This is a genomic window from Nesterenkonia lacusekhoensis, from assembly GCF_017876395.1.
GTDB classification, from domain to species: Bacteria; Actinomycetota; Actinomycetes; order Actinomycetales; family Micrococcaceae; genus Nesterenkonia; species Nesterenkonia lacusekhoensis.
Genome location: NZ_JAGINX010000001.1, coordinates 1552048 through 1781147, shown reverse-complemented (window position 1 = coordinate 1781147; position 229100 = coordinate 1552048). Strand labels below are relative to the sequence as shown.

The following is a 229100-nucleotide window of genomic DNA, read 5'->3' as shown; positions in this document are numbered from 1 at the left end:
CCACCACGGGCCCCATTCCCGCGGTGCGGGCGCCGCTGCTGGGCACTGAGGAGTCCGGCGGCGAGGTGGGCCGTGAGCCCGAAACCGGCGAGGAGGCCGGCCCCGGGCCGGGGCCTGTCGTCCGGACGGCTCGGTGGCTGCGCCGGATTCCTCGGGTCTGGTCCCGCTCCCTGCTCTTCCGTGCGGTCGCCTTCACCGGTGTGCTCACCACGGTGGGGACCTTGCTGGTGGCCGCCTTCCTGACTCAGCAGATCACCACCGGCCTCTTCCAGGAGCGGTTCGATCAGGTCGAGATCGAGGCCACCCAGGACCTCGACTACATCCGCAACGCCTTCGCCGGAGCCTCCACCACTGACCGAACGAGCACCGAGACGCTGGTTCGGGACACGATGGAGGGGATGGAAGGCTCGGTCGCCCAGGTCCAGCGCGACTTCGTGTTCACTCCGCTGACCGAGGAGGAGAACCTCTACGCCAATCCGCGTACTTCGCTGGACAATCCGGATGAGGTGATCTCCCAGGAGCTGGTGGACACGGTGGCCGAGGGTTCTGGGCAGTATTGGCAGTCGGTGGGCATCGAACGTGAGGGCGGCCATGTCGTCCCCGGCGTGGCCTTCGGCACCCAGGTCCAGCTGCCTCCGGGCCATGCCTACGCGGTCTATTTCGTCTACGACTTCTCCCCGGTGCAGGAGACGCTGAACTTCGTCCTGCGGATCCTGTTCCTCGCCGCTGTGGCCGTGCTGCTGATGAACATGGCCATCGCCGCCTGGGTGACGCGTTCGGTGGTCGCACCGATTTCCCAGGCCGCCGAAGTCTCCGAACGGATCGCCTCCGGTCAGCTGGACCAGCGCCTGGTGGTCCGCGGTGAGGACGAGATCGCCCGCCTGGGCATCTCGTTCAACCGCATGGCCTCCAACCTGCAGGATCAGATCACCCAGCTGGCCAACCTGTCGAAGATGCAGCAGCGGTTCGTCTCCGACGTCTCCCATGAGCTGCGCACTCCGCTGACCACAGTGCGCATGGCGTCGACGATGCTGCACGAGGCCCGCGACGACTTCGACCCGGTCAATCAGCGCACCGCCGAGCTGCTGCACCACCAGGTGGAGCGCTTCGAGGCTCTGCTGGCCGACCTGCTGGAGATGTCGCGCTTCGACGCCGGCGCCGCCGAACTGTCCCTGGCTCAGGTGGATGTGCGCGGACTGGCCGAAGAGGTGCTGCGCACCGCCCAGCCGCTGGCCGAATCCAACGATGTGACCCTCTCCCTGGTGGTCCAGGGGGACGGGTTCGTCGCCGAGATCGACCCGCGCCGCATCGATCGGATTCTGCGGAACCTGGTCAACAACGCCATCGAACACGCCGAGGGCCGCCCGGTGGACCTGGTCATCGCCTCCAGCCCCACCGCTGTCGGGGTGGGGGTGCGCGACCACGGCATCGGGATGTCTCCCCATGAGGTGGCCCATGTCTTCGACCGCTTCTGGCGAGCGGACCCAGCACGAGCCCGCACCACCGGCGGATCCGGGCTCGGCCTGGCCATCGCCACCGAGGACACGCGGCTGCACCAGGGTTCCCTGGACGCTTGGGGACAGAAGGGCCAGGGCGCCTGCTTTCGGTTGGTGCTGCCTCGCCGGCAGGACGCGCCCTATCGGGCTGCGCCGCTGGCGCTGCCGCCCACCTACAGCGCTGAGGACCGCATGGTGATCTCCTCCCCGCTGCCTCCGCAGAAGTCCGTGGAGCGGGATGACAGCCATGACAGGATCAGCGAGCAGTCGCTCTATCAGCCGAAGGAGGGAGAGGAATGAGCCGCAGCACCCCTGAGGCGCGCAGCTGGCCCGCCCGCCGCGTCCTGCTGGGCGTGGGCACCGCTGCTGCCCTGATGATCAGCGGCTGCGCCCCGATGATCCCCACCGACGGCCCGGTGGGCACCTCGGACCCTGACACCGGCGACGGCAGCTCCTACCTGTTGGAGGCCCAGGGGCCGGTCCCGGGCAGCGACCCGGGCCAGCTCATCGATGACTTCCTCCAGGCCGGCGTCGGACCTCAGGACGACTATGCCGTGGCCCGCGAGTACCTGACTCCGGCTGCCGCCCGGGAATGGTCGCCGGGGGAGCGGACGGTGGTCTACTCCTCCACTCCCGAGATCCTGCCCGAGGGGGAGGACTCCTATTCGGTGCAGTTCCCGGTGGAGTCGGTGATCGACGCCGACGGCATCCGCACCATGGTTCCGCCGAACACCTCCGAGGCCGTGGACTTCACCGTGGAGCAGTATGAGGGGGAGTGGCGGATCTCGGACGCGCCGGAGGGCAAGTTCCTGGCAGTCCCGGAGTTCCAGCAGGTCTACCAGCCCCATACGCTCTACTTCTACAACTCCGCTCAGACCTACGCGGTTCCGGATGAGCGGTGGTTCGTCAACATGCCCGGGCGCATTCCCGCCACGATCGTCGAAGCTCTGCTCGACGGGCCGGCGCCCTACCTGGAGCCCGCAGTCACCTCTGCCTTCCCGGAGGGGACGGAGCTGCAGCTCTCTTCGGTCCCGGTGGAGGGCCGGACCGCCGTCGTGGACTTCACCTCCGGTCCCATCAGCAGCGCCTCCGCGGAGGAGCAGCAGCTCATGGACCATCAGCTCTCGCTGGCCCTGGGCGGGCTCAACAGCGTCAACGACGTTCAGATCACCGTGGACCACCGGGAGCTGGAGGAACCGGAGGAGGAGCTCGAGGAGCTCGAGATCATGGCCGGTGATGACGTCGAGGTGCGGGACACGCCGATCGGTCTGCGCGGTGATGAGCTGGTCCGCGCCCAAGGCACCAGCGATATGACCGTCCCCGACCTGCCGGACCTCTCGGAGATCGAGCCGCGCGAGCCGGCAGTGGCCAACACGGATCCGGACTCCATGGCGGTGCTCGACGGCGACGCTGAGCAGCTGTACCACATCAGGCCCGGCCGCGAGCCGGACCAGGTGCTCTCCGGAGAGGAGCTCACACGGCCCTCGATGGACAACTACGGTTGGACCTGGGTCGCGGACAACACCGACGACGGCGCCACCATCCATGCTGAGGCCTATGACGAGTCGCTGGATCCGCTCAGCGCGGAGATCAGCGCCGACTGGCTGGAGGGTCGCTCCATCACCTCGCTGCGGATCGCTCAGGACGGGGCGCGGGCGGCCATGGTGGTTCAGGACGGCGGAGAGAGCACCCTCTACGTGGCTGGTGTCATCCGCGACTCGGCGGGCACTCCGCAGGGGCTGGGTCAGCCGATGCGGATGGAGACCCTCGACGAGATCGATGAGGTCCGTTGGGGCGATGATGCGCTGGTGGTCTGGGGCGCCTATGACGAGGATGCTGAGGAGCCTGCGGCCATGCAGATCGAGCTGGTGCGCTTCTCCGGCACGCGCGAGGAGCTCCACGGGCCCATCCTCGGGCTGGAGAATGTGGCCGCGGGCGAGGGCCAGAGCCAGGTCTGGGCTGAGGCCCAGGGCGCTCAGCAGCTGCCCATCGGCGAGCAGTGGCAGATCCAGGAGCTGGAAGCTACCGACCTGGCCTATCCGGGCTGATCCGTCCGGAAGGAGTCGGTTCCGATGGTGCGTGGTTCGTCGTGGCGCGACCATCTGGACCGTGCCTGGTTCTCTCGGCCCGGTGTGCGGACCCGTGAGGCAGTCGCTGCGGCCGCGGGGCTGCTCACCCCATCGTGGTGTGTGGGCTGCGGAGCCGAGGAGACGGATCTCTGCGAGGAATGTGCCTATGACGTCCGGCTGCTGACCCGCGACCCCTACCGGGCCGAGGCTGCGGCCCCGGCCCTGCCCGTGGTGGGGCAGACGGAGGATCAGCTGCGGGTCCTGCCGGTCATCGCCGCCGGGACCTACGGAACGCTGCTCTCCCGTGTGATGCTCGGGTTCAAAGACCACGAGCGGATTCCTCTGGACCGCGTGCTGGCGCCTGCCCTGGGCCGGGCCGTGGAGGCGGCGCTGAGCCAGCTGTGCACAGAGGCGCCGCTGATCCTGGTCCCGGCCACTTCGCTGAAGGCTCGTATGCGCCGCAGCCATGACCCGGTGCCTCACCTGGTGCGCCGGATGGAGGGACGATCTGCGCTGCGGGGAGCGCAGCTGGCCGAAGGGATGCTGGCGCAGCCTCCGCGTGCGGCCGCCGTCGGGATGCTGCCCGGAGGAGGTCGGCAGAAGGGCCAGAAGGGGCGCAGTCTGGCGGATCGGCGTCGGCGGCTCACCGGGGCCTTCCGCGTGACCGACCGGGGGCGGGAGGAGCTGCCTGGACGAGAGGTCCTGCTGGTCGATGACGTCCTGACCACCGGGGCGACGATCCATGCCCTCTACGAGCTGCTCACCGAGGCCGGAGCCGAGGTGCGCGGGGCTGCGGTGATGGCGGCGGCAGAAGTTCCTCGAGGTGGTGACGCTTCGCAAGGTTCTGGCTTAGAGTGAGGTATGGGTCTTCAACTGGAGGTCCCATGGTTGCCAACACGGTTGATAGTGACCGATACGAGGAGGAACCATGTCAATGCAGGTCAGCTACACCGGCCGGAACGTCACGATCCCTGCGGCTTTCAAAGAGCACGTCGAGGACAAGGTCGACAAGATCGATCAGCTCGCCGACAAGGGGCACCGGCTCGAGGTGAAGGTCACCGGAGAGAACTCCCACCGCCGCGCAGACACAGCGCTCACTGTTGAGCTCACTGTGATCGGGCGGGGCAAGGTCATCCGCTCCGAGGCACAGGCGGAGGAGAAGTTCGCCGCCTTCGAGGCGGCGATGAACAAGCTGACCGAACGGTTGCGCCGAGCGCGTGACAAGAAGAAGTCGCAGGCACATTCCTCGCGGAACGGAACCTCGGACGTCGCCCACGCCATGGCCGGGCTGGAACCGGTGGCCACGGATCGTCCTCTCTATGAGCAGGTGCTCGACGCCGCCCAAGCCCATGACGAGCCGCCGGCCGGATGGGAGGGCGAGGACGAGGACGTCGTCCCGATCCGTATCCGCCGGAAGGTCTTCCCCGCCGAACCGATGAGCGTCGACGCCGCCGTGGACGCCATGGAGCTGGTCGGTCACGACTTCTATCTCTATCTCGACTCGGAGACCGGGCTGCCCTCCGCGGTGTACCGCCGTCGCGGCTGGACCTACGGCGTCATCTCTCTGGACGGGGAGAAGGAGGCCTCCGCCCCGGTGACCGAGGAACGTGACTACCGCTCGGAGAACGGAGTCTCGGCGGGCTCGCTGCACGCCGCCTGATCCGTATTCCCCGGCACTGACCGCATCGGGCTGGGAAGGGGTGTTTAGCTCCTTCCCAGCCCGAAGCGTAGACTGACGAGGACGTACTGATGAACCTCTGATGGAGAACAGGCTGTGCCCACTCTGCTCGAACGGATCCTCAAGACTGGGGATAAGAAGATCCTCAAGACGCTGCGCGGCTACGCCGATGCGGTCAACCTGCTCGAGGATGAGTTCAAGGAGCTCAGCGACGACGAGCTCCGCGCCGAGACCGACCGCTATAAGGAACGGCTCGAGGACGGCGAGTCGCTGAACTCGCTGCTGCCCGAGGCCTTCGCCGCTGTGCGGGAGGCGGCCGGCCGCACGCTGGGTATGCGCCACTTCGACGTCCAGCTCATGGGCGGTGCGGCTCTGCACCTGGGCAAGATCGCTGAGATGGGCACCGGTGAGGGCAAGACCCTGGTGGCCACGGCCCCGGCCTACCTCAACGCGCTCTCCGGCAAGGGTGTGCACATCGTGACCGTCAATGACTATCTGGCCAAGTATCAGGCCGAGCTGATGGGCCGCGTCTTCCGCTTCCTGGGCATGGAGACCGGAGTCATCACCAACGGGATGAAGCCTTCTGAGCGCAAGAAGGCCTACGACGCGGACATCACCTACGGCACGAACAACGAGTTCGGCTTCGACTTCCTCCGCGACAACATGGCCCAGTCCCTGGACGACCTGGTCCAGCGTGAGCACCACTACGCGATCATCGATGAGATCGACTCCATCCTCATCGATGAGGCGCGGACCCCGCTGATCATCTCCGGGCAGGCCACCGGCGACATCTCCCGGTGGTACAACGACTTCGCCACTCTGGTGACCCGTCTGACCCTGGACGAGGACTACGAGGTGGACGAGAAGAAGCGCACGGTGGGCGTCACCGAGTCCGGCATCGACAAGGTCGAGGACTACCTGGGCATCGAGAATCTCTACGAGACCCAGAACACCACGCTGATCCAGTACCTGAACAACGCCATCCGGGCCAAGGAGCTCTACGTCCGGGACAAGGACTACGTGGTCGTCAAGGGTGAAGTGCACATCGTCGATGAGCACACCGGTCGTATCCTGAAGGGCCGCCGCTACAATGAGGGGCTCCACCAGGCCATCGAGGCCAAGGAGAACGTCCGCATCAAGGCGGAGAACCAGACGCGCGCCACGGTGACGCTGCAGAACTACTTCCGCGGCTACGAGAAGATCTCCGGCATGACCGGCACCGCCGAGACCGAGGCCGCCGAGTTCATGTCCACCTATAAGCTCCAGGTGGTCCCGATCCCGCCGAACCGCCCGCGCCAGCGGGAGGATCTCAACGACCTGGTCTATAAGAACGAGGTCGTGAAGTTCGACGCCGTCCTGAAGGACATCGTCAAGCGGCATAAGAAGGGTCAGCCCGTGCTGGTCGGCACCGAGTCGGTGGAGAAGTCTGAGTACCTCTCCAAGCTGCTGGCCAAGGCCGGGGTGAAGCACGAGGTGCTCAACGCGAAGAACCACGAGCGTGAGGCGGCCATCGTCGCTCAGGCCGGACGCAAGGGTGCGGTCACTGTGGCCACCAATATGGCCGGCCGCGGCACTGACATCATGCTCGGCGGCAACGCTGAGTTCAACGCCGTGCGTCAGATGGAGAAGCTTGGGCTGGACCCTGAGCGCGACGCCGAGGAGTACGAGGAGAAGTGGGACGAGGTCTTTGCTCAGGCCAAAGAGGAGGCCAAGGAGGAAGGCGATGAGGTCCGCGAGCTCGGCGGCCTCTATGTGCTCGGCACTGAGCGCCACCAGTCCCGCCGGATCGACAACCAGCTGCGCGGCCGCTCCGGTCGTCAGGGCGATCCCGGCGAATCCCGGTTCTACATCTCGCTGACCGATGACCTGATGCGTCTGTTCAATCAGGCCGCTGCGGCTCGGATCATGAACTCCAAGGCCATGGACGATGAGATTCCGGTGGAGCACAAGTTCGTCTCCGGTGCGATCGCCAATGCCCAGCAGCAGCGCGAGGGGCAGAACACCGAGATCCGCAAGAACGTCCTGAAGTATGACGACGTCATGAACCGTCAGCGTGAGGCGATCTACTCGGACCGCCGCCGCATCCTTGAGGGCAGCGACGTCCATGAGAAGGTTCAGCACTTCATCGAGGATGCTGTGAGCCTGATGATCAGTGAGAAGACCAACGCCCCCTCCCCGGAGGACTGGGACCTCGAGGGGCTCTGGGAGGAGCTGGAGTCGCTCTACCCGATCTCCCTGAGCATCGAGGACCTGGTCGAAGAGGCCGGCGGCGTGGACAAACTGACCGCCAAGCTGCTCAAACGAGAGATCATCTCCGACGCCAAGATCGCTTACGAGAAGAAGGAGGCAGAGATCGGTTCGGAGAACCTCCGTCAGCTCGAGCGCCGCGTCCTCCTCTCGGTGATCGATGAGAAGTGGCAGGAGCACCTCTACGAGATGGACTACCTGAAGTCCGGCATCGGGCTTCGTTCCATGGCTCAGCGTGACCCGCTGGTGGAGTACCAGCGCGAGGGCTACGAGCTGTTCCAGACGATGGCCGACACCATCCGCGAGGACTCCGTGCGCTACCTGTTCAATGCCGAGGTCCAGGCGGTGCCTGAAGGTGGCGACGCGCCCTCCCTCCCTGGTGTGAAGGATGGGCGTCTGGCGGTCTCCTCCAACGGTGCCAAGCAGGAGACCAGCAGCACCTCAGCCTAGTTCGAGGGCGACCACGCGCCACCGACGCCGGTGAGCCTCCATGCGCAGGGCGCAGGCTCGGACACGGTGTTCGTCCCCGAAGATCACGGCGCATTCCCACACCCCTGGGGCGACCTTCTCGGTGCGCACCTGGTGGAAGGCCAGAGGACGGGGAGCCTTGGGGGCCAGCTCCTGGGCCTCATGGGTGAGCTCCACCCGCTCTCTGACCTTGCTGTAGACCTGCGCCTCCAGCCAGCGCTGCAGCTGGACCACCGGGCGAAGCCCGGCCAGAGCTTCCATCGTGGCCTGGCAGACGATCCGTGCGATGGCGTTGATCTGGCGCTCCTCCTCAGCTGAGGTGGCCAGAGCAGAGGGCCGCCGGCCGCCCCCTTGAGCGCTGCTGGCGGCGGCCACCTCTGTGGGGGTGCTGCTGCGCAGATCGCTGGCCAGTTCGTCCTCACGCTGCAGGCGGAAGGTGCCTCTGGAGCGGACCAGCGGTGCTGGAGTGGTGACTGTCATGTGTCTCTCCTCATCAGATGGGGCAGGCCGAGCCGCTGCGGCTCAGCGCGCTGCCGGTGGTTTGTCCAGAACGGTGCCCGGAGCGAGAGCTCCGGGGTCCCCGCCGATCGCTGCGGCATTGTGGTCGTACCAGCGAGGCCAATCACGGGCGATCTCCCAGTCGGTGGCACCGGGCCCCAGGTCGGCGGCGACCAGCTCCCAGAGCGTGTCCCCAGGACGCACGGTGATGCGGTCCTCCTCACCAGGGTCCGTGCGCTGCTGCGCGCCCTGGTGGCGCTCCGCCGGGGCGGCTGGTGCGGTCGGAGTGAACAGCGGCGTCATCGAGGCCTCCGTCTCGGCAGTTCCGGCGGTGATGAACGTGGGAGCAGGCGGAGCATCCGCTGCGATGCTCTGCTCCGCCGGAAGGTCCGCGTGAGCGGTGGCCGCAGCGGAAGCGAGTCCGCCCACGGCCAGGTGTGCGCTCAGGGTGACGACGAGAGTCCGTCGCATGAAGCCGGGGGAGAGCCTGCTGAGCAGATGCTCCACCCGTAGGGCTCCCGCGCGGTGGGCGATCACCGCAGCGGCAGCGGCCAGGACGGAGGCCAGGGTCAGCAGGGTGAGCAGGATGCCACCAGCCACAGCGGCCAGCCCCATCACTTCATCCACTGTCTGCAGGGTGCCCCGACGCAGGTCGGCGACGCTCTGCGAGACTGCTGCGCCGACGGCTCCAGGGCCAGGCCGCGGCTCGGCGACCTCCGGCGCCAGGGCGCCGCCGCACAGAACCAGCAGCGGTCCCGCGCTCAGTGTGAGCACGGAGAGTGCGAGGTCCTGTTGTCGCGTCGTCGATTCCCGAAGCATGCATTTGATGCTATTTGATGTCTTATGGTGCCGCAAGAGATTTTTTCGTCTCATCGCGCGGCGATGCGTCGGCCTAGGATGGGTGCATGCGGTGGGAATCACTCTTCGATGACATGGAGACCTCGTTCGCGGCGGCGTCGGAGGCGGAGCTGGAGTCTGAGATTGCGGAGGCGGTGCGCTTGGAGCGCTCAGCTCTGCGCTTCACAGACCGCCTGCGAGCCAGCCGCGGGTCCGAGGTCCACCTGGTCGTGGCCGGCGGTCGGCGGGTCAGTCTGACGGTGGGTGCGGTCGGGGAGGACTGGCTCTCGGGGGCAGAAGGGCCGCGTGAGGTCCTGATCCCTGCGGGGGCCGTGCGATCAGCAGTCGGGCTCGCTCGGCGAGCGGAGACTGAGCGCAGTCATGCGCGACGACGTCTGGGCATCACGGCGCCGCTGCGCCAGTTGCTCAGGGACAGGGCGCAGGTGGTGGTGTTCGGGGCGGAAGGGATCTTGGCGGAAGGCCTTCTGTTGGAGGTCGGCCGGGATGTCATGGAGGTGCTTCCGGCGCCTCCGGGGGAGATCCCGCGCAGGCGCGCGGCGCAGGGGGCGGTGGCGGTACCGCTGGCAGCAGTGGTGATGGTCAGCGGGGCCTGAGGATCAGCTGCTGGACGACGTCTGCTCGGTGGAGGCGTTCTGCGTCCGTGCTTCTCGCTGGATGGCGTACTGGCGTTCGATGAACTCGTCCAGCTTGGCCTCTTCCACGCGCCACTGGCCGCGCCCGCCGATCTGGATCCCCTCCAGCTCTCCGCTCTTGATGAGCGCGCGCGTCTGAGACATGGTGATGTTCAGGGCTTCGCAGACATCAGGCAGGGTGAGGAAGCGTCGCACGGGGACCTCCGAAGGCGCGTCGCGGGTGTGATCAGCTATGACCTCCTCATTTTAGTGTCATTTGTTTTCATTTGCACTTCCTGGATACTCTGACCTCAGACTCAGGGGCACTGAGCTTCTCGCCGCTGACGCTGGAAGAGGACTGTGCCTGATGAGGGGCATGGGGAATGGAGTCCACGGATGAGCATGCCCACCGACGAGAGCCCGGAAGCCGCGGAGCGTCTGCGCAGACCAGGGTGGAAGGATCCTCGGCTGTTGGTAGGCGTGCTGATCGTGCTGCTCTCCGTGGCCGGTGTGACCGCTCTGGTCTCCTCTCAGGACCGCACCGTTCCCGTCTATGCCGCGGACCGAGCCTTCGCAGTGGGGGAGCAGGTGCAGGAGGATGATCTGCGGGTCGTCGACGTCCGCATCGACGAGGTCTCAGATCGATATCTCAGCGCTGAGCAGACGCCGGAGGCGGGCCTGCAGTTCGTCGCCGTCGTCGACGAAGGCGAGCTCATCCCGCAGCGTGCCGTGGGTGCCGCAGATCCGCTGGGCCGCCAGGCAGTGACCCTGGAGGTGGAGCACACTCTGGCCCAAGCCGTGGAGCCGGGCCGGGCAGTGGACCTCTGGGCGGTGCGGCAGGGGACTGTGGCCGAACAGGAGGAGGCCTCCCGAGCAGAGCAGCTCGTGCTCGCCGCCGAGGTCTCGGCAGTCAGCGAATCCTCCTCCACCTTCGGCTCAGCGACGGTCATGACTGTCGAGCTCCTGATCGATCCGGAGGATATGCCCGCCGTCCTGGAGGCACGCAGCTCGGCCGGATCGCTCTCGATCATCCCCACCGGCGCAGACCCCGACGGCGCTGCCGCCTCCGACGACGGCGCAGAGGCCGAGGAGACGGCATGAGGCGCTGTTCGGTCATCACCACCGGAACGATAGAGACCGACCACATCGCCGCACTCGAAGGGCTGCAGGGCACGGTCACCGTGGACCGGCGCTGCGCCGATCTCGCTGAGCTGACAGCTGCTGCTGAGAGTATGCGAGCCGATGCCGCACTGATCATCGGCAGCACCACGGCACTGACCGCCTCGCTGATCGAACGCCTGCAGGCCGCGGAGCTGCGCGTCGTGGTGGTCTCAGACGTCAAGGAGGAGCGGCGCCGCCTGGCGTCCCTGGGCGTGGCGGCCCATCCTGATGACGTCGAGGTCACCCGCTTGGCTGAGGCGCTGATGGGCTCACCCGCTCTGCCCGTGCCTCCGGACTCTCCCTCGGAGGAGGTTCCGCCTGAGACCGGTTCGCGCAGCTTCTCCGAAGGTCTGGACGCCTCCGGCGGGTCAGACGAGCTCTCGCCGTGGAGCACCGACACGCAGGTCCCGGCCTTCGAGTCGGAAGAGATCTCTGCGGCGGGGATCTCAGCTGCGGATATCGCTGAGGAGGCGGAACACGAGGAGCTCTCCTCCGGGGACGGCGACGAAGCCTCCGCAGAGGCCGAGGAGGGGCCGAGTCCGCAGAAAGGCGTCACCGTAGTCTGGGGCGCTCACGGCAGTCCCGGGCGCACGACGGTGGCGGTCAATATGGCCGCCGAGCTCGCCGGGGCCGGCTACCGGGTGCTTCTCATCGACGCCGACACCACAGCCTCCGGGGTGGTCACCCACCTGGGGCTGCTCGAGGAGTCGGCGGGACTGGCCCAGGCCTGCCGTCAGGCTGATCTCGGGCGTCTCGACGCGGCCCGACTGAGGCGGGCCAGCACTGTCGCCGAGGTCCGAGGAAGCCGCATGCACCTGCTCACCGGTCTGCCTCGAGCCAGCCGGTGGCCGGAGCTGCGCAGCCGCGCGCTGCGCGAAGTGCTGCAGCTGGCGAGGAACGAATACCCCTATGTCATCGTGGATGTCTCCGCCTCCGTCGAGCAGGACGAGGAACTGACCTATGACACCGCGGCTCCGCAGCGCCATGCCGCGACGGTCTGTGCCCTGCAGGAGGCCGATCGTCTCCTGGCGCTGGGCACCTGTGACCCGGTCGGTTTCCCGCGGTTGGTCAAAGCGCTGGAAGACATCCGTCATGAGGTTCCGGAGGCCCCCGCGGCTGCAGCCCTGATCACCAAAGTCCGCCGCGGCGTCGTCGGGCGCTCGCCCCAGGAGCAGCTGCGCAGCACCTGGCGGCGCTTCGGCCCCGAGGGCGGGGACCCGGCCTTCCTCCCGTGGGATGTGGAGTCCTGCGATGCCGCTCTGCTGAAGGGTCAGACGCTGGCTGAGGCGGCGCCGGATTCCGAGCTGCGGCGCGGCATCGCCGCACTGGCCGGAGTGGACGTGCGGACCAGAAGACGGCGGCGTCTGAGCCTGCGGAAGCGCGAATCCGCGTTAGGCTGAGAGAGCAGAAGCAGCAGCAGGTTTCGATGCGGAAAGAGCAGGCGCACATGCCCGGTGAAAAGACTCTATGGACTGCCGATGATGACAGCCTGGATGATCTGACAGAGGCGTACTACGCGCATATCGCCCGGGAGGACCTCTGGTCCGTCAGCGGCCAGGAGCAGGTCGAACGAGTCCGTGCACACGTGGAGCTGGCGGCCTCCCGCACCTCCTCGGAGCCGCGAGCCGCCGTGGTCACCGTCGGTCGGCGCAGCATCGTGCTCGTGGTCACCGACGACATGCCCTACCTGGTGGACTCGGTCACTGCAGAGGTCACCCGCAACGGTTATGCGATGTCCCTGGTGGTCCACCCGGTGCTGCTGACCAGCCGCAGCCGGGACACCCGTTCGCTGCTGGCCGTGAAATCCGTCCCCGCTCCGGAGCGAGGCCTCTCCTCAGGCGATACTCAGACCCTCCCCGACATCTCAGCACTGCTCGCCGATGAGAACCGCACGGCTCTGGAATCTTGGATCGCCGTCGAGCTGGACCAGGAGCTGGACGAACAGGCCTCCGCCCAGGTGGTGGAGGGGCTCTACCGGGTGCTCGAAGACGTCAAGAGCAGCCACCGGGACCAAGAGCGCATGGCCGCCCGGTCCCGCGGGGCCGCCGGCCTGCTCCGTGAGGCTGAAGACCTGGTCGACTCCGACGAAGCCGCCGACCTGCTGGACTGGATGGCCGACGGGAACTTCCTCTTCCTGGGCTACAGGGAATATGAGTTCTCCACCGCCGAGGATCCCTCCGGCAGCTGGGAACCGGTCGCCGGAACGGGACTCGGCGTGCTGGCCGAACGCAGTGGCCAGGGCGCGCTGGAGCGTGCCGCCGAGAGTGTCGCAGCGGCCCCGGGGCGCCGCCCAGAGGAGCGCAACGGTCTGGTGATCACCAAGGCCAACGCCCGCTCCACCGTCCGGCGTCGCACCTATATGGACTATGTCGCGGTGAAGACCTACGGGCCGGACGGCTCTGTGCGGGGCGAGCGGCGGTTCGTCGGACTCTTCAGCCAGAGCGCCTACACCCAGTCCATCATCAACATTCCCCTGCTGCGCCACCGTGCCAGGCAGCTGCTGGAGCGCTCCGGCTTCTCCGCAGACTCCCACTCCGGCTCCGATCTGCTGCAGATCCTGGAGACCTATCCGCGCAATGAGCTGCTGCAGATGTCTATCGAGGAGATCGAAGAGATCGCCTGGCAGATCCTTCAGCTGCAGGAGCGCCGGCGGATCAAGCTCTTCCTGCGCAAGGACCTCTACGGCCGGTTCATGACCGCACTGGTCTACCTGCCCAGGGACCGCTACAACACTGCGGTCCGGCGCCGCGTCGAGCAGGAGCTGATGCGTTTCATCGACGCCGACTCCATCGACTTCAATGTTCGGCTGACCGAGTCGGTCCTGGCTCGTGTCTTCTTCCGCATCCGCCTGCGCCAGGACGAGCACAGCGGGGCCATGGAGATCTCCGAGGATGAACTGCAGCGCCGGCTGGAGCGGACCATCCGATCATGGTCCGAGGGCATTGCGCAGGAGGCCCAGGATCGTTACTCGGCCGATGCCGCCCAACGTATCGCCGCACGGTGGGGAGAGGCCTTTCCGGACGACTACCGCGTCCTCTATGAGATCCCGGATGCCCTCGGAGACATCGCCCAGTTCGAGATGTTGGAAGGCCAGGGCGCTCAGCAGCGTACGCCCAACGGCTCCCCGGTGCCGCGGATGCAGTTCTACCCGCCTCAGCAGCCAGGCGACGTCGCCCACATGCGGGTCAAGCTGTACCTGACCGAGCCCAAGACGCTCAGTGAGACTCTGCCGGTGCTCGATGACTTCGGGCTCTCCATCCTGGACGAGCGCTCCTATGTGCTCAGCTGCGCGGACGGCACAACCTTCCACCTCTATGACTTGGGCCTGTGCTATTCGGAAGGCGTGGATCCGCACACCACCATCGATCTCTTCCGTGAGGCCTACACCGCTGTGCTGGCCGGAACCGCAGAGTCGGACATCTTCTCCCGGCTGGTCCTGCGCCTGGGCCTGGGCATCCATGACGTCATCGTGCTGCGTGCCTATGCCCACTACATGCGCCAGCTGGGCATCTCGCATTCCTACGACTTCCTGGCCGAGGCACTTCTGCAGAACCCCGAGGTCACCCGCGCGCTGATCTCCTGCTTCCGGGTGCGTTTCGATCCCAGCCCAGAGCTGGAGGAGGGGCAGGACCGCGCCGCCGCCATGGAACAGGCCCGCACTGCGGTGAAGGACGCGCTGGAAGCTGTGCCCACCCTGGACGCCGACCGGGTGCTCTCCACGTTCCTGAACCTCATCGAATCCACTCAGCGCACCAATGCCTATCAGGGCCACGGATGGCTCTCTCTGAAGCTGACCCCCGCCACCATCGACGCCGCGCCCCAGCCGCGTCCCGCTCATGAGGTGTGGGTCTACTCGCCGCAGGTCGAGGGGGTTCATCTGCGCTTCGACAAGGTCGCCCGCGGCGGTCTGCGCTGGTCGGACCGGCAGGAGGATTTCCGCACAGAGGTCCTCGGGCTGGTTAAGGCTCAGATGGTCAAGAACTCTGTGATCGTCCCCTCCGGCGCCAAGGGAGGGTTCTACGCCAAACAGCTGCCGGACCCCGCCCAGGACAGAGGAGCCTGGTTCGAGGCCGGCCGGGCGGCGTACCAGATCTTCATCCGTGGCCTGCTGGACATCACCGACCAACAGGTGACCCGGGATCCGCAGAACCCGGAGGGCGCGTCGGGCGACGAAGGAGCACAGCAGGACGGCGCGATCCAGATCGTCCCTCCCCGGGATGTGGTCCGGCACGACGGCGACGATGCCTACCTGGTGGTCGCCGCGGACAAAGGGACCGCCACCTTCTCCGACACGGCCAACGCCATCAGCTTGGAGTACGGCCACTGGCTGGGTGACGCCTTCGCCTCCGGCGGTTCGGTGGGCTATGACCACAAGGCCATGGGCATCACTGCTCGGGGCGCCTGGGAGTCGGTGAAGTCTCACTTCGCCGAGCTGGGCATCGACACCCAGAACGAAGAGTTCACCGTGGTGGCCGTGGGAGACATGGGCGGCGATGTCTTCGGCAACGGCATGCTGCTCTCCGAGCACATCCGTCTGGTCGCAGCGTTCAACCACCTGCACATCTTCATCGATCCGGATCCCGACGCCGCTGCCTCCTACGCCGAGCGCCAGCGGCTCTTCACCGCATCCCGCTCCGGCTGGGACGCCTATGACACCAGCCTCATCTCCGAAGGCGGCGGGGTCTTCTCACGGACAGCCAAGAGCATCGAGATCACTCCACAGATGCGTCGGCGCTTCGACCTGCCCGAGGGTACCGAGGCGATGTCACCGCCGGAGCTGCTCAACGCCGTGCTGCGCTCGCCGGTGGATCTGTTCTACAACGGCGGCATCGGAACGTATGTGAAATCCTCCGAGGAGTCCCATGAGGAGGTCGGAGACCGGGCCAACAACGCCATCCGTGTCGACGGTCGCCAGCTGCGGGCCAAGGTCGTCGGAGAGGGAGGCAACCTGGGTCTCACCCAGGCCGGTCGCATCGAGGCCGCCCAGCATGGCGTGCTGCTCAACACCGATGCGATCGACAACTCCGCCGGCGTCGACTCCTCGGACCACGAGGTCAACATCAAGATCATGCTGGATCAGCTGATCACTTCCGGTCACCTGCCGGAGGAGGAGCGCACAGAGCTGCTGAAGTCGATGACTGAGGACGTCGCCCAGCATGTCCTGCAGACCAACAAGGATCAGAACGTGCTGCTGCTGACGGAGCGCCAGCGGCTGGGCGAATGGTCGCCGAGCTTCAAGCGTCTGATGCGGTGGCTGGAGGAGAGCGCAGGGCTGGACCGCGAGCTGGAGGTGCTGCCCACTGAGACTGAGCTGGAGCGGCGGCACGAGGCCGGCGAGCGGACCCTGACCGCTCCGGAGCTGGCGGTGCTGACCGCCTACGCCAAGATTCAGCTCAAGGTAGCGCTGGTGGACTCGGCTCTGCCCGACGACGAATGGTTCACCACCACGTTGGAGGGCTACTTCCCCGGTCAGCTCACCGACCGCTTCGCCGAGCAGCTGCCCTGGCATCCGCTGCAGCGCGAGATCATCGCCAATGTGGTGGCCAACGACGTCATCAACATGGGCGGAGCGGCCTTCGTCTTCCGCGCCATGGAGGAGACCTTCGCCGCAGAGGAGCAGGTGGTCCGTGCCTTCGTCGTGGTCCGGGAGCTGTTCCGCCTCGATGAGTTCGACGCGGCCATGCGGGACCTGCCGGTCTCCTTCCCGCGGGACCGCTGGGCGCTGATCTACCTGGACATGCGCCGGCTGCTCGACCGCGCAGTCCGCTGGGTGGTCAGTCATACGGCCGCCGGCAGCGAATCCGCACGCGGGACCACGGTCCGCCAGGACGTGGAGACCTTCTCCGCCCACATCTCCTCGCTCTACGGCAATCTCGCCGAACACCTGCGCGGGGCCGATCGCGCCCGCGTGGAGTCCAAGCGGGAGGAGGCGCTGGCCGCGGGGATGGACGACCAGCTGGCCTCCTGGGTCTCGGAGCTCTTCGAGGCCTTCTCCCTGTTGGACATCGCCCTGCTCGCCCGCGAGCACGACTGCCCGGCCGATGAGGTGGCCGGCGTCTATTACGCGGTCTATGCGGAGTTCCAGGTGGACAGCTTGCTCGACCGCATCACTCGCCTCTCCCGGCTGGACAAATGGCAGGCATTGGCCCGCGGCGCCCAGCGGGATGAGCTCTACTATGCGGTCCGTGAGATCACCGAGTCGGTGCTGCGCACCACTGAGCCGGGGGACCCGGGCCAGCGGCTGGAGGAATGGAAGCAGGCCAGCCACGCCAAGCTGGACCGCGCTGAGCGTCTGATGGCCGAAGTGGATGAGCTCGACGCCGACAACATCGCCTCGCTGACGGTGCTGCTGCGCCACCTGCGCGGACTCGTCGGATCCTGAGGAACGAAGAGGGAACCTGATGGCGATCTACGAAGAACCCCTGACGGGGCACCGGCACATCTCCGAGCGGGACGTCGAATGGGTCCACGCTCTGGTGGGGGACTGGCAGCTGCTCTCTGATCTGGCCTTCTCTGATCTGGTCCTCTGGTTCCCCAGCACGGAGGAGGGCTTCGTCTCCGCCGAGGAACGGTCGTTCATCGCTCTGGCGCAGGCGCGGCCGTCCACCACGCAGACGCTGGTCCATCGCGATGTGGTCGGAGACCGCATCCGGGCCGACCTCAAACCGATGGTGGAGCGAGCCTGGTCAGCCCAGGTTGTCACCAACTCCTCGGATCAGGGCCAGCCCTCTCCGGCCAGGATGCGTGTCCAGGCGGTGCCGCTGGTGCGCTCGGGGCGCACTCTGGCGGTCATCACTCTGCACTTCTCCGTCGCGGCGCTGCGCACCCCTTCTCGGCTGGAGCTGACCTACCGCCGCTGCGCCGAAGAGCTGCTCGCCATGGTCTCTGCGGGACGGTGGCCGGACACTGCGCAGGAGTTCACCGGCTACAGCGGCGCGCCGCGCGTCGGTGACGGCCTGCTGCGCCTGGACAGTGATGGTGAGATCACCTTCGCCAGCCCCAATGCCGTCTCGGCTCTTCTGCGGCTGGGAGTCTCCGATGCGCTGGAGGGACGCTCTCTGGCGAGCATCGGAGCGGAGCTGCAGCGGGCCACCGGCGTCGCCGTCGATGAGTCCCAGCCGCTGATGCTCACCGGCAAGCGGGCCATGCGGGCTGAGCTCGAAGCTCACGGCGCCACTGTCACCCTGCGGTCGATCCCGCTCTACCGCGGCGAGGAGCGCTTCGCGGCTCTGGTGCTCTGCCGTGATGTCACCGAGCTGCGGCGCCGGGACAAGCAGCTGATGTCCAAGGACGCCACCATCAAGGAGATCCACCACCGGGTGAAGAACAATCTCCAGACGGTCTCGGCTCTGCTGCGCATGCAGTCCCGCCGCATGGACTCCTCGGAGGGCCGGCACGGCCTGGAGCGGGCTATGCGCCGCGTGGAGACCATTGCGATGGTCCATGACTCTCTCTCCCAGGGATTGGCGGAGAGTGTGGATGTGGACGAGCTCATGCGTCGGCAGCTGCGGCTGGCCGCAGAGATGGCGCAGTCCGACCGTCAGGTGGTCACCGAGCTGGAGGGAAGCTTCGGCCAGCTTCCCCCGGACATGGTGACCCCCTTGGCCCTGGTCATCACCGAGATCGTCGCCAACGCGGTGGAGCACGGGTTCGGGCAGGGGGACCAGGAGCGCAGCGCGCTGACGGTCAAGACCTCGGTGCACCGTCATACCGACGCCGCTGGGCGCCAGCGTCTGGATCTGGAGGTGCTCGACGACGGCGTCGGGCTGCCTGACGACCAGTGGGAGCCCGGCCTGGGGCTGCAGATCGTCCAGACCCTGGTGCGCGGAGAGCTGTCCGGTTCCATCGAGTGGAAGACGGCAGAAGACACGAAAATGGGGACCCGGGTCATCCTCCGGGCCCCCATCATCGCTCCCTGATCAGGGAGTCAGGGCTGGTGCGCTGCTGAGCTCAGCTGGCTCGGCGAGCCCGCGCGGCACGCCGCTTCAGGGCACGACGCTCATCCTCGCTCATGCCGCCCCAGACGCCGGAGTCCTGGCCGGTCTCCAGAGCCCACTGCAGGCAGGTGTCCATCACGGGGCAGCGGCGGCAGACGCTCTTGGCCTCTTCGATCTGAAGCAGAGCGGGGCCCGTGTTGCCGACGGGGAAGAAGAGTTCGGGGTCCTTGTCCAGGCATTCTGCTCGACTGCGCCAATCCATGGCGATCACTACTCCTTGTGCGCCGGAGAGGCGCGACTCGGGTTCTGAGCTGCGATGCGGTCCTCAACCCGGAGGGAGGCATGCCTCATCAGGGTCACTCAGAGCTTGGGTGGGCAACTCGTGACGGCGTGTCTTCAGGAGCAAGAGGCCGTCCGCGAATTTCTTCGTAATCAAGGCTGACATGTTAACGACATGCAAACAAGAGTCCATAACTAAGAAATACTGCCCGAACAGCATGGTATTAGTCACATTGATCAACGCGCTTTTCAGCCAGTTCCAACCACCTGGAACGGCGGTCTCCAGTGTGCGCGGAGGGAAGCAGGGAGAGCAACACCCCAGCGACCCGAGCTCCCAGATCGCCGCAGTCCGGCCGCGTCACAGCCTGTGTCCAGATGGCGTCGGTCACCTGTGGTACCGAGGCATAGCCCTCGGGGTCCAGAGTGGGCAGAGTCAGCAGGTGGGCGACCAGGCAGGCCAGATCGTCGGCTCGGTATCCGGGCCCCAAGGAGTCCACGTCGATCAGTGCGGTGGGGGAGAGGCTCGGCCGCCCGGGGCCATCCCGGCGCACGGCGGCGAAGATGTTGCCCGGATGGAAGTCCCCGTGGGTGGGCACCATCGGACCCGGTTCGCTCTGCAATCGATCCCGGATGCGACGGACCAGCCGTCGCACGCGGTCCGGGTCAGCTCCTGAACGCACAGCGACGGCGGCATAGTCCTCCAGCCGCTCAGCCTGGGTCCTCCTGCGCGGCAGCTCGCGGACCCCCTGCCACAGGTCTTCAGCCCAGAGTGCCTCCAACGGAGCCGTGAGCTGGTCCGCGGACAGTCCGTCGAGGCTCTCTGCGGCAGTGTCGGAACGGGTCCCCGGACGGTGCAGGTGCTCGGTGAGGGGACGTCCGGCAGCCTGTTCGACCATCAGGATGCCTTCTCCCAGATCGTAGGCCGCCGGAGCGCAGGCCAGCAGCCGGTGGCGTCTGAGCTGGTTCTCAACCCGCTCAGGTCGCATGACCTTCACATACACGGTCTCTGCGTCCCGGCCTCTGCCTGGAGCGGGAGAGACGGGTCTGACCTGCGCACGCAGGACGGCCCGTCGGAGTGGGCGCAGCACGAGCATCTGCAGCTCCTCGACTGCCACCGGAGTTCCTCGCCAGGAGCTGATCCGCTGCGCCAGACGCTCGGGGTCACAGGCCGATCTCAGTCCGGGAAGCTCCGGATCAGCCGGATGGGCCCAGAGGTGGACCGGGGCCGGGCCTCCGGCCCCGTAGGGGAGCTCTGCCCCGGGGTCCAGGCGCACCGCCCCTGAGGCACGGCGCTGCTGAGCGGAGAGCTCCACTGTGCTGGCGACCAGATGGAGGGTCACAGGGTCAGCCGCGGGATCTCCCGGGTGGTGGGGTGAGACCTGGAAGATCGCGGAGGCCTCTGCGCCGGGGCGTTCGAACAGGTGGGTGCGCCGCCACGTGCCCAGCTCCAGGCCGGAGGCCTGCAGGGCAAGGCGCAGCAGTTCTCCTGCCTGCTCCTCGCGCAGCGGCCGATGTGGATCCTCCATCGTGTCCATTATGCTCCGCCTGCGCCCCGGCGGCGTGCTCAGGCAGCCGTGGGAGACTGAGCAGATGACGCGCACGAAGTTTCGCCGCGGGTGGCGGCTCTTCACCGTTCGAGGATGGATCCTGACCGCTGTCATCGGCCTGGCGGCGCTGGCGATGTTCACCGCCGGATATACCGCCTATCTCATTCAGGACCTGCGCGTGGAGGCCCGGGTGGATGACGAGTTGCGTGCTTCAGCCGAAGAGTTCCGCCTGCTGGCCGAATCCGGCGTCGACCCCGCCACCGGCGAGCCCTTGGGCTCGCCCACTGACCTGGTGCGCGTGGCCACCGGGCGTCAGGTCCCCGGAAGCAACGGCGGAGTGCTCGGAATCGTGGACGGACGGATCGTCTACACCTCGTCGGTGGCGCCGCTGGACCTCCGGGCCGATCCGGAGTTCGAGAACCATCTGCGCCCGTTGACGGACCAGGACGAGCCCGTGTTGGAGACCCTTCAGACGGCGCAGACCACCTATCGGGTGGCAGTGATCCCGGCCCATGACGGTCAGGACGGGGGAGAGCAGGCGGCTCTGGCGTTGGCCTATGACCTCGACGCCGAGAAGCGTGCCTTCTCCGAGATCTTCTGGGTCTACGCGGCCGTCTCCGCCGGCTCCCTGGGCGTGGTGGCCCTCGTCGGGTGGGCCGTGGCCGGCCGCCTGCTGCGACCAGTCCGGGTTCTGGCCGATTCGGCGCGGAGGATCGGGCGTGAGGACCTCTCCGAACGGATCCCTGTCACCGGCGAGGACGACCTTGCTGAGATGACCCGATCCGTCAACGAGATGCTCGAGCGCCTCGACGGTGCCTTCGCCGCGCAGCGGCAGCTGGTCAACGACGTCAGCCACGAACTGCGCACGCCGCTGACCGTGATCAGCGGCCACCTGCAGGTGATGGACACCGCCGACGAGGCCGACGTCCGGGAGGCTCGTGATCTGACCCTGGACGAGGTCCACAGGATGAATCGCGTGATCGATGATCTCCTCACGTTGGCCACAGCCGAGCATCCGCAGTTCCTGCGACCAGGGCCCACTGACGCGGAGGCCCTGACCGAAGAGATCTTCGAGAAGGTCACGGGGCTGGGTGGACGTTCCTTCTCCTTTGAGTCCCACGCGCGGGGGCCGGTCGTGGTGGATCGTCAGCGCGTCACCCAGGCGGTGCTGCAGCTGGCGGCCAACGCTGTGAAGTTCTCAGGGCCCGGCTCAACGATCGTGATGGGCTCCAGGGCGGTCGGAGACGGGATCGATCTCTGGGTCCGAGACGAGGGACCCGGCATCCGGGAAGAGGACCGGGAGAGGATCTTCGAACGCTTCGGACGGGCTGAGCCGTCCAAGCCCGGGGCAGGGCTGGGGCTTCCGATCGTGGCAGCCATCGCCCAGGCCCACGGGGGAGAGGTTCGCTGCACTTCTGAGGTGGGGAAGGGGTCGACCTTCGCCCTCTGGCTGCCGCGCAGCGGACCTGGCGTCGTCGCGGCTGATTGATCAGGTGTCGACGCTGGGTGCGGACCAGGTCTCTGCGGTGGGCGCGGACCAGGTCTCGGGAGTGGGCGGAGTGTCATAGCTGACCGCCGGCGGCGGTGCCACAGGCTGCTGGGAGGACGGGGCCTCGTAGGTCTCTTCCGGCGCCTCGTAGGTCTCTTCCGGGGCCTGGTCGGGAGTTTCCTCCGTCGGCTGGGGCGACGAGTGCCTCGGGTCCTCCGCCGGCTCATCCTCGGAGGCGGGCGCTGCGCTCTCTGCTTCGGTCTCGTCCGCACCCTGACCGGCGTCCGCGTCCTCGCCCTCGGCCGCTGTCTCCTCCGGAGCGGCGGCGGGGGATTCCGAAGAGCGCGTGGAGACTTCGACGGCGGGTCCCAGGTCCACTCGGTCCTCAGCGTCGGAGAGGGTGGTCGCCAGGGCGGTTCCGGCGCCGATGCTGACCAGCCCCAGCGCTCCGGTCACCACCCATGTGGTCTGCCTGCTCACGGATGTCTCCTCACAACACGGCTGCTCTGATGGTAGGTCCCAGTCTGGGAGCAGAACATGAGAGGCGTCTGAGAGAGTTCAGCCGAACCGCCTCAGTGGCCGGCCTCGTACTTCTCCAGCTGCAGGTCGGCCGTCTCTTCGAGGTGCTCCTGGCCTTCGCCCACTGCGGTGATGAACAGAGTGTCGGCGCCGTTCTGGTGGGTCAGTGCGCTGAGCTCGGTCTCGATGGACTGGCCTGCAGCCTCCGTGGCCATCGACAGCGCCAAGCCCTCCCATTCCCCGTGGTCGAGGTGTTCGAAGCTGTACTCACTGGAGGTGCCCGTCTCCTCGTCCTCCTGGGTGAAGGCCTCACCCTCGCACTCCTGGATGATGGCGTAGCCGTCGGCAGTGTCGACGTCGTCGTCCGCGGTGTCCTCTTCCAAAGCCGCCGGGTCCGCCATCGCCTCGGCCAGCTCATCGCAGGTCTCGACGTCGGCCCCTGACATGGGCATCGCCTCGTCGCCGGAGACAGTCTCCTCGGCCCGGAACTCCTCCACCTCGACCGGCAGCTCGTCCTCGGTGAGGAGCAGCTCAGCGATCTCCTCCTCGCTCAGCGCGGCAGCGCCGGTCTCGGCGGCGTCGCCCTGCGCGTCTTGGGTCTCCTCGCCGGGAGCATCTGCGGCAGGTGCGTCCTCGGAGTCGTCGCTGCAGGCGGTGAGCATCAGGGCAGAGACGCTGAGCATGGCCGCGCCCCAGCGGAGTCGTGTGGTCGTGTCCAGTCCCAGGGTTCCTTCCATCAGCCCTCGATCTGTGGCGATGTGCTCCAGCCTACGGCATGAGATGACGGCCGGCGTGTTAAGGGAGAATGTCACCCATGGCCCGTGACTCTGAGAACCTGCAGCCGGACTTCCATGGTCCGCAGAAGCGCCGTCCGTTCACCCAGGCCCGTCCGCGGCCGCTGCCGGTGTGGATCATATTCCTGATCCTCTTCGTCCAGGGCCTGGCGGTGCTCTGGTACACCGTGGCGTCGGCGCTGAGCTCCGATGAGGCTCTTCTGGACGCTGTGGGTGTGGTGGCGCTGGTGGTGCTCTACGCGCTTCTCGGCGCGGTCCTGATGATCCTGGGGTTCCGCATCTTCATGGGAGCAGGCGGTGCCAGGACTCCAGCGATGGTGCTGGAGTTCATGGTGGTGGTGATCTCCTTCAGCTTCCTCTCCGGGGGAGCTGTGGGAGTGGGGCTGACCCTGCTGCTGCCGGCCGCAGCCGCCCTGGTCCTGCTCTTCGTGCGTCCCACGCAGGAATGGCTGGACAGATGAGAAGCGGCTGGGCAGATGAGTCTGCCCAGCCATCCTTCGACCGCCGCTGGGGGCGGCCGGGCTCAGTCGACCGGACCGGTCCGTGCTCTGCGGCGTCCGGTCTGCCTTTCAGTTGACCGGGCCGGTCCACTTCTCGCCGGGGCCCTTGCCGGGTTCGTCCGGAACCAGGGATTCTTCGCGGAAGGCCAGCTGCAGGGATCGCAGCCCGTCGCGCAGGGGAGCGGCATGGGTGGAGCCGACCTCCGGGGCGGCGGCAGTGATCAGACCGGCCAGCGCGGTGATCAGCTTTCGGGCCTCGTCCAGGTCCTTCAGTTCGTCGGCGCGGGTGTCATCGGCCAGCCCCGTCTTCACTGCCGCTGCACTCATCAGGTGAACTGCGACAGTGTTGATCAGTTCGACCGCGGGAACCTCTGCGATGTCACGCGCGGTCTGATCGGCCGCCGGGGGGAGATCTTCGTTCTGCATGCTGGTAAGCTTGTCACAGTCTTTGAGCGCACGCTAAACGTGCGCACACTTACTTCACAGCAGTCCACACACAGGAGTTAGACAGATCAGCGAACCACGCATCAACAACCGGATCCGTGTACCGGAGGTCCGCCTCGTCGGCCCGCAGGGGGAACAGGTCGGCATCGTCAGAATCGAAGACGCCCTGAGGCTCGCCTCGGAGGCCGATCTTGACCTGGTCGAGGTGGCGCCGAACGCGAAACCGCCGGTCTGCAAGCTGATGGACTTCGGCAAGTGGAAGTACGAGGCTGCGGTGAAGGCCCGCGAGTCGCGGAAGAACCAGACCAGCACTCAGCTGAAGGAAGTCCGCTTCCGTCTCAAGATCGACGACCACGACTACGAGACCAAGGTCGGGCACGCTCGCCGCTTCCTCGAAGCCGGTGACAAGGTCAAGGCCATGATCCAGTTCCGCGGCCGTGAGCAGCAGCGTCCGGAGATGGGCGTCCGCCTGCTCCAGCGCTTCGCCCAGGACGTGGAGGACCTCGGCCAGGTCGAGTCCAACCCGCGCCAGGACGGCCGCCACATGGTCATGGTGGTCGGCCCGCTGAAGACCAAGGCGCAGGCTCGCAACGAGGCTCCCGATGACGAGGCCCTGGACAACGAGGAGAACAAGGCTCGTGCCAAGGCCAAGCGTGAGGGCCGTGCTCGAAAGACGCAGGAGCGTCAGGAGCGGGTCTCCACCGATCAGAAGGACGTGAAGCCGCTGTCCAACTCGATGGCGGACTATCTTCCGGACGAGCTCAAGAACCTCTGATCTGTTCGGGCGGAGCAGGCTCTGTCCGAACAGCTCGGCGAAGGACCTGGTAGACTTGTCTGCTGGGTTTGCTGCGACGTGCCCCCTGCGGGTGCGTCGCAGACCTATGAAAAGGGATCCCACCGGGTGTCGTGCCTGGTGAGCGGTCCACCTCTGCACCGCCGACGCTCTCCTGGAGGGTGCCGGTTCCCAGGTGTTGCAGGTCCGTACGATGTAAGGAGAACGGCGCTATGCCGAAGATGAAGACCCACAGCGGGGCCAAGAAGCGCTTCAAGATCACCGGTTCCGGCCAGATCAAGCGCCAGCAGGCCAACCGCCGCCACTACCTGGAGCACAAGTCTTCCCGCCTGACCCGCCGTCTGGCCGGTGACCGCATCGTCACCAAGGCTGACGAAAAGCGCATCAAGCGCATGCTGGGCCTCTGAGCACCAGCACGGAACATCGCGAAGACTTCAGAACTCACAGGAGATAACAGATGGCACGAGTGAAGAGGGCGGTCAACGCCCACAAGAAGCGCCGCAAGGTCCTCGACCGGGCCTCCGGCTACCGCGGACAGCGCTCCCGCCTGTACCGCAAGGCTAAGGAGCAGCTGCTCCACAGCTTCACCTACAACTACCAGCACCGGAAGAAGCGCAAGGGCGATTTCCGTCGCCTGTGGATCCAGCGCATCAACGCTGCCGCACGCGCCAACGGCATGACCTACAACCGCTTCATCCAGGGCCTCAAGGGCGCTGGGGTCGAGGTCGACCGCCGCATGCTGGCCGAGCTGGCCGTCTCCGACGCCGCTGCCTTCAAGGCACTGGTGGAGACCGCTCGCCAGGGTCTGCCGGAGGACGTGAACGCCCCCAAGGCCGCCGCGTGATCCGCAGCCTCTAGCAGGTGCTCTGACGGCGCCCGTTCCCTACACAGGGAGCGGGCGCCGTCGTCGTTGTATGGGCGCGTTTGTGCGGACCCCGTTTGTCCGGGCCCGTTGGTGTGGGCAGCTCGAGGTGCTCTGAACCCACGACGCCGGCTGAGAACGCCTCAAAGCGCCCACACAGCTGAGGAACATGCCCATGCGACGCGTGGGCGCCCGTCCACCGTGAATCTGTGCATGAGGGAGAATGGTCCCCGTGACTGACGAACATGTGCTGAGCAATCCGACCGCCGACCGGGTCAAGAAGGTCGCCTCTCTCGCCTCCCGGGCCGGACGCCGCAAGCAGGGGCTCTTCCTGGCCGAAGGCCCCCAGCCGGTGCGTGAGGCGCTGGCCCTGTGGCTGCGCCGCTGGGAGCAGGAGCCCCGCGGGGAGAAGGAGGACACCCAGGAGCTGCCTCACCTGGATGCGCTCTACTTCGATCCGGATGCGCTCAGCCGCCACACCGAGGTGGAGGCGCTGCTGGACCGGGTCCGCGGCGTGCTCTTCGATCCGGAGCAGGATCTGCCTCGCCGGGCGCGGATCTTCCTGCGTGAGGCCACCCCGGAGGTGCTGCGCGCCATGGGCGACGCCGAGACCTCCCAGGGCATGGTGGCGGCTTGCACCATCCCGCAGCCGGGGCAGCAGCTTCCGCAGCTGCATCTGGGCGCCGCGCTGCTCGGTGTCCAGGATCCCGGCAACGCCGGCACCATCATCCGTGCCGCCGACGCCGCCGGTGCCGACGCCGTCGTGCTCACCCCGGGCAGTTCGGATCCCTGGGCTCCCAAAGTGGTCCGCTCCGCGGCAGGCTCTCACTTCCATCTGCCCATCCGGCCCGGAACAGAGCTGGAGCACTTCCTCGAGACCGTCCGCGACCAGGGCGCACAGATCCTCGCCGCCGACGGAGAGGCCGAGACAGAGCTTCCCGCCCTCGAGCAGCCGCAGAAGTCCACGGTCTGGCTCTTCGGCAATGAGGCCCACGGTCTCTCCGAGGAGGAGAAGACCCACGCCGATCAGCGGATCTCCATCCCGCTCTATGGCCGTGCCGAATCGCTGAACGTGGCCACCGCCGCGGTGGTCTGCCTCTATCACTCGGCCACCGCTCAGAACTCAGCATCTCTCCAGAACACAGAGTCGTGAGCTACTCACCCACCACTCGGGAGCAGGAGAACACCGGCTTCGAGTGCATCCACTGCCGCCGGAGCATCCCCAAGCACAGTGCCGGCAGCTACAGGAACCACTGTCCGCGCTGTCTCTGGTCACGGCACGTCGACATCATGCCGGGGGACCGGGCGGCCGAATGCGGGGCTGAGATGGAGCCGATCGGCGTCGACCACTCCGGGAAGAAGGGCTACATCCTCATCCATCGCTGCACCGCCTGTGGTGCCCAGGACCGGAATCGCCTGGCCCCCGATGACGATATGGATGCGGTCATCGCGCTTCAGCGGCCCCATCTCTGAGGACTATGAAGCCCTCCCGCTGAGATGGCTGCGGCGGCCCGCCCACGACTGGACGGGCCGCCGCAGCCCTAGGGGCTCGGGCGAGCTGCCTCAGCGCCCGGCCGGGGTGAAGTCCCGGCTGCCCAGGAAGTCCGGGCGCGGAGACGGCGCCGCGAAGGGCTCCACCGGAGTGTTCTCCACCGAGTTGTAGACGATGAAGACATTGGACCGGGAGAACGGGGTCACATTGCCGTTGGAGGCGTGCATGCAGTTGCTGTCGAACATGACGGCGCCGCCGGCCGGGCCCTCCAACACGTCGATGCCGAACCGGTCGGCGAACTCGGTCAGGATCGTCGGGTCAGGCACGCCGGCACCCTGCATGACCAGCGACTGCTTGTGGTTGTCCTCCGGGGTCTCGCCCACGGCACTGATGTAGTGCTGATGCGATCCGGGCATGATCATCAGCGGCCCGTTGAAGGAGTAGTTGTCGGTCAGGGAGATGGAGATCGACACTGCCCGAGGTGTGGGCATGCCGTCCTCGGCGTGCCAGGTCTCGAAGTCCGAGTGCCAGGTGAAGTCCTTGCCCACGAAGCCCGGCTTGTAGTTGATGCGGCTCTGATGGATGTACACCTCCGAGCCCAGGATCTGCCGGGCCCGGTCCACCACACGCGGATCGTTGGCGATCCGGGAGAAGATCTCGTTGCTGCGGTGGATGTCGAAGATGGAGCGGACCTCATCGGACTTCGATTCGACCACAGTCCGCTCGTCCTGCTTCACAGCGGGATCCTCGGCCAGGCGCTTGAGCTCGTCCTTGAAGAGCTGCAGCTCCTCCGGAGTGATGAGCTGGTCGATGCTCAGGTAGCCCTTCTCCTCGAAGCTGCGCAAAGTCTCTGCGTCGAAGGGGCCGTCCTCTGGGGTTCCATGCACCACCGGGTCGCGGCGGGGGATGACATCCGATGTGTTCTGGCGAGTGGGATAGAGATCGTCCACAGCCTGGATCGTCGTCGTCACGCTGTATACCCTCCTTGTTCTGTTCTGCCCTTGGTTGGTTCTGTATCTCATGGATCAGTCATGTGACGGCGGCACGGGGCCGCCCACCAGGACACTAACAGGTGCAGGCTCCTCCGCAAGGGTGGTTCACTGGGCCCATGGCAGAGATCAGCGACGCCGGCCGTCCCGGCATCCGCACAGGAACGTTCGCCCGCATCACCGGTCGCGTCCAGGGGGTCGCCTTCCGGGCCTCGGCCAAGGAGGAGGCCGATGAGTTGGGTCTGATCGGCTGGGTGCGCAACACCGACGACGGCGCCGTGGAACTGCTGGTCGGTGGAGAGGGTCCCGCTGTGGATGCCCTGCTGCGCTGGGCGGAGGAGGGCCCGGGAGCGGCCGAGGTCGGTTCCGTCCAGGCCCGTGAGGCCGCGGAGGAAGAGCTGCAGACGCTGCCCGGCACCGGGTTCGAGATCAGACGATGAGCCTCAGCGCCGGTATGCTTCCCTCTATGATTCACCCATCGCGAGGCCGCACGCTGCTGGCCGGGACCGCCGTTCTGATGCTTGCCCTCTCGGCCTGCGGAGACGGCACCGAAGCTGAGGATCCCGCACAGGACACCGCTGAGCAGAACGACACCGAGGACCAGGGGGACCAGGAGACCGGCGAGGACTCAGCCGCCGGACCGGTCATCGCCGAGGCCGAGCTGGCCGACCAGGCCGGAACACCTATCGGGACCGTCATCGTCTCTGAGGCGGGAGAGGGCGTGGTCGAGCTCCACGCCGAGATCACCGATATGGAGCCCGGCTTCCGCGGCATCAGCATCCATGAGGCCGGCCTCTGCGAGATCCAGTCGGCCGATGAGTATGGGCAGGTCGGAGACTTCTTCTCGGCTGGGCCCCACCTGGCCGGCGAGCCGGAGGAGGAGTCCGGCGTCGCCGAGGGGGAGGAGGCCCCTGAGGGCCTCGAGACGGACCCGGAGCTGCCCCCGGACGTCGAGCCGGAGGAGCAGGCCGAGATCTTCCACCCTGACCACGCCGGTGCCCTGCCCAACCTGCTGATCACCGAGGAGGGAACCGGGAATCTGACAGTCATGAGTGACCGCCTGGATGAGGACCTGCTGCTCGACGGCGACGGCTCAGCAGTGATCGTCCACGCCCAGGCCGACAACGCTGGAAACGTCCCGGACCGCTATGCTCCGGAGGGTCCCGATTATGAGACCCTCACCACAGGGGATGCCGGCGGTCGTGCCGCCTGCGGCGTCTTCGAAGGCGCCTGAAACCCGCCTCGGAGGGCCTGAGCACGAATTGCCGGGCCGTCATCGCGATCGATATAGTCAATTTTCGGTGTGCCGGGAAGCCTGGTCGGCAGGAGCATAGGATGCTCTTCAGCGGAGCCTTCGTGTGCTGTGATGCCGCAGAAGCCTCCGCCCGCCCACCTATACCGCACCTGATGGAGGAACCGTTCACCGATGACCTTGATGGTGCTGCTCTTCCTCACCCTGATCCTGGTTCCCGTCGCCGCGTCCTTCCACCAGGTGCTCGGCCGCGACACCGGATGGGTCGCAGCAGTCTCGCTGACGGCTCTGGGTCTCATGACCCTTCCATGGATCGGCCCGATCATCGACGGGCAGGTCTATGAGGAGTCGCTTCCCTGGATCCCCACGGCTGTCGATGTGAACATCGGCCTGCGCCTGGACGGGCTGGGCATGGTCTTCCTGCTGCTGGTGCTGTTCATCGGTGCTCTGGTGATGGCCTACTCGGCCCGCTACTTCAGCACCAAGAAGAAGACCTCGGACTACTACGTCTGGATGCTGCTCTTCGTCTTCGCCATGTCCGGCATGGTCATGGCCGATGACCTCATCCTCCTGTTCGTCTTCTGGGAGTTCACCACTCTCTGTTCCTTCTTCCTGATCAACCGCTCCGGCGCCAAGGCGCCCGCTCCGGCTCAGCGCACTCTGCTGATCACGATGGCCGGCGGCCTGGGTCTGCTGACTGCGGTGCTGTGGATCATCGCCGAGACCGGAACCACTCAGCTCTCCGCGGCTCTGCAGCACGAGGTCTGGCAGGAGAACGGCACGTTCGTGGCTGTGGTGGCCGTGCTCATCGCCTTCGCCGCCTTCACCAAGTCGGCCCAGTTCCCCTTCCACCTGTGGCTGCCCGACGCCATGGTCGCTCCGGCGCCGGTCTCCGCCTATCTGCACGCCGCGGCCATGGTCAAAGCCGGCATCTATCTGCTGCTGCGCTTCGCGCCGGTGTTCGAAGGCGTGGTCATCTGGCAGGCCATGCTGATCTCCGCCGGTCTGATCACCGCGCTGATCGGTGCGCTCTTCGCGCTGCAGCGCCATGACATCAAAGAGATCATGGCCTACTCCACGGTCTCCCAGCTGGGCTTCCTGGTGGCCACCATCGGCATCGGCACTCCGACGGCGATCACGGCGGCCATCATCCACGTGGTCGCCCACGCGCTGTTCAAGTCCAGCCTGTTCATGATGGTCGGCATCATCGAGCACGAGTCGCACACCCGCGACATCCGGGAGCTCAACGGTCTGCGCAAGACCATGCCGGTCTCGTTCGTCGTCACCCTGGTCGCCTCCCTGTCCATGGCCGGTGTGCCCCCGCTGTTCGGCTTCGTCTCCAAGGAGAACCTGCTCAAGGGCTTCCTCTCCGCGGAGGAGGACGGCATCTTCGGAGCGGGGCTGAGCTGGACGCTGACGCTGATCGCTGTGCTGGCCGCCGTCGGGACCTTCGCCTACTGCGGACGGATCGTGCTGGGAGCCTTCGGCGGATACCGCGGTGTGGGCCGGAAGGACGCCGGCTACGACGACGGCGCCCACGCGCCCATCGCTGAGGACGCCGCACACGAGGCGTCACCGGCCTTCTTCATGCCCGCGCTGCTGCCGGCGGCAGCCGGCGCGATCCTCGGGTTCGTCCCGTTCCTCTTCGACGGTCTGATCTCTCGAGCCACCCAGTCGGCCTCCACCTCGGACTATGAGGCACATTTCTACCTCTGGGGCGGCCTCAGTGTGGATCTGATGCTCTCAGTGATCATCATGGGAGTCGGTCTGATCACGGTCGTCGCCCGGGCGCGGATGGACAACCTGATCCCGCGCACCGTAGTGCCGTGGACCGGCGTCGAGGTCGTGGAGAAGATGCGGACGGGGTCCATCGCATTCGGACGTCGGGTCGGGGACATCACCCGCAGCGATATGCACGGTCTGCACCTGACCGCACCGGGCATCTTCCTGGCCGCGATCTTCGCAGCCGGCGTGGTCGCCGCCCCGCAGCTCGGAGACTTCACCGAAGGCCACACCCAGATGATCGATTGGGTGCTGATCGGTCTGATGGGGATCTTCCTGATCGGGACCGTCATCTCGAAGTCTCGCACCGCCGCGGTGGTCCTGGCCGGAGGCGCCGGCTTCATGGTCTCGGCCTGGTACTTCCTGCTGGGCGCCATCGACGTCGGCATGACCCAGCTGCTGGTGGAGATCCTGACCGTGGTGGTGCTGGTGCTGGTCATGCGCAAGCTGCCCACGAAGTTCCACCCCGTGAAGCGTTCCCGCACCGCAGTCGCCGTGGTGATCGCCATCGGCTTCGGCGTGATGGCCTTCGTCGCCGCCTTCGCTCTGACAGGACGCAGCGGCCGCTGGTCCGAGGGCGAGGGGCACCGCGCCCCGGTGGGTGAGGCGTTCCTGACCCATACCTATGACGAATCCGGGGCCATCAACACGGTCAACTCCATCCTCGTGGACTTCCGTGCATTGGACACCTTCGGTGAGCTGACCGTGTTGGGTGTGGCCGGCTTCGCCATCCTGGCGGTGCTGAACTCCGCATTCTCCACCTCGGACAACGTCACTCCCGGGTCCAAGAGCTGGGTGGGCACTCCATTGGACCACGCCAAGGACAACACCACGGCGATGCGCAGCGTCTTCAACTGGATGGCACCGTTCATCATGCTGCTCTCGCTGATCCTGCTGCTGCGCGGCCATTACGACTCCGGCGGCGGCTTCATCGCCGCCCTGGTACTCGGAGGATTCTTCGCTCTGCGCTACCTGGTGGCCCCGTCGGATTCCTCGGTGAAGCTGCGCTTCGACTACGCGATGATCATCGTCGGCGGCATCATCATCTCCGCCGCCATCGGCCTTGCCGGGTTCGTCGAGGGTTCCTACCTGCGGCCCATCGTCCTGTTCGAAGGGCTGCCGCTGCCGTGGGGAAGCGAATCCGGCTTCACCCTGAGCACGGCCCTGATCTTCGACCTGGGCATCTACCTGGCCGTCATCGGGGCGGTCCTGGTGGCTCTGGACCGGTTGGGCCAGGCACAGCGCTACCCGGCGGAGCTGCTGCGGGCGCACCGCCGGTCCTTGGGGCAGAAGACCGGCGAGGTCTCCGCTCTGGAACCTGACTACGCCGTGGATCCGGGAGATCTTCCCGTCGAGGTGGAAGCGGAGAACGCCGGCAGAGACGACCACAGCATAGGAGAGGGGGTGGACGGCCGATGAGCATCGCCGTCGCAGTGGGGCTGCTGACCGCAGCCGCCGTCTATCTCTTCATGCAGCGCGGTATGGTCCGCATCGTGTTGGGCTTCATCCTGGCCTCGCATGCGGCCAACCTCATGCTCTTCGCCGCCGGCAACGTGGCCTACCGGGAGGTGCCCTACATCGGCGGGGCGGCCTTGGAGGAGCAGGCCGATCCGCTGCCGCAGGCCTTCGTGCTCACCGCGATCGTCATCGCCTTCGCCATCACCATGTACATGGTCACTCTGGCGATCACCACGACCACCGATGACGACACGGAGAACGAGGAGGAGTCCCCGGCCAAGGTGCTCTACGGAGAGCGCAGGCCGCGTCCGGTCGGCCCGCCCGCTGACGCCGGCGTCGCAGAGACCGGCGACCTCGACGACGTCGCAGTCAAGGGCATCAGCACCGATTCCGGTGAGATCGCCGTCGAATCCAGCGAAGATGAGACGGGAGAGCGCAAGTGAACCTCGCAGAGATCCTCCCACCGCTGCTGCCCCTGCTGGTCGGCGTCCCGCTGCTGTTGGGCGCAGCCGGCGCCGCCGTCCGAAAGAACAAGCTGGCCCGCCACATCATCAGCATGGGCACCCTGCTGGCGATCTTCGCCTTCTCAGTGCTGCTGGTGGTGGTCACCTCCGACGGGACCATCCTGGCCCACCGCGTGGGCGGTTGGACTCCGGTGGATGTGGGCTCCGAAGGGCAGACCTTCGAGATAGCCATCCCGTTCGTGGTCGATGCGCTCTCGGCGCTGGTGCTGATGATCATCTCGATCCTCGGCATCGCCTCGGTCATGTTCGCCATGGCCACCCATGAGGCGCGTGCCCGGTTCTTCCACCCGTTCGTCCTGGTGCTCATGGCCGGCGTGGCCGGCGCCCTGATGACCGGTGACATCTTCAACCTCTTCGTGTTCATCGAGGTCATGCTCCTGCCCTCCTATGGGCTGATCGCCATGATGGGGGCCAAACTGGGTGCCCACGGCGCTCGGATCTACGTCTCGGTGAACCTCATGGCCTCCACGCTGCTGCTGGTGGGCATCGCCCTGGTCTACGCCACCGCCGGCACAGTCAATCTGGCCGAGCTGCACGGCGCGGCTCTGGACGATCCGGCTGTGGCCATCGCCGGCGGCGTCGTGCTGACCGCGATCTCTGTCAAGGCCGCCGTCGTTCCGGTCCACGGGTGGCTGACCCGCACCTATCCGATGACGAGCCCTGCGGTGACCGCGCTGTTCTCCGGCATCCACACCAAGGTGGCCATCTACGCCATCTACCGGATCTATTCGCTGCTCTTCGACGGCGACGAGCGGTTCCTGTGGGTGGCTCTGATCGTGGTGAGTGCGACCATGCTGATCGGTGTGCTCGGAGCGATCGGGGAGAAGACCACCCGGTCCATCCTGGTCTTCCACATGATCAGCCAGATCGGCTACATCCTCATCGGTGTCGGACTGTTCACGACGCTGGGCCTGACTGCGGCGATCTTCTACCTGCTGCACCACATGATCGTGAAGGCTTCGCTGTTCCTCTCCACCGGCGCCATCGAGGAGACCTACGGCACCGGAGAGATCGAGAAGCTCGGCGGGATGCTCCGGCGTGAGCCGCTGATCGCGATCACCTTCATGGCGGCGGCGCTGTCGCTGGCCGGGCTGCCTCCGTTCTCCGGATTCGTGGCCAAGTTCAGCATCATCCGAGCCACTCTGGAGGAGACCCACTACTGGGTGGCGGCTGTGGCGGTCATCGTCTCGGTCTTCACCCTGCTGTCCATGCTGAAGATCTGGACCGGGGTGTTCATGGGTGATGAGCCCAAGGACCTGCAGGAGCGGGCGCTGACCTATCAGGAGCGCATGCACGGCAAGCGCTACCTGCGGGTGGAGGCCCAGGCGGAGACCCCGACGCTGACCGTGGGTCCGCCGACGTCGACCACGCTGGCGGTGCTCTCCGGAGAGCAGGAGGTCAAGGTGCCGGCCAAGCTGATCATCCCGGGTGCGCTGTTGGCCGCCGTGACGATCTTCTTCGGTGTGGGTGCAGAAGTCCTGATGAGCCTCTCGGCCACGGCCGCAGAGGGTCTGTTGAACCCGGAGATCTACGTGGAGGCGGTGAGCGGAGCGTGAGCATCTGGCCCTTCAGGATCATCAGCTTCCTGTTCTGGTACGCCAAGGAGTTCATCCTGGCCAACGTGCACGTCACCGCAGATGTGCTGCGTCCGCGCAGGCGGATGAAGATGAACCCGGCGATCGTCGCCGTGCCGGCGGCCTCGAAGTCCGACAGCGAGTGGACGCTGATCTCCACTCTGATCACTCTGACCCCGGGCACGATGACGCTGACCCTGTCCCGGGAGCACGGCATCCTCTACGTGCACGGCATGTTCGCGGAGTCCCGGGACGCTCTGGCGAAGGACATCCAGGAGATGGAGGACCGTCTGCTCAGGGCTATGCGCCGCAGGCCCGGCGATCTGTCCCGGCCCACCGAGCTGCCCGTGGTGGAGCCGCGGGACGTGGAGGAGGGGGAGTACCACGAGTGGGACGCCCCCGGTATCACCGAGGCTGACAGCGAAGGAGGGGAGCCCCGATGATCTCTGAATGGACACTCGAGGTCGCTCTGCTCCTGCTGGCCATCGGCATGGTGGTCGCCGGTGTGCGCGCCTACCTGGGACCGCGCACCTCAGACCGTGCGGTGGCGGCGGATCTGATCTTCTTCGCCACCATCGGGTTCCTGGCTCTGATCGGACTGCGCACTGAGATCGAGGCGCTGTTCGACATCATCCTCATCGCCACGCTGCTGGGCTTCATGGCCGCCATCTCTATGGCACGTCTGGGATCGGGAGGTCGTCGCTGATGGGCATCGAGAACATCCTGCACGGGGCAGGGCTGGTCTTCATCTTCCTGGGGATCTTCACGATCATCGTCTCGGCGATCGGCCTGTTCCGGCTGCCTGATCTGTACCTGCGTGCCTCGGCGGTGGGCACCTCGGCCGGTCTGGGCGTCGCTTCGATCGTCTTCGGCGCGCTGCTGATGGACTTTTCCATGATCAACCTGATCAAGGCGCTGATCGCGATCGTCGCCCAGCTGCTGACCTCGGCAGTGGGTTCGATGGCCATCGCTCGCTCCGGCTACCTGAACAACTACGCACCCGCGGAGATCACCCACACCGACGAGCTGGCGCTGACCAAGCGCGGCTGATTTGCGGGTTCGGTGGAAGATAGGTCGCTCTGACCACTGACGCGGGGGTTTTCGGGCGCTAGGCTGTCAGGCATGAGCTCTGAAGCCGACGGACTGAAGCCCTACAGCGCCCGTGAGCACGACGTCGAGGAGCACGACATCTTCGATGAGACGGCCACCTATGAGGACGCCTCCCGGCCCGGGACGGTCTCAGCAGCTGCCGACCAGCCCTATATGGTCAAGACCCGTCAGCGGCAGGAGTACGCCGAGGACGGCGGCGAGCAGCGCGACGAGTCCAAAGCCTCGTCCCCGCTGAAGCTGACCGGGGCCACCTGGAAGTACAGCTTCAAGCGCGCGCTCTCAGAGTTCGGCCGTGACCAGTGCAGCGACCTGGCCGCCGGCCTGACCTACTACGCGGTGCTCTCGGTGTTTCCTGCGCTGATCGCGCTGGTCTCGCTGCTCTCCCTGGTGGGGGAGGCCGAACGCACCACTCAGTTCTTCGTGGACATGGTCGACGATATGACCGACGGCGATCCTGACGTCATGGAGACGGTGGAGATGGTGGTCGGCAACATCACCGCTGCCGACGGTGCCGGCATCGGCCTGGCCATCGGCATCCTGCTGGCCATGTGGACGGCGTCGAACTTTGTGAACGCCTTCTCCCGGGCCATCAACCGAATTGTGGAAGTGGATGAGGGACGCTCCTTCATCCAGCTGCGTCCGCTGCTCTATGCGGTGACCGTGGCGCTGATCGCGCTGGTGGCCTCGGCCGCCCTGGTGCTGGTGATATCCGGTCCGATCGCAGCGTCCATCGGTCATGTCATCGGTCTGGGCGATGCCGCGGTGACCATCTGGAACTGGTCCACACCGTTCGTGCTGATCCTCGTCGCCGCGCTCGGGGTCGCCCTGCTCTACTACTGCACCCCGAACATCCGCCAGCCCGGAGCCAAGTGGATCTCCGCGGGTGCGCTGATCACGATCTTGGTGATGATCGCTGCCACCGGCGGCGTGGCCTTCTACGTGATGCACTTCGCCAGCTACGACGCCACCTACGGCTCGCTGGCCAGCGTGATCGTCTTCCTGTTCTGGATCTACATCATGAATATGGTCCTGCTCTTCGGCGCAGAGCTCGACGCCGAGCTGGAGCGCGGCCGTCAGCTGCAGGCCGGCATCGAGGCGGAGCGGACCCTCATGCTGTCGCCGCGGGAGACCAAGGGTGCGGTCAAGAAGAACAAGAAGTATGAGGAGCTGGTCGCCCAGGCTCAGGCGCTGCGCCTGACCGAGGGGGAGACCTCCGACCCCGACGACGTCTGGCGCCGCTGAACAGTTCTACACTGCTGGGGTGAATGCTGAAGAGATGCCCCGGTACGTGACGATCGAAGACATCCACGCCATCCGAGCCATGGCGCATGAGGTTCGTATGGCGGCTCTCGATGAGCTCTATGCCACCCATCGTGTCTACACAGGGACTGAACTGGCCGGGGTGTGCGGGGTTTCCGCATCGTCCATGAGCTATCACCTTCGGGAGCTGGAAAAGCATGGTTTCGTCCGTCGGGTCCAGCAGGAGGGAGACGGGCGCAGCACATACTGGCAAGCCGTGGCCGGCACTATCCGGGTCGCCGGGTTCGATCCGCAGGCCCAGTCGGAGAACGCATTGGTCACTGCTCATATCGAGGCCATGCGACAGCGCGTGGCGGCCGAGGTCAGACGGCGAGCACAGGACCGGGGCCCGCAGCATTCGAAGCGCTATCCAGTGATCTCCTCGAGTCTGCTGACGTTGAGCGAAGCGCAGGCGGAGGATTTCAAACAGCGTCTGTATGCGCTCATCGAGGAGTTCACTCTGCTGTCGATGCAGTCCCCGGAAGGGTCGGAGGTTGAGCGTCTGCACTATTTTGTCTCTGTCATCGACGACCGCCGAGCGTAATATTACGTCATAATAACGGTGCAAGCTTTCAAGATTTGAGATTCCTCGGACGTGCTTTGAGCGGAGCTGTGTAACAGTCAGGTTTCGATCTCATGGCCCGGCAGTCCCATCGCCGAAGTGATCACAGGGTTTGTGGCATTCGCCCAGAAGCTCCCGAAGTGCTGAAAATTCGGCCTTCATCCTGAAAGATCTCTTTCAGATGAGCTTCAGGCTGTGTTTCGAGTTAGTTGCCCTGCGCAACGAGTTAATGGGGCCGACCGTGCATGTGATCCACGTCACGCAGGGATAACGATTTTCCTGAAGACTCGTTTCCCGGCATCCGGAGGTGGGAGGAGTCCTAGGATGGGTCGCACATCTCAAGGTGTCGTATGTCTCACCCGGTGGAGGCTGTCTCAGGCAGTGCAGGGGAGTGTTGCGGCACCGAGAATTCGCACCTTTTCTGAGGAGAAAACTCATATGGCTCGGACAACTACCTGGCGCCGTGCCGCTGTGGCCTCCATGGCCCTCGGCGCGCTGACTCTCTCCGCCTGTGGAGGCGGAGACGGCGGTGACGGTGAGGCCTCCGGCGAAGGCGGAACCATCACTGCCTACAACTGTGAACCCCAGAACCCCCTGGTTCCGGCCAACACCACTGAAGTGTGCGGCTCCTGGGTTCTGGAGCATGTCTTCACCGGCCTGGTCCAGGCGGACACGGAGACCTATGAGCCCATTCCGGGCGTCGCGGAGTCCTGGGACACCGAGGACAACGTGACCTGGACCTTCGAGCTGGGGGAGGGGTGGACCTTCCACAACGGCGAGGAGGTCACCGCCCAGACCTTCGTGGACACCTTCAACTGGGCAGTGGACCCGGAGAACGCGCAGCAGAGCGCCAACTTCTTCGACAACTTCCTCGGCTACCAGGAGGTGGTCGACGGTGACGCCGATGAGATGGAAGGCGTCCGTGCTGTCGATGACCACACTCTGGAGATCGAGCTGACTGAGCCGTTCTCCCCGCTGCCGGACATGCTCACCTACAGCGCGTTCTTCCCGATGCCGCAGGAGGCCTTCGAAGACATCGAGGCATTCAGCTCGGCACCCATCGGAAACGGCCGGTACCAGATGGACGGCGAGTGGGAGCATGACGTCCAGATCGCCGTCGAGCGCTACGACGACTACGCCGGTGAGGAGCCCGGGCTGCCTCAGCGTCTCGAGTGGCACATCTACTCCGACATCGACACTGCCTACATGGACGTACAGTCCGGCAGCCTCGACATCCTCGACTCGGTGCCCCCGAACCGTCTGACCACGTTGGAGGGCGACTTCGGTGAGAACTGGACCTCCTTCGACACCGGATCCTTCAGCTACCTGGGCTTCCCGCTGTACCAGGAGGAGTTCCAGGACGTGGACGTGCGCCGGGCGCTCTCCATGGCTATCGACCGGGAAGAGATCATCGACAGCATCTTCAACGGCGCTCAGACCGAGGCCACCAGCATCATTCCCGAGTTCCTCCCTGAGGGGCGCGACGGTGTCTGCGAGTCCTGTGAGTTCAACCCGGACGAGGCAGCCGACCTCTATGAGGAAGCAGGCGGGCCCTCCGAGCTGACCGTGTACTTCAACTCCGGTGCCGGTCATGAGGACTGGACCGAAGCTGTGGCCAACCAGTGGAGGCAGAACCTCGGCATCGAGGACGTGACCTTCGAGTCCATGGAGTTCGCCCAGTACCTGGATCTGCACGACACTGAGGAAGTCACCGGTCCGTTCCGCCTGGGTTGGACCATCTCCTACCCCAACGCGCAGTACGCACTGGAGCCGATCTACACCACGGATCAGTCCTCGAACTACACCGGATTCTCTGACGAGGAGTTCGACAACCTGATCTCCGAGGCCAACGCGGCCGTCGAGCCGGATGAGGCTTCTGAGCTGTACCAGCAGGCCGAAGACATCCTGCTGGAGGAGATGCCGGTCATCCCGATGTGGTTCTCCACCTACCACGTGGCCTACTCGGACAACATCGTCGGTGACTCCATTCAGATGGGTGAGGGCAACACGCTCACTCACCTGTGGAAGATCGAGACCAGCGAGAGCTGAGCCTCCTCGACGAAGGGCGCGGCCCAGCACCCAGTCGGTGCGGGCCGCGCCCTTCCTCGCTGTCAGGGACCCCCTCTTCCTGCCGCCTACTATGGTGACAAGCAGCACACCCACCCAAGGACACCAATGACCCGTTACATCATTCGGCGTCTGCTCCAGTTCATCCCCGTCGTCATCATCTCCACCCTGGTGGTGTACGCGATGGTCTTCCTCATGCCCGGTGACCCGATCCGGGCGCTGGGAGGGGACCGGCCGATGAGTGAAGCAGTCCAAGCGACGCTTCGAGAGCAGTACAACCTCGATGACCCGTTCCTCCTGCAGTACGGCAAGTATCTGTGGGGCGTCTTCACCGCCGGCGACTTCGGGACGACCTTCCAGGGTCGGCCTGTGCTCGACATCATCGAGCAGCGCCTGCCCGTGACCCTGCAGCTGGCAGCTGTCACCTTCGTGATCCAGGGCGTTCTCGGCGTCATCGCCGGCCTGCTGGCCGCCATCTACAAGGACCGTTTCATCGACCGTCTCGTGCAGGTCTCCACCGTTGTGGTGGTGGCCCTTCCCACGATCGCGATCGCGTTCCTGCTCCAGTTGGCCTTCGGCCTGAACCTCGGCTGGTTCCCGATCGCGGGAGCCGGTGACGGGCTCTACAGCTTCATCCTGCCCGGGCTTTCCATGGCAGCGGTCTCCACCTGCATGATCGCCCGACTGCTGCGCAGCGAGCTGCTCGAAGCGCTGCAGTCCGACTACGTGCGCACCGCTACGGCCAAGGGGCTGACCCGCAGCCGCGTGATCGGCCGTCACGGCATGCGGAACTCCATGATCCCCGTCGTGACCTTCATGGGCGCCGATCTGGCGACCATGATGGGAGGCACCATCGTGGTGGAGACGATCTTCAACCTGCCCGGAATCGGTGAACAGGTCTTCCGCTCCATCCAGGGCCAGGAGGGCACCGTCGTCGTCGGCATCGTGACCCTGATGGTGCTGTTCTTCGTGGTGATCAACCTGATCGTGGACCTGCTCTACGGCCTGCTCGACCCAAGGATCCGCTATGAGTGAGAACAAAGACAGCCGCTACCGCCCGGACAAGGGAGAGACGCTGCTCAGCGCAGGTGAGGCGACCGAGGCTGCGACGTCGGCCCGCACCAAGGATGCCGAGGCGAGCCTCTGGGTCGATGCCTGGCGCTCGCTGCGCCGGAATCCCTGGTTCGTCTTCTCCGCCATCCTGCTGCTGATCCTGCTGGCCATGGCGATCTTCCCTCAGCTGTTCACGAACACAGACCCTCGCGAGTGCCTGCTGAGCCGCAGCCGGCAGACTCCATCAGCCGAGCACTGGTTCGGCACGGACATCCAAGGCTGTGACTACTACACCCGAGTGATCCATGGCGCGCGCAATTCGATCGCCATCGGCTTCCTGGTCTCCGCCGGCGTGTTGGCCATCGCCATCGTGCTGGGTCTGCTGGCCGGCTACTTCCGTTCATGGGTCGATGCGGTGATTTCGCGCTTCACCGACATGATCTTCGCCATCCCCTACATCCTGGCCGCGCTGGTCTTCCTCAACGTGATCGAGGATCGCGGGGTGGCAGAGGTCTCGACGGTGCTGATCGTGTTCACCTGGCCCACGATGGCGCGCCTGATGCGTGGCTCGGTCCTCTCCGTGGTCAATTCCGAGTATGTGATGGCCGCCCGTGCGTTGGGAGCAGGCCATGTCACGATCATGCGTCGCCACATCCTGCCGAATTCGTTGGGCCCGGTGATCGGATATGCCACGGTCTTCGTGGGTATCATCATCGGTGCTGAGGCGACGCTGACCTTCCTGGGCGTGGGACTTCAGCTGCCGTCCATCTCCTGGGGCCTGCAGCTTCAGGACGCCCAGCCCTATCTGCAGCAGTTCCCCCACCTGATCGTCTTCCCACTGATCTTTGTGGGAATCACCGTCTTCGCCTTCATGACGCTGGGCGATGCGATCAGGGACGCCATCGACCCCAAGTCGAAGAAGAAGTGAGGCGGTCATGACTGCTCAGATCCGACCCGACGCCGATCACGGCGCCCCGCTGCTGGAGGTCAGGGACCTCCAGGTCGAATTCCGTACCAAGGCCGGCACCGCCCAAGCCATCAACGGGCTGAACTTCACCCTCCAGGCCGGGAAGACCCTGGCCATCCTGGGGGAGTCCGGCTCCGGCAAATCGGTGACCGCCCAGACCATCATGGGCATCCTGGACATGCCCCCGGGCCACATCGCCGGCGGTGAGATCCTCTACCGCGGTGAGGACCTGCTGCAGATGCCGGAGGAGAGGCGCCGGAAGCTGCGCGGGATGGACATCTCGATGATCTTCCAGGACGCGCTGTCGTCGCTGAACCCGGTGCTGCCGGTGGGTTGGCAGATCGCGGAGATGTTCCGCGTCCACCTCGGGATGAACCGGAAGAACGCACGGGCCAAGGCCGTGGAGATGATGCAGAAGGTGGGCATCCCTGCTGCGGAGAAGCGGGTGTGGGACTTCCCCCACCAGTTCTCCGGGGGCATGCGTCAACGCATCATGATCGCCATGGCCATCTCCCTGGACCCCGATGTGCTCATCGCCGACGAACCCACCACTGCACTGGACGTCACCGTCCAAGCTCAGGTGATGAAGCTCCTGCAGGATCTGCAGGTGGAGTCTCGGATGGGCCTGATCCTGATCACCCATGACCTGGGTGTGGTGGCCGACGTGGCCGATGAGATCGCGGTCATGTATGCAGGCCGGGTCATGGAATCCGCCGACGTCTACACCATCTATGCACGCACGGCCCACCCCTATACCAAGGGGCTGTTGGACTCGATCCCGCGTATCGATGCCGAGGGAGGCAAGCTCCGGGCCATCCCAGGCCTGCCGCCGTCCCTGACGGAGCTGCCTCCGGGATGCCCCTTCAGCCCGCGCTGCGAATTCGCCACGGACCGGTGCCGCGAGGAGCGACCCGAACTGCGCGAGATCGCCCCCGGGCACCGCTCCGCCTGCCACTATGCGGAGAAGATCCATGCCATGAGCGAGGAGGCCCAGAATGAGTCCACGTGATCCCTTTGAGGACGCAGAGACAGTGCTGGAGGTCGAGGACCTCGTCAAGCACTTCCCGATCAGCCAGGGAGTGGTCTTCCAGCGCCAGACCGGCGCGGTGAAGGCTGTGGACGGTGTGAGTTTCCAGCTGCGCAGGGGAGAGACCTTGGGTATCGTGGGCGAGTCCGGCTGCGGGAAGTCGACGCTGGCCAAGCTGCTGATGCGCTTGGAGGAGCCCGACGCCGGTTCGGTGAAGTTCCGCGGCCAGGACTTCCTCTCGGTCCGCGGCGAGGAGCTGCGGCGGCTGCGTCGGAAGATCCAGATCATCTTCCAGGACCCCTACACTTCGCTGAACCCTCGTATGTCCGTGGGCGACATCGTCGCCGAGCCCTTCAAGCTGCACCCGGACGCCAAGCCGGCCCAGGGGATCCGCGCCAGAGTCAGGGAGCTGCTGGAGGTCGTGGGGCTGAATCCGGAGCACATCAACCGTTATCCCCACCAGTTCTCCGGCGGTCAGCGTCAGCGCATCGGAATCGCCCGCGGGCTGGCGCTGAACCCGGATGTCATCATCTGTGATGAGCCGGTCTCGGCCTTGGATGTCTCCGTGCAGGCCCAGGTGATGAACCTGTTGGACGACCTGCAGAAGAAGTTCGGGCTCAGCTACATCTTCATCGCTCACGACCTCTCTGTGGTCCGCCACATCTCGGACCGAGTGGGCGTCATGTATCTGGGCAAGCTGGCTGAGCTGGGCCGGGAGGAGGAGATCTACTCCGGCCCCGCCCACCCCTACACTCAGGCGCTGCTCTCGGCGGTCCCGGTGCCGGACCCCACGCTGCGCGGACAGCGCGAGCAGATCGTGCTGAAGGGCGATCCGCCCAACCCGGCAGATCCGCCGTCGGGCTGTCGGTTCCGCACACGCTGCTGGAAGGCCACAGAGCTCTGCGAGGTCGAGGAGCCCCAGCTGATCCAGCGCCCCGGGGTCTCCCAGCAGGCGGCCTGCCACTACGCCGACACCAACGAGGAGGTCGCCGCCGGCTGAGCGGCGTGGCAGACGTCGATAGGGTGCGGCCGACGGTTTTCAAGCTCTCTCGGATCGCCCCGAGTTGTGCCTGCAGATCGGCCTGAATCGCCATATCTCGGGAAGAGCCCAGGGTGATCCAGTTCTTGCCTTCGGCACCGTGGGCCACAGCCTGCCACGACGCCGGCACCGGTGGGCAAGGCGCCGCCGGCTGAGGCATTTGCAGAACCGCAGTACACTTGAGCGGGTGTCCCTGTCATAGGGGCGCCCGCTCACCTCTATCTTCGGAAGGCTTCTTCTTCTATGACCACTGATGCTGCGCTGGCCCAGACCGGCACCGATGAGCGCCAGGACCTGCGCAATGTCGCCATCGTCGCCCACGTCGACCACGGCAAGACCACCCTTGTCGATGCCATGCTCACCCAGACCAAGGCCTACGGCGGCCACGGGGAGAACGAAGAGCGGGTGATGGACTCCGGCGAGCTGGAGAAGGAGAAGGGCATCACCATCCTGGCCAAGAACACCACGGTGTTCTACTCCGGCCCTCACGCTCAGGAGCAGGCCGGTCAGGACCAGGTGACGATCAACGTCATCGACACCCCCGGCCACGCCGACTTCGGCGGTGAGGTCGAGCGCGGCCTGTCCATGGTGGACGGCGTCGTGCTGCTGGTCGACGCCTCTGAGGGCCCGCTGCCGCAGACACGCTTCGTGCTGCGCAAGGCGCTCAACGCCAACCTGCCGGTGATCCTGGTGGTCAACAAGACCGACCGTCCTGACGCACGGATCGACGGCGTCGTCTCCGACACGATGGACCTGCTGCTGGGCCTGGCCTCCGATGTGGCCGAGGAGAACCCGGAGCTGGACCTCGACTCCGTGCTGGACGTCCCGGTGGTCTACGCCTCTGGCAAGGCCGGCCGCGCCTCCATCGAACAGCCTGCCGACGGCGGCCTGCCCGAGAACGAGGACCTGGAGCCGCTCTTCGAGACCATCCTCAAGCACGTCCCGGCCCCGACCTACGACGCCGAAGAGGTCCTCCAGGCCCACGTGACCAACCTGGACGCCTCACCCTTCCTGGGCCGTCTGGCGCTGCTGCGCATCTTCAACGGCACGCTGAAGAAGAACCAGCAGGTCGCCTGGGCCCGCAAGGACGGCACCCACAAGACGGTCAAGATCACCGAGCTGCTGGCCACCAAGGGCCTGGAGCGTGTGCCCGCCGAGTCCGCCGGGCCCGGTGAGATCGTCGCAGTGGCCGGCATCAGCGACATCATGATCGGTGAGACCCTCACGGATCTGGACAACCCCAAGCCGCTGCCGAACATCGTGGTCGATGACCCCGCCATCTCGATGACCATCGGCATCAACACCTCACCGCTGGCCGGCCGGGTCAAGGGCGCGAAGGTCACCGCGCGCCAGGTCAAGGACCGCCTGGACCAGGAGCTCATCGGCAACGTCTCCCTCAAGGTGCTTCCCACCGAGCGTCCTGACATGTGGGAGGTCCAAGGCCGCGGTGAGCTCGCGCTGGCGATCCTGGTCGAGCAGATGCGCCGCGAAGGCTTCGAGCTGACCGTGGGCAAGCCCCAGGTCGTCACCCGGGAGATCGACGGCACTCTGCATGAGCCCATGGAGGCCATGACCATCGACGCGCCCGACGAGTACATGGGCGCGATCACCCAGCTCATGGCAGGCCGCAAGGGCACGATGAACACCATGTCCAACACCGGCTCCGGCTGGATCCGCATGGAGTTCTCCGTGCCCGCCCGTGGCCTCATCGGCTTCCGGACGAAGTTCCTCACCGAGACCCGCGGCGCCGGCATCGCCTCCAGCTACGCCGACGGCTTCCAGCCGTGGAAGGGCGACATCGAATACCGCAGCTCCGGCTCGCTGGTCTCCGACCGTGCCGGAACCGCCACCCCGTTCGCGATGATGAACCTCCAGGACAAGGGGACCTTCTTCGTCGACCCCCAGGAGGAGGTCTACGAGGGCATGGTCGTCGGCGAGAACTCTCGCAACGAGGACATGGAGGTCAACATCACCAAGGAGAAGAAGCTCACCAATATGCGTGCAGCCTCTGCCGACTCCTTCGAGGGCCTGACCCCGCCCACCCGGCTGACCCTCGAGGAGTCGCTCGAGTTCGCCAACGAGGATGAGTGCGTGGAGGTCACCCCGGAGAGCATCCGGATCCGTAAGGTGACCCTGGACTCCTCGGAGCGTATGAAGGAAGCCCGTAAGAGGAAGAACGCAGCTCAGTCCTGATGTCCCAGCAGCAGCCCCGCTTCCGCCCGGTGCTCATGGGTGTGGCGTTCTCCGTGGGAGTCATCCTCGGGGTCCTCGGCACAGCCCTGCACGGGAACATCATCATGATCGGCACCGTCGAAGACGGCACGCCGATCCTGTGGGGAGCGGGGCTCGCGCTGCTGATCGCGTTCGCGGCTCAGCTGTGGATCGGGCTGCAGGCCGGCTCGCTGACCGAATCCACCGTCATGGGGATCACCACCTTCACCGTGGTCACCTTGGCCTATATGTGGCCGGGTCCGGACCAACTGATGGTGCCGATGAGCCCAGAGACGATGGACGCCCTGCCTGGGCCCACCCTGGCCTCCGCGCTGTGGTGGCTGGGCAGCGCCGGCGTCGCGCTGCTGGCGATGATCCTGATCAAGTGGATCCTCGTGCGCGACGTCGCATCGCATGCGGTGCAGCCGGGCGCGCAACCTCGGTAGACTGGACCGCAGCACCCCAACCCTCGAAAGATAGAGGAGTCCATGACTTACATCATCGCCCTGCCCTGTGTGGACCTGAAGGATAAGGCCTGCATCGATGAGTGCCCCGTGGACTGCATCTACGAGGGTGAACGTTCGCTCTACATCCACCCGGACGAATGTGTGGACTGCGGCGCCTGCGAGCCGGTCTGCCCGGTGGAGGCCATCTACTACGAAGACGACGTCCCGGAGGAGTGGTCCGAGTACTACCGGGCCAATGTCGAGTTCTTCGACGATGTGGGCTCGCCCGGCGGCGCGGCCAAGCTGGGCATGATCGAGAAGGACCACGAGATCATCGCCGCACTCCCGCCGCAGGAGCACTGAGCGGTGCTCACCTTGCCTGACTACCCTTGGGACGCCATGGCTCCGTATAAGGAGCAGGCCGAACAGCACGACGGCGGCGCGGTCAACCTCTCCATCGGCACTCCGGTGGATCCGACCCCGCAGGTCATCCGGGAGGCCCTGGCCTCGGCCGCCGACGCTCCCGGATATCCGACCACCCATGGCCGCCCTGAGCTGCGTGAGGCCGTGGCTGACTGGTTCGCCCGACGTCGCGGCGTCCCGGGGCTGGACCCGGAGGCCGTGCTGCCCACGGTCGGGTCCAAAGAGCTGGTGGCCTGGCTGCCCACGCTGCTCGGCCTGGGGAAGGGGGACCTGGTCCTGCGTCCGCTGGTCGCTTACCCCACCTATGACATCGGCGCCCAGATCGCCGGGGCTGATCACCTGGCCGTCGAGGACCCGCTGAGTCTGGACGAGGAGACGCTGCGCCGGGTGAAGCTGATCTGGCTGAACTCTCCGGGCAACCCCACCGGCCGGGTGGACAGCGCGGAGTGGATGCGTGACGTGGTCGCGCTGGCCCGGCGCATCGGTGCGGTGGTCGCCTCCGATGAGTGTTACGCCGAACTGCCCTGGGACGTCGAGGACGTCCCCTCCGTGTTGGATCCCCGGGTCAGCGGAGATGAGCACGGGGCTGTGGACCACCGCGGAGTGCTGGCGGTCTACTCCGCATCCAAACAGTCCAACCTGGCCGGGTACCGCGCGGCCTTCGCCGCCGGTTGTCCCGACCTGATCGCCGGACTGGTCAACACCCGCAAGCATGCCGGGATGATCATGCCCGCGCCGGTGCAGGAGGCGCTGCGTGTGGCGCTCACCGACGAGCAGCACGTGGATGCCCAGCGCGAGCTCTACCGGGCTCGTCGGCAGAGGCTCGTGCCCGCGCTGAAGGCGGCAGGTCTGGAGATCGAGCACTCCGTGGCCGGTCTCTACCTGTGGTGCCGAGATGCCCAGACCGACCCCTCAGCGGCCACTGCGGCCGACACCTGGAGCTTGGTGTCCCGCATGGCTGAGCGAGGGATCGTAGTGGGTCCGGGCGTCTTCTACGGCGAGCACGGCAACGGCTATATCAGGGTCGCACTGACGGCCACTGACGAGCGTATAGAGGCCGCTGTCAGCCGCCTGACCAGCTGATTCGCCGCTGTGTAATGCAAGTAGCACTATGGCACAGGTAACAGGTAGGTTGTTCAGTAAAGTGCCCCGCACCCGAGCCCTATCTGTGTGTGTCTGATAAGGAGACCCATGACTGAGCAGACAGCAGCGAAGCTGCACTATCAGGACCACGATCTTGATCTCCCCGTGGAGAATGCCGTCGAAGGCAACGACGGTCTCGCCATCGGACCACTGCTGAAGACCACCGGTGCCGTCACCTACGACCCCGGGTTCATGAACACCGCCAACGCCAAGTCCGCGATCACCTACATCGACGGTGACGAGGGCATCCTGCGCTACCGCGGCTACCCGATCGAGCAGCTCGCGGAGAACTCCACCTTCCTGGAGGTCTCCTACCTGCTGATCCACGGAGACCTGCCCACTGCGGAGCAGCTGGCCGACTTCGACAGCGTCACCCGCCGGCACACCTTGCTGCACGAGGAGCTGAAGGACTTCTTCTCCGGCTTCCCCCGTGACGCCCACCCGATGCCGGTGCTCTCTTCGGCGGTCTCCGCGCTGTCCACCTACTACCCGGACTCGCTGGATCCCTTCGACGCCGAGCAGGTCGAGCGCTCCACCTACCGTCTGCTGGCCAAGGTTCCGACCATCGCTGCCTACGCCTACAAGAAGTCCGTGGGCCAGCCGATGCTCTACCCGGACAACAACCTCTCCATCACGGAGAACTTCCTGCGCGGCTGCTTCGGCGTGCCCGCCGAGCAGTACGAGATCGATCCGGAGGTCGCCCGCGCGCTCGACGTGCTGCTGATCCTGCATGCCGATCACGAGCAGAACTGCTCCACCTCCACCGTGCGCCTGGTGGGCTCCTCCCAGGCGAACATGTTCGCTTCGATCTCCGCAGGCATCAACGCGCTCTACGGCCCCGCACACGGTGGTGCCAACGAGGCCGTGCTGAAGATGCTGCGCCAGATCCAGGGCGGCGACGTCACTCCTGAGGCCTTCATGGAGAAGGTCAAGAACAAGGAGGAGGGCGTGCGCCTGATGGGCTTCGGCCACCGGGTCTACAAGAACTATGATCCGCGTGCGCGTGTGGTGAAGGGCCTGGCCGATAAGCTGCTGACCAAGCTGGGCGGCAACGACGAGCTCTTCGAGATCGCGCAGCGCCTGGAGCAGAAGGCTCTGGAGGACGACTACTTCATCGAGCGCAAGCTCTACCCGAACGTCGACTTCTACACCGGCCTGATCTACAAGGCCATGGGCTTCCCGGAGAAGATGTTCACCCCGCTCTTCGCCCTGGGCCGTCTGCCCGGCTGGATCGCCCAGTGGCGCGAGATGGTCAACGACCCTGCCACCAAGATCGGCCGCCCGCGCCAGATCTACATCGGCGAGGGCCAGCGCGACTACCCGGCGTGATCTCTCACTGATCTCCGCCTCGGCGTCTTTGTAGGCCGCGGCAGATGCAGAAGGGCCCGCCCCGCTCGTCGTGAGCGGGGCGGGCCCTTCTGTGTGTCGGGGCGTTGTTCATGGGGGAAGGGCTCGGCGTCGGGACCTCAGTCCTCGTCGCGGTCGAAGCCCAGGCGGACAGTGCCGTCCTCGGCGGTGGAGCCCTGCTGCCAGGCGGCGGCGTCACGGTCCCACGTGTGGGCGCCGACATCGATGTTCTGGAGGCCGTAGTCGCGGGCCATCGCCAGCGACCAGTGGGCGAACAGCCAGTCCAGATCCTGCTGACTCTGCCCTTCCTCGGCAGCATCACGGTCCGGGACAGTGATCACGACGCCGTCCTCGGCCACCTCCACGGCCTGTTCCTCGAGCAGGGTGGGGAAGCTGGAGATGAGCGCCTCGGCGTAGCCCTGCGGGTCGGCGTCGGGAACATCGCGCTGAGCGAGCTCACAGCTCAGGTCCATCGGCTGCTGGCCGGTCAGCGGCGTGGTGAAGGCGCGGGCCAGGTCCTCGTGCTGTGGGTAGAAGCTGGCGTTATGCGGGCGGTCCAGCACCTCGGCGGACTCCTCCAGATCCAGCTCCGGGCTCCACCCCTCGGTCTCCTCCAGGGCGGAGAAGAAGTCCTCGGCCGTGGTGGGAGCTCCGTGGCTCGCTCCGTCGGAGCTCCACTGGGGGCCGCTGCGGGCGAAATACTCGGGTGCCGGATCGGCCGGCTCGTCCTGCTCAGCTGAGGCTTCTGTGGACTCGTCGGCTGCGGCCTGGTCCTCGGCGGGGAGGTCGCGGGCGGTCAGATCACTCTCCTGGAGGGAGATCGCCACGGCGTCCACCGCAGCCTCCGGATCCAGGCCGCGGTCCGCGGCGGCGGCGCTGAGGTCAGCGGCTGTGCGGGTCTGCTCCGGAGTCAGGGTGAAGGTGTCCCCGCCCAGTGAGACCGAGCATCCTTCCTCCAGGAGGTACTCGTTCTCATCGATGAAGCGCCAGGCCCCGTAGCCTGTCCCGGCCACGACTGCGGCGCCGACGCCGAGGGCCACGAGGGCCCGACGCCGTCGCCTGCGCCGGGCCGTCTCGCGGGTCACCACCACGCGGCGGTCGTCTCTGCGGGCTGCCATGGACGGGTGGGTCAGTTCTTATGCAGAGCTTCGTTGAGCTCCACCTTCTGACCCTTGCGGGGCTTGGCCAGGACAGCACCGGTGGTGGAGTCGCGCACGAACAGCAGCTCCGGAACCCCGGAGAGCTGGGAGGCCTTGACCACGGCGGTGACGGTGCGGTCGTCGTCGAGCACAGAGACCTTGGTGCCCGCGGTGACGTAGAGGCCGGCCTCCACCAGGCAGTCATCGCCCAGCGAGATGCCCACACCGGCGTTGGCGCCCAGCAGGACCCGCTCGCCCAGGGTGATCTTCTCCTTGCCGCCGCCGGAGAGGGTGCCCATGATGGAGGCCCCGCCGCCGACGTCGGTGCCGTCGCCGACGACCACACCGGCCGAGATGCGGCCCTCCACCATGGAGGTGCCCAGAGTCCCGGCGTTGAAGTTCACGAAGCCTTCGTGCATGACCGTGGTGCCTTCGGCGAGGTGGGCGCCCAGGCGGACGCGGTCGGCGTCGCCGATGCGCACGCCCTTCGGGGTCACGTAGTCGACCAGGCGCGGGAACTTATCGATGCTGTAGACCGTGACATGGCCGCGGCTGCGCAGCTTCAGGCGCGTGGTCTCGAAGTTCTCCACGGCGCAGGGGCCGAAGTTGGTCCACACCACGTTGGTCAGGTGGCCGAAGATGCCGTCGAGGTTGATGGTCCGGGGCTGGACCAGGCGGTGGGAGAGCAGGTGGAGGCGCAGCCACACGTCCTCGGTGCTGGCGGCCTCCTCATCCAGGTTCGCCTCCACGGAGACCACCTTGGTGCTCACACCGCGGTCGGCGTCCTCGCCGGTGGCGGCTTCGAGGTCGGCCAGGATGTCCTCGCCGATGTTCGCACTCAGCGGGGTGAGCGCGGGGGCTGGGAACCAGGTGTCCAGAACGGTTCCATCAGCGGTGACAGTGGCAAGTCCGTGGCCGGAGGCGATCCGGGATGCGTTCTCAGTGCTCATAGGTCCCATCCTATAAGGCCTGACCTCGCCTCGTGCCGGTTAGGCTGGGGCCATGTCACCTGATGCTCCCCAGCTTGACCTGGCCGGCGATCCCGCGCTGCTGACCGAGCAGCTGATCGCCTGCTATTCCGTCTCCGGCGAGGAGGCTGTACTGGCCGACGCCGTTGAGCACGCCCTGGGTGCCCTCGGCCCCCTGACCATCCACCGTGACGGCGATGCGGTCATCGCCCGCACCGAGACCGGCGCCGACCAGCGAGTCGTGCTGGCCGGTCACCTGGACACCGTCCCGTTGCCCAGTGCCGAAGGCTCCCGCGGCACGGTCCCGCCTACGTGGGAGGTCCACGACGGTGAGGACTTCCTCTACGGGCGCGGCGCGGTGGACATGAAGGCAGGAGTCGCTCTTCAGCTGAAGCTGGCCGCCGACCTCGCCCAGGCCGTCAGCGCCGGGCAGAGGCTGGAGCGGGATGTCACCTGGGTCTTCTATGACCACGAGGAGGTCGAGGCCTCCAAATCTGGGCTGGGTCGGGTGGTGCGCACTTCTCCCGAGCTGCTGGAAGCTGATTTCGCGGTCCTGCTGGAGCCCACCGACGGCCTGGTGGAGGGCGGCTGCAACGGCACCTGCCGCCTCCGGGTGACCATCCCCGGCGTCGCCGCGCATTCGGGCCGGGCCTGGATGGGGCAGAACGCCATCCACCGGGCCGCCTCGGTCCTCGCCGCCTTGGAGGCCTACGAACCCCAGACGGTGGATGTGGACGGGCTGGCCTACCGCGAGGGGCTCAACGCCGTATCCATCACCGGTGGGATCGCCGGCAACGTCATTCCGGATGAGTGCGTGCTGGAGATCAACTACCGCTTCGCCCCGGACAAGACCGAGGAGCAGGCCCACGAACATGTCCGCGAGGTGCTCCGCAGTGCGGGCGTGAGTGACGAGCAGACCGAGATCACCGACTCCTCACCGGGGGCCCGCCCGGGGCTGGATCATCCGGCCGCCCAGGACTTCCTGCGCGCCGTCGGCGGAGACCCCATGCCGAAGTACGGCTGGACCGATGTGGCCCGGTTCTCCGCGCTGGGGGTGCCCGCGGTGAACTTCTCCGCCGGCAGCCCTCTGCTGGCCCACACCGATGACGAGCACGTCTCTGCCGGGCAGATCCGTGACTGCTACATCGCGCTGCACCGGTGGCTGGTTAGGGTGGGCCCATGATCACAACGAAGACAGCACTGGTCACCGGAGGCTCCCGCGGCATCGGCCGCGCAGTGGCCCTGGACCTGGCCCGAGACCATCACCTGCTGATCGGGGGCACCGACGCCGACCGCGTGGATGCGGTCATCGCGGAGATCCAGGCCGCCGGCGGCACCGCGCAGCCGTTCCTCGCCGATCTTGCCGACGCCGAGGCGCTGGCAGCGGCCTGGGGGCAGGCCGGCGTCGAACAGCTGGATGTGGTGGTGCATTCGGCCGGTCTGGCCTGGATGCGTCCGGTGGCGGAGGCGCCGCTGGCCGAATGGCGGACGATGTTCGAGCTCAACGTCTTCGCCGTGGCTGAGCTGACTCGACTGACCCTGCCGGCCCTGCGGGCCGCCCGCGGGCAGGTCGTGGCCATCAACTCCGGCTCCGGCTATCACTCCGCTGCCGGAGGGGCTCTCTACTCCGGATCTAAGTTTGCGCTGCGGGCCTTCACCGATGCCCTGCGGGCTGAGGAGAGAGGCACCGTCCGGGTCACCAGCATCCACCCGGGCCGTGTGGACACCGATATGCAGGTGGCCCTGCAGGAGTCGAAGGGCAACACCGACTACGACGGCGCCCGCTACATCGCCCCGGAGTCGGTGGCCGCTACTGTGCGCACGGCAGTGGACATGCCCGAGGCCTCCATGGTCGAGGAGCTGTCGATCCGCCCGGTCAACGGCTGATGGTCAGCGGCAGGTGGGGCTGACGCCGGGTGTGTCGAATTCCCGGGAACTGCGCTCCTCAGAGACGGATTTCCAGGAATTCAACACATCTGGCAGACTTGGTGCGCCCCAGAACGGGAAACGGCAGGGGAGGCGGCAGGATTTTTGCCTGTGAGAGTTCTCCTGATAAACTTTTCTGGTCGCAATCCTCCATAGCTCAACGGCAGAGCACTCGACTGTTAATCGAGGGGTTGCTGGTTCGAATCCAGCTGGGGGAGCAGAGCTGAGACCCTCACCCCTTCGGGGGTGGGGGTCTTTTCTATGGCACAGCGGACAGAGAGAGGCGTTCCTATGAGTTCATCCACCACACAGGCTCAGGACATCGCGCGGCTGATCATCAGCTGCCCGGATCAGCCAGGGATCGTCGCCGCCGTCACCGACCTGATCTCGGAGTTGGGCGGCAACATCATCAGCCTCGACCAGTACTCCACCGGCGTCGAAGGCGGCCGCTTCTTCCAGCGCACCGTCTTCCATCTGCCCAGCCTCGTGGCGGCCAAGCCGCAGGTCGAGGCTGTCATCGAGGAGAAGCTGGCTCAGCGCTTCGACATGGACTGGTCGCTGACCGAGGCCGATAAGCCCAAGCGGGTGGCGATCTTCGCCTCCAAGACCGATCACTGCCTGCTGGACCTGCTGTGGCGCCACCGCCGCGGGGAGCTTCCCATGGAGATCGCCATGGTGGTCTCCAACCACCCTGACCTGGCGGAGGACGTGCGCACCTTCGGCATCCCGTTCGTCCACGTCCCTGTGGTCGACGGCGACAAGGCCGCCGCCGAGGCCCAGCACCTGGAGCTTCTGCGGGGCAACGTGGACTTCGTGGTCCTGGCCCGGTACATGCAGATCATCTCCGAGGACTTCCTGGAGAAGGTGGGTGTGCCGATCATCAACATCCACCACAGCTTCCTGCCTGCCTTCATCGGCGCAGGCCCGTATCAGAAGGCCAAGGACCGCGGAGTGAAGCTCATCGGTGCCACGGCTCACTACGTCACCAAGGACTTGGACGAGGGCCCGATCATCGAGCAGGACGTCATCCGCGTCTCCCATGCCGACGACGTCGCGCAGCTGACCCGCTACGGGGCCGATGTCGAACGTTCGGTGCTCTCCCGCGCGGTGAAATGGCACTGCGAGGACCGTGTTCTGAGGAACGGAAACACAACGATCGTCTTTTAGACTAAGGTTCCCCTTCCTGTACCGTAGTGGGGATGACTCAGCGCAGACCACGTACCCAGCATCTGCTCACTGTGATCCGCCGCGAGCAGATCAGACCCCACATGGTGCGCCTGATCCTCGGGGGAGACGGCTTCGAGGGCATCGAGTTCCGCGACCACCAGGCAGAGAGCTCAGGGGAGCGTACGCCGTGCACTGATCAGTACATCAAGCTGCTCTTCGCCGACCCCGCGCTGGGCTTGCAGCGGCCCTATGACATGGAGGCTCTGCGCGAGGAGCTGCCGGTGGAGCAGATGCCGGTCACCCGCACCTACACTATCCGTCACGTGGACCGGCAGCTGCGGCAGATCTGGGTGGACTTCGTCACCCATGGAGATCAGGGCTTGGCCGGGCCCTGGGCAGAGAACGCCCAGCCCGGGGACACGATCAGCTTCTTCGGCCCCGGCGCCGGGTACACCCCGCGCAGCGACGCCGACTTCCACCTCCTCGCCGGCGACGAGGCCGCGCTGCCGGCCATCGCCGCGGCCCTGGAGAACATGGAGCCGCAGGCGCGCGGACTCGCCGTGCTCGAGGTCCACGACGCCGCCGAGGAGCTTCCGCTGAACCCTCCGGCCGGCGTCGAGGTGGTCTGGCTCCATCGCGGGGGAGACTTCACCCCTGAGGCCACACAGCTGGCCGACTACCTGCGCACTGCCGAGCTCCCCGACGCCGAGGAGAACGACATCCAGGTCTTCATCCACGGTGAGCGCGAACAGATGAAACTGATCCGTCGCGCCCTGGTGGAGGAGCGGGGTCTGCCGCGCAAGGGGATGTCCCTCTCGGCCTACTGGGCCTACGGCCGGGCAGAGGACGAGTTCCAGGCCGAGAAGAAGACACCTGTCGGCCAGATCGACCCAGCCTGAGTCAGACCGACCCGGCCTGAGCCAGATCGCCCCAGAGCGCTGGTTCAGCCTCCGGTGACTCCGGAGCTGGTGCCCACCACCAGGGCGGTGATCAGGAAGCCCACCAGGACCATCACGGTGATCGCGGCACAGGGTCCGGCGTACCGCCGGAAGCCGGTCAGCCGCTGCTCCTGCCGGTCCCGCATCGTGCCCGAGAGCAGCAGGAACAGGTCCACGATGGTCCAGGCGGTGACCACCCCCATGAACACCAGCGAGGCGTTGACGTAGCCGAGAGCCACGCACACAGCGGCGCAGCCGAAGAGCAGCGACTTGGTCACCGCGGTCGGGATCAGGCCGAGATAGTAGCGGTGCGTCCCGAGGGGCCCCAGCACGAGCGCCGCCGCCCAGGCGATGAGGAACTTCCGCGGGGACTCCGGCTCAGCCTCGAAGGCGGCCTGGTCCTCCTCGGTGAAGGTGTTGGCGTAGAAGTCGTCGTCGAGGTCAAAGCTGGCGGTCACATCTTCCATGCTACGTCTGGATCCTGAAGGCGTCCCAGTCTCAGTTCCGGCGCCATCGGCGGCACTGCTCAGCGGGACTGTGTGACGTCGTATGACGCACGCCTGCCGGCCGTCGCCGCAGTCCTCTACGATTCTTGGGCCGCATTTTCTCCGCGGATCCCCGCCACGAGGAGCTGAACCTGATACGGCGACCAACCCCTCCACGATCGATCCGTCGATCTTCACGCCTGCACCCACCTGCGTGGTGCCCCCGACGCCGGATCCTGCCGCCCCGCCACAGCGCGGCAGGATCGGCATCTTCCTGCTGCTCGCAGCCGGGCTGCTGACCTGGATCTTCTTCTCCAACACGGCGCAGGCCGATGCGAACCAGGGCCTCTACTTCGGGGTGCTCTTCGTCCTCGGCCTGGGCTTGGGGGTGGCGCTGTTCCAATCGCGGTTCGGATTCACCTCCGCCTGGCGTCAGCTGATGGCTGTGGGCAACGGCCACGGGCTGCGCAACCACGCGCTGCTGCTGGGCACCACCGCCACGATCTTCATGCTGCTCTTCACCACCGGCCGGGGAGGATTCGGCAACGAGGCCACGCCGTCGGCCGGGACCATCGGCGTCGGCCTCTTCGTCGGGGCCTTCATCTTCGCCGTGGGCATGCATCTGGGCGGCGGCTGCGCCTCCGGCACGCTCTTCGCGGTGGGGTCGGGCAACTCCACTGTGATGCCCACGCTCGTCGGCTTTGTCGCAGGGTCGGTCATCTACACCTCTCGGCTGTTCTTCCCGCTGGTCTCCGACCTTCCGGGCCTGGAGCCGGTGCTGCTCTCAGACCATGTCGGCCACGTGGGCGGCTGGGGCATCACCATCCTGGCGCTGCTGGTCATCGTGGCCGTCTCCCGGGCGGTCCAGGCCCGCCGCAACCCGCCGCCGACCGGTGCTCCGCCGAGCGCATCCGGCTGGCTACGGGCCATCCGCGGCTCCTGGCCCATGTGGGTCGGCGCCCTGGTGCTGGCCGTGCTCGGCGGCGCCGTCATGTGGGCCTCAGGCGGCATCTGGGGCGTGACGAACGCCTTCGCCGTGTGGGGCGCGAAGATCCCGCAGCTCGTGGGCCTGCAGCCGGAGAGCTGGGAGTTCTGGCAGCAGGACAATTGGGCCGAGATGCTCGAGGGCTCGGTCCTGTCCCACAAGAACTCGCTGACCAACATCGGCATCATGGTCGGTGCCGCCATCGCCGCGGCCGCCGGCGGCGCCTGGGCCTTCTCACGGAAGATCGACTGGAGGAACGCCGGCATCGCGTTCTGCGGCGGCGTCCTGATGGGCATCGGCGCGCGGCTGGCCGAGGGCTGCAACATCGGCGCCTACCTGGGCGGGATCTCCTCCGGATCGGTCTCGGGCTGGCTGTGGGCCGTGGCCGCGCTGGTGGGCACGTGGGCCGGGCTGAGGCTCAGGACCTGGCTGGGGATGGTCAATCCCAAGCCCACCGATTCGGTCTGCTGAGGGCTGACCTCGAAGAAGGATGCGCCCATGCCTTCCCTCAGAGGCCGGTGGTGGTAGTTTGGAAGCACCCATACCAGCAGCTCCCGTCACGATGGAGGCACGACCTGTGGCCCAGCATGCCGCGCCGAGCAAGGACAACACTCCGAAGACTTCGTTGTTCGACGTCCTCAAGGTTCTCCTGAGGCTCGGCCCCAAGCAGATCAATGACGAGATCCAGCTGGCCATCGGCCAGATGAAGACCAAAGGCATCGCGGCCGGAATCGCCGCGGCCCTGATGGTCGTCGGGCTGGTGTTCGTCACGTTCCTCGTGGTGGCTCTGATCATCGCCGCCGTCGCAGCCTTCGCCCTGATCTTCGAGCTCTGGGCCGCCGCGCTGATCGTGGCCGGGATCTTCCTGGTCATCGCGCTGGTCTTCGCGCTGGTGGGTTATCTGCGGCTGAAGAAGGCCATGCCGTTCATCCCGGAGGACGCCCTGCGCGGCCTGCGGCTGGACCTGGGCGTGGCCAAGCAGGGCAGCGGCTTCGACCCCAAGGAGCTCGACCGCCAGGACGCGGAGAAGCGCCGCCAGAAGGAAGAGGCCAAGCGCGCCAAGGCCGAGGAGAAGAAGCAGCCCGGCGGGGGAGAGCCCACTGCGCCCACTTACCGCGAGCTGCTGCGCCGCACTGCTCTGCGCCGCGACCACATCGGTTCTCTGCAGGACCAGGTCCGTGCCCGCAGCAACAAGGAGTCGCTGAAGCAGGAGATGCGCGACGCCGTCTCCGGAGTCACCGGCAAGGTGCGTTCGGCTTCGAAGGACGGCGCGCCCGCTCAGCCTGCGGCGAAGCCCGCTCCCGGGGCGGCGTCGAGCGTTGCCGCCCCGACTGGCTCTGCCGCGCCGACGGCCGATGATTCTCAGGTGGGCGAGTTCGTCTCCGCCCGATGGAAGCCCCTGGCCGTGCTGGGCGCCTCCACCGCAGCAGGCGCTGTGTTCCTGCGCGAACTCACCAAGAAATAGACTCTCCCGCGTGAAGATCATCGGTGCCGGAGCCCGCGAGGGCTTCGAGTACACTGTGCGCGCCACGTTCTGGACGGTGCCCAATGTGGTGACCGTCTGCCGGTTCCTGCTGGTACCCGTCTTCGTCGTGCTGGTGGCCCAGGGCAGCTACCTGACGGCCTTCTGGGTGTTGGCCGTACTGGGATCCACCGACTGGGTGGATGGCTTCATCGCCCGCCGCTTCGACCAGATGAGCACCGTGGGCACGTGGCTGGACCCGCTGACCGACCGGCTCTCGCTGACCATCGTCACCCTGACCCTGGTGGTCTTCGGCATCGCACCGACGTGGGTCGTGCTGGCAGTGGTCATCCCGGACGTCGTCCTGTTCCTCAACGCTGTTCTGCTCTTCCGCGGATCCCCGGAGCTGCCGGTCTCGCTGCTCGGGAAGTTCCGCACGGCAGGGCTGCTGGTGGGCGCGCCGCTGATCCTGCTGGCGCAGATCCCCGGACTGAGCGGTACCATTCTTGTCCATATCGCAGAGGCGATCCTGGCGGCCGGCTGTCTGATGCACATCGTGGCCTCAGCGGACTACCTGGTCCAGGCCCATGCCAAGGCCCGCCGGTTCCGCCGTGCGGGCATCGCTCCGCGCAGCCGGAACCAGTGGTCGCAGAAGGACGAACCCCCACCTCGAGATCAGATCCAGATGGAGGACGACAGGCGTACATGGTGACTTCCCAGCAGAAGCTGCGCATCCTCATCGCCGCTGACACCTACCCGCCTGACGTCAACGGAGCGGCCGTCTTCTGCCAGCGGCTCGCCCAGCACATGACAGCCCGAGGCCATGAGGTCCACGTGGCGGCGGCGCGCAACGAGTCCGGTCCGGACACTGTTCAGCACACCGAAGAGGCCACCGTTCATCGGTTCCGCTCCTTCAAGGCCCCCACCCATGAGTACTACCGGCTGTGTCTGCCGTGGCTGGTGAACCCTGCGATGTCTCGACTGGTGGAGGGGATCCAGCCGGATGTGGTCCATGTCCAGTGCCACTACATGATCGGCAAGGCGGCCATCCTCGCGGCGGAGGAGCGGCGGATCCGCACTGTGGCGACCAACCATTTCATGCCGGAGAACCTGGATCCGTTCCTGCCGTTCCCGCAGTGGTTCAGGAACATCGTCCACCGGAACTCCTGGCGGGACATGTCCCGGCTGATGGGCAAGGCCGCCGTGGTCACCACGCCCACTCCGCTGGCTGCGCGGACGATGGAGGAGAAGGCCGGCTTCGAGCACGTGCTGCCGCTCTCCAACGGGATCGACGTGGAGCACTACCAGCCGCGTCCCGGCGAGCAGATCGAGAAGCATCAGCGCCCCACCGTGCTGTTCGTCGGCCGACTGGCTGTGGAGAAGCACGTGGACCTGCTCATCGACGCGATCGCCCAGACCGATCCGGCCCTGGACATCGGCCTGGAGATCCTCGGCGACGGCGAACAGCGTGACCGGCTGAGCCAGCAGGTCCAGGACCTGGGGCTGGAGGAGAGGGTCCATCTGCGCGGCTACGTGGGCGAGGACGAGCTGCGTCGGGCCTATATGCGCGCCGATGTCTTCTGCCAGCCGGGCACTGCCGAGCTGCAGTCGTTGGTCTCCCTGGAGGCCATGTCGGCCGGGACCCCGGTGGTGCTGGCCGATGCCTTGGCCCTGCCGCATCTGGTGGATCCGGGCCGCAACGGCTTTCTGTTCGCTCCGGGGGATGCCGCGGATCTGGCCGAGAAGCTCACTCAGGTGGTCACCCAGAGCCCCCAGCGCCGGGAGGCGATGGGCCTGCACAGTCTGAAGAAGGCCACCCGGCATAGCATCCTGCAGACGATGAGTGCCTTCGAAGACCTCTACCGAGGGGCCGAGTGGGTGGACACCAAGCAGTATGATCAGGAGTCCTCCGAGGACTGAGTCGCCGCTGACCGTCCGGGCGCTCAGGCTCGGATAGGATGGACGACGCTGAACGCTGCCGCTGCGGCGGCGGGGATCGGTCCACGGGGGTTAGCTCAGTCGGTTAGAGCAGAGGACTCATAATCCTTGGGTCGCGGGTTCAAGTCCCGCACCCCCGACCATCGCCGGGCTCACTGTGCCAGCAGCGACCGCAACGTCTGTGCGGCCTGTTCCCAGGTGGGCAGGTGCTCACGACGCCGGCCGGCGCGCGCCCGCAGCTCGGCGCGTCTCTGCGGACTGCTCAGCCAGTCGCGCAGCGCTGCGGTCCAGTCCTGCGGCCGCTGCGGATCCAGCGCGACGCCGGCCTCTCCGGCAGCCTCGCCTGCTCCGGTCCCGGCCGGGATGAAGGAGGGGACACCCGCCGCACAGGCCTCGGCCACCACCATCCCGTAGGTCTCTGCCGCAGAGGGCAGCAGCACCAGGTCGGTCTCTCGCCAGAGCTGCTCCACCTCTGCCGGGCTGAGGACGCCCAGAGTGCGCACCCGTCCGGGGAGGCGGTGCTGCAGCTGGTGGATCACCTCCTGCCCGTACGCGCTGCCGCTGTGCGGTCCGGCCAGGGTCAGCTGCCAGGGCATATCCAGCAGCGGTTCCAGGGCCGGGGCCAGCAGGGAGTGGTTCTTCACCGGGAGGAAGGCCGAGACGCAGGCCAGCTGCGGCACCGTGTTCGGCTCAGCCGGCAGGGACCGTGGGTCAGCGCGCTCAGCGTACTCAGGCTGCTCAGGTGGTGCGGCCGGCTGGGCCGGCGCTGCAGCAGCGGTGCCCGGCTGGGCGACGGTGATGTCTTCGCGCCCATAGAGGCGCCGCAGCTGATCAGCTGACCAGCGGCTCACCGTCATCACGTGATCGGCCGCCTCGACGGCCAGGCGCTCGCGGCGCAGGATCTCCGGAACCGCGCCGGTCGGCGAGGTCCCTCCGGTGGGCAGCTCGCGGGCCACGGCGGCTGAGAGATGGACCAGAAGGACGCGCGCCGGTGAGGGGACGCTGTCTCCCGCCGCAGCGGAGGTGAACAGTTCGGGGCAGGCCGAGCCGATCAGTCCGTCGATGACCACAGCGTCGGCGTCGTGCCCTGCTGCAGCGGCGGTGACCTGCGCGGCCAGCGCCGGGCCGTCGGCCGCCAGCGGGGCGGTCCAATCACCGGGCAGGCGGAGCACAGGATTCTGCACACTGGAGGCCCCCAGTGCGCTGCGCAGCTGCTCGTTGTAGCGCAGGCCGCCGCTGACGGTGCCCAGATCGGGCTCCACCCACAGCAGCGTGGTCACACCAGCTCCACGCGGACACCGGCGCGGGCGCGGGGGTGCTCCTCGGCCTCGACCTCTACGGCACGGAGCCCGTGGCCCTCGGGAAGTCGGGCGGCCAGGGACTCGGCGATGTGTTCGACGATCGTCTCGGTGGTGCTGAAGGTTCCCTCGAACTCGGGGCGCTCGTCCAGGTTGGCGTAGCGCAGGGGCGTCAGCGTCTCATCGAGCAGACCGGTGGCCCTGCCGATGTCCAGGACCACGCCGTGGTCGTCCAGGCCGACCCGTTCGAAGGTCGCGTGGATGCTCAGCGTGGCCCCGTGCAGGCCCTGGGCAGGGCCGAAGAACGGGCTCTGGAGGCTGTGCGCGATCATGATGTGGTCGTCCACGGTCAGGCGCAAGATGTGTGTGCTCACGGGATGCCTTTCAGCAGATGGTGGGTGGTGTTGGGGGTCAGTGCTCGATCACGTGGCAGATGGTCTGGCGGGTCCGGTCTCCGCCGCCGGCCAGGTCGTCCATGAGGTGTGGCAGGTCCTCCAGCGGGGAGCGCCCGGTGATCAGAGCGTCGAAGCGCGAGTCCAGCATCTCCAGGGCGGTGCGCAGCCGGTCGCGGCGGCTGCGGCGGTGCCTGCGCAGCAGGGGGACCTCGCCCACCTGGGTGGAGAGGATCCGCAGCCGGCGGGCGTGGAAGTCGGCGCCCAGCGGGATGTGCTGCTCGGAGGTGCCGTACCAGGACTGCTCCACCACAGCGCCGTCGTCACCGGTGAGGCTCAGTGCGGTGGCCAGGCCGGCGGCGCTCGCGGAGCTGTGCAGGACCACATCGTTATCCGCCAGAGCGTCTTCGGGGGAGACGGCGTGGAGCCCGAGCGCGGTGGCCGCGGCGCGGCGCTGCGGGCAGATCTCGACCAGCTGGAGGCGCTGCAGCGGCACCCGATCGGCCAGCAGAGCAGTGCTCAGCCCGATCATTCCGGCCCCGACGACGGCCACGCGGTCACCGACGGTCACCGGCCCCTCCCAGAGACCGTTGAGCCCGACTTCGGCGGCGCCGGCCAGCAGGGCGCGTTCGGGAGGGCACCCTTCGGGGAGCGGGTGGCAGTCCTCAGCCGGTGCGATGATGTGCTCGCGGTGGCCGCCCAGGGTGAAGACCTGGCGGCCACGCAGCTCCTCGGGGCCCTCCAGCACAGTGCCGACGTTGAGGTAGCCGTGGGAGACGGGGAAGGGCAGCTCGCCCAGCTGCAGCGGGGCAGTCATCAGATGGGCGATGCTCGGCGGGACCTGACCGCGGTGGACCAGCGTCTCGGTGCCTCGGGAGATCCCGGAGACCATGGTCTCCACCAGGACCTCGCCGGGGCCGGGAGCAGGGCGCGGGGCCTCCCGCAGTGCACCCTGGCCGGGGGCCTCGGTCCAATACTGTCTCGACCATCCGTCACGTGCTGAACCCATAGGGCTCATGGTGCCTGAAAGAATGAGAGCTGTGCGACTCTTCTTCGACTGCAGGTACACCCGGACCCGTGTCCATGACGGTATCTCTCGCTATACGGCCAGTCTGGTGGAGGCGGTGGCCGCGGCCGGGGAGCAGGACGGCGTCGAGGTGACCATGCTCATCAGCGATCCCGAGCAGCTGAACCTGCTGCCGGAGCTTCCTCATCTGCGGATCAGCTCGCCCACCTCGGCCCGAGAGCCGCTGGTGGCCCGGCAGATCAACCCGCATCGGCCCGACGTCGTGTTCTCGCCCATGCAGACGATGGGAAGCCTGGGGCGGCGCTACCGCCTGGTGCTGACGCTGCATGACCTGATCTATTACCAGCACCGGACTCCGCCACGGAATCTTCCGGCCCCGGTGCGGGCGGGGTGGCGGCTCTACCACTTCAGCTATCTGCCGCAGCGGCTGGTGCTCAACCAGGCCGACGCGGTGGCCACCGTCTCCGGGACCACCCGAGACCTGATGGCCCAGCACCGGCTGACCCGCAGGCCGGTGGAGATCATCTCCAACGCGGCTCAGCCGGTGGAGCAGCCCAGGGATCCCGCCGACGCGCCGGACCGAGAACTGGTCTATATGGGCTCGTTCATGGAGTACAAGAACGTCGAAGGGCTGATCCGTGGGGTCAATGAGCTGCCCGGATACACGCTTCATCTGTGCAGCCCCATCACGCCCGGGCGCCGGGCTGAGCTGAGTGCGCTGGCCCACCGGCCGGCCCAGCTGGTCTTCCACGACGGCATCGCCGAGGAGGACTACCGGCGCCTGCTGCGCCGAGCCGCGGCCCTGGTGACGCTCTCACGGGCGGAAGGCTTCGGGCTGCCGGTGGTGGAGGCGATGTCCTACGGGACTCCTGTGGTGCTCAGCGATCTGCCGATCTTCGGCGAGATCGCAGGTTTCGCGGCGGCTCGTCCGGGAACCTCTGCGGGGCGCGCTGCGCAGCTGGTGGGGGCCGATGACCCTGAAGCCTTCGCGCGGGCGGTGCGCTCGCTGGAGGATCGCCAGGTCTTCGACGTGTCCTCCCAGGCGGCGCGCACTCGAGCATTGGACTTCAGTTGGCAAGACTCGGCCCAGCGGCTGCTGGACCTGAGTCGGAGGCTGGCGGCAGGACGTCGGTGACAGCTCATGAAGGGAAGTAGACCCTGAGTTTGTCCAGTGGACACGGCATCGTCGTCTGGTGGTCATGAAGAGGTTCTTGAGGGTTGAACTGCGCTCGGTGGAGTAGCGGGTGGCGAGCACATCGCCATCAGCTGCACACGACGTTCCGAAAGGGGCCGCATGAGCATCATCCGCCGATTCAGGAAGCATGGGTACGCAACAGTGGCGGGAGCGGCGTTCATCGCCGCACTGTCTCAGCCGGCACAGGCTGCCTCCCAGGCGGATATGACACCGTCTGCAGGGACTGCCTCCTACGAGTTCAATGAGCCCGGCGAGGCTGCCGCAGTGGTGGGGCACCGGGGCAACTCCGGGATCGCTCCGGAGAACACGATGCCTGCCATCGTCTCCTCAGTGGCCAGCGGGGCCGACTACTTCGAGATCGACATCAACTACACCGCCGACGGCGAGATCGTCGCCCTCCATGATGAGACGGTGGACCGGACCACGGACGGCACCGGCGCCCTCCGTGACCTCGACTACGACTATGTCAGCGGACTCGACGCCGGCTCCTGGTTCCACCCCTCCTATGCGGGCACTCAGGTCCCGCACTTCCGGGATGTCCTGGACTATGTCTCCCACAGCGGGGCTCAGATGCTGCTCGAGTACAAGGATGACTGGGGGTCGGAGCAGGTCGCTGCCAGTGCTGAGCTGATCGAGGAGTACGGGGTGGAGGATCAGATCATCGTCCAGAGCTTCGATCTGAGCACAGTGGAGAACCTGCAGCACCAGATGCCTGAGGTTCCGCGCATGGTGCTGGGCAACATCACCCCGGATGCCATCCAGACCGCGCATGCGCTCGGGGCCATCGGCTACAACCCGGCGGCGGCCGATGTGTTGGAGAACCCCGAGTGGGTCGAGGAAGCCAATGATGCTGGTCTGGCCGCCTTCGCCTGGACGGTCAATGACGAGGAGGAGTGGGAAGCTCTGACTGAGAGTGGGGTGGAGGCGATCATCACCGACTACCCCGACGACCTCATCTGGTGGAACGCCAACCAGATCCGCCCGCCGCACCCGCAGGGCTGATCGGGGCCCCACCGGATCACATACGTTGTGTGGGCACTTCGCGGTGTTCTGGGCGCTCTGACGCCGCGGATGACGCGTCGCAGTGCCCACGCAATGCGGTTGCGGAAGCGCCTCACGGCTGACTGGGCTCTCGGCGTCACGGGGTCAGCGCCTCGGTCAGGAATGTCTCCACGACCGAAGCTTCGCCGGTGACGGTGACTGAATCCTGATCGGCACGGCCCCAGAGCATCAGGGCCAGGGCGGTATGCAGATCCCACAGGTGGATCAGTGTCTCGTGGGCCTGACGTCGGTGCCAGAATCTGGCGGGGCCTCTGCCGATCCGCGTGGTGCATTCCTGATGCGGGGAGACCTCGCGCAGGGTGCTGAGCAGCAGGTCCGCTCGGGCGGCGTAGCGCTCGGCCATGGTGGTGAGTCCAGCCTCGTCGGACTCGGGGAGTTGGTCGGTGCATGTGCTGGCTGCCCAGATGTGGACGCTGCCCAGATGGTCGGCCAGCTCAGCGACGGTCCACGACCCGCATGAGGGGACGGGAGCGGAAGGGTCGGCATCCGCAAGCTCGGTGGTGAAGCGACTCTGGAGCGAAGCCAGCGCGGACAGGTGGTCCATCTGCTCCATGGGTGGAGCCTACAGTCATGACGGGGACCAGCCTGAGTGCAGGGCCGATTGATCCCCAGGTCACCGGCCCTCGTTCAGCGGCAGCAGGATCGAGGGCTCCAGATCCCCGAGGAGCAGCAGCGGATTGATGTACTCGCCGTGGTGCCTCACGCCCCAGTGCACGCAGGGCTCTTCGCAGTGGGAGCTGCCCTCCTCATAGCTGTCCAGCTCAGCGATCACCTCACCGGCGCTGACCGCCTCTCCGTCCTCCAGCTCTGAGGCGATCGGTTCGAAGGAGCTGACGTAGCCGGCTCCGTGATCGATGGAGAGCACCTCGCGGTCCACCACGGTGCCGGTGAAGCTCACCGTCCCGCTCGCCGGCGCCCGGATCGAAGCGCCTGCGGACCCAGCGCCCAGGTCGACTCCGCGGTGGCCGGCCGCCCACGGTGCCGGGGGAGCGGAGAAGGGGCGCAGCACCTCAGGGGTGCCGGTCTGCGTCGGCAGCTCCCAGTCCCCATCGGTGGTCGGGCTCGACGGCGGCGGCGAGGCCCAGGAGGCGGCGGAGCCGGTGAGCGCGAAGAGGGTGCAGAGCAGGCCCACCAGCAGGGTGGCGCGGCGTGGGCTCGGCAGGCAGAGCGGTGGTCGCAGATCTTCAGTCTCAGGTCCCATGGGTCCAGTCTCAGTGCGCACAGAGGCAGGATTGAGAAGTGCCTCACGTTCTGTGGAGGGCCGCGCGCGTCGGCGTCGCTGGTGCCCTATTCTGTGGAGGAATCTTCAGGTGCCGTGAGCACGGAGGAGCCCTCCGACGAAGCCGCGAGATGACCCATCTTCGGGTACACTGAATCCAGCAGTTGAAGCTGACGCTCGTTCGTCCTGCCCGAGAGACTCCACCAAGGAATCTGTTGGGATCCAGTTCGCGGGGCCGAGGTGTTCGACTGACTACGCGCAGAGGCTGCTCGAGGCGTCGCAGGACGCTGAAGGCCGGTCCCATCGGTCCGCACTCCCACCATCCACCTTCCACGTGGGCGGAGCTGTGCGGCGGGACCGGGAGGAGATCCCTCCTCTGCCAGGAGTCCGGGAGATCCGGGCCATTGATGAACAACCGATACATGACGCCGACGCTGCATGGGCTGATCACCTGTGTTCGAAGCTCGGCACCGAAAGGAAAGACAATGCCAGTCGTCACTATGCGCCAGCTGCTCGACAGCGGTGTGCACTTCGGTCACCAGACCCGTCGCTGGAACCCGAAGATGAAGCGCTACATCTTCACCGAGCGCAACGGCATCTACATCATCGACCTTCAGCAGTCGCTGTCCTACATCGACCGCGCCTACGACTTCGTCAAGCAGACTGTTGCCCACGGTGGCTCCATCCTGTTCGTCGGCACCAAGAAGCAGGCGCAGGAGGCCATCGCTGAGCAGGCCACCCGCGTCGGTCAGCCCTACGTCAACCACCGTTGGCTCGGCGGCATGCTGACCAACTTCGCCACGGTCTCCAAGCGCGTCCAGCGCATGAAGGAGCTCGAGGAGATCGACTTCGACGACGTCGCAGGCTCCGGCCACACCAAGAAGGAGCTGCTGCTGCTCCGCCGCGAGCTGGACAAGCTGCAGGCCAACCTGGGCGGCATCCGGAACCTGACCAAGACTCCTTCGGCGATCTGGGTCGTCGACACCAAGAAGGAGCACCTGGCAGTCGACGAGGCCAAGAAGCTGGGCATCCCGGTCATCGCCATCCTCGACACCAACTGCGACCCGGACGAGGTCGCCTACCCGATCCCGGGCAACGACGACGCCATCCGCTCCGTCGACCTGCTGACCCGCGTGGTCGCCGACGCTGTGGCCGACGGGCTCATCGCTCGCGAGGAGAAGCGCGGCGGCGGTTCCGGTCAGGCTGCTGAGCCCATGGCCGAGTGGGAGCGCGAGCTGCTCGAGCAGCACGCCACCGAGCAGGCCACCGCCACTGAGGAGCCCGCTGAGGCCTCCGCAGAGTCCACCGACGCTCCGGCTGAAGAAGCCAAGTAAGCGACTCAATCCCAGGAAAGGAAGCTCGTTTCTATGGCGAACTACACCGCCGCTGACATCAAGGCCCTGCGCGAGCGCACCGGCGCCGGCATGATGGACGTCAAGAAGGCTCTGGACGAGGCCGACGGCGATTTCGAGAAGGCCATCGAGGCCATCCGCATCAAGGGCCTCAAGGGCGCTGCGAAGCGTGAGGGCCGTTCGGCCGCTGAGGGCCTCGTGCTCGCCAAGGTCGTCGACGGCACCAAGGGCTACCTGCTCGAGGTCAACGCAGAGACCGACTTCGTCGCCAAGTCCGACAAGTTCGTCGGCCTGGCGGAGAAGGTCCTCGAAGTGGCTGTCTCCAACGACCTCGACTCCGTCGAGGCTCTGCTCGAGGCAGACATCGAGGGCAAGACGGTCAGCGACTACGTGACGGAGGAGGGCGGTGCTGTGCTCGGCGAGAAGATCGTCGTGCGCCGCCTGGCCAAGGTCGAGGGCGCCTTCGTGGATGCCTACCTGCACAAGACCTCCAAGGATCTGCCGGCTCAGGTCGGCGTCCTGTTCGCCGTCGACGGTGACTCCGAGGAGGCGAAGACCGCAGCGCACGACGTCGCAGTCCACGCTGCCGCGATCGCTCCGTCCTTCCTCTCCCGCGACGAGGTCCCCGAGGAGACTGTGGCCAACGAGCGCCGCATCGCCGAGGAGACCGCCCGCGCAGAGAACAAGCCGGAGCAGGCGATCTCCAAGATCGTCGAAGGTCGCACCAACGCGTACTTCAAGGAGCACGTGCTGGTCGACCAGCCCTTCGCCAAGGACCCCAAGCAGTCCGTGGCGCAGGTGCTCGAGGCTGCCGGCGTCTCCGCCCAGGCCTTCGCACGCTTCCGCGTCGGTTCCTGATCCAGGGACCACCTGCGGCCGAGGGACGTTAGACTGAGTCCCGACGCCTGAACGACGACAGAGGGGGTGGCCACTTTACGAAGTGGTCACCCCCTTTTCGTATGCCACCACTGATGTCTCGAGGAGTTCCGCCCATGTCTGTCGAACCTGCCCCCCGTCGCCGTCGAGTCCTGCTGAAGCTCTCCGGAGAGGTCTTCGGAGGCGGTCACGTCGGCGTCGATCCTGCCACTGTGCGTGGAATCGCTGAACAGATCGCCGCGGTCCGTGGAGAGGTCGAGGTCAGCGTCGTCGTCGGCGGAGGAAACTTCTTCCGCGGCGCCGAACTGTCCCGCGCGGGCATGGACCGGGCGCGCGCCGACTACATCGGCATGCTCGGCACAGTGATGAACGCGCTGGCTCTACAGGACTTCCTCGAACAGTCCGGCCAGCCCACCCGCGTGCAGAGCGCGATCACCATGGGGCAGGTCTCCGAGTCCTACATCCCGCTGCGCGCAGTGCGCCACATGGAGAAGGACCGGGTGGTCATCTTCGGCGCCGGGGCAGGCATGCCCTACTTCTCCACCGACACCGTCTGCGCCCAGCGCGCCCTCGAGACCGGTGCTGACATGGTCCTGATGGCCAAGTCCGGAGTCGACGGCGTCTACACCGCAGATCCCAAGACGGACCCGACGGCGGAGAAGCTGGACCACCTCACCTACACCGAGGCGCTACGCAAGGACATCCGCGTGATGGACCAGACCGCCATGACCATGTGCAACGACAACAGCCTCTCCATGCGGGTCTTCGGCATGGAGGGAGATGGAAACATCACCCGCGCCCTGCTCGGCGAGGAGATCGGCACCCTGGTCACTCCCTGAGGTGGCCCGCACAGGCGCAGGCGCCTGCACGGGTCCCTGACCTCAGGGGCCCTGCTGAGGTGGCCCGCACAGGCGCAGGCGCCTGCACGGGTCCCTGACCTCAGGGGCCCTGCTGAGGTGGCCCGCACAGGCGCAGGCGCCTGCACGGGTCCCTGACCTCAGGGGCCCTGCTGAGGTGGCCCGCACAGGCGCAGGCGCCTGCACGGGTCCCTGACCTCAGGGGCCCTGCTGAGGTGGCCCGCACAGGCGCAGGCGCCTGCACGGGTCCCTGACCTCAGGGGCCCTGCTGAGGTGGCCCGCACAGGCTCTGCTGAGATGGCCGGACCACCCCGGGCGCACCTGAAGTACGGACTGGCGTGCGGCCAGTAGACTGTGTTCTGACATTTCGAAGCTCCCAAGGAGATCCACGTGATTGACGAGACCCTGTCCGAGGCAAAAGACCTGATGGAGCGTGCCGTCGAGGCCACCTCCGAAGACTTCGGAACGGTGCGCACCGGCCGTGCGAACCCCTCCCTGTACTCCAAGGTTCTGGTGGACTACTACGGTTCCGCGACCCCGCTGCAGCAGCTGGCCTCCTTCAACACCCCGGACGCTCGGACCATCCTGATCACCCCCTACGACGTCTCGGCCATGCGGGAGATCGAGAAGGCCCTCTCCGACTCCGAGATCGGCGCCAACCCCTCCAACGACGGCAAGCAGATCCGCATCACCATGCCGGACCTGACCGAGGAGCGCCGCAAGGAGTACGTGAAGCTGGTCAAGAGCAAGGGTGAGGACCACAAGGTCTCCATCCGCAACATCCGCCGCAAGGCTAAGGAGACCATCGAGAAGGCCGTCAAGGACGGCGAGGTCGGTGAGGACGAGGGCAAACGCGGCACCGATGAGCTCGAGCAGATGACCAAGACCTACGTCGAGACGATCGACGAGATGACCAAGCGCAAGGAAGCCGAGCTCCTCGAGGTCTGATCCGTGGCAGAGAGCGGCTCCCAGACGGAGCATACTCAGCCCAGTGCTGAGAAGAAGGTGCGCACTCCCAAAGCCGGCCGTGACCTCCCCGCAGCGATCCTGACCGGACTGGCTCTGCTGGTGCCGGCCGTGGTCGGACTGATCTTCTTCGATCTGCTGCTGATCCTGGTGGCCATCGTGCTGCTGGGCATGGGGGTCTGGGAGGTGGCCCGTGCGCTGGAGAGCCACGAGGCCGCCCGGACCAGGCGCCCGGGGGAGCGGCGGCTGCGGCTGCCCAAGGTTCCGCTGTTCCTCGGCGCCGCGGCTATGCCTCTCGCCGCCTACTTCGGGGGAGTGGAGTCGCTGACTCTGGCCCTGATGGTCACCTGCGTGGCCATCGTGGTCTTCGCCGCGGTCTACCGGGTCTCCGACCCGGGGCCCTCCATCATGGCCTCGATCTTCGTGGCCTGCTGGGTGCCCTTCCTGATCTCCTTCGCGGTGCTGCTGCTGGAGGCCGGCCCGGAGGCGGGCCTCTTCGGCATCGCAGAGGGCAACTGGCGTCTGGTGGTCGTGGTGCTGCTGGTGGTCTCCAACGACACCTTCGGCTACATCGCCGGCGTGCTCTTCGGCAAGCACCCGATGGCGCCCACAGTCAGTCCGAAGAAGTCCTGGGAGGGCTTCGCCGGGTCCATGGCCGGAGCGGTCGGCGTCGGGATGCTGGCCTCCTGGCTCATCTTCGAGGAGTCGCTGATCATCGGGGCGGCCCTCGGTGTGGCCGTGGTGATCGCCGCGACCGCCGGTGACTTCTCCGAGTCGATGGTCAAGCGCGAGCTGGGGCTGAAGGACATGTCCCACGTGCTGCCCGGACATGGTGGGGCGATGGACCGTCTGGACTCCCTGGTCTTCGCGATGCCGGCGGCCTATTTTGTCATCGTGGCGTTGACCCCAGAATCCGGGGGAGTTCCTTTAGGGTTGTAGATATGGCTAACGACACCGCACTGTTCTCGCTGCTCCCCGCTCAGGAGCAGGGTTACCACCGGGACGAAGTCGACGAGTTCATGGGTCGCGCCCGCGCGGCCTACGACTCCGGCGACGGTATGGCCCTGGCCGAGATCCGTGATGCGAGCTTCTCCATGAGCTCCGGCGGCTACGATCCCGCAGAGGTGGACGCAGCCTTGGACCGGCTCGAAGACGCCTTCGCCGGCGCCGAGCGCGATCGCTACATCGAACAGCACGGCGAGGACGCCTGGTACGAGCTGCTGGCTGAGCGGGCAGAACCTCTGCGCGGGCGCCTGGAGCGTGCGGACGGCAAACGGTTCCGCGAGCCCGCCCACTCCTCCGCACTGGGTTACCGCAAGGAGCAGGTCGACGAGCTGTGCAGGCAGCTGGAGCAGTACTTGGACGGGGAGAACCCGATGAGCGTGGACGAGATCCGCACCATCACCTTCTCCGGGGCCCACGGCTCCAGCGGCTACGACGAGGCCCAGGTGGATGCGTTCCTGGACAAGATGACCGAGATCATGGCCTCGGTCGGCTGAGAGACCTCACGACGAAAGGGCCCGCCTCTCCTGATGGAGGGGCGGGCCCTTCGTCGTGCTCAGCCGCGTGCCGTGCTCGGCCGAGCTGAGTTCATCTGCGCGGGATCAGCTCGATGGAGCGAACAGCTGCACGGCGTTGCTGAAGGTGTAGATCAGGCCGAAGAGCATCGGCAGGGCCACGATCGTCCAGGCCGCTGGGATCGGCACCGTGGGGTTGCGGGCCGGTTCCACCGCGTAGGAGGCGGACTGCTCGAGGGCCTCGGCTCCGGCGTCGTGGTCGAGGAGCTCTGCCGAGTCCTTGGACTCCTCATGCCACTTGGGATCCACCGGGCGCACCAGCAGGTTGGTGAGGAAGCCCAGGAGCAGCAGCACGCTCATGATGAACAGGGCCGGCCGGTAGTCCGCTGCGGTGAGGTCCACACCGGGGGAGCCCTCGGCGGAGTCCAGGGTGATGTTCACGATGGCAGGGCCGGCGATGCCGGCGGCGGACCACGCGGTCAGCAGGCGGCCGTGGATGGCGCCAACCTGCAGCGTGCCGAAGAGATCCCGGAGGTAGGCCGGGATGGTGGCGAAGCCGCCTCCGTAGAAGGACAGAATGATGCCGGCCAGGACGATGAACGCCGCCATGTTGGTGTCGCCGAAGAGCGCCAGCGACAGGTACAGCGCTGCGCCGAGTCCCAGGTACATCATGTAGATCGGTTTGCGTCCGATCTTGTCCGAGGTGGAGGCCCAGACGAAGCGGCCCAGCGTGTTGGTCAGCGACAGGTAGCCCACGAACCCGGCGGCGGCCACTGCAGCGATCTCCGGGCTGGCGAAGGTCTCGCCGCTGCCGTCGCGGAAGAAGTCCTGGACGAAGTTCGCCGCCTGGGGCAGCAGGCCCACCGCAGCAGTCACGTTGACGAACAGCACCACCCACAGCAGCCAGAACTGCGGGGTCCGCAGTGCATTGTTGGCGGTGACGTTGCCGGCAGAGACCATCTTGGCCGTCTTCTTCTTCGAAGGGTCGTAGCCCTCGGGCTGCCAGTCTTCGGCAGGCACACGGATGATCCATGCGGCGAAGAGCATCATCGGCGCGTAGATCACGGCCAGAGTCAGGAACAGATAGCCCACGGAGGTGCCCTGGCCGGCGCCCATCCGCTCGAAGACTCCCAGCATCATGGTGGAGAAGGGGGCTGCGATCATGGCGCCCACACCGAAGCCCATGATGGCCATGCCGGTGCCCAGGCCCGGGCGGTCCGGGAACCACTTCATCAGCGTGGAGACCGGGGCGATGTATCCGATGCCCAGGCCGATGCCGCCGAGGACGCCGTAGCCCAGGCCCACCAGCCAGAGCTGTTGGGTGAAGATGCCCATCGAGCCCACCAGGAAGCCGGTCACCCAGCACGTGGTGGAGGCCAGCATGGCCATCCGGGGACCGCGGAAGTCCACCCATTTGCCGAACATCGCGGCGGAGAGGCCCATCAGCACGATGGACAGGGAGAAGGCGAAGAAGGCCACTGCGGTCTGTGCCGGGTGGTCACCGCCGAAGATCGGTCCGAGGACCTGGCCGAAGATCCCCACCAGCGGGTCATCGGCGAAGTGGGTGGCCAGCCGGGACTGATAGACGGAGGTCCCGTAGACCTGGCCGATGCACATGTGCAGGGCCAGCGCCGCCGGCGGGATCAGCCAGCGGTTGAATCCGGGGCGCGCGGTGATCTGGTGGTAGGAGGGGGCGCGCGTCTCAGCAGCCGTCGCCGGGGCTTTCGGCCGCCGGTTCTCGACCGCTGGAGTGGTTGTCGAACCAGTCATCAGCTGCCTCTCTTCGTGGTGTCGTGGGTGCAGGACGTGACGCCACGTCATTGTGACTCGCACCACAATCGCACGGGTTCTGTGCTTCTCGCCCCGCACATACGACGAGCGGCAGAGTCGGTGCGCCCAGCGGCGGGGCTCTGCGGTGAGCCGGCCGTCGGGGCGGCTGAGCACGCGTCCCTGCGCAGAGTCCCTACACTTGGTCTGGTGGAACAGGTGAGCGCGACGACGGTGATCTTGGTGGCGATCGTCGCTGTGCTGACGGCGCTGGTCCTGCGCGTGGCCGCCCGGGGCCGCGGCAGCTCCGCCGAGGCTCCGGTCCCAGCCCCCACGGAGCGGCAGAGCCCCGACGACGACGTCGACTACCGCGAGCTGGCCGAGCTCACCCGTCAGCAGCTGGTGGAGGCCGAACTGAGGACTCTGCGAGCCCAGATCTCGCCACATTTCATCTACAACAGCCTCAACGCCATCGCCGCCACCATCCCCGCCGATCCGGTCCGTGCCCGGGAGCTGGTCATCGACTTCGCCGACTTCACCCGTTACAGCCTCCGGGCCGAAGGCGACTTCTCCACCCTGGAGGAGGAGCTGAGCGCCGTCGAGCGCTATGTGCTCCTGGAGAAGGCTCGGTTCGAGGACCGGGTGCAGGTGAACCTGGAGATCGCCCCCGAGGTGCTGAGCCTGCGCATCCCGTTCCTCTCCATCCAGCCGCTGGTGGAGAACGCCTTGCGTCACGGAGCCGATTCGGCATCGGGCCAGGCCCGGGTTCGACTGATCGCCCAGGAGGCGGGCACCCATGCGGTGATCAGTGTGGAGGACGAGGGCCCCGGTGCTGAGCCCGGCCATCTGGAACGCGTGTTGGCCGGTGCGGAGGGCAGTTCCCATATCGGGCTGCGCAACGTGGACCTGCGCCTGCGTCAGGCCTACGGCGGAGACAACGGGCTGCGCATCGACACAGCCCCCGGGGCCGGTATGAGAGTGTCCATGCGGGTGCCGAAATTCCAGCAGGAGAGGAGCTGAACGCGTGCAGAACCGCCCGATGGAGGTGCTGGTGGTCGATGACGAGCCGCCCGCGGTCGCCCAGATACAATGGCTGCTCAGCGGCGACTCTCAGGTCGGCCGCGTCCACACCGCCGGCAACGCCGCCCAGGCCAAGCATGTGCTGGAGACTGAGCCTATCGACGTGATCCTGCTGGACATCCATATGCCCGGTCAGAGCGGCATGGACCTGGCCCGGCAGCTGCAGGCCAGAGCGGGTGAGGGGGCCGCGACTGAGCGGCCGGAGGGGGAACCCGGCCCGCAGAAGCAGGGCCCGCAGACGCAGGTCCCGCAGACGCAGGGGCCGCAGGCCCCAGACCCGCAGATCATCTTCATCACCGCCGACGCCGCACCGGCGGTGGACGCCTTCGAGCTGCAGGCTCGGGACTATCTGCTCAAGCCGGTGCGCCAGAGCCGTCTCTCTGAGGCGCTGCGCCGGGCAGGACAGAGCCTCAGCGCAGCGGAGCCCGAGCAGCCGGAGGGCGCGCAGCGAGTCTCGGTGCTGCAGGGAGACACCACTGTGCTGGTGGAGATCGCCTCCATCCGCTGGGTCCAGGCCCAGGGTGACTACGCGCGGCTGTACACGGCCGAGAGCTCCTATCTGCTGCGCATCCCGCTGGCCGAGCTGGAGGAGCAGTGGGAGGCTCAAGGCTTCGTCCGGGTCCACCGCTCCCACGTGGTCAACCTCCACCATGTGCGCCGGATCGTGAACCGGCAGGGCCGCATGACCATCCAGCTGCCGGAGACCGAGCTGCCGGTCAGCCGGCGGCTGATGCCACATGTGCGTGAACGCCTGGACGCCCATCGGGTCCGCGCCGGCCGGGCCGCGAAGTGAGCAGGCCCGCCTGATGAGCCCAGAACGCGTCCGGGTCCGTGGACCCCGGACCCCTCCCACCGCTGAGGAGGCGCTGCTGGATCCCCGTCAGGGCTATGTGCGTCGGGGCGGACATGCCCCTGCGCAGGACCGCGAGGCGGCGGTGATGCACCTGATCTCGCGGAAGCTGCGGCTGGCGCTTCGGATCGGCGTCGGCATCTTCATCCTGCTGGTGCTGGTCTATCTGGGACTGGCGATGAGCACCGAGGGCGGGCCGCTGGCCTGGCTGGTGCCGGGTCTGGTGATCTATCCGCTGATCATCGGCGCCGGTTGGTTCTACCTGCGGCGCATCCTGGCCTATGACCAGTCCTACCGCGAGGCCCGGGATGACTGAGACCGGCACACTCTCCGCCACGGCGGTGCTCGCGGCCGTGGTCCTGGTCAGCGCGGTCACCGTGCTGGTCAGCACCTACGGGGTCCGGCTCTCGCGCAGCACCGGGGACTTCTATGTGGCCTCCCGGAGGGTCTCCCCGCGGATGAACGCCTCCGCGGTGGCGGGGGAGTACATCTCTGCAGCCAGCTTCCTCGGTGTGGCCGGGCTGATCCTGGTCGAGGGCACCTACGGCCTCTGGTTCCCGGTGGGCTATACGGCCGGGTTCCTGACCATGCTGCTGTTCGTCGCCGGGCCGCTGCGACGTTCGGGAGCCTACACAGTGCCGGACTTCGTGACGCTGCGCTTCGCCTCGCCCAGGCTGCGGATGCTCACCGTCATGCTGGTGGTGCTCACCGGCTGGCTCTACATCGTCCCGCAGCTGCACGGTGCCTCCCTCGCGCTCAGCGCCACGGCGGGGCTGCCCGAATGGGCCGGCCCCGCGGCGGTGGTCCTGGTGGTCCTGGCCACGGTCATGCCGGGCGGGATGCGCTCGGTGACCATCGCCCAAGCGGTCCAGTACTGGATCAAGCTCAGCGCGCTGCTGATCCCGCTGGTCTTCATCCTGCTGCGTCTGGGCGTCCTCGGCGGGGCAGAAGGTCCGGTGCCGGACTTCTCAGCGGTCTGGGCCGACAGCACACCGGGCTCGGAGGACTTCTACCGGACCGTCTCACTGATCCTGGCCCTGATGCTGGGGACCATCGGCCTGCCCCACATCCTGGTGCGCTTCTACACCAACCCCGACGGCGACGCCGCCCGCCGCACCACATTCCTGCTGCTGGGCCTGCTGGCGGCCTTCTATGTGCTGCCGGTGTCCCTGGGGGTGATCGCCCGGGCGGTGTTCACCGAGCAGGACGCTGCGACCTCTCCGGACACTGCGGTGCTGCGACTTCCTGCGGAGTTCTTCGACGGAGCGGCCGGGGACCTGCTGACCGCTGTGGTGGCGGCAGGGGCCTTCGCGGCGTTCCTCTCCACGGCCTCCGGGCTGGTGGTCTCGGTCTCCGGGGTGCTCTCTCAGGAGTTCTTCGGCGGGACTGTGCGCGGATTCCGGATCGCTGCGGTGCTGGCCGTGGCGCTGCCGCTGGCCATCGCCACGGCGACCAGCCATGTGGCCCTGGCCGGTGCGGTGGCCATGGTGTTCACCTTCAGCGCCTCGGCCATGGCACCGCTGCTGCTGTTGGGCATCTGGTGGTCCGGGATCACCGCTCAGGGAGCGTTCGCCGGCATGATCACCGGAGCCGCGGCCTCGCTGTGTTCGCTGGCTGCGGGGCTGAGCGTGGGGGAGGAGGCGGCGGGCGCCGTCGTCGTGCTCTACCCAGCCCTGTGGTGCGTGCCCCTGGCCTTCGCCGCGGCGATGCTGGTCAGCCGCTTCGGCTCAGGACGTCCGCCGGCCGACACCGCCGCGGTGCTGGCCCGGCTGCACCTGCCGGAGCGGTCCTAGGGCACGGGCGCTCCCTCATGACATTTCTCCGATGACAGAAGAACGCCGAGAGCTCTCATCCCCGCCGCGGGATATATCTCGCGGCAGTGCGGAAAGCTCTCGGCGTCCGGTGTCTGTGCGGAGCTGAGGAGTCAGCCCAGCTGCAGGATCTTCTCGTTGACCACTGCGGCGCGAGCGTTGGAGAACACCGACTCCTCGCCGACCTCCTCGAAGCCGCGGGACTCCAGGATCTTCAGCGACCCGTGGTTGTCCTCCACCACACGAGCCTGCACCGGGCGGGTGGTGAACTCCTGGAGGAACTGGTCGAAGGCCTGAGTGGTCACGCCCTGTCCCCAGAAGTGCTTATCGGTCCAGAACATGATCTCAGCCGGGTCCTGGTCAGTGGCGTGGAAGGCTGCGATCGAGCCGGCCGGGACACCGTCGACGTCGATGGTGCGCACCAGGGACTTCTCGTTGTTGAGCAGTCCGCTCCAGTGGAGGTCGAAGATGCTGCGGTCCTTGGGGTTGGTCGGCGCGAACCCAGCCATGTGGGCGGCGTCGGCGTCCTGCTGGAACCGGAAGAACTGGTCCAGATCCGCGGTCTCTACTTCCCTGAGCGTGATCGTCATGAGGACCAGGGTACCCGTTTGGTGGATAATGGGTCGCATGCCTGAAGACACCCGAGAAGTGGCCATCCTGGGCTCCACCGGCTCCATCGGCACACAGGCCCTGGACGTCATCTCCCGCAACACCGGGCGCTTCGACGTGGTGGCCCTCGCCGCCGGCGCCAACACCCGACTGCTGGCTCAACAGGTGGCCGCCACCGGGGCCCGGATCGCAGGCATCGCCTCCGACGGCGGAACCGCCGAGAACCCTGATCAGCCACCCCTGGCGCAGGCACTCGCCGAGGCCGGAGTCCACCATGAGGTGGAGATCCTCACCGGCCCGACGGCGGCCGAGCAGATCGCAGCCGAGGCCCCCGGGGCTGCCGCACCTGCCGCTGACGGCGTGGTCCTCAACGGCATGACCGGGTCCATCGGTCTGCGCCCGACGCTGGCCGCACTGGGCACCGGTGCCACGCTGGCCTTGGCCAATAAGGAGTCCCTGGTGGTCGGGGGAGCGTTGGTCCAGGCCGCCCAGACCCGGCCAGGGCAGATCGTGCCGGTGGACTCGGAGCACTCGGCGCTGGCCCAAGCGCTGACTTCGGGACGCCACGAGAAGGGGATGTGTGCCGTCGGCCGTGACGGTGCGCTCAGCGGGGACAGCGAGGTCCGCCGACTGATCGTCACCGCTTCCGGTGGGCCGTTCCGGGACTGGCCGGTGGAATCGCTGAGTGCGGTCACCCCGGCTGAGGCGCTGAAGCACCCGAACTTCGACATGGGCCGAGTGGTCACCACCAATTCGGCCACGCTGGTCAACAAGGCGCTGGAGGTCATCGAGGCCCACCTGCTCTTCGACATCCCCCTGGACGACATCGAGACGGTCATCCACCCGCAGCAGATCATCCACTCCCTGGTGGAGTTCCAGGACGGCTCCACGCTGGCCCAGGCCGGCCCGCCGCGGATGCTGGTGCCCATCGCCCTGGGGCTCTCATGGCCGGAGCGGCTGGCGCAGGTGGACGAGCCCATCGACTGGACCCAGATCATGCAGTGGGACTTCGAGCCGCTGGACCACGAGCGCTTCCCGGCCGTGCGGCTGGCCAAGCAGGCCTGCGCGGCATCGGCCACGCATATGTCGGTCTACAACGCGGCCAACGAGCAGGCAGTGGACGCCTTCCATGAGGGCAAGCTGGGCTTCGGCCAGATCGTGGAGACGGTGGAGCAGGTGCTGGCCGACCATGAGGGCCACCGGGCCGAGCAGCTGTCTCTGGAGGATGTCATCGGCGCGGAGATCTGGGCGCGCCGCCGGGCGGACCAGCTGATCGGTGCCGGTGTGTACGGTGCTGGTGCTGGTGTTGAGGCATCGCGTGGACGAAGTGCTTCTGAGGTGGGCCGATGACGGCTCTGCTCATGACGGTGGGCATCCTGATCGTCGTCATCGGGATCATGCTCTCCATCGCCCTGCACGAGGTGGGGCATCTGCTGCCCGCCAAGCTGTTCAAGGTGCGGGTCACCCAATACATGGTGGGCTTCGGGTCGACCATCTGGTCCAGGCGACGCGGCGAGACCGAGTACGGGATCAAAGCCATTCCGCTGGGCGGCTATGTGGCGATGACCGGCATGTACCCGCCGCCGGATGAGGATAAGAACAACCCGGAGATCATCGAGGACGACGCCGGCCCGGAGGACGCCTACCTGCGCGAGCTCAACAGCCAGTACGGCGAGCCGCCGGCGGCCGCGGCTGGGTCTGCCGGCGAGGACGGTGCCCCCAGGGCTGGGGACGAGTCCACCGACACCACTCTGGTGCGCTCGCAGGCCACCGGACTGTTCCAGCAGATGTCGGCCGAGGCCCGTGAGGTCGCTGCTGAGGAGCTGCAGCCCGGTGACGAGGACCGGATGTTCTATCGGCTGCCGATCTGGAAGCGGATCATCATCATGCTGGGCGGGCCGCTGATGAACGGCCTGATCGCCCTGGTGATCACCGCCGGCACCATCAGCCTGCACGGGACGGAGGAGCCGACCACCCAGGTCAATGAGGTCTTCGAATGTGTGGTCTCCGCGGAGGACTCCGACGCCGGCCAGGACGAGTGCACTGCGTCCGATCCTGCCGGCCCCGCCTACCAGGCCGGCCTGCGGCCCGGCGATGAGATCGTGGCCTTCGGCGGTCAGGAGGTCCAGGAGTGGGAGGAGCTGACCGGCCTGATCCAGCAGTCTGCGGATCAGAGCACCCAGCTGGAGTATCTCCGCGACGGCGAACGCCACACCACCACGCTGACTCCGCTGCTGGTGGACCGGCCGGTGACAGATGGTCTGGGCCGCGCTGAGCGCGACGGCGACGGAAACCTGATCACCGAGCCGGTGGGCTTCATCGGTATGGGTGCTGGAAGCGAGCTGCAGCGCCAGCCGGTGACCGAGGCCGGCCCGATCGTGTGGGAGCAGACCAAAGCCGTGGGCGAAGTGGTGGTCCAGCTGCCCTGGAGGCTCTACGACGTCGCCGAATCCACCTTCACCTCTGCGGAGCGGGACCCGGAGGGGCCCATGTCAGTGGTCGGCGTCGGGCGGATGGCCGGCGAGCTCTCCGCCCAGGAGCAGATCCCGCTGGAGTCTCGGTTCGCCACGCTGATGTCCCTGGTGGCCGGAGTGAACATCGCACTGATGGTCTTCAACCTGATCCCGCTGCTGCCGTTGGACGGCGGCCATGTGGCCGGGGCCCTCTACGAGGGTCTGCGGCGGCGGTTGGCCAAGCTCTTGGGCCGCCCGGACCCGGGGCCCTTCGACATCTCCAAGCTGCTGCCGCTGACCTACTTGGTCGCCGTGCTGCTGCTGGGGATGGGCGCGCTGCTGATATTGGCGGACATCATCAACCCGATACGGCTGTTCGAATGAGCTGACGACTCCGGACCCTTCACGCCACAGCTGGTCTGTGGTTGACATCACATTGTATTCGAGCTTACGGTTCTTTATGTGCAGGTTGAATGCGAACCGCATACAAAATCTAAGCTCGCATCGCGGAGGGTATTTTCTGTGGATATTGAGATCAGCGGTCTGACTCTCAAGTACGACGACTTCGTGGCGGTCGACGACATCTCTCTCGACGTGCCCGATGGAGAGTCACTGGTGCTCCTGGGTGAGTCCGGCTGCGGCAAGACCAGTACCATGCGCTGCATCGCCGGGCTGGAGACCCCCTATGATGGGCACCTGCGCATCGGGGATGACGTCGTCTTCGACTCAGTGGGGCGCAAGAACGTAGCTCCCAACCGCCGCAATGTAGGAATGGTCTTCCAGTCGTATGCAATCTGGCCCGACCGTTCCGTTCGTGCCAATGTGGCATTCGGTCTGAAGGCGAAGAAGGCTTCCAAGGAGCAGGTGCAGAGCAAGGCAGACCAAGCCTTGGACATGATCGGGCTGAAGCACCTCGCAGACCGCGGGGCCTCTGCCCTCTCCGGCGGCCAGATGCAGCGCGTAGCACTGGCACGCTCCATCGCTATGGAGCCTGCTGTGCTGCTCCTCGACGAACCGCTTTCCAACCTGGATGCACAGCTGCGTGTGCGCCTGAGGAACGAGCTGCGCCGTATCCAGCGGGAAGCCGGGCTGACGTCGGTCTATGTCACCCACGATCAGAGCGAGGCTATGGCGCTGGCAGACAAGATCGCCATCATGAAGCGTGGAACCATCGTTCAGCTGGGGACGCCGCAGGAGATCTATGACGAGCCGGCCACCTCGTACATCGCGCGTTTCCTGGGTATGGGCAATGTCTTGGAGATCAGCCGCGGTACAGAAGGTACCCTCGGTCTGGGAGGCGTCCCCGTAACCGCCGGGACGGCCCCCACCTCGTGGGAGAACGGGCGGGCGCTGTGCATACGTCCTGAGCAGGTGCGTCTAGCGGCCCCGAGTCAGGCCCACAGCTCTCAGGGAGCAGTACTCACAGGAGAGGTCACCGTCTCGATCTTCCAGGGAAGCGACATCTCTTATGAGGTCGACTGCGGAGGACTGACGATCCAGGCCGTGGTCAAACGTGCACCCTACGGGGGAGAGTCGGTCGAGGCATCCGTCGGTGACAAGGTCGACGTCGTTCTCTCCGCGGAGGAAGCGATCACCGTTCCCATGGATGAAGAGTCGAAGTAGGCCGCCCGATGGTACAGACTCCACATCCCACACGCCGGTCCCTGACTCCCTCGAACCTGTTGTCCCTCGGTGTGATCGCCGCGCTCATCGTGCTAATCGGCTTTCCGATCGCGCTGGTCATCTTTGCGGCTGTCACTGACGTCCTTCCACGGCCGGGCAACCTGAGCCTGGAGAATCTGAGCACGGACTCACTGTCCTCTCTCTTCTCTGCGGCCACCGCGTCGGCCGCGACGAACTCCTTCATCGCGGCCACCACCTCAGCGCTGCTCTCCCTGTTCCTCGGTGTCGGACTGGCGCTGCTGGCCGCCAGGACGAATGTCCGCTTCCGCCGGTTCGTCTTCCTCGCCGGACTCGCTCCGATGTTCATGCCCGCCTTCGTCGCTGCCCTCGCCTGGTCTGTGCTAGCCGGGCCCACCGGGTTGGCTAATGCGCTGCTCAGAGATCTTGGAGCGGAGCCGTTCGTCAACATCTACTCCTTCCCGGGCTTCATCTTCATCCTGGGGGTCTACAACTCTCCGTATGTCTTCCTGATGGTCTATTCGGCCCTGCGGCTGATGAACACGGACCTGGAAGATGCCGCTGTTATCCACGGCGCTCCTATCCAGACCGCAATCCGCAAGGTCACGCTCTCATTGATGACGCCCGCTATCCTGGGCTCCACTCTCCTGGCGTTCACGATCTCCATCGAGAACTTCCCAGTAGCGCAGTTCATCGCCCGGCCCGGCGGCGTTGACACGCTGCCGACCCTGATCTACCGCTACATGAGCATGTCGCCCTCTCGGGGCAACGATGCCGCCGCCATTGCGATCGTCCTCGTCCTGGCCGTCGCGCTGGTGGTCCTGCTGCAGCGCTGGTATTTGGCGAGGAAGGACTTTGCAACGGTCTCCGGAAAGGGGAGCAAGTCCAAACTGGTTAGTCTTGGAAAGTGGCGGACTCCCGCGCTGCTCGCCGCGATGCTCTACTTCCTGGTGTCCGTCGTGCTTCCCGTGCTCAGCCTGATCGTCATCGCCACGTATTCCTCACCGTACATCCAGACCATCTCCGGTATGGCAGAGGCAGGAAGCTTCAGTATGGATCGCTTCACCGGCGTCTTCGAAGACCGCCAGATCAGGAGCGCCATCGGCAACTCGATCACTGTCTCGCTGCTGGTCGCGGTCATCGGCACGGCATTCTGCTTCTTGTGCTCGTACCTGACCTATCGGACCAAGGCTCCGGCGCGGAGGTGGATCGAATATCTGGCGATGACGCCGCTCGCGGTCCCGGCGATCGTGCTGGGTATGGGTCTGCTCTGGACGTGGTTGATCCTTCCTCTGCCCGTCTACGGCACCATCGCTCTTCTGGTCATCGCCTTCATCGCGAGCCTTCTGCCCCAAGGGTTCCGTGGATCCAGCGCCTCGATCCTGCAGTTCAACTCCGACCTGGAGGATGCGGCGGTCATGCACGGAGCAGGCCGAACCAAGGCGGTGGTGACCATCACCGCACCTCTGCTGAGGACTTCTCTACTGGCGACGTTCGTCCTGTTGCTGATGCTCAGCATGCGCGAACTGACCGTTCCGCTGTTCCTCTACACCACCGACACGCGGCTGCTCTCGATCGTCATCTTCGACGCGTACGAGAACGGGCAGTTCGCCCTGGCAGCCGCTATCGGAGTCATCTACACGCTGATCATCGGCGCGCTCGCCGTCGTCTCCCAGCTCTTGGACCGCAAATAAGAATCACTCTGCAAAAGGAGAGGAACAATGAAGATCCGATCTCAAGCCGCCCTGCTCACTCTGGGAGCCCTGACACTTTCTGCCTGCGGAGGCGGAACGGAGGGGACTGCTGAGGAAGGGGAGGACCTGGTCATCGACGGACAGACCATCGCCACAGCCGAGCTCCTAGAGGAGGCCCGGGAAGAAGGGACCTTCACCTTCTACACGGCTTCGGGAGAAGCCGGGGAACAGTTCCTCCTCGATGAGTTCGAGGAGCTCACCGGGATCACCGGAGAAGTGATCCGGATCGTTCCGAGCCGCTTGAACGAACGGGCGCTCAGCGAACATGGGTCCGGACAGCTTGCCGCGGACGTCATCCGGACCTCCGGGTGGGACATGATCGACGAACTCTCCGAAGCTGGGGTCTTTGAGCAGCTTAATCTTCCCGAGGACTTCGACTTCCCCGAGGAGGCTGTGCATGAGGAGGGGCTCTACTACACCTCGTACAACCGGCCCTACCTTATCGGATACAACGAGATGGAACATGAAGGTGAGCCCCCGACCAGCTGGGATGACCTGCTGACGCTGGAGCCCTCCGGCGCCGTGGAGATCACTGCGTCAGGCACTTCGCAGGAGCTGGTCCGATTCCAACGGGAGGTGATGGGCGATGATTGGTTGACGGAGCAGGCAGACACCGATGTGCGGGTGTTCGATTCAGCGTCTCCGCTGACCGACGCCATGGCCCGGGGAGAGATCGTCTCAGGGCCGGTCCCCTCCACGGTCGGGCTCTCCGCGGCGGAAGAGGGTGCCCCCATCGCGATGGTGGCCCCGGACGAAGGCTTCCCCGTCAACCAGGTGGTCATCGGTCTGACGGAGCAGGCAGAGAACTCCGCAGCCGCTGAGGTCTTCATCAACTGGACGCTGTCCACGGAAGGGCAGTCGTTCGCCACAGAGGTCGGTGACTACCCGGTGAACTCCGAGGTTGGGCTGCCCGGATTGGGGGACACCGAACTGCCGCCCCTCGACGATGAGAGGGTCTGGACCATCTCCAAAGACGATTACCTCGAGCACTACCAGGACGACGCCGACTTCTGGCACGGCCTGTTCAACTGATTCCCGCCTCGGCATGTGCCGGATGAGGAAGATACACTTCCTCATCCGGCACACAGCCTCTGTCTGATCGGAGAAGGCACCTGTTGTGAGAAAGAGTTTGGATGACCTGGGCAGGCACATCGAAGGGCTTGCCGAACACTATCCCTTCGACCTGCATTGGCAGATCCGCCCGGTCGGGACCCACGATGCCGTCGGCCGCAAGGCAGACCAGACCGTGGCGTCTTTCAGTACCCGGAAGGTCAGTGTGATGCTTGCCTGCCTGGCTCTGGTGGAAGAGGGCAGACTCTCGCTCGATCAGACCCTCACCATCCGGCCTGAGATGAAGGAAGGTGTCCAGGCGGGGATCATGCGCAACCTTTCAAGCGGCATCGAGCTCACTCTCCGCGACTCTCTCATCCAAGTCATGAGCACCAGCGACAACATCTGCACCCAACTGGTGTTCGAGGCTATCGGCTCGGTGGAATCTGATCCTCTGCAGTGGGTCAACGACTACTGTGCCTGGGTGGGTCTGTACTCCACGATGCACCGGGAGATCTTCCCCCGCAGTGCGGAGTTCACATGGAGCCATTCCTTGGATTCAGTGACGGTGACCACCGCTGCAGATCAGTGCCTCCTGCTGGAGAGGCTCGGACGAGGATGCCGGAGCGAAGAAGGAGCGGAAGTCCTACGTCTCTCCTCGGAGCAGTGCCGGTTCGCCCTTGGAGCCATGACGACGATCTTCACCCCCGCTCTGGGCATCTCCACCCGAGATATACAGTTCGCGGAGAAGAATGGCCGTGGCCTCCGCGGCCTGTCCCAGGTCGGACTGGCGCTGAGGGATGGCAGGGAACCTCTGGCAGCCGTTGCGATCTATGCGGAGTCCATCCCCACGACCCTGCCGAATCGGGTGCCCGGGCGGGTGGCCGCCTTCGACCTGTTCGCCCGTGTGGGCATCGCCGTGGAGGAGTGGTCCTATGTTCAGTGAGACCGATGTCGCCCAGGTCGCTGTGCTGCCGGTGATCGAGCTTTCTGGGGCGCTGCCCGGCCTCTCCTTCAGCGTCGAAGCGCATCACGGCGGCAGCGCAGCACAGGGGGAGGACCGTGTGCATCCCTTCTCGGGTGCGGGAAAACTCATCTTCGGCACTGTTCTCGCCGAACTGAGTGTGGAGGATCCGAGTCTTCTCGCCGCGGGCGTATCTTTGTTGGACAAACACCGGGGACAGGCGCGTACAGGAACGCTCAGGCTGCTCTCCGGGGATATGAGTCTCAGCGTCGACGATGCGGCGAATCTCGTGCTCTCCACCGGGGACGCGGCCGCTGCACTCGCTCTACTCGAGTTCCTCGACCGGCGGGGAGTCGACCTCCGGCAGGCTGCCCAGGAGCTGCTCACGCGGCTGATGCTGACAAGCACACAGGTGACAGGGCTGGAGGGGCCGCAGGGCTCGGCCGGAGAAGGGTTCCTGGGGACCACGACGCCTCAGGATCTCCTCCGTCTGCTGGCCTACCTCTGCGCCTCGATGGAAGGGGAGGAGAGGCGGTCTGTGATGATCGCTCCGGAGGCCTCCCGCTCCGTCCTGAGGTGGATGCGCGGGGTCTTTGAACCGGGAGGTCTGGCCAGCGCACTGCCCGGGCACGGTCCCCATCGGGTGCCACATTGGACGGTCTCTGGATGGGAGAGCCTGTCTCAGGGGGAGGATCAAGGGTGCGCATCGGTGTTGATCACCCATTCGAGCACTGCCGGATGGGTCTGCGCCGCGGCGTTCCATCCCGCTTGGAGAACTCTCTCCTCAGTCAGCTCTCCCCGGGACGTCTCGGCGGCCTTCGGCACCCTTGGATTGTCCGCCTATCTCAACGAGCAGGCATAATACCCATAGCAGCGCATCCCAGGGAGGGTTGATGTCGGCGGACCAGGAAGAGTTTCCGGGCCTGAAGGAGGCTTTCCTCCAGGCGCCCAAACACCTGGGCAGCACCAAACGGGTGACAGCGGCCCTGAGGGAGTGCATCGTCGAGACCCGGCTCGGTCCGGGGGCCTGGATCCGTGAGGACGCCATCGCCAAGCTGCTCGGAGTGAGCCGCACGCCCATCCGCGATGCGATCAGCATCCTGGTGGATGAGGATCTAGTGGTCCGTCTGCCGAACAGGGGAGCCCAAGTCGCTCCCCTTCTCATGGACGACCTCATCGCTGCCTACGCCTTGAGGCAACAGGTCGAAGGTCTTGCCGCCCGGTTGGCGACCATCCGGACATCGCCTCAGCTGGTGGCCGAGCTGCGTGCCGTGAACCAGCAGCTGCGTGCTGCGATCGATACCCGCGACACCGATGCATGGCATGCGGCCAATATGAGGTTCCATGCCGTGCTGCGTGCTCACACCGGGAACAAATACATCGAACGGTTCGGAAAGCATCTGGACAATGTCATCCGGCGTTTCCACGGCCGCACAGCATCTCAGCTGAGCCAGCCCCATGACGGGTTCGAGGAGCACGAGGCGATCATCGAAGCGATCGACAAGGGCAACGTCGACGAGGCGGAGAAGCTGTCCATCGCTCATATGCGGAGCGCCCGCGCCACGCGCTTCGCTCTGATGACGGGTGACTGACCGGAGTTCCGCGAGCTGCGTCATGCTCCGGAGCCGGAGGTCAGCTGCTCGAATACTGCGGGTGGCCGGACCCGGGTACGATGGAGACCATGACTGCGATCAATCTCGGTATGCCTGCTCCTCCGCCGCCGGTCCTCGCGCCGCGTCGGAAGACCCGCAACTTCCAGGTCGGCAACGTGGGAGTGGGCAGTGATCATCCGATCTCTGTCCAGTCGATGACCACCACCAAGACTCATGACATCAACGCGACCCTCCAACAGATCGCGGAGCTCACCGCCTCCGGCTGTGACATCGTCCGCGTCGCCTGCCCCACGGACAAGGATGCGCAGGCGCTGCCGATCATCGCGAAGAAGTCGCAGATCCCGGTCATCGCTGATATCCACTTCCAGCCGAAGTACGTCTTCGCCGCTATCGAGGCCGGCTGCGGTGCGGTCCGGGTGAACCCCGGCAACATCCGGCAGTTCGACGACCAGGTCGGCGAGATCTCCCGGGCCGCCAAGGATGCCGGGGTCTCCCTGCGCATCGGCGTCAACGCCGGATCCCTGGACAAGCGGCTGCTGGCCAAGCACGGCAAAGCCACTCCGGAGGCTCTGGTGGAGTCCGCAGTGTGGGAGGCCAGCCTCTTCGAGGAGCACGACTTCCACGACTTCAAGATCTCGGTGAAGCACTCTGACCCGGTGGTCATGACGCAGGCCTACCAGCTGCTCGCCGAGCGCGGCGATTGGCCGCTGCACCTCGGCGTGACGGAGGCCGGCCCTGCCTTCCAGGGCACCATCAAGTCCTCCACGGCCTTCGGCGCACTGCTCTCCCAGGGCATCGGAGACACCATCCGCGTCTCCCTCTCGGCTCCGCCGGCTGAGGAGGTCAAGGTGGGCAACCAGATCCTCGAGTCCCTGAACCTGCGCCCGCGCAAGCTCGAGATCGTCTCCTGCCCCTCCTGCGGCCGTGCCCAGGTGGACGTCTACACTCTGGCCGACGAGGTCACCGCTGGCCTGGAGGGCATGGAGGTCCCGCTGCGCGTGGCCGTCATGGGCTGCGTGGTCAACGGACCTGGCGAGGCTCGCGACGCCGACCTCGGCGTGGCCTCCGGCAACGGCAAGGGCCAGATCTTCGTCAAGGGCGAGGTCATCAAGACCGTGCCCGAGGACCAGATCGTCGAGACTCTCATCGACGAGGCCAACCGCCTCGCCGCTGAGATGGACGCCGGCGACGAGGGAGAGGCTCAGGCTGCGGGTGCCCCTGTGGTCTCGGTCAGCTGACTCCGTCGCCGCTCGCGTGCACCGCGCCACCTCTGGTGCGGTGCGCGTCCTCGAGTCGACCGACACCCCGGCGCTGCTGCGCCTGCTGGAGCGTGACCCTGCCCACCATGTCTCCGTGCTGGCCTCAGTGCGCAGCCGCGGAACCGCCGCGCCGGGTCGGGGCCGCATCGCAGCCATGCTGCTGGGTATCGACGACCCTGAGCATCCGGGGGAGCTGGCCTCCGCCTGCTGGGTGGGGTCCAATATCACTCCGGTCCATGCCGGCCCGGCTGAGGGTGAGCTCTTCGGGCTCGCGCTGCGGGCCCTGCGCCGTCGGGTCTCCTCCGTCTACGGAGACGCCGAGGCGGTGCTCGAGCTCCACGATGCCGCCGGCTGGGTCAACGTGCGGGAGGTCCGCGCTGACCAGCCGCTGCTGTCTATCGATGTGCCCTCTGCGATCGAACCCATGCCCGAGGTCCGCCCCTCCCGGCTCGAGGAGTTCGACGCCGTGGAACAGGCCAGCGCCGCCATGTTCACCGAGGAGTTGGGCTTCTCTCCCTACACCCAGGGCGTCTCGGAGTACCAGCAGCGGGTCCGCAGCCTCATCTCCGGGGGCTACTCACTGATCGCTGTGGGTCAGGACGGAGAGATCATCTTCAAAGCGGAGTTCGGTGCTGTGTCCCGCGAGGTCGTCCAGGTCCAGGGGGTGTGGGTCCACCCTGAGCACCGAGGACGTGGGCTGGCGGCGTCGGGAATGTCCGCCGTCGTCGACTACGGGCTGAAGCTGGCGCCGGTGGTGAGTCTCTACGTCAACGGATACAACACTGCCGCTCTTCGGACCTACCAGCGCGTGGGCTTCCGGCGTGAGGGCACCTTCGCGACCATACTGTTCTAGTGATGCCGCAGAACTCTTCTCCCCGCCGTGCTCGCACCGCGTCTGTCCTGGCGCTGACCGGGCTGCTCGCCCTGACCGCCTGCGAGGCTGACGTGCCTGATCAGCAGGGGCCCGGCGACGTCGGGGACTACGACGCCGAGAGCTTCGACGAGCTCTCCGCCCCGGATCCCAGCGGAAACCAGCTCTCCCACGAAGACATCCGGGGAGTCCTCGAGGACCACCTCGAGGGGGCAGATCTCACCGACAGCGACGACTATTACCCCAACCTGCGCGACATCGAGACTGAGCTGCAGAAGCTGGCCGTGGATCCCGCCGACTGCAAGCAGTATGTGGTGCAGTCGGCCTCGCCCGTGCCTGAGGGTGCGCTGATCGTCCATGCTGACACCAGCGGAGGCGAGAGCTCGGACGAGAGTGGAGGGGGCGACGCGGCGACACCCGGCGGCGGGTCCGGCGAAGGCTCCGGTGACGGCGATGCTGCGGCCCCGTCCGGCGGCTTCAGCGTGACCTCGCTGACCCGTCCGTTGGAGAATGAGGGCGGTGACGGCGACTCCGGCGACGACGGCTCCGGGGGCGAGGACTCTGGCGACGGCGGCTCCGCAGAAGACGGAGATGACGCGTCCGGAGACGAGGAAGAGGACGAGCCGGTGGAGGTGGACCTGCCGTCGGGTCGTCAGGCCACGGTCTACTCCTTCCAGGATTCGCGTGCCTCGGATGCCTTCTTCGACGGTGAGCAGACCGGGATGGAGAACTGCGGCTCCTATACGGTCACGCGCGGGGGTATCGGTGAGGACGACGAGCCCGACGCCGAGAGCTCCACCTCAGTGGACGCCGTGGAGGTCGACTCCGAGGCGGAGGACGCCCTGGGCATCTACCGTGAGGTGGAGTCCGACGGTTCCACGGAGCAGAGCGTCGCAGTCCTGCTGCGCCATGGCTCCCAGGTGGTCCTGCTGGCAGCGCCCACCGGGGGAGACCTGGACGAGGACGAGTCTGAGGCCGCCGCTGAGCAGCTCGAGGGAGAGGCCCACGCCGTCCTCGAAGACCTCTGAGCGCTTCGCTTGCCCCTCTGCGCACCCTCGTTTTACCAAGCACTTTTCGGATAACCCCCACGTATACGGGTGGGTAAAGTGGAAACGCCTTGGTAAAACGAGGGTGAGGCCCGGGCAAGTCGTCGAGGCCGGTCAGAGTCTGCGGCGTGGCACACCCTTCTCCCGAAGAATCGCCTCCAGCTGCCGCGGATTCTGCAGCGTCTGCCAATTCCATCGGGCTACGTCGTAGCCCAGCCGCCGGATGCCATCTTCCCGGCGTTTCTCGTTCAGCACTGTCTGCTGTGGGCTCATCCCGTACTGCTCGGCCCGCAGGTACTTCTGGTTGCCGTCGAACTCCCCGACGACGCCGGGCGTCTCCCACCCGAAATCTGAGTACAGTGCGCCATCGGGCGTGATCAGCTTGACCTGCAGGTCTGGAGGTTCGAAGCCGAGATCATCAATGAGGACGCGCGACCAGGACTCGCCCGGGTTGGCCGATCGCCCGTCGGAGAACTCCCAGGCCCGTTCGGTGCGAAGCCGAGCCCGCCGCGAGGGAAGAGTCTCGCCCCAGGCAAGCAGGCCGACTTCGACCAGCTCGGTCCCCGCACGGTGCCTTCCCCCGCGCAGCCCGTCCAGCACACTGACCGCAGCGGGGAAGTTGAGCCGGTGCACCGTGTCCATGGCAGCCAGCTCCACAGGTTCGGTGCGCAGACGCAGCCCAGGGACGCTGACCTCCTGCAGCTCGGGAAGCTCGACGTCGACCAGCGCGGCCCGATAATCCCGCGACGCAGAAGGCTCCAGTCCCTTCTTCAGCGCGACACGATATCGCTGCGGAAACTGAAAGGCGCGAGTTGGGACGTTCCTCAGGGCGCGTTGCGCGTTGAGAGTGGTTCCGTCGGGCAGGCGGCATTGCTGCTGCAGCCGCTGTGCGGAGGCGCGGCCGGTCATCGCCCGTGGTGCCCGGCGTCCGGTGCTGGCATTGGAAGAGACTCTGATGTGCACGAAGTCCTCCGGATGCAGCAGGCTCACACCGTGCAGACTGAGCGCGGTCTCCCGGCAGAAGATCGTCTCCGGTCGCGACAGAGCCTGAGCGGCGGCAGCGATGAGCGGCCGTTCCCAGGGAGGTGAGCGAATCCAGGCATGGGGTTCCAGATAGACCCCTGGGCGAATGCGCAGCAGCTCCCCGCCGTCCACGCGCGCGCTGAGCGCATACGGACTGGCCGAACCGCCGTCGTCGGGGCGCGCGACCAGGAGCGTGGCTTTCGGGCGTGGTGAAGGCATAGCTCCACCCTTGCTGATCTGTGCGGATCCTGCTGAGGCAATGCATCCTCCTGTGGATAACTTCCGCTGCCCGCTCCATGACCCTCGTTTTACCAAGCACTTTTCAGATAACCCTCACGTATACGGGCGGGTAAACCGAAAATGCCTTGGTAAAACGAGGGTGAACGAGGGTGAAGGAGGGGAGGCCGATCAGCCGAAGAGGTCCGTCGCCACGTCGTAGCCCAGCTTGAGGATCAGCACGAAGACCACCACCAGGAAGACCACGCGGATGAACTTGGACCCCTTGGCGATCGCCATCCTGGCGCCCACGTATCCGCCGGCCATGTTCGCCGCGCCCAGCAGCAGGCCCAGCCACACCATCACGTGACCGGCCGGGGCGAAGTACAGCAGCGCACCCAGATTGGTGGCCATGTTGACCACCTTCGCCTGGGCTGAGGAGTTCAGGAAGTTGTAGCCCAGCACCATCACCAGAGCGATGATCAGGAAGGTCCCGGTCCCCGGCCCCAGCACGCCGTCGTAGAAGCCGATGATCGCACCGATCCCCACCGCACGGGCCAGATGTCCGAGCCCCATATGCCGCAGCTTCTCCAGCTGCCCGACGTCGGGCTTGAGCGCGGTGAAGATCCCGACGCCGAGCAGCGCGGCCAGGATCAGCGGCAGAATCACCTGCTCGGGCAGCGAGGCCGCGACCACCGCCCCGCCGTAGCTGGCCAGGAGCGCGGCGAAGGCCATGGGGAGCGCGGTGCCCATCGAAGGTCTGACCCGCCGGACATAGGTGACCGCCGAGATGGTGGTGCCGAAGATGCTGCCGAGCTTATTGGTGGCCAGCGCTTGGACAGGACTGATCCCGGGCACCATCAGCAGCACGGGCAGCTGCAGCAGCCCGCCGCCCCCGACGACGGCGTCCACCCATCCGGCGGCGAAGCCGGCGAGCACCAGCAGCAGGACGATCACCCATGTGATCTCCTCGCCGGCGATCACTTCAGGTTCGCCGCACGCTCCGCCACAGTGGAGACGGCGGCCTCCAGGGCGACCTCCTGGGCCTCGCCCGAGCGGCGGTCCTTGACCTCCACGGTGCCGTCCTTGAGACCGCGTCCGACCACCACGATGGTCGGCACGCCCACCAGCTCGGCGTCGCCGAACTTCACCCCGGGGGAGACCTTCGGGCGGTCGTCGTAGATCACGGTCAGGCCCTGGGCCTCCAGGTCGGCGGCCAGCTTCTCGGCCGCCTCGTAGATCTCCTCGCCCTTGCCGGTGGCCACCAGGTGGACATCGGCCGGGGCCACGGCGCCGGGCCAGATCAGGCCGCGCTCGTCGTTGTTGTCCTCGGCGATGGCTGCCAGCACACGGGTCACGCCCAGGCCGTAGGAGCCCATGGTCACGGTGCTGAGCTTGCCGTTCTCGTCCAGGACCTTCAGGCCCAGGGCCTCAGCGTATTTGGTGCCCAGGTGGAAGATGTGTCCCAGCTCGATGCCGCGGCGGGTACGCAGCGGTCCGGAGCCGTCGGGGGAGGGGGCGCCGTCGCGCACGGCCACAGCCTCGATCACGCCGTCCCAGCCGAAGTCGCGTCCGGCCACCAAGCCGAAGACGTGCTTGTCGTGCTCGTTGGCGCCGGTGATCCAGCTGCTGCCGGAGACCACGCGCGGGTCCACCAGATAGGTCAGCCCGGTGGTTCCCTCCTCACCCAGCACCGGCGTGTCCAGGGACAGCCCGGGGCCGATGTAGCCGCGCACCAGGCCGGGGTTCTTCTTCAGGTCAGCCTCGACGGCGGCCTCCACGGCCACCTCGCCGGCGGCACCCAGGTGCTCACCGATGGAGGCCTCCACCCGCTTGAGGTCCACGTCGCGGTCGCCGGGGACGCCGATGACGGCCACACGGCGCTCACCGTCGGGCATCACGACGGCGACCACCACGTTCTTCAGCGTGTCCGCCGCGGTCCACGGGCGGTCCTGCCGCGGGTGGTTCTCGTTGGCCGCCTGCACCAGAGTCTCGATGGTGTCGGTGCCCGGAGTGGGGTGGACTTCGGCCGCCGGCAGGCCGCTGTGATCGATGGGCTCGGGCGCCGGGGTGGTCACCGCCTCCACGTTGGCGCGGTAGCCGCCCTCGGATTCGACGAAGGTGTCCTCACCGATGGCGCAGGGGAAGAGGAACTCCTCGGAGGCGGAGCCGCCCATCGCTCCGGAGACGGCGTTGACCGGGACCACCGGCAGGCCCAGGCGTTCGAAGATGCGGACATAGGCCGCCCGGTGGGCGTCGTAGGTGGCCTGCTGGTCCTCCTCGGAGAGGCAGAAGGAGTAGGAGTCCTTCATGATGAACTCGCGGCCGCGCAGCAGCCCGGCACGGGGACGGGCCTCGTCCCGGTACTTGGTCTGGATCTGGTAGAGGCTGACCGGCAGGTCCTTATACGAGGTGTAGAGGTCCTTGACCAGCAGGGTGAAGGCCTCCTCGTGGGTGGGGGCCAGCAGGTAGTTGAACTCCTCGGGCTTGCCGGCCTCATCCTTGGGGACCTTGCGGTCGGCCACACGGAAGATGTTGTCCCCGTAGTCCTCCCAGCGCCCGGTGGCCTCATAGGGCTCCTTGGGCAGCAGGGCGGGGAAGTGCACCTCCTGGGCGCCGATGGCCGCCATCTCTTCGCGCACGATCTGCTCCACCTTGCCCAGGACCTTCAGGCCAAGCGGCAGCCAGGAATAGATGCCTGGGGCTGAGCGGCGGATGTAGCCGGCGCGGACCAGCAGCTGGTGGCTGGCGACCTCGGCGTCGGCGGGGTTGTCGCGCAGGGTGCGCAGGAAGAGCTGGGACAGGCGAATCGGCACGGTGAGTCTCGTTTCCATCACGGATGATTACTGCCCACACAGTCTAACGGGGCACAATGGGTGTCATGTCTGCATCACCCCGCCCCGCTGATGACCGCTTCCCCGATGCCCGTTCTGCGAAGCTGGCTGAGCTGGTGGAACCGACGGTGACCCGCCGCGGACTCTTCCTGGAGGAGCTGGAGCTCAAGCCCGCCGGATCCCGCACCGCCCTGCGCGTGGTGGTCGACTACGCGGAGGGCTCCGAGCAGGTGGACCTGGACACGCTGGCCGAGCTCTCCGAGGAGGTCTCCGAGCTGCTCGATGCTGAGGCCGAGACCACGCTGAAGGACGTCCCCGAGTACGACCTCGAGGTCTCGACCCCCGGGGCGACCCGTCCGCTGAGCCTCCCGCGTCATTTCCGCCGCAATGTGGGCCGTCTCCTTGAGATCACCACCACAGACGGCCGCCAGATGGTGGCCCGTCTGGAGGGCGCCTCGGAGCAGAGCATCACCGTCTCTGAGCAGAAGCCTGCGCCGAAGAAGGGCATGCCGGTCAAGTACAAGGACCCGGTGGAGCTGGACCTGACCGCCATCACCGAGGCTCGTGTGCAGGTAGAGTTTTCTCACACGGAAGACGACTGAGCCCAGACGGCTCGCTGATCGTGCGCAACGCTGCTGTATGAACCGGAGGCACAAGTGGATATCGATATGAGCGCCCTGCGAATGCTCGTCAATGAACGGGACATTCCTCTCGAAAGGCTGATGCCGGCCATCGAACAGGCACTCGTCCTCGCCTATCACAAGTCGCCCGGGGCTCTGAAGCACGCCCGCGCTGAGATCGATCAGTCCAGCGGCCACGTCACCATCTGGGCCAAGGAGTTCGACGAGGACGGCACAGTCCTCGGCGAGTTCGACGACACCCCCAAGGACTTCGGCCGCATCGCCGCCTCCACGGCCCGCCAGGTCATCATGCAGCGCATCCGCGACGCCGAGGACGATCAGGTCCTCGGCGAGTTCCGCGGCCGTGAGGGCGAGCTGATCTCAGGTCTGATCCAGCAGGGGCGCAACCCGAACATGGTTCAGGTGGATCTGGGCGCCGTGGAGGCTGTGCTGCCTCCGCAGGAGCACGTCCCGGGCGAGGTGTACGCCCACGGCTCCCGGCTGCGTGCCTATGTGGTCGATGTCCACCGCGGCATGAAGGGCCCCTCCATCACCCTGTCCCGCTCCCACCCGGGTCTGGTGAAGAAGCTCTTCGAGCACGAGGTCCCGGAGATCGCCGACGGCACGGTGGAGATCACCTCCATCGCCCGCGAGGCCGGGCACCGCACCAAGATCGCGGTCAAGGCACACCAGGCCGGCATCAACGCCAAGGGAGCCTGCATCGGGTCGATGGGCTCGCGCGTGCGTGCGGTCATGACGGAGCTCAACGACGAGAAGATCGACATCATCGATCACAGCGACGATCCGGCCGAGTTCATCGCCCACGCGCTGTCTCCCTCCAAGGTCTCCAGTGTGGAGATCCTGGACGAGAACGCCCGCTCGGCGCGCGTGGTGGTCCCGGACTATCAGCTCTCCCTGGCGATCGGTAAGGAGGGGCAGAACGCCCGTCTGGCCGCAAAGCTGACCGGCTGGCGCATCGACATCCTCTCCGATGCGGCCCCGGGCGGCGCGCCTGTCGTCTCGGAGTGACGGCCCCGGTCAGAAGGAGTAGACTGTCATGGTTCCTGTGCGCACATGCGTCGGCTGCCGTCGTCGCTGTGAGCAGGAGGATGTCGTGAGACTGGCCCTGGAGGGGTCGCAGGTGGTTCTCGACGCCGCACGCCGGAAGCCCGGACGCGGCGCGTGGCTCCACCCGCGGCGCAGCTGCTTCGATGCGGCGATCTCCAAGAGGGCCTTCAACCGGGCGTTCCGGGGTCAGGTCGACGTCGGGCACCTCAGCTTCGAGGAGCTCAGCACTGTCAGCGGACACGGATCTCCCGTCGGGGAGTGACGTGCCGAACGGTTCGAGATGAAAGCGGGATCAGAGAGATGGATACCCGATGAGCATCGACGGATGAGTGCCCAGTGATGACACACCTGTGTATCTCCGTCACGGATCAGAAGCAGTTACACGGCTCGTCTCCGGTGAACCGCTGATATCAGCCCCGCTGATGATCGGCGGGGCACCGTGCGGGCCAGACAAGGAGAAAAGTGGCCAAGGCCCGCGTGCATGAGCTCGCCAAAGAGCTCGGTATCACTTCCAAAGAAGCACTTGCAAAACTTCAGGACATGGGGGAGTTCGTCAAGTCCCCGTCCTCCACGGTGGAGCCGCCCGTAGCCAAGAAGCTGCGCGCTGCCTACCCCGACGCCGCCAAGAAGGGCGGTGACAAGAAGCCCGCACCCAAGCCTGCTCCCCAGAAGAAGGAGGAGGCCCCGGCTGCTGAGGCTACACCCGCCGCACAGGAGCCCGCGAAGGCTCCTGCAGCTGATGAGGCCCAGGAGGCGCCTGCGGCACAGACTCCTGCACCGGCTCCTGCGGCTGAGAAGTCGGAGGAGGCCCCGGCCTCCTCAGCGCCCAAGCCTGGTGTCAAGCCCGGCCCCAAGCCTGCGCCGAAGCCCGGCGCCGGTTCTGGGACCGGTCAGTCCTCCGCCAAGGCAGAGGACGCGCAGAAGTCCGACGGCGCCGCACCCAAGCCCGGCCAGAAGCCCAAGGCTGCCGAGTCCGGCTCCGGTCAGTCCGGTTCCGGTGAGAAGAAGTCGTCGGCACCCAAGCCTGGCGGCCCCCGTCCGGGCAACAACCCGTACGCCTCCTCGCAGGGCATGGGCTCGGAGCGTCCGGCTCCGCGTCCAGGCCCTCGCCCCGGTCCGCGTCCGGGCAACAACCCCTTCGCCTCCCAGCAGGGCATGCGCAACGAGCGCGGCGGCCAGGGTGGTCCGCGTCCGCGCGGCGGTCAGGGTGGCCAGGGCGGTCCCCGTCCCGGCGCACCGGCAGGTCAGCGTCCGGCAGGCGGCGGCGGCCAGGGCGGTCCCAAGCCGGGCCCGCGTCCCGGGGGGGCACCTAAGCCCTCCATGGTTCCCGGCCAGGCTCCCGGCGGTCCCGGCGGCGGCCGTGGACCCGGTGGCGGCGCACCGGCCGGCGGTCCTCCGCGCGGTCGCGGCGGACGTGGCCGCGGCGGTGCCGCAGGTGCCTTCGGGCGCGGCGGTCCGTCCCGCTCCAAGAGCCGTAAGTCGAAGCGCGCCAAGCGCGCAGAGATGGAACAGCGTCAGACCCGCGAGATCGGCGGCGTCCGCGTCCCCAAGGGCGACGGCAGCACCGTTCTGCGTCTGCGCCGCGGCTCCTCTCTGGCCGACTTCGCCGAGAAGATCGGAGCGGAGCCGGCAGCGCTGGTCACCGTGCTGATGAAGCTGGGCGAGATGGCCACGGCCAACCAGTCCCTGGACGAGGAGACCTTCAAGCTGCTCGGCGAGGAGCTGGGCTACAACGTCCAGATCGTCTCCCCGGAGGACGAGGACCGCGAGCTGCTCGAGTCCTTCGACATCAACCTGGCGAACGAGGCCGCCGCAGAGTCCGATGAGGACCGGGTCCCGCGCGCTCCGGTGGTGACCGTGATGGGTCACGTCGACCACGGTAAGACCCGTCTGCTGGATGCCATCCGCTCCTCCAAGGTCACCGAGGGCGAGCACGGCGGCATCACCCAGCACATCGGTGCCTACCAGGTGGAGGTGCCCCACGAGGGCGAGCAGCGCAAGCTGACCTTCATCGACACCCCGGGTCACGAGGCGTTCACCGCGATGCGTGCCCGTGGTGCCAAGGTCACCGACATCGCTGTGCTGGTGGTCGCCGCCGACGACGGCGTCATGCCCCAGACGGTGGAGGCGCTCAACCACGCCAAGGCCGCCGGTGTGCCGGTGGTCGTCGCGGTCAACAAGATCGATAAGGACGGGGCCTCCCCGGACAAGATCCGCGGTCAGCTCACCGAGTACGAGCTGGTGCCTGAGGAGTACGGCGGCGATGTCATGTTCGTCGACGTTTCCGCACGCCAGAACCTCAACATCGACGAGCTGCTCGAGGCTGTGCTGCTGACCTCCGACGCCGCTCTGGAGCTGCAGGCCAACCCGGACAAGGAAGCACGTGGTGTGGCCATCGAGGCCAACCTGGACAAGGGCCGCGGTCCCGTGGCCACTGTGCTGGTGCAGTCCGGAACGCTGAAGGTCGGCGACAACATGGTGGTCGGCACTGCCTTCGGCCGTGTGCGCGCGATGTTCGACGAGAACGGCGAGGCAGTCGAGGAGGCCGGCCCCTCGCGTCCGGTCCAGGTGCTGGGTCTGTCCAATGTGCCGCGCGCCGGCGACTCCTTCCTCTCCACGGAGGAGGACCGCACCGCACGTCAGATCGCTGAGAAGCGTGAGGCGGCCGAGCGCAACGCGATGCTGGCCAAGCGCCGCAAGCGCGTCAGCCTGGAGAACTTCGACCAGGTGGTGGCCGAGGGCAAGATCGACACCCTCAACCTCATCATCAAGGGCGACGTCTCCGGTGCTGTGGAGGCCCTGGAGGATGCGCTCATGGGCATCGATGTGGGCGACGAGGTCCAGCTGCGGGTCATCCACCGCGGCGTGGGCGCCATCACCCAGAACGATGTCAATCTGGCCACTGTGGACGACGCCGTCATCGTCGGCTTCAACGTCCGCCCGGCCGAGCGCGTCACCGAGCTGGCTGACCGCGAGGGCGTGGACATGCGCTTCTACTCGGTCATCTACGCGGCCATCGACGACATCGAGGCAGCGCTGAAGGGCATGCTCAAGCCGGAGTACGAGGAGGTCGAGCTGGGCTCGGCGGAGATCCGCGAGGTCTTCCGCTCCTCCAAGTTCGGCAACATCGCCGGTTCGATCGTCCGCTCGGGCATCATCCGCCGCAACGCCAAGGCTCGCCTGGTGCGCGACGGCAAGGTGGTCTCCGACAAGCTGGCCATCGAGTCGCTGAAGCGCTACAAGGACGACGCCACCGAGGTCCGCGACGGCTTCGAGTGTGGTATCGGTCTGGGTGCCTTCAACGACATCCAGGAGGGCGACATCATCGAGACCTGGGAGATGCGCGAGATTCCGCGCGTCTGACCAGATGACTGCCTCCACGACGCCGGGCCCCGCTGCTGAAGCGGGGTCCGGCGCTCGTGTTCTAGGCTGACACCGTACGTACACACGAAGGAGCGCATCATGGCTGATCCAGCACGCGCGGCACGGCTTGCCCAGCGCATCAAGGTGATCATCGCGGAGGCTCTGCGCAGCCGGGTCAAGGACGAGCGCGCTGAGCTCATCACGGTGACCGATTCCCGCGTCACCAATGACCTCCAGCACGCCACCGTCTACTACACGGTCATGGCCTCCGATGAGGACGCCAAGGCCGGCGCCGAAGAGGTCCTGACCGCCAACCAGGGCACGCTGCGCTATGAGATGGGACGCCAGCTGAACATCCGGCTGACCCCGACCCTGGAGTTCGTCCCGGATGAGATCCCGGAGCAGGCCGAGCAGCTGGAGGACATCCTCCGCAAGGCCCGCGAACAGGATGAGAAGGTCCGGAAGCTGCGCGAGGGCGCAGAGCCGGTCGCTGAGGATTCCCCCTACCGGTCTCAGGGAGATCAGTAGTCTCCATGGGCAAGAAGCAGAGGCCTGAGGAGATCGAGGTCGGTTCAGGCCTTGTCCTGGTGGACAAGCCTGCCGGCTGGACCTCCCATGACGTCGTCGGCAGGATCCGCAAGCTCGCCGGGACCCGCAAGGTCGGCCACGCCGGCACGCTGGACCCGATGGCCACCGGTGTGCTGGTGGTGGGCATCAACCGGGCCACCCGGCTGCTGACCCACATCGTCGGGGTGGATAAGACCTACACCGCCACCGTGCGGCTGGGTCAGAGCACCACCACCGACGACGCCGAGGGTGAGGTCGTGGAGACCCGGTTCGCCAATGCCGTCACTCCGGAGAGGCTGGAGGAGGCCGTCGCCCGGCTGACCGGAGAGATCATGCAGGTGCCCAGCACCGTCTCTGCGATCAAGGTCGACGGCCGGCGCTCCTATGACCGGGCACGGGCCGGCGAAGACGTCGCCCTCGAGGCTCGCCCGGTGACGGTGGAGCGGTTCGAGGTCCAGGAGATCCGGCGTCTGGATGAGGGCAAGACCGTCGACGTCGACGTGGAGGTCCGCGTCTCCTCAGGCACCTATGTGCGCGCTCTGGCCCGGGATCTCGGCGAGATCCTGGAGACCGGCGGGCACCTGACCGCGCTGAGGCGCACCGCCGTCGGGCCCTACAGCATCGATCAGACGCTGACGCTGGACCAGCTGGGGGAGGACTTCGGCTACATCGGCCTGGCTGAGGCTGCCGCTCAGCTGTTCCCGGCCCGGAAGCTGACCGAACAAGAGGCCTTCAACCTGGGGCATGGTCGGCGGATCACCGCCTCGGCCGATGCTGAGGTGGTCCTGCCCGGCAGGGAGCCGATCGCCGATGCCAAGGGACGGCGTGAAGGTCTGACTGCGGCCTTCGGTCCCGACGGCGCCCTCGTGGCCTTGCTCACGGACGTCCCCGCCAAGGAGGGTGCCTCGGCCTCGCCGGATGCGGCAGGGGCTAAGATGTTCCAGGCGAAGCCGGAGCTGGTGTTCGCCGCCCAGTGAACGCAGGCACCGTGATCGCGGTGCCGCCGGTCTGTCCGCAGAGGAGTCCCCATGACGGCGATGTTCATCATCGGAACCGTGGTCTGTGCGGCCTCCACCCTCATCTGCTGGATCATGACGGCCCTGCGCCGCCACCCTGCTGATTCCTCGATCATCAGCCTGGCGGCCATCGAGCTCTTCCTCTTCGCCTACGCCGGCTACGCGGCCGTCCGCCAGTCCGGCGGGGCCTCGGTCACCGGCGAGGCCTGGGAGTTCTGGGGCTATGTGCTGACCGCCCTGATCCTGCCGATCGGCGTGTTCATCTGGGCCGTCCTGGACAAGACCCGCTGGTCCAACCTGGTGATGAGCCTGGTGGGACTGGTGGTCTTCGTGATGATCTACCGGTTGGAGGAGATCTGGTGGGGGAGCGCCCTATGAGCAGGTTCGTACAGCCCGACGCCGAGCAGGAGACTGCCGTCCCCACCCCGCGCAACCGCGGGCTCGGCATGCTGATCATCACCGCCTACGGCATCTTCGCCGTCTCGTCCTTCGCCCGGGCGCTCTACCAGATCCTGGTGCACTTCGAAGACGCCCCGGTGGCGTATCTGCTGAGCGCCTTCGCCGCCGCGGTCTACATCCTGGCCACTGTGGCTCTGGCCCGCCGCGGGCACACCGCCTGGCTGGTGGCCCTGGTGGCTGTGCTGGTGGAGATGGCCGGAGTGGTCGGCGTCGGGCTCTGGACCGTGCTGGATCCGGATCTGTTCAACGAGGCCACCGTGTGGTCCCACTTCGGTCAGGGCTACGGCTACATCCCGCTGATCCTGCCGTTCGTCGGACTGTTCTGGCTGCTGCGCCACCGGACTGTACAGTAGATCCGTGCACATCTGGAATGGCCTGCAGGAGGTCCCCGCCGCGCTCGGTCCGACGGCGGTGACCATCGGCAACTTCGACGGCGTCCACCTGGGTCATCAGCATGTTCTGAACCAGCTGGTCGCAGCCGCCTGCGAGCATGACGCGGCCTCTGTGGCGATCTCCTTCGACCCGCATCCGCTGCAGGTCCACCGCCCGGAGGACTGTCCCGAGATGCTGACCGGCGTCACGGAGAAGATGCGCCGGCTTCAGGCCAGCGGCCTCGAGGGGCTGCTCATGCTCCACTACACCCTGGACCTGGCGGCGCTGACCGCAGAGGAGTTCGTGAGGACCTATCTGGTGGACGCCCTGCGCGCCGCTGTGGTGGTGGTCGGTCACGATGTGCGCTTCGGTCAGGGAAACTCCGGAACCTTCGAGACCATGGTGGAGTTGGGCCAGCGCTACGGCTTCTCTGTGGTGGGGGTGGAGGACTATTCAGCCTCCACCGACCGCCGCTGCTCCTCCACCTGGGTGCGTGAGGCCCTGCGCGAGGGCGATGTCACCAGCGCCTGCGAGGTGCTCGGCCGGCCCCATTCGGTGCTGGGCACTGTGGTCCATGGTGCCGCCCGCGGCCGCGAGCTCGGATTCCCCACCGCCAACCTCGGCTCCGATGCTGAGGGTATGATCCCCGCCGACGGGGTCTACGCCGGCTGGTTCGTGGATGAGCCCGGCAAGTATTGGCCCGCGGCGATCTCAGTGGGCTCCAACCCCACCTTCGACGGCATCGAGCGTGTGGTGGAGTCCCATGTGATCGACCGCCCGGAGGAGAAGATCGAGGACTTCGACCTCTACAGCCAGGTGGTCCGCGTGGAGTTCGTCCAGCGGCTGCGTGGCATGGTCGCCTATGAGGGCGTGGAGAAGCTGGTGGAGCAGATGACCCAGGACGTCTGCGATGCCCGCGAGGTGCTGGCGCAGACCGCCCCCGGATACGTGTCCCAGCCCTCTGCGGCCTCGGACAGCACCGCCGCCTGAGGGGTTCCGCGGTGACTGAGTCCCACAGTCCGCGCAGCGGCGGCGAAGCCCGCAACCGTCCCAAGCGGCGCAGTGATGCTGATCCGCTGATCACCAGTGAGTCCCGACGCCGGCAGCTCGGCAGCTCCTTCGCGGACCAGCAGTCGGTGGAGGAGGCCTGGGAATACGATGCGCTGCGCCCCCGCTACCCCGAGGCTGCTGTCCAGCAGATCCTCGCGCTGGGGGAGGGCGCTGCGCGGGGTTGTGTTGAGCAGGGGAGCACAGCGGCGCAGTCTTCCGCGCCGCGGATCGTGGACCTCGGTGCCGGCACCGGCATCCTGAGCCGACAGCTGGTGGCTCGCGGGGCGCAGGTCCATGCGGTGGAGCCCAGTCAGGCGATGACCGAAGTGCTGGCGCAGTCGGTGCAGCATCAGGACCAGCAGGAAGACACAGCGCTGCAGAGCAGGCTGCGCATCACCCGCGCTCCGGCGGAGGAGACCGGGCTGGAGCGGGGGAGTGCCGACGTCGTCGTCGCCGCCCAGGCCTGGCACTGGTTCGATGCCCAGGCCGTCCAGCAGGAGGTGCGGCGTCTGCTGGTGCCAGGCGGGCACCTGGGGCTGATCTGGAACTATCTGGACACCAGCGACGAGACGGTCCACCGGCTGACGCGCATCATGCGGGCCGGGGACGTCTACCGTCCGGGATGGAAGCCCGTGCTGGATGGGCAGTTGTTCGGCCCTGTGCAGACCACGGAACACCGGTGGAGCCGCCGACTGAGTGTGGCGGAGATCTTCCGGTACGCCACGACGCTGAGCTCCTGGCTCTCGGCCGAGGAGAAGGACCGAGTGCGGCGTCGGGGGAACCTGGAGGACTACCTGATGCGCGAACGAGGACTGACCGAGGAGGACGAGGTGGAGCTGCCGATGATCACGGTGCTGCATTCTGCCCGTTCCACCCCGTCGGCTCGTTCCACCCCGTCTGCTCGCTTCACCCTGCCCAGCTGAGGCCCGCTGGCACCTGGGCACCGGGAGCGCCTGGTGTGTCCGGGCGAAACTCTGTACAGTAGTGGGGTTGTCGTGTGACAACATCCGCCATGCTGCAGTCCGCGGTGGCTGGCACCGGTCCCTGGCCCTCAGCTGAGGGCAAAGCTCGGTCTTTGTCGCGGCACAACGAATAAGGAGCTTTTCCATGGCTTTGGATCCCGCTGTCAAGCAGGAGATCATCAAGGAGTACGCAACCAAGGACGGCGACACCGGTTCGCCCGAGGTCCAGGTTGCTGTGCTGACGCGTCGGATCTCCGACCTCACCGAGCACCTGAAGGAGCACAAGCAGGATCACCACACCCGTCGTGGTCTGATGCTGCTGGTGGGTCGCCGTCGTCGTCTGCTCAACTACCTTGAGCGCAAGGACATCGAGCGCTACCGTACGCTGATCAAGCGTCTGGGTCTGCGCCGCTGATCCCAGCGAAGAGCTTCAGCGTCAAACGCTGATCACCAAGCGAACATGAAACGGGTGGCTCCTGCTTAGGGGCCACCCGTTTTGTATGCGAGACTAGTGGCAGCACCCGCTGAGAGACTGTATGCCCGGTCCTCGGTAGTGGCTTACGGGAGGCGTGAGTGTTCCCGCGCCCGTGGGCTTCGATCGAAGGCCGTCATACACATTTCCCTCTCAGTTGTGGTGTCTGCAGCCATGTGCTGCACAGCAACACTCATCAACAGAGAGGAGACACCTGCCATGCAGGGTCCCGAGGTTCACTATGCAGAAGCCGTGATCGACAACGGTCGTTTCGGCTCCCGCACCATCCGTTTTGAGACCGGCCGCCTCGCCAAGCAGGCCGCCGGCTCCGCAGTGGTCACCATGGACGAGGAGACCACGCTGCTCTCGGCCACCTCCGTCGGCCGCCACCCGCGCGAAGGCTTCGACTTCTTCCCGCTGACGGTGGACATCGAAGAGCGTATGTACGCCGCAGGGCGCATCCCCGGCAGCTTCTTCCGCCGTGAGGGCCGCCCCACCACCGACGCCACGCTGGCCGCTCGTCTGATCGACCGTCCGCTGCGCCCTGCCTTCAAGAAGGGCATCCGCAACGAGGTCCAGGTCGTCGAGACCATCATGGCGATCAACCCTGATGACCTCTACGACGTGGTCGCCATCAACGGCGCCTCCCTGTCCACCCAGCTCTCCGGTCTGCCGTTCTCCGGCCCGATCGGCGGTGTGCGTGTGGCACTGATCGACGACGGTCAGGGCGAGGCCCAGTGGGTCGCCTTCCCCAAGCACTCCGAGCTGCAGAAGGCCGTGTTCAACATGGTCGTGGCAGGCCGCGTGGTCGGCGATGACATCGCCGTCATGATGGTCGAGGCAGAGGCCACCGACAACTCCTGGAACCTGATCAAGACTCAGGGCCGCACCGCTCCCACCGAGGACATCGTGGCGGAGGGCCTGGAGGCCGCCAAACCGTTCATCAAGGTCCTGTGCGAGGCTCAGGCCGATCTGGTCCAGCGCGCCGGCAAGGAGCCGGTGGAGGTTCCGACCTTCGAGGACTACCAGGACGACGTCTTCGAGGCCGTGAAGGCTGCCGCTGAGGAGAAGCTCTCCAGCATCTACCAGATCGCTGACAAGCAGGAGCGCCAGAACGCCGATGAGGATCTCAAGTCTGAGGTCATCGAGCAGCTGGCCGGCGAGGGCAAGGAGTTCGAGGGCCGCGAGGGCGAGATCTCCAAGGCTCTGGGATCGGTGACCAAGCAGGTCATCCGCCAGCGCATCCTGCGCGACCAGGTTCGCATCGACGGCCGCGGCCTGGCGGACATCCGCCAGCTGACCGCTGAGGTCGAGGTCATCCCGCGCGTGCACGGCTCGGCGATCTTCGAGCGCGGCGAGACCCAGATCCTGGGCATCACCACGCTGAACATGCTGAAGATGGAGCAGACCATCGACAGCCTGTCGCCGGAGACCACCAAGCGGTACATGCACAACTACAACTTCCCGCCCTACTCCGTGGGTGAGACCGGCCGCGTGGGCTCGCCCAAGCGCCGCGAGATCGGCCACGGTGCTCTGGCAGAGCGTGCGATCGTGCCGGTGCTGCCCTCCCGCGAGGAGTTCCCCTACGCGATCCGTCAGGTCTCCGAGGCGCTGGGCTCCAACGGCTCCACCTCCATGGGCTCGGTCTGCGCCTCCACGCTGTCCCTGCTCAACGCAGGTGTGCCGCTGAAGGCACCGGTGGCCGGCATCGCCATGGGCCTGGTCTCCGACGAGGTCGATGGCGAGACCCGCTACGCAGCCCTGACCGACATCCTGGGTGCTGAGGATGCCTTCGGCGATATGGACTTCAAGGTCGCCGGCACCGAGGAGTTCGTCACCGCGATCCAGCTGGATACCAAGCTGGACGGCATCCCCGCCTCGGTGCTCTCGGCAGCGCTGAAGCAGGCCCGTGAGGCCCGCCTGCACATCCTGAGTGTGCTGACGGCAGCCATCGACGGTCCGGACGAGATGGCAGTGACCGCACCGCGCATCATCTCCGTGTCCGTGCCGGTGGACAAGATCGGTGAGGTCATCGGCCCGAAGGGCAAGATGATCAACCAGATCCAGGAGGACACCGGCGCTGACATCTCCATCGAAGATGACGGCACCGTGCTGATCGGCGCCACCGACGGCGAGTCCGCCGAGGCTGCCCGTTCGGCGATCAACGCGATCGCCAACCCGACCGTCCCCGAGGTGGGCGAGCGGTACCTGGGCACCGTGGTGAAGCTGACCAGCTTCGGCGCGTTCATCTCCCTGACCCCGGGCAAGGACGGCCTGCTGCACATCAGCGAGCTGCGCAAGCTCAACGACGGCAAGCGCGTGGACGACGTCGAGGACGTGGTCGGCGTGGGCCAGAAGCTGCAGGTCGAGATCACCAAGATCGATGACCGCGGCAAGCTCTCCCTGGCACCTGTGGTGGACGAGGAGGAGGGCTCCGAGGAGTCGACTTCCGTGAACACCGTGGTCGCTGAGGACGCTGAGTGATCCAGCAGTGATCCGGTTCTGAGCTGAGCTTCAGAGACACAGAAGACCCCCGCACCGTGCGACGGTGACGGGGGTCTTCTGTGTCTGGGCTGGTGTGAGGGCGGTCGAGGCAGTTCAGCGCCAGTGCCTCAGCGCGGCGGCTTCAGATCGCCCACCGCCGGGCCTTCCAGCAGGGCGCCGTCGTGGCTGAAGCGGGAGGCGTGCAGCGGGCAGTCCCAGGACCGTTCGGCGTCGTTCCAGGTGAGGATCCCGCCCATATGCGGGCACACCGCAGAGAGCTCGCAGGTCTCTCCATCCACTGTGGAGACCGCCACCGGCCTGCCGTCCTTGCGGCCGACCACGCCCTCGCCCTCGGCAGGAGGATCCTGGGGCAGACTGTGCAGCTGCGCCTGGGCCCAGTCGCCGAGCAGATGGGCCCCGACCTCCAGGTTGTCCTTGAGCCCGGTCAGCAGCGTGGCGCCGGTGAGCGAGGTGTCCATCAGGGTCTGCGCCCAGGGCATGGTGCCGCCGCTGCCCAGGTCCTGGTGCAGGAGCTCTGAGGAGAGCGCCAGGGCGGCGGCCACCCCGTTGGTCATGCCCCATTTGTTGAACCCGGTGGCCACGTAGATGTCTCCGCCGCCGCGGGGCAGAGCCCCCATGAACGGCACGGCGGTGCCCGCCCGGTAGTCCTGGGCCGCCCAGGCATGGGTGCGCTGGGCACCGGGGAAGTGCTCCTGGGTCCAGGCCTCCAGCTCGTCGACGGCCGCCTGATGTGAGGAGTAGCCGTGAGACTGGGCCCTGCCCACGACGTGATCGCTGCCGCCGACCAGCAGCAGCTCCTCGCCGGCGTCGGTGCCCTCGGGCAGCGGGACGGTGCGGGTGGTGCGGCTGGGAGAGTCGGCGCTCAGATACATGCCCTTCGGGCTCTGTCCCCTGGACTCGGCGGGGAGCCGGAAGCTCAGCGCATAGGAGCGGTGGGCTGTGAGCTTGGCGAAGTACCCGCCGCGGTCCAGGATAGGCGCTCCGGTGGCGAGGACCAGCTGATCGGCGCGCAGCCTGCCTGCCGTGGTCTCCACAGTGAGCGGGATGTCGCGGCGGTCGGTTCCGGTGACGCCGGTGACCCGGGTGCCTTCCCGCACCACGCCGCCGCGTTCGTAGAGCTCATCCACCAGGGCCTGCAGCAGCGCCATCGGGTGGATCTGGGCCTGGTCCTCCAGCATCAGTGCCCCGGTGACGGGGAAGGGGAGTTCCGTCTCCTCCGTCCACTGAGCCTCGACGCCGGCGGCTCGGCAGGCCTGTAGCTCCTCCTCCAGCGCGGAGCGGCCCTCCGCGGTGGTGGCGTAGGTGTAGGCGGTGCGGCGCTGACAGTCCACCCCGCGGTGGTCCAGGTAGTGCAGCAGCCAGGCCTGGGCCTCCCGGTTGCCGTCCACATAGGCCTGCAGCGTGTCATCGCCCTGGTGGCGGCGGATGTCGGAGAGCACTGTGCCCTGCAGCAGCGAGACCTTGGCGGTGGTGTTGCCGGTGGCCGCCGCGCCGATGCTGCGGGCCTCGAGGACAGCGACATTCTTGCCGGCGCGGGCCAGCAGCACCGCGGTGGTGAGTCCCGTGATGCCGGCACCGGCGCCGTATTCAAGTGGTCGTCGCAACACCTACCTGATGGAGGTGTTCGATGGGCATTGGCCCAAGGCAGAAGAGGGCAAGGGAATATCGCGGTCAGATCGTCTCTCCTGGGCGCCCAACGGTGGCTTGGCGCGAGGACCGTGTGCGGTTCTGGCAGGCCATCGCTGCAGGAGCTAAGACCCGAGAGGCCGGTGAAGCCGCCGGTGTCTCCGAGCCTGTAGCTCACCGTTGGTTCCGACATGCTGGTGGCGTGAATCCACACTTGGCCTCGACTGTTTCCGGACGGTATATCTCCTCCTCTGAACGGGAGGACATCGCTTTATGGCGAGCCCAAGACAGCGGGGTCCGTGAGATCGCCCGTCGGCTGGGGCGTAGCCCATCGACGATCTCACGGGAGCTACGGCGTAACGCCTCGACCAGGACCTATCAGCTGGAGTACAAGGCCTCGATTGCTCAGTGGCATGCTGAGCGGCGCGCCCGCCGTCCGAAGACCGCGAAGATGGTCACCAACGACCGGCTGCGCCAGTACGTCCAAGACAAGCTCAGCGGTGAGATCATCACCGCCGAAGGTGAAGTTGTCGGCCCCGAGGGCCCGGCCTGGGATGGAAAGAACAAGCCCCACCGTGGGGACCGTGAATGGGTCACCGCCTGGAGTCCGCAGCAGATTGCCAAGCGGCTGCCACTGGAGTTCCCCGATGACCCGACCATGAGGATCTCTCATGAGGCGATCTATCAGGCCCTCTACGTCGAATCCCGCGGCGGGCTTGCCCGGAAGCAGTCCTGGCACCTGCGCCGAGGTCGCACCAAGCGAATGCCCCGGGCCCGCACACGGCAGGAAGCCTGGGCTCATGTCACTGCCGAGACCGTGCTGCAGAAACGCCCCAAGGAGGTCGAGGACCGCAAGATCGCCGGCCACTGGGAAGGTGACCTGATCATCGGACTGAAGCGTTCGGCCGTGGCCACGTTGATCGAGCGCACCACCCGCTACGCGATACTGGTCCACCTGCCCCGCCAGGCCGGGTACGGGCAAATTCGACCAACGAAGAACGGCCCGGCACTGGCGGGGTATGGGGCGTTGACCATGAAAGACGCTCTGGCGAAGTCGATCACCCATCTGCCTGAGCAGCTGCGCCGTTCTTTGACCTGGGACCGCGGCAAAGAGCTCTCGGCACATGCGCTGCTGACGAAAGAGACTGGGCTGCCGGTGTACTTCGCTGACGCGAAGAGTCCCTGGCAGCGTGGCTCCAACGAGCACCTCAATGGTCTGCTTCGGCAATACTTCCCGAAAGGCACTGACCTCTCCAGGTGGAACGCCACCGAAATCGCAGCTATCGCCACCGCCATGAACAACCGGCCACGCGGGATCTTGGGGTGGCGCACTCCCGCCGAGGCGTTCGCCGATCAACTACGCTCAGTCCAACAACACACTGTTGCGACGACCAGTTGAATACGGCGGCGATGACGGCGTCGTAGTGGGTGCCGGACGTGAACCGTCCGGGCTCCCCCGCAGCGGGGGTGGGCAGGGTGATCGGGTGTGTGTCGAGCCAGAGGGAACGCATAGCGGGTCCTTCTCTCGGGTGCGCCTCCTCTTACAATAGAGCGTCCGTGTATCTGCTGTGAGCTGTGAGGGGTCTTACTCGTGTCAGTTGAGACGATGGTGCTCGCCCTGGAACTGGTGGGGACCTTCGCCTTTGCCGTCTCCGGGGCGCTGCTGGCGGTGAAGAAGGGGTTCGACATCGTCGGGTCCCTGCTGCTGGCCAGCCTGGCCGGACTGGGGGGGGGTGGTGTGATCCGTGACGTGATGCTCGCCCAGGGTGTCCCCACCGCGTTCGGCGCCCCGCTGTACCTGATCCCGGTGGCCCTGGCGGCTCTGCTGGTCTTCCTGCGGCTGATCCGGGAGGACAGGCTGCGCCGCACCCTGCTGGCCTTCGACGCCGTCGGGCTCTCCCTGTTCTGCGTGATGGGTTCCTTCATCGCCTATGAGACGGGGCTGAACCCGGTGGCCTGCGTGCTGTTGGGCGCGACCACTGCGGTGGGTGGCGGTGCGCTGCGCGATGTGGTGGCCAATGAGGTGCCACAGATCTTCAATCCCGACGGCGTCTACGCAGCACCGGCGTTCCTGGGCGCGGCCGCGACCACGACGGCATTGGAGCTCGGCATCTTCAACGCCTTCGCCGCGGTGGGCATTGCGGCTGGAATATTCGTGATCAGGTTCCTGGCGCTGAAGTTCCGTTGGCGTGTGCCACTGGCCGTGTTCCGGCCCGGCACTATCCGGTAGCAGGATCTTCCCCGCTGAACCCACCGGTCACCTAGACTCGTGGAGAAGACGTGGCTGAGAAGCCGCGGGCCTGGTGAGCATCCTTCAGGCCCGATGCCGTCGTCGCTGTCAGGGTATGACGCCCACGGGTCCTCGGGCCCGCCGGGATAGGAATCAGGAGTCTCTCATGCCGGTCTTCGAACACCAGTCCCACCTCCCGTTCTCCCGAGAGGATGTCTTCGCCTGGTACTCCCGTCCTGGGGCGCTGGTCCGGCTTCATCCGCCGTTCGCCGGAGAGGTGAAGCAGGAGCCCTCTCACGGTCTTGAAGAGGATTCCCGGTCCACATTGGGCATCAACCTGCCAGGAATCTGGGGGACCAGCCTGACGGCACTCTCAGGTCTGATCGGATCACAGCTCAGCGTGCCGCTGCGCACCCAACTGACCTGGCATGCCCGGCATACGGACTTCTCGCCCGGGCGGGGCTTCTCCGACGATATGGTCTCGGGGCCGGCCGCCCAGTGGTTCCACGAGCGCCAGTTCTCCGATGAGGGCGATGGGACGCTACTGTCCGAGCAGGTCCACTATGAGCTTCCGCTTCCGCGGCGGACGCCGTCAGCGGTCTCAGCCGCAGTGACCTCGCGGTTCGAGGCCGAGCTGCGCCGGATCTTCGACTACCGTGCACGCCAGACCGTGGAAGAGCTGGCCTTCCACCAGAGCCACGGCACACTGGTCTCATCCGGCTCAGCCGCTGGTGCGCAGCTGGTGCCGCCGGTGCGTGTGGCAGCGGTCAGCGGCGCCTCAGGGCTGGTCGGCAGGCAGGTATGTGCGCTGCTGGGTGGCGCGGGGATCGAGGTCCGCCCGATGGTCCGTGGCTCTTCTGCAGGCGTGCAGTCCTCTGCAGGCGCGCAGGATCAGCGCGTCATCGAGTGGGACCCTGCCGCGCAGGAGCTGGACCCGGACGACTTCGCCGACGTCGACGCTGTCATCCATCTGGCCGGTCACCCGCTGGCGGGACGGTTCACTGACAAGCATAAGCACCAGGTCAGATCGTCCCGTGTCCAGGGCACGGATCTCATCGCACGGGCGCTGGCGCATGCTGAATCCCTGGACAGCCGCGGGCGCGTGCTGGTCAGCGGGTCAGCGGTAGGGTTCTACGGTGCCAGGCCGGCGGACCGGACTCATCAGCAACAGCTGCTGACAGAGGACCTGCCCGCCGGCACCGACTTTCTGGCCGACGTCTGCCGGGAATGGGAACAGGCCACAGCCCCGGCGCACCGGGCCGGAGTGCGCGTGGCCACCGTCCGCACCGGCATCGTGCAGTCGCCGGCCGGAGGGGTTCTGCAGCAGATGCTGCCGCTGTTCGCCGTCGGGATGGGTGGCCCGCTCGGTGATGACCAGTGGCAGAGCTGGATCAGCATCGATGACATCGCGTCGCTGATCGTCCACGCGGCTCTCGAGCCATCGGTGGAGGGCCCGGTCAACGGGGTGGCGCCTGAACCGGTGATCGCCGGCGAGTACGCCAGGACGCTGGGCGATGTTCTGCACCGGCCCTCGGCCATTCCCGTGCCTGCCTTCGGCCCCACACTGCTGCTCGGCCGGCAGGGCGCCAGAGAATTGGCTATGGCCGATCAGCGCGCCAGTGCTGAGCATGCCCGCAGCACCGGCTACGGATTCCGCCACACCACGTTGGCAGCTGCGCTGCGTCACGTCCTTGGGAGATGAACCGGTCCGGCCGGGCACCGGCCGCAACACACTGAGGCTCAGGGGTCCGGCGGGGGCCCGGCAGGTTGGTCGGCTCAGTTGGCCACCGCGATGTACCCGTTCAGGGTGGACGCGTAGAGGATCCACGCCAGGTAGGGGAGCAGGATGACTGCGGCGGTCCGGCTGATGGGCCAGAAGGCGCGTGCGGTCAGGATCACCAGGATGATCAGCGTGATGATCACACCCAGTGCTGCCCACAGGGCGGCGTCGCCCCAGCTGGGATAGGCGGCGAAGAACAGCGGAGTCCAGGTGCCGTTGACCGCCAGCTGGACGAAGTAGAGCACCAGGGGAGTGGTCACGCGGGCCCGGTGGCGTTCCCGCCAGACCAGCCAGGCGGCGAGGCCCATCCCGATGTAGAGGACGATCCACACCGGCCCGAACAGCCAGTCCGGCGGATTCCAAGGTGCTTTGTCGGCCTGCTCGTACCAGCCGTCGGTGTGGGGCTGGGTGGCCTGGCTGCCCAGAAAACTGATCACCAGCGGGATGGCCACCATGAGGGCCAGGACGATGATCTGCACCAGCGGGGAGTCACGGCGGGAAGCGGTAGAGCGGCGCGCTGCGGACCGAGACGGAGCGGACGGGGACGTGCTGGACGCGGATGTCGGGCGGTTGGTGCTGTCGGCTTCCTGCATATCGACCTCCTCGGAGGTTCCCACCGTAGCGCCTGGTCAGCGCCGTGCCGAGGGGTGGCCGGCTGCTGGTCTGGTAAACATGGGGATGTGCGGCGCAGCCGATGAGCGAAGGAGCCCCTCAGATGTCTCAGGAACAGTCCGTGCCCGCCCCGTTGGATGTGACGCTCACCGGCGTACCCGGGCCGCAGGCGAGGAAGAACAACCCCTTCGACGCCGACCCGCGCAGCCTCTGGCGTGTGAGCCAGTATGAGCGGCCGCTGGATCTTGCTGCGGTTCCCACCAGGCGCCGCGCGGGGTTTGACGGCAAGAAGGCCGAGGGGAAGAAGATCTTGCACCAGCGTGGTGAGACTCTGGCTGATCTGCAGGAGCTGATGTGGGCCCATGTGAGGGCGGCCCCGGATCAGGAGCAGCGGGAAGTCGTCAAGGCGCTGGCCGCACGGGCCCCGCGGCGTACTCCCACGGAGAATCAGCGGCGCGAAGAGCTGTTCTCCCCGGAGGTGGAGGATGCTCTGCAGAAGCTGGAGCGTGGGCCGCGGCTGCTGCTGGTGCTGCAGGGGATGGACGCCTCCGGCAAGGGTGGCATGGTGAAGTCCGTGGTGGGCGCGATGGATCCGCTGGGTGTGGACGTGGCCGCCTTCGGCAAGCCCACCCGGGAGGAGTCCCGTGAGCACTACCTGCAGCGCATCATCCGCCGGCTGCCCACGCCTGGGCATGTGGGTGTCTTCGACCGGTCCCATTATGAGGATGTGTTGGTTCCCACGGTGCAGGGCAGCGTGAGTGAGCAGAAGCTGGCTGACCGGGTGGAGTCGCTGCAGATCTTTGAGCGTGAGCTGGTCCGCCGTGGCTTTGTGATCATCAAGGTGATGCTGCACATCTCCCCGGAGGAGCAGCTGGAGCGGCTGCTCTCGCGGCTGGACCGCGAGGAGAAGCACTGGAAGTTCGACCCCTCGGACGTGGACGCTCGCGAGGAGTTCGGGACCTACCAGACCATCTACAACGGCCTGCTGGAAGCCACCGACGCCGACTACGCGCCCTGGCATGTCATCGGCGCGGACCGTAAGTGGTACTCACGCCTGGCGGTCCAGGAGCTGCTCATCGCAGGGTTGGCGGACCTGAACCTGCACTGGCCCGCGGCGAGCTATGACGTCGATCAGGCGCGGAAGCGGTTGAAGAAGGCCTGAACCTCTGTCCGGCTGGGTCACCTTCTGGGTGCGGCGCAGCCGGCCGAATGCGCCTGACCTGGTGAGATAGAGTGCGCCACAGCGCTACCGAGTCGTACCGAACGTCCTGAGGGGGACCCTCGATGGAGAAGATCAGCCACAAGGATCAGCGTGCTCGCGCCACTCTGGAGATCCTCCGACGCCATGGGGCGGACACATGGGTGCCCCTGAATGATCTGTGGCATGAGGTCGTAGAAGCCGTCCCACTTTCGGAATGGGAACAGGAGTCTCTGACCTCCACGACGCAGGCCCGCGGAGAGAACAGCTGGCGCTGGTCGAGCACGGCGCTGGCGAACGCTGGATGGCTGTCGAAAGCGGACGGGCTGTGGGCGATCACTGAAGAGGGCGCGGCCGCACTGGAGCAGTTCTCGGGCGAGCAGCTGGCCGCAGAGTCGCGCCGGCGATACGCGGAGCTGAGATCGCTTCGTGAGGAGCAGATTCAGGAGAGGCTGGGTCAGGCCTGGCTCCCGAAGACCAACGCTGAGCGTCGAGTCGTTGAGGCCCAGGAACGGGTGATCGAGCAGGGACTGAAGAACGGGGAATCGATCTTCAGCCCGGGACGGTCGCTGTGGACTCGTCAGACGGTCTCTTCGCTACGTAGCCGATGGGCCAACACCCAGGACAGGAGCGACCGAGACTTCCTGGAGAAGCTGACCGACCAGCTCGCTGATGCCTCTGATGACGAGAAGCTCCTCATGGCAGAGGTGGTGACGGTACAGGTCCTGCCTATCATCGGGGTGGGCCATGCACGGAAGATGGAGCGGGTCTCCAGGATTCTCGGCCTGATGGCGCACCCAGTGGAGATCCCGCGGATCTTCTCAGAGGCCTTCGTGAAGGGCTCGTACCATCCGGGGCAGTCCATGTTGTCGCGCATCGACTTGGCGGTGACGCTGATTCTGAACATGCTGGACGACTGGACGCAGCGTGAGCAGGGGGCTCAGGAGGAGCTGCTGACGGACCCGAAGGCTTGGAAGCAGTTCGTCTACACGGTCGAGGGGAAGGGGTTCCCTACCCAGAGGAATTCGCTGCTGTACCTGGTGCATCCGGAGCATTTCGGGCCTGTCGTCGCCTCCGACGTCCGGACCAAGTTGGTGGAGACTTTCATCGGTGAGATCGGCGGCGTGCCGGGGGAGGACCTCGACGAGGACCTCCTGAATATCACCCTCTCCCTGCAGCAGAAGGCCGGGGCCCCGGTGGACTACTACAAGGGCGAACTGGCTTCCCGTTGGAAAGGGGAGTCTGCCGCGGAACCTGAGGAGGTTGAGACGCTGGAGGAAGACGCCGCGCCTGAGGCCTCGGACCTTGACCCGCGTGGCTTCGCCCCGGAATCCATCGACGTTGAGGCCTTGGGGGAGCGACTGACCTTTGACCCCGCATGGGTGCGCCGCGTGGCCAGCGCTCTGCATCGCCGTGGCCAGGTGATCTTCTACGGTCCTCCCGGCACAGGCAAGACCTATGCGGCCCGGCAGTTCGCAGAAGTGCTGAAAGGCAAGGGAAGCAGAGTCTCCCGCATCCAGTTCCACCCCTCCTACACTTATGAGGATTTCTTTGCGGGATACCGGCCTCGCGCAGAGGCCTCCGGCCAGCTGGTCTTCGAGCTGACCGAGGGCCCGCTTCGCAAGATCGCAGAGGAAGCACGAGCCAACCCGGAAGTACCTCATATCCTCCTGATCGATGAGATTAACCGGGCCAACCTCTCCTCGGTGTTCGGAGAGTTGTACTATCTCTTGGAGTACCGGGACGATCCCATCGAGGTGCTCTACGCCGGCTCCGGAGAGGACAGGGGCAACCAGTTCTCCCTGCCCCCGAATGTTTTGATCATCGGCACCATGAACACCGCCGACCGGTCCATCGCTCTGTTGGATTCGGCGATGCGAAGGCGCTTCTCCTTCTTCGAGCTGCACCCGGATGTGGCACCTCTGCAGGGAATTCTGGACCGATTCATCGCCCAGCACCCGCAGGAGTTGCCGATCACGGAGCTTTTCGACCAGCTGAACCGGCAGATCGCCGAGCGGGATGACAAGATCGGCCCCAGCCATCTGCTGCAGCGGGAACCCTTCACTGATGAACTGCTCACTGCTGTCTGGAACGAGAGCATCTTGCCGCTGTTGGAGGAACGCTATCTGGGCACGGAGGTGGACGTGCATGCCAGATTCGGGCTGGATGCCCTGAAACGTGCGGTCCAGACTGCGCAGGACTGAGATGTCGGCCGCGACTGGGCGTGCCCGGACAATCCGCGTCTCCGAGCGAGGCTGGACCGAGGTAGAGCTGACTGGAGCTCAGGCCGCAGCGATCCAGCGTCTGAGATTCTGCTCAGTGACGCCGGGAGTCAGCCCGGGAGTGTGGCGGATCGGGGACGTCACGCATATCGGTGCGGCATCGCTTCCCGGCCTGCGTATCGATATCGAGCCGAAGACCCCGCTGGAGAACATCCTGTTTCTGGCCTCCTACGCGGAGGAGCAGGTTCCCCTCGGACACGCTGTCCAGTACCAGGCGCAGGAGGGGCTGCCGAGTGCGCTCGCTGAAGCCTTCGTCCGGGCTGTGGAGTCGTGCACGAGAGGCGGCCCGCTGAGTGGTTACCGCACCGTGGAGGAAACTGGACACGTGGTCCGCGGTCGCTGGGACATCCCGCGACAGATCCGCACTCGGCCGGGCATCCCGCTACCGTTGGAACTGACGGTCAGCCGGTTCACTCCGGACATCGTGGAGAACCAGGTACTGCTGGCGGCTGTCCGCCTGCTGATGAGAGCTCCTGGGGTCACGGATGACCTGAGAAGGCGTCTCCGGGGCCAGCTCACCGCCTTTGAGGAAGTCACGCCATGGCAAGGGCGTGAGGCGCCTGAAGTGCCGCTGACTCGCCTGAACCGGCATTACGGTTTCGCGCTGATGCTGGCGCGGTTGGTGATCGAGGCGACCTCCTGGGCGCACCGGGAAGGGAGCACGGAGGGCGCGAGCTTCCTGATCAGCATGCCCGGGCTGTTCGAACGTTTCGTGCACCGGGTGCTGAGCCGCGAGCTAGAACCGCGAGGGTTGACGGTCTCCACGCAGGATCGCTCTTTCGCGCTGGACGAGGCGAAGAACGTGAGGCTACGCCCGGATCTCGTGATCCGCAGGGGAGATCAGGCGCTGGGGATCGCGGACCTGAAGTACAAGGTCTGGAACGCCGAGGCTGGCTCGCCTCCGAACGCGGACGTGTACCAGGCTTTGGCCTATGCCCTCTCAGCTGGCCTAGAAGCGGCTCACCTGATCTATGTTTCTGGCGAAGTGGCCCCAGCGGAGTACCGCATTGCCTCGGCAGGCAAGTGCATCCTCGCCCATACCGTGGACCTCAGCGGCGCTCCTGACGATATTCTCGCCTCTGTGCGAAGGCTGGCCACGGAGATCCCGCCGCATGTGGTGGCGGCATGAACTTCCTCAGCGAGCCACCCTGCCCATTCGGGAGGACGTGTTCTCGAAAGGAAGTTATTCATGTACATCAGCGCGACCGTCGTTCATTCGCGTGAGGGCTGGTAGCTTCGTGCTGTTACGGCGAGTAGCGTCTACGGCGCTGCGCGGTACAGGGTGCGGTGCCTCGTTCCGAGTGTTGAGGAACCGCACCCTTAATATTCAATGGGGTTCCGGTTGCTGAGCTTCATATATGTGATGCAGGGCCCCATGTCACAGATCTTGGATAAAGTGGCGAAGTAAGCACCCGATCAAACCACCCCATGAGAGCTCAACGGTGACCTTCAACCACGCCCAGTTCATCTGGTCTGCAGCGGACATCCTGCGCAACACCTATAAGCAGCACCAGTACGGGGAGATCATCCTCCCATTCACCGTTCTCGCACGTCTCGATGCAGTCCTGGCACCCACCAAGCAGGCTGTCCTGGAGGCCGCAGAAGCCTACGACCAGGACACCGAGCCGCCGCTGGGTCTTCTCCGCAACAAGGCGGATCATCAGTACAGCTTCTTCAACCGGTCTCGCCACACGCTGCACACTCTGCGCGGAGACACCTACAACCTGGAGGAGAACCTCCGCGCCTACGTCCAGGGCTTCTCGGAGAACGTCCGGGACATATTTGAGCAGTACAAGTTCGAGGACACCATCCTGGACCTCGCTCGCCACGATCTTCTCTTCGACCTGCTGAAGCACTTCGCCCAGGCGGACCTCCACCCGGAGCGGGTCAGCAACGAGCAGATGGGCCACATCTTCGAGGAGCTCATCCGCCGCTTCGCGGAGGCCTCCAATGAGACCGCGGGTGAGCACTTCACCCCGCGTGAGGTCATCGAACTGATGGTCACGCTCCTCGTGGCCGATGAGGAGAACCTCCACACCCCAGGAGTCGTCAGGGACGTCTATGACCCCACCGCCGGCACAGGTGGCATGCTCTCCGTGGCGGAGGAGAAGATCCGCAAGCTGAACCCACACGCAGAGGTCAACCTGCTCGGCCAGGAGATCAACCCAGAGTCCTACGCCATCTGCAAGGCGGACATGGTCACCAAAGGGCAGGGGATCGACAACATCGTCCTGGGAAATACCCTCACGGATCCCGCCTTCTCTCACCGCACTTTCCACTACGGGCTCTCCAATCCGCCCTTCGGTGTGGACTGGAAGCAGAACAAGCGCATCGTGGAGACCGAGCACCAGGTGCAGGGTTACGCCGGCCGGTTCGGCCCGGGTCTGCCCCGCGTCTCGGATGGCTCGCTGCTCTTCCTGATGCACCTGATCCATAAGCTGCGTGAGCCCGGCACGGAGGCCAACAACGTGGGTGGCCGGGGAGCGATCGTCCTGAACGGATCTCCGCTGTTCACCGGTGGCGCCGGTTCGGGCGAGTCAAATATCCGCAAGTGGGTCCTGGAGAACGACTATCTGGAGGCCATCGTTGGCCTGCCCACGGACATGTTCTACAACACCGGCATCTCCACGTATGTGTGGCTGCTGAACAAGGAGAAGCCGGAGAACCGCCGGGGCAAGGTCCAGCTGATCGACGCCACGGAGATGTTCACTAAGATGCGGAAGTCGGTGGGCTCCAAGCGGAAGATGCTCTCTCAAGAAGACATCCGCCGGGTGGCACAGCTGTACAGCGAGTTCACCGAGTCGAAGCACTCCAAGATCTTCAAAAACGAGGACTTCTTCTACCGGACCATCACGGTGGAGCGTCCGCTGCGTCTGAACTACGCCTTCACTGCGGAGCGGGTCGAACGTGCGCTCTCGTCGAAGGCAGTCGCCAAGCTGGACGAGCCGGTCCGCGAGGACCTTCAGAAACTGTTGGAGGAGGCCTCCCAGGAGTCCTCGACGGTGTCTCTCAGCCGTGATGCCTTCCAGAAGGACCTGAAGTCCAGGCTCGATGCGGCATCAGTGAAGCTGACCCCTGCTCAATTGAAAGCTCTGATGCAGGAGCTCTCCGAGCACGACGACGACGGCGAGCTGGTCACCAAGCGTGGCGGCTCTCCCGAACCGAACACCGCACTGCGCGACACCGAGAACGTGCCATGGGACGTGGATATCCACGAGTACCTTGAGCGCGAGGTCAAGCCTTTCGTCCCTGACGCGTGGATCGACGAGTCCAAGACCAAGGTGGGAGTGGAGATCCCCTTCACCCGGCACTTCTATGAGTACGTGCCGCCGCGGCCCCTCGAAGAGATCGACCGCGACCTCGACGAAGTCCTTGGCCGTATCCGCACCCGCCTCGAGCAGGTGAAGGCATGATGACTATCCCCTTCGGCCGATTGGTCACACGGTTGGATAAACGGGCTGGTGGAAAAGCAGACTACCGGCCTCTGCTGTCGGTCTCGCAAACGCACGGTGTTGTACGTTTTAGTGAACTGCACGACGGTGAGCCACGAGCTGAGTCACTGGAGAACTACAAGCTGGTAGAGACCGATGACATCGTATTGAATCGAATGAGTGTCCGGGCGGGCGCCGTGGGAATCGCGTGCGAGCCCGGTCTCGTTACACCGGACTATGAGGCGTTGCGCGTCAACGACGGCGCGGATCCACGATTCATCAAGTATCTCATGAAGTCATCTTGGTTCATTAGTGAGATGGTTAGGCGTGAGCGTGGCATCGGCGCTGGGGGCGGGCAGGGAGTGCGTACCTCTCGTATTTCGTTCGCCGATATGCGAGTGATTCCCGTCGAGCGGTTTCCGCTCGACGTTCAGCGCGCGATCGCCGACTACCTCGACCACGAGACCGCCGAAATCGACGCCTTCATCGCGGACCAGGAGCAGATGATGCGACTGATTGATGAGCACTGGAAATCAAGCCTCATCGAGCAGATCCAGCGTGGGGGTTCCCAAGAGGAGCTTCGGGAGACAGGACTCGAAACGTGGCCGCAGGCGCCTGCCGCGTGGTCGGAAGAGCGCCTTAAAGCGTCTGTGCTCTCGCATAAGAACGGCGCCTGGGGTGCAGATCCCTCAGAAGACGATCAAACTGTGCGTTGCATCCGTGTCGCAGATTTCGACAAGAAGCACGGTCGAATCCACAGTCGGAGCGCTACCGATCGCTCTTACGCGACGGACGTTGTTCAACGCGAAGGGCTCCGGCACGGTGATCTTCTTATCGAGAAGTCAGGTGGAGGCCCTTCTTCTCCGGTGGGTAACGTGGTGCTCTATGAGGGCGAGGGAGAAGAGATGTACTCCAACTTCACCGCCCGAATCGTAACGCCGAACTGGGTGGATAGTCTCTACGCGCTTTACCTCCATAAGAGTCTTTACCTCTCAGGGGTGACTAGCCGGTCCGTCAAGCAATCCACCGGGATCCAAAATCTCGATATGGGGATGTACCTCGACGAGCGCGTGTACCTGCCTCCTTTCGATCAACAGCGAAAAATCGCAGCGCAGATCGAGGCTGAGAGGGAGTCACTTGACCGTCTTACCAAGGATGCTCAGGTAGCGCTCGAATTGGCCAGGGAACGAAAGTCCGCACTGATCTCAGCTACTGTGACGGGCCAGCTTGAGGTGGACCGTGAGCGTGGAGCAGGACAGCTTGGGAGCGAAGGTCAGGAGGCGAAGTGAGTCAGATCCACCACGAGGACACGTTCCAGCGGGAGATCGCAGACTACCTGGAAGCCCATGGGTGGCTCGTTTCAGCGAACTCGACGGGGTACGACAAGGAACGTGCCCTCTTCCCTGAGGACCTCCTCGGGTGGCTGGCTGACTCTGATCCCGCGAACTACGGCCGCATCGTGCCAACCGGTGGCGACGGTGCCGCACGTGAGAAGGGCCAGAATCGCATCTTGGACCGTGTCGCCAAGACTCTTGCGCTCAGCGAGGACCAGGGCGGTGGAACGCTCAGCGTCCTGCGGAACGGCGTCACCGTTCCCGGTGCTCGTCGGTTCCAGTTGATGCAGCCACCGGTCTCTACGGACCTGAATCCCGACGCCACACAGCGTTTTGCTCAGAATCGGCTTCGTGTGGTCCGCGAAGTCGTGTATTCCACGCGGCACAGCAACCGGATTGATCTGGTTCTCTTCCTCAACGGGATCCCCGTCGCCACTGTCGAGACCAAGACGACTTTCAGTCAGAGCCTCAAAGAGGTGAAGAAGCAGTACCGGAAGGATCGGCACCCGGCAGGGGAGCCTCTGCTGACACCCTTCCGGGGTGCTCTGGTTCACTTCGGCCTCACCGACGAGAACATCGTCATGACTACAGCTCTGCAGGGTGAGGACACGTTCTTCCTGCCTTTCGACCGAGGCCACGACAACGGGGCCGGGAACGCCCCCATTCCGGGGAAGCACCGCACCAGCTACTTCTGGGAAGAGATCCTAGAGCGGGACACCTGGCTCAACCTCATCTCCAAGTTCATCTACGTCAACCACGAGAACCGCGCTGACCCGCTTACCGGCAAGGTAGAGACCCGTCGGCAGATTCGCTTCCCCCGCTACCATCAGTGGCGGGCCGTGACTCGATTGACTGAGGCGGCAACGACGGAAGGGCCCGGCCACAAGTACCTCATCCAGCATTCCGCTGGTTCGGGAAAGACCGACTCCATTGCCTGGACCGCTCATCGCCTCGCCGACCTGCAGACCGCAGATGGCAACAAGGTCTTTGACTCGGTCATCGTGATCTCCGACCGACAGGTTCTGGACCGCCAGCTTCAGGATGCCGTTGACCAGCTGACCAATGCTTCTGGCAAGTTCCAGCCCATCGTCAGCGGAAGTGAGGGATCGAAGACGGCCCAGCTGCTCGAGGCCTTCGCCGCAGGGGTGCCCATCGTTGGACTCACCCTGCAGACCTTCCCGCATGCTCTCCAGAAGATGCGGGAAGAAGGCGGCGCACTCAGCGGCAAGCGGTTTGCCGTTATCGCGGATGAGGCGCACTCATCACAGAGCGGTGCCGCCGCCAATGCTCTCAAGGAGCTCCTCTACAACAACGAGGAGGCAGCAGGCGATGGCCTCGATGAAGGTGGGGCAGATCAGGATGCCCTCAATGCCATGGCCGCGCGGGTAGATGAAGACAAGCGCATCAGCTACTTCGCATTCACCGCCACGCCTAAAGCCAAGACGCTTGAGGTCTTTGGGCGCCGGCCCTCCGAAGGTGAGGAGCCCAAGCCTTTCGACCTGTACTCGATGAAGCAGGCCATCCAGGAGGACTTCATCCTGGACGTCCTGAAGAACTACACCTCCTACGCAGTGGCTGCTCGCATTGCGCGGCGCAGCGACTCCGGTGGTGAAGAGATAGATATCCGGCGCTCGACTCGCGCCATCATCGGCACGGTGGAGCTGCACCCCACGAATGTGGCGTCGAAGGTGCACGAGATCATCGAGCACTTCACCCGTGTGGTGCAGCCCGAGCTCGGAGGCCGTGCCAAGGCAATGGTGGTGACCTCTTCACGCGCAGCCGCGGTGAGGTACCACCGTGCGTTCCAGCGCGCAGTGGCGGACCGGAACCTGAATCTGAAGTCTCTTGTGGCATTCTCCGGGGAAGTCGATGACCCGGATGTGGAGCCAATCGCCGGTGGCGATGCCCCGCAGGTGACGGAGACCTCCGAGAACCCGGAGCTCCTGGGACGCGACCTGGCAGACGTCTTCCGGCAGAGGGATCAGCACGTGCTGATCGTCGCGAACAAGTACCAGACGGGTTTCGACGAGCCGTTGCTGGTGGGCATGTACGTGGACAAGAAGCTCTCCGGCATCTCCGCAGTGCAGACACTGTCCAGGCTGAACCGCCAGGCCAAGGGCAAAGAGAAGACGTTCATCGTCGACTTCATCGAGGAGAACTCGGCTCGGGTGCAGGCAGCGTTCCAGGAGTACTACGAGGACGCGTCCCTGGTGCAGGAGTCGGACCCCGACTTGGTGGCGGATCTGATGATCAAGCTCGAGAACGAGCGCATCTTCACCCGTGCTGAAGTAGACCGCTTCTGGGAAGCATGGCGCGACCCTAAGGGGCAGAAAACCGCCCACGCACAGATCAACAGTGCAATCGGTCCCGCGGTCGACCGATACCAGCACCGCTGGCGGCAGGCCGTGGAGACCTTCCAGTCCACGGAGGACAACTCCGAGCTGGAGACCCTCAAGGAGTTCCGACAGACTCTCGGCCAGTACGCGAAGACCTACGACTTCTTCAGCCAGATCCTGCATTACGGGGACGAGTTCTACGAGAAGCTCGCCGCCTATGCTGAGAAGCTCCAGCGGAAGCTGACCGTGTTCACCGAGGACGACACCGACCCGGACTGGGTGGACCTCGACGACATCGTCCTGACCCACTACAAGCTGGAGAAGATTCGGCAGGAGGATCTCTCGGCTGCAGGTGGAGGAGAAGGTCTGCGAGGCGTGACCGAAGCAGGCATCGCCAGAGTCAACCGTGACGACAGAGGCTCCTGGGAGGAGATCCTGGAGAAGGTCAATAAGTACTTCGGCGGTCTGGACATCACAGATGAGGACAAGGTCTCCGAGATGGAGTTTCTTGTGGAGAAGGCTGCGGAAGACGAGCGTCTCAAGCGCCAACGGCAGACCAACACTCGTGTGGACTTTGGGCATTCACCGACGCTCCGGACGGTCGCGGAGGACACCATCTGGCGCTATGAATCCAATAAGTCGCAGATCGTGGAGAAGCTCCGGTCCATGACTCCTGCCCAGCAGGCCGAGTTCTTCATGGACATGGGCCTCTACGAGCGCCTTGCGTCTTGACGGAGGGGTCGTGCTGAGAGGGAGGTCCGGTCTCTGCCATGGCCCGTCGCGGGCCTGCTGCTCAGAGAGGGCGACGTCACAAGATCATCCCGAGGTTGGGGTACCTGCGGAGAGGAAGAAGTAGGGGTATGGCTAAACGGAATTGGCCGCACGATGGGGCGATTGACTATTTGCTCTCCGATGAACGGTCTGAGCCAGTCTTCTCCCATCCGAAGGACCCTCTCGTCGAACAACATACGACTAGTCTGTCGTTGGCCCGGGCCCTCGGCGTGAGCCTCCTTAGCCGTTTGGGAGAAGTTTCGTCACCCGTTCACGTCTGGGACCCAGCAGCTGGGACTGGCTACGCCGGCGCGTTGCTTGTGGGCGCGCTGACGTCCACAGGTACCAACGTGCGATTCCGCGGTCAAGACATCAGTTCCATGGCGGTAGAAGCAAGTCAGAAGCGCTTCGAGGGCCTCGCGGATGCGGAGATAGTCGCGGTGGATTCGCTCCAAACCGATGCGTTTGAGGGATACGCTGCGGACCTTGCCATCGTCGATGCTCCCTGGGGATTGCGCTGGGACCCCTCGGTTGTTCAACCACGCCATGATAAGGGAGCTTTCCCATACGGGTTGCCAAATAGGGGGGATTCTTCGTGGCTGTTCATATCGTTGGCCCTGGCTAAGCTGCGTTCACCTGACGAAGGTGGTGGACGGGTCGCCGCGTTGGTGGATCCTGGCGCACTGAGCTCAGGCGGGTCGTCCGCGGCGGTTCGTAAGCGGATTCTCGAGGAAGGGCTGCTCGAATCTGTAACTAGGCTTCCTGACGGGCTGGCGCCGAACACGGCGCTTCCACTTTACTTGCTGACCTTCTCGAACAGACCTCAGGACGTCCGCCGTGACAAGGTGCTTGTCGCTGACCTTCAAGCGATGTTCTCGAAGTGGGGCCCTCGACGGTCGATGTCGGCGGAGGCGTTTCGTGAACTGGTATTCGGACTGAAGACGCGAAAATCTGGTCCGAGGGCTCGCCTCATTACCCTTCGACAGCTCATTCGCCGGGATGTCTGGGCGTCAAGGGCGACCAGTCATGGCAAGGAGCTTTCGTGGAAGCTCACCACATATGGCGATACTTCGGTTGATGACGAGCTCCTGGAAGCTCGCTATGGTGAGGGAGCCGGTGTGTCTCTTACTGGTGTGCCTGAAGAGCTCCTTGACTTGGACCCCAGTCGGTTCTTCGCGCGTGAAGCTCGAGAACTTCATAAGGGCCTGGAGTCCCGAGCGTGGCCACGTCGGCGTCTGAGCGGCTTCTTGGAAGCCGCGCCAGAGGTGGCAGACGCTGATGGGGAGGCACAAGCTCACCGAGTGTTCGTGCCTACAGGACGAGGGCGCTCGGCGGTGGGCGCACCTGCCGTAGGGGTTGAAGGGCGCGTAATTTCGGTCGCCATCGACGCTGACCGACTGGACTCGACGTTCCTTGCGGCGTGGCTCAATACACCAGAGGGGATGATCAGCCGACGTCTCGCGATAGACGCCGCAGGGAAGGGCGCGTTTGTTAAGGCTGTCAGGTCGGACGGGCGTTCTCTTACGAAGTGGGCAGAGGAACTGACTGTTCCTGTCCCTCCCCTCTGCGTCCAAAAGGGGATCGCCTCTGCTGATAAGCGACTCCGATACTTCCAATCTGAGTTGGATTCGGAGTTGGCCAATATCTGGGCAAAACCTGAAAGCGCAGCAGACATCGTTGACCGCTTCGAGCGAGCATTCGACGATTCTCTGGAGGCGTGGCTCGATCAACTTCCGTACCCAGTCGCTTCAGCTCTGTGGACCGCGGTGACTGTCGCTCCCATGGGAGACCAGCAAGAGGCATACTTCCATGCCTGGGAAGGGATGGCCGCGTTCCATGCGACCGTCCTTTTGTCGGCTTGTCGAACCGATGCGTCTCTTAGCCAGGAGATTGAGGATTCTATCCGGAGGACCTTTCACAAGAACGGTCTTGGGATTGAAAGAGCCTCGTTCAAAACTTGGGTCATCATTGCGGAGAAGGTCGCGCGCGAGTTGCGAAGAGTCTTGGGTGCCGATGACGTGGACGACGAGGCCCGGGTCTTTCGAGCATTCGCCGGTCTGTCTCGGGATGGAATCGAGCGGCTTACTTCTCCAGAAGTGATTCGAAAGTTCAATGATGTGAACCACAAGCGGAATGTTTGGGACGGCCACGGCGGTTTTGCTCCACCTGAAGAGAAAGAGCGTCGTGTTACCGAACTTATCAATGACCTCAAGGACCTCAAAACTATTATAGGAGACGTTTGGATGAAACTGCGCCTGGTCAGGGCAGGACGCAGCAAGCGAGGTCGTGACGGATATCTGCAGGAGGCAGAAGTCGTTATTGGAACGCGGTCTCCTTTTGTCACGCAGGAATTCGCCGTCGGCGATCCGATGATACACGGTGATCTCTACCTCATCCGTGATGGGTCAGAGTCACCGTTACCACTGGCGCATTTCGTCCAACTACGCTCGGCGCCGAGGAGTGCTCAGTTCACGACGTATTTCTATAACCGGACTGAGGGTTCGAATGTCCGGATGGTGAGTTATCAGCACGGTCCGGATGGCGAAATAGTGGACGACGTGGAGGCATTCCGCGATCAGTTTGGAGCGCTTGCTCAGCAATAGGGGTGACTGCAATCGCCGAGGGCCTGCATGGTCATAGGGGAGTCCTTCCTAACCTCGCCGTCCGCCAGGTGGGGTGTCGTAAACGGTGGTCGCGAGTGAGGCCTGAGTGCTTCACCTTGTCGCGCGTCAGACTTAGTGGCAGGGCCGTTATGTAGGTCCTGAAGGAGAGTCAGTCATGGGTAGACCACCCTCGATTCCGGCGGAGAAGAAGACCCGGATAGTGCTGAGCGTGCTGGCCGGCGAGATGTCCATCGCCGAAGCGGCACGCAAGGAGAAAGTCAGTGAGCAGTCCATCGGACGGTGGAAGGCCGAGTTCCTGGAAGCCGGCAAGACCGCCCTGGTGGCCGGCAGGTCCGGACCATCCTCCCGAGAGGAACAGCTGGAGGCCGAGGTCGCCGAGCTGACCCAGGCCTTGGGCGAGGCACACCTGGAAGCCAGGGTGTGGAAGAAGTCCGCGGAGGGCCGGCTGGGCCCTTCGAGGACCTCGAGGTGATCCGCGTGGAAGCGGGCATGTCGACCGCGAGGTTCTGCCAGCTCTTCGACATGCCCGAGCGGACCTGGCGCCGCTGGCAGGCCAAGGCCCGCACCGGGACGGCGGTGAAGGGACCGTGGCCGCAACCGGGACGGCAGGCTGCCAGGGAACTGGTGGTCAAGCACGCGCTGGCCCATCCGGCGTGGGGGCATCGGAAGATCTGGGCAATGGTCCGCCACGACGGGCATGTGGTTTCCGAGGCGACCGTGCTGCGAATCCTGCGCGACGAGGGGCTGATTCTGCCCGCGCAGTACCAACGGGAGCGACGGAAGCTGGCCGAGCGGCGCAAGGCCGCGTTCGCCACCGAGCCCTCAGGCCCGAACCAAGTCTGGCAGCTGGACTTCAGCGAGTTCGAGACCACCACCGGAGGGACCTGGCGGCTGGCCGGGTGCCGGGACTACTGGTCCAAGTACGAGCACCCCTTCCACGTTTCGCCCACCGGGAACCAGCACGACGCGATCGACGCGATCGAGTTGGCCCTGGCCGACTACGAGGCCATGTTCGGTCACCCGCTGGTCGAGGCCTGCCCGGTCGATCCCGAGACCGGTGAGCTGTTGCCCGTGGTGACCATCGTGACGGACAACGGCGGGCCGTTCCGGTCCTTCCGCTTCGAGTCCTTCATCGCCGCCCACCCCGAGCTACACCACGTGCGCACCCGAGTGAAGACCCCGGGGCAGAACGGGTCCCGTGAACGCGGCTTCGGCACGCTGAAGTACGAACGGCTCTACCTGGACGAGATCGACGACGCGATCGTGCTCGCCGAGCGGGCCGAGGACTACCGGATCGAGTACAACGAGCTCCGGCCCCACGAGGCCATCTCATGGAACCGGCCCAAGGAGGTGCACCTGGGCCTGGCCGACCCCACCACCCCGACATTCAAAACCAAGGAAATCCTGCCAACTACTTGACGCGGGACAACCTCGGCCTGAAGCTTCGGGGTCACCCACGTGGCATCTGCGGCATCTTCGTCGGGGACGTCATTCACTGGGGGAGTCTTGCGTACCAGCTTCTCGAGCTGAGTTCTGAGGTCGTTCAAGGCAGCATCGCTGAAGCCGGTGCCGACCCGGCCGGCGTAGTGGAGCGCACCGTCGTCGTCGGGAAGCGCGAGCAAAAGGGAGCCGAAGGTGTTCTTGCGGCTGCCCTTGCCCTGGCGCCAGCCGATGATGGTGACGTCGGCATGGTTCTCGTGCTTGATCTTCACCCAGTCCTCAGACCTACGACCGGCGGCGTAGGTGCTGTCGGTGCGCTTGCACAGGATCCCTTCCAGCTTCAGCTCCTCGCTGACCTCCATGGCCTCATCAAGGGAGTCTCCCAGGTCGCCTGGAGCCTGAACATGCTGGCCCTCGCTGACTAGGTCCATGAGGAGACGTCGACGCTCGGCATAGGGCTCCTGCGTCAGATCGCCCTGCTCAGCGGTGTGCAGCACGTCAAAGAGCATGTAGTGGACGGGCGTCTTCTTCGCGGCCTGTTCGATCTCCCGCTTCTTGGTCAGGCGGCCACGCTTCTGCAGCAGGCCGAAATCCGGACGGCTGTTCGAGTTCAGTGCGACGACCTCCCCGTCCAGGATGGTCCCTGCGGGGACCAGGTCTGCCAGCTCGGTGAGTTCCGGGAAGGCCGCGGTCAGGTCTTTGCCGTTGCGGCTGCGCAGGGAGACGCCGTCGGCGTCGACCTTGGCCAGCATGCGGTAACCGTCCCATTTGCCCTCGAAGGTCCACCCTGTTCCGCGGATGTCTGAGGGGCTGCCGAGTGTGGCGAGCATAGGGGAGGGGAGCTGCAGGGGTTGATCCTGCGGTGAGGCGGTTTTTCGACTCGTCTTGGAACGCTTCGCCTCCGGTTGCTTCTTCATGAGCCGGATCAGCCACTGCTTATCCTCCTCGCCAGTCTTCACCAGGGCGTAGCGGCGAGGTTTGCCGCCCAGGCCGCCGTCGGGCTGTCCGTGGAGGGTGAAGACCACCTTGGACTCTTCCCACTTCTCGATGTCCACGGTGCCGGAGTCCCAGATGGTGACCTCGCCGCCGCCGTACTCGCCCTTGGGGATGGTGCCCTCGAACTCGGCGTATTCGAGCGGATGGTCCTCGGTCTGGACAGCCAACCGCTGGGTGCCCTGCTTCAGCGGAGGAGCCTTCGGCACTGCCCAGGAGACCAGGACGCCGTCGCGCTCCAGCCGAGTGTCGAAATGCAGGCGGCGGGCATGGTGCTCCTGGATCACGAAGATGGGGTCCTCGCTGCGGGCAGCGGGGGAGCCCGTGGGGACAGGTTCCGGTGTCTTGCCGGCGTCGCGCATGGAGCGGTAGGTGGTGAGTCGGTCCTCGGCGCCGTCGGTTTGGAAGACCGATGCTCCGAAGTCCTGCAAGGGATCCGTGCCCTGGGCTACCCGCTCCATGACCTGCCGGAAGTCCAGGTGCCCCAGATCAGGGTCTTCTAGCTCCTCCCAGGTGCGCGGCGCGGCCACATAGGGGCCGTCCGAGGAGCCCGGGCGCCCGCGCAGCGAGTAGGGGGCGACGGTGGTCTTGTTCCAGTGGTTCTGCGACCAATCGATGAAGACCTTGCCCTTGCGCTGGGACTTCTTCATGGAGCTGATCACCTCGTTCGGGTGATCCTTCTCCAGAGAGGTCGCCAACTCCTTCGCGACATCGGAGACCTGCTCTGAGGTGTAGGAGCCGTCCAGCGCGGCGTAGAGGTGCACGCCCTTCGAGCCGGAGGTCACCGGGACGGACGGCAGGCCCATGGCATTCAGGATCTCTCGGCACCAGCGGGCCACCTGTGCGCATTCGGACAGTCCCGTGCCGGGGCCTGGGTCCAGGTCCAGGACCAGCCGGTCGGGATTGCGGCGCTCGGTAGGGGAGGGGTCCTTCTTGCCTGCCTGTTTGGGTTCCCCGTCAAACCGCCACTGCGGCACGTGCAGCTCCAGGGCTGCGACCTGCCCGAACCACGCCAGCTCGGCCTCGGAGGTGGCCACCGGATAGGTGTTCACATGATCGGAGTGCTGCAGCGCCAGGCGATGGACCCACCGGGGAGCGGAGTCCTCGAGGTTCTTCCGGAAGAAGGCGTCGTTGGGCTCATCGGCAGTGCCCACGCCGTCGGGCCAGCGTTTGCGCGTGACCGGACGGCCGAGGACATGGGGAAGCATGACTGGCGCCACCGTCTGGAGGTACTCGATGACCTCAGCCTTCGTGGTGTCTGAGACAGGGAAGAGCACCTTGTCCAAGTTGGTGAGCTTCAGCTTCTTCCCGGAGATAGTGACCGTCTGCTGTGGGGCCATAGGGGCAGTGAAGCACGAGGTGGGGCGCTTGGAAAGAGTTGGAGCGTTTCCTCCCATGTCAGCTCACTTTGACATGTTCGACATAAAGCCCGAGATGGGGTCGGCGCGGCTCCCAGGGGAGCTAAGATTCTGCTCGGTAGTTCTTGAATGTGCTCGCATAGGGAGAGGAGCTCGCGCAATGGGGCTAATGGGTTGCCCCCGGAAGTAGGTCCACGCGTTATGCGGGCCGCGGTTTCTTCAATGGGTACAGATTTCAGCATACTCAGCCGGGCTGCGGTACCCGAGCGCTGAGTGGCGCCGGATGGTGTTGTATTCCTTCTTCCAATCCGTGATGATCACCCGAGCATGGGTCAAAGACCAGAAGCTGGTGATGTTCAGGCACTCATCCCGGATCCTGCTGTTGAAGGACTCCACGTACCCATTGCGCCACGGCGCACCCGGCGGGATGTAGTGGATCCCCGTGACCTCCCCGGCCCAGTCGGCCATCGCGTGGCAGATCAGCTCCGGGCCGTTGTCACACCGTAGGACCTCTGGAAGCCCCCGGTCAGCGGCGATAGCGTCGAGGTGGGCGGTGAGGTCATCACCGGTGATGCTGCGGGCCACGATCCCGCCCAGGCATTCGCGAGTGTGCTCATCGACGATCGAGGCGATCTTGATCGCCCGGCCCGTCTCATCGGCGTCGAATTGGAAGTCCACCGCCCACACCACATTCGGCGCGTCCGCCTGCGGGGCTTCCGCGGTGGAGGACCCCACGCGTTTGCGTCGACGTCTCACCGGAACCCGCAGGCCCTCTTCACGCCAGAGCCGCTGGACCTTCTTATGGTTGACCGCCCAGCCCTCGGCTCGGGCATCATGATAGGCCCGCCGGTAGCCCCAGCGCGGGTGGTCCTTTGCATAAGCCCGTAGCCAGGCCCGCAGCCCAGCATCAGGATCACCAGCGTTCTCAGACTTCAGTGCCCGGCGGAAGGCGGATCGGGCAAGCCCGGCCAGCGCGGTGGCTCTGCGTTCACTGATGCCCATGGTGGCCATCAGGTGTCGCGCAGCTGCTCGGCGCCGGTCCGGGCTTAGAAGTTTCCCTCCGCCAGCTCCTTCAGCGCGGCCTTCTCCAGCTCCGCCTCGGCCAGGAGCTTCTTGAGCCGGTCGTTTTGCTTCTGAAGTTCCTTCAGCCGTTTGGCGTCTTCGGCTTTGAGCCCGCCGTATTGGTTCTTCCACCGGTAGTAGGTGGCCTCGGTGACTCCCAGTTCGCGGGCGGTGGCGGCGACGTCGTGGCCTTCTGCCTGGAGCTTCTCAGCGTCTTGGAGCTTCCGGATGATCTGTTCCGGGGTATGGCGTCTTCTCTTGCTTGTCATGGTCACACCAGTTTTCCTGCCCGGAGCGTCGGGCGCTAGTGCGACTCTCATAACTCGTGGACCGAAATTAGGGGGTCATGCCACTAAGTGCGTTCTGCCTTGAGGAGCTTTTCGCCGTCGGCGGTTTACGAGCCATGCGTTTACTAGGCGTTGAAACGAACTAGCTATCAATCGTCGCAAGGGATGCGAGTTGGGGATCTAATTAGTCCCAAGCTCAGGAGGGGAATGAAATTGAGGACATCATGGGTGTTCTTCGCCGCGCTAGTCCTGGCAGCTACGGCTGGTTGTTCCGATTCGGCGGAAGCACAGTTAGACCAGGAGGAGACATCTCTCCTGCGGCTGGCTTATGAAGACTGCGCCGAGGGTGAAGAGCACGGAAACGTTCTTAGCTACGACTCGGAGTATGACGTGCTGGTTGCTGAGAATGTCTATGTCCAGCCGTCGGATCGGTCATATTTGGGCGACGAAACCTACGAGGCTGTTGTCGAAGGGATCTCTGAGAGGGCTCGAATCTACGAGTGCGCCCTCGACCGGATCGCTGTTCCGGAACACGTGCTCAGCGATATCTCCCGAACACGCGCATTGGACGGAACCCGGTCTACTTCGTGGGGAGACTTTGAAGCCTCCTGGACCTACCATCCGAGTAATGGACTGAATATTCAGTTCGAGGACCGACGCTCGGAATAGCTCGCTCTGCGTTGTTCTCCGCTAGTTGATACTCAGCTCTTCAGGAACCGCCGCAACACCTCAGTGAACACCTGCGGCTGCTCGGCGTGCACCCAGTGGCCGGCATTCTTGACGGTGGTCTGGAAGACCCGCGGGAACAGCTCGCGCATCACCGGCTCGGCGCGTTCTTCCACGTAGTCGGACTTCGCTCCGGCGATCCACAGCACCGGGCCCTCGTACTGCTCCTCGCTGAACTCGGGGAAGTCGCCGATCTCGTCCAGGCTCTCGTGCAGCAGGTCCAGGTTGGACTTCCAGGCGAGGCCCTCGGCCCCGCTCTCCAGGCTCTGCAGCAGGAACCCGCGCACCATGTCCTCCGGGATGGGCTCGCGCAGCTGTGCGTCGGCGTCGCGGCGTGAGCCCAGCTGCTCCAGGTCCAGTTGGCGCAGGTGACCGAGCAGGTGGTCGAACTCATCCATATCCGCTCGCTTCACCGGGGAGATGTCCACGATCACCAGGCTGCGGATCAGCTCCGGGTGCCGCAGCGCCAGGCACATGGCGACCTTGCCGCCCATCGAATGCCCCACCAGATGTACCGGCTCCTCAGCCGCAGCTCCGGAACGCAGCTGCTCGGCCACCAGGTCAGCCTGCTCGATGTAGCTGAACGTCTCCGTCCAGTCCGAGGCCCCGTGATTGGGCAGGTCCACCAGCACCGAGCGGAACTCAGGCTGCAGCCCCTTGGCGATCTGGGTGAAGTTCTTCCCCTGCCCGAAGAGCCCGTGCAGGAAGACCACCGTCTGGCCGGCGTCGCCGAGAGTCTGAGTGCTGAGGGAGAACGAACGGTCGGTCATCACGAGCCTTCCTGCTGTGCTGTCGTGTGCTGCGCCAGTGCTGAGGTTGTGCCGCGCCCGCGCTGCAGATGTGCTGAGCCGGACTAGGTCATGCGCCCTCGCCACTCTACGCGCTGGATGTTTGGATAGGCCCATGCGAGCTATCTGGTCAGGGGAAGTGTCCTTCGGGTTGGTCAGCGTGCCGGTCAAGCTGTACTCGGCCACGCAGAGCCACGATGTCAGCCTCCATCAGGTCCACGACGCCGACGGCGGACGCATCCGCTATCAGCGCCGCTGTGAGGTCTGTGAGAAGAAGATCGACTTCAAAAACATCGACCGCGCCTATGACGACGGCGAATCCACGGTGGTCATCACCAAAGACGAAATGGAGGAGCTGCCGGCGGATGAGTCCAAAGAGATCGCCGTCGAGCAGTTCGTGCCCGAGGACCAGATCGACAGCCTGGTCCTGGACAAGGCCTACTTCTTGGAGCCGGCCGGAAAGTCCGCGAAATCCTATGTGCTGCTGCGCCGAACGCTCGAGGACGCCGAGCGCGTCGCCGTCGTGAAGTTCACGCTGCGCTCACGCACCCGGCTGGCCGCCCTGCGGGTCCGCGACGACGTCATCATCCTGCAGACCATGCGCTGGGCTGATGAGATGCGCGACGCCGACTTCGACATCCCCCAGTCCAAGGTCACCAAGAAGGAGCTGGAGATGGCGGCCTCCCTGGTGGAGTCCTATTCGGAAGACTTTGAGCCTGAGCGTTTCACCGACGAATACCAGGAGCAGCTCCAGGAGCTCATCGACGAGAAGCTCGAACACGGCGAGGAGATCGACACTGAGGCCACCTTCGGTGACCCGGAGGAGGACGAAGGCGAGGGCAACGTCGTCGACCTCATGGAGGCGCTGAAGAAGTCCGTGGACGATCGGCGGAAGAAGGGCAGCGGGGGCTCAGGGAAGTCCGGCGGCTCCATGTCCGAGGGCTCGAAATCGGGGAGTTCCAAGAAGTCCAGCGGCTCCGGAAAGTCCGGAAGTTCTCAGAAGTCCGGCGGCTCCAGACAGAAGAAAGCCAGCTGACCCGAGCCTCAAGGGCTCAGGCCAACTGGCCTTCAACGGTGCTGCTCAGGCGTCAGGCCGCCCGGTTGAGCAGTCGGTCCACGCTGAAGCGGCCGGCGCCGCGGGCGGTGAGGATGATCAGCCCAGCGAAGATCGCCAGGACCAACTCGTAGCCGCCGGCGTCGACGAAGATCCCCGCCTCCAGGTGCACCAGGAACAGGGCGCTGAGCATGCTGATCACGTTGATCAGTGCCACCAGCGGGGTCAGCACGCCCAGGATCAGCAATGCGCCGCCGACCAGCTCGGCGAAGGTCACTACGCCTGCCGTGACAGACGGTGCCGGCACGCCCATGCCCGCGAAGGAGTCGCCGGTTCCGGCGATGGTCCACTCATCGAACTTCTGCCAGCCGTGGGCGATGAGGATGATGCCCAGGGCGACGCGTGCCACCAGCAGGGCGAGGTCGGTGAGGATGGGGCTCTTGGACGAGGGGTTCACCAGAAGGCGCACGGGCTCTCTCCTGTTCGTTGATGTTGCCAAGGTTGTAGATACAACGAAAACCGTAGAGCATGAATAGTTGTAGCTACAAGCTGATGCGGGATAATGAGAGAGTGAACACTCGTTGGCTCTCCTCCCGTGAACTGTCCTCCTGGGCCCGGCTGGCCTCCATCCTGGAGGCGTTGCCGCCCCTGCTGGATTCGCAGCTGCGGCGTGACGCGGGGCTGACCCATTTCGACTACCGAGTGCTCGCCCTGCTCTCGGAGACGGAGGGGCGCACGGTCCGGATGAGCTTCCTGGCCAAGGCCAACAACGCGACGCTGCCGCGGCTCTCCCATGTGATCCAGCGGCTGGAGGAGCGCGGCTATGTCGAGAGGCTCGCCTCAGCCGAGGATCGCCGGGCTACCGATGTCTGGCTCACCGACGAGGGGTGGGAGAAGATCCGTTCTGCCGCGCCGGGGCATGTGGAGATGGTGAGAGAGCACGTCCTGGACCCGCTCACCGAGGAGCAGGTGGACCACCTCGGGACGATCGCCGAGCAGATCCTTCGCCGCCTGGACCCCGACGGAGAGCTGCGACCCGTCTACGGAAAGCACGACGACGACTGAGCAGCTCTGCCCCTGTCGACCGCTGGTGAGCCAGCCTCAGGGGCGGATCTCAGCAGCCCGCGGATGATCCTCCCAGGGCGCCCGGGCGTCGCGCAGCTTACCGGCCCCGGTGCGGACCGCATGCAGAGCCAGGATCCCGTTGGCCGCACTCGGGTTATGGATCCTGCCGGACAGCACAGCCTGGACTGCCTCAGCCAGGGGCACCCACGCGGTGGTGATCTCAGCTTCCTCCGCCTCACGGGTATGGCGCTCAGCCTCAGGAACCTCGGTGAGCCCCTCGGCCAGGTAGATGCGGATCGCCTCATTGTTGGCGCCCGGAGTGGTGTAGAAGTCCAGGAGCGTCTGCCAGGTCTGTGCCTGCAGATCCGCTTCTTCGGCCAACTCGCGCTGCGCGGCCTCCAGCATGGGTTCGCCGTCCACATCCAGCAGCCCCGCCGGGATCTCCCAGAGCTTCATCCGCACCGGGTGCCGGTACTGGTTGATCAGCAGCACCCGGTCCTGCTCATCCACCGCCAGTACAGCCACGGCGCTGAGGTGTCTGAGGTAGACCCGGCGCAGCGTCTCACCGCGCTCGCCGAAGGCGAAGGTGTCCTCCACCGCATCGAAGATCGGAGTGGTCAGCACTCGCTCGGAGCTCTGAACGGGCAGGTCAGCGGGGGAGTCCTGGATGCTCATACCTCACCCTATGCATGTCCGGGGGCCTCTGTGCAGACCCCCCGCCGGGCCGGCGTCGCGGGTTCCTGTACCCTGACTCCCTATGCGCGTGACGATCGAACCCCATACCGAAGGCATCCTCAACGCCGACCCCGGCTCCACCGTCCGGCGCACCGTCCTTCCCTCCGGAGTGCGCGTGCTGACCGAGGAGATGCCCGCGCAGCGCTCGATCACCATCGGGTTCTGGATCGCAGTGGGCTCCCGCGACGAGGCTGACCACCAGCACGGTTCCACCCACTTCCTGGAGCACCTGCTGTTCAAGGGCACCCGGCAACGCTCCGCCCTGGACATCGCCGCGGCCTTCGACGCCGTGGGCGGGGAATCCAACGCCATGACCGGCAAGGAATCCACCTGCTACTACGCCCGAGTGCTGGATACCGACCTGCCCATGGCCGTGGACGTGCTGACCGATATGGTCACCTCCGCCACCCTCGACCCGGCCGAGATGGAGACCGAGCGCGGGGTCATCCTCGAAGAGCTCGCCATGGACGAGGACGACCCGATGGACGTGGCCCACGAGCGCTTCGGCGAACAGGTCATGGACGGCCACCCGCTGGGCCGGCCCATCGGCGGTACTCCCGAGGAGATCAAGGCCGCCACCAGTGAGGACGTCTTCGCCCACTTCAAGCGCTGGTACACCCCCGGCGAGCTGGTCATCACCGCCGCCGGCGGCCTGGACCACGACCACCTCTGCCGCCTGATCACCGAGGCGCTGGGCAGATCCTCCTGGGACATCAGCACTCCGGGCTCGCCGGCCGAACGCCGGGTGGGCCACGAGGAGCTCATCTCGGTGCGCGAAGGCGTGGAGACCATCACCAAGCCGATCGAGCAGGCCCAGGTCATCCTGGGCGGCCGCGGCGGATCTGCCTCCGACCCGGACCGATTTTCGCTCTCGGTGCTGCACGCGGTGCTGGGTGGAGGTATGTCCTCCCGGCTGTTCCAGGAGGTCCGCGAGCGCCGCGGCCTGGCCTACTCCACCTACTCCTTCTCCGCAGCCTTCACCGACGCCGGCCACTTCGGCCTCTACGCCGGCTGCCTGCCGGAGAAGGTCGACCAGGTCACCGGCGTGCTGACCTCCGAGCTGGAACGCATCGCCACCGAGCCGGTCACCGAGGAGGAGCTCGCCCGAGCCAAGGGTCAGCTGCGCGGCGGCACAGTGCTGGGCATGGAGGAGACCTCCTCACGGATGTCCCGATTGGGCCGGGCAGAGCTGGTCCGCGGCGAGTTCGTGGATATCTCCGACACCCTCAGCCAGCTCGAACAGGTCACCGCCGAGGACGTGCTGCGCGTGGGCCGCCGCATGGCGGAATCCCCGCGCGCGGTGACCGTGGTGGCGCCGAGCTGACGCTGGGGCTTTGCAAGAAAATCGGTCTTCTCCTTGGAAGGCGGTTCAGCTGCTCCAAGAGGACTTACATTCTCCTCCTGTAAATGTAAGTAAAACCCTCGTATGCTTACATTGTGAAGCCAGAGCAGTTCAGTCCGGAAGCGCCAGGCACGCTCCGTCGTATTCAAGGTGTAGATCCTAGAACCCAAAAGAGCTGGGAGACCCATGCCTTCCTCCCACACGATCTGCCCCTTGAGCTGACCCTCAACCCCGACGTTCAGCTCACGCTCGGAAAGGCAGATCGTGCGCTGGGTGGGCTCAACGCGTTCTTGTCCCTGATTCCCAATCCACAGTGGCTCGTCCGGCCGTCACTGTCTCGTGAAGCGGTCTCGACCTCAGCCCTCGAAGGGACATACGCGTCTCTGGAGGAGGTCATGGAGGCGGACTATCTGGATGAGAAGGCTTCAAGCGCTCAAGTCCGTGAGGTTCGAAACTACCTGGATGCGGCGGACCGTTCACTGGAGCTGCTCAAGACCCGCCCCGTTTCCCGACGGCTGCTGGAAGAGCTCCAGCTCATCCTGGTGAAGGGCACACGAGGGGAAGCCTATGACTCCGGACAGATCCGACAGAGGCAGGTATTCATCGGTGGCAGCGGCCGGTCTGTCCAGGACGCTCGCTTTGTCCCGCCGCCGCCGGGAGAGGCGTTGGACGAAGGGATTTCATCATGGGAAAAGTGGATCAACACTGCTGAACGTATCCATCCTCTGGTGCGGGTGGCGCTGGGGCACTACCAATTTGAGACCCTGCATCCGTTCTCTGACGGAAACGGGCGCATCGGTCGTCTGGTGGTCACGCTCCAGCTCATAGACCAAGGTCTGCTCGATTACCCGGTGCTGAATCTGGCGTCCTGGCTTGAGCCGCGGCGTGATGAATATATAGACCTTCTACTGGCGGTGAGTCAGACAGGAGCCGTTGAAGAGTGGCTGACGTTCTTTCTTCGTGGTGTGGCTGAACAGGCAGAAGCGACAACCAATACCATGAAGGACCTGCTGGCGCTCCGAGAAAGCATGCTGAACCAACTGCGGGAAGCGAAGGACCGGAGCATCGCCACACGTATAGCAGGTGATCTGATCGAAACTCCCATTTTTGACGTGGCTGCGGTCGCTCGTCGCTACGAGGTCACTCATCAGGCGGCGAGTAACGCAGTGCGTAAGCTGACAGACCTAAACCTCGTAGAGCAGGTGGGGCAGAGCGACTATAAGCGGCTCTATATCTCTCGGCACGTTATGGAGATTCTGAACTCTCTCTGATCGCGATGCCCTGAACGGGGTGGCTTAGGCCGAGACGCCCCAAGACCCGTCGGCCCTCAACCCCCGGCAAACGGAGGCAGCACATCCAGCTGGTCGCCGGGGGAGAGGGTGCCGCTCTCACGCTTGGTGCGCACGCCGTTGACCAGGAATGAGCTGCGCGAGCACACCCGCTCCAGCGACGGCGCCTCGATCAGCTCCGGCAGCCGAGCCAGGAACTCATCCAGCCCCTGATCCTCGCTCAGCGCCAGCTGACGTTCCTCGGTTCCGGCGGCCTCAGCTGCGCCGGCATAGAAGCGGACTGTGACCATTCCAACCGTGACCGCGCCAGTGGTGGTGCCGGCGTCGGCGTCGGGTGCTGTGTTCTGCCCAGCCGCATTCTCCGAAGCTGTGGTCTCTGTGCTCATGCTCAGCCTCCGATCGCGCTCATCGAACGTCCCGGCCGGTGGAAGGACTCCAGCTCAAAACCGGGCCGGTCCGTGCCGTGGGCGGCGGGCTTGACCCACATGGCCTCTGCCCAGCGCTGGGCCACATCGGCGTCGGTGGCCTCCGGGTCCCGCAGAATATGCATCAGGTCGAACTCCTCATTCGAGAACAGGCAGCTCATCACCCGGCCCTCCGCGGTGATGCGAGTGCGCCGGCAGTCGGCGCAGAACGGCTCCGTCACCGAGGCGATCACCCCCACCCGGCCGAGGAACGTACCGGCACCGTGTGCGCCGGCGTCGTGCTTGTCATCGTCGTCCTTGTCACCGCCGTGCGGCTCATAGACGTCGAAGCGCTCGGCCGGGGCGCCGTCGCGGTTCTCCTGCGACGGGACCAGCCGGAACCGCTGGGACAGCAGCTCACGGGTCTCGGCGGCACTGACCGTGCCCTCGCGCTTCCAGTTCTCCTCGCCGTCCAGGGGCATCTGCTCGATGAACCGCAGCTCATAGCCCTGCTCCAAGGACCAGGCCAGCAGCTCCGGGGCCTCCCGGTCATTGATGCCGCGCATCAGCACCGCGTTGATCTTCAGCGGCGTCAGCCCGGCCTGGGCAGCGGCCTCCACCCCGGTGAGCACCTTGTCCAGCGAATCCCGCCGGGTCAGCTGAGCGAAGGTCTCCCGGTGCAGCGAATCCAAGGAGACGTTGATCCGGCTCAGTCCGGCGTCGGCCAGCGCCTGGGCCTTCTTCTCCAGACCGATCGCGTTGGTGGTCATCGCGATCGGAAGATCCGGGTGATCCGCACGCAGCCCGGAGATGATCTCCAGCAGGTCGGCCCTGACCAGCGGCTCTCCGCCGGTCAGGCGCAGCTCCCGGATGCCCAGGGTCTCCACCGCCAGCCGCACCAGACGTCGGATCTCATCCGGGGTCATCAGCTGGTCCTTCTTCAGCCACGGCAGGCCCTCGGCAGGCATGCAGTAGGTGCAGCGCAGATTGCACTTATCGATCAGCGAGATCCGCAGGTCCGTGGCTCGGCGCCCGAAGGAGTCCATCAGGCCCTGGGCGGGGTCAGCCCCGTCGACGTCGCGGGGGAGCGAGGGCATCCCCAGGGCAACCGGTGCAGCCGATCCAGTCATCCCTCCAGTCTAGAGGTCTGCGGTACGTAGACTGGAGCCCATGTCCTCCGATTCCCAACGCGCCTCCGTGGAGACGCACATCCAGCGGCTGACCGACGTGCTGGGTGCCGCGATCAGCAGCCGCGCCGTCGAGACCGTCCAGCTCTCCACCAGCGGACTGGTGGGCCGGCTGGCCGCTGAGACCCTCACCGCCCCCATCCCGCTGCCCGGGTTCGACAACTCGCAGATGGACGGGTTCGCCGTGCGGATCCACGACATCACCCCCGACGACGCCGGCCGGGCCGCTCTGCCGCTGGCCGGGGCCGTCGCCGCCGGCTCCGACCACGCCGAGCTCCCGCCCGGTGCCGCCATGGCGGTGATGACCGGTGCCCCCATCCCAGAAGGCGCGGATCTGGTCATCCCGGTGGAGAAGACCACAGCAGGCTCCTTCGACCACATGGAGCTGCCCGAGGAACCGGAGCCGGAGGCCCCGCACCACCGCAAGCATCGCTTCTTCGGCTATAAGGCCCCGCTGCTGATGAGCACTGAGCTCTACCAGACCGAACCTGCCGAATCGCCCCTGGAGACCGGCACCAGTGTGGAGTTCCTCGGACTGATCCCGGCTGACCTGGAGCCGGGGAGGTTCATCCGCCGGGCCGGCTCCGACATCGCCGTGGGGGACACGCTGCTGGAGCAGGGCATGGTGCTCACCCCCGCCCGGCTGGGCGTGCTGGCGGCCTGCGGGGTCACCGAGGTGACGCTGGTGACCCGCACCAAGGTCCTGGTGCTCAGCACCGGCGACGAAGTCCGTACCCCCGGCTCCGTCCTGCGTCCCGGTCAGCTCTATGACGCGAATTCCTCGCTGATCGCCGCCACGCTGGAGACCTTCGGCTGCGCCGTGGAGACCGCCCGAGTGGGCACTGATGATCCCAGCTGGTTCATGGAGAATCTCGAGGCCCTCGTGGCACTGCACCATCCGCATGTGATCGTCACCGCCGGCGGCATCAGCAAGGGCGCCTACGAGGTGGTCCGCCAAGCCTTGGGCTCACGGGGCGTGGAGTTCGGCTCCGTGGCCCAGCAGCCCGGCGGTCCTCAGGGCTGGGGACTGATCCACGTGGAGAGCCCCGCCCGGGAGGACCCTCCGCTGGCGGTGGTGGCCCTGCCGGGCAACCCGGTCAGTTGCGCCGTCAGCCTGGAGACTCTGGTCCGGCCGGCGTTGGCCGCCGTCGGCTCGGTCTGCCCGCCGCAGCGCCGCGTGAAGGTCCGGGTGGACGAGCAGCTGAGCTCCCCGGCGGGTCTGCGGCAGTTCCGCCGGGTCCGGTTCACCGCTGAGGATGTGGTGGAGACCGTGGGCGGGCCGAGCTCACACCTGCTGGGCAGCCTGGCCCAGGCGGACGCCCTGCTGGAGATCCTCGAAGACGACACGGAGCTGGCCCCCGGCACCGTGCGCGAAGCGATCCTGCTGACCGGAAGGAAGGCTCATGGCTGAGACCTCACACCTGACCCACGTCCGTGCCGACGGCAGCGCCCACATGGTGGATGTCTCCGGCAAGGACATCACCTCCCGCACCGCCCGAGCCCAGGCCGTGGTCACCACCACCGACGAGGTGATCGGCCTGCTCGGCCAGGACGGCCTGCCCAAGGGCGATGCGCTGGGCACCGCGCGCATCGCCGGGATCATGGCGGCCAAGAAGACCCCGGAGCTGGTGCCGCTGTGCCACCCTCTGCCGGTGGCCAAGGTGACCGTGGACTTCCAGCTGGGAACCCCCGACGCCGCCAGCGTGCTGATCACCACAGAGGTCAAGACCACCTCCCGCACCGGCGTGGAGATCGAGGCGCTCACCGCCGCCTCTGTGGCCGCTCTGACCCTCTACGACATGATCAAAGCCGTGGACAAGTCTGCGGTGATCGGCGACCAGAAGGTCCTGTCCAAGACCGGCGGGGCCAGTGGGGAGTGGAGCCGCGATGAGTGATCAGGATGGGACAGACATGACCGACAGCTCAGAGATTGCTGACAGTTCGGAGGCCAGTGACCGGGTGATCGCCCCAGTGATCGTCTCCAGCCGGGCGGCCACCGGAGTCCGCGAGGACGAATCCACTCCGGTGATCGCCGAATTCGCAGAGTCCATCGGCTTCGGCTGCCGGCCCCCGGTGCTCATCCCGGATGGGGAGGGCGTGCTCGCTGCGCTCTCCGAGCTGCTGGTCCAGATCGCCCCGGCGGTCATCATCACCTCCGGCGGCACAGGGCTGACCCCCGATGACCTCACTCCGGAGTACACCAAGCCGCTGCTGGACAAGGAGATCCCCGGAATCATGGAGGCGGTGCGCGCCCATGGCCGGGAGAACACGCCGTTGGCCGCGCTCAGCCGCGGAATGGCCGGCGTGGCCGAAGGTACGGTCATCGTGAACCTGCCGGGTTCGCCGAAGGCAGTCCGCGAAGGCATGGAGGTCCTGTCCGAGCTGCTCCCGCACCTGTGCGACCAGGTGGCTGACATCCGCAGGCATGATGCCTGGGGCGGCGACGGCCGCGGGGACGGCCTGGGCGGAGCGGCCGGATGAGTGCTGCGGCAGAGTCTGACGATCATTCGCTGCTCAACCGTGAAGGCCTGACCGCCGAGCAGTCGGCGGAGAGCGCCGAGGACCGGGTGGTCGCCGCCTTCCTCGGCGAGCAGCCCCTGGACCCGGCCCAGGCGGAGGCGCAGGCCTGGTCGGAGCGGGCGGGCGCCGTCGTCGTCTTCTCCGGGATTGTGCGCAACCACGACGCCGGCCAGCCGGTCCATACGCTGAACTACACGGCCCACCCGAGTGCGGAGCAGAGACTGAAGGAGGTCGCCCTCGGGCTGGCCGCCGAGCATGAGAGCATCCGCGTGTGGGTGGGTCACCGTGTGGGCGGCCTGGAGATCGGCGATCACGCCCTGGTGGCGGCCGTGGCCTCCGGGCACCGGCAGGAGGCCTTCGCGGCCTGTGCCGACCTGGTGGAGCAGATCAAGGCTGAGGTGCCCATCTGGAAGGAGCAGTTCTTCGCAGACGGCACCAGAGAATGGGTAGGCCTGTAGGACCACGCGCCCCCACGCTGAGTAACCTGCCGAATTGCGTACCCCGTTGTGGTGAATACGGGGATCGCGTACTCCATTCACGACAATGGGGTACACGATCCGGCCGGCAACGGGGTACGCGATCCGGCCGGCCCGCACCCTCAGCGCGAAGACTTCTCCATCTCGATGGCCTTGCGCATGGTCTTCCGCGCCCTGGTCCGGTCGGAGGCCACATCGTAGGCGATGGAGAGCCGGAACCAGCTGCGCCAGTCCTCGGGGTGCGCCTCCGCCTCGGCGGCGTAGCGGCGGAACTGCTCGTCGGCCTGGGCCTTGTCCGCCCGGCCGCCGGGGGAGCGCTCCACTGTGTCCTCGGGCAGGCCGTCTTCGGCGTCGAGGATCCGGCCCAGGCGTTCTGTCCTCCAGCCGAAGGAGATCTCGCGCCAGAGCACCCAGGCGCCGATGAGCACCAGCAGCAGTGCGCCCACACCGATGCCGCGGGCCAGCAGGTCATCGGTCCGCAGGAAGCGGGAGGCGCTGATGACCGCACCCACCAGGAAGATGGTGAGCAGGGTGATCATCACACCCGTCCAGAACTTCGCCTTCACGTCTGAGTCCTCTCCGGCCTAGAGGCCCAGGTCCAGATAGCCGTCCAGCCCGTGGGTCAGACCCGGCCGGGAGGCGGCGGTGCGCAGGCCCAGCAGCACGCCGGGCATGAAGGAGGCGCGATCGAAGGAGTCATGCCGGAAGCTCAGCTGCTCGCCGGCCGAGCCCAGCAGCACCTCCTGATGGGCCACCAGACCGCGCAGTCGCACCGAGTGGACGTGGACATCCTCCACCACGGCACCGCGGGCACCGTCAGGGTCCTTCTGCGTGGCGTCCGGGGAGGGCCCGACGCCGGCCTCTCGCCGGGCGCGTCCCATCAGCTCGGCGGTCCGAGCCGCGGTGCCGGAGGGGGCGTCGACCTTCTCGGGGTGGTGCAGCTCGATGATCTCTGCGGACTCGAAGTACTGGGCGGCCTTCGCGGCGAAGGCGGAGGCCAGCACGGAGCCCAGGGCGAAGTTCGGGGCGATCAGCACGCCGACCTCAGGGTGTTGCTGCAGCAGGGTCTCCAAGCGTTCCAGGCGCTCGCCGTCCCAGCCGGTGGTCCCGACCACGGCGTGCAGTCCGTTCTCCACGGCAAAGCGCACGTTGTCCTCGGTGACGTCTGGGACGGTCAGGTCCACGAGGTGGGTGGCTCCGGCCTCCAGGACCATCTCCAGGGAGTCGCCGCGGCCCAGCGCGGCCACCAGCTCCATGTCCTCGGCATTGTCGACGGCCTTCACGGCCTCGGCTCCCATGCGTCCCTGGGCACCCAGGACGGCTGTACGAATGGCTGCTTCACTCATAGGGACCAGACTATCGCCCAACGATCCATGTTCATTTCTGTTGGATTCTGTTGAAACATGGTGTTTAATGATGGCCGTCACATCTCAGAAGACACTGATCTCAGATCAGCGTCACACACCACAGACAGAAAGGACACGGCGTGCTGGCAGCTCAACGGCGAGCGGCGATCCGCAGCCTCATCGAAGCCGAAGGAGCCCTCAGCGTCTCCGATCTCGCGGCCCGCTTCGAGGTCTCCGATATGACCATCCGCAGAGACCTCGATGCTCTCTCGGCCGCAGGCCACCTGGCCAAGGTCCACGGCGGAGCAGTGGCCGCAGAGGATGCCGAACCCCATCACCGCACCGAGGAGCCCGGCTTCGAAGCCAAGTTCCTCCAGCAGGAGGCCGAGAAGAGCGCGATCGCACAGGAGGCCCTCGCCCTGGTCGAGCCTGGGATGTCCGTGGGGCTCTCCGCCGGCACCACCACCTGGACCCTCGCCCAGCGGCTGACCGCCGTGCCCGATCTGACCGTGGTGACGAACTCGCCGCGCATCGCAGACACCTTCCACAGCGCCGGCGACAGCCAGACCGTGATCCTCACCGGGGGAGTGCGCACCCCCTCCGACGCCCTGGTCGGGCCGCTGGCGGTGAACTCGCTGAAGACCCTGCACCTGGACCTGCTGTTCTTCGGCACGCACGGCTTCTCCGCCCGCACAGGCTTCACCACCCCCAACCTTCTCGAGGCTGAGACCAACCGGGCGCTGATCGGCACCGCCCAGCGCGCAGTGGCACTGGCCGATCACAGCAAATGGGGAGTGGTCGGCATCGCCACCTACGCCGCGCTGGAGGAGATCCATACGCTGATCACCGACGCCGGCCTGAGCCGCGAGGCCCAGCAGGAGCTTCAGGAGCACGTCGACCACGTGGTCCTCGCCCAGACCACATCAGCCCGGACCACATCAGCCCACACCGCATCCGAACAGCCCACCCCGAGGAGCCGTCCATGAATCTGACCCACGCCCATCTCGCCGACGGGCGGGACATCTTCTTCTTCGACGACGAGCCGCGCGAGCGGACCGTCGAGGACCCCCGGGAGATCACCCGGCCCGAAGGCGGCAACGAGATGCGCTTCGACCCCTTCCTCCAGGAGTGGGTGGCCATCGCCGCGGCTCGGCAGAACCGCACCCATCTGCCCAGCAGCGACCAGTGCCCGCTGTGCCCCTCCACCCCGGAGCGCGCCAGCGAGATCCCGCAGGCCCAGTACGACGTCGCCGTCTTCGAGAACCGCTTCCCCTCCTTCCGCGGCGACGAGCCGGTCCCCGCGGACCTGCTGAGCACCAGCGACGCCGAGCAGGAGGCCGCCGGACTGGTCCAGCCCGGCTCGGGGCGCTGCGAAGTCGTCTGCTTCACCGATGACCACACCTCCCAGCTGGCACAGGCCACCACCACGCGCATGCGCACGGTGGTCGACGCCTGGGCCGCCCGCAGCGAGGCGCTGCTGCAGATGCCCGGAGTGGAGCAGGTCTACTGCTTCGAGAACCGGGGTGAGGAGATCGGGGTGACCCTGCACCACCCCCACGGTCAGATCTATGGTTACCCCTTCATCACTCCTCGGACCCGCCGGATCCTGGACTCCGCAGAGAGCTACCGCCAGCGCCGGGACTCGGACCTGTTCGCCGACGTGCTCGCCGCGGAACAGGCTGAGGGCAGCCGCATCGTCCGCCGCACTGAGCACTGGACCGCCTTCATCCCCGCCTGGGCCCGCTGGCCTGTGGAGCTGCAGATCTGGCCCAACCGGCCGATCGAACGGCTGCCCGAGCTCACCGAGGCCGAGCGCGACGACTTCGCCGAGCTGTACCTGGACATGCTCCGCCGCGGCGACCGGCTCTTCAGCGGCCGACTGCCCTATATCTCCGGCTGGCAGCAGGCTCCGCGCTCAGCCTCCCAGGGCCTGATGCGTCTGCACTGCCAGCTCTTCTCCATCCGACGGGCGGAGAACAAGCTGAAGTACCTGGCCGGATCCGAGTCCGGCATGGGCGTGTTCATCAACGACATCGCTCCCGAAGAGATGGCCCAGCGTCTGCGCGACCTCGCCGAGGATGCAGCAGACCCAGCCGCAGCAGACCCAGCGGCAGCCGGCACCGCCAGCACAGAAGAGGAGGCCTGAGATGGCCGAGAAGATGACACAGGGGACCTGGGCCGCTCCGGGCCGGGTCAACCTCATGGGCGAGCACACCGACTACAACGGCGGCTTCGTCCTGCCCTTCGCCTTGTCGCAGACCACCACAGTGGCCGCCGCGGTCCGTGACGACCGCAGGGTCACCGTCCGGTCCTCCCGCGACGACACCGACCAGTCCGACACCGACCAGTCCGGCGCTGCCGTGGAGTTCAGCCTCGACGGGCTGGCCCCGGGCGAGGTCGACGGCTGGGCCGCCTATGTGGCCGGCACCCTCTGGGCCCTGGAGCAGGCGGGGTACCGGGTGCCCGGCCTGGATCTGCAGGTGGACTCGACTGTGCCGGTGTGAGCAGGTCTCTCCTCCTCGGCGGCGTTGGAGTGCGCTGTCGGGCTGGCCGGCGCTGAGCTGGGCGGGCACCGGATCGACCGGCTGGAGCTGGCCGGACTGGCCCAGCGAGCGGAGAACGACTTCGTGGGGATGCCCTGCGGGATCATGGACCAGGTCGCCTCCCTGGCGGGCGAGCAGGGCCATGCCGTGCTGCTGGACACCCGCAGCCTCGAGGTCGAGCAGGTGCCCTTCGTCCTGGAGGAGGCCGGGCTGTCTCTGATGGTCATCGACTCCCGGGCCGAACATCGGCTGGTCGACGGCGAATACGCCGCCCGACGCCGCCAGTGCGAGCAGGGTGCCCAGCTGCTGGGGCTGCAGAGCCTGCGCGAGCTCAACGACGCCGGCACCACAGCCGAGCAGCTGGCTCACCGCCTGGAGGGCCTCACCGAGGACGAGGCCATCCTGCGTAGGCTCCGCCATGTGCTCACCGAGAACGACCGCGTCCTGGCCGCCAGGGACGCTCTGCGTGCCGGCCGGCCCGCAGACTTGGGTGTGATTCTCACCTCATCGCATGTCTCTCAGCGGGATGACTTCCAGATCACCGTTCCGGAGACCGACACCATGGTGGAGGCGCTGCTGGAGCACGGAGCCTTGGGAGCACGCCAGGTCGGAGGCGGCTTCGGCGGATGCGTGATCGCCCTGGCGCCCTCCGAAGAGGTTCCGAAGCTGCTCGCGGCAGCCGAAGCCAATGCCAGGCCGTATTCAAGTGGTCGTCGCAACACCTACCTGATGGAGGTGTTCGATGGGCATTGGCCCAAGGCAGAAGAGGGCAAGGGAATATCGCGGTCAGATCGTCTCTCCTGGGCGCCCAACGGTGGCTTGGCGCGAGGACCGTGTGCGGTTCTGGCAGGCCATCGCTGCAGGAGCTAAGACCCGAGAGGCCGGTGAAGCCGCCGGTGTCTCCGAGCCTGTAGCTCACCGTTGGTTCCGACATGCTGGTGGCGTGAATCCACACTTGGCCTCGACTGTTTCCGGACGGTATATCTCCTCCTCTGAACGGGAGGACATCGCTTTATGGCGAGCCCAAGACAGCGGGGTCCGTGAGATCGCCCGTCGGCTGGGGCGTAGCCCATCGACGATCTCACGGGAGCTACGGCGTAACGCCTCGACCAGGACCTATCAGCTGGAGTACAAGGCCTCGATTGCTCAGTGGCATGCTGAGCGGCGCGCCCGCCGTCCGAAGACCGCGAAGATGGTCACCAACGACCGGCTGCGCCAGTACGTCCAAGACAAGCTCAGCGGTGAGATCATCACCGCCGAAGGTGAAGTTGTCGGCCCCGAGGGCCCGGCCTGGGATGGAAAGAACAAGCCCCACCGTGGGGACCGTGAATGGGTCACCGCCTGGAGTCCGCAGCAGATTGCCAAGCGGCTGCCACTGGAGTTCCCCGATGACCCGACCATGAGGATCTCTCATGAGGCGATCTATCAGGCCCTCTACGTCGAATCCCGCGGCGGGCTTGCCCGGAAGCAGTCCTGGCACCTGCGCCGAGGTCGCACCAAGCGAATGCCCCGGGCCCGCACACGGCAGGAAGCCTGGGCTCATGTCACTGCCGAGACCGTGCTGCAGAAACGCCCCAAGGAGGTCGAGGACCGCAAGATCGCCGGCCACTGGGAAGGTGACCTGATCATCGGACTGAAGCGTTCGGCCGTGGCCACGTTGATCGAGCGCACCACCCGCTACGCGATACTGGTCCACCTGCCCCGCCAGGCCGGGTACGGGCAAATTCGACCAACGAAGAACGGCCCGGCACTGGCGGGGTATGGGGCGTTGACCATGAAAGACGCTCTGGCGAAGTCGATCACCCATCTGCCTGAGCAGCTGCGCCGTTCTTTGACCTGGGACCGCGGCAAAGAGCTCTCGGCACATGCGCTGCTGACGAAAGAGACTGGGCTGCCGGTGTACTTCGCTGACGCGAAGAGTCCCTGGCAGCGTGGCTCCAACGAGCACCTCAATGGTCTGCTTCGGCAATACTTCCCGAAAGGCACTGACCTCTCCAGGTGGAACGCCACCGAAATCGCAGCTATCGCCACCGCCATGAACAACCGGCCACGCGGGATCTTGGGGTGGCGCACTCCCGCCGAGGCGTTCGCCGATCAACTACGCTCAGTCCAACAACACACTGTTGCGACGACCAGTTGAATACGGCCAGTGACCGGGAGTACAGTAGGCCGCTGGCTCTGACGGCGCAGCCCTCATCAGGGGCTCGCCGCATCACCGAGTGACGGTCCGGATCTGCAACACGGTCCGGACCTGGATCACGGTGTGGAACTGAACCTCAGAAAGACTCTCAACGAGGAGACCTTGGAATGACATCAGTACGATCGACATCGTCTGAGACGAACTCCGGAAGCGTGGCGTGGGTGGTCCTGGTGGCCGCCTTCGGCGGCTTCCTCTTCGGCTTCGACGTCGCCGTGATCAACGGCGCTGTCCAGCCGCTGCAGGAGGAGTTCGACCTGGGCGAGCTCAGCCTCGGCTTCGCCGTGGCCTCAGGACTGCTGGGCGCGATGCTCGGCGCGTGGGTCGGAGGGCCCATCGTGGACCGCATCGGCCGTGTGCGCTCGATGCAGATCGCCGCAGTCCTCTTCTTCCTCTCCGCCATCCTCTCCGGACTGGCCTTCACCGCCTTCGACTTCGTGCTCTGGCGCATCCTGGGCGGCATCGGCGTCGGTATGGCCTCCGTGCTGGCCCCGGCCTATATCGCAGAGGTCGCCCCCACTCGGATGCGTGGACGTCTGGGCTCGATGTGGCAGATGGCCATCGTGCTCGGCATCTTCTTCTCCGCCGTCTCCAACGCCTTCCTGGCCAATCTGGCCGGCGGTGCCGGATCGGAGTTCTGGCTGGGACTGGACACCTGGCGCTGGATGCTCATCGCTGAGGCTGTCCCGGCGCTGATCTATGGCCTGCTGGCCCTGTCCATCCCGGAGTCTCCGCGCTACCTGGTCGGTATGGGCCAGGAGGATAAGGCACGCAGGGTCCTCTCCGAGATCGTGGGAATCTCCGGCCGCGAAGAGCTGGATCAGAAGGTCGCGGAGATCCGCGAGACCATCAACTTCGAGGCTCGGCAGAAGCTCAAGGACCTGATGGCCTCCGGCAAGATCATGCCCATCGTGTGGGTGGGCATCGGCCTGGCGGTCTTCCAGCAGTTCGTCGGCATCAACGTGATCTTCTTCTACTCGGACACGCTCTGGCAGTCCGTGGGCATCCCGGAGGAGCAGTCCCTGCTCATCCAGATCATCTCCACCTCGGTCAACGTGCTCTTCACCGTGGTCGGCATCGTGATCGTGGACAAGGTCGGCCGGCGCATCCCGCTGGCGGTGGGTTCGGCCGGCATGACCGTCACGCTGGGTGTGCTCGTGCTGGCCTTCAGCCAGGCTGAGGTCCAGAATGCCGCCGACGGCGCAGTGACCCTGCCCGAGCCCTGGAACCTGATCGCGCTGATCGCCGCGAACCTCTTTGTGGCCTTCTTCGCCGCCACCTGGGGCCCCTTCATGTGGCTGCTGCTGGGCGAGATGTTCCCCAACCGCATCCGTGCGGTGGCCCTGGGCGTCACTGCGGCGTTCAACTGGCTGGCGAACTTCGTCATCAGCCTGTTCTTCCCCTACATGGCCGAGCTGTCGCTGGTCTTCGCCTACGGCCTCTACGCCGTGGTCGCGCTGATCTCCCTGATCTTCGTGCTCAAGTGGGTCCCGGAAACCAAGGGCCGCGAGCTGGAGGACATGCAGGAGGGCGCCTACCAGCGCGCAGCACGCTGACAGTTCAGCACTGACGGTTCAGCACGCTGAACCCTGATCAGTGAATCCTGATCAATGCTGGCCGTGTCCCTCAGGGACGCGGCCCCGCCACGGAGGCGCTGGCCCGATGGGTCAGCGCCTCCAGTGGTCCGCGGCGGCGCAGCAGCGCCTTCACCAGTCCCAGTCCCAGCGCTCCCAGGATCAGACCGGTGAGGATCGTCGTCCCGTCGTAGTCGCGGAGGAGGTCGGGGGCGCCCAGGACCGGGCCACCGTCGTCGTCGGTTCCCCTCCAGAGATGCAGGACGATCAGGTGGCCCACGTAGAGGCTCAGCGGCATCGCCCCTGCCCCGATCAGCGGGGCCAGCACCCATCTGAGCCGTTCGGTCACCAGCAGGCAGACGCCGAGCACCAGCATGGCGCAGCCGATGGTGTGTACCAGGTCCACTGTGGAGCCCTCATGCGGGGTCACCAGGCCGAACCACCCGGGGTCGGTCACCAGCGGCACCTGGTGGGTGCCGGTGAGCAGTTCGCCGCGCAGGTAGCGCTCCTGCAGCGGGAGATCCTCCAGGATGCGTGAGGCCACGCCCGGCATCATCAGTCGGCCCACCAGATACCCGGCCCCGGCCAGGATGGCTCCGAGGCCCACCAGGTTCAGCGCCGTGGAGCTGCGGTCCAGACGCAGCCTCCCGATGGCCAGTCCGGTGAAGAGATAGGCCGGCCAGATCAGCAGCGGATAATAGCCGGTCAGCGCCAGGTCCATGCCCAGCACCGGCGAGACGGCCAGGTCCTCGAAGCTGGGGGAGTGCCACAGCCGCCACATGTCCGGGAAGCCCTCCAGCCGATCGCGAAGATCGTTCTGCAGCCACCAGAAGGCCACTGGTGCGACCAGCACCCAGCCGGTGGCCAGAGCGAACAGCGCCCGGGCGCCCAGCCGCAGGAACGGCAGGGCCAGCAGGAACAGAAGCCCGTAGTGGACCAGGATGATGGCCACTCCGGAGTCCAACATCGCCGCCCCCATGCCGAGCACCACGATGAGTCCGGCACGCACGGTGATCAGCTTCCGGTCCCAGGCCACCCGAGCGTCGGAGCGGTCAGCCTCAGGGCCTCCGGTCAGCAGCGCAAGCCCGACGCCGGCCAGCAGGGCGAACAGTGCGGCCGGGCGACCGGTGAACAGCATGCCGGCCCAGGTGGGGTCATCGGTCAGCGGGTCAGTGGTGGGCAGGACATGGACGGCCATCATGCCCAGCAGAGCCAGCCCGCGGGCCGCATCCACCCCGGAGATCCTCGTCCCTGCTCGGGAACCGCGTCTGAGAGTGTCGGCTGACTTCACAGACGGTAGGCTACTTCCTATGGCAGGACACCACGAGCCCACGCACGACTTCGACCCGTACCTGGCGGAAGGCGAAGTCAAACACCCGGATCAGACAGACCCGTACTTCGGTCATCTCATCACGGCCATGGTCACTCCGTTCACCAAGGACGACACCGTCGACTATGAGGCCTTCGAGGCGCTGGCCGAGAAGCTGGTCAATGAGGGCAACGACGCCCTCGTCGTCTCCGGCACCACCGGGGAGACCTCCACTCTGGAGGACGATGAGAAGGAAGGCCTGGTCCGGGCTGCGAAGTCGGCCGTGGGAGACCGTGCGAAGATCATCGCCGGCACCTCCACCAACCACACCTCCCACGACCTGGAGGTCGCCAAGCGTGCTGAGCGCGCCGGAGCCGACGGCCAGCTCGTGGTCACCCCGTACTACAACAAGCCCAGCCAGGACGGCGTGCTGGCCCACTACACCGCAGTGGCCGACGCCGCGGACCTGCCGCTGATGATCTATGACATCCCCGGCCGCACCGGCATCCCGGTGGCCACGGAGACCATCCTCCGCCTGGCCGAGCACCCCCGGGTGATGTGCCTGAAGGACGCGAAGAACGACATTACCGCCACCACTGAGGTGCTGACCAAGACGGACCTGGAGATCTACTCCGGCGATGACCAGAACGTGCTGGCCTGGATGGCCATGGGCGCGGCCGGCGTCGTCTCCGTCACCAGCCATGTGGCCGCACCGACGTTCCGTCACATGATCGACTCGGTGCTGAACTATGACCTCAAGGAGGCCCGGATCGCCCATGGCGAGCTGGGCCCGGTCATCCGCGGCATGATGACCCGCGTCCAGGGTGCCGTCTCCTCCAAGCTGGCACTGAACTGGCTGGGCTTCGGCATCAATACAGACGTCCGGCTTCCGCTGGTGGAAGCCAATGAGCAGGAGAAGCAACTGGTTCTGGCAGACCTCCGCGAGGCCGGCTGGAACCTCTGATTTGAAGGAGAGAACCTACGTGGCAGCAGAGCGTCTGAGCACCCCGCCCAAACTCAAGAACGGCACCATGCGGATCGTGCCGCTGGGCGGTCTCGGGGAGGTCGGACGCAACATGGCCGTCTTCGAGCTCGACGGCAAGATCCTCATCGTCGACTGCGGCGTCCTCTTCCCCGAGGAGGAGCAGCCGGGCGTGGATCTCATCCTGCCCGACTTCAGCTACATCGAAGACCGCCTGGACGACGTCGTCGGACTGGTCCTGACCCATGGTCATGAGGACCACATCGGCGCAGTGCCCTACCTGCTGCGCCGCAAGCCCGACATCCCGCTGATCGGCTCCCAGCTGACCCTCGCCCTGATCGAGGCCAAGCTGCAGGAGCACCGCATCAAGCCCTACACCTTGGCGGTGAAGGAGGGCGACATCGAGGACCTCCACCCGTTCCAGTGCGAATTCGTGGCGGTCAACCACTCCATCCCGGATGCGCTGGCGGTGTTCATCCGCACCGAGGCCGGCACTGTGCTGCACACCGGTGACTTCAAGATGGACCAGCTGCCGCTGGACGGGCGGATCACGGACCTGCGCCACTTCGCCAAGCTGGGCGAAGAGGGAGTGGACCTGTACCTCTCCGACTCCACCAACGCGCACGTCCCCGGGTTCACCACCCCGGAGAAGGAGATCGGCCCGGTCATCGAGCAGGTCTTCGGCCGGTCCGAACGCCGGATCATCGTGGCCAGCTTCTCCTCCCACATCCACCGGGTCCAGCAGGTGCTCGACGCCGCCGAGGCCCACGGGCGCCGGGTGGCCTTTGTGGGCCGGTCCATGGTGCGCAATATGGGAATCGCCTCCAAACTGGGCTACCTGAATGTGCCCGAGGGCATCCTCATCGACATCAAGAAGGTGGACCAGCTGCCGGACAGCGAGGTCGTCCTCATGTCCACCGGTTCCCAGGGCGAGCCCATGGCGGCCCTGTCCCGCATGGCCAACGGCTCTCACCAGGTCCAGGTCGGTGAGGGAGACACCATCATCCTGGCCTCCTCGCTGATCCCCGGCAACGAGAACTCCGTCTACCGGGTCATCAACGGACTGATGAAGCTGGGCGCCGACGTCATCCATAAGGACAACGCCAAGGTCCACGTCTCCGGGCACGCCTCCGCAGGCGAGCTGCTCTACACCTACAACATCCTTCAGCCTAAGAACGCGATGCCGGTCCACGGCGAGACCCGGCACCTCATCGCCAACGGAAAGCTGGCTGAGGAGACCGGTGTGGACCCGGACCAGGTCCTGGTGTGTGAGGACGGCTCCGTGGTGGATCTGCGCGACGGCGTCGCCCGTCACGTCGGACAGGTCGAGTGCGGATACGTCTACGTGGACGGCTCCTCCATCGGTGAGATCACCGATTCCGACCTCAAGGACCGCCGCGTCCTGGGGGAGGAGGGCTTCATCTCCGTCATCACGGTGGTCAACCGCCAGACCGGCCAGATCGTCTCCGGCCCCGACATCCACGCCCGCGGCGTGGCGGAGGAGGACAAGGTCTTCAAGGACGTCAAGTCCAAGATCGCCCGCGCCCTCACCGAGGCCATCCAGGACAACAAGGAGCACACCACCCATCAGCTCCAGCAGATCGTCCGCCGGACCATCGGATCCTGGGTCAACCGGAAGCTGCGCCGGAAGCCGATGATCGTCCCGGTCGTCGTCGAGACCTGAGGCCGGAGGCGGGGCGGCGGAAGCCGGCCGCCGCCCCGCCTCCGTCGCGCACCACGGGCCTGCGTTGAGGCCGAACACACGGACCTGAACGCAGGCCAAAGGTGTGCCGATCAGTGACGTGACGCGCCGATGCCGGTAGGTTAGCTGGTATGGCGACACGTACTTCCCCCTCGCGAGCCGCCAGCACCTCAGGAAAGAACTCCAAAAGTGCCAACGGCCGCGCGACGACGTCGAAGAATCAGAAGAAGACTGCCCCGGAGGAGCCCCAGGGCAGCATCTTCGCGACCGCGATGCGCGGGCTCTGGATGGCTTTCGCCACCCCGGCCGGCGGTGCTGTCCGCGGCATCGGACGGCAGGTCAAGATCCACCCGGATGATCGCCGCGACAGTGCCGGGCTGGTCTTCCTGCTGCTGGCTGCGCTGACGGCCGTCGTCGACTGGTGGGGAGCTCGTCAGACCGATCACTGGCTTCCGGGGATCGTCCACAACGGCACGGCCGGAACCTTCGGCTGGGCCTCCGTGGTCCTGCCCGTGGTCCTCTTCGTGACCGCCATCCGCTACTTCCGGCACCCCCAGGACCATGACGACAACGGCCGCGTCGCCATCGGCCTGACTGTCATCCTGTGCTCCACCGCCGGACTGGCCCACCTCTGGAACGGCATCCCGCCGCTGAATGCCGCCTTCGATGACCTGCTCGCCTCCGGCGGCATCGTCGGCTATCTGGTCGCCTCGCCGCTGGCCTCTCTGATCACGCCCTACCCGGTGTGGGCGGTGCTGGGGCTGACGCTGCTGGCCGGCATCCTCGTGGTCACCGCCACTCCGGTCCGCCGGATCCCTGACCGCATCGCCGTGGCGAAGAACTACATCGTGGGAGAGAAGTCCCACGAACCGGTCGCGGACGACACCCTGCCCCTGGGCGGCCAGGCCCAGCAGAAGACCGCTCAGCAGAAGACCGCCCAGCAGAAGAGCTCGCGTCAGGGCGAAGCCGACGACGCCGCGGAGTCGGCCCTGGCCAATCCGGCACAGACCAATGCGGCCCAGACCAAGTCTGCACCCCGCCGAGCCAAGAAGCAGGCGGCGGATGAGGTCTTCGCCGAAGAGACTGAGTCCGAAGCCCCCGAGAAGCCCAAGAAGGGGCTCCTCTCCAAGCTCATGGGCACCGAGGACCATGATGACGAGCCCGCGCCTGAGCTCTACGACATCGACAGCGTGGAAGCCGCACGGGCCGCCGAAGGCGCCTTCGACCAGGGCGCCGTGGAACGTGAGTCTGCGGATGTCTCCGCCGCTCAGGAACCCGCCGTGCCGCCGGGGGTCAAGCGTCCCACCGCTCAGGAGCTGGCGATCCAGCGCGCCCGCGAGAAGGCCGAGGCCGAGCAGGCCGCGCAGCCTGACGACGGTGGGTCCGAGCAGGCGGGAGCCCACTCTGCCGGAATGCCTGCGCCGTCCGGCACGGCACCGACAGCGCAGCAGACCGGTGTCCAGGAGACCCCTGCGGAGCCCGCGGACCTGCCGGTGCGCTCCGAGCAGCTCGAGCTGGCCGGAGACGTCACCTACACCCTGCCGGACCAGTCCATGCTGCCCGCCGGCCCTCCGGCCAAGGACCACACCACCGCCAACGACGAGATCGTCGAGGCGCTGAACCAGACCTTTGCCCAGTTCAAGGTGGACGCCCAGGTCACCGGCTTCTCCCGCGGCCCCACGGTCACCCGCTATGAGGTGGAGCTCTCTCCGGGCACCAAGGTGGAGAAGGTCACCTCCCTGGAGAAGAACATCTCTCTGGCGGTGGCCTCCAACGAGGTCCGCATCCTGTCCCCGATCCCGGGCAAGTCGGCCATCGGCATCGAGATCCCGAACAAGGACAAGGAAGTCGTCGCCCTGGGTGATGTGCTGCGCTCCAACGCCGCACGCAAGACCGAGCACCCCATGGTCATGGGCGTGGGCAAGGACATCGAGGGTGGCTACGTGGTGGCCAACCTCGCCAAGATGCCCCATATGCTGGTCGCCGGTGCCACCGGCGCCGGTAAGTCCGCCTTCGTGAACTCGATGGTGACCTCCATCCTGATGCGGGCCACCCCGGATGAGGTCCGCATGGTCATGGTGGACCCCAAGCGCGTGGAGCTCACCGCCTATGAGGGTGTGCCGCACCTGGTCACCCCCATCATCACCGACGCCAAGAAGGCGGCGGAGGCGCTGCAGTGGGTCGTCAAGGAGATGGACAACCGCTACGACGACCTTGCCCACTTCGGCTATAAGCACGTCGATGACTTCAACAAGGCTGTCCGTGCCGGCAAGATCCAGCTCCCGCCGGACTCCAAACGTGTGCTGCGGCCCTACCCCTACCTGCTGGTGATCGTCGACGAGCTGGCAGATCTGATGATGGTGGCCCCGCGCGACGTCGAGGACTCGATCGTGCGCATCACCCAGCTGGCCCGTGCTGCGGGCATCCACCTGGTGCTGGCCACCCAGCGTCCCTCGGTCAACGTGGTCACGGGTCTGATCAAGGCCAACGTGCCCTCCCGCATGGCCTTCGCGACCTCCTCGGCCACCGACTCCCGCGTGGTGCTCGACTCCGTGGGCGCGGAGAAGCTGCTCGGTCAGGGCGACGCCCTCTTCCTGCCCATGGGGAGCGCCAAGCCGATGCGTGTCCAGGGCGCCTGGGTCAACGAGTCTGAGGTCCACGGCGTGGTCGAGTACGTGAAGTCTCAGCTGAAGGCCCAGTACAGCGAGGACGCGGTGCAGGCCATGGAGCCCAAGAAGAAGGAGATCGACGAGGACATCGGCGATGACCTGGATCTGCTGCTGCAGGCCACCGAACTGGTGGTCACCACGCAGTTCGGCTCCACCTCCATGCTTCAGCGCAAGCTGCGCGTCGGCTTCGCCAAGGCCGGGCGTCTGATGGACCTCATGGAGTCCCGCGGCGTGGTGGGCGAGTCCACCGGGTCCAAGGCCCGCGATGTGCTGGTCAGCCCTGAGGAGCTGCCCGGCGTGCTCGCCACCATCAAGGGGGAGGACGCCCCGACCGCCGCGCCTTCGGAGGATGCCCCGGACGCGTATCAGCAGGACGTGGTCGGCTACGAGCCCGGGCAGTCGGTGGCGGCTCCCGGCGCGGCCGCCCCTGCACAGGAGGATGCTCCGGTGCCGGACTACGACGCCGGCCCGGCACCCACGGCGGAGACGGAAGCCGTCCGGCCCCAGCGCAGCGGCCCCGTACCCTCCGGAGGCTCCACGACCTCAGGGATGTCCAGCGCCGATCTGATCGCACGCGATCTGGCGGAGCGCACTCAGGCGCTGCCCACGGCCACGGACTACTACGACGAGGACAGCGCCACAGGATCTGAGGATGCGTGGCAGCTCACCGGGCGCTGAGCCGAGGTGAATTGCTAGAGTCTCGCTATGGCCGAGCCCAATAACGCACCGCTGTTCAACATCGCGAACGTCCTGACGATGCTTCGCATCGTCCTGGTGCCTCTCTTCGTCTGGTTCCTGCTGCTCGATGCCGAAGGCTCGCTGGCCGAGGCCTTCGGCGGCGGGTTGGAGGCCCAGAACGGCGGGTGGCGGTGGGCCGCGGCCGGGCTGTTCGCCGTCGCGATGATCACCGATAAGATCGACGGCGACCTGGCCCGTTCGCGGAACCTGATCACCGACTTCGGCAAGATCGCAGACCCCATCGCCGATAAGCTGCTGATCGGCTCCGGCCTCATCATGCTCTCGCTGCTCAGCGAGCTGCCGTGGTGGGTGACCGTGGTCATCCTGGTCCGCGAGCTCGGCATCACGCTGCTGCGCATGGTCATGCTGCGGACCCAGGTCATGCCCGCCTCCCGAGGCGGCAAGCTCAAGACTGTCCTGCAGACCGCGGGCCTGCAGCTGATGCTGCTGCCGCTGGTGGTCATCGCCGGCTGGTTGGCCGATGTGGCGTTCTGGATCATGATCGCCGCCCTGGTGGTCACCGTGGTCACCGGTGTGGACTACCTGATCTCGGCCCTGCGGCTGCGCCGTGAGTCCAAAGAGACGGGAGCCGCCTGATGCGACGTCGGCACAGTGATGCACACGAGGAGCGCAACTGGCTGGATCAGCGCGGCGCCGAGGTCGACGGCGGCGCCCAGTCTGTGGCCGCCGAAGCGGAGGAGACCTCCGATCCGGTGGAGATCATCCAGCGGGGCGCCCATCGCGGGCTGACCCTCGCCACCGCAGAATCCCTGACCGCCGGCTCCCTGGCGGCACGGTTGGCCGATGTGCCGGGCGCCTCGGCGGTGCTGCTGGGCGGCGTCGTCGCCTACTGCAATGAGGTGAAGCATCACCTGCTCGCTGTGGATGCCGAGCTCCTGGAGTCCCGCGGCGCCGTGGATCCTGCGGTGGCCGCAGCGATGGCGCGCGGAGCTGCGGCGGCCACCGGTGCCGATATCGGCATCGCCACCACTGGGGTCGCCGGCCCGGAGCCCCACGAGGGCAAGGACGTCGGAACCGTCTACCTGGGGCTGGCCTGCAGCGACGAGGCTGTCCAGCGGTTGGGGCTGAGGCTTCCCGACGACTGCGTCGAGGACCTCGAGTATGCCTCCGATGGAGAGGGTGCTTCCTGGTCGGCGGGCTCTCTGCTGCTGAATCTCGACGGCGATCGTGCAGGGATCCGAGAGGCTTCGGTGGAGGGCGCGCTGAAACTTATCGACGATTTCCTGCACACAGAGCCTTCCGGCATCGGCGAACCGCGTTAGAGTGGGAACAAACCCGGGGGAGATCCCGTTGATCCTGGGTGTAACGAGGGCTACGAGTCCGAAGGAGAAAGTCCATGGTGCGACAGCCAGTCACCGTCAACGGCGTCACCCGGTGGAAGGATATGGACGCCGAAGGCGCAGTCACCGCCGATACCAAAGAGGCCAAAGCCGTCGTGCTTCGGCAGGAGATCGGTGATGTGCTGCGCAGCATCCGTCAGACTGAGGGCCGCACTCTCCGCGATGTCTCCCACGATGCCCGCGTCTCTCTGGGATACCTCTCAGAGGTGGAGCGGGGGCAGAAGGAAGCTTCATCCGAACTGTTGGCCTCCATCTGTGCCGCACTCGATGTCCCGCTCTCCGCGATGCTCGGCCAGGTCGCCGAACGCGTAGCAGTGGCCGAAGGCGTGCACGTCCCGGACACTGTGCCCACCGAGTTCCAGCGTGAGTTCGGCCAGCCGGTGGACGGCGGAATGGTCCCGGACGCAGTTCCGGAGGAGTTCGCGAACGAGCAGTTCGCCCGCAGCTGCGGCTGACGCCTGCCGCGTCTCAGCGGCGATGTGAAAGACGTGAAAGGGAGAGGGTCCTGCAGGGCCCTCTCCCTCTTCTCTGCCCGCTTTCTCTCTGCGGCGCCGAGGTCTCTACACTGTTGGGATGACCACTGAGGGGCGGCGGCGCACAGTCCGTGAGCTGGAGCGTGAGTTCAACCGGCTCTTCGTGAGGCGACGGTTCAACGCTCTGCAGATCGCCCGGCGCCTGGATCCGCAGATCGAACCGGCCTCCTATTCGGTGCTGGCCATCCTGCAGCAGGACGGGCGTCAGCGGATGACCTCGATCGCCCGGCAGCTGGGCATCGGCAAACCCACGCTCTCCCGTCAGCTGGCCACCCTGGCCGAACGCGGACTGGTCACCAAGGACACCGACCCGCTGGACGGGCGCGCCCAGCTGATCTCGCTCACCCAGGAGGGTCTGGAGCGGCTGCAGAGCGCTCAGCGGGAACGTGCCGAACGTTATCTGGCGATGCTCGAGACCTGGGAGGAGACTGACATCGAGACTCTCTCCGGGCTGCTGTCCAAGCTCAACCGGACCTATGCCGACTTCGACGCCGAGCAGGGTCCTTCCTATGGTGAGGAGGAGGTGCGTCCATGAGGCTGAGCCGTTTCTGGTCGCTGATGGAGGAGGAGTTCGGCAGCGGCTACGCCCATGTGCTGGCCGACTCCCTGGTGCTGAGCCAGTACCAGAAGACTGCCGGTGAGGCGCTGAGCTCAGGCGCCTCACCCCGTGACGTGTGGGAGGCCGTCTGCGATCAGCAGGAGGTCCCCGCCGAACGGCGGCTTGGCCGGGACATCCCGCCCAAGCGGTGAACGACACGCGGGCAGACATGTTCGAACCTATGTTCGAGGACGCGGTAGGCTCAGGGGAGATTCCGCCACAGAGGGTCTCAGTGCTGCTGCGGCGCGCGCAGGAGTCCACAGCACGGTCCGTGTCACGCGTTCGTGTCAGTGGGGATGCGTAGTCTCGACGGCGTAGGCAATCGTCAGCGAAGAACATCGAATGAACGAGGTGTAGTCATGGCAGTCAGCCAGGACCGGCAGAAGGCGCTGGACGTAGCGCTCGCACAGATCGACAAGCAGTACGGCAAGGGCTCGGTGATGCGCCTGGGCGATGAGACCCGCGCGCCGATCGAGACCATCTCGACCTCCTCCATCTCTATGGATGCCGCTCTGGGCATCGGAGGCTTCCCGCGCGGACGTGTGGTGGAGATCTACGGTCCGGAGTCCTCGGGTAAGACCACCGTGGCGCTGCACGCCGTGGCCAACGCGCAGAAGAACGGCGGCATCGCGGCCTTCATCGACGCCGAGCACGCACTGGACCCGACCTACGCCGAGAAGCTCGGCGTGGACACCGACTCCCTGCTGGTCTCCCAGCCGGACACCGGTGAGCAGGCTCTGGAGATCATGGACATGTTGGTCTCCTCGGGCTCCCTGGACATCGTGGTCATCGACTCGGTGGCGGCCCTGGTGCCCCGAGCCGAGATCGAGGGCGAGATGGGCGACTCCCACGTGGGTCTGCAGGCCCGCCTGATGTCTCAGGCGCTGCGGAAGATCGCCGGACGGCTCGGCCAGACCAAGACCACTGCTGTCTTCATCAACCAGCTGCGTGAGAAGGTCGGCGTCTTCTTCGGGTCCCCGGAGACCACATCCGGTGGTAAGGCCCTGAAGTTCTACGCCTCAGTCCGTGTGGACGTCCGGCGCATCGAGACCCTCAAAGAGGGCACGAACGCAGTGGGCAACCGCACGCGGGCGAAGATCGTCAAGAACAAGATGGCCCCTCCGTTCAAGCAGGCCGAGTTCGACATCCTCTACGGCGAAGGCATCTCCCGCGAGGGCGGCCTGATCGATGTGGGCGTGGAGAACGGGCTGATCAAGAAGTCCGGCGCATGGTTCACCTATGAAGGGGATCAGCTGGGCCAAGGCAAGGAGAAGGCCCGCCAGTTCCTCAAGGACAACCCCGATCTGGCCGATGAGATCGAGCACAAGATCCGCGTCAAGCTCGGAGTCATCACTGAGGAGGAGCCTGCCGATCAGGCCGGTCCCGATCTGAAGCCGGTGGGAGAGACTGCCTGAGCAGTCTCCATCGAACGGGGTGCGCGATGTCTGAGCAGCAGGAGACGCTTGAAGCCCTCCGCCGGGCGGTCGCCCAGATCCAGGAGGGGGCTGCTGAGGGCGGGCTCTTCCAGGACGGCCAGACCGGAGAGAGCCCCACAGGCGAGAGCCCCAGCAGCGGCGGATCCGGCTCCGGTTCTGGCAGTTCCGGTGCTGACAGCGCAGGCTCTGAGAGCTCTGGCTCCCAGAACTCCCGCTCCGAGAGCGACGACAGCCGCAGCGACTATGAGAAGGCTCGCGCGGTCGTCCTGCGTAAGCTCACCGGCTCGGCCAAGAGCCGGCACCAGTTGGCGGAATCGCTGCGTGAGCGCGACTTTGAGGAGTCGGTCATCACTGCGGTCCTGGGCCGTATGGAGGAGGTCCACCTCCTCGATGACGCAGACTTCGCCCGTACCTGGGTGCGCACCCGCCATGAGATGAAGAACCTGGGCCGGGCCGCTCTGCGCCGGGAGCTCAAGGAGAAGGGCATCGAGGAGGCCTTGGCCGAGGAGGCTCTGGAGCAGATCGGCGCTGAGGATGAGGACGCCGCGGCCCGGGAGCTGGTGGCCAAGAAGCTGCGCGGCACCACCATCCCCGTCGGCAACGGGCCGGAGGAGCGCAAGGAGCGGGAGAAGCACACCCGCCGCCTAGTCTTCATGCTGGCTCGGAGGGGCCACTCGCCCGGTGCGGCCTTCCAGATCGTGCGGGAGGCTCTGGACGACCAGGCCGCCCATCAGCGAGCCGACCTTCAGTAGAATTGGGCAGTGATGACAGCGACCGCCGTGACAGACACCGCGAACACTGAAGCCTCTGACGCTGAGGCCCCTGACGCCGGGGCCCTCGGGCGCACCTACGAGGTGCGCACCTTCGGCTGCCAGATGAACGTCCACGATTCCGAGCGGATCTCCGGACTTCTCGAAGATGCGGGCTACACCCGTGCCGAACCGGACAGCACCCCGGATCTGGTCGTCTTCAACACCTGCGCAGTCCGTGAGAACGCGGACAATAAGCTCTACGGCCACCTGGGCCAGCTGCGCAAGACCAAAGAGGCTCGCGACGGCATGCAGATCGCCGTGGGCGGCTGCCTGGCGCAGAAGGACCAGGATTCGGTCCAGGAGAAGGCGCCCTGGGTGGACGTGGTGTTCGGGACGCACAACATCGGCTCCCTGCCCACGCTGCTGGAGCGGTCCCGCCATAATCAGGAAGCCTCCATCGAGATCCTGGAGTCCCTGGAGACCTTCCCCTCGACTCTGCCCACCAAGCGGGAATCTGTGCACTCCGGATGGGTGTCCATCTCGGTGGGCTGCAACAACACCTGCACCTTCTGCATCGTTCCGTCGCTTCGCGGCAAAGAGCGGGACCGGCGGCCCGGCGAGATCCTGGCCGAGGTCCAGGCTCTGGTGGACGACGGAGCAGTGGAGGTCACGCTGCTGGGCCAGAACGTCAACACCTACGGCGTCGAGTTCCGAGACAGGGGAGCCTTCGCCAAGCTGCTGCGGGCCTGCGGGGAGATCGAAGGCTTGGAGCGCGTGCGCTTCACCAGTCCGCACCCTGCGTCCTTCACCGACGATGTCATCGAGGCCATGGCCGAGACGCCCAACGTGATGCCCCAGCTGCACATGCCGCTGCAGTCGGGATCCGACAAAGTGCTCAAGGACATGCGCCGGTCCTACCGGGGCAAGAAGTTCCTCAGCATCCTCGACAAAGTGCGCGAGCGCATCCCGCATGCCGCTGTCACCACAGACATCATCGTGGGCTTCCCCGGAGAGACCGACGAGGACTTCGAAGACACGATGCGGGTGGTGGAGGCCTCCCGGTTCGCCTCTGCCTTCACCTTCCAGTACTCGCCGCGGCCGGGCACTCCCGCCGCCACGATGGAGGACCAGGTGCCCAAGGAGGTCGTGCAGCAGCGCTTCGACCGGCTGATCGCCCTGCAGAACAGAATCACCGCGGAAGAGAACCGGAAGCAGATCGGAACCCAGCAGGAGCTGCTGGTCACGGCCGACTCCGGAGCCAAAGGCTCCGAGACCGGGCGGCTGACCGGGAGGGCGCAGGACAACCGCCTGGTCCACTTCTCCGTGCCGGAGGGAGCCGCCGTCCCGCGCCCCGGCGACTTCGTGACCATTCCGATCACCGACGCCGGCAGCTACCACCTGTTGGCTGACCCCCGCTCGGCCGAGCAGTACAGTCTGCGCGCCTCACGGGCCGGCGATGCTTGGGACCGCTGGCAGGCCGACTCCTGCGGTGTGGGCACCACCCAGGTCACCGGAGCGCAGCCGGGTTCGGTGTCTTTGGGCATGCCCAGTCTGCGTGTGGGCTGACCGTGGCCACAGACCAGACACCGCTGGTGGTCGTCGCCGGTGCCACTGCCTCCGGGAAGTCCGCGCTCGGCGTCGCGCTGGCTCAGCGGCTGGCCGAACAGGGCCGGCCGGGGGAGATCATCAACGCCGATTCCATGCAGCTCTACCGTGGTATGGACATCGGCACCGCCAAGATCACCGCGGAGGAGACGCAGGGCGTCCCGCATCACCTGCTCGATGTCTTGGACATCACTGAAGAGGCTTCCGTGGCCGCCTTCCAGCAGCAGGCGCGCGAGGAGATCGGAGCGATCCGTGCCCGCGGCAACACTCCAGTGATGGTCGGCGGCTCCGGTCTCTACATCCGGGCCGCCACCGACGTCATCGAGTTCCCACCCACCGACCCCCGGCTGCGTGCTGAGCTGACCCGGCAGCTGCAGGATCAGGGCGCCTCCGCGCTGAGGGAGGAGTTGCGTGCTGCTGACCCAGAGTCGGCCTCGCTGATCAAGGACGACCGTCGGCTGGTCCGTGCTCTGGAAGTCGTGCGACTGACCGGTCGGACGTTCAGCTCCTATATGCCCCAGCGGATCTATGAGCCCGCACTGGGAGAGGTCGTCCAGCTGGGTCTGTCTTTGCCGCGCGAACAGCTCCATGAGCGCATCGCGCAGCGGGTGGACCTCATGGCCGAACAGGGTCTGCTCGCCGAGGTCCGGCGGCTCGACCAGCAGGGCCTGCGGCAGGGACGGACCGCCTCGCGCGCCATCGGTTATCAGCAGCACCTGCAGGTGCTCGACGGAGAGCTCACAGAGGCCGAGGCCCTGGAATCCACCATCGTCGCCACCCGCAAGTTCGCACGCCGCCAGGAGACCTGGTTCCGCGCCGACCACCGGCTGCGTTGGATCAGCGGGGTCGAGGAGGCCCTGGAAGCGATCGCCGCCTAGAGTTGTTGTCTATGGAGGAGAAGCCATGGCCTCCCTCCGCGAAGTTCTGTCACCTGCTGCCCACCATCCGCCGAAGAATCCGGAGCGCCCCTTGCCGCATCACCTCGCAGCCCTCGACACTCTGGCCGGAACGCCGGTGACCAAGGCTCATGCCACCGGCAACGATTTCGTCATGCTGGCCGATCCGGCCGGAGAACGCGATGTCGACGCCGATCAGGTCGCTGCCCTGTGCGATCGCCACCTGGGCATCGGAGGTGACGGGCTGATCCGTGCCGTAGCGGCGCACCGCAGCGACGACGCCTCCGCTGAGGAGGCGCTCTCCACAGTGGGGCTCGCCAGCACAGACGAGGCGCCGCTGTGGTTCATGGACTACCGCAACGCAGACGGCTCCATCGCGGAGATGTGCGGCAATGGGGTGCGGGCCTTCGCTCACTTCCTGCTGGCCGAGGAGCTCATCACGCTCGTCGAAGGGCAGGAGCTGACCATCCTCACCCGGGCCGGGCTGCGCACCATTCGGAAGGTCCCAGAGGGCTACGCCATCGGCATGGGGATCTGGTCCTTCATCGATCCGGAGCTCGCTCAGTCCAACGCCTCGGATGCGTTGGTCATGGCTCATGACCTGGAGGATCCTCGACCGGCGCTGAGCATCTCCATGGGCAATCCCCACACGGTGGTGGCCCTGCCCGACCCCGAGATGCTTGAGGCCCTGGACCTGACCCAGAGGCCGACTGTAGACCCGGTGCCCCCGCACGGGACCAACGTGGAGTTCGTAGTGCCCGGGGAGCCGCTGGTCGAGGACGGCGTCGGGCATGTGCGCATGCGCGTCCACGAGCGTGGCGTGGGGGAGACGATGTCCTGCGGCACCGGCGCCTGCGCGGCGGCCGCCGCCGTGCGGGTCTGGGCCGCACAGGACGGCGTCGACACCTGGTCTGTCCGAGTGCCCGGCGGTGAGGTGATCGTGCGCTTCATCCCGCGGCAGGACGGCGCGGAGGACGTGGAGCTCTCCGGGCCGGCCGAACTGGTGATGAGCGGGACCCTGCGCTGATCAGCGCTGCTCGGCGCTGCGGCTGACTCTGAGCAGTCGGAAGCCCTTGTCCGTCTCAGGACGGTCGGCGGTGAAGTCCTCGCCCACTGCGGCCAGCATGGAGCGCATCCAGGTCAGCAGCGAGTCCGCTCCCAGGTTCTTCTGGACCACCAGCCACGCCTCGGCGTCATCGGCCAGCCGCGGCAGCCAGAGCTCCAGCAGCTCGTGGAGCACCTTCTTGCCCACTCGGATGGGTGGGTTGGACCAGATGGTGTCGAAGCGGACCGCCGAGGGCACCTCATCGGGGGACATGACCCGAACGTTCTCCAGGCCCAGGGCTGCGGCATTCTCCGCGCAGAGGGTGCGTGAGCGCTCATTGACATCCACAGCCCAGACGGTGGCCCCCGGGGACCTCATGGCCATGGTCAGCGCGATCGGGCCCCAGCCGCAGCCGATGTCCAACAGATGGCCCGAGGGCGCCGGGTCGGGGACATGCTTGAGCAGCACGGCGGTGCCCTTGTCCACGCCTTCGGGGGAGAAGATCCCGCCGGCGGTGCTGACGGTCACCGACCTGTCGGCCAGTTCGACCTGGAGGCCTCGGCGCTCAAAGGGCGTGTCCGGGGAGGCTGAGAAATAATGCGAGGAGCTCACCTGTTGATCGTAGTATGATTGACCCTATGTGGATCTACTTCATCTGAGTGCCCGGTCTCCGGGCCACCTTCTGCTCCTGCCTGATGCGCGGTCGAGCCTGAACCTCTATCCACATCTGAGCGATCCGCTCAGCGCATAAGCCCCGCTCACCGCCCGTGAGGCGCTCTGCCATAGGACGATGTCCCCGCCGAGCCGTATCATGGGTGGACCACAGCGGGCAGGGCCGGGGGAAGCCCCGGTCCTTCAGGAGACTATGACGAAGAAACACGAGACCACACCCTCCGCGGACCAGGCGCAGCACGCCGAGACGCAGGAGGAGACCAGCCAGTCCTCGATCGATGCGACCATCGAGCGCATCCTCGCGGCTGATGAGACCAACCGCCAGCGCAGCGTGCTCGATGAGCGCGCACGCGAGCTCTCCTCACTGCAGGTGGAACACGCGGAGACCGACGGTGAGCAGTACGACCTCTTCGAGCGCCGCTCGCTGCGGCGTGTGGACGGGCTCTCCACGGAGCTCGAAGACGTCACCGAGGTCGAATACCGCCAGCTGCGCCTCGAGCGTGTGGTGCTGGCCGGGATCTATGTGGGCGGTCAGTCCGCTGAGGCTGAGCATTCGCTGCGGGAGCTCGCGGCCCTGGCAGAGACTGCCGGCTCCACAGTGTTGGACGGCTTCCTGCAGAAGCGCGCCACCCCGGACCCGGGGACGTTCTTCGGATCCGGCAAGGCCGAGCAGATCCGCCAGGCCGTGGCCGACGTCGGGGCCGACACGGTGATCGTCGACTCTGAGCTGGCCCCCTCCCAGCGCCGAGGCCTGGAGGACATCGTGAAGGTCAAGGTCATCGACCGCACCGGCCTGATCCTGGACATCTTCGCCCAGCACGCCAAGTCCCGGGAGGGCAAGGCTCAGGTGGAGCTGGCTCAGCTGGAATACCTGCTGCCGCGTCTGCGCGGCTGGGGCGAGTCCATGTCCCGACAGGCCGGCGGCCAGGTCGGCGGCGCAGGGGCCGGCATGGGCTCCCGTGGCCCGGGTGAGACTAAGATCGAGCTGGACCGGCGTCGCATCAACCAGCGGATGGCCAAGCTGCGTCGCGAGATCGCCAACATGAAGCCTGCCCGCGAGGCCAAGCGCGCCAATCGGCGGCGGAACGCCGTGCCGTCGGTGGCCATCGCCGGCTACACCAACGCGGGCAAGTCCTCGCTGCTCAACCGGCTCACCGACGCCGGCGTGCTGGTGGAGAACGCCCTGTTCGCCACGCTGGATCCCACGGTCCGCAAGGCGAGCACCCCGGACGGCATCGGGTACACGCTCTCGGACACCGTCGGGTTCGTGCGGGCCCTGCCGACGCAGCTGGTCGAGGCCTTCCGTTCGACGCTGGAGGAGGTGGCCGACGCCGACCTCATCCTGCACGTCGTCGACGCCTCGCATCCTGAGCCTGAGGGCCAGATCGCAGCGGTGCGGCAGGTCCTCGCCGATGTCGGCGCCGATGAGGTGGACGAGATCATCGTCCTGAACAAGGCCGATGCCGCCGAGTGGGACGTGGTGGAACGGATCCGACGCCGTGAGCCGCATACGGTGCTGGTCTCGGCCCGCACCGGTGACGGCGTGGATGAGCTGAAGAACCTCGTCAGCGAGTCCATCCCGCGCCCGAACGTCCCGCTGGAGCTTCTGGTGCCCTACGCCGACGGCGACATCGTCGCCCGCCTGCATGCCGAGGACGTCGAGATCGTCTCCACCTCCTACGCGGAGGAGGGGACGCGGCTCAGCGTGCGCGTGCGTCCGGAGATGACCGCGGACCTGGCGAAGTTCCAGGTGGCTGAGTGACCGAGACGGCCACCCGGTCCACGGGCTACACCCGATCGCTGCAGCTGCTCGACCACGCAGTCTCCGCCATGGGCGGGGTCAAGCGCGAAGGGCAGTCCGAGATGGCCAAGAACGTGGCGATGGCGCTGCGGAAGCGGCGCCACCTCATGGTCCAGGCGGGCACCGGAACCGGCAAATCGCTGGCCTATCTGGTGCCCGCCGTGGTCCATGCCCTGGACGCCGAGCGTCCGGTGCTGATCTCCACGGCGACTCTGGCCCTGCAGGCTCAGATCATGGGGCGCGACCTGCCGCGGCTCCTCGGGAACCTGGACGAGGAGCTGGACCGACCGGTGGATGTCGCGCTGGTCAAAGGTCGGGCCAACTATGTGTGCAAGCACAAGCTCGACGGCGGCTTCCCCGAGGAGGACGACGACGATCAGGCCCTGTTCAACGTCGCGGCAGAGCCCGGCGGCGGTGTGAGCACCTTCGAGCCCAGCTCGCGCTTGGGCAAGGAGATCGTCATGCTGCGCGAGTGGGCGCAGACCACGGAGACCGGTGACCGTGACGATCTGCCCGAGGGCGTCACCGACCGCGCCTGGCGGCAGGTCTCGGTCAACGCAGTGGACTGCATCGGAGCTCGGAAGTGCCCGATGGCCTCGGAGTGCTTCTCCGAGCTGGCCCGGGAGAAGGCTCAGGACGCAGACCTGGTGGTCACCAACCACGCCATGCTGGCCATCGATGCGTTCGAGGGTCTGGAGGTGCTGCCCGAACATGACGCGGTCATCGTCGACGAGGCCCATGAGCTCTCCGAGCGCGTCACCTCCGCAGTGACCGCACATCTGTCGGCTCAGATGATCTTGGCCGCCGCCTCTTCGGCGCGCAAACACACGGCCATCAACGTGGACGCGCTGCAGAGTGCGGCCACAGCTGTGGAGGCCGCCTTCCACCTGGTTGAGTCTGGGCTGCTCCCGCGTGGGATGAACCCCCAGCAGACCGAGGCGGTGGAGCTGGCCCGCAACGCCGCCCGCACCGCGCTGTCCGACTCCAAGCCCTCGGGCGATTCGGAGGCCGATGCCGGCCGAAAGACCGCACGGGCGAGGCTGCAGGCAGTCCAGGACACTGCTGACCGGATGCTCGAATCGCACCAGACCCCTGATGTCATCTGGCTCAGCCGTCCGGGCAGCTTCAGCCCAGGGAAGGGCTACCAGGAGGCATCTCCGGAGGAACCCCCACTGATCTACGTGGCGCCCACTTCGGTGGCTGCGCGGCTGCGCGAAGGCCTCTTCGGCGATCGCACAGTGGTGCTGACCTCAGCCACGCTGACGATCGGTGACAGCTTCGATCCTGTGGCCGGCTCTTTGGGGCTGATGGGGGAGAAGGCTCCGGACTGGGATGCTGTGGATGTCGGCAGTCCCTTCGACTATCCCAAGCAGGGGATGCTCTACGTGGCCAAACACCTGCCGGCGCCCTCGCTGAAGACTGCGGAACAGCAGCGCGATGAGCTCGCTGGACTGATCGAGGCCTCAGGCGGTGCCACCCTGGCCCTGTTCTCCTCGAGGCGCGCGGCCGAGGAGGCCGCGGAGGACCTGCGGGAGCGCCTCGATGTGCCCATCCTCTGCCAGGGCGACTCCACGATGTCCGCCCTGGTCAAGCAGTTCGCCGAGGAGGAGGAGACCTGCCTCTTCGGCACCATGAGCCTGTGGCAGGGAGTGGACGTCCCCGGACGTTCCTGCCGGCTCGTGGCCATCGATCGGATTCCCTTCCCCCGGCCGGATGACCCGTTGAACAGTGCGCGCAGCCAGGAGGTGGCCCGCAGCGGCGGCAATGGCTTCATGCAGGTGGCCGCCACGCATGCCGCCACGCGTCTGGCTCAGGGAGCTGGGCGCCTGATCAGGACCGCCGAGGACCGGGGAGTCCTGGCGATCCTGGACTCACGGCTCGCCACTGCCCGCTATGGAGGTTTCCTGAAGAAGTCCATGCCGAACTTCTGGGCGACCACCGACGGTGACGTGGCCCGTGGGGCGCTGTCCCGTCTCGCCCAGGGCTGAGCCGGCTCAGAGGCTGCGGAGCACAGTCACGACTTTGCCCATGATGCTGGCCTCGTCGCCGAGGATGGGTTCATACATACGGTTCTGTGGCAGCAGCCACAGATGCCCGTCCCGCCGCTTGAGCGTCTTCACGGTGGATTCGTCGTCCAGCAGGGCCGCGACGATGTCTCCGTTCTCCGCATCCTGCTGCCGGCGCACCACGACCCAGTCATCTTCGAAGATCCCCGCCTCGATCATCGAATCGCCGCGGACCTGCAGCATGAACAGCTCGCCCTCACCGGTGAGCTGACGCGGAAGCGGCATGACGTCTTCGACCTGCTGGTCGGCGAGGATCGGTCCACCGGCGGCGATGCGTCCCACCAGAGGGACATCGGCGGTGCGGGAGTCGGTCTCTGCCCGATAGGCGTTCAGATCGGTCACGGGCCCTGAGGGCTCGGCGGTCTCCTGGGCGGACTCCTGCAGGAGCGGCTGCCCGGAGGAGTCGCGGATGACCTCCATGGCGCGAGGCTTGCCCGGCACGCGCTTGAGATAGCCCATCTCCTGCAGCCGGGCCAGCTGATGGGTCACCGAAGAGAGCGAGGCCAGGCCGCAGGCATCACCGATCTCCCGCATCGACGGCGGGTAGCTGCGCTCTGCCAGGGACTCCTGGATGATGTCCACGATGCGGCGCTGCCGCTCGGTCAGGCGGGGGACGGCGTCTCCCTCTGCTGTCTTCCGGGCCATTGCTCTGCCTCTCTTGCCGTTGCGTGCACCGTCCGACGGCTGCGCACAGACCTTCCTGTCACGCCTTCATGTCAGTGCCTGCTGATGGACTGCTCCGTGTTCGAAGATATGGCCAGATTACTCGAAATCGTAGACGTGTTCCATGATTTTCGCGGCCGAGCCTGGAACATACTCGAAGATATGTGCTACAAATAGAACACAGGTTCGAAAGAGAGGTTTCTCATGCACACCACGATGCGGCTCACCCGGCGCGGGCGTCTGCTGCTCTTCGGCATGCCCGCCTTCGCCCTGCTGACTGCCCTCGTCGTCGGGATGTTCTTCCTGGCCGGCGCGCTGGTCAACCAGGCCCAGGCATCCTCCTCCGAAGCCCCGGGGGTCTCCGCTGAGGAGGTCCAGGTGGGCGCCGGGGACACCCTCTGGGACGTGGCGTCCCAGGTGGATTCTGACCAGGACATCCGTGAACTCATCGGGCAGATCGCCGAGCTCAACGGGCTGGAGAGCTCAGAGCTGCAGCCCGGCCAGACCCTGTACGTGCCGGTGGAGGACTGACCCAGGCACTGAAGGCCGATGGCTTCGCGGATAGGATGGTCCGGTGACAACTCCGCAGGAAGACTCTCAGGAACAGCGCTCCCAGAAGCTGGCGGCTCTGCCGCTGCGTGAGGAGCTGCGCGGGCAGGAGCCCTATGGCGCTCCTCAGCTGACCGTGCCGGCGATGCTTAACGTCAATGAGACCACCTATGACGTTCCCGCCGAAGTGGTCGAGGCGATCACTGAGCAGGTCCGCAGGGCGGCCGTCGGGCTGAACCGCTATCCGGACCGCGAGTTCACCGCCCTGCGGGAGAAGCTCGCCGACTACCTCAGTCGGGAGAGCTCCCTGTCCTCTCCGCTCGCTGCGGAGAACATGTGGGCCGCCAACGGTTCCAACGAGATCATGCAGCACATCTTCCAGGCATTCGCCGGCCCGGGGCGCTCCGTGCTCGCCTTCCCGCCCACCTACTCCATGTACCCCCTCTACGCCCGGGGCACCTACAGCGACTACATCGCCGGTGAGCGCGAGGACGACTTCACTCAGTCCGCGGAGAGCGTGGCGCGACAGATCCGAGCTCACCGCCCTCACGTGGTCATCCTGTGCTCTCCCAACAACCCCACCGGCACGGCCTTGGGGCTGGATGTGGTCGAAGCTGCCTACGAGGCGGCCCGCGACTCGGACACCATGGTCGTGGTCGATGAGGCCTACGGTGAGTTCCGCCAGCAGGGCACACCGTCGGCCTTGGAGCTGCTGGCCGGCCGTGAGCGTCTGATCGTCTCGCGCACCATGAGCAAAGCCTTCGCCCTGGCCGGCGGCCGGCTCGGGTATCTTGCGGCCGCCCCTGAGGTCACGGACGCCCTGCGCCTGGTGCGCCTGCCGTATCACCTCTCCGCCATCACCCAGGCCACGGCCGAGGCGGCGTTGGATCACAGCGCTGCGCTCATGGCCAACGTGGAACGCATCAGAGTCCAACGCGATCGCATCGTCGCCGAACTTGGGGCGATGGGGCTGGACCCGAAACCTTCTGACGCAAACTTCGTGTTCTTCGGCGGACTCCAGGACGAGAAGGCCGCCTGGAAGCACCTCCTCGACGACGGCGTCCTCATCCGGGATGTGGGCATCCCACAGCATCTGCGGGTCACCGCAGGGACTGCGGAGGAGACCACGTCCTTCCTGGACTCCCTGCGTCGGTACGTGTCGGGTGGATCCCCTCGTGCCGCCGCGCACGGATAGACTGACTGACTATGGGAGCAGAACAGAACCAGGCGCAGCTGATCGGTGGCCGTGTGGCTGAGATGGAGCGCGTCACCAGTGAGTCCAGCGTGAAGGTCCGGATGGACCTGGACGGCACCGGACGGGCCGACATCAGCACCAGCGTGCCGTTCTACGACCACATGCTGACCGCTCTGGCCAAGCACTCGCTGATCGACCTCGATGTCGAGGCCACCGGCGATACTCATATCGATGTCCATCACACGGTGGAGGACACGGCCATCGTGCTCGGTGAGGTGCTGCGCACGGCCCTGGGTGAGAAACGGGGCATCCGCCGTTTCGGCGAGGCCACAGTTCCGCTGGACGAGGCGCTGGCCCACGCGGTCGTCGACGTCTCGGGCCGGCCGTACCTGGTCCACAGCGGGGAGCCGGAGGGCCAGCAGTACCACCTCATCGGGGGGCATTTCACCGGCTCCATGACCCGCCACGCCTTCGAGGCCATCACGTACCACTCGGGGATCTGTCTGCATATGCGAGTGCTCGGCGGCCGGGATCCCCACCACATCGTGGAGGCGCAGTTCAAAGCCTTCGCCCGAGCACTGCGCGCAGCTGTGGAGAGCGACCCCAGGACCGACGACATCCCCTCCACGAAGGGAGCCCTCTGATGGCCGCACCCGAGGTCGTCGTCCTCGACTACGGCTCGGGCAACGTCCACTCGGCCGTGCGCGCCCTGGAGCGCGCCGGAGCCTCGGTGACTCTGACGCGGGACACAGACGCGGTCCTCAACGCCCAGGGCCTCGTGGTGCCGGGCGTAGGCGCCTTCGCCGCCGTCATGGATTCGTTGAAGGCCATCGATGCCCCGCGCTGGATCGGACGCCGCATCGCCGGCGGACGGCCGGTCCTTGGGATCTGCGTCGGGCACCAGATCCTGTTCGAACGCAGCATCGAACATGGAATCCCGGCCGAGGGGATGGGGGAGTGGCCCGGTGAGGTCACCGCTCTGCCGGAGGACGCGGTGGTCCCGCACATGGGGTGGAACACCGTCCGCCCGCCTGAGGGCAGCGTGCTCTTCGACGGCATCGAGGAGGAGCGCTTCTACTTCGTCCACTCCTACGCCGTGCAGAGCTGGAACTTCGACGTGACCATCCCCGAGATGTCCCAGCCGAAGGTGACCTGGTCCCATCACGGCGCCGACTTCATCGCAGCCGTGGAGAACGGTCCGCTCTCGGCGGCGCAGTTCCATCCGGAGAAGTCCGGCGACGCCGGCATGCAGCTGCTGCGCAACTGGATCACCAGCCTGTAGAGGAACAAGAGAGAGACTCATGACTGACACTGACACCACTGTTCCCACCGAGGTTCCGGCTCTGGAGCTGCTGCCTGCCGTCGACGTGGCCGACGGTCAGGCTGTGCGCCTGGTCCAGGGTGAGGCCGGTTCGGAGACCAGCTACGGCGACCCCCTCGAAGCCGCCCTGACCTGGCAGCAGCAGGGCGCCGAATGGATCCATCTGGTGGACCTCGACGCCGCCTTCGGCCGCGGGAACAACCGTGAGGTCCTGCGCCGCGTAGTCGACGAGATCGACATCAGGATCGAGCTCTCCGGCGGCATCCGCGATGACGAGTCACTGGACCGCGCCCTGGAGTTCGGCGCAGCCCGCGTCAACCTCGGCACCGCGGCACTGGAGGACCCGGAGTGGACCGCCCGAGCCATCGAACGCCACGGCGATGCCATCGCAGTGGGCTTGGACGTCCGCGGCGAGACGCTGGCCGCCCGCGGCTGGACGCAGGAGGGCGGCAATCTCTGGGAGGTCCTCGAGCGCCTCGAGGATGCCGGCTGCCCCCGGTATGTGGTCACCGACGTGACCAAGGACGGCACGCTGCGCGGCCCGAACACCGAGCTGCTGGCCCAGGTCAGCGCCAAGACCAATAAGCCCGTCGTCGCCTCCGGCGGCATCTCCTCCATCGAGGACGTCCAGGCTCTGGCCGCGATGGTCTCCTCCGGTGTGGAGGGAGCCATCATGGGCAAGGCGCTCTACGCTGGGAAGTTCACCCTGCCCGAGGCGCTGAAGGCCGCTGCGCAGTCCGCATGAGCGGCAAGGAACTTCCCGGGCACATCGCAGCGCTGCTGCAGCGCCAGAACCGCGACGGTGAAGGTCGTGCCGCCGATTCGGCGGGGATCACCTGGCAGGGACGCGACCTCTCAGGTGGGGGAAACCCCCTGCACACCTTCGACGGCGACGACGGCCTGGCCGCGCCCGCACTGGTCCGGGCACGGGAGGCACTCATCGCCGGTGAGGCCGCTGAAGCCGATATTGTGGCTGCTCTGGCCGGAGTCCGGCTCTTCGTTCCGGTGCTGGCCACTGGTGAGGGCGACGCCGAGCACGGTGATAAGCAGGCCGAGATCTCGCTGATCAGCATCCGTTCCAACGATGGCCGGCAGACCATGCCGGTCTTCTCCTCGGTGGAGGCGCTGACCGGCTGGCACCCCGAGGCCCGGCCGGTGGCCGCCGAGACGGAGCGGGTCATGCTCGCCGCCTTGGCCGAGGACGCCGAGCTGGTGGTGCTGGATCCGCGATCCGAGTTCCCCTTCGTGCTGCGGACTCCTGCTCTCACCGCCCTGGCGCAGGGCAAGCCTTGGACACCGTCCTATGCGGACCTCGACGTCGCCCAGGAGCTGGAGGGCATTCTGCCGGAATGCCCGGGTGTGCTCCGGTTGGAGGTCCGTCCTGCTCAGGGCATCGCCTCGGCGACCGCCTCCGGAGAACCGGTCGCCGGCGGCGGTGTGGGCCCGGAGCTGCTGGTCGGCGTCGTGCCGGAACCGGGCCTGGACGACGTGGACGTCCGTCTGGCGGTGGCCAGTGTTCAGGCGGCGCTGGGAGACCTTCAGCTGCTGCGGGAGCGTGCTGATTCGGTCACGCTCACTGTTCTGTCTCCGCAGCCTCCGCGTTAGCCACCGTCTCCTGGATCTGTCCGCAGATCTGCTGCAGCACTGCGGCCTGCTCATCGTCCAGAGCGGGGTGGAAGAGCTGTTTGATGTGCTGTCCGTGGACGGCGCGGGCCTCTTCGAAGACCGCCACGCCTTCCTCCGTCAGCTGTGCGGTCATGCCGCGGCGGTCATTCGGATCGGTGAAACGGGTGAGCAGACCACGCGTCTGGAGTGCCTTGACCTGGTAGGAGAGCCGGGAGGGGGAGAACACCATACGCTCGGCCAGCTCACCCATGCGCAGCTGGTAGCCCTCGGACTCAGCCAGCAGGAGCAGCACGTTGTAGTCGCTGAGCCGCAGGCCGGTGGTGGAGAACAGGCGTTTCTCCATGCGGTCGCTGATCACCGCGGAGGTCTCGAAGAAGGCGCGCCAAGCGAGCGCCTTGGGGGAGAACCCGGTGAGATTGCGTTGGCCTGACATCCCTCCACCTCCTTCAGATACGTGCTCACACGAAGAATGGCCTGACTCGCAGAGAGCCAGGCCATTCTATCCGGTCTGCGCCGCGGTGAGCTCAGGAGTCGGTCGAGCGGACCTCACCGGTGGAGACGTCCACGGAGACCTCGACGTCGTTGGTCAGTTCGATCTCCCAAATCACCGCGCCTCCTTCGGTGTCCAGCTCGACCTGCTCCACCTCGGCGCCGCCCTCCTCGGCGGCCGTGGTCAGGGCCTCGACGATGTCGATCTCGACTGCCTCGGCCCTCTGCTGGTCATCGCTGTCGATGCCGTCTTCCTCAGCGTCGATGATCTCGAAGCTCTCGCGGTCCACCTCGAGCTCCCACTCGGTCTGGCCCTCATAGACGACGATCTCGTAGTAGTCGTCATCGGTGTCGAGTTCGGTGACCACGCCGTCAGGGTGCTCCGCGAGCGCCGCGTCGATGGCCTGGAACAGCGGCTCATCGGGGGTCTCTCCGTCCTCGCCCTCAGCGGCGTCCTGCTGAGCATCCTCGTTCTGCTGAGCGCTCTCTTCCTGTCGGGCCTGATCGTCCTGGGCGGCGTCGTCCTGCTCTTCGGTCGCGGAGTCGTTGTCCGTGCCCACGGTGACCGCGGAACCGGGCTCGGCCTCGTCGCCGGTGGTGTCAGGCCCGCATGCGGTCAGGGCCAGAGTGCCGATGGCCGCTGCGGAGAGCAGGGTGGAGGCGCGGGAAGTTCCAGAGGTGGGGATCACGGTGTTCATCATGGCTCCATTCTTCAGGCGACCCATGAGAGGACGATGAGACGGCTCACCGGGTGGGGCTCATTCCCCGGCTCCTTCATCCGGAGGATTCTCCGGATCGCCGCCGATGTTGTTCTCGCGCAGCGGGTCGTCTCCTTCAGGGACGACAGCGCCGTTATTGGCGTCGATGACAGTGGTGCTCTCCGTGCCGGTGCCTTCGACGGTCACCGACCAGACGATGAGCCCGTTCTCGCGGGACTCCAGCTGAGCTTCCATGATGTTCCCAGAGGCTTCGCTGCGGGCGATCTGCATGGCACGCAGCAGAGGGACCTCAGCGTTCTCGGAGAGCTCCAGCAGATCCTCGTCGGCCTCCGAGCGAGTCAGCTCCTCGACGTAGTGCTCGCCCTCCTGGTCGGTGGCCGCGCTGATCATCTCGCCCTCGACCAGCACGTCGACGACCATGCCGGTCTCGCCCTCCTCACGCTCGGCGGTGAAGCCCACAGCGTGTCCCTCGTGCTCCGTGATCACCGTGTTGACCGCGACCATGCCCACGTCCTGAGAGATGTCGATGTCCTCGGTGCCGTGCGGATTCTCGGCCGAGGGTTCGGCCGAGGGGAGGTAGGTGTCATCCTCCTCCACACCGTCGGGCAGGTCCGGCATGGCGTCATCATCGGCGCAGGAGGCCAGCAGGGAGGCGGAGAGCAGGATCCCCAGCACGGCGGAGGAGCTGCGCACAGGGTGGGATGAGGAGCCGGAAAGATGCATGGATCCATATCTACCGTCGCCACCTCCACGCTCACTGAATATGACCTGAGGACGTGGGCACAGCCCACTGCACGACCATCGGATTCTCCGGGCGCAGCAGAACGGCCCGGCCCGGCACGGGGCGGGACAGCACCGGCACAGACATGGCGAAGGCATCCCCCTGGGACCGATGGGTGGGGCTGAGCAGCATATTGCCCGGCCCGCCGCGGGCGCGGTGGGCCCAGGGGATGGTGCCGAACACCGAGGGCCCCGGGGCCGCGGCAGCCACTACTCGGACTCCGCGCAGCAGCAGCTGTTCGACTCTCTGATGTTCCGTCGGGCCGAGCCGGTCCGCGTCGTCGATCAGCAGGATCTCCGGCAGGCGGTCGCCGCCGGACTCCAGCTCCTGGGCGCCGGACTCCAGCTGCTCCCACCATCGAGCGCGGCCGGACAGCTGCTGGTCCAGCAGACGCAGAGCCGAGGACTTGCCCATGGCCCGGGCGCCCAGGATCAGGGTCACCGCTCCCAGTTCCAGCGCCACCGGGCCATGGGTGAACTGGGCGACGCCGATGACCGGGCATGCGCCGGGACCCTTCCGTTCTTCTGCGCTCCCGGGCAGCGACGTCGCTGGGAGCTCCTCCGGCAGCGGATGGACCCGGACCGGCGGCTCCCTAGGAGGCCCATCACCTCGCGGCGGCGTCTCGGCCTCTGCCGCGGAGACCAGCTGCACCTCCAACCCCGGGGCCGGGTGATGCGGATCGATCAGGACGCCTCGCCCCGGCAGGGCATCGACCGGTCTGAGCTTGGGCCACATGAAGCTGGTGTCTGTCGACACCCCGTAGGGCAGATAGATGCGGGCCGGAATCCGTGCTCCCAGCTTTCCGCTGACCAGCTCTCTGCCTCCGGAGAGCACAGCAGAGATCCCGACGCCGTCCCCTTCGCTGATCAGGGTGCCCAGCGCATGGTCCATCATCCCGGGGCCGGAGGACTGGGCGGCCATATGCCACTGGGCATGTCCGCTCATCAGCACGATCAGCGGGGTCCGGGCGCGCTCCCGGCTGATGCGGCGAAGGGCCAGTTCCTCCTTCAGCGCGGCCAAGAGATGGTCCAGCTCGGGCATGTGTTCCTCGGTGATCCAGCTGCCCACGCGGGGGTGGTCTCGGAACTGCTCCAGGGAGCGGTCCCCATCCAACAGGTACACATGCACTGGTTCATCTCCGGCCAGCAGCTGGGCGGTCAGCGACCTGAGGGCCTGCGCTCCTCCGGAGCCTCCCTCTCCGATCAGCGCCAGACTCTGCGGGGCACGGGGGTGTACCCGCAGCGGCCACTGATCCTGGCGGGCGGGATCATCCACCATCGCGAGCATGGGGTCCGAGCCGTCGTGGCTGACTGGAACATCCTTCGGCAGGGCAGGCAGCAGGGGAGTGTGGGGACGGGACCTGGTGTGTTCGGCGCCGGCCAGGCGCCTCACGATCTGCGGAGAGGAGTCCTCCCAGTCGGCCGGTCCTGCGGCGTGCACCCGTGCGGAGGCGGGCGCGGCGCGCAGGACTTCAGAGCCGGAGCTCAGCCGTGCCGACTGGAACGGCACCGGTGCCTCGCCCGGTCTGCGGACGATGCCTCGGCCCGGGAGGTCCCGGGGGATGCGGCCCGCCTCGGCGGTGCCCACCAGGTCCTGGGATTCGTCGTCGCCGCGCAGCCGCAGGGTGATCACAGCGCCGATGTTCGCCCGGATGTCGGGGGTGACCACGCCCTGAGGCCGTTGGGTGGCCAGGACCAGGTGAAGGCCCAGCGACCGCCCCAGAGTGGCCAGACGCATCAGCTCATCCATCGTGTCCGGAAGCTCATGGGAGAAGATCCGGAACTCATCGATGACGACCAGCATGCGGGCCAGCGGCCTCTCCGGAGCCAGCCGCCGGTATTCGGAGTAGTCACCGGCACCTGTCTCCAAGAAGAGCCGCTCCCGGCGTGTGAGCTCTGAGCGAATGCCTTCGAGGGTGCGTTCCGCCTGCGCTTGGGAGAGGTCAGTGACCAGTCCCAGGGAATGCTCCAGCTGGTCGATGGTCTGGAAGGTGGAGCCGCCCTTGAAGTCGAAGAGCACGAAGTTGACCTCCTCCGGCCCGTAGGCGGCCGCCCACCCGAGCATCAGTGACTTGAGCAGCTCCGACTTGCCGGAGCCGGAGGTTCCTGCCAGGAGGATATGAGGGCCGTCGTTGACGAGATCCAGCAGCTCAGCGGAGTCGGCGCCGCGGCCGAGCTCGGCGATCAGGCTGCGTCGGGCTGAGCGGGCCATCAGCGGATCCGGCAGCGAGGCGTCATGCTGTCGCGGCAGACCCGGTGCTCCGCCGCCGTCGGTGCAGTGCGGGAGGGCCAGACGCAGCAGCTCGGCCGTCGTCTGGGACGAGAGCCCATCAGCCACGAGTTCCTGGGCGCGGTCCGTGGTGTCGTCCTCGTGGGGCTCTCCGTCTCCTCGAGGCCTACGACCGGACGAGGAGCCGGGTGTGACGGCGCCTGCTGACAGATCGACGAGCTGGAGGTCCTCGCGGGAGGTTAACAGCCCCCGCTCGTCCTCTGATGTGTTCGGAGGCGATGTCAGCACATGCCACCCTCGGGCCGCAGCGCGTTCGGCCAGGGGAGTGCCGAGCCCGCCCGAGGCGAGCAGCACGCCAGCTGGGCCCTCGGAGACGGCGGCGGGGAGTGTGTCCTCGGTGAGCTCTGCCGCGGCGAGGAGACGCACCTGCTCCAGGTCCTCGAGCTCGGCGGGCAGGCGCAGTCCGGCATCGCAGACCAGCAGCGGCGGCCTGTTCCGGGACGGACGGATCAGCAGCTGCAGAAGGATCCAGCGGAAGAGTCGGTCGACCTCGCGCCGGTGCCCGCGGATCAGGGTCTGCAGTCCCGGGTGCAGGTTCAGCGCAGCCCCGGTCCGGGTGAGAGTCTCCGGCGGTGAGGCTGAAGTGGCCAGCTCCAGCTGAGCGGGCACCTGCGCGCTGCCCAGGCGCACGGTGGCATCGGGCATGGACGGGGCTGCGCCCTCCCGGAGGAGGCGGCTGACGCGTCCCGGTGTGGGCAGCGCCAGACTGCGGCGTCGGGCCCACTCCGCGGCGGCCTGCTGGAGAGCGCGCCGGTAGCGCCGACGGCGTCGGGTCGCGTCGATCACCGTGCCCAGCGCCACCAGAGCCGAGGCGGCGCTGAAGAGCAGAAAGAACCACATGCCGGTCACCGTCACCAGAACGATGCCGGCGACCAGCGGGACCAGTGCCATCACCAGCATCATGCGGTGCTTGCCTTCGGGAGGTTCGCCGTCCACCGCTTGAGGTGCAGTGGGCCACCTGCCTCCGGAGGCAGGTGCCGGGCCGCGCAGGAGCTCAAAGGTGCTGCGGCCCCGGGTCAGCGGTTCGCCGCTGGTCCACGGCAGCGATCTTCCCTGTTCTCGGATGCGGATGCCGCGCTCGCCGATGCTGAGCCGCAGCTGCTCGCGGCCCAGTGCCGGGTCTGCCACGGTAATCTCTGCGGCGCGGCCGATGCCGCGGGTTCCGCGGGTCAGTGGGAGGAGGCGGCCGGCGTCGGGCCCTTGGTCGATGCACAGTCTCAGTCCCGCGGTCCGGCTGCGTGGAGCACGGGGCGCGGTCGAGGGGCGCTGCGGTGCCAGGACCACCACCATGCCCGGATGGATCTGTGGGGACTCGGACGGCAGTTCGGCCAGCGGAGTCCCCGCACTGTGGGTCTGCAGCGCCGCCAGTCGGCTTCGGGCGTCGGAGGGAAGGTGGCCCGCGGCCCACTCCAGCACCGCTGCGCGCAGCTGTGCGCCGTCGGGAGATCGCAGTCCGGTCAGGGACAGGCGCAGCTCATGGGGCATGCGGCCGGCGGCACGGTGCAATGCGGCCCAGTGGCCCGTGTCCAAGGCGCCCGGGGCATGCACCACGGTGATGGTCAGAGACATGCGCCGCATCCTAGGGCGGTGAGCGAAGCCACTGTGCCGAACCCTGCGTGTCTGTGGATATCTTTCCACCTAAGCATTGAATATTCATTCTTTATCCACAGATTTCCCAGACCATTGGAAGAAAACGTTCAGGAGTGATTGAGTAATTCCTTGTGACGCAGTGAACGGGACGCAGTGAATATGACGCAGCAGAGGGACGGAGAGCAGCCGGTGGACGCGTTGGCGATGGTGGAGAGCGAAGTCCGCGAACAGATCCGCGATCGAGGTCTGGACCCTGCAGCGGACCGCTCCAGCGTCAGCGATCTGGTGGAGACCGCCGTCGGCGAGTACGACAAGCGCTCGCTGCTGACCACGCTTCCGCTCTTAGGCCCCTTCGACCGGGCCGTCAAACACGTGATGGATGCTGTGGCCGGCTTCGGGGAGCTCCAGCCGCTGTTGGACGACGCCACGGTGGAGGAGATCTGGGTCAACGGGACCAATGAAGTCTTCGTGGCACGCAACGGGCGCTCGGAGCTGACGTCGGTGACGCTGAGTGAGGAACGGCTGCGGGACCTGGTCGAGCGGATGCTGAAGTCGTCGGGCCGTCGGCTCGACCTCTCCTCGCCCTTCGTCGATGCCTCTCTGCCGGACGGATCCCGCCTGCACGTCGTCATCCCGGACATCACACGGCGCTGGGCGGTCAACATCCGCAAATTCATCGCTCGAGCCTCCTCGCTGGAGGATCTGACCGCCTCGGGGTCGTTGAGCCCGGCGGCGGCCGGATTCCTGGAGACCGCCGTGGCCGACGGGTCCAATGTATTGGTCTCCGGTGCCACCCAGGCGGGGAAGACGACTCTGTTGAACTGCCTCAGTTCGGCCATCGGGCCGCGGGAGCGTGTGGTCACGGTGGAGGAGATCTTCGAGTTGGATATTCCTCTGCGGGACGTCGTCGGGATGCAGTGCCGCCAGCCCAACTTGGAGAACGAGGGTGAGATCCCGCTGCGCCGCCTGGTGAAAGAGGCGCTGCGGATGCGCCCGGACCGCCTGCTGGTCGGAGAGGTCCGGGAGGCCGAGAGCATGGACATGCTCATCGCCTTGAACAGCGGCTTGCCAGGGATGTGCACGATCCATGCCAACAGCGCCCGCGATGCTTTGACCAAGATCGCCACTCTCCCGCTGCTCTCGGGCCCCAACGTGACCCGTGACTTCATCCTGCCCACAGTGGCCTCCTGCTTGGATCTGGTGGTCCACTGCGTGCGCGATCAGCAGGGCAGACGCTATGTGGAGGAGATCCTCGCTGTCGGCTCCCGGGTGGAGTCCGGCACCATCGAGACCACCACGCTCTTCAGCCGCGAGGACGGCGAGCTCGTCCCCTCCGGCGTCCCGCTGTTCGACCTGCCCAAGCTCTCCGGCCAGGCTCGCCGGCAGCTCGAGCGGGAGGGCGCGAGCGTATGAGCCTGTTCCTCGGTCTCTGCCTGGGCCTCGGTCTGTTGTGCATCTGGTGGTCCTTCTGGCCACGGGCCAAGCGACCCGCGTCCCGCGCCAGACGGCCGGCAAAGGTGCAGAAGCTGCTGGCCGAGGCAGGCCATCCGCGTCTGAGCGCATCGGCGGTGCTCGTGGCCACCTTCTTCTGCGCGCTGACGGCATTCCTGACGGTGGTGCTGCTGACTGCGGCCGTGCCCGTGGCTCTGTGCTTCACCCTCTTCGCCTCCGCTCTGCCGTGGGCGGCGCTGAACTGGCAGGCCTCCAAGCGTCGTGCCGTGCTCCGAGAGCTCTGGCCCGACGCCGTCGATCACCTCCGCTCCGCCGTGCGCGCCGGCATGTCGCTTCCTGAAGCCCTGGCCCAGCTGGGTCAGTCCGGACCGGAGCCGCTGCGTGAGCCCTTCGCGGAGTTCGGCAGGGACTACCGCTCCGGCCAGACGATGGAGCTGGCCCTGATCCGGCTGCGGGAGCGCCTCGCTGACCCGGTGGGAGACCGGATCGTGGTCGCGCTGAACATCGCCCGAGAGGTCGGCGGATCGGACCTGGGGCGGCTGCTGAGCACTCTCGCCGAGTTTCTCCGGGAGAACGCCCGGACCCGCAGCGAGTTGGAGGCTCGTCAGAGCTGGACCCGCAACGCGGCCAAGCTCGCCGTCGCTGCTCCGTGGATCGTTGTGCTGCTGCTCTCCACCCAGCCGGAGGCTGCCGAGGCCTACCGCGGCATGACCGGGCTGGGAGTCCTCGGCGCGGGTCTGGCAGTCTCTGTGATCTGCTATCGGGTGATGCTGCGCTTGGGCGCTCTGCCGGTCGAGGAGCGGGTCTTCGCATGACCCCGGTGATCGCATGGGCGGCGGCGGCCGGGCTCGGACTGGGCTTCGGCCTGGTGGTGGTGCTGCGCTCCCTGCCGATGATGAACCGGCCCAGCTTCGAGGAGCGGGTGGCTCCGATGCTGCGTTCCTCAGCCGCCGGCGGCGTCGACCTCTTCCACCAGCCGCAGAGCCTGGTCTCGCTCTCTGTGGCCCAACGCATCTTCGGCCCGGTCCTGCGTGAGGCGCTGAAGCAGCTGGACCGGTTCAGCATCGACGCCGACCAGCTCCGTCGTCGCCTGGACCAGGCTGATGCCGGCATCACCCTCAGCGAATACCGCATCCAGCAGCTCGGCTGCGCCGCAGCAGGGGCGCTGCTGGCCGCGGGGGCCAATGCGGCCGCCTTCTTCAGCGGCAGCTTCCACGGATTCATCGCTCTGATCAGCATTCTGGTGCTGACAGTGCTGGGCTTCGCGCTGCGGGACAACATGCTCTCGGCCCGGGTCCGACGTCGTCAGGCGCGCATGCTCTCCGAGTTCCCGACAGTCGCTGAGATGATCGCCCTGGCGGTCAGCGCCGGTGAGAGCGCTCCCGGGGCCTTCGAACGCGTCAGCAGGGTCTCCCGAGGAGAGCTCAACGCCGAGCTGCGCAAGGTGCTGGCCCAGACCCGCGCCGGAACCAGCTTCACCCACGCGCTGAAGCACATGTCCGCACGTGTCCAGTCGCCGCCGATCTCCCGGTTCCTGGAAGGGATCATCGTGGCTATGGAACGGGGCACACCGTTGGCCGATGTCATGCACGCGCAGGCTCAGGATGTGCGTGACCTCGGCAAGCGCGAGCTGATGGAGACCGCGGGCCGCAAAGAGCTCAGCATGTTGGTCCCTGTGGTCTTCGGCATCCTTCCTCTGACGGTGGTCTTCGCCGTCTTTCCGGGACTCGAGCTGCTGTCCCTGGGGCCCTGAGCCGCCTCGCCGGCCTGACCTGCCCCCGACTGACCTGATCTGCCCACCGACCGACCCACTCATCATCCACAACGGAAAGGGACACTATGTTGAACCAGCTGCACACCGAGGAGCGGGGCGATGTGCCCGGATGGGTGATGATCACCCTCATGTCTGCAGTGCTGGTGGCCGGACTCCTGGCGGTCGCCCAGCCTGCCCTGCAGAGCCTGTTCAGCGATGCCATCGACCAGGTCTCTCAGTGAGCGGTCCCGCCGAGCGCGGGCGCTGAGGCACATCCCGGGAGCTGCACCTCGCGGCGGGGCGGATCACGACGCCGAGGACACGCGTCGCTCTGCCGATGAGCGCGGCGCGGCGACCGCCGAGTTCGTGATGGTCTCGGCGCTGTTGGTGCTGCTGACCATGCTGATCCTTCAGCTGGCCTTCCTGGTGCATGTGCGCAACACCCTCATCGACGCGGCCTCCACCGGGGCTCGTCTGGGCGTGCTGCATGATCGTACGCCGCAGGATGGTGCGCAGCGGACCGCGGAGCTGATCAGTGGGTCGATCACCGAGGCCCACGCCGAGGACATCAGCTACGAGTACGTGCCCGCGGGGGAGGGCCGCAGCCTGCGCATCACCGTCAGGACGCAGGTTCCTCTGTTGGGTCCCTACCTGGGTGCCGGCGCGCTGGAGGTCAGTGGGAATGCCTATGAGTTCGACTGAACCTCAAAGTCCTCCTGCACTGCTGAGCAGGCTCCATGACGAAGACCGTGGCTCCTCGCTCATCGAGTTCACGCTGCTGGGCACTCTGCTGCTGGTCCCCGTGGCCTACCTGCTCATCGCCGTCTCCACCGTGCAGGCGGCGGCCTATGCCGGTGCCGGGGCAGCGGATCAGGCCGCCAAGGTCTTTGTCTCCTCCTCTTCAGAAGGTCAGGAGCGACAGCTGCGCAGCGAAGCTGCTGTGGAGGCCGCGCTCGCGGACTTCGACATCGACGCGGAGCAGGCCGTGGTCACCCTCGCCTGTCCTGCCGGTTCCTGCGACCAGGACGGGGACATCGTGGCCTTCACCGTGGAGATCAGCGTGCCGGTGCCGCTCATTCCAGCAGTGGGCTCCTGGCAGTCCACTCTGGCGACGGTCAGCTCCACCTCCGCGCAGGTGCAGAGCGGATGAGCGCGGCCGAGCTGGAGCAGGAGGAGCGTGGACAGTCTTCGGTGCTGATCCTGGGCATGCTGGTGATCCTGCTGCTCGCCTCGGCGGTGGTCGCTGGGGCCACTGCGGTGAACCTGGAGGCTCGCAAGCTGCTCAGTGCCGCCGACGGCGCCTCCTCAGCAGCCGCCCAGAGCGCGACTGCATCTGGGGCCTCGCCGAGTCTCAGCGAACGTCAGGTCCGGGCCGCGGCCCAGGACTATTTGAGCAGCAGCGGAGCTCACCAGCGCTTCACCGCGGTGGAGATCACCCAGGCCTCCACCGCTGACGGGGGCTCCACCGCTGAGGTCGAGCTGGCCGCCGCCGTGGAGCTGCCCCTGGTCAGCTGGGTGCTGCCGGCCCACGTCACCGTGACTGCAGAGTCCCACGCCCGGGTGAGCCTGAACCGGTAGGGGACTCGCAGCCGCTGAAGGAGGTGAACCCCCGCCGCGGCCGGTAGTGTAGAGACGTTATGGCAGACATCGATTTCCCCACCGAGCTCCAGGAGCTGCGCGACACGCTGCGGCGCATCACTGAGGTCATCGACCTCGAGGCCCTCGAGAAGGAGGTCTCTGAACTGGAGCAGCAGGCCGCTGACCCGAATCTCTGGGACAACCAGGAGAACGCTCAGCGGGTGAACTCCCAGCTGAGCCACAAGCAGGCTCAGCTGCAGCGGGTCCGGAAGCTCGCCAACCGCATCGACGACGTCGAGGTCATGGTGGAGATGGGCCAGGAGGAGGGCGACCCGGACACGGTCGCCGAGGCTGCGGACGAGGTGGCTTCGATCCGCAAGGCGCTGGAGTCGTTGGAGATCGTCACTCTGATGTCCGGCGAATATGACGAACACGACGCCGTGGTCACCATCCGGGCCGGCGCCGGCGGTGTGGACGCCGCGGACTTTTCCGAGATGCTGCTGCGCATGTACACCCGCTGGGCGGAGAACCGGAACTGGGACGTGAAGGTCCTCGACACCTCCTACGCCGAGGAGGCGGGGCTGAAGTCGGCCACCTTCGAGATCAAGGCTCCTTACGCGTTCGGCACGCTCTCGGTGGAGGCCGGCACCCACCGTCTGGTGCGCATCAGCCCGTTCGACAACCAGGGCCGCCGTCAGACCAGCTTCGCCGCAGTGGAGGTCATCCCGCTGCTGGAGGGCACCGAGTCCATCGACATCGACGAGAACGACCTCAAGATCGACGTCTACCGGTCCTCGGGCCCGGGCGGACAGTCGGTCAACACCACCGACTCCGCAGTGCGCATCACGCACCTGCCCACCGGCGTGGTGGTGTCCATGCAGAACGAGAAGTCGCAGATTCAGAACCGCGCGGCCGCGATGCGCGTGCTCGAATCCCGCCTCCTGCTGCTGAAGAAGGAGGAGGAGGCCGCCGAGAAGAAGGAGCTCGCCGGCGACATCAAGGCCTCCTGGGGCGATCAGATCCGTTCCTACGTGCTGCACCCGTATCAGATGGTCAAGGACCTGCGGACAGGCCACGAGACCGGCAACGCAGACAAGGTGCTCGACGGCGAGCTCGAAGGCTTCATCGAGGCGGGCATCCGGTGGCGCGGCCAGGGCGGAGAGGACGCCCAGTAAGGTGATCCGCTTCGACCACGTCACCCGCCGTTATCAGCAGGATGGGCGGCCGGCGCTCGACGACGTCTCCATCGAGTTCGAACGCGGCGACTTCGTCTTCCTGATCGGAGCCTCCGGCTCGGGCAAGTCCACTCTGCTGCGGATGATCCTGCGCGAGGGGCTTCCGCAGAAGGGCAAGATCACAGTGGCCGGGCAGAACCTGGGACTCATGCTGGAGAAGCGTGTGCCGGACTACCGGCGCAGCATCGGTATGGTCTTCCAGGACTTCCGCCTGCTGCCGGATAAGACCGTCTTTGAGAACGTGGCCTTCGCGATGCGCGTCATCGGAGCTCCGCGCTCCTCGATCCGCCGGCGCGTGACCAAAGTCCTCGAGCGGGTGAACCTGGAGCACCTGGCCAAGCGCTATCCCCATGAGATCTCCGGCGGCGAGCAGCAGCGGGCCGCCATCGCCCGCGCCATCGTCAACGAGCCGGCGATCCTGCTGGCCGATGAGCCCACCGGCAATCTGGACCCGCGGGCGGCGGAAGAGGTCATGAAGGTCCTGCGCTGGATCAGTTCCTCCGGAACTACGGTCATCATGGCCACCCACGACCGTCCGATCGTCGACGCCATGCGGCGTCGGGTGGTGCAGCTGCACCGCGGGGCTCTGGTCCGCGACCAGCAGCGCGGCACCTATGACCCTCCGCCCGGCTCGGAGGCGTGGGAGCTGCTGCGCGGCGAAGAGGCCGACGCCGGCCTGCGCGCCTCAGATCCGACGCCGGCTCAGCCGAGCGCTCCGGCTGAGGACGCCTCGGAGGCCGTGGCTGGGCCTGTCCCCGCGGAGGGTGCGCCGGAGCGAGACGCGTCTGATGAGGTCGTGACCGGAGAGGAGGCCCAGGCAGCGCCGGAACCGGCGCCTGAGGCAGCGCCGGAATCGGAACCTGAGGCAGAGGCGGCCCCGGAGTCGCGGACACAGTCAGAATCGGAACCCCAGTCAGAACCGGAGCCCGAGCCGGAACCTTCAGCCGAGCCGGAGGCTGAGTCGCCGGCCCCGCAGCAGGAGGAGAGCATCCGCGTGGTCTGGCCGCGCCGGAGCCCCCAGGACGTGACTGCGGAGGTGCCCGAGCCCACAGGCGATTTCGACGGCACCGAACTCCCCGATCTGGGCCGTGACGGCTTCGAAGAGAGCGAGCACGTTGAGGAGGAGGCGCCGGAGCCCGCTGCCGCGGAGGAGGACCCTGAGCTGGTGGAGGATGATCCGCAGCCGCCGACTGACGGGGCTCCCGCACCGGCGGCTCCGAACCGTCCGCGCCCCCAGCAGGCCAAGAAGCCCCGGCTGGACTGGCTCGCCCATCCCGAAGAGGACGATTCGGGCGGGGATGCGACCGATGAGGCACTGAGTGCGGAGGAGAACACCCGCCGCCTGGCCCGTCCGGCCTCCTCGCCGTCGGATGCGGCCCGGCCGCAGGCCCCGTCGTCTGAGAAGCCGACGACGCCGCGGCCGAAGTCCTCGGCCTCACAGTCCACCTACACCGATGCCCGCCGAACCGCCGAGCAGCTGGGCATCACCCGATCACGCAGAGGTTTCTGGCGCCGAAGGAGGGACGGATGAATCGCCTGCTCTACATGCTGCGCGAGACGCTGACCTCGCTGCGCCGCAATGTCGCCATGGTGGCTTCGGTCATCCTGGTCACGTTCATCTCGCTGACCTTCGTCGGAGCCGCCGCTCTGATGCAGACTCAGGTCAATCAGATCACCGATGACTTCTACGACCGCCTCGAAGTCTCCGTCTTCCTCTGCACGGAGAGCTCCGCCCAGTCGGCCTGCCCCACAGGAGCGGTCACTGAGGATCAGCGTGAGGGGATCGAACAGTCCCTGGAGGAGGGGGCCGCCAGCCAGTACGTCTCCAGCTACCGCTATGAGTCTCAGGAACAGGCGCTGGAGAACTTCCTGGAGAACAACGAGGACTCGGCTCGTGCCGACAGCGTGGACGCCGCAGATATGCCGGAGTCCTTCCGCATCCTGCTGCACGAGCCGCAGGAGTATCCGATCGTCACCGAGCTCTTCGCCGCCGCCCCCGGCGTGGAGACCGTCGCCGACCAGCAGGAGACTCTGGATCAGATCTTCTCCATCCTCAACGGCCTGACCCTGGTGGCACTGATCATCGCCGCAGTCATGATCGTCTGTGCTGTGCTTCTGGTGGCCACCACGATCAGGCTCTCGGCGTTCAGCCGACGGCGTGAGACCGGCATCATGCGCTTGGTGGGTGCCTCGAAGTCCATGATCCGCGGGCCCTTCGTCTTCGAAGGCGTCTTCGCCGCCGTCGTGGGTTCACTGCTGGCCTGTGCGGCCACCTGGGCCATCGCCGAGTTCCTGCTGGGCCAATGGCTCTCCGAGCAGGTGCCGGGGATCCGGTTCATCGACTCCTCGGACTCCTGGATCATCATGCCGCTGCTGGTGCTGATCGCGGCTGTGCTGGCTGTGCTGGCCTCCTGGCTGACGGTCCGCCGCTACCTGCGTGTATGATGAAGGGCTGTTCCCCAGCCAGCAGGCACCGATGAGGAGGTGGCACGATGGGCAAGCACAGCTCTTCTCCCAAGAAGAAGGGGTCCAAGAATGAGAAGGACCCCAACAACCACACAGTGGCCCTCAATCGGCGTGCCCGCCACGACTACTCCATCCTGGACACCTATGAGGCCGGACTGGTGCTCAGCGGCACGGAGGTGAAGTCGCTGCGGCAGGGGACCGCCAACCTCACCGAGGGCTTCGCCGCGTTCTCTCCCAGTGGAGAGCTGTGGTTGGAGAACGTCCACATTCCTGAGTACCTCAACGGCACGTGGACCAATCACGCGGCTCGCCGCAAGCGTAAGCTGCTGCTGCACCGCAAGGAGCTCATCAAGATCTCTCGGCAGGTGGAGAACCCCGGTCTGACCGTGGTTCCGCTGCGCCTGTACTTCAAGGACGGCCGGGCCAAGGTGGAGATCGGCGTCGCCCAGGGTAAGCGTGAGTTCGACAAGCGCCAGGCCCTGCGGGAGAAGCAGGACGCCCGTGAGGCCCAGCGCGCGATGCGCTACCGGAACCTTCGCGCCTCCTGAGGCCTCTCAGCTGAGCAGCCCGCTGGCGTAGCCCACGAAGACCAGCCCCACCAGCAGCACGATGCCGATCACCACTGAGGTGATGACGGCCTTGCTGCGTGGCGGCCTCGATGGCGCCGGTGCCGGAGGGGAAGCGGTGGCGGAGTTCGACTCCGGCGGCGTCTCCCCGGGCTGGAGGCCGGCGGCGCCGTCCGGGTCCGGATCCAGGTTCGGATTCCGGCGGGTCTCGTCGCGTCCGTAGCGTTCTCTGTCCTGCTCGGCCATGGCGCCATCACCTTCTTCACCCGTCTGATACACCTCAGTCGGCCCCGGCGCTGAGTCGGCCCCGCTGTGGGGTCTCTGCCGCCGTGGGCTCTCTCCCACCGTAGGACGGCGGTCGGCCTCCGTGAAGAGTGCGCGGCCGAATTGCGTTTTAGGGATGCTTAAACCATGCTGGTGGCATGACGCCGAAGTCTTCCGCCGCTCTCGTCGCGCCCGCCGTGGCAGCCTCATTGGTCCTCACCGCCTGTGCCCCGGCCAGCGGGGACGGTGGAGGGGACCGGCCCCTGGTGCTGGCCACCTTCACCGTGCTCGCCGATATGACCTCCGCCGTCGCCGGAGACCACGTGGAGGTCCGTTCGATCACTCCGCCGGAGGCCGAGGTCCACCAGTACGACCCCACGCCGCAGGACGTCCGTTCCGCGGCTGAGGCAGATCTCATCGTGGAGAACGGCCTGCACCTGGAGGAGTGGTTCGGCCAGTTCATCGAACAGTCCCAAGCGCCCACGGTCACCCTCAGCGACGGCATAGAAACGCAACCGGTCACACACGTCCCCGGGCACCCGGACGAGACGGCCGAGGAGGATATGCCCACGGATCCCCATGCATGGATGTCGCCGCGGCGGGCGCTGACCTACGTGGAGAACATCGAGGAGGCGCTGAGCGAGCTGGCCCCCGAACACGCCGAAGACTTCGCGGCGAATGCCGAGGAGTATGCCGGCGAACTGGAGGCGCTCATCTCCGAGACCGAGGAGCGCATCGAGGCCGTGGACCAGCCGGTCCATGTGGTCAGCTGCGAGGGCGGCTTCGGCTACCTGGCAACGGACCTCGGTCTTCAGGAGCACTACCTCTGGCCGGTCAATGCTGACGGTGAGGGCACACCCCAGCAGGTCGAGGCCCAGATTGACTATGTCCAGGAGCATCAGGTCCCCAGGATCTTCTGCGAGTCCACGGTCAACCCCGGGCCCCAGGAGCAGGTGGCCGAGGCCGCCGAGGCTGAGCTGGGCGACCCGCTGTATGTCGACTCGCTGTCCGAGGATGACGGGCCGGTGCCCAGCTATCTGGAACTCTTGGAGTACGACATCGACCTCATCCTCGGGGCAGCGGAGGAGGATCTCCACAGTGGCGATGACTGAGGCACTCGGCTCGGAGTCGAACCGGCATCCTGCGGTCCTCGCCGCTGAGCTCAGCGCCGGGTACCCCGGAGTGCTGGCCCTGGACGGCGTGGACTTCAGCCTGCAGCGGCGCAGCATCTGCGCCCTGGTGGGCGCCAACGGATCCGGCAAGTCCACGCTCTTCGCGACCCTGCTGGGACTGCGCCAGCCGATGAGCGGACAGGTGCGGCTCTTCGGAGAGACGCCCCACCACGCCCGACGTCGGAACCTGGTCAGCTACGTGCCCCAGCACGAGCAGATCGACACCACCTTCCCGATCACAGTCGAGCAGGTGGTCATGATGGGTCGCTACGGCCATATGGGTTTCACCCGCCGCCCCAAGCAGACTGACCGTGACGCCGTCGCGCGGGCGTTGGAGCAGGTGGGGCTGGAAGATCTGCGCCGCAGGGCGATCGGCGAGCTCTCCGGGGGCCAGAGAAAGCGCGCCTTCCTGGCGCGGGCCATCGCCCAACAGGCGCCGCTGATGCTGCTGGACGAACCCTTCGCCGGGGTGGACCGCAGCTCGGAGAAGCTGATCGTGGGAGTTCTGCACCAGCTGCGCGACTCAGGGGCCACGCTCCTGGTCTCCACCCACCATCTGGAGGGCGTGGGGGAGCTGGCGGACGAGGTCATCCTGCTCCATCGCCGGGTGCTCGCCGCAGGGCTGCCTGAGGACGTCCTGACCGAGGAGCAGCTGGGTCAGGCCTTCGGAGCGGTGCTCTCGGCGCCGCTGGCTCAGTCCGCGGAGGAGCTGCCGAGCGACCGTGCCGAGGAGCGTGGCCTGTGATCGAGCTGCTGACCCAGCCTCTGGAGCTGCCCTTCATGCAGAACGCGCTGATGGTGGCCGTGGTCGCCTCGGCGGTCTGCGGGCTGCTCTCCTGCTGGCTGGTGCTGATGGGATGGTCTCTGATGGGGGAGGCCGTGGCCCACTCGATCCTCCCCGGCATCGTGCTGGCCTACGCCTTCGGGGCTCCGATGGCGGTGGGCGCCTTCGTCTTCGGGATGCTGGCGGTGCTGCTGATCGGTGGCATCAACACCGGCTCCACGCTGAAGCATGACACGGCCATCGGTGTGGTCTTCACCTCGCTGTTCGCCCTGGGGCTGGTGCTGATCTCCCGCACGCCCAGTGAGACCCACCTGCAGCACATCCTCTTCGGCAACGTGCTGGGCACCGCCCGCGGCGACCTCTACCAGGTCGCCGCGCTGGGACTGCTGACCGCCGCCGTCCTGCTGCTGCGACGACGCGACTTCACCCTGCTGGCCTTCGACCGCACCCACGCCCACAGCATCGGGCTGTCCACGGGTCTGCTCTCCACGCTGCTGCTGGCCCTGCTGGCGCTGACCACCGTGACGGCCCTGCAGACGCTGGGCATCATCCTGGTGGTGGCGATGCTGGTGATCCCCGGCGCCACGGCCTTCCTGCTGTGCCGAACCTTCGGCCGGATGCTGGCCGTGGCCTCCTCCTCAGCCGCGGCGGCGGCGGTGGTGGGCGTCTACGCCAGCTACTGGCTGGACATCTCCACCGGCGGGTCGATCGTGCTGGCCCAGGCGGCCCAGTTCGCGCTGGCCTACGTCTTCGCCCCACGGAAGGGCCTGCTCAGCCGGATGCGCCGACGCCGTCCGCTCAGCCAGGCCGATAGACTGGCCTCATGACGCCCCGCACCTCTGCCCAAGGTCGCTCGACGGCGACCTCGACGGCGACCACCTCGGTGGAGGACTACGCCAAGACGATCTACGGGCTCTCCGAGTGGGACGATGCCACGGTCACCGCCTCGGCGCTGGCGAAGACCTTGGACGTCTCGAATCCGTCGGTGACCCTGATGATCCGCAAGATGGCCGACCTCGGCTTGGTGGACCACCGGCCCTACGCTCCCATCCGACTCACCCCCGAGGGCCAGCAGCTGGCTCTGGCCATGGTGCGTCGGCACCGCCTGATCGAGACATGGCTGGTCCGCGAGCTCGGCTATGGGTGGGAAGAGGTCCACGAGGAGGCTGAGCGGCTGGAGCACTCGGTCTCCGAGAAGTTCGTGGACCGTCTCGATGAGCGACTGGGTCACCCGCGGGTGGACCCGCACGGCGACCCCATTCCGGGGCCGGACCTTCGACTGCACTACCCGGAGACCCAGCTGCTCTGCCGTGTTCCCGAGTCAGCGGACGTGCGCCTGGAGCAGGTGGACGACGCCGTACCGGAGGCTCTGCGCGTGCTGGCGGACAGCCACGTGGAGATCGGAGCCCAGGCCACCGTCGTCAGCGCTGAGGACGGTGAGGTGGTGCTGGCCCCGGCCCACCACGGTGCCTCGGAAGACATCCGTCTGGAGCATGAGCTGGCTCATGCCATGCGGGTGAGCGTGCTGTGAGGGGAGCGCTGTGATGCGGCGGCTGCCTGCCCTGGCCCGTCTGATCCCGCTGGTCGCCCTGGCCGGCGCCGCCGGTGCTCTGCTGCGCCTGCTGATGGGCGAGTTCTTCCCCGAACAGGGCATGAAGTTCCCATGGACCACTCTGGCGGTGAACGTGGCAGGCTCAGCGGCTCTGGGGCTGGTGTTCGGAGTGGTCTCCGCCCGCCCTCGTGTCCCTGGCTGGGTGCTGCCGGTCCTGGGCACCGGTCTGCTCGGATCGTTCACCACGTTCTCCTCGGTGATCCTCGCGGTGATGCCGTCCACACCGGGTGGGATCTTCGAAGGTCTCAGTGCGGCCACCTACGTCAGCCCTGGTGCGGTGGAGATGTTCTGTTATCTGATGATCAGCGTCATCGGCTGCACAGCGGCCGCCGCCGGCGGACTGACCGTGGGCAGATCCGCGTTCGGCTGTGTGGACCATACCTGTGAGGAGCGCCGAGTATGACGGCATCGCTGACTCTCGCCGTCGTCGCCGGTGTGGCCCTGGGGGGAGCCGCCGGTGCGGTGCTGCGGCTGCTGCTGGACCGACTTCTGCCCTTCGGCATCCTGGCGGCCAACACTCTGGCCTGTCTGGTGCTGGGTTTCCTCTTCGGGGCCTTCTCTGCGCACGGGGGAGAGGGGCAGGAGCCCGCTGACGGGATCTTCTCCGAGCCGGTGGTGGCCGTGCTCTCCTTCGGCCTGCTGGGTGCGCTCAGCACCTTCGCCACCGTCTCGCTCCGCGTGGCCCAGCTGTGGATGGACGGTCAGCAGGCGCGGGCGATCAGCACCTGGACCGTGCATGTGGTGTTCGGCTTCGCCGCCGCGGCCCTCGGCGTGCTGATCAGCGGTGTGCCTGCCGCGTGATCTCCTCGGCGAGCTGAGCGGCCGCTGCGCAGCTGCATGAACCAGCGCACGGGCCGTGGAGCCAGGCGGAGAAGCCGTCCGGGCCAGCGTCAGGGTTTGGTCGGCGGGCCGGCCAGCAGGTATCGGTGCCCGGCCGAGGAGAAGTCGAGGGCATGGCGCAGTGCGATGACGGCGCCGTAGGAGAGGCCGCAGATGACCGCCTCGGGCTCAGCGATGCGATCCTCGAGTTCCCGAGCGGCGCGGATCAGTGACAGCTGGTCACCGTTGAACCCGAGGGCGAGGGCCTCGACGCGCTCGACGCGGATGTCATCCGGAAGCTGCGTGCAGAGACGGTCCCAGGCGCCGGGGCTCTGCGCCAGGCCTTGGAGCAGATAGACAGGCCGTGTCAGTTCGGGTGCCTCCTTGGACCTGGGATGATGGGCATACCTACCCTAGCGGCCAGAGTGCACGACCTTTCCTGTCCATTGGCACAGATGGGTGGGGTCGGCGTCGTTCTGGCGACTCAGACGTGCCAATGGACGAAAGCCACGGCCTTCAGACGCGAAAAGGGCGGCACCCCGAAGGATGCCGCCCTTTTGCGCTGATGGTGGAGCCGCCGGGAATTGAACCCGGGTCCGATCTGGATTCACATGGGCTTCTACGAGCGTAGTCTGCTCATAGTGTTGCTCGGTCCCAGGCGTCACGCAGACGAGCGCCTGACGGACCCAGTCGTGTGAAATCTCGATCGCCGTCCCCACGACGAGGACGTCGATCCAGTGGCTATCTAGCTGATGCCAGACACTGAGGCGACAGCAACCTCAGGCTGACAGACTCGCGTCGCTGCAATCAGGCAGCGAGGGCGAAGTCAGTGCGCTTAGATTCGGCACTTATTGGGTTGCTCAAGGGGTTTTAACGTGGTCACTTGGCGTCCACGGCTCGCTTCCCCATGCTCAACTCAGATCGTCGAAACCGATCGGCCCCTTATGTGGTTATCAATAACCTCCGCCGCCTGTGACGCTCAGCGTCTGGACGACGGCCCTTCAGTGTAGGTCAACCAGCCCTGAGGGGGCAATATTCCTCGTCAATCTTCCCCGCCACGTCCCACACGGCAGCGGCTCTCAGTCCGACTCCCACGGAGTCGGAGAGTCCGCGGCCAAAGCGCCCAGCGCCGCCTCGTGGAGCAGTCCGTTGGTGGCCAACCCGCTGCTGCCGGAGCAGCCCGGCTCCCCGTCCAACGAGGTGAAGCGCCCCCCGGCCTCCTGGACGATGGGCACCAGAGCCGCCATGTCGTGGAGGCTCAGCTCCGGCTCCGCAGCGACGTCCACTGTTCCTTCGGCGACCATGCAGTAGGACCAGAAGTCCCCGAAGGCTCGGGTCCGCCACACGGTCTCAGTGAACTCGAGGAAGTTCTGGCTGCGGCCCACTGCGCGCCACCCGGTCAGCGAAGAGTACGAGAAGAAGGCGTCCTCCAGCTGAGCGACCTTGGAGACGCCGAGCTGCCTGGCCGAGGAGAGCGACTTGCCGGTATAGGCGCCGCCGTCCTTGGCCGCCCACCAGCGCCGTCCCAGCGCGGGGGCGCTGACCACGCCCACCACCGGCTCGCCGTGGTCCACCAGGGCGATCAGTGTGGCCCAGGCAGGCACGCCACGGATGAAGTTCTTGGTGCCGTCGATCGGGTCGATGATCCAGCGCCGCGGTCCGGATCCCGAGGAGCCGTACTCCTCCCCGTAGATCGCATCCCGTCCGCGGGCGCGGCCCAGCTGTCCGCGGATCAGCTCTTCGGCCTGGCGGTCGGCCTCGGTGACCGGGGTCAGATCCGGCTTGGTCTCCACCTCGAAGTCCATCGCGTTGAAGAAGGACATCGTCTGGGAGTCCACAGAGTCCGCGATCATATGCGCCAGGCGCAGATCCTCGGTGTACGGGCTGGTGCCAGCTGTATTCATGGTTCCACGCTACCCAGTCGCTTCTCTCCCGGGCCTTCTGACGCGCCGGAGAGCGACGCCAGCAGCCCGCGCAGCGACTTCAGGCGGGCCTGCCCGTGGTCTCCGGCCCTGCCGGCCTCCACCCAGGCGTCGAGGGCGCAGCCCCCTTCGGGAGATTCATGGGTGCAGCCCGGCTCGCAGTCGGCAGAGCCCTCCACGAGATCCTCGAAGGCTGCGAGGACATCATCAGGGTCCACGTGAGCCAGTCCGAAGGACCGGATGCCGGGGGTGTCGATGATCCATCCGCCCGCATGGGGGAGCAGCAGCGCGACGGCGGAGGATGAGGTGTGCCTCCCGCGGCCGGTCACAGCGTTCACACCCCCAGTGGCGCGATCGGCCCCGGTGAGCGCATTGACCATTGTGGACTTCCCGACGCCGGAGTGGCCGATCATGGCCGTGACATGCCCGTCCAACAGCTCCCGCAGGCACTCGACCGCCTCTGCGGAGAGGTCTTCGTTCCCAGCGGATCGTGCAGAGATCACCGTGGTCAGGTTGAGTTCGGCATAGTGGCTGATCAGCCCTGCGGGATCCGCCGGATCGTCGGCGAGGTCCGATTTGGTGATCAGCAGGATCGGAGTGATGCCGGCGTCGTAGGCGGCCACCAGGGCGCGGTCGATGAACCCGGTGCGGGGCTCGGGGTCCGCCGCGGCCACCACGATCAGCAGCTGATCGGCGTTGGCGACGATGACGCGCTCAGCGTCATCGGTGTCATCGGCGCTGCGCCGCAGCAGTGTGCTGCGTTCCTCGATGCGCACCAGCCTGGCCAGGCTGCCCTCCTCGCCGCTGGTGTCGCCCACCAGTCCGACGATGTCGCCGGGAACCACCGGAGTCCGCCGCAGAGCTTTGGCCCGCACGGCGGAGACGGCCCGGTCGGGCAGGGAGACGGTGTAGCGGCCGCGGTCCACCGTCACCACTCGGCCGAGTTCGGCCTCGGAGTAGGCGGGCGAGTCCTTGGTCCGAGGCCTCGAGCCCTTCTTGTTCGGACGCACGCGCACGGAGGACTCGTCCCAGTTCTCCCATCTGCTCAACGCGGGGCGTCTCCTTCGACGAGGCTGCGCCAGAGCGCGGGGAAGGTCGGCATCGTCTTCGACGTGCAGCCGATGTCCTCGACCAGCACCTCGGAGATCCTCAGGCCCACGACGGCGCCGAAGGTGGCCATCCGGTGATCCGCATAGCTGAACACCGTGGCTCCATGACGCACCGGCGAGGTGATCCGGAAGCCGTCTGCGGTCTCCTCAGCGCTGCCTCCCAGGCGCCGGATCTCAGCCACCAGAGCGGCCAGCCGGTCGGTCTCATGGCCGCGCAGGTGGTCGACTGAGGTGAAGGTCGTCGGCTCCGGGGCCAGAGCTGCCAGAGCGGCGACGGTGGGAGTCAGTTCCGCCGTGCCGTCCACTGTGCCGGGGGAGAGCACCTGGGGCCGGCCCTGCTCGTCCCGGGCGCCGCGCACGGTCAGCGTCAGCGTCTCACCCCCGGGCTCGGGCACGGTGGAGACCTCTGCGCCGAACTGCGGCAGCAGCTCGGTCCAGCGTCGGCCGATCTGAGTGGACTCCGCGGGCCAGCCGCGCATGGTCACTTCTCCGCCGGTGGCGGCGGCGGCCACCAGGAACGGGCCGGCGTTGGAGAGGTCCGGCTCTACCCGGACGGTGAAGGCAGGGATCGGGCCGGGGGAGACGGCCCAGACGAAGGGCTGGGAATCATCCACCTCAACACCGGCCTGGCGCAGGACCTGCACCGTCATCGCCACGTGTTCGGAGGAGGGGACGGAGCGGCCGGTATGACGCAGTCGAAGCCCCCGGCGCATCCGTGCTCCGGCCAGCAGGAGCCCGGAGACGAACTGAGAGGAGGCGGAGGCGTCGATGGCGACCTCGCCGCCGTCGAGCCCGCCGGGGGACTCCACGGTGAAGGGGAGGTAGCCGGGCCGGCCGTCGTCGGAGATCTGCGCACCCAAGGCGGAGAGGCCCTCCAGCACGGCTCCCATGGGGCGGATGCGGGCCTCCGGATCGCCGTCGAAGGCGACGCGCCGACCGGTCAGAGCCGCCACAGCCGGCAGGAAGCGCATGACAGTGCCCGCCAGGCCGCAGTCCACCTGGGCCGGAGCCTGCGATGACGCAGGAGCCAGCGGCACCGGCGTCAGGCGCACGGCGGCCTCACCGGTGCCCTTCCAGTCAGGGATATGCTCCACGGAGGCGCCCAAGGCCTCGAGGGCTTGGAGCATCAGCCGGCTGTCCCGGGACTCGAGGGCGTTGACCACCACAGAGGGGCCTTCGGCCAGTGCGGCCAGCAGGAGGAAACGGTTGGTGAGGGATTTGGAGGCGGGGACGGTCACCTCGCCACAGACCGGTGCCCCCGCCAGGGGAGCAGGCCAGGCCTGGTCACCGGACGAGGGCGCCTCAGCAGTATGAGAAGTCACCGGGGAACCGTTCAGCGCACGTCCTTGGACTTCTTCTCGGCAGTCTTCGCCGCCTGGGAGATGGCCTTCTTGGCCTCCTTCTCAGCGCGCGCGAAGTCCTTCTTGGCGTCCTTCTCCAGGGACTTGGCGGCCTTCACCGCGTCATCACCGAGATCCTCGGCCCACTTGATGGTCTTCTCGCGGAACTTTGCGCCCTTCTTCTTGGACTGCTTGGCGATGTGCTCAGCGCGCCAGGACAGCGACGGCTTGCCGGCCAGGTCCACGGCGGCGATCCCCAGGCCGCCCAGGATGGAGACGTTCTTCAGCAGAGTGGTGCGCTGTGCGGCCACATCCTCCTCGGTCTCCAGCGGAGCGGAGCGGTACTCGGCGTAGGAGTTCAGCTTGTGCACGCCGCAGAGGGTCAGCGCGGCCAGGCGGGGGAACTTGCCCACAGCCAGGGCCAGGCCGGCGGCCACTTCGACCCCGCCGAGCACCTGAGTGGTGCGCTGCGGGTTGGAGGTCAGCGGCTCAGCCTGGGGGACGAGCGCTCCGATCTCCTCCAGGGTCGGCCCCAGCGTCGCGGCGGCCTCCTCAGTGTTGCGGAGCCGGTCGACGCCGTCGGCGATGAAGCTGGCACCGAGCAGCGGACGGGCGACTTTGCGGATCAGGGACATGGAATCCTCCTGTAGGCGGGCGCTCAAAGCTTGTCCAAGAGACAATGTACCGAATCAGGAGGACTCCCGCAGGAATGTCCGGGAACGATCTGCCGTTGAGCACCATATGACAAGTGCGGTGATCACTGCCCCGGTACACTCTTGGGCAATGACTGAGAGCACAGAGAGTCCCGACGTCGACCTGGCGGCAGAGACTGAGACGCAGCGCCGTGCCCGATTCGAGCACGAGGCGATGCAGTATGTGGATCAGCTCTACTCGGCGGCCATGCGGATGACACGCAATCCGCAGGACGCCGAGGATCTCGTCCAGGAGGCCTACACGAAGGCCTATTCGGCCTTCCACCAGTACAAGCCGGGCACCAACCTGAAGGCCTGGCTGTACCGGATCCTGACCAACACCTACATCAACATCTATCGGAAGAAGCAGCGTCAGCCGCAGCAGGCCAACACGGACACTGTGGAGGACTGGCAGATGGCCCAGGCCGCCGAACACACCAGCTCCGGGCTGCGCTCGGCGGAGGCTGAGGCACTGGACCACCTTCCGGACTCGGACGTGAAGAACGCCCTCCAGCAGATCCCTGAGGAGTTCCGCCTGGCGGTCTACTTCTCGGACGTCGAGGGCTTCGCCTATAAGGAGATCGCCGAGATCCTGAACATCCCCATCGGCACGGTGATGTCCCGTCTGCATCGCGGGCGCAAGCTGCTGCGCGAACTGCTGACCGACTACGCCCGTGAACGCGGCTTCAAGAAGCAGGAGGCCAAGAAATGAGCACCGCCGAATCTGACTACCCGGTCACCGGCGCCGGCAAGTGGTTGCAGGAGAACTGCCTCAACGGCGACTGCGAGGAGACCGAGGAGCGCATGGAGCGCATCTATGAGTACCTCGACGGCGCGCTGAGCCGCAGGGACATCGAGGAGGTCCAGGCGCATCTGGACGACTGCCCCGACTGCTCCTCGGCCCATGACCTGGAATGCATCATCCGGGCCACGGTGCGCCGCTCCTGTGTGGAGCGCGCCCCTGAGGCTCTGAAGGTCACCATCCTGGAGAGGATCAGCGAACTGCGTGTTGAAGCCGGCCACGGCGGGCAGGGACGCGAGCACCAGTAGACCTGAGGGCGCCTCCGTGCTCTCCGCCGATGCAGAAGGGCCCCGGCGGAATCATTCCGCCGGGGCCCTTCTCTCATCTCAGCTGCCTGCTGACAGCCGGGAAGAATACGCGGATCTCCTGATCAGGAGTTCGGCTTCTTGCCGTGGTTCGCGTTCTTCTTCCGGCGGTCGCGGCGCTTCCGTCCACGCTTACTCATAGCGGCCTCCTTCAGATCGGCAACCCGACCATCCTACGTCACCGGCTCTGACAAGCCCAACCACTGGTACCAGCCGCGGTGGAGGACCAGCCAGGCGATCAGCCCATAGCCGGCCTGACCCGGACGTCCACCGTTGGCGGCCAGGTCGCCCCGCCACTGCTCGTGCTGAAGCAGCGGCCGGTAGGTGTCCACGTAGACGTGGGACCGGCGCGAAGCGACGTCCTGGTAGGCGGCGTTGAGCTCGGCGATCCGCTGATTGCGCTCCTCGTCCAGCGTCGGTGTCGGTCCGACCACCAGGCAGCGGATGCCCTCCTGACTGGCCCGGTCCAGGACGTTGGCCAGGTTCAGCCGGGACCGGGCTGAGCTGGCGCCGTCGAGGTCGGAGTCGTTGAGGGCGAGCAGGAGGAACTTCTCCGTGCCCTCAGGAGCTCCCGCGGAGAACCGAGGCATGGCCTCCTCCTGCCAACGGCGGGAGAGTGCCTCGGTTCCCTCGCGGGGCATCGCCAACACGTAGTGCTCGAGGTCCACAGTGTCCACCGGCGTCTTGGCCAGCACACGCCCGAACCATCCGAGCGCTCGAGGATCACCGACTCCGCTGAGCAGCTCGTTGCCGAGGGCGACGAGCCTGATGTGACGTGGTTCCATTGGCGACAGCCTACAGGCCTCAGAGGTCCAGGTGGGGGAAGGCCTGCGCGAGCAGAGTCTCCAGCTCCTTGGCATGACGCTTGGCCTGGCCCACTGAGGTGGCCGCAGACTCCGGGCGTGCCACCAGGTGCAGGACCTGGGTCAGCAGCGGCCTGAGGTTCATGCCGAGGAACGGCCACGGGCCCTGGTTCTCAGGCTCGTCCTGGGCGTAGACGAACTCCGCATCGGCCGGGAAACGGTTGAGCTCCTCCTGCAGCTGCTCCACCGGCATCGGGTAGAGCTGCTCCAGGCGCACGATCGCAGTGGTCTCGTCGTCGTGCTTGGCGCGCGTCGCGACCAGGTCGTAGTAGAGACGGCCCGAGGTGACCAGCACGCGCTTGACCTTCTGCGGGTCCACCTCCCGATCGCCGATGACCTCCTGGAAGGTGCCCTCGGTGAAGTCCTCCACGGAGTTCGCGGCGGCCTTCAGCCGGAGCAGCTGCTTCGGGGAGAAGACGACCAGCGGACGGCGCGGACGGGCCACAGCCTGACGGCGCAGCAGATGGAAGTAGTTCGCGCCGTTGGAGGGCATGACCACCGTCATGTTGTCCTCTGCGCACAGCTGCAGGAAGCGCTCCGGACGTCCCGAGGAGTGGTCCGGGCCCTGGCCCTCGTAGCCGTGCGGCAGCAGCATGACCACGCTGGAGCGCTGGCCCCACTTCTGCTCGGCGGTGGCGATGAACTCATCGATGATGATCTGGGCACCGTTGACGAAGTCGCCGAACTGAGCCTCCCAGAGCACCAGCGCGTTCGGGCTCTCCACGGAATAGCCGTACTCGAAGCCCAGTGCGGCGTACTCGGAGAGCAGCGAGTCGTAGATGAACAGACGGGCCTGATCCTCGGTCAGGTTCTTCAGCGGGTACCACTCGTCGCCGTTGACCCGGTCGTGGAAGACCGCGTGACGCTGCACGAAGGTGCCGCGGCGGGAATCCTGACCGGCCAGGCGCACTTCGGTGCCCTCCATGAGCAGCGAGCCGAAGGCCGCGATCTCCGCGAAGCCCCAGTCGATCCCGCCCTCGCGGGACATCTTGGCGCGCTTCTCCAGCAGGGACTTCAGCTTCGGGTGAGCGGTGAAGCCCTCGGGGATGTTGGTGTGGACCTCGCCGATGTGGGCCAGCTTGTCCTCGGAGATCGCGGTGTCGGTGGCCGCGCGCTCCGGAGTGGTCTCCTCCTCCTCGGAGGCCGTGGGAGCGACGTCTCCGCCGCTGCCCGATGCCTCCACCGTGGAGACCGGCTGGGTCTGGGCGGCGTGGGTCTCGGTGAAGACCCGCTCCAGGCGCTGGCGGTAGTCCTGCAGAGCCTGATCGGCCTCTTCCTGGGTGATGTCGCCGCGTCCGACCAGAGCCTCGGTGTACAGCCGGCGGGTGGTGCGCTTGGCCTCCACCAGGTTGTACATCTTGGGCTGGGTCATCGACGGGTCGTCGCCCTCGTTGTGACCGCGACGGCGGTAGCACACCAGGTCGATCACGACATCCTTGTTGAACCGCTGGCGGTAGCGGAAGGACAGTTGGGCCACCCGCGCCACCGACTCCGGATCATCGGCGTTGACGTGGAAGATCGGTGCCTGGATGGCCTTGGCCATATCGGTGGAGTAGGTCATCGAACGGGCCGAGGACGGTGCCGTGGTGAAGCCGACCTGGTTGTTGACCACCACGTGCACAGTTCCACCGGTGCGGTAGCCGCGCAGCTGCGAGAGGTTCAGGGTCTCGGCCACCACGCCCTGTCCGGCGAAGGCAGCGTCGCCGTGGACCAGCAGCGGCATCACGGAGAAGGAGTTGAGGTTGTCCGCACCCTGATCCAGACGATCCTGCATCGCACGCACCACGCCCTCCAGGACGGGGTTGACCGCCTCCAGGTGGGAGGGGTTCGCCGCCAGGTAGACGCTGGTGGAGTTGCCGCGGTCGGAGGTGAACTCGCCGCGGGTGCCCAGGTGATACTTCACGTCGCCGGAGCCCGTGCCGGCCTCGCGGCCCTCGAACTCGCGGAAGACCTGTGCGTAGGTCTTGCCGGCGATGTTGGTGAGCACGTTCAGGCGCCCGCGGTGGGCCATGCCGATGGCCACCTCGTCGAGGCCCTCATCGGCGGCTTCCGAGAGGATCACATCCAGCAGCGGGATCAGCGACTCGCCGCCTTCGAGGGAGAACCGCTTCTGTCCGACGAACTTGGTCTGCAGGAAGGTCTCGAACGCCTCTGCCGCATTGAGTCGACCCAGGATGCGGAACTGCTCGTCCCGGCTGGGCTTCTCATAGGGGTGCTCGATCTCGTCCTGGAACCACTGACGCTCCTCGGGGGACTGGATGTGCATGTACTCGATGCCGGTGCTGCGGCAGTACGAGTCGCGCAGGACACCCAGGATGTTGCGCAGCGGCAGCATCTCCTTGCCGCCGAACCCGCCGGTGGGCCATTCACGGTCCAGGTCCCAGAGGGTCAGACCGTGGGACTCGATGTCCAGGTCCGGGTGGTGGCGCATCCGGTACTCGAGCGGGTCCACCGAGGCCATCAGGTGACCGCGCACGCGGTAGGAGTGGATCAGCTGCTGGATGCGTGCGACCTTGTTGATCTGGTCCTCAGGGTTGACCTGGATGTCGGCGGACCAGTGCACCGGCTCATACGGGATGCGCAGGGCCTCGAAGATCTCCTCGTAGAACCCGTCCTTGCCGAGCAGCAGCTCGTGGATGGTCTTGAGGAACTCGCCCGAGCCCGCACCCTGAATGACGCGGTGGTCATAGGTGGAGGTCAGCGTGATGACCTTGGAGACCGCCAGGTTGTTCAGCGTCTTCTCCGAGGTACCCTGGAACTCGGCCGGGTACTCCAGAGCGCCGACGCCGACGATCACGGCCTGGCCCTTGGACAGGCGCGGCACGGAGTGCACGGTGCCGATGCCGCCCGGGTTGGTCAGGGAGACCGTGGTTCCGGCGTAGTCGTCCGGGGTGAGCTTATTGTCCCGAGCGCGCTTGACGACGTCGTCGTAACCGGCCCAGAAGTCGGTGAAGCTCATCTGCTCGGCGGCCTTGATGTTGGGCACCACCAGGGCGCGGCTGCCGTCGGGACGCGGCATGTCGATGGCCAGCCCGAAGTTCACATGTGCCGGCTGGACGGCGGCGGGCTTGCCGTCCTTGCGGTCGTAGGTGACGTTCATCGACGGGTGGGCACGCAGGGCCTTGAGCATCGCGTAGCCGATGAGGTGGGTGAAGGAGACCTTGCCGCCGCGGGTCCGCTTGAGGTGGTTGTTGATCACCGTGCGGTTGTCGATCAGCAGCTTGGCCGGCACGGCGCGCACCGTGGTCGCAGTCGGGACCTCCAGGGAGGCGTCCATGTTCGCCGCGATCGCCTTGGACATGCCCTTCAGGACCGTGACCTCGTCCTGCGGCGCCTCTGCCGCTCCCTCAGACTTCTTGTCCTTGGAGGCGGAGGGCTCCGACGGGATCGGTGTCGTGTCGGAGTCCTTGGCCTTCTTCGTGGTGGGCGTCTTCGGCGCCACCGGCTTCGACGCCGCGGACTTCTCCGAGGACGCCTTCTGGGCGCTCTCCGGATCCGCGGGCGTGGCAGAGGCCGGAGTGGAGTCGTTCACGCTGCGCTGGTTGCCGGCCGAGGCCTTGGTCTCGCTCTGCGCATCTGATTCTGCCGAAGAGCCGCCGGTCTGGGTCGTGCCGTTCTGCGAGGCGGGGGCAGAGGCCTGGGAGTCTGTCGAGGAGCTCGCGTCCTCACCCTCCAGCCTGCGGAAGATGTCCGCCCATTTGCGGTCCACCGAATTCGGATCGTCCCGATACTTGTCGTATATGTCGGCGACCAACCATTCGTTCCCGGGGAATTCTTCCGCAAGACGGCTGGACGTTAGCTCTGGCACTGTGGATACGCCTCTTCCATATGTGTTCTGTGGTTGCCCGGCACGGCCTTGTGCGGGCTACGGTTGTCCGTCACCGGAGTCCAAGCATAGTGACTCGGGCTACGTCGTTGCCACCGCCCGCGGTATCGTGTCAGACGCCGAACACCCTTCGAAGCGGAAGCCGAGCTCCATGAAGTTCCTCAATCAACCTGTCACGGACCTGACCTACGCGGATGTCTTCCTGGTTCCGTCCCGTTCTGAGACCGTCTCGCGGATGGAGACCGACATCTCGGCAGATGACGGAACCGGCTCCACCATTCCTCTGGTGGCCGCGAATATGACGTCGGTGACGGGCCGTCGGATGGTCGAGACCATGGCCCGCCGCGGAGGACTGGGGGTGCTGCCCCAGGACGTGCCGCTGGAGGTCATCCGCCAGGTGACCGAATGGGTCAAGGGGTGCCACCCGGTCTTCGAGACCCCGCTGAAGGTGACTCCGCAGGACACGGTGCTCGATGTCCTGCACCTGCTGGACAAGCGCAACCACCCGGCTGTGTGTGTGATCGACGATGAGATGCGCCTGGCCGGCATCGTCAACGCCGAGGACGGCGAGGGGGTGGACCGCTTCTCGTCGGTGGCCTCTGTGATGCGCATGCCGCAGATCCGTTTCACCGCCGCCGAGGTCCAGGAGTCCGGGCTGGAGAGCATCTTCGAGCAGATGGACGCCGCCGGGGCCGACTACGCGCCCGTCACCGAGGCCGACGGCACCCTCGCCGGCGTGCTGACCCCGCGCGGAGCGCTGCGCTCCACGCTGTTCCGTCCCACCCTCGACGCCGAGGGTCGGCTGAAGGTGGCCGCCGCCGTCGGGATCAACGGCGATGTGGAGTCCAAGGCCTCGGCTCTGCTGGAGGCGGGGGTCGATGTGCTGGTGGTGGACACCGCCCACGGCCACCAGCGCAAGATGTTCGATGCGCTGGCTCAGGTGCGCCGGGCCGTGGAGCGGACCGGCCTGGTGGTGCCCATCGTGGCCGGCAACGTGGTCTCGGCCCAGGGGGTGCGGGATCTGGTCGAGGCCGGAGCCGACATCATCAAGGTCGGCGTCGGTCCCGGCGCCATGTGCACCACCCGCATGATGACCGCCGTCGGTCGGCCGCAGTTCTCCGCGGTGCTGGAATGTGCTGAGGCCGCCCGCGAGCTGGGCAGCCACATCTGGGCCGACGGGGGAGTGCGCCACCCCCGCGACATCGCGTTGGCCCTGGCCGCCGGCGCCTCTCAGGTGATGGTCGGCTCCTGGTTCGCCGGGACCCACGAGTCTCCCGGGGATCTGCTCAGCGACGCTCAGGGGCGTCGCTATAAGGAGAGCTACGGCATGGCTTCCTCCCGCGCGGTGCAGAAGCGCACAGCCTCCGAGGGTGCCTTCTCCCGGGCGCGGAAGGGACTCTTCGAGGAGGGCATCTCCACCTCGATGATGTACCTGGACCCGGCCAAGCCCGGAGTGGAGGACCTGCTGGATTCGATCACCGCCGGAGTGCGCTCGTCGATGACCTACGCCGGCGCGCTGGATCTGCCCGAGTTCCGGCAGCGGGCCATCGTGGGGGTGCAGTCCGCAGCGGGCTATGAGGAGGGCAAGCCGGTCAGCGCCAGCTGGTGAGGGGCTCTGTGGGGTGCGGTATGATTCTGCACCTATGGAGTATCGACAACCTGGCTTCGCCGGTATTCTCAGGCATCCGTCCGCCCCTGATGCGCGGGGGTGGATCCGCTAGGTGGAATGGCTTCTGCTCGGCGTCGGCCTGCTGCTCATTCTGGGCAACGGCTTCTTCGTCGCCGTGGAATTCTCACTGGTAGCACTCGACCAACCCACCGTTCAGCAGGCGATCGACCGCGGCGACACGCGATCAGTGCCGCTGATGAAGTGTCTGAAGTCGCTGTCCACCCAGCTCTCCAGCTGCCAGCTGGGCATCACGCTGAACACGCTGCTGATCGGTTACGTGACCGAACCTGCCTTGGGGGCTCTGCTCGAGGACCCGCTGGAGGCGATCGGCGTTCCCGACGCCGCGGCCGGGGCTGTCTCTCTGGTGGTGGCCATGCTCATCGCCACGCTGCTGACCATGCTGATCGGTGAGCTGGTGCCCAAGAACCTCGCCGTGGCCGAGGCCTTCCGCGTGGGCCGGGCGCTGGCGCGTCCGCAGCTGATCTTCACTGCGATCTTCAGGCCGCTGATTATCGTGCTCAACGGCTTCTCCAACAAGGTCCTGCACCGCTTCGGTCTGGAGGTCAAGGAGGAGCTCTCCGGTGCGCGCACTCCCGAGGAGCTCTCGGCGATGGTGCGCCGTTCGGCCAACCTGGGCACCCTGGACGAGGGAACCGCCACGTTCTTGGACCGCACTCTGCGCTTCTCCGATCAGACGGCGGCCGATGTCATGACTCCGCGGCTGCGTATGGCCACCGTGGATGCTGAAGCGCCGGTGGTCGAGCTCATCGAGCTGGCCCGTCGCACCGGTTACTCACGGTTCCCGGTCCTCGGCGAGTCGGTGGACGAGGTCCGCGGCGTCGCCCATGTGAAGAAGGCTGTGGCCGTCCCACGGGAGAAGCGGGCCGGCCTGGTGGCCGCCACGCTGATGTCCGAGGCCACCCGAGTGCCCGAGACCATCCACCTGGATTCCCTGCTGCCGGTGCTGCGCGAAGCCCCGCTGCAGGTGGCTGTGGTGGTCGACGAGTACGGCGGCACCGCAGGAGTGGTGACTCTGGAGGACCTCATCGAGGAGATCGTGGGCGAGGTCGCCGATGAGCATGACCGCATCACCCCGGGAGTTCTGCAGGCCGCCTCGGGCGACTGGTTCTTCCCGGGACTGCTGCGTCCGGATGAGATCAACGCCCAGATCCTGGAGCTCCAGATCCCCGACGACGCCGCCTACGAGACGGCCGCGGGCTACGTCCTCTCCGCCTTGGGGAGGATCGCCGGAGTCGGCGACGAGGTGGAGGTCGCAGGCGGCCGTCTGGTGGTGGCCGGCGTCGAGGGGCGGCGGATCGACCGGCTGCGCTTCATCCCCGATCCTGAGGCTCGCCGGGCGGCCCAGGAGGCTGCCTCGGCTCGGGCCCGCAAGCTGGCCCAGGAGCGGGGTGTGCACCGATGATGGAGGAGCTCTTCGGACTGGTCTGGCTGGTCGTCCTGCTGGCGGGCAACGCCTTCTTCGTGGCGGCGGAGTTCGCCGTCCTCAGCGCCCGGCGCAGCCAGATCGAGCCCCAGGCGGAGCAGGGCTCCAAGCGTGCCAAGACGGCACTGTACTCCATGGAGCACGTCTCGCAGATGTTGGCGATCTCCCAATTGGGGATCACTGTGTGCTCGCTGCTGATCCTGCTGGTCTCCGAGCCTGCCATCCATCACCTGCTCACCGAGCCGATGGTGGCCCTGGGCGTCCCGTACCCGATGGCCAGCGCCGCGGCCTTCGTGGTGGCCCTGCTGTTCGTGAGCTTCCTGCACGTGACCTTCGGTGAGATGGTCCCCAAGAACACGGCGGTGTCGGTGGCGGATCGGGCGGTGCTCCTCGTGGCTCCGCCTCTGGTGTTCCTGTACCGGGTCTTCCTGCCGCTGATCTGGCTGCTGAACACCTTCGCCAACCTCACGCTGCGCGCCATGAGGGTTACCCCCCGGGACGAGGTCGTCTCCACCTTCACCCTGGAGGAGATGGGCTCCATCGTTGCGGAGTCCAAGCGCGGGGGAACGGTGCGCGATGAGTCCGGTGTCATCGCCGGGGCCCTGGAGTTCAGCGACTACACCGCCGCTGCCGTGATGGTCCCGGTGGACGAGGTGGTCACTGTGCCGGTGGAGGTCACGCCCAAGCAGGTGGAGAAGGCCGTGGGGCGGACCGGATTCTCCCGTTTCGTCGTCGTGGACGAGCAGGGCGGCTTCACCGGATACGTCCATCTGAAGGACATCATGGGGCTGCCCGAGGTCCGGTCTGCTGATCCGATCCCCGTGACCGCCGTGCGCTCGCTGGGCAACATGGCTCCCTCGGAGGAGGTCGACGACTGTCTGGCTCAGATGCAGCGGACCGGCTCCCATGTGGCCCGGGTGATCGACGAGACCGGTGCGACCGTCGGGGTCCTCTTCCTGGAGGACATCCTCGAGGTGCTGGTCGGGGAGATCAACGATGCCACACAGTCACGCGACTCCCGCCGGCGCCATACGGTGGAGGGAGTCAGTTGATATTTGTTCTCATTAGCGGGCAGGAGTATTCTTCTCGCCATGCATTCTTCTCTTCTGCGCCCGGCCGCGCTCACAGCGGCCGCGCTTCTCGCCCTGACAGCCTGCAGCGATGACAGTGACGGCGAGGCCGGTGCCGGCGGGGCTGAGGGTGAGGACACCGGGCTGCTGATCGTGGCTCCCACCGATGTCTACGCAGACCTGGTCCAGCAGATCGTGGGGGACACCGCCGAGGTCGAACCTCTGGTGGACAATCCCGCCATCGATCCCCACTCCTATGAGGCCTCTCCGCAGGACCGCCTGCTGGTGGAGGAGGCCGACGTCGTGTTGGCCAACGGCGGCGGCTATGACTCCTACATGAACCAGCTGGCGGACTCTGCCGGCATCGCCGAGGACGTCTACCAGGTCATCGAGGGGGACCACGAACACTCCCACGAATGGGACGGCGAGTATGAGAACGAGCACATCTGGTATGACCTCGGACTGATGAGCAGCTTCGCCCAGGACTTCTCTGAACACATGGGCGAACTGGCCCCGGAGAACGCCGAGGCCTACGAGGAGAACGCCCAGGCGCTCTCCGCCGAGATCGATGAGCTGCTCGAGCGGGCCCAGGACATCGACGCCGAGGGGCTGGCCTACTTCGCCACGGAGCCGGTCTCCCAGTTCCTGCTCCTCGACTCCGGCTTCGAAGACCTGACCGAGGAAGAGTTCCTCAGCGCCGTCGAGCACGGCGACGACGTCTCTCCCCGGCTGTATCAGGATTCCATGGACCTGGTGACCGAGGGCGAGGTCGATGCGCTCGCCTATAACCCCCAGACCGAGACGCACCAGTCCCAGCAGATCCGTGAGGCCGCAGAGGAGGCGGGGCTGCCGCTGCTGGAGTTCAGCGAGACCTTCCCGGACGACGTCGAGGACTACCTGGCCTGGATGGAGCAGAACATCAGCCAGGTCGAAGAGACAGTGGAGGAGCTGCGTGCCTGAGGCGGACCTCGATGCGCAGCACAGACCCGTGCTGCGCCTGGACGAAGCGACGATCGGGTTCCACGGCCGCACCCTCTGGGAGGACCTGAGCCTCGAGCTGGTCCCCGGTGAGTTCCTCGCCGTGCTGGGCCCCAACGGCTCCGGCAAATCGACTCTGCTGAAGGTCCTGCTGGGCCTGCAGCGGCTCGACCGGGGTCGGGTGGAGATTTCCGGACGCCCGGCTCGCCGCGGCAGCAGTCGGGTGGGCTACATCCCGCAGCAGCAGACGCTGCCGGTGGAGACCCCGCTGCGCTCCCGCGACCTGATCGCGATGGGTCTGGACGGGCACCGGTTCGGCCTGCGCACCCGCCCGAAGGCGCTGCACGCCTCTGTGGACCAGCTGCTGGAGGACGTGGGCGCCACCGACTACGCCGACATGCCGGTGGGACTGCTCTCGGGAGGCGAGCAGCAGCGGCTCCGGGCCGCCCAGGCGCTGGCTTCCAATCCTGACGTCCTGCTCTGCGATGAGCCGCTGCATTCCCTGGACCTGCACCATCAGCAGGCGGTGACTGAGCTGATCCGCCGTCAGGCTCAGGAGCGCGACGCCGCCGTGGTCTTCGTGACCCACGAGATCAACCCTGTCATCGAGCACGTGGACCGGGTGCTGTACTTCGCCCGCGGCCGGTATCGGATCGGCACGCCGGAGGAGGTCATCCGCTCCGAGGTGCTCTCCGATCTCTATGACTCTCCGGTGGACGTCATCGAGCACCGTGGCCGCCTGGTGATCATGGCAGACCACATCGAAGGCGACCACTGCGACGTGGACCATGGAGGCGTCCTGTGATCGAGCGCATCACCTCATCCTTCAACACCGACGGCTACTGGGATCTCTTCCAGCTGGTCCAGAACTCAGTCATCACCGCCGGGGTGCTCGGTCTGATGGGCGGGCTCATCGGCATCTTCATCATGCTGCGGCGCACCGCTCTGGTGGTCCACGGCATCGCGGAGATCAGCTTCGCAGGGGCCGCCCTGGCGCTGCTGGCCGGGGTCGACGTCGTCGCCGGCTCTGCCGTGGGCGCAGTGGTGGCCGCCCTGCTGATCGGGGTGCTCAGTCTGAAGGACCGTGACACCTCTGCGGTCACCGGTGTGCTCATGCCCTTCGGCATGGGACTGGGCATCCTCTTCCTGCACCTCTATCAGGGACGTTCGTCCAACCAGTTCGGCCTGCTGACCGGGCAGATCGTCGGTGTGGACGATATGCAGACTCAGACGCTGGTCACCGGCGCGGTGATCATCACTGCTGTGCTGATCGTGATCTGGCGCCCGCTGATGTTCGCTTCGGTGGATCCCCAGCTCGCCGCCGCCCGCGGGGTCCACGTCAGCGCGCTCTCGATCATCTTCATGGTGCTGCTGGGCTCAGCAGTGGCGATGTCGGTGCAGGTCGTCGGCGCCCTGCTGGTGCTCTCCCTGTTGGTCGTGCCCTCGGCGGCGGCGCTGAAGATCGCCGTGCGCCCGCTCTCTGTGGTGCTCTTCTCCATGGCCTTCGCCCTGGTCTCAGCCGTGGGCGGGATCATGCTGGCCCTGATGGGAACGGTGCCGATCAGCCCGTACATCACCACGATCAGCTTCCTGATCTACCTGGTCTGCCTCGGGGTGGGCCGTGGACGCAGGATCCGGCGTCAGCACCAGGTCGCCGAAGTGATGGCACGCTCAGCCCAGCAGGCGTGATCTGCTGGGCAGTCAGTCGGCAGCTGAGCATCTGGCGCAGTAGCCGAAGATCTCCAGTGTGTGCCGGGCGTCGGTGAACCCGTTCCGGTCGGCCAGCTCGCCGGCCCAGCTCTCGATGTCCGGGGCTTCGAACTCCACCGTCAGTCCGCAGCTGCGGCAGACCAAGTGATGGTGGTGCTCCTCGCGCTCGCACAGCCGGTAGATGGCCTCGCCGTCGTCGGGCCGGAGCACATCCAGCAGGCCTTCCTCCTGGTGGGCCTGCAGCACCCGGTACACCGTGGCGAGCGAGACCTTCTCCCCGCGCTGGTCCAGGATGCGGTGGAGGTCCTGGGCGCTGACGAAGTCCTCCAGGGAGTTCAGCGCAGCCCAGACGGCACGCTTCTGGCGCGTGGATCGGCCCCGCGGTGCGCCCGCGGCAGGGGAGGGTGAGGCGTCGGTACTCATGCTTGTCACAGGGTAGCAGGCGGATACAGTGGAACTATGAGCACAGTCTTCACCAAGATCATCGACGGCGAACTGCCCGGTCGCTTCATCTGGCAGGACCAGCGGTGCGTGGCCTTCCTCTCCATCGCGCCGCTGGCCTATGGTCACACTCTGGTGGTGCCGCGTCAGGAGATCGACCGGTGGACCGACGCCGACGCGGACCTGGTCACCCACCTGACCACCGTCGCCCAGCGCATCGGCACTGCTCAGGTGGAGGCCTTCGGCTCCCAGCGTGCCGGGCTGACCATCGCCGGCTTCGAAGTCCCGCACCTGCACCTGCATGTCTGGCCCTCGAACTCCATGGAGGACCATGACTTCTCCAACACCATCGAGGACCCCGATCCGGCGCAGATGGATGAGGCCGCGGAGAAGCTGCGTGTGGCGCTGCGGCTGATGGGGGAGACCGCGCACATTCCGGAGGAAGCGTCCTGACTGATCGGATCGCCCCGGGCTTGTCCTGAGATCTGGCCTTCTCGGCCGATTCTCGGGATAAGCCCGGGGCGATCCTTTCGTCTGCGCATACACGAAGGGCCCCGAACCTCTCGGTCCGGGGCCCTTCGCCCTGTTGTGCGCGAGGGGGGACTTGAACCCCCACGCCCGTGAAGGCACTGGCACCTGAAGCCAGCGCGTCTACCTATTCCGCCACTCGCGCAAGACGGGAAATCCTCGGACTTCCCTGCTCTGAACGACGCTTTCCGGTCTCGTTATCCCTCTGCGAGGAGGGCCCCTGATCCCGGCTTCAGCGCCGAACAGCGAGAACTACTCTAGCCCAAGAATTCCTCCAATGCATAATCGAGAGTCACGGGAGCTCAGAACCCCCGGAATCTCGGGGTTGTAGACTCGTACAGTTATGCCTGAGACCGCCCCGCAGCAGACTGCCCGGAGCAGAGCCGAATATTCCGCCGCCACCTTGAACTACCCGGAGCGTCTTCCGGTCACCGGTGAGCGGGAGACCATCCTGGACGCCCTGAGGGAGCACCAGGTGGTCGTCGTCGCCGGTGAGACCGGCTCCGGCAAGACCACCCAGCTGCCCAAGATGCTGCTGGAGCTGGGCATCCACCAGGGCGGCCTCATCGGTCACACCCAGCCCCGCCGGCTGGCGGCCCGGACGGTGGCCGAGCGTCTGGCCGAGGAGCTGGGCACCTCCATCGGCGAGGACATCGGCTATCAGGTCCGCTTCACCTCAGAAGTGTCGAAGAACACAGCGGTGAAGCTGATGACCGACGGCATCCTGCTGGCTGAGATCCAGCGGGACCCGCTGCTGAAGCGCTACGCGGCGATCATCATCGATGAGGCCCACGAGCGCAGCCTGAACATCGACGTCATCCTCGGCTATCTGCGCCGCATCCTGCCGAAGCGGCCGGACCTGAAGGTGGTGATCACCTCCGCGACCATCGACCCGGAGCGATTCGCCCGTCACTTCACCCGCCAGGAGCTTCCGGAGGGCTCCGAGGAGCTTCCCGACGACACTCCGATCATCGAAGTCTCCGGACGCACCTTCCCCGTGGAGATCCGGTACAGGCCTCTGCGGCCGGAGGCTGAGGCTGCAGACCCTGAGGACGAGTTCGGTCAGGCCCAGGATCCCGCTCACGAGGAGGAGGAGAAGGACCTGCTCGACGGCATCGCCGAGGCGGTCCAGGAGCTGGCCGAGGAGCCGACCGCAGGTCAGGGATCTGGCGACATCCTGATCTTCTTCCCCGGTGAGCGGGAGATCCGCGACGCCGCCGATCACCTCAGTGACGTGGTCAGCAGGGACCGCCGCCTGGCCGGCACCGAGATCCTGCCGCTCTTCGGCCGGCTGTCCATGCAGGAGCAGAAGCGGGTCTTCAGCCCCTCGGGCCGGCGCCGGATCGTGCTGGCCACCAATGTGGCTGAGACCTCGTTGACCGTACCGGGGATCACCTACGTGATCGACACCGGAACGGCCCGGATCTCCCGGTACTCCACCCGCACGAAGGTCCAGCGGCTGCCCATCGAGCCGATCTCTCAGGCCTCGGCGAACCAGCGTTCCGGCCGCGCCGGACGGACCTCGCCGGGTGTGGCGATCCGGCTCTATTCGGAGGAGGACTTCGATTCCCGTCCGGAGTTCACCGATCCGGAGATCCTGCGCACTTCGTTGGCCAGCGTGCTGCTGCAGATGTCCTCGATGGGCATCACCCGCACGCCGGAGGAGCTGCTGGAGTTCCCCTTCGTCCAGAAACCGGACTCCAAGGCGGTCAACGACGCCGTCCGCCTGCTCACCGAGCTGGGAGCCTTGGAGAGGTCCGGAACGGTCACCACCACCGGGCGGCTGCTCTCGCGGCTGCCCGTGGACCCGAGGCTGGGGCGCATGATGGTCGAGGCTGGTCGGCGCGGCTGCCTGGAGGAGGTCACCGTGCTGGTGGCGGCCCTGTCCATCCAGGATCCGCGGGAACGCCCCGGGGCCGGCGGGGACGGCGGAGCGGAGCGGGCGCAGGCCGATGAGCTGCACCGCCGTTTCGCCGATGACACCAGTGACTTCTCTGCGCTGCTGAACCTGTGGCGATATCTGCAGCAGAAGCAGGAGGAGCTCTCCGGCAATCAGTTCCGCAAGCTGTGTCGCCGCGAGTATCTGAACTATCTGCGGGTCCGCGAATGGCAGGACCTGGTCGTGCAGCTGGCTGAGATCGCCCGCGACGCCGACCTGGGGGAGCTGCCCAGTGGGCGGCGGGCCTCGTCTCTGGCGAAGAATCCCGCCACCAGCAGCGACGCCGTCCACCAGTCGCTGCTGTCCGGGCTGCTCAGCCACATCGGTCTGTATTCGCCCAAGAACCGCGATTACCAGGGAGCGCGCGGAACCCGGTTCGCCGTCTTCCCCGGCTCGGGACTGTTCAAGAAGAACCACGATTGGGTCATGGCCGCCGAACTGGTGGAGACCTCGCGGCTCTGGGCCCGCACAGTGGCCAGGGTGGATCCCGCCTGGGTCGAGGAGCTCGCTCCGCATCTGACCAAGACCTCCTACTCGGAGCCTCGCTGGAGCTCTCGCAAGGGCGCCGTGGTGGCCACGCAGAAGGTGACGCTCTTCGGCGTGCCGGTGATCGCGGACCGTCAGGTGCTCTACGCGAAGGTGGATCCGGTCTACAGCCGCGAGCTGTTCATCCAGCGCGCTCTGATCGAAGGTGACTGGAACACCCGGCACCACTTCGACCGCCGCAACCGAGAGCGCTTCCAAGAGATCGAGGAGCTGGAGAACCGCACCCGCCGCAAGGACCTGCGCGCCTCGGACGAGGAGCTCTTCGCCTTCTTCGACGAGCGCCTGCCGGCCAAGATCGTCTCCCAGCGCCATTTCGACACGTGGTGGAAGAAGCAGCGTCATGAGACTCCGGAGCTGTTGGACCTGGGTGAGGAGCACCTGCTGGCCGACTCGGCCGAGGAGGTCGACGTCGAGGCCTTCCCAGAGCATTTCGACCATGACGGTCTGGCCCTCGAGCTGCGCTACGAGTTCAATCCCAGCCGCTATACGGCCGGCAGCACCGGTTCCGACGGCATCACCGTCCGAGTTCCGGTGCTCTTCCTGAATCAGCTCCAGCCCCACCGGTTCTCCTGGCTGATCCCCGGGCTGCGCGCCGAGCTGATCACCCATCTGATCCGTTCGATGCCCAAGTCGGTGCGGAAGAACTTCGTCCCCGCCCCGGACGTGGCCGCCCAGGCTCTGGAGCGGCTCGAGGCCGACTACCAGCCGGGGGTCGACCCGCTTGAGCCTGCCCTGGCCGCAGTTCTGCAGCGGTTGCGCGGCCACGTGGTCGACCCCGCGGTCTTCGACGTCTCGGCTCTGCCGGATCATCTGCGCTTCACCTTCGCAGTGATCAGCGAGAAGGGGCGGGTGCTGGACTCCGGGACCGACCTGGAAGAGCTGCAGGTCCGCTTCTCCTCGGAGAGCCGTGCCGCGATCAGCCGCGCCACCAGCGGCCAGCAGACCACGAGGCCGGCCCCCGCCTCGACACCGGCACACGGCACCGGGCAGGCGGCCATCACCGACCAGCCCGCCGCGGTGTCCCAGGCCCGCGAGCAGACCTCTTGGACCTTCGGGAACATCCCGCGAGAGGTCACCGCAGCGGTGGCCGGGCGGGAGGTCACCGGATTTCCGGCCTTGGTGCCCGACGGCGCGGGTGTGCGCTGCGCGGTGCAGGATTCGGCTGTGGAACAGGCGCGGGTGCACCGCAGTGGGGTGGTCGCCCTGCTGCGGGCCGTGCTGCCCTCGCCGCAGCGCTATGTGGTCGATCACCTCAGCAATCGGGAGCGTATGGCCTTCGGCCAGTTCTCCCAGGTGGAGGAGATCGTCGCCGATGCCACCACGGCTGCGCTGGAGCACCTGGTCCCCGGGGAACTCGGTTCCGCCGCGGAGCTTCCGTTCACCGCCGAGGAGTTCGACCGGATCGCCCGCAGCGCCCGCGCTGACCTGATCGAGACGGTGCTGACACTGACAGATCTGATCGCCCAGTCGCTGACGGCCGCGGCCGAACTGCGCTCGCAGCTGGCGAGCGTGCGCTCAGCGGCTCTGCGCCCTGCGGTGGAGGATATGACGGCGCAGCTCGATCAGCTGGTCTACCCAGGGTTCGTGACCGCCACCGGGTACCAGCAGCTGCGGCATATGCCGCGCTATCTGCGGGCGGCCCAGATTCGGCTGGAACGTCTCCAGGACGGACAGGCCGTGGCCAAGGACACCACGGATATGCAGCAGGTCCAACAGCTGGAGGATGAGTACGACGCCGCGGTGGAGGCTGTTCCGCCGCAGCTGGCGGTTCCGGAGCAGCTGCGCGCGGTGAAGTGGATGATCGAGGAGCTGCGGGTCAACCTCTTCGCCCAGCAGCTGGGGACGGCTCAGACGGTGAGTGCCAAACGGGTGCGCAGGGCCATCAAGCAGACGACACGCTAGCTTCCGGCCTTCTTCTCCTGCTCGAGCTTGCGCTTCACGTCCGCGGCGTAGAGATCCACGTACTCCTGCCCGGAGAGCCGCATGATCTGATACATGATCTCGTCGGTGACGGCGCGCTGGGCAAAGCGATCGGTGGTGTTGTCGTAGTAGGCGTCGAAGTGGAGGGGTTCCCCGATGATCATGCCCACCCGGCGCAGGTTGGGGACCTTCTTGCCGATGGGCTGGACCTTCTCCGTGCCGATCATCGCCACGGGGATCACCGGCACTCTGGTGTTCAGCGCCAGACGGGCGACCCCGAGCTTGCCGCGGTAGAGGCGGCCGTCGGGGGAGCGGGTCCCTTCCGGGTAGATGCCCAGCAGTGCGCCGTCGCGCAGCGCCGCTTCGGCCGCCGAGAGAGCGCTCTGACTGGCCTGGCCTCCGGAGCGGTCCATGGGGATCTGTCCGCTGGCCTCGAAGAACTTCTTCTGCGTCCAGCCCCAGGGGCCCTTCTTCACGAAGTAGTCCTTCTTGGCCAGGAAGCGGACCGGGCGCGGCACCTTCACCGGGAGGAAGACTGAGTCGGAGAAGGAGAGGTGGTTCGAGGTCAGGATCGCTGGGCCTTCGGTGGGGACGTTGTCGAGCCCCTTGACCCAGGGGCGGAAAGCGGTGTTGACCAGAGGGGCGACGGCAAAGGTCTTGGCCACGTAGTAGAACGACACGCGCACTACTCTAAAGCCTCTAAGATGAACACATGGGAAACGCTCATGTCGGCGTCGCCGTCTTCCACGGCTTCACCTCCACCACGGCGAGCATGCGCCCGGTGGCCGAGGCTCTCGAGGCTGCCGGCTACCGTGTGGAGCTGCCGCTGCTGCCCGGTCACGGCACCTCGTGGCAGGACCTGGCGCAGACCCCGCACCAGGACATCATGCGCGCCGCCGTGGCCGCCTACGATCGTCTGGCCGCCCGCTGCAGCCAGGTGGCTGTGGTCGGCCTCTCCATGGGCGGGGCGCTGGCCCTGCACGTCGCGGCCAGGCGCCGTGTCCTCGCCGTGGTGACCATCAATCCGGGTCTGCGGCTGAAGCCCTTCACCGGACTGGGTGCCTCAGTCCTGGGTCGGCTGCGCCGCAGCGTCCCCTCGATCGCCGGGGACATCGCTCGGCCGGGTGTACAGGAGGAGGCCTATCCGGTCACCCCGCTGCGCGCCGTCGTCGGGCTGGACCGGATGTTCCGCGAGGTCCGCGGGGAGCTCGCCGAGGTGCGGGCCCCGGTGCTGCTGCTGCGATCTGCGCGGGACAATATCCTCCCACCCTCCTCAGCCGCTACCCTGGAGAAAAGTCTGCGTCCGGGACAGTTGCGCACCGTACCGCTGCACAACAGCCTGCACGTGGCGACCCTGGACCACGACGCCGACATCATCACTCGGACAACACTGGAGTTCCTCGATGAGCAAGAAGCGCGATGACGGACAGGGACCTTCCCCGCGGAGCCGCCCGGTGAGGAGCTACCGGATGGAGAGCGATCAGCCCGGAAACCGCCGCCCCGGGGGTCCTGCACCCCGCGGACCGCGGGACTACACCGTGAAGGACGGCGACCTCGACGACTTCACTCCGCCCAACCCGGGCAACCCGCTGGCCGGCGCCAAGCCAGGGGTGGCCCTGGGCGCTCTGCTGTCGCTGCTGGGCATCCTGGCCCTGGTGGTGGTTCCCTTCCTGCCGATCAGCGCCCCGAGCTGGACGGTCCCGGCGCTGATCGGCGTCGTGCTCCTCGGGCTGGTCATCCTCTTCCTGCAGATGCCCCGTCACCGCAGCGGAGGCGGCGACGGCGCCCAGGTCTGAGGCGCTGCCCCGGCCTGAGGGACGCTGTGGGGCCGCGTGGACAGGGGAACCCTGAGACATTACTGTGATGAGAAACACGCCACGTGTCCATCGTGGTGTGGATCCTGCAGACCATGAGGAGAAGTGACCGTGAGCGAGAACAGCGTCCCGGCAGTCATCGACGTCCCCGCAGAACTGAACATCACAGATCTGCTGGAGCGTCAGGCTGATGCGGATCCCGAGAACATCCTCTTCGGTCGTCAGCTGAGCCCGGGGGAGTGGACCGACATCTCGGCCGCGGAGTTCCGCGCCGATGTCATAGCCCTGGCCAAGGGCCTGGTCGCCGAAGGTGTCCGGGCCGGAGATCGGGTCGGCATCATGGCGGCCACGCGCTACGAGTGGACGCTGCTGGACTTCGCGATCTGGTACTCCGGAGCGATCACCGTACCGATCTACGAGACCTCCTCGCCCTCCCAGGTGGCCTGGATTCTGGAGGATGCCGGCGTCAGCGCGGTCTTTGCGGAGCGATCTGAGCACGAGCGGGTCGTCGAGCGGGCCATCAGTCAGGAGAAGCTCGAGGGCGTGCACCACATCTTCCGGATCGAAGGCGATGATCTGGACCAGCTGCGCGACGCCGGCCGCGAGATCTCCGACGAGGAGATCGAAGTCCGCCGCACCGCCGCCGGTCTCTCGGACGTGGCCACCATCATCTACACCTCCGGGACCACAGGGCGGCCCAAGGGTTGCGAACTGACCCACGGCAACTTCGCCGAACTGTGCCTGCAGACCCTGCAGATCCTGGGTCACGTGGTCCATAAGCAGGCCTCCACGGTCATGTTCATCCCGCTGGCCCACGTCTTCGCACGCTTCATCTCCGTGCTGGCAGTGGCAGCAGGATCCCGGGTGGGCCACACTTCGGACATCAAGGAGCTGGTGGACGACCTCGGGACGTTCCGCCCCACCTTCCTGCTGGCTGTGCCGCGGGTCTTTGAGAAGATCTACAACGCCGCCCTCCTGAAGGCCCAGGGTGAGGGGAAGGGACGCATCTTCGAGAAGGCCGCCGAGGCAGCCATCGCCTGGTCCAAGGCCAGTCAGGCCGGCAAGGTGCCCTTCGGGCTGAAGCTCAAGCACGCCGTGTTCTCCAAGCTGGTCTACTCCAAGCTCCATGCCCGGATGGGCGGACAGGTGGCTCACGCGGTCTCCGGCGGCTCCCCGCTCGGGGCACGTCTGGGCCACTTCTTCCATGGCATCGGGGTGACCATCCTGGAGGGCTACGGGCTCACCGAGACCACGGCGCCCATCACCGTGAACACGCCGGAGCAGCTCAGGATCGGCACGGTCGGCCTCCCCCTGCCCGGCAACGCCGTGCGGATCGCCGAGGACGGCGAGATCCTCGGCCGCGGCGTCTGTGTCTTCCCGGGCTACCGCAACCGTCCGGAGGAGAATGCCGAGTCCTTCGTGGAGATCGACGGCCAGAGGTGGTTCCGCACCGGAGACATCGGCAGCCTGGACGAGCAGGGCTACCTGACGATCACCGGTCGCAAGAAGGAGATCCTGGTGACCGCCGCGGGCAAGAACGTCTCCCCGGGGCAGCTGGAGGATCAGATCCGCGCCGATGCCATCGTCTCTCAGGCGGTCGTGGTGGGAGACGGCCGGCCCTTCGTCGCCGCTCTGGTCACTCTGGACCCTGAGACGCTGCCCCAATGGCTGGAGCGGCAGGGAATCGACCAGGACACTCCCATGGGTCAGCTCATCCGCGACCAGCGCGTCATCGACCACATCCAGTCCGTCATCGACCGAGCGAACGAGAGCGTCAGCCGGGCGGAGTCCATCCGCGAGTTCCGTCTGCTGGAGAAGGACTTCACCATCGAGTCGGGGCACCTCACGCCGTCGCTGAAGATCAAGCGGCCGGCGGTCATGAAGGACTACGCGGAGCAGGTGGAGGCCCTCTACCGGGATGCGGCCGCGGCGCGCGGATGAGCCTATTAGGCTCATCCTCACAGTGCGCTTTACGCTAGTGCGGTGACTACTACGCCAGAGCCCCGTACCGACGTCCAGTTGACCGCACCCGGAGAGATCCTGCACACCGGTGCCGCCGACTATCCCGGCTTGGACGAGTGGCGCAGTCTGCCGCTGAAGCAGCAGCCGGACTGGCGTGGACACCCGGACTTCGACTCCGCCTACGAGCAGCTCTCCTCCAACCCTCCGCTGGTCTTCGCCGGCGAGGTGGACAAGCTCAAGCGCCGCTTGGCCCAGGTGGCCAACGGCGAGGCGTTCCTGCTGCAGGGCGGGGACTGCGCCGAGACCTTCGACGGAGTCACCGCCGATAAGATCAGCGCCCGGGTCAAGACCATCCTGCAGATGGCTGTGGTGCTGACCTACGGCGCCTCCCTGCCGGTGGTGAAGATGGGACGCATGGCCGGCCAGTACGCCAAGCCGCGCTCCTCGGACATGGAGACCCGCGGGGACGTGACCCTGCCGGCCTTCCGCGGGGAGATCGTCAACGGCTATGACTTCACCGAGGAGTCCCGGATCCCGGACCCCAAGCGCATGGTGGAGGCCTACAACAAGTCAGCCTCCACGCTGAACCTCATCCGAGCCTTCACGGAGGGCGGCTTCGCCGACCTGCGTGCGGTCCAGCAGTGGAACAAGGGGTTCATGGAGAACCCGGCGCACGCCAAGTACGAGCAGATAGCCGGTGAGATAGACCGTGCGGTGCGCTTCATGGAGGCCTGCGGCGCCGACTTCGAGGGCCTGAAGCGTACTGAGTTCTACTCTGCCCACGAGGCTCTGCTGCTGGACTATGAGCGTGCCCTGACCCGCATCGACTCCCGCACCGGCCAGCCCTACGTGACGTCCGGGCACTTCGTGTGGATCGGGGAGCGCACCCGTGAGCTCGACGGCGCCCATATGGACTACCTCTCCCGGGTCCAGAACCCGGTGGGCGTGAAGCTGGGGCCCAGCACCACGGTCGAGACCGTCCTGGAGATCATCGAGAAGCTGGACCCGCAGCGCGAGCCCGGCCGCCTGACCTTCATCTCACGTATGGGCGCCGCCAACATCCGCGAGAAGCTGCCCGCCCTGGTGGAGGCGGTCCGGGACTCCGGCGCCAAGGTCGTCTGGGTCACCGACCCGATGCACGGCAACACCATCACGGCCAAGAACGGGTACAAGACCCGCCGGTTCGACGACGTCATGGACGAGGTCCGAGGCTTCTTCGAGGTCCACCGTGCCGCCGGAACCTACCCGGGCGGTCTGCACGTGGAGATGACCGGTGATGACGTGGCCGAGTGCCTGGGCGGATCCGATGAGATCGACGAGACAGCCTTCGACGAGCGCTACGAGACCCTGGTCGACCCTCGGCTGAACCATAAGCAGTCTCTGGAGATGGCATTCCTGGTGGCCGAAGCTCTCAAGAAGGTCAAATGACCAGCTGATGAGCTGTCCGTTGATCCGCTGACTGGGAGGCCTCCCGCTACTGGGGGCCTCCCAGGCTGGGGACGATGGCCGGGCTCAGGCCCAGGAACCACGCCAAGAGGGTCACCACCGATCCCACGATCATTACGATCGCCACTGTCAGCCAGGCGCGCGTCGGCGTCGGGGACTGCAGCTGGATCGTCGGGCGCTGCCGGTCCTTCCGGCCCTCCGGTCGGCGCTGACGCTGCTCCGACCGTGCTGAGTCTTCGGCCGCCTCAGCGCTGAGCGTGCTGGCCTGACCCTGCCCGCGGCCCACTGCGGAGAACTGTGTGGTCTCATCCTGCGCCTGTGGCGTATAGGTGGCTTCCGGGGCGGCATAACTCATCGTGGGGACCTCCGCCACGGTCTGCCGGTCCTGCTCGGCCAGTGTGGACCAGCTGCCCGCCGGCCGGGCGTGGCCCAGGGCGGCGTCGACGTCGTCATCCCAGCTCTCCGGCTCCTCACGGGTGGGGAAGTCCTCCGGAAGCAGGCCTGCGTCCTCTCCCATGCCCGGGCTCTCTGCGGAGACGGCGGACGGTGACGCCGTCGGGGCAGAGCCCAGCACTGCGGTGCCCGCCGCGGCGTCATCCTGCGGGGCGGGCTCCTGCGCCGGTTCGCCGTGGTGTCGCCGGTGCTTGCGCAGCGCGCCGTCGAAGTCCAGCTGCGCATCGGTGAGCTCCGCCCGGGTCGAGCGCAGCAGGGCGAGGAACTCGTCGGCGTTCTTGGGACGCCCCACCATCTTCGGCGCAGTGGCCGCAGTGACGAGCTCGTCCAGCGGCTGAGCCAGGCCGGGCGCGTACTGTGAGGGGTCCGGGACGGTGGAGTTCACGTGCTGGAAGGCCACGCGCACCGGTGAGTCGCCGGTGTAGGGCTGCACGCCGGTGAGCATCTCGTAGAGCAGGATGCCGGTGGCGTAGATGTCTGCCCGCTCATCGGCGCCTTCGCCGGAGAGCAGCTCGGGGGAGATGTAGGCGACCGTGCCCATCAGGGTGGAGGTCCCGGAGTGGTGGGTGGCCGCCCGAGCCAGGCCGAAGTCGGCGAGCTTGATGCTGCCGTCCCGGGAGACCAGGACGTTCTCCGGTTTGATGTCGCGATGGACCAGGCCGGCGCGGTGGGCCGCTCCGAGCCCGCCCAGGATCGCCTCGAGGTAGGTCAGGGCGAGCCGGGGCGTCATGGGACCCTTCTTCAGCAGAGTGCGCAGCGTGGCACCCGGCACGTACTCCATCACCAGATAGGCGGTCTCGCGGGTCTGGCCCTGGTCGAGGACCTGGACCACATTGGGGTGGGAGATCAGCGCGGAGTTCCGTGCCTCCTGTTCGAAGCGCTCGACGACCTTCCGGTCCTCGGCCATGTGAGGGAAGAGGACCTTGAGCGCGACACGGCGGCCGAGGCGGCGGTCCTGGGCCACGTAGACCGTGGACATCCCGCCGCGGGCCACGCGGTCTTCGATCACATAGCGTCCGTCGATCTCGGACCCCATCCAGGGGTCCATCGACTCGGTCTCCTGCTCGCCGGAGGAGGGGTGTTCGCTGCTCACCTCTCCAGAGTATCCGACCTACCGGATGCGACGGACGAGCCGCTCGCGGACCTCGGCGAACTCGTCGAGGACGTCGTCGGTCACACCGGCCTCGCGCAGCGGGTCCTCGGCGCGGCGGCTCTGCTCGCTGAGCTCATCGATGCTGCGCTCGACCTCCGCCAGTGCTCCGGAGGAGACGAGGATCTCGCGTGCCCGGTCCACCTGGTCCTCCGAGAGCTCAGGGTCGCCCAGCATTGCGCTGAGCTGTTCGGATTCGGCCGCGGAGGAGCGGAAGAGGCCATAGGCGATGAGCTCGGTGCGCTTCCCCTCACGCAGGTCGTCTCCGACGGGCTTGCCGGTGGTCTCCGGGTCGCCGAAGATCCCGAGGATGTCGTCGCGCAGCTGGAAGGCTTCGCCCGCCGGCAGGGCTGCCGCGGCGAAGGCATCGCTCAGCGCCGGGGATCCGCCGGCCAGCGCGCAGCCCAGCACCACCGGATACTCCGTCGAGTACTTGGCGGCCTTATAGCGCAGCACGCCTCGGGCACGGGTCACGGCCTCTGCTTCGGTGGGGGCTGGGCGGCGCACTTCGGCGAGGACATCGAGGTACTGGCCGGTGATGACACTGGTGTGCATCCGCTGGAAGGTCTCGCGGGCGAGGGTGTCCGAGCGGGTGGCGGCCCCGGAGGTCAGCTCGGCCTGGGCATAGGCCTGGCCGGCCCAGGCGAGGGCGAGGTCGCCGGAGAGGATGGCTCCGCTGGTGCCGAAGTGTCGGCCCTGGCCGCTGAATCCCGCCTCGCGGTGCAGCTTCTCGAAGCGGACATGGGCGCTGGGCTGTCCTCGGCGGGTGGAGGAGCGGTCGATCACATCGTCATGGACCAGCGCGGCGGCCTGGAAGAGCTCCAGGGCGACGCCGAGCTGCTCGGCCGCGCTGCCTGGTTCCGGATCGCCGCCGGCGCCACGCCAGCCGATCCACCCCAAGGCTGGGCGGAGCTTCTTTCCTCCGCTGGTCAGCGCGCTGAGCGCGTCGACCAGCGGGGCGCCGTCGGGGGAGATGGCAGAGACCTCTGCGCGGCGCTCTTCCAGAAAGGCGGCGCAGCGGCGGTTGACCTGGTCGATGAAGGCGTCGCGCGAGAATGTCACCGCACCACCGTACCCTGGAGACATGGCTTCTGAACCGGCTTCCCCCGGTCGCGCGGGCGGCGCCCGTGTCCTGGCGCACGCGGATATGGACGCCTATTACGTGGAGGTGGAGCTGCTGCGCAGGCCTGAGCTGCGCGGCCGAAAGATCATCGTGGCTCAGGACTCCGGGCGTTCGGTGGTGCTCTCGGCCTCCTATGAGGCGCGGGCGGACGGAGTGCGGTCGGCCATGCCGCTCTCGCAGGCCCGCCAGCTCAGCCCTCACGCGCTCGTGCTGGAGCCGACGATGCACCGGTACCGCGAGATCTCGGCCCAGATCATGGCCTACTTCGCCA

Annotated in this window: 210 protein-coding genes, 3 tRNA genes, 1 other RNA gene and 3 pseudogenes (2 of these 217 only partly in view); 163 read left to right on the top strand and 54 right to left on the bottom strand. The window is 66.5% G+C overall.

The features are described from left to right. The 5 genes from mtrB to secA all read left to right on the top strand — a co-directional run. Positions 1–1796: the 3' portion of an MtrAB system histidine kinase MtrB gene (mtrB, locus tag JOF45_RS08395; RefSeq protein ID WP_342591444.1), read on the top strand. The gene continues 7 nt to the left of window position 1, outside the view; 1796 of the gene's 1803 nt are visible here — the last part of the coding sequence; the start codon falls outside the window, past its left edge; the stop codon is at positions 1794–1796. Continuing rightward, on the top strand, positions 1793–3544 hold the full coding sequence (locus JOF45_RS08390) for an LpqB family beta-propeller domain-containing protein (RefSeq protein WP_210049050.1): 1752 nt from the start codon (positions 1793–1795) through the stop codon (positions 3542–3544). Before mtrB ends, JOF45_RS08390 begins: the two co-directional genes overlap by 4 nt. A 24-nt stretch (positions 3545–3568) precedes the next feature. Further along, complete coding sequence (locus tag JOF45_RS08385; RefSeq protein ID WP_210049049.1) at positions 3569–4423, top strand: ComF family protein; 855 nt, start codon at positions 3569–3571, stop codon at positions 4421–4423. Between the two features lie 70 nt (positions 4424–4493). After that, positions 4494–5225, top strand: coding sequence for a ribosome hibernation-promoting factor, HPF/YfiA family (gene hpf / locus JOF45_RS08380; RefSeq protein WP_245324181.1), 732 nt, complete (start codon positions 4494–4496; stop codon positions 5223–5225). 114 nt (positions 5226–5339) lie between these two features. Then, positions 5340–7940, top strand: coding sequence for a preprotein translocase subunit SecA (gene secA, locus JOF45_RS08375; RefSeq protein WP_210049048.1), 2601 nt, complete (start codon positions 5340–5342; stop codon positions 7938–7940). Here secA and JOF45_RS08370 read toward each other — a convergent pair. Together JOF45_RS08370 and JOF45_RS08365 are read right to left on the bottom strand one after the other, a co-directional pair. Further along, positions 7932–8438, bottom strand: coding sequence for an Rv3235 family protein (locus JOF45_RS08370; RefSeq protein ID WP_210049047.1), 507 nt, complete (start codon positions 8436–8438; stop codon positions 7932–7934). The two genes, secA and JOF45_RS08370, sit on opposite strands and share 9 nt — an antisense overlap. A 42-nt stretch (positions 8439–8480) precedes the next feature. After that, entirely contained in the window at positions 8481–9275 is a 795-nt protein-coding gene (locus JOF45_RS08365) for a LysM peptidoglycan-binding domain-containing protein (RefSeq protein WP_210049046.1), read from the bottom strand. Positions 9276–9361: 86 nt separating this feature from the next. Here JOF45_RS08365 and JOF45_RS08360 point away from each other — a divergent pair, with 86 nt between their 5' ends. Next, positions 9362–9907, top strand: coding sequence for a hypothetical protein (locus JOF45_RS08360; protein ID WP_210049045.1), 546 nt, complete (start codon positions 9362–9364; stop codon positions 9905–9907). A gap of 3 nt (positions 9908–9910) precedes the next feature. Here JOF45_RS08360 and JOF45_RS08355 read toward each other — a convergent pair whose 3' ends face one another. Further along, the gene (locus tag JOF45_RS08355; RefSeq protein WP_210049044.1) at positions 9911–10141 is read right to left on the bottom strand and encodes a helix-turn-helix domain-containing protein; all 231 of its coding nucleotides are present in this window, start codon (positions 10139–10141) and stop codon (positions 9911–9913) included. Positions 10142–10321: 180 nt separating this feature from the next. Here JOF45_RS08355 and JOF45_RS08350 point away from each other — a divergent pair, with 180 nt between their 5' ends. Genes JOF45_RS08350 through JOF45_RS08335 form a run of 4 tightly spaced genes read left to right on the top strand, consistent with a single transcriptional unit; the run spans position 10322 to position 19005 of the window. Further along, positions 10322–11026: a CpaB family protein gene (locus JOF45_RS08350; protein WP_210049042.1), complete on the top strand. Its 705-nt coding sequence runs from the start codon at positions 10322–10324 to the stop codon at positions 11024–11026. Further along, entirely contained in the window at positions 11023–12486 is a 1464-nt protein-coding gene (locus tag JOF45_RS08345) for a CpaE/TadZ family protein (RefSeq protein WP_210049039.1), read from the top strand. Before JOF45_RS08350 ends, JOF45_RS08345 begins: the two co-directional genes overlap by 4 nt. Before the next feature lie 47 nt (positions 12487–12533). Further along, positions 12534–17468 carry an NAD-glutamate dehydrogenase gene (locus tag JOF45_RS08340; RefSeq protein ID WP_210049037.1) on the top strand — a complete coding sequence of 1645 codons (4935 nt, stop codon included), beginning with the start codon at positions 12534–12536 and terminating at the stop codon, positions 17466–17468. 19 nt (positions 17469–17487) lie between these two features. After that, positions 17488–19005 carry a sensor histidine kinase gene (locus JOF45_RS08335; RefSeq protein ID WP_210049035.1) on the top strand — a complete coding sequence of 506 codons (1518 nt, stop codon included), beginning with the start codon at positions 17488–17490 and terminating at the stop codon, positions 19003–19005. 31 nt (positions 19006–19036) lie between these two features. On the opposite strand, the gene JOF45_RS08330 is transcribed toward JOF45_RS08335, so the two are convergent. Both JOF45_RS08330 and JOF45_RS08325 read right to left on the bottom strand, forming a co-directional pair. Continuing rightward, positions 19037–19285: a WhiB family transcriptional regulator gene (locus tag JOF45_RS08330; RefSeq protein ID WP_210051387.1), complete on the bottom strand. Its 249-nt coding sequence runs from the start codon at positions 19283–19285 to the stop codon at positions 19037–19039. A 241-nt stretch (positions 19286–19526) separates the two neighbouring features. Beyond that, on the bottom strand, positions 19527–20828 hold the full coding sequence (locus JOF45_RS08325) for a phosphotransferase (RefSeq protein WP_210049034.1): 1302 nt from the start codon (positions 20826–20828) through the stop codon (positions 19527–19529). Between the two features lie 64 nt (positions 20829–20892). On the opposite strand from JOF45_RS08325, the gene JOF45_RS08320 reads away from it, so the two are divergent. Continuing rightward, the gene (locus JOF45_RS08320) at positions 20893–22338 is read left to right on the top strand and encodes a sensor histidine kinase (RefSeq protein WP_210049033.1); all 1446 of its coding nucleotides are present in this window, start codon (positions 20893–20895) and stop codon (positions 22336–22338) included. Here the strand turns inward: JOF45_RS08320 and JOF45_RS08315 are convergent, their stop codons facing one another. Together JOF45_RS08315 and JOF45_RS08310 are read right to left on the bottom strand one after the other, a co-directional pair. Beyond that, on the bottom strand, positions 22339–22818 hold the full coding sequence (locus JOF45_RS08315) for a superantigen-like protein SSL4 (protein ID WP_210049032.1): 480 nt from the start codon (positions 22816–22818) through the stop codon (positions 22339–22341). It abuts the gene before it with no gap. Positions 22819–22910: 92 nt separating this feature from the next. After that, positions 22911–23594 (bottom strand): hypothetical protein, encoded by a 684-nt coding sequence (locus JOF45_RS08310; protein WP_210049031.1) that lies wholly within the window; start codon positions 23592–23594, stop codon positions 22911–22913. Positions 23595–23671: 77 nt separating this feature from the next. Here JOF45_RS08310 and JOF45_RS08305 point away from each other — a divergent pair, with 77 nt between their 5' ends. Further along, a complete protein-coding gene (locus JOF45_RS08305; RefSeq protein ID WP_210049030.1) occupies positions 23672–24112 on the top strand; it encodes a hypothetical protein in 441 nt (146 codons plus the stop codon). Between the two features lie 108 nt (positions 24113–24220). On the opposite strand, the gene JOF45_RS08300 is transcribed toward JOF45_RS08305, so the two are convergent. Then, a complete protein-coding gene (locus JOF45_RS08300; protein WP_210049029.1) occupies positions 24221–24577 on the bottom strand; it encodes a DUF1844 domain-containing protein in 357 nt (118 codons plus the stop codon). An 85-nt stretch (positions 24578–24662) separates the two neighbouring features. Here JOF45_RS08300 and infC point away from each other — a divergent pair, with 85 nt between their 5' ends. The 5 genes from infC (at position 24663) to JOF45_RS08275 (ending at position 27723) form a co-directional block, all read left to right on the top strand. After that, a complete protein-coding gene (infC, locus tag JOF45_RS08295) occupies positions 24663–25370 on the top strand; it encodes a translation initiation factor IF-3 (RefSeq protein ID WP_210051386.1) in 708 nt (235 codons plus the stop codon). A gap of 230 nt (positions 25371–25600) precedes the next feature. Continuing rightward, complete coding sequence (gene rpmI, locus JOF45_RS08290; protein WP_210049028.1) at positions 25601–25795, top strand: 50S ribosomal protein L35; 195 nt, start codon at positions 25601–25603, stop codon at positions 25793–25795. A gap of 50 nt (positions 25796–25845) precedes the next feature. Further along, positions 25846–26232 (top strand): 50S ribosomal protein L20, encoded by a 387-nt coding sequence (rplT, locus tag JOF45_RS08285; RefSeq protein ID WP_210049027.1) that lies wholly within the window; start codon positions 25846–25848, stop codon positions 26230–26232. Positions 26233–26482: 250 nt separating this feature from the next. Then, positions 26483–27403: a TrmH family RNA methyltransferase gene (locus JOF45_RS08280; protein ID WP_342591443.1), complete on the top strand. Its 921-nt coding sequence runs from the start codon at positions 26483–26485 to the stop codon at positions 27401–27403. Beyond that, positions 27400–27723 carry an RNHCP domain-containing protein gene (locus tag JOF45_RS08275; protein ID WP_210049024.1) on the top strand — a complete coding sequence of 108 codons (324 nt, stop codon included), beginning with the start codon at positions 27400–27402 and terminating at the stop codon, positions 27721–27723. Before JOF45_RS08280 ends, JOF45_RS08275 begins: the two co-directional genes overlap by 4 nt. A 90-nt stretch (positions 27724–27813) precedes the next feature. On the opposite strand, the gene thpD is transcribed toward JOF45_RS08275, so the two are convergent. Beyond that, on the bottom strand, positions 27814–28713 hold the full coding sequence (thpD, locus tag JOF45_RS08270; RefSeq protein WP_342591442.1) for an ectoine hydroxylase: 900 nt from the start codon (positions 28711–28713) through the stop codon (positions 27814–27816). Between the two features lie 137 nt (positions 28714–28850). On the opposite strand from thpD, the gene JOF45_RS08265 reads away from it, so the two are divergent. The 20 genes from JOF45_RS08265 to JOF45_RS08170 all read left to right on the top strand — a co-directional run bounded on the left by JOF45_RS08265 (position 28851) and on the right by JOF45_RS08170 (position 49997). After that, entirely contained in the window at positions 28851–29171 is a 321-nt protein-coding gene (locus JOF45_RS08265; protein ID WP_210049022.1) for an acylphosphatase, read from the top strand. 26 nt (positions 29172–29197) lie between these two features. Then, on the top strand, positions 29198–29965 hold the full coding sequence (locus JOF45_RS08260; RefSeq protein ID WP_210049020.1) for a superoxide dismutase family protein: 768 nt from the start codon (positions 29198–29200) through the stop codon (positions 29963–29965). Positions 29966–30157: 192 nt separating this feature from the next. Next, positions 30158–33184, top strand: coding sequence for a DUF4040 family protein (locus JOF45_RS08255; protein WP_210049018.1), 3027 nt, complete (start codon positions 30158–30160; stop codon positions 33182–33184). Next, positions 33181–33666 (top strand): sodium:proton antiporter, encoded by a 486-nt coding sequence (locus JOF45_RS08250; RefSeq protein WP_210049016.1) that lies wholly within the window; start codon positions 33181–33183, stop codon positions 33664–33666. Before JOF45_RS08255 ends, JOF45_RS08250 begins: the two co-directional genes overlap by 4 nt. Further along, positions 33663–35303 (top strand): monovalent cation/H+ antiporter subunit D family protein, encoded by a 1641-nt coding sequence (locus JOF45_RS08245; protein ID WP_342591441.1) that lies wholly within the window; start codon positions 33663–33665, stop codon positions 35301–35303. The genes JOF45_RS08250 and JOF45_RS08245 overlap by 4 nt, the downstream gene beginning before the upstream one ends. Beyond that, positions 35300–35764 (top strand): Na+/H+ antiporter subunit E, encoded by a 465-nt coding sequence (locus JOF45_RS08240; RefSeq protein ID WP_210049014.1) that lies wholly within the window; start codon positions 35300–35302, stop codon positions 35762–35764. The genes JOF45_RS08245 and JOF45_RS08240 overlap by 4 nt, the downstream gene beginning before the upstream one ends. Continuing rightward, positions 35761–36027, top strand: a complete 267-nt coding sequence (locus JOF45_RS08235; protein ID WP_210049012.1) for an MrpF/PhaF family protein — start codon at positions 35761–35763, stop codon at positions 36025–36027. Before JOF45_RS08240 ends, JOF45_RS08235 begins: the two co-directional genes overlap by 4 nt. Next, positions 36027–36371 carry a monovalent cation/H(+) antiporter subunit G gene (mnhG, locus tag JOF45_RS08230; RefSeq protein ID WP_210049010.1) on the top strand — a complete coding sequence of 115 codons (345 nt, stop codon included), beginning with the start codon at positions 36027–36029 and terminating at the stop codon, positions 36369–36371. Before JOF45_RS08235 ends, mnhG begins: the two co-directional genes overlap by 1 nt. Before the next feature lie 72 nt (positions 36372–36443). Next, positions 36444–37673, top strand: coding sequence for a YihY/virulence factor BrkB family protein (locus JOF45_RS08225; RefSeq protein ID WP_210049009.1), 1230 nt, complete (start codon positions 36444–36446; stop codon positions 37671–37673). A gap of 19 nt (positions 37674–37692) precedes the next feature. After that, a complete protein-coding gene (locus JOF45_RS08220) occupies positions 37693–38274 on the top strand; it encodes an ArsR/SmtB family transcription factor (RefSeq protein WP_210049008.1) in 582 nt (193 codons plus the stop codon). A gap of 456 nt (positions 38275–38730) precedes the next feature. Further along, positions 38731–40341, top strand: coding sequence for a peptide ABC transporter substrate-binding protein (locus tag JOF45_RS08215; protein WP_210049007.1), 1611 nt, complete (start codon positions 38731–38733; stop codon positions 40339–40341). A gap of 126 nt (positions 40342–40467) precedes the next feature. Further along, positions 40468–41394 carry an ABC transporter permease gene (locus JOF45_RS08210; protein WP_210049006.1) on the top strand — a complete coding sequence of 309 codons (927 nt, stop codon included), beginning with the start codon at positions 40468–40470 and terminating at the stop codon, positions 41392–41394. After that, positions 41387–42340, top strand: a complete 954-nt coding sequence (locus tag JOF45_RS08205) for an ABC transporter permease (protein WP_210049005.1) — start codon at positions 41387–41389, stop codon at positions 42338–42340. The genes JOF45_RS08210 and JOF45_RS08205 overlap by 8 nt, the downstream gene beginning before the upstream one ends. A gap of 7 nt (positions 42341–42347) precedes the next feature. Then, a complete protein-coding gene (locus tag JOF45_RS08200) occupies positions 42348–43388 on the top strand; it encodes an ABC transporter ATP-binding protein (protein WP_210049004.1) in 1041 nt (346 codons plus the stop codon). Then, the gene (locus JOF45_RS08195; RefSeq protein ID WP_210049003.1) at positions 43375–44406 is read left to right on the top strand and encodes an ABC transporter ATP-binding protein; all 1032 of its coding nucleotides are present in this window, start codon (positions 43375–43377) and stop codon (positions 44404–44406) included. The genes JOF45_RS08200 and JOF45_RS08195 overlap by 14 nt, the downstream gene beginning before the upstream one ends. Positions 44407–44688: 282 nt before the next feature. Then, entirely contained in the window at positions 44689–46638 is a 1950-nt protein-coding gene (gene typA, locus JOF45_RS08190; protein ID WP_210049001.1) for a translational GTPase TypA, read from the top strand. Beyond that, the gene (locus tag JOF45_RS08185; protein WP_210048999.1) at positions 46638–47102 is read left to right on the top strand and encodes a hypothetical protein; all 465 of its coding nucleotides are present in this window, start codon (positions 46638–46640) and stop codon (positions 47100–47102) included. The genes typA and JOF45_RS08185 overlap by 1 nt, the downstream gene beginning before the upstream one ends. A gap of 42 nt (positions 47103–47144) precedes the next feature. Then, positions 47145–47465 carry a ferredoxin gene (gene fdxA / locus JOF45_RS08180; protein ID WP_210048997.1) on the top strand — a complete coding sequence of 107 codons (321 nt, stop codon included), beginning with the start codon at positions 47145–47147 and terminating at the stop codon, positions 47463–47465. Positions 47466–47468: 3 nt separating this feature from the next. Beyond that, positions 47469–48608 carry a succinyldiaminopimelate transaminase gene (gene dapC / locus JOF45_RS08175; protein WP_210048995.1) on the top strand — a complete coding sequence of 380 codons (1140 nt, stop codon included), beginning with the start codon at positions 47469–47471 and terminating at the stop codon, positions 48606–48608. A gap of 108 nt (positions 48609–48716) precedes the next feature. Continuing rightward, positions 48717–49997, top strand: a complete 1281-nt coding sequence (locus JOF45_RS08170) for a citrate synthase (RefSeq protein WP_210048994.1) — start codon at positions 48717–48719, stop codon at positions 49995–49997. 137 nt (positions 49998–50134) lie between these two features. Here JOF45_RS08170 and JOF45_RS08165 read toward each other — a convergent pair whose 3' ends face one another. Further along, entirely contained in the window at positions 50135–51133 is a 999-nt protein-coding gene (locus tag JOF45_RS08165) for a hypothetical protein (RefSeq protein ID WP_210048993.1), read from the bottom strand. Between the two features lie 11 nt (positions 51134–51144). Further along, positions 51145–52104 carry a 2,3,4,5-tetrahydropyridine-2,6-dicarboxylate N-succinyltransferase gene (gene dapD, locus JOF45_RS08160; protein ID WP_245324179.1) on the bottom strand — a complete coding sequence of 320 codons (960 nt, stop codon included), beginning with the start codon at positions 52102–52104 and terminating at the stop codon, positions 51145–51147. A gap of 52 nt (positions 52105–52156) precedes the next feature. Here dapD and dapE point away from each other — a divergent pair, with 52 nt between their 5' ends. The 5 genes from dapE to JOF45_RS08135 all read left to right on the top strand — a co-directional run bounded on the left by dapE (position 52157) and on the right by JOF45_RS08135 (position 56114). Then, on the top strand, positions 52157–53305 hold the full coding sequence (gene dapE / locus JOF45_RS08155) for a succinyl-diaminopimelate desuccinylase (protein WP_210048991.1): 1149 nt from the start codon (positions 52157–52159) through the stop codon (positions 53303–53305). Continuing rightward, on the top strand, positions 53302–54009 hold the full coding sequence (locus tag JOF45_RS08150; RefSeq protein WP_210048990.1) for an SDR family oxidoreductase: 708 nt from the start codon (positions 53302–53304) through the stop codon (positions 54007–54009). The genes dapE and JOF45_RS08150 overlap by 4 nt, the downstream gene beginning before the upstream one ends. Before the next feature lie 185 nt (positions 54010–54194). After that, a tRNA-Asn gene (locus tag JOF45_RS08145) sits at positions 54195–54266 on the top strand. Positions 54267–54339: 73 nt separating this feature from the next. Next, positions 54340–55215 (top strand): formyltetrahydrofolate deformylase, encoded by an 876-nt coding sequence (purU, locus tag JOF45_RS08140; protein ID WP_210048989.1) that lies wholly within the window; start codon positions 54340–54342, stop codon positions 55213–55215. 32 nt (positions 55216–55247) lie between these two features. Next, positions 55248–56114 carry a siderophore-interacting protein gene (locus tag JOF45_RS08135; RefSeq protein ID WP_210048988.1) on the top strand — a complete coding sequence of 289 codons (867 nt, stop codon included), beginning with the start codon at positions 55248–55250 and terminating at the stop codon, positions 56112–56114. Positions 56115–56158: 44 nt separating this feature from the next. On the opposite strand, the gene JOF45_RS08130 is transcribed toward JOF45_RS08135, so the two are convergent. Continuing rightward, positions 56159–56620 (bottom strand): NINE protein, encoded by a 462-nt coding sequence (locus JOF45_RS08130; protein WP_210048986.1) that lies wholly within the window; start codon positions 56618–56620, stop codon positions 56159–56161. Positions 56621–56852: 232 nt separating this feature from the next. On the opposite strand from JOF45_RS08130, the gene JOF45_RS08125 reads away from it, so the two are divergent. From JOF45_RS08125 to JOF45_RS08105, 5 genes are all read left to right on the top strand, one after another. Beyond that, positions 56853–58094, top strand: a complete 1242-nt coding sequence (locus tag JOF45_RS08125) for a YeeE/YedE family protein (RefSeq protein ID WP_210048984.1) — start codon at positions 56853–56855, stop codon at positions 58092–58094. Between the two features lie 91 nt (positions 58095–58185). Next, complete coding sequence (locus tag JOF45_RS08120) at positions 58186–59088, top strand: phage holin family protein (RefSeq protein WP_210048982.1); 903 nt, start codon at positions 58186–58188, stop codon at positions 59086–59088. A gap of 10 nt (positions 59089–59098) precedes the next feature. Next, complete coding sequence (locus JOF45_RS08115; RefSeq protein WP_210048980.1) at positions 59099–59797, top strand: CDP-alcohol phosphatidyltransferase family protein; 699 nt, start codon at positions 59099–59101, stop codon at positions 59795–59797. Then, the gene (locus tag JOF45_RS08110) at positions 59791–61005 is read left to right on the top strand and encodes a glycosyltransferase (protein WP_210048979.1); all 1215 of its coding nucleotides are present in this window, start codon (positions 59791–59793) and stop codon (positions 61003–61005) included. Before JOF45_RS08115 ends, JOF45_RS08110 begins: the two co-directional genes overlap by 7 nt. Positions 61006–61089: 84 nt before the next feature. Then, positions 61090–61166: transfer RNA gene (locus JOF45_RS08105), tRNA-Ile, on the top strand. Positions 61167–61175: 9 nt separating this feature from the next. Here the strand turns inward: JOF45_RS08105 and JOF45_RS08100 are convergent. Genes JOF45_RS08100 through JOF45_RS08090 form a run of 3 tightly spaced genes read right to left on the bottom strand, consistent with a single transcriptional unit; the run spans position 61176 to position 63722 of the window. Continuing rightward, positions 61176–62303, bottom strand: coding sequence for a glycosyltransferase family 4 protein (locus JOF45_RS08100; RefSeq protein WP_210048978.1), 1128 nt, complete (start codon positions 62301–62303; stop codon positions 61176–61178). Next, complete coding sequence (locus JOF45_RS08095; protein ID WP_342591440.1) at positions 62300–62695, bottom strand: 6-pyruvoyl trahydropterin synthase family protein; 396 nt, start codon at positions 62693–62695, stop codon at positions 62300–62302. Before JOF45_RS08095 ends, JOF45_RS08100 begins: the two co-directional genes overlap by 4 nt. Before the next feature lie 37 nt (positions 62696–62732). Further along, positions 62733–63722, bottom strand: coding sequence for a zinc-dependent alcohol dehydrogenase (locus JOF45_RS08090; RefSeq protein ID WP_210048977.1), 990 nt, complete (start codon positions 63720–63722; stop codon positions 62733–62735). Between the two features lie 31 nt (positions 63723–63753). Here JOF45_RS08090 and JOF45_RS08085 point away from each other — a divergent pair, with 31 nt between their 5' ends. Next, positions 63754–64875, top strand: a complete 1122-nt coding sequence (locus JOF45_RS08085; protein WP_342591439.1) for a glycosyltransferase — start codon at positions 63754–63756, stop codon at positions 64873–64875. A gap of 159 nt (positions 64876–65034) precedes the next feature. Continuing rightward, positions 65035–65937 (top strand): glycerophosphodiester phosphodiesterase, encoded by a 903-nt coding sequence (locus JOF45_RS08080; protein WP_210048975.1) that lies wholly within the window; start codon positions 65035–65037, stop codon positions 65935–65937. 136 nt (positions 65938–66073) lie between these two features. Here JOF45_RS08080 and JOF45_RS08075 read toward each other — a convergent pair whose 3' ends face one another. Then, on the bottom strand, positions 66074–66550 hold the full coding sequence (locus tag JOF45_RS08075) for a maleylpyruvate isomerase N-terminal domain-containing protein (protein ID WP_210048974.1): 477 nt from the start codon (positions 66548–66550) through the stop codon (positions 66074–66076). A gap of 60 nt (positions 66551–66610) precedes the next feature. Beyond that, positions 66611–67198, bottom strand: a complete 588-nt coding sequence (locus JOF45_RS08070) for a M23 family metallopeptidase (protein ID WP_210048973.1) — start codon at positions 67196–67198, stop codon at positions 66611–66613. 503 nt (positions 67199–67701) lie between these two features. Between JOF45_RS08070 and rpsB the strand changes: the two genes are divergently transcribed. From rpsB to JOF45_RS08040, 6 genes are all read left to right on the top strand, one after another. Then, positions 67702–68550 (top strand): 30S ribosomal protein S2, encoded by an 849-nt coding sequence (gene rpsB / locus JOF45_RS08065; protein ID WP_210048971.1) that lies wholly within the window; start codon positions 67702–67704, stop codon positions 68548–68550. 33 nt (positions 68551–68583) lie between these two features. Next, positions 68584–69426, top strand: coding sequence for a translation elongation factor Ts (tsf, locus tag JOF45_RS08060; RefSeq protein ID WP_210048969.1), 843 nt, complete (start codon positions 68584–68586; stop codon positions 69424–69426). A 134-nt stretch (positions 69427–69560) separates the two neighbouring features. Continuing rightward, the gene (gene pyrH / locus JOF45_RS08055; RefSeq protein WP_210048967.1) at positions 69561–70283 is read left to right on the top strand and encodes a UMP kinase; all 723 of its coding nucleotides are present in this window, start codon (positions 69561–69563) and stop codon (positions 70281–70283) included. 408 nt (positions 70284–70691) lie between these two features. Continuing rightward, the gene (frr, locus tag JOF45_RS08050) at positions 70692–71249 is read left to right on the top strand and encodes a ribosome recycling factor (protein ID WP_210048966.1); all 558 of its coding nucleotides are present in this window, start codon (positions 70692–70694) and stop codon (positions 71247–71249) included. A gap of 3 nt (positions 71250–71252) precedes the next feature. Continuing rightward, the gene (locus JOF45_RS08045) at positions 71253–72206 is read left to right on the top strand and encodes a phosphatidate cytidylyltransferase (RefSeq protein ID WP_210048965.1); all 954 of its coding nucleotides are present in this window, start codon (positions 71253–71255) and stop codon (positions 72204–72206) included. A 2-nt stretch (positions 72207–72208) separates the two neighbouring features. After that, positions 72209–72766 (top strand): DivIVA domain-containing protein, encoded by a 558-nt coding sequence (locus tag JOF45_RS08040; protein ID WP_210048964.1) that lies wholly within the window; start codon positions 72209–72211, stop codon positions 72764–72766. A 105-nt stretch (positions 72767–72871) separates the two neighbouring features. Here JOF45_RS08040 and JOF45_RS08035 read toward each other — a convergent pair whose 3' ends face one another. Further along, positions 72872–74554, bottom strand: coding sequence for an OFA family MFS transporter (locus JOF45_RS08035; protein ID WP_210048963.1), 1683 nt, complete (start codon positions 74552–74554; stop codon positions 72872–72874). Positions 74555–74923: 369 nt separating this feature from the next. On the opposite strand from JOF45_RS08035, the pseudogene JOF45_RS13310 reads away from it, so the two are divergent. From JOF45_RS13310 to JOF45_RS08015, 4 genes and pseudogenes are all read left to right on the top strand, one after another. Then, positions 74924–75571: pseudogene (locus tag JOF45_RS13310) on the top strand (sensor histidine kinase); the annotation flags it as partial. 4 nt (positions 75572–75575) lie between these two features. Continuing rightward, the gene (locus JOF45_RS08025; protein ID WP_210048962.1) at positions 75576–76424 is read left to right on the top strand and encodes a LytR/AlgR family response regulator transcription factor; all 849 of its coding nucleotides are present in this window, start codon (positions 75576–75578) and stop codon (positions 76422–76424) included. Between the two features lie 13 nt (positions 76425–76437). Beyond that, positions 76438–76797, top strand: a complete 360-nt coding sequence (locus JOF45_RS08020; protein WP_210048960.1) for a hypothetical protein — start codon at positions 76438–76440, stop codon at positions 76795–76797. Further along, positions 76790–78274 (top strand): sodium/solute symporter, encoded by a 1485-nt coding sequence (locus tag JOF45_RS08015; RefSeq protein ID WP_210048958.1) that lies wholly within the window; start codon positions 76790–76792, stop codon positions 78272–78274. Before JOF45_RS08020 ends, JOF45_RS08015 begins: the two co-directional genes overlap by 8 nt. 131 nt (positions 78275–78405) lie before the next feature. Here the strand turns inward: JOF45_RS08015 and JOF45_RS08010 are convergent, their stop codons facing one another. Further along, positions 78406–78882, bottom strand: a complete 477-nt coding sequence (locus JOF45_RS08010) for a GNAT family N-acetyltransferase (protein WP_210048957.1) — start codon at positions 78880–78882, stop codon at positions 78406–78408. A gap of 37 nt (positions 78883–78919) precedes the next feature. Between JOF45_RS08010 and dxr the strand changes: the two genes are divergently transcribed. The 11 genes from dxr (at position 78920) to JOF45_RS07955 (ending at position 91534) form a co-directional block, all read left to right on the top strand. Then, positions 78920–80251, top strand: a complete 1332-nt coding sequence (dxr, locus tag JOF45_RS08005) for a 1-deoxy-D-xylulose-5-phosphate reductoisomerase (RefSeq protein WP_210048956.1) — start codon at positions 78920–78922, stop codon at positions 80249–80251. Continuing rightward, positions 80248–81738: a M50 family metallopeptidase gene (locus JOF45_RS08000; protein ID WP_210048955.1), complete on the top strand. Its 1491-nt coding sequence runs from the start codon at positions 80248–80250 to the stop codon at positions 81736–81738. The genes dxr and JOF45_RS08000 overlap by 4 nt, the downstream gene beginning before the upstream one ends. A gap of 138 nt (positions 81739–81876) precedes the next feature. Continuing rightward, the gene (locus JOF45_RS07995; protein ID WP_210048954.1) at positions 81877–82977 is read left to right on the top strand and encodes an ABC transporter ATP-binding protein; all 1101 of its coding nucleotides are present in this window, start codon (positions 81877–81879) and stop codon (positions 82975–82977) included. Between the two features lie 8 nt (positions 82978–82985). Next, positions 82986–84689, top strand: coding sequence for an ABC transporter permease (locus JOF45_RS07990; RefSeq protein WP_210048953.1), 1704 nt, complete (start codon positions 82986–82988; stop codon positions 84687–84689). A gap of 27 nt (positions 84690–84716) precedes the next feature. After that, complete coding sequence (locus tag JOF45_RS07985; RefSeq protein WP_210048952.1) at positions 84717–85781, top strand: ABC transporter substrate-binding protein; 1065 nt, start codon at positions 84717–84719, stop codon at positions 85779–85781. A gap of 85 nt (positions 85782–85866) precedes the next feature. Continuing rightward, positions 85867–86745 carry a serine hydrolase gene (locus tag JOF45_RS07980; RefSeq protein WP_210048951.1) on the top strand — a complete coding sequence of 293 codons (879 nt, stop codon included), beginning with the start codon at positions 85867–85869 and terminating at the stop codon, positions 86743–86745. Further along, a complete protein-coding gene (locus JOF45_RS07975; protein ID WP_210048949.1) occupies positions 86735–87625 on the top strand; it encodes a serine hydrolase in 891 nt (296 codons plus the stop codon). The genes JOF45_RS07980 and JOF45_RS07975 overlap by 11 nt, the downstream gene beginning before the upstream one ends. Positions 87626–87656: 31 nt before the next feature. Then, positions 87657–88355, top strand: coding sequence for a GntR family transcriptional regulator (locus JOF45_RS07970; RefSeq protein WP_210048947.1), 699 nt, complete (start codon positions 87657–87659; stop codon positions 88353–88355). A gap of 89 nt (positions 88356–88444) precedes the next feature. Beyond that, positions 88445–89614 (top strand): flavodoxin-dependent (E)-4-hydroxy-3-methylbut-2-enyl-diphosphate synthase, encoded by a 1170-nt coding sequence (gene ispG, locus JOF45_RS07965; RefSeq protein WP_210048946.1) that lies wholly within the window; start codon positions 88445–88447, stop codon positions 89612–89614. A gap of 16 nt (positions 89615–89630) precedes the next feature. Next, positions 89631–90488: a GNAT family N-acetyltransferase gene (locus JOF45_RS07960; protein ID WP_210048945.1), complete on the top strand. Its 858-nt coding sequence runs from the start codon at positions 89631–89633 to the stop codon at positions 90486–90488. Positions 90489–90490: 2 nt separating this feature from the next. Further along, positions 90491–91534: a hypothetical protein gene (locus JOF45_RS07955; RefSeq protein ID WP_210048944.1), complete on the top strand. Its 1044-nt coding sequence runs from the start codon at positions 90491–90493 to the stop codon at positions 91532–91534. A gap of 132 nt (positions 91535–91666) precedes the next feature. Here JOF45_RS07955 and JOF45_RS07950 read toward each other — a convergent pair whose 3' ends face one another. The 3 genes from JOF45_RS07950 to JOF45_RS07940 all read right to left on the bottom strand — a co-directional run bounded on the left by JOF45_RS07950 (position 91667) and on the right by JOF45_RS07940 (position 95607). After that, positions 91667–92794: a hypothetical protein gene (locus JOF45_RS07950; RefSeq protein ID WP_210048943.1), complete on the bottom strand. Its 1128-nt coding sequence runs from the start codon at positions 92792–92794 to the stop codon at positions 91667–91669. 189 nt (positions 92795–92983) lie between these two features. Next, on the bottom strand, positions 92984–93748 hold the full coding sequence (locus JOF45_RS07945; protein WP_378578455.1) for a TSUP family transporter: 765 nt from the start codon (positions 93746–93748) through the stop codon (positions 92984–92986). Between the two features lie 23 nt (positions 93749–93771). After that, positions 93772–95607: a proline--tRNA ligase gene (locus JOF45_RS07940; protein WP_210048941.1), complete on the bottom strand. Its 1836-nt coding sequence runs from the start codon at positions 95605–95607 to the stop codon at positions 93772–93774. Positions 95608–95672: 65 nt separating this feature from the next. Here JOF45_RS07940 and JOF45_RS07935 point away from each other — a divergent pair, with 65 nt between their 5' ends. The 12 genes from JOF45_RS07935 to JOF45_RS07880 all read left to right on the top strand — a co-directional run bounded on the left by JOF45_RS07935 (position 95673) and on the right by JOF45_RS07880 (position 108058). Further along, positions 95673–96227 carry a ribosome maturation factor RimP gene (locus JOF45_RS07935; protein WP_210048939.1) on the top strand — a complete coding sequence of 185 codons (555 nt, stop codon included), beginning with the start codon at positions 95673–95675 and terminating at the stop codon, positions 96225–96227. A 54-nt stretch (positions 96228–96281) separates the two neighbouring features. After that, positions 96282–97274, top strand: coding sequence for a transcription termination factor NusA (gene nusA, locus JOF45_RS07930; protein ID WP_210048937.1), 993 nt, complete (start codon positions 96282–96284; stop codon positions 97272–97274). A gap of 28 nt (positions 97275–97302) precedes the next feature. Then, on the top strand, positions 97303–97575 hold the full coding sequence (locus JOF45_RS07925; RefSeq protein ID WP_210048936.1) for a YlxR family protein: 273 nt from the start codon (positions 97303–97305) through the stop codon (positions 97573–97575). 200 nt (positions 97576–97775) lie between these two features. Beyond that, positions 97776–100676, top strand: coding sequence for a translation initiation factor IF-2 (gene infB, locus JOF45_RS07920; RefSeq protein WP_210048935.1), 2901 nt, complete (start codon positions 97776–97778; stop codon positions 100674–100676). 99 nt (positions 100677–100775) lie between these two features. Continuing rightward, positions 100776–101204, top strand: a complete 429-nt coding sequence (gene rbfA, locus JOF45_RS07915; protein WP_210048934.1) for a 30S ribosome-binding factor RbfA — start codon at positions 100776–100778, stop codon at positions 101202–101204. Positions 101205–101209: 5 nt separating this feature from the next. Beyond that, positions 101210–102220 carry a tRNA pseudouridine(55) synthase TruB gene (gene truB, locus JOF45_RS07910; RefSeq protein WP_210048932.1) on the top strand — a complete coding sequence of 337 codons (1011 nt, stop codon included), beginning with the start codon at positions 101210–101212 and terminating at the stop codon, positions 102218–102220. 51 nt (positions 102221–102271) lie between these two features. Continuing rightward, entirely contained in the window at positions 102272–102637 is a 366-nt protein-coding gene (locus JOF45_RS07905; protein WP_210048930.1) for a hypothetical protein, read from the top strand. After that, positions 102634–103071 (top strand): hypothetical protein, encoded by a 438-nt coding sequence (locus JOF45_RS07900; protein WP_210048928.1) that lies wholly within the window; start codon positions 102634–102636, stop codon positions 103069–103071. The genes JOF45_RS07905 and JOF45_RS07900 overlap by 4 nt, the downstream gene beginning before the upstream one ends. A 4-nt stretch (positions 103072–103075) precedes the next feature. After that, positions 103076–104080 (top strand): bifunctional riboflavin kinase/FAD synthetase, encoded by a 1005-nt coding sequence (locus tag JOF45_RS07895; protein ID WP_210048926.1) that lies wholly within the window; start codon positions 103076–103078, stop codon positions 104078–104080. Positions 104081–104091: 11 nt separating this feature from the next. Beyond that, complete coding sequence (locus JOF45_RS07890; protein ID WP_210048924.1) at positions 104092–105063, top strand: class I SAM-dependent methyltransferase; 972 nt, start codon at positions 104092–104094, stop codon at positions 105061–105063. 184 nt (positions 105064–105247) lie between these two features. Next, on the top strand, positions 105248–105517 hold the full coding sequence (gene rpsO / locus JOF45_RS07885) for a 30S ribosomal protein S15 (protein WP_210048922.1): 270 nt from the start codon (positions 105248–105250) through the stop codon (positions 105515–105517). Between the two features lie 276 nt (positions 105518–105793). Continuing rightward, entirely contained in the window at positions 105794–108058 is a 2265-nt protein-coding gene (locus JOF45_RS07880; protein WP_210048920.1) for a polyribonucleotide nucleotidyltransferase, read from the top strand. Between the two features lie 128 nt (positions 108059–108186). On the opposite strand, the gene JOF45_RS07875 is transcribed toward JOF45_RS07880, so the two are convergent. Further along, a complete protein-coding gene (locus JOF45_RS07875; RefSeq protein WP_210048917.1) occupies positions 108187–109686 on the bottom strand; it encodes an FAD-dependent oxidoreductase in 1500 nt (499 codons plus the stop codon). 20 nt (positions 109687–109706) lie between these two features. Between JOF45_RS07875 and JOF45_RS07870 the strand changes: the two genes are divergently transcribed. The 3 genes from JOF45_RS07870 (at position 109707) to JOF45_RS07860 (ending at position 113637) form a co-directional block, all read left to right on the top strand. After that, complete coding sequence (locus tag JOF45_RS07870) at positions 109707–111104, top strand: IS30 family transposase (protein ID WP_210047787.1); 1398 nt, start codon at positions 109707–109709, stop codon at positions 111102–111104. Positions 111105–111296: 192 nt separating this feature from the next. Then, positions 111297–111935: a trimeric intracellular cation channel family protein gene (locus tag JOF45_RS07865; protein ID WP_342591437.1), complete on the top strand. Its 639-nt coding sequence runs from the start codon at positions 111297–111299 to the stop codon at positions 111933–111935. 166 nt (positions 111936–112101) lie between these two features. After that, positions 112102–113637 carry a TIGR01777 family oxidoreductase gene (locus tag JOF45_RS07860; protein ID WP_210048916.1) on the top strand — a complete coding sequence of 512 codons (1536 nt, stop codon included), beginning with the start codon at positions 112102–112104 and terminating at the stop codon, positions 113635–113637. Between the two features lie 74 nt (positions 113638–113711). On the opposite strand, the gene JOF45_RS07855 is transcribed toward JOF45_RS07860, so the two are convergent. Then, positions 113712–114194 carry a TspO/MBR family protein gene (locus JOF45_RS07855; protein WP_342591436.1) on the bottom strand — a complete coding sequence of 161 codons (483 nt, stop codon included), beginning with the start codon at positions 114192–114194 and terminating at the stop codon, positions 113712–113714. Between the two features lie 236 nt (positions 114195–114430). On the opposite strand from JOF45_RS07855, the gene JOF45_RS07850 reads away from it, so the two are divergent. The 9 genes from JOF45_RS07850 to JOF45_RS07810 all read left to right on the top strand — a co-directional run bounded on the left by JOF45_RS07850 (position 114431) and on the right by JOF45_RS07810 (position 129722). Then, entirely contained in the window at positions 114431–115489 is a 1059-nt protein-coding gene (locus JOF45_RS07850; RefSeq protein WP_210048915.1) for a PPK2 family polyphosphate kinase, read from the top strand. A 122-nt stretch (positions 115490–115611) separates the two neighbouring features. Beyond that, positions 115612–117729 carry an AAA family ATPase gene (locus JOF45_RS07845; protein ID WP_210048914.1) on the top strand — a complete coding sequence of 706 codons (2118 nt, stop codon included), beginning with the start codon at positions 115612–115614 and terminating at the stop codon, positions 117727–117729. 115 nt (positions 117730–117844) lie between these two features. Continuing rightward, positions 117845–118936 (top strand): McrC family protein, encoded by a 1092-nt coding sequence (locus JOF45_RS07840; protein ID WP_210048913.1) that lies wholly within the window; start codon positions 117845–117847, stop codon positions 118934–118936. A 313-nt stretch (positions 118937–119249) separates the two neighbouring features. Further along, on the top strand, positions 119250–121220 hold the full coding sequence (locus JOF45_RS07835; protein ID WP_210048912.1) for a type I restriction-modification system subunit M: 1971 nt from the start codon (positions 119250–119252) through the stop codon (positions 121218–121220). Next, a complete protein-coding gene (locus JOF45_RS07830; RefSeq protein ID WP_210048911.1) occupies positions 121217–122527 on the top strand; it encodes a restriction endonuclease subunit S domain-containing protein in 1311 nt (436 codons plus the stop codon). The genes JOF45_RS07835 and JOF45_RS07830 overlap by 4 nt, the downstream gene beginning before the upstream one ends. Next, on the top strand, positions 122524–125640 hold the full coding sequence (locus JOF45_RS07825; RefSeq protein ID WP_210048910.1) for a type I restriction endonuclease subunit R: 3117 nt from the start codon (positions 122524–122526) through the stop codon (positions 125638–125640). The genes JOF45_RS07830 and JOF45_RS07825 overlap by 4 nt, the downstream gene beginning before the upstream one ends. A 128-nt stretch (positions 125641–125768) precedes the next feature. Next, positions 125769–128282, top strand: coding sequence for an N-6 DNA methylase (locus tag JOF45_RS07820; RefSeq protein WP_210048908.1), 2514 nt, complete (start codon positions 125769–125771; stop codon positions 128280–128282). Between the two features lie 175 nt (positions 128283–128457). Beyond that, the gene (locus tag JOF45_RS07815) at positions 128458–128775 is read left to right on the top strand and encodes a transposase (RefSeq protein WP_010080477.1); all 318 of its coding nucleotides are present in this window, start codon (positions 128458–128460) and stop codon (positions 128773–128775) included. A 17-nt stretch (positions 128776–128792) separates the two neighbouring features. Continuing rightward, positions 128793–129722 (top strand): IS3 family transposase, encoded by a 930-nt coding sequence (locus JOF45_RS07810; RefSeq protein WP_152744531.1) that lies wholly within the window; start codon positions 128793–128795, stop codon positions 129720–129722. A gap of 11 nt (positions 129723–129733) precedes the next feature. Here JOF45_RS07810 and JOF45_RS13305 read toward each other — a convergent pair. Together JOF45_RS13305 and JOF45_RS07805 are read right to left on the bottom strand one after the other, a co-directional pair. After that, positions 129734–132076 (bottom strand): annotated as a pseudogene (locus tag JOF45_RS13305) (ATP-dependent DNA ligase); the annotation flags it as partial. A gap of 237 nt (positions 132077–132313) precedes the next feature. Next, positions 132314–133425 (bottom strand): IS3 family transposase gene (locus tag JOF45_RS07805; RefSeq protein WP_210051256.1). Its coding sequence is split into 2 segments (ribosomal slippage): positions 132314–133155 and positions 133155–133425, totalling 1113 coding nucleotides; the frame shifts between segments, so codons are not numbered across the junction. A gap of 246 nt (positions 133426–133671) precedes the next feature. Between JOF45_RS07805 and JOF45_RS07800 the strand changes: the two genes are divergently transcribed. After that, positions 133672–134112 (top strand): hypothetical protein, encoded by a 441-nt coding sequence (locus JOF45_RS07800; RefSeq protein WP_210048906.1) that lies wholly within the window; start codon positions 133672–133674, stop codon positions 134110–134112. Positions 134113–134144: 32 nt separating this feature from the next. On the opposite strand, the gene JOF45_RS07795 is transcribed toward JOF45_RS07800, so the two are convergent. Beyond that, on the bottom strand, positions 134145–134939 hold the full coding sequence (locus JOF45_RS07795; protein WP_210048904.1) for an alpha/beta fold hydrolase: 795 nt from the start codon (positions 134937–134939) through the stop codon (positions 134145–134147). A gap of 133 nt (positions 134940–135072) precedes the next feature. On the opposite strand from JOF45_RS07795, the gene ku reads away from it, so the two are divergent. Beyond that, complete coding sequence (ku, locus tag JOF45_RS07790) at positions 135073–135993, top strand: non-homologous end joining protein Ku (protein ID WP_210048902.1); 921 nt, start codon at positions 135073–135075, stop codon at positions 135991–135993. A 52-nt stretch (positions 135994–136045) separates the two neighbouring features. On the opposite strand, the gene JOF45_RS07785 is transcribed toward ku, so the two are convergent. Next, positions 136046–136480: a DoxX family protein gene (locus tag JOF45_RS07785; RefSeq protein ID WP_188682525.1), complete on the bottom strand. Its 435-nt coding sequence runs from the start codon at positions 136478–136480 to the stop codon at positions 136046–136048. A gap of 101 nt (positions 136481–136581) precedes the next feature. On the opposite strand from JOF45_RS07785, the gene JOF45_RS07780 reads away from it, so the two are divergent. Beyond that, positions 136582–137076, top strand: a complete 495-nt coding sequence (locus JOF45_RS07780; protein WP_342591435.1) for a MarR family winged helix-turn-helix transcriptional regulator — start codon at positions 136582–136584, stop codon at positions 137074–137076. Positions 137077–137112: 36 nt separating this feature from the next. Here JOF45_RS07780 and JOF45_RS07775 read toward each other — a convergent pair whose 3' ends face one another. Further along, on the bottom strand, positions 137113–137751 hold the full coding sequence (locus JOF45_RS07775) for an NUDIX domain-containing protein (RefSeq protein ID WP_210048898.1): 639 nt from the start codon (positions 137749–137751) through the stop codon (positions 137113–137115). Positions 137752–137833: 82 nt separating this feature from the next. Between JOF45_RS07775 and JOF45_RS07770 the strand changes: the two genes are divergently transcribed. Both JOF45_RS07770 and JOF45_RS07765 read left to right on the top strand, forming a co-directional pair. Continuing rightward, positions 137834–139135 (top strand): M16 family metallopeptidase, encoded by a 1302-nt coding sequence (locus JOF45_RS07770; protein WP_210048897.1) that lies wholly within the window; start codon positions 137834–137836, stop codon positions 139133–139135. 113 nt (positions 139136–139248) lie between these two features. Further along, entirely contained in the window at positions 139249–140424 is a 1176-nt protein-coding gene (locus JOF45_RS07765) for a Fic family protein (protein WP_210048896.1), read from the top strand. 56 nt (positions 140425–140480) lie between these two features. On the opposite strand, the gene JOF45_RS07760 is transcribed toward JOF45_RS07765, so the two are convergent. Then, positions 140481–140828 carry a MoaD/ThiS family protein gene (locus JOF45_RS07760; protein ID WP_210048895.1) on the bottom strand — a complete coding sequence of 116 codons (348 nt, stop codon included), beginning with the start codon at positions 140826–140828 and terminating at the stop codon, positions 140481–140483. A 2-nt stretch (positions 140829–140830) separates the two neighbouring features. Next, positions 140831–141976 (bottom strand): GTP 3',8-cyclase MoaA, encoded by a 1146-nt coding sequence (gene moaA, locus JOF45_RS07755; protein WP_378578629.1) that lies wholly within the window; start codon positions 141974–141976, stop codon positions 140831–140833. Between the two features lie 40 nt (positions 141977–142016). Between moaA and JOF45_RS07750 the strand changes: the two genes are divergently transcribed. Genes JOF45_RS07750 through JOF45_RS07735 form a run of 4 tightly spaced genes read left to right on the top strand, consistent with a single transcriptional unit; the run spans position 142017 to position 145011 of the window. After that, entirely contained in the window at positions 142017–143444 is a 1428-nt protein-coding gene (locus tag JOF45_RS07750) for a molybdopterin molybdotransferase MoeA (RefSeq protein WP_210048894.1), read from the top strand. Next, on the top strand, positions 143437–143928 hold the full coding sequence (moaC, locus tag JOF45_RS07745; protein WP_210048893.1) for a cyclic pyranopterin monophosphate synthase MoaC: 492 nt from the start codon (positions 143437–143439) through the stop codon (positions 143926–143928). Before JOF45_RS07750 ends, moaC begins: the two co-directional genes overlap by 8 nt. Positions 143929–143944: 16 nt before the next feature. Beyond that, positions 143945–144514, top strand: coding sequence for a MogA/MoaB family molybdenum cofactor biosynthesis protein (locus tag JOF45_RS07740; protein WP_210048892.1), 570 nt, complete (start codon positions 143945–143947; stop codon positions 144512–144514). Then, positions 144511–145011 (top strand): molybdenum cofactor biosynthesis protein MoaE, encoded by a 501-nt coding sequence (locus JOF45_RS07735; protein WP_210048890.1) that lies wholly within the window; start codon positions 144511–144513, stop codon positions 145009–145011. Before JOF45_RS07740 ends, JOF45_RS07735 begins: the two co-directional genes overlap by 4 nt. A 140-nt stretch (positions 145012–145151) precedes the next feature. Here JOF45_RS07735 and JOF45_RS07730 read toward each other — a convergent pair whose 3' ends face one another. Together JOF45_RS07730 and dapB are read right to left on the bottom strand one after the other, a co-directional pair. After that, positions 145152–145595 (bottom strand): hypothetical protein, encoded by a 444-nt coding sequence (locus JOF45_RS07730; RefSeq protein ID WP_210048889.1) that lies wholly within the window; start codon positions 145593–145595, stop codon positions 145152–145154. Between the two features lie 18 nt (positions 145596–145613). Then, positions 145614–146375, bottom strand: coding sequence for a 4-hydroxy-tetrahydrodipicolinate reductase (gene dapB / locus JOF45_RS07725; protein WP_210048887.1), 762 nt, complete (start codon positions 146373–146375; stop codon positions 145614–145616). A gap of 140 nt (positions 146376–146515) precedes the next feature. On the opposite strand from dapB, the gene JOF45_RS07720 reads away from it, so the two are divergent. The 7 genes and pseudogenes from JOF45_RS07720 (at position 146516) to JOF45_RS07695 (ending at position 152671) form a co-directional block, all read left to right on the top strand. Beyond that, positions 146516–147361 (top strand): DeoR/GlpR family DNA-binding transcription regulator, encoded by an 846-nt coding sequence (locus tag JOF45_RS07720; protein WP_210048886.1) that lies wholly within the window; start codon positions 146516–146518, stop codon positions 147359–147361. After that, a complete protein-coding gene (galT, locus tag JOF45_RS07715) occupies positions 147358–148521 on the top strand; it encodes a galactose-1-phosphate uridylyltransferase (RefSeq protein ID WP_210048884.1) in 1164 nt (387 codons plus the stop codon). Before JOF45_RS07720 ends, galT begins: the two co-directional genes overlap by 4 nt. 1 nt (position 148522) lies before the next feature. Next, entirely contained in the window at positions 148523–148879 is a 357-nt protein-coding gene (locus JOF45_RS07710; protein ID WP_210048882.1) for a galactokinase family protein, read from the top strand. A 12-nt stretch (positions 148880–148891) separates the two neighbouring features. Next, positions 148892–149038 (top strand): annotated as a pseudogene (locus tag JOF45_RS13515) (GHMP family kinase ATP-binding protein); the annotation flags it as partial. Further along, positions 149024–149788 carry a galactokinase gene (locus JOF45_RS07705; RefSeq protein WP_342591505.1) on the top strand — a complete coding sequence of 255 codons (765 nt, stop codon included), beginning with the start codon at positions 149024–149026 and terminating at the stop codon, positions 149786–149788. The pseudogene JOF45_RS13515 and the gene JOF45_RS07705, both read left to right, overlap by 15 nt. Further along, positions 149733–151058, top strand: a complete 1326-nt coding sequence (locus tag JOF45_RS07700) for an IS30 family transposase (protein WP_425352350.1) — start codon at positions 149733–149735, stop codon at positions 151056–151058. Before JOF45_RS07705 ends, JOF45_RS07700 begins: the two co-directional genes overlap by 56 nt. A 167-nt stretch (positions 151059–151225) precedes the next feature. Continuing rightward, complete coding sequence (locus tag JOF45_RS07695; RefSeq protein WP_210048880.1) at positions 151226–152671, top strand: sugar porter family MFS transporter; 1446 nt, start codon at positions 151226–151228, stop codon at positions 152669–152671. Positions 152672–152741: 70 nt separating this feature from the next. Here the strand turns inward: JOF45_RS07695 and JOF45_RS07690 are convergent, their stop codons facing one another. Further along, a complete protein-coding gene (locus JOF45_RS07690; RefSeq protein WP_210048879.1) occupies positions 152742–153980 on the bottom strand; it encodes a heparan-alpha-glucosaminide N-acetyltransferase domain-containing protein in 1239 nt (412 codons plus the stop codon). A gap of 19 nt (positions 153981–153999) precedes the next feature. Between JOF45_RS07690 and dapA the strand changes: the two genes are divergently transcribed. The 13 genes from dapA (at position 154000) to dapF (ending at position 168297) form a co-directional block, all read left to right on the top strand. Continuing rightward, the gene (dapA, locus tag JOF45_RS07685; RefSeq protein WP_210048878.1) at positions 154000–154962 is read left to right on the top strand and encodes a 4-hydroxy-tetrahydrodipicolinate synthase; all 963 of its coding nucleotides are present in this window, start codon (positions 154000–154002) and stop codon (positions 154960–154962) included. 67 nt (positions 154963–155029) lie between these two features. Next, positions 155030–156664, top strand: coding sequence for a ribonuclease J (locus JOF45_RS07680; protein WP_245324559.1), 1635 nt, complete (start codon positions 155030–155032; stop codon positions 156662–156664). Positions 156665–156813: 149 nt separating this feature from the next. Next, entirely contained in the window at positions 156814–160029 is a 3216-nt protein-coding gene (locus JOF45_RS07675) for a DNA translocase FtsK (RefSeq protein WP_210048875.1), read from the top strand. Positions 160030–160056: 27 nt separating this feature from the next. After that, positions 160057–160686, top strand: a complete 630-nt coding sequence (gene pgsA / locus JOF45_RS07670) for a CDP-diacylglycerol--glycerol-3-phosphate 3-phosphatidyltransferase (protein WP_210048873.1) — start codon at positions 160057–160059, stop codon at positions 160684–160686. Beyond that, on the top strand, positions 160686–161372 hold the full coding sequence (locus JOF45_RS07665; RefSeq protein ID WP_210048871.1) for a CinA family protein: 687 nt from the start codon (positions 160686–160688) through the stop codon (positions 161370–161372). The genes pgsA and JOF45_RS07665 overlap by 1 nt, the downstream gene beginning before the upstream one ends. 74 nt (positions 161373–161446) lie before the next feature. Next, positions 161447–161905, top strand: a complete 459-nt coding sequence (locus tag JOF45_RS07660) for a helix-turn-helix domain-containing protein (protein ID WP_210048869.1) — start codon at positions 161447–161449, stop codon at positions 161903–161905. Between the two features lie 118 nt (positions 161906–162023). Then, positions 162024–162518, top strand: coding sequence for a MarR family winged helix-turn-helix transcriptional regulator (locus JOF45_RS07655; RefSeq protein WP_210048868.1), 495 nt, complete (start codon positions 162024–162026; stop codon positions 162516–162518). Next, positions 162515–162733: a DUF3046 domain-containing protein gene (locus JOF45_RS07650; protein ID WP_210048867.1), complete on the top strand. Its 219-nt coding sequence runs from the start codon at positions 162515–162517 to the stop codon at positions 162731–162733. Before JOF45_RS07655 ends, JOF45_RS07650 begins: the two co-directional genes overlap by 4 nt. A 207-nt stretch (positions 162734–162940) precedes the next feature. Next, positions 162941–163996 (top strand): recombinase RecA, encoded by a 1056-nt coding sequence (gene recA, locus JOF45_RS07645; RefSeq protein WP_210048866.1) that lies wholly within the window; start codon positions 162941–162943, stop codon positions 163994–163996. A gap of 26 nt (positions 163997–164022) precedes the next feature. Further along, positions 164023–164769 (top strand): regulatory protein RecX, encoded by a 747-nt coding sequence (locus JOF45_RS07640; protein WP_210048865.1) that lies wholly within the window; start codon positions 164023–164025, stop codon positions 164767–164769. Positions 164770–164781: 12 nt separating this feature from the next. Then, the gene (gene miaB / locus JOF45_RS07635) at positions 164782–166335 is read left to right on the top strand and encodes a tRNA (N6-isopentenyl adenosine(37)-C2)-methylthiotransferase MiaB (RefSeq protein WP_210048864.1); all 1554 of its coding nucleotides are present in this window, start codon (positions 164782–164784) and stop codon (positions 166333–166335) included. A gap of 2 nt (positions 166336–166337) precedes the next feature. After that, positions 166338–167252 carry a tRNA (adenosine(37)-N6)-dimethylallyltransferase MiaA gene (miaA, locus tag JOF45_RS07630; RefSeq protein ID WP_210048863.1) on the top strand — a complete coding sequence of 305 codons (915 nt, stop codon included), beginning with the start codon at positions 166338–166340 and terminating at the stop codon, positions 167250–167252. Between the two features lie 25 nt (positions 167253–167277). After that, positions 167278–168297: a diaminopimelate epimerase gene (gene dapF, locus JOF45_RS07625; protein WP_210048861.1), complete on the top strand. Its 1020-nt coding sequence runs from the start codon at positions 167278–167280 to the stop codon at positions 168295–168297. Here the strand turns inward: dapF and JOF45_RS07620 are convergent, their stop codons facing one another. Further along, a complete protein-coding gene (locus JOF45_RS07620; RefSeq protein WP_210048859.1) occupies positions 168298–168927 on the bottom strand; it encodes a class I SAM-dependent methyltransferase in 630 nt (209 codons plus the stop codon). Between the two features lie 253 nt (positions 168928–169180). Between JOF45_RS07620 and hflX the strand changes: the two genes are divergently transcribed. Beyond that, positions 169181–170749: a GTPase HflX gene (gene hflX, locus JOF45_RS07615; protein WP_210048857.1), complete on the top strand. Its 1569-nt coding sequence runs from the start codon at positions 169181–169183 to the stop codon at positions 170747–170749. Further along, entirely contained in the window at positions 170746–172776 is a 2031-nt protein-coding gene (locus JOF45_RS07610; RefSeq protein ID WP_342591434.1) for an ATP-dependent DNA helicase, read from the top strand. The genes hflX and JOF45_RS07610 overlap by 4 nt, the downstream gene beginning before the upstream one ends. 6 nt (positions 172777–172782) lie before the next feature. Here JOF45_RS07610 and lexA read toward each other — a convergent pair whose 3' ends face one another. Beyond that, positions 172783–173499 carry a transcriptional repressor LexA gene (gene lexA / locus JOF45_RS07605; protein WP_210048855.1) on the bottom strand — a complete coding sequence of 239 codons (717 nt, stop codon included), beginning with the start codon at positions 173497–173499 and terminating at the stop codon, positions 172783–172785. Positions 173500–173721: 222 nt separating this feature from the next. On the opposite strand from lexA, the gene JOF45_RS07600 reads away from it, so the two are divergent. From JOF45_RS07600 to JOF45_RS07575, 6 genes are read left to right on the top strand one after another with little or no spacing between them, the layout of a single operon-like run. Continuing rightward, positions 173722–174048: a LysM peptidoglycan-binding domain-containing protein gene (locus JOF45_RS07600; RefSeq protein WP_210048853.1), complete on the top strand. Its 327-nt coding sequence runs from the start codon at positions 173722–173724 to the stop codon at positions 174046–174048. A gap of 43 nt (positions 174049–174091) precedes the next feature. Next, a complete protein-coding gene (locus tag JOF45_RS07595) occupies positions 174092–175261 on the top strand; it encodes a histidinol-phosphate transaminase (RefSeq protein ID WP_210048851.1) in 1170 nt (389 codons plus the stop codon). Positions 175262–175272: 11 nt separating this feature from the next. Next, positions 175273–175905, top strand: a complete 633-nt coding sequence (hisB, locus tag JOF45_RS07590; RefSeq protein WP_210048849.1) for an imidazoleglycerol-phosphate dehydratase HisB — start codon at positions 175273–175275, stop codon at positions 175903–175905. Next, positions 175905–176543 (top strand): imidazole glycerol phosphate synthase subunit HisH, encoded by a 639-nt coding sequence (gene hisH / locus JOF45_RS07585; protein WP_210048847.1) that lies wholly within the window; start codon positions 175905–175907, stop codon positions 176541–176543. The genes hisB and hisH overlap by 1 nt, the downstream gene beginning before the upstream one ends. A 19-nt stretch (positions 176544–176562) precedes the next feature. Next, on the top strand, positions 176563–177327 hold the full coding sequence (gene priA, locus JOF45_RS07580) for a bifunctional 1-(5-phosphoribosyl)-5-((5-phosphoribosylamino)methylideneamino)imidazole-4-carboxamide isomerase/phosphoribosylanthranilate isomerase PriA (RefSeq protein WP_210048845.1): 765 nt from the start codon (positions 176563–176565) through the stop codon (positions 177325–177327). Further along, positions 177324–178187: an SseB family protein gene (locus JOF45_RS07575; protein WP_210048843.1), complete on the top strand. Its 864-nt coding sequence runs from the start codon at positions 177324–177326 to the stop codon at positions 178185–178187. Before priA ends, JOF45_RS07575 begins: the two co-directional genes overlap by 4 nt. On the opposite strand, the gene JOF45_RS07570 is transcribed toward JOF45_RS07575, so the two are convergent. From JOF45_RS07570 to JOF45_RS07555, 4 genes are all read right to left on the bottom strand, one after another. Beyond that, entirely contained in the window at positions 178156–178641 is a 486-nt protein-coding gene (locus JOF45_RS07570; protein ID WP_210048841.1) for a MarR family winged helix-turn-helix transcriptional regulator, read from the bottom strand. The genes JOF45_RS07575 and JOF45_RS07570 overlap by 32 nt on opposite strands. Before the next feature lie 91 nt (positions 178642–178732). Then, entirely contained in the window at positions 178733–179398 is a 666-nt protein-coding gene (locus tag JOF45_RS07565; protein WP_210048840.1) for a PepSY domain-containing protein, read from the bottom strand. Between the two features lie 57 nt (positions 179399–179455). Then, entirely contained in the window at positions 179456–180139 is a 684-nt protein-coding gene (locus JOF45_RS07560; protein WP_210048839.1) for a PepSY domain-containing protein, read from the bottom strand. Positions 180140–180170: 31 nt separating this feature from the next. Continuing rightward, positions 180171–184055 (bottom strand): FtsK/SpoIIIE domain-containing protein, encoded by a 3885-nt coding sequence (locus JOF45_RS07555; protein WP_210048838.1) that lies wholly within the window; start codon positions 184053–184055, stop codon positions 180171–180173. Between the two features lie 210 nt (positions 184056–184265). On the opposite strand from JOF45_RS07555, the gene JOF45_RS07550 reads away from it, so the two are divergent. The 11 genes from JOF45_RS07550 to smpB all read left to right on the top strand — a co-directional run bounded on the left by JOF45_RS07550 (position 184266) and on the right by smpB (position 193108). Next, positions 184266–185489, top strand: coding sequence for a TadA family conjugal transfer-associated ATPase (locus JOF45_RS07550; RefSeq protein ID WP_210051376.1), 1224 nt, complete (start codon positions 184266–184268; stop codon positions 185487–185489). Beyond that, on the top strand, positions 185486–186343 hold the full coding sequence (locus tag JOF45_RS07545) for a type II secretion system F family protein (RefSeq protein WP_210048837.1): 858 nt from the start codon (positions 185486–185488) through the stop codon (positions 186341–186343). The genes JOF45_RS07550 and JOF45_RS07545 overlap by 4 nt, the downstream gene beginning before the upstream one ends. After that, entirely contained in the window at positions 186340–187281 is a 942-nt protein-coding gene (locus JOF45_RS07540; protein WP_210048836.1) for a type II secretion system F family protein, read from the top strand. Before JOF45_RS07545 ends, JOF45_RS07540 begins: the two co-directional genes overlap by 4 nt. 86 nt (positions 187282–187367) lie before the next feature. Then, the gene (locus JOF45_RS07535; RefSeq protein ID WP_210048835.1) at positions 187368–187523 is read left to right on the top strand and encodes a hypothetical protein; all 156 of its coding nucleotides are present in this window, start codon (positions 187368–187370) and stop codon (positions 187521–187523) included. After that, positions 187498–187983, top strand: coding sequence for a TadE/TadG family type IV pilus assembly protein (locus tag JOF45_RS07530; RefSeq protein ID WP_210048834.1), 486 nt, complete (start codon positions 187498–187500; stop codon positions 187981–187983). Before JOF45_RS07535 ends, JOF45_RS07530 begins: the two co-directional genes overlap by 26 nt. Continuing rightward, complete coding sequence (locus tag JOF45_RS07525) at positions 187970–188431, top strand: hypothetical protein (RefSeq protein WP_210048831.1); 462 nt, start codon at positions 187970–187972, stop codon at positions 188429–188431. The genes JOF45_RS07530 and JOF45_RS07525 overlap by 14 nt, the downstream gene beginning before the upstream one ends. Continuing rightward, positions 188428–188859 (top strand): pilus assembly protein TadG-related protein, encoded by a 432-nt coding sequence (locus JOF45_RS07520; RefSeq protein ID WP_210048829.1) that lies wholly within the window; start codon positions 188428–188430, stop codon positions 188857–188859. Before JOF45_RS07525 ends, JOF45_RS07520 begins: the two co-directional genes overlap by 4 nt. A gap of 59 nt (positions 188860–188918) precedes the next feature. Beyond that, positions 188919–190034 (top strand): peptide chain release factor 2, encoded by a 1116-nt coding sequence (gene prfB / locus JOF45_RS07515; protein WP_210048827.1) that lies wholly within the window; start codon positions 188919–188921, stop codon positions 190032–190034. A 1-nt stretch (position 190035) separates the two neighbouring features. After that, positions 190036–191625 carry a cell division ATP-binding protein FtsE gene (ftsE, locus tag JOF45_RS07510; protein ID WP_210048825.1) on the top strand — a complete coding sequence of 530 codons (1590 nt, stop codon included), beginning with the start codon at positions 190036–190038 and terminating at the stop codon, positions 191623–191625. Continuing rightward, on the top strand, positions 191622–192539 hold the full coding sequence (ftsX, locus tag JOF45_RS07505; protein WP_210048823.1) for a permease-like cell division protein FtsX: 918 nt from the start codon (positions 191622–191624) through the stop codon (positions 192537–192539). Before ftsE ends, ftsX begins: the two co-directional genes overlap by 4 nt. Positions 192540–192586: 47 nt before the next feature. Further along, positions 192587–193108 (top strand): SsrA-binding protein SmpB, encoded by a 522-nt coding sequence (gene smpB, locus JOF45_RS07500; RefSeq protein ID WP_210048821.1) that lies wholly within the window; start codon positions 192587–192589, stop codon positions 193106–193108. Between the two features lie 6 nt (positions 193109–193114). Here smpB and JOF45_RS07495 read toward each other — a convergent pair whose 3' ends face one another. Further along, positions 193115–193372, bottom strand: coding sequence for a DUF6480 family protein (locus JOF45_RS07495; RefSeq protein ID WP_210048819.1), 258 nt, complete (start codon positions 193370–193372; stop codon positions 193115–193117). A gap of 176 nt (positions 193373–193548) precedes the next feature. Here JOF45_RS07495 and JOF45_RS07490 point away from each other — a divergent pair, with 176 nt between their 5' ends. Genes JOF45_RS07490 through JOF45_RS07465 form a run of 6 tightly spaced genes read left to right on the top strand, consistent with a single transcriptional unit; the run spans position 193549 to position 197759 of the window. Continuing rightward, positions 193549–194502 (top strand): metal ABC transporter solute-binding protein, Zn/Mn family, encoded by a 954-nt coding sequence (locus JOF45_RS07490; protein ID WP_210048817.1) that lies wholly within the window; start codon positions 193549–193551, stop codon positions 194500–194502. Next, a complete protein-coding gene (locus JOF45_RS07485; protein WP_210048815.1) occupies positions 194495–195307 on the top strand; it encodes a metal ABC transporter ATP-binding protein in 813 nt (270 codons plus the stop codon). Before JOF45_RS07490 ends, JOF45_RS07485 begins: the two co-directional genes overlap by 8 nt. A 35-nt stretch (positions 195308–195342) precedes the next feature. Continuing rightward, the gene (locus JOF45_RS07480; RefSeq protein ID WP_210051375.1) at positions 195343–196173 is read left to right on the top strand and encodes a metal ABC transporter permease; all 831 of its coding nucleotides are present in this window, start codon (positions 195343–195345) and stop codon (positions 196171–196173) included. Continuing rightward, the gene (locus tag JOF45_RS07475; RefSeq protein WP_210048813.1) at positions 196170–196877 is read left to right on the top strand and encodes a metal-dependent transcriptional regulator; all 708 of its coding nucleotides are present in this window, start codon (positions 196170–196172) and stop codon (positions 196875–196877) included. The genes JOF45_RS07480 and JOF45_RS07475 overlap by 4 nt, the downstream gene beginning before the upstream one ends. Positions 196878–196890: 13 nt before the next feature. Beyond that, positions 196891–197361 (top strand): fluoride efflux transporter FluC, encoded by a 471-nt coding sequence (locus JOF45_RS07470; RefSeq protein WP_245324547.1) that lies wholly within the window; start codon positions 196891–196893, stop codon positions 197359–197361. After that, positions 197358–197759 carry a fluoride efflux transporter FluC gene (locus JOF45_RS07465; protein WP_210048809.1) on the top strand — a complete coding sequence of 134 codons (402 nt, stop codon included), beginning with the start codon at positions 197358–197360 and terminating at the stop codon, positions 197757–197759. Before JOF45_RS07470 ends, JOF45_RS07465 begins: the two co-directional genes overlap by 4 nt. A gap of 584 nt (positions 197760–198343) precedes the next feature. Here the strand turns inward: JOF45_RS07465 and ssrA are convergent. From ssrA to JOF45_RS07440, 5 genes are all read right to left on the bottom strand, one after another. After that, positions 198344–198719: a transfer-messenger RNA gene (gene ssrA / locus JOF45_RS07460) on the bottom strand. A 137-nt stretch (positions 198720–198856) separates the two neighbouring features. Continuing rightward, positions 198857–199681 (bottom strand): histidinol-phosphatase, encoded by an 825-nt coding sequence (hisN, locus tag JOF45_RS07455; protein ID WP_210048807.1) that lies wholly within the window; start codon positions 199679–199681, stop codon positions 198857–198859. Further along, positions 199678–200748, bottom strand: coding sequence for a ribosome small subunit-dependent GTPase A (gene rsgA / locus JOF45_RS07450; protein WP_210048805.1), 1071 nt, complete (start codon positions 200746–200748; stop codon positions 199678–199680). The genes hisN and rsgA overlap by 4 nt, the downstream gene beginning before the upstream one ends. After that, positions 200745–202130, bottom strand: a complete 1386-nt coding sequence (gene aroA, locus JOF45_RS07445) for a 3-phosphoshikimate 1-carboxyvinyltransferase (RefSeq protein WP_210048803.1) — start codon at positions 202128–202130, stop codon at positions 200745–200747. Before aroA ends, rsgA begins: the two co-directional genes overlap by 4 nt. Positions 202131–202141: 11 nt before the next feature. Then, positions 202142–202783, bottom strand: coding sequence for a DoxX family membrane protein (locus tag JOF45_RS07440; protein WP_210048801.1), 642 nt, complete (start codon positions 202781–202783; stop codon positions 202142–202144). A gap of 148 nt (positions 202784–202931) precedes the next feature. Here JOF45_RS07440 and JOF45_RS07435 point away from each other — a divergent pair, with 148 nt between their 5' ends. Then, on the top strand, positions 202932–203552 hold the full coding sequence (locus tag JOF45_RS07435; protein WP_188682608.1) for a sigma-70 family RNA polymerase sigma factor: 621 nt from the start codon (positions 202932–202934) through the stop codon (positions 203550–203552). Further along, positions 203549–203890 (top strand): mycothiol system anti-sigma-R factor, encoded by a 342-nt coding sequence (gene rsrA, locus JOF45_RS07430; protein WP_210048799.1) that lies wholly within the window; start codon positions 203549–203551, stop codon positions 203888–203890. Before JOF45_RS07435 ends, rsrA begins: the two co-directional genes overlap by 4 nt. A 122-nt stretch (positions 203891–204012) precedes the next feature. Here the strand turns inward: rsrA and JOF45_RS13765 are convergent, their stop codons facing one another. Genes JOF45_RS13765 through JOF45_RS07420 form a run of 3 tightly spaced genes read right to left on the bottom strand, consistent with a single transcriptional unit; the run spans position 204013 to position 208618 of the window. Continuing rightward, a complete protein-coding gene (locus tag JOF45_RS13765) occupies positions 204013–204087 on the bottom strand; it encodes a 50S ribosomal protein bL37 (RefSeq protein ID WP_378578708.1) in 75 nt (24 codons plus the stop codon). Between the two features lie 33 nt (positions 204088–204120). After that, positions 204121–204732 carry a GDSL-type esterase/lipase family protein gene (locus JOF45_RS07425; protein WP_210048797.1) on the bottom strand — a complete coding sequence of 204 codons (612 nt, stop codon included), beginning with the start codon at positions 204730–204732 and terminating at the stop codon, positions 204121–204123. 19 nt (positions 204733–204751) lie between these two features. Continuing rightward, positions 204752–208618 (bottom strand): multifunctional oxoglutarate decarboxylase/oxoglutarate dehydrogenase thiamine pyrophosphate-binding subunit/dihydrolipoyllysine-residue succinyltransferase subunit, encoded by a 3867-nt coding sequence (locus JOF45_RS07420; protein ID WP_210048795.1) that lies wholly within the window; start codon positions 208616–208618, stop codon positions 204752–204754. 169 nt (positions 208619–208787) lie between these two features. Here JOF45_RS07420 and guaB1 point away from each other — a divergent pair, with 169 nt between their 5' ends. The 6 genes from guaB1 to JOF45_RS07390 all read left to right on the top strand — a co-directional run bounded on the left by guaB1 (position 208788) and on the right by JOF45_RS07390 (position 215486). Next, a complete protein-coding gene (guaB1, locus tag JOF45_RS07415; RefSeq protein WP_210048794.1) occupies positions 208788–210245 on the top strand; it encodes a GMP reductase in 1458 nt (485 codons plus the stop codon). 112 nt (positions 210246–210357) lie between these two features. Then, positions 210358–211728: a hemolysin family protein gene (locus tag JOF45_RS07410; protein WP_210048793.1), complete on the top strand. Its 1371-nt coding sequence runs from the start codon at positions 210358–210360 to the stop codon at positions 211726–211728. Continuing rightward, positions 211725–212801, top strand: coding sequence for a hemolysin family protein (locus JOF45_RS07405; RefSeq protein ID WP_210048792.1), 1077 nt, complete (start codon positions 211725–211727; stop codon positions 212799–212801). The genes JOF45_RS07410 and JOF45_RS07405 overlap by 4 nt, the downstream gene beginning before the upstream one ends. Before the next feature lie 39 nt (positions 212802–212840). Then, positions 212841–213779 carry a metal ABC transporter solute-binding protein, Zn/Mn family gene (locus tag JOF45_RS07400; protein WP_210048791.1) on the top strand — a complete coding sequence of 313 codons (939 nt, stop codon included), beginning with the start codon at positions 212841–212843 and terminating at the stop codon, positions 213777–213779. Continuing rightward, positions 213772–214602 carry a metal ABC transporter ATP-binding protein gene (locus JOF45_RS07395; protein WP_342591433.1) on the top strand — a complete coding sequence of 277 codons (831 nt, stop codon included), beginning with the start codon at positions 213772–213774 and terminating at the stop codon, positions 214600–214602. The genes JOF45_RS07400 and JOF45_RS07395 overlap by 8 nt, the downstream gene beginning before the upstream one ends. Further along, positions 214599–215486: a metal ABC transporter permease gene (locus tag JOF45_RS07390; RefSeq protein WP_342591432.1), complete on the top strand. Its 888-nt coding sequence runs from the start codon at positions 214599–214601 to the stop codon at positions 215484–215486. The genes JOF45_RS07395 and JOF45_RS07390 overlap by 4 nt, the downstream gene beginning before the upstream one ends. Positions 215487–215498: 12 nt before the next feature. Here JOF45_RS07390 and JOF45_RS07385 read toward each other — a convergent pair whose 3' ends face one another. Continuing rightward, complete coding sequence (locus JOF45_RS07385) at positions 215499–215930, bottom strand: Fur family transcriptional regulator (RefSeq protein WP_210048790.1); 432 nt, start codon at positions 215928–215930, stop codon at positions 215499–215501. A 36-nt stretch (positions 215931–215966) separates the two neighbouring features. Here JOF45_RS07385 and JOF45_RS07380 point away from each other — a divergent pair, with 36 nt between their 5' ends. Then, positions 215967–216401, top strand: coding sequence for an HIT family protein (locus JOF45_RS07380; protein ID WP_210048789.1), 435 nt, complete (start codon positions 215967–215969; stop codon positions 216399–216401). A 136-nt stretch (positions 216402–216537) separates the two neighbouring features. On the opposite strand, the gene JOF45_RS07375 is transcribed toward JOF45_RS07380, so the two are convergent. Further along, a tRNA-Leu gene (locus tag JOF45_RS07375) sits at positions 216538–216621 on the bottom strand. Between the two features lie 198 nt (positions 216622–216819). On the opposite strand from JOF45_RS07375, the gene hrpA reads away from it, so the two are divergent. Continuing rightward, positions 216820–220863, top strand: coding sequence for an ATP-dependent RNA helicase HrpA (gene hrpA, locus JOF45_RS07370; protein WP_210048788.1), 4044 nt, complete (start codon positions 216820–216822; stop codon positions 220861–220863). On the opposite strand, the gene JOF45_RS07365 is transcribed toward hrpA, so the two are convergent. Beyond that, positions 220860–221561, bottom strand: a complete 702-nt coding sequence (locus tag JOF45_RS07365; protein WP_342591431.1) for a lysophospholipid acyltransferase family protein — start codon at positions 221559–221561, stop codon at positions 220860–220862. The genes hrpA and JOF45_RS07365 overlap by 4 nt on opposite strands. 32 nt (positions 221562–221593) lie before the next feature. On the opposite strand from JOF45_RS07365, the gene JOF45_RS07360 reads away from it, so the two are divergent. The 4 genes from JOF45_RS07360 (at position 221594) to JOF45_RS07345 (ending at position 226085) form a co-directional block, all read left to right on the top strand. Next, positions 221594–222304, top strand: a complete 711-nt coding sequence (locus tag JOF45_RS07360; protein WP_210048784.1) for an alpha/beta hydrolase — start codon at positions 221594–221596, stop codon at positions 222302–222304. Then, positions 222285–222677, top strand: coding sequence for a hypothetical protein (locus JOF45_RS07355; protein WP_210048782.1), 393 nt, complete (start codon positions 222285–222287; stop codon positions 222675–222677). Before JOF45_RS07360 ends, JOF45_RS07355 begins: the two co-directional genes overlap by 20 nt. Positions 222678–222806: 129 nt before the next feature. Next, entirely contained in the window at positions 222807–224636 is a 1830-nt protein-coding gene (locus JOF45_RS07350) for an AMP-dependent synthetase/ligase (protein ID WP_210048780.1), read from the top strand. A 78-nt stretch (positions 224637–224714) separates the two neighbouring features. Beyond that, entirely contained in the window at positions 224715–226085 is a 1371-nt protein-coding gene (locus JOF45_RS07345) for a class II 3-deoxy-7-phosphoheptulonate synthase (protein WP_210051372.1), read from the top strand. A 46-nt stretch (positions 226086–226131) separates the two neighbouring features. Here JOF45_RS07345 and JOF45_RS07340 read toward each other — a convergent pair whose 3' ends face one another. Together JOF45_RS07340 and JOF45_RS07335 are read right to left on the bottom strand one after the other, a co-directional pair. Then, positions 226132–227649 carry a protein kinase domain-containing protein gene (locus JOF45_RS07340; protein ID WP_342591430.1) on the bottom strand — a complete coding sequence of 506 codons (1518 nt, stop codon included), beginning with the start codon at positions 227647–227649 and terminating at the stop codon, positions 226132–226134. Between the two features lie 18 nt (positions 227650–227667). Further along, positions 227668–228768, bottom strand: a complete 1101-nt coding sequence (locus tag JOF45_RS07335; protein WP_210048778.1) for a polyprenyl synthetase family protein — start codon at positions 228766–228768, stop codon at positions 227668–227670. A 22-nt stretch (positions 228769–228790) separates the two neighbouring features. On the opposite strand from JOF45_RS07335, the gene dinB reads away from it, so the two are divergent. Then, on the top strand, positions 228791–229100 hold the start of the coding sequence (gene dinB / locus JOF45_RS07330; protein ID WP_210048776.1) for a DNA polymerase IV. Its footprint extends 905 nt past the window's final position; 310 of the gene's 1215 nt are visible here — the first part of the coding sequence; the start codon lies at positions 228791–228793; its stop codon lies beyond the right edge, outside the window.

Excerpts from the sequence above, each read along its gene's own strand:
- JOF45_RS07860 (WP_210048916.1), top strand. The coding sequence starts at position 112,102 with ATGCCGGTCTTCGAACACCAGTCCCACCTCCCGTTCTCCCGAGAGGAT.
- JOF45_RS08035 (WP_210048963.1), bottom strand. The coding sequence starts at position 74,554 with ATGACTGGTTCGACAACCACTCCAGCGGTCGAGAACCGGCGGCCGAAA.
- JOF45_RS07905 (WP_210048930.1), top strand. The coding sequence starts at position 102,272 with ATGACGGCGATGTTCATCATCGGAACCGTGGTCTGTGCGGCCTCCACC.
- lexA (WP_210048855.1), bottom strand. The coding sequence starts at position 173,499 with ATGGCCCGGAAGACAGCAGAGGGAGACGCCGTCCCCCGCCTGACCGAG.
- ftsX (WP_210048823.1), top strand. The coding sequence starts at position 191,622 with ATGAATCGCCTGCTCTACATGCTGCGCGAGACGCTGACCTCGCTGCGC.
- JOF45_RS08205 (WP_210049005.1), top strand. The coding sequence starts at position 41,387 with ATGAGTGAGAACAAAGACAGCCGCTACCGCCCGGACAAGGGAGAGACG.
- tsf (WP_210048969.1), top strand. The coding sequence starts at position 68,584 with ATGGCGAACTACACCGCCGCTGACATCAAGGCCCTGCGCGAGCGCACC.
- JOF45_RS07495 (WP_210048819.1), bottom strand. The coding sequence starts at position 193,372 with ATGGCCGAGCAGGACAGAGAACGCTACGGACGCGACGAGACCCGCCGG.
- JOF45_RS08365 (WP_210049046.1), bottom strand. The coding sequence starts at position 9,275 with ATGCTTCGGGAATCGACGACGCGACAACAGGACCTCGCACTCTCCGTG.
- JOF45_RS08235 (WP_210049012.1), top strand. The coding sequence starts at position 35,761 with ATGATCTCTGAATGGACACTCGAGGTCGCTCTGCTCCTGCTGGCCATC.
- JOF45_RS07470 (WP_245324547.1), top strand. The coding sequence starts at position 196,891 with ATGCGGCGGCTGCCTGCCCTGGCCCGTCTGATCCCGCTGGTCGCCCTG.
- JOF45_RS08210 (WP_210049006.1), top strand. The coding sequence starts at position 40,468 with ATGACCCGTTACATCATTCGGCGTCTGCTCCAGTTCATCCCCGTCGTC.
- JOF45_RS08020 (WP_210048960.1), top strand. The coding sequence starts at position 76,438 with ATGAGCCCAGAACGCGTCCGGGTCCGTGGACCCCGGACCCCTCCCACC.
- JOF45_RS08300 (WP_210049029.1), bottom strand. The coding sequence starts at position 24,577 with ATGCAGAACGAAGATCTCCCCCCGGCGGCCGATCAGACCGCGCGTGAC.
- JOF45_RS07675 (WP_210048875.1), top strand. The coding sequence starts at position 156,814 with ATGGCGACACGTACTTCCCCCTCGCGAGCCGCCAGCACCTCAGGAAAG.
- JOF45_RS07665 (WP_210048871.1), top strand. The coding sequence starts at position 160,686 with ATGCGACGTCGGCACAGTGATGCACACGAGGAGCGCAACTGGCTGGAT.
- galT (WP_210048884.1), top strand. The coding sequence starts at position 147,358 with ATGAATCTGACCCACGCCCATCTCGCCGACGGGCGGGACATCTTCTTC.
- JOF45_RS07975 (WP_210048949.1), top strand. The coding sequence starts at position 86,735 with ATGTTCAGTGAGACCGATGTCGCCCAGGTCGCTGTGCTGCCGGTGATC.
- hflX (WP_210048857.1), top strand. The coding sequence starts at position 169,181 with ATGACGAAGAAACACGAGACCACACCCTCCGCGGACCAGGCGCAGCAC.
- rbfA (WP_210048934.1), top strand. The coding sequence starts at position 100,776 with ATGGCTGATCCAGCACGCGCGGCACGGCTTGCCCAGCGCATCAAGGTG.
- JOF45_RS08370 (WP_210049047.1), bottom strand. The coding sequence starts at position 8,438 with ATGACAGTCACCACTCCAGCACCGCTGGTCCGCTCCAGAGGCACCTTC.
- JOF45_RS07440 (WP_210048801.1), bottom strand. The coding sequence starts at position 202,783 with ATGTCCCTGATCCGCAAAGTCGCCCGTCCGCTGCTCGGTGCCAGCTTC.
- guaB1 (WP_210048794.1), top strand. The coding sequence starts at position 208,788 with ATGAAGTTCCTCAATCAACCTGTCACGGACCTGACCTACGCGGATGTC.
- JOF45_RS08120 (WP_210048982.1), top strand. The coding sequence starts at position 58,186 with ATGGAGGCACGACCTGTGGCCCAGCATGCCGCGCCGAGCAAGGACAAC.
- JOF45_RS08215 (WP_210049007.1), top strand. The coding sequence starts at position 38,731 with ATGGCTCGGACAACTACCTGGCGCCGTGCCGCTGTGGCCTCCATGGCC.
- pgsA (WP_210048873.1), top strand. The coding sequence starts at position 160,057 with ATGGCCGAGCCCAATAACGCACCGCTGTTCAACATCGCGAACGTCCTG.
- JOF45_RS07475 (WP_210048813.1), top strand. The coding sequence starts at position 196,170 with ATGACGCCCCGCACCTCTGCCCAAGGTCGCTCGACGGCGACCTCGACG.
- JOF45_RS07680 (WP_245324559.1), top strand. The coding sequence starts at position 155,030 with ATGCGGATCGTGCCGCTGGGCGGTCTCGGGGAGGTCGGACGCAACATG.
- JOF45_RS07760 (WP_210048895.1), bottom strand. The coding sequence starts at position 140,828 with ATGAGCACAGAGACCACAGCTTCGGAGAATGCGGCTGGGCAGAACACA.
- JOF45_RS07435 (WP_188682608.1), top strand. The coding sequence starts at position 202,932 with ATGACTGAGAGCACAGAGAGTCCCGACGTCGACCTGGCGGCAGAGACT.
- JOF45_RS08345 (WP_210049039.1), top strand. The coding sequence starts at position 11,023 with ATGAGGCGCTGTTCGGTCATCACCACCGGAACGATAGAGACCGACCAC.
- JOF45_RS07990 (WP_210048953.1), top strand. The coding sequence starts at position 82,986 with ATGGTACAGACTCCACATCCCACACGCCGGTCCCTGACTCCCTCGAAC.
- ispG (WP_210048946.1), top strand. The coding sequence starts at position 88,445 with ATGACTGCGATCAATCTCGGTATGCCTGCTCCTCCGCCGCCGGTCCTC.
- JOF45_RS08090 (WP_210048977.1), bottom strand. The coding sequence starts at position 63,722 with ATGGGTTCAGCACGTGACGGATGGTCGAGACAGTATTGGACCGAGGCC.
- JOF45_RS07355 (WP_210048782.1), top strand. The coding sequence starts at position 222,285 with ATGAGCAAGAAGCGCGATGACGGACAGGGACCTTCCCCGCGGAGCCGC.
- JOF45_RS08385 (WP_210049049.1), top strand. The coding sequence starts at position 3,569 with ATGGTGCGTGGTTCGTCGTGGCGCGACCATCTGGACCGTGCCTGGTTC.
- JOF45_RS07380 (WP_210048789.1), top strand. The coding sequence starts at position 215,967 with ATGAGCACAGTCTTCACCAAGATCATCGACGGCGAACTGCCCGGTCGC.
- JOF45_RS07695 (WP_210048880.1), top strand. The coding sequence starts at position 151,226 with ATGACATCAGTACGATCGACATCGTCTGAGACGAACTCCGGAAGCGTG.
- mnhG (WP_210049010.1), top strand. The coding sequence starts at position 36,027 with ATGGGCATCGAGAACATCCTGCACGGGGCAGGGCTGGTCTTCATCTTC.
- JOF45_RS08335 (WP_210049035.1), top strand. The coding sequence starts at position 17,488 with ATGGCGATCTACGAAGAACCCCTGACGGGGCACCGGCACATCTCCGAG.
- JOF45_RS07545 (WP_210048837.1), top strand. The coding sequence starts at position 185,486 with ATGAGCCTGTTCCTCGGTCTCTGCCTGGGCCTCGGTCTGTTGTGCATC.
- JOF45_RS07640 (WP_210048865.1), top strand. The coding sequence starts at position 164,023 with ATGTCTGAGCAGCAGGAGACGCTTGAAGCCCTCCGCCGGGCGGTCGCC.
- JOF45_RS07540 (WP_210048836.1), top strand. The coding sequence starts at position 186,340 with ATGACCCCGGTGATCGCATGGGCGGCGGCGGCCGGGCTCGGACTGGGC.
- JOF45_RS07535 (WP_210048835.1), top strand. The coding sequence starts at position 187,368 with ATGTTGAACCAGCTGCACACCGAGGAGCGGGGCGATGTGCCCGGATGG.
- JOF45_RS08165 (WP_210048993.1), bottom strand. The coding sequence starts at position 51,133 with ATGGCAGCCCGCAGAGACGACCGCCGCGTGGTGGTGACCCGCGAGACG.
- JOF45_RS08130 (WP_210048986.1), bottom strand. The coding sequence starts at position 56,620 with ATGGAAGATGTGACCGCCAGCTTTGACCTCGACGACGACTTCTACGCC.
- JOF45_RS07770 (WP_210048897.1), top strand. The coding sequence starts at position 137,834 with ATGCGCGTGACGATCGAACCCCATACCGAAGGCATCCTCAACGCCGAC.
- JOF45_RS08150 (WP_210048990.1), top strand. The coding sequence starts at position 53,302 with ATGATCACAACGAAGACAGCACTGGTCACCGGAGGCTCCCGCGGCATC.
- JOF45_RS07600 (WP_210048853.1), top strand. The coding sequence starts at position 173,722 with ATGCACACCACGATGCGGCTCACCCGGCGCGGGCGTCTGCTGCTCTTC.
- JOF45_RS07830 (WP_210048911.1), top strand. The coding sequence starts at position 121,217 with ATGATGACTATCCCCTTCGGCCGATTGGTCACACGGTTGGATAAACGG.
- JOF45_RS07575 (WP_210048843.1), top strand. The coding sequence starts at position 177,324 with ATGAGCGGCAAGGAACTTCCCGGGCACATCGCAGCGCTGCTGCAGCGC.
- hisB (WP_210048849.1), top strand. The coding sequence starts at position 175,273 with ATGGGAGCAGAACAGAACCAGGCGCAGCTGATCGGTGGCCGTGTGGCT.
- JOF45_RS08265 (WP_210049022.1), top strand. The coding sequence starts at position 28,851 with ATGGCAGAGATCAGCGACGCCGGCCGTCCCGGCATCCGCACAGGAACG.
- JOF45_RS07570 (WP_210048841.1), bottom strand. The coding sequence starts at position 178,641 with ATGTCAGGCCAACGCAATCTCACCGGGTTCTCCCCCAAGGCGCTCGCT.
- smpB (WP_210048821.1), top strand. The coding sequence starts at position 192,587 with ATGGGCAAGCACAGCTCTTCTCCCAAGAAGAAGGGGTCCAAGAATGAG.
- JOF45_RS07935 (WP_210048939.1), top strand. The coding sequence starts at position 95,673 with ATGTCTGCATCACCCCGCCCCGCTGATGACCGCTTCCCCGATGCCCGT.
- JOF45_RS07530 (WP_210048834.1), top strand. The coding sequence starts at position 187,498 with ATGCCATCGACCAGGTCTCTCAGTGAGCGGTCCCGCCGAGCGCGGGCG.
- hrpA (WP_210048788.1), top strand. The coding sequence starts at position 216,820 with ATGCCTGAGACCGCCCCGCAGCAGACTGCCCGGAGCAGAGCCGAATAT.
- JOF45_RS08360 (WP_210049045.1), top strand. The coding sequence starts at position 9,362 with ATGCGGTGGGAATCACTCTTCGATGACATGGAGACCTCGTTCGCGGCG.
- dapB (WP_210048887.1), bottom strand. The coding sequence starts at position 146,375 with ATGAGTGAAGCAGCCATTCGTACAGCCGTCCTGGGTGCCCAGGGACGC.
- dapF (WP_210048861.1), top strand. The coding sequence starts at position 167,278 with ATGGCCTCCCTCCGCGAAGTTCTGTCACCTGCTGCCCACCATCCGCCG.
- truB (WP_210048932.1), top strand. The coding sequence starts at position 101,210 with ATGGGCAAGAAGCAGAGGCCTGAGGAGATCGAGGTCGGTTCAGGCCTT.
- JOF45_RS08325 (WP_210049034.1), bottom strand. The coding sequence starts at position 20,828 with ATGGAGGATCCACATCGGCCGCTGCGCGAGGAGCAGGCAGGAGAACTG.
- JOF45_RS07655 (WP_210048868.1), top strand. The coding sequence starts at position 162,024 with ATGACCACTGAGGGGCGGCGGCGCACAGTCCGTGAGCTGGAGCGTGAG.
- JOF45_RS07740 (WP_210048892.1), top strand. The coding sequence starts at position 143,945 with ATGACCGACAGCTCAGAGATTGCTGACAGTTCGGAGGCCAGTGACCGG.
- JOF45_RS07480 (WP_210051375.1), top strand. The coding sequence starts at position 195,343 with ATGCAGAACGCGCTGATGGTGGCCGTGGTCGCCTCGGCGGTCTGCGGG.
- hpf (WP_245324181.1), top strand. The coding sequence starts at position 4,494 with ATGTCAATGCAGGTCAGCTACACCGGCCGGAACGTCACGATCCCTGCG.
- JOF45_RS08075 (WP_210048974.1), bottom strand. The coding sequence starts at position 66,550 with ATGGAGCAGATGGACCACCTGTCCGCGCTGGCTTCGCTCCAGAGTCGC.
- JOF45_RS07525 (WP_210048831.1), top strand. The coding sequence starts at position 187,970 with ATGAGTTCGACTGAACCTCAAAGTCCTCCTGCACTGCTGAGCAGGCTC.
- JOF45_RS07870 (WP_210047787.1), top strand. The coding sequence starts at position 109,707 with ATGGGCATTGGCCCAAGGCAGAAGAGGGCAAGGGAATATCGCGGTCAG.
- typA (WP_210049001.1), top strand. The coding sequence starts at position 44,689 with ATGACCACTGATGCTGCGCTGGCCCAGACCGGCACCGATGAGCGCCAG.
- JOF45_RS07565 (WP_210048840.1), bottom strand. The coding sequence starts at position 179,398 with ATGATGAACACCGTGATCCCCACCTCTGGAACTTCCCGCGCCTCCACC.
- priA (WP_210048845.1), top strand. The coding sequence starts at position 176,563 with ATGACTGACACTGACACCACTGTTCCCACCGAGGTTCCGGCTCTGGAG.
- JOF45_RS08305 (WP_210049030.1), top strand. The coding sequence starts at position 23,672 with ATGGCCCGTGACTCTGAGAACCTGCAGCCGGACTTCCATGGTCCGCAG.
- JOF45_RS08225 (WP_210049009.1), top strand. The coding sequence starts at position 36,444 with ATGAGCTCTGAAGCCGACGGACTGAAGCCCTACAGCGCCCGTGAGCAC.
- JOF45_RS07795 (WP_210048904.1), bottom strand. The coding sequence starts at position 134,939 with ATGACCGACCGTTCGTTCTCCCTCAGCACTCAGACTCTCGGCGACGCC.
- JOF45_RS08080 (WP_210048975.1), top strand. The coding sequence starts at position 65,035 with ATGAGCATCATCCGCCGATTCAGGAAGCATGGGTACGCAACAGTGGCG.
- JOF45_RS08330 (WP_210051387.1), bottom strand. The coding sequence starts at position 19,285 with ATGGATTGGCGCAGTCGAGCAGAATGCCTGGACAAGGACCCCGAACTC.
- JOF45_RS08340 (WP_210049037.1), top strand. The coding sequence starts at position 12,534 with ATGCCCGGTGAAAAGACTCTATGGACTGCCGATGATGACAGCCTGGAT.
- JOF45_RS07970 (WP_210048947.1), top strand. The coding sequence starts at position 87,657 with ATGTCGGCGGACCAGGAAGAGTTTCCGGGCCTGAAGGAGGCTTTCCTC.
- JOF45_RS08010 (WP_210048957.1), bottom strand. The coding sequence starts at position 78,882 with ATGACGATCACGCTCAGGGAAGTAGAGACCGCGGATCTGGACCAGTTC.
- JOF45_RS08170 (WP_210048994.1), top strand. The coding sequence starts at position 48,717 with ATGACTGAGCAGACAGCAGCGAAGCTGCACTATCAGGACCACGATCTT.
- miaB (WP_210048864.1), top strand. The coding sequence starts at position 164,782 with ATGACAGCGACCGCCGTGACAGACACCGCGAACACTGAAGCCTCTGAC.
- JOF45_RS07925 (WP_210048936.1), top strand. The coding sequence starts at position 97,303 with ATGGTTCCTGTGCGCACATGCGTCGGCTGCCGTCGTCGCTGTGAGCAG.
- JOF45_RS08040 (WP_210048964.1), top strand. The coding sequence starts at position 72,209 with ATGGCTAACGACACCGCACTGTTCTCGCTGCTCCCCGCTCAGGAGCAG.
- JOF45_RS07750 (WP_210048894.1), top strand. The coding sequence starts at position 142,017 with ATGTCCTCCGATTCCCAACGCGCCTCCGTGGAGACGCACATCCAGCGG.
- dapD (WP_245324179.1), bottom strand. The coding sequence starts at position 52,104 with ATGAGCACTGAGAACGCATCCCGGATCGCCTCCGGCCACGGACTTGCC.
- JOF45_RS07560 (WP_210048839.1), bottom strand. The coding sequence starts at position 180,139 with ATGCATCTTTCCGGCTCCTCATCCCACCCTGTGCGCAGCTCCTCCGCC.
- rplT (WP_210049027.1), top strand. The coding sequence starts at position 25,846 with ATGGCACGAGTGAAGAGGGCGGTCAACGCCCACAAGAAGCGCCGCAAG.
- JOF45_RS08250 (WP_210049016.1), top strand. The coding sequence starts at position 33,181 with ATGAGCATCGCCGTCGCAGTGGGGCTGCTGACCGCAGCCGCCGTCTAT.
- JOF45_RS08390 (WP_210049050.1), top strand. The coding sequence starts at position 1,793 with ATGAGCCGCAGCACCCCTGAGGCGCGCAGCTGGCCCGCCCGCCGCGTC.
- JOF45_RS07660 (WP_210048869.1), top strand. The coding sequence starts at position 161,447 with ATGGTGCGACAGCCAGTCACCGTCAACGGCGTCACCCGGTGGAAGGAT.
- moaA (WP_378578629.1), bottom strand. The coding sequence starts at position 141,976 with ATGACTGGATCGGCTGCACCGGTTGCCCTGGGGATGCCCTCGCTCCCC.
- JOF45_RS07490 (WP_210048817.1), top strand. The coding sequence starts at position 193,549 with ATGACGCCGAAGTCTTCCGCCGCTCTCGTCGCGCCCGCCGTGGCAGCC.
- hisN (WP_210048807.1), bottom strand. The coding sequence starts at position 199,681 with ATGAATACAGCTGGCACCAGCCCGTACACCGAGGATCTGCGCCTGGCG.
- rpmI (WP_210049028.1), top strand. The coding sequence starts at position 25,601 with ATGCCGAAGATGAAGACCCACAGCGGGGCCAAGAAGCGCTTCAAGATC.
- JOF45_RS07520 (WP_210048829.1), top strand. The coding sequence starts at position 188,428 with ATGAGCGCGGCCGAGCTGGAGCAGGAGGAGCGTGGACAGTCTTCGGTG.
- JOF45_RS08260 (WP_210049020.1), top strand. The coding sequence starts at position 29,198 with ATGATTCACCCATCGCGAGGCCGCACGCTGCTGGCCGGGACCGCCGTT.
- JOF45_RS08015 (WP_210048958.1), top strand. The coding sequence starts at position 76,790 with ATGACTGAGACCGGCACACTCTCCGCCACGGCGGTGCTCGCGGCCGTG.
- JOF45_RS07955 (WP_210048944.1), top strand. The coding sequence starts at position 90,491 with ATGCCGCAGAACTCTTCTCCCCGCCGTGCTCGCACCGCGTCTGTCCTG.
- dapA (WP_210048878.1), top strand. The coding sequence starts at position 154,000 with ATGGCAGGACACCACGAGCCCACGCACGACTTCGACCCGTACCTGGCG.
- JOF45_RS08350 (WP_210049042.1), top strand. The coding sequence starts at position 10,322 with ATGAGCATGCCCACCGACGAGAGCCCGGAAGCCGCGGAGCGTCTGCGC.
- JOF45_RS07845 (WP_210048914.1), top strand. The coding sequence starts at position 115,612 with ATGGAGAAGATCAGCCACAAGGATCAGCGTGCTCGCGCCACTCTGGAG.
- JOF45_RS07385 (WP_210048790.1), bottom strand. The coding sequence starts at position 215,930 with ATGAGTACCGACGCCTCACCCTCCCCTGCCGCGGGCGCACCGCGGGGC.
- JOF45_RS07880 (WP_210048920.1), top strand. The coding sequence starts at position 105,794 with ATGCAGGGTCCCGAGGTTCACTATGCAGAAGCCGTGATCGACAACGGT.
- JOF45_RS07705 (WP_342591505.1), top strand. The coding sequence starts at position 149,024 with ATGGACCAGGTCGCCTCCCTGGCGGGCGAGCAGGGCCATGCCGTGCTG.
- JOF45_RS07950 (WP_210048943.1), bottom strand. The coding sequence starts at position 92,794 with ATGCCTTCACCACGCCCGAAAGCCACGCTCCTGGTCGCGCGCCCCGAC.
- pyrH (WP_210048967.1), top strand. The coding sequence starts at position 69,561 with ATGTCTGTCGAACCTGCCCCCCGTCGCCGTCGAGTCCTGCTGAAGCTC.
- JOF45_RS07810 (WP_152744531.1), top strand. The coding sequence starts at position 128,793 with ATGTCGACCGCGAGGTTCTGCCAGCTCTTCGACATGCCCGAGCGGACC.
- JOF45_RS08070 (WP_210048973.1), bottom strand. The coding sequence starts at position 67,198 with ATGGGACCTGAGACTGAAGATCTGCGACCACCGCTCTGCCTGCCGAGC.
- JOF45_RS08185 (WP_210048999.1), top strand. The coding sequence starts at position 46,638 with ATGTCCCAGCAGCAGCCCCGCTTCCGCCCGGTGCTCATGGGTGTGGCG.
- rpsO (WP_210048922.1), top strand. The coding sequence starts at position 105,248 with ATGGCTTTGGATCCCGCTGTCAAGCAGGAGATCATCAAGGAGTACGCA.
- JOF45_RS08110 (WP_210048979.1), top strand. The coding sequence starts at position 59,791 with ATGGTGACTTCCCAGCAGAAGCTGCGCATCCTCATCGCCGCTGACACC.
- prfB (WP_210048827.1), top strand. The coding sequence starts at position 188,919 with ATGGCAGACATCGATTTCCCCACCGAGCTCCAGGAGCTGCGCGACACG.
- JOF45_RS07650 (WP_210048867.1), top strand. The coding sequence starts at position 162,515 with ATGAGGCTGAGCCGTTTCTGGTCGCTGATGGAGGAGGAGTTCGGCAGC.
- JOF45_RS07405 (WP_210048792.1), top strand. The coding sequence starts at position 211,725 with ATGATGGAGGAGCTCTTCGGACTGGTCTGGCTGGTCGTCCTGCTGGCG.
- JOF45_RS07360 (WP_210048784.1), top strand. The coding sequence starts at position 221,594 with ATGGGAAACGCTCATGTCGGCGTCGCCGTCTTCCACGGCTTCACCTCC.
- ku (WP_210048902.1), top strand. The coding sequence starts at position 135,073 with ATGCGAGCTATCTGGTCAGGGGAAGTGTCCTTCGGGTTGGTCAGCGTG.
- JOF45_RS07900 (WP_210048928.1), top strand. The coding sequence starts at position 102,634 with ATGAGCAGGTTCGTACAGCCCGACGCCGAGCAGGAGACTGCCGTCCCC.
- dapE (WP_210048991.1), top strand. The coding sequence starts at position 52,157 with ATGTCACCTGATGCTCCCCAGCTTGACCTGGCCGGCGATCCCGCGCTG.
- JOF45_RS08195 (WP_210049003.1), top strand. The coding sequence starts at position 43,375 with ATGAGTCCACGTGATCCCTTTGAGGACGCAGAGACAGTGCTGGAGGTC.
- JOF45_RS07555 (WP_210048838.1), bottom strand. The coding sequence starts at position 184,055 with ATGTCTCTGACCATCACCGTGGTGCATGCCCCGGGCGCCTTGGACACG.
- JOF45_RS08135 (WP_210048988.1), top strand. The coding sequence starts at position 55,248 with ATGACTCAGCGCAGACCACGTACCCAGCATCTGCTCACTGTGATCCGC.
- JOF45_RS07710 (WP_210048882.1), top strand. The coding sequence starts at position 148,523 with ATGGCCGAGAAGATGACACAGGGGACCTGGGCCGCTCCGGGCCGGGTC.
- purU (WP_210048989.1), top strand. The coding sequence starts at position 54,340 with ATGAGTTCATCCACCACACAGGCTCAGGACATCGCGCGGCTGATCATC.
- JOF45_RS07820 (WP_210048908.1), top strand. The coding sequence starts at position 125,769 with ATGGCTAAACGGAATTGGCCGCACGATGGGGCGATTGACTATTTGCTC.
- dxr (WP_210048956.1), top strand. The coding sequence starts at position 78,920 with ATGCCTGAAGACACCCGAGAAGTGGCCATCCTGGGCTCCACCGGCTCC.
- JOF45_RS07815 (WP_010080477.1), top strand. The coding sequence starts at position 128,458 with ATGGGTAGACCACCCTCGATTCCGGCGGAGAAGAAGACCCGGATAGTG.
- JOF45_RS07850 (WP_210048915.1), top strand. The coding sequence starts at position 114,431 with ATGTCTCAGGAACAGTCCGTGCCCGCCCCGTTGGATGTGACGCTCACC.
- hisH (WP_210048847.1), top strand. The coding sequence starts at position 175,905 with ATGGCCGCACCCGAGGTCGTCGTCCTCGACTACGGCTCGGGCAACGTC.
- JOF45_RS08310 (WP_210049031.1), bottom strand. The coding sequence starts at position 23,594 with ATGGAAGGAACCCTGGGACTGGACACGACCACACGACTCCGCTGGGGC.
- JOF45_RS07985 (WP_210048952.1), top strand. The coding sequence starts at position 84,717 with ATGAAGATCCGATCTCAAGCCGCCCTGCTCACTCTGGGAGCCCTGACA.
- JOF45_RS07465 (WP_210048809.1), top strand. The coding sequence starts at position 197,358 with ATGACGGCATCGCTGACTCTCGCCGTCGTCGCCGGTGTGGCCCTGGGG.
- rsrA (WP_210048799.1), top strand. The coding sequence starts at position 203,549 with ATGAGCACCGCCGAATCTGACTACCCGGTCACCGGCGCCGGCAAGTGG.
- JOF45_RS08320 (WP_210049033.1), top strand. The coding sequence starts at position 20,893 with ATGACGCGCACGAAGTTTCGCCGCGGGTGGCGGCTCTTCACCGTTCGA.
- JOF45_RS08255 (WP_210049018.1), top strand. The coding sequence starts at position 30,158 with ATGACCTTGATGGTGCTGCTCTTCCTCACCCTGATCCTGGTTCCCGTC.
- recA (WP_210048866.1), top strand. The coding sequence starts at position 162,941 with ATGGCAGTCAGCCAGGACCGGCAGAAGGCGCTGGACGTAGCGCTCGCA.
- fdxA (WP_210048997.1), top strand. The coding sequence starts at position 47,145 with ATGACTTACATCATCGCCCTGCCCTGTGTGGACCTGAAGGATAAGGCC.
- rpsB (WP_210048971.1), top strand. The coding sequence starts at position 67,702 with ATGCCAGTCGTCACTATGCGCCAGCTGCTCGACAGCGGTGTGCACTTC.
- moaC (WP_210048893.1), top strand. The coding sequence starts at position 143,437 with ATGGCTGAGACCTCACACCTGACCCACGTCCGTGCCGACGGCAGCGCC.
- JOF45_RS08200 (WP_210049004.1), top strand. The coding sequence starts at position 42,348 with ATGACTGCTCAGATCCGACCCGACGCCGATCACGGCGCCCCGCTGCTG.
- JOF45_RS07425 (WP_210048797.1), bottom strand. The coding sequence starts at position 204,732 with ATGGAACCACGTCACATCAGGCTCGTCGCCCTCGGCAACGAGCTGCTC.
- JOF45_RS07485 (WP_210048815.1), top strand. The coding sequence starts at position 194,495 with ATGACTGAGGCACTCGGCTCGGAGTCGAACCGGCATCCTGCGGTCCTC.
- JOF45_RS07775 (WP_210048898.1), bottom strand. The coding sequence starts at position 137,751 with ATGAGCATCCAGGACTCCCCCGCTGACCTGCCCGTTCAGAGCTCCGAG.
- JOF45_RS07400 (WP_210048791.1), top strand. The coding sequence starts at position 212,841 with ATGCATTCTTCTCTTCTGCGCCCGGCCGCGCTCACAGCGGCCGCGCTT.
- JOF45_RS08000 (WP_210048955.1), top strand. The coding sequence starts at position 80,248 with ATGACGGCTCTGCTCATGACGGTGGGCATCCTGATCGTCGTCATCGGG.
- JOF45_RS07735 (WP_210048890.1), top strand. The coding sequence starts at position 144,511 with ATGAGTGCTGCGGCAGAGTCTGACGATCATTCGCTGCTCAACCGTGAA.